Origin of the sequence: Acidovorax bellezanensis (genome assembly GCF_025421555.1) — a bacterium.
In the GTDB taxonomy this organism is placed as follows: Bacteria; Pseudomonadota; Gammaproteobacteria; order Burkholderiales; family Burkholderiaceae_C; genus Comamonas; species Comamonas bellezanensis.
Genome location: NZ_JAODYH010000004.1, coordinates 110,775 through 334,201, shown reverse-complemented (window position 1 = coordinate 334,201; position 223,427 = coordinate 110,775). Strand labels below are relative to the sequence as shown.

At 65.9% G+C, this 223,427-nt stretch carries 216 protein-coding genes, 2 pseudogenes and 1 riboswitch (1 of these 219 only partly in view); of the genes and pseudogenes, 110 read left to right on the top strand and 108 right to left on the bottom strand.

The features are described 5' to 3' along the window. The first annotated feature begins 413 nt into the window (after positions 1-413). The 4 genes from N0K08_RS09775 to N0K08_RS09760 all read left to right on the top strand — a co-directional run bounded on the left by N0K08_RS09775 (position 414) and on the right by N0K08_RS09760 (position 3,969). On the top strand, positions 414-1,019 hold the full coding sequence (locus N0K08_RS09775) for a TetR/AcrR family transcriptional regulator (RefSeq protein ID WP_261500488.1): 606 nt from the start codon (positions 414-416) through the stop codon (positions 1,017-1,019). Between the two features lie 69 nt (positions 1,020-1,088). Next, a complete protein-coding gene (locus N0K08_RS09770; protein WP_261500074.1) occupies positions 1,089-2,090 on the top strand; it encodes an NADP-dependent oxidoreductase in 1,002 nt (333 codons plus the stop codon). 31 nt (positions 2,091-2,121) lie between these two features. Beyond that, on the top strand, positions 2,122-2,826 hold the full coding sequence (locus N0K08_RS09765) for an SDR family oxidoreductase (RefSeq protein ID WP_261500072.1): 705 nt from the start codon (positions 2,122-2,124) through the stop codon (positions 2,824-2,826). A gap of 66 nt (positions 2,827-2,892) precedes the next feature. Then, entirely contained in the window at positions 2,893-3,969 is a 1,077-nt protein-coding gene (locus N0K08_RS09760) for an alkene reductase (RefSeq protein WP_261500071.1), read from the top strand. Positions 3,970-4,290: 321 nt separating this feature from the next. Here N0K08_RS09760 and N0K08_RS09755 read toward each other — a convergent pair. The 3 genes and pseudogenes from N0K08_RS09755 to N0K08_RS09745 all read right to left on the bottom strand — a co-directional run. Further along, positions 4,291-4,434 (bottom strand): annotated as a pseudogene (locus tag N0K08_RS09755) (acyl-CoA dehydrogenase); the annotation flags it as partial. Positions 4,435-4,476: 42 nt separating this feature from the next. Beyond that, the gene (locus N0K08_RS09750) at positions 4,477-4,914 is read right to left on the bottom strand and encodes a hypothetical protein (RefSeq protein ID WP_261500070.1); all 438 of its coding nucleotides are present in this window, start codon (positions 4,912-4,914) and stop codon (positions 4,477-4,479) included. 150 nt (positions 4,915-5,064) lie between these two features. Then, positions 5,065-5,613, bottom strand: coding sequence for a ferritin-like domain-containing protein (locus tag N0K08_RS09745; protein WP_261500069.1), 549 nt, complete (start codon positions 5,611-5,613; stop codon positions 5,065-5,067). A 339-nt stretch (positions 5,614-5,952) separates the two neighbouring features. Here N0K08_RS09745 and N0K08_RS09740 point away from each other — a divergent pair, with 339 nt between their 5' ends. After that, a complete protein-coding gene (locus tag N0K08_RS09740) occupies positions 5,953-7,206 on the top strand; it encodes a flavin monoamine oxidase family protein (RefSeq protein WP_261500068.1) in 1,254 nt (417 codons plus the stop codon). A gap of 88 nt (positions 7,207-7,294) precedes the next feature. Here N0K08_RS09740 and N0K08_RS09735 read toward each other — a convergent pair whose 3' ends face one another. Continuing rightward, complete coding sequence (locus N0K08_RS09735; RefSeq protein ID WP_261500067.1) at positions 7,295-8,074, bottom strand: enoyl-CoA hydratase; 780 nt, start codon at positions 8,072-8,074, stop codon at positions 7,295-7,297. Positions 8,075-8,264: 190 nt separating this feature from the next. Here N0K08_RS09735 and N0K08_RS09730 point away from each other — a divergent pair, with 190 nt between their 5' ends. The 7 genes from N0K08_RS09730 (at position 8,265) to N0K08_RS09700 (ending at position 15,126) form a co-directional block, all read left to right on the top strand. Further along, positions 8,265-9,443: an acetyl-CoA C-acetyltransferase gene (locus tag N0K08_RS09730; RefSeq protein ID WP_261500066.1), complete on the top strand. Its 1,179-nt coding sequence runs from the start codon at positions 8,265-8,267 to the stop codon at positions 9,441-9,443. Positions 9,444-9,536: 93 nt separating this feature from the next. After that, complete coding sequence (locus tag N0K08_RS09725) at positions 9,537-10,340, top strand: ABC transporter ATP-binding protein (RefSeq protein ID WP_261500065.1); 804 nt, start codon at positions 9,537-9,539, stop codon at positions 10,338-10,340. Further along, entirely contained in the window at positions 10,337-11,053 is a 717-nt protein-coding gene (locus N0K08_RS09720) for an ABC transporter ATP-binding protein (RefSeq protein WP_261500064.1), read from the top strand. Before N0K08_RS09725 ends, N0K08_RS09720 begins: the two co-directional genes overlap by 4 nt. 3 nt (positions 11,054-11,056) lie before the next feature. Then, a complete protein-coding gene (locus N0K08_RS09715) occupies positions 11,057-11,929 on the top strand; it encodes a branched-chain amino acid ABC transporter permease (RefSeq protein WP_261500063.1) in 873 nt (290 codons plus the stop codon). A gap of 36 nt (positions 11,930-11,965) precedes the next feature. Next, entirely contained in the window at positions 11,966-13,000 is a 1,035-nt protein-coding gene (locus N0K08_RS09710) for a branched-chain amino acid ABC transporter permease (protein ID WP_261500062.1), read from the top strand. Positions 13,001-13,039: 39 nt separating this feature from the next. Further along, a complete protein-coding gene (locus N0K08_RS09705; protein ID WP_261500061.1) occupies positions 13,040-14,266 on the top strand; it encodes an ABC transporter substrate-binding protein in 1,227 nt (408 codons plus the stop codon). Between the two features lie 44 nt (positions 14,267-14,310). After that, the gene (locus N0K08_RS09700; RefSeq protein ID WP_261500060.1) at positions 14,311-15,126 is read left to right on the top strand and encodes an enoyl-CoA hydratase-related protein; all 816 of its coding nucleotides are present in this window, start codon (positions 14,311-14,313) and stop codon (positions 15,124-15,126) included. 18 nt (positions 15,127-15,144) lie between these two features. On the opposite strand, the gene N0K08_RS09695 is transcribed toward N0K08_RS09700, so the two are convergent. Beyond that, positions 15,145-16,698 carry an acyl-CoA synthetase gene (locus N0K08_RS09695; RefSeq protein WP_261500058.1) on the bottom strand — a complete coding sequence of 518 codons (1,554 nt, stop codon included), beginning with the start codon at positions 16,696-16,698 and terminating at the stop codon, positions 15,145-15,147. Between the two features lie 193 nt (positions 16,699-16,891). Between N0K08_RS09695 and N0K08_RS09690 the strand changes: the two genes are divergently transcribed. The 6 genes from N0K08_RS09690 to N0K08_RS09665 all read left to right on the top strand — a co-directional run bounded on the left by N0K08_RS09690 (position 16,892) and on the right by N0K08_RS09665 (position 24,550). Continuing rightward, positions 16,892-17,914, top strand: a complete 1,023-nt coding sequence (locus N0K08_RS09690; RefSeq protein WP_261500057.1) for a tripartite tricarboxylate transporter substrate binding protein — start codon at positions 16,892-16,894, stop codon at positions 17,912-17,914. 125 nt (positions 17,915-18,039) lie between these two features. Next, positions 18,040-19,266 (top strand): ABC transporter substrate-binding protein, encoded by a 1,227-nt coding sequence (locus N0K08_RS09685; RefSeq protein ID WP_261500056.1) that lies wholly within the window; start codon positions 18,040-18,042, stop codon positions 19,264-19,266. Positions 19,267-19,274: 8 nt separating this feature from the next. After that, positions 19,275-20,513 carry an ABC transporter substrate-binding protein gene (locus N0K08_RS09680; protein ID WP_261500055.1) on the top strand — a complete coding sequence of 413 codons (1,239 nt, stop codon included), beginning with the start codon at positions 19,275-19,277 and terminating at the stop codon, positions 20,511-20,513. A gap of 34 nt (positions 20,514-20,547) precedes the next feature. Further along, positions 20,548-22,200 (top strand): long-chain-fatty-acid--CoA ligase, encoded by a 1,653-nt coding sequence (locus tag N0K08_RS09675; protein ID WP_261500054.1) that lies wholly within the window; start codon positions 20,548-20,550, stop codon positions 22,198-22,200. A 2-nt stretch (positions 22,201-22,202) separates the two neighbouring features. Beyond that, positions 22,203-23,393, top strand: a complete 1,191-nt coding sequence (locus tag N0K08_RS09670; protein ID WP_261500053.1) for an acyl-CoA dehydrogenase family protein — start codon at positions 22,203-22,205, stop codon at positions 23,391-23,393. An 8-nt stretch (positions 23,394-23,401) separates the two neighbouring features. Beyond that, a complete protein-coding gene (locus tag N0K08_RS09665) occupies positions 23,402-24,550 on the top strand; it encodes an acyl-CoA dehydrogenase family protein (RefSeq protein ID WP_261500052.1) in 1,149 nt (382 codons plus the stop codon). Positions 24,551-24,552: 2 nt separating this feature from the next. Here N0K08_RS09665 and N0K08_RS09660 read toward each other — a convergent pair whose 3' ends face one another. From N0K08_RS09660 to N0K08_RS09650, 3 genes are all read right to left on the bottom strand, one after another. After that, positions 24,553-25,626, bottom strand: coding sequence for a TauD/TfdA family dioxygenase (locus N0K08_RS09660; RefSeq protein WP_261500050.1), 1,074 nt, complete (start codon positions 25,624-25,626; stop codon positions 24,553-24,555). Between the two features lie 98 nt (positions 25,627-25,724). Beyond that, positions 25,725-26,516 carry a class II aldolase/adducin family protein gene (locus tag N0K08_RS09655; RefSeq protein ID WP_261500049.1) on the bottom strand — a complete coding sequence of 264 codons (792 nt, stop codon included), beginning with the start codon at positions 26,514-26,516 and terminating at the stop codon, positions 25,725-25,727. A gap of 5 nt (positions 26,517-26,521) precedes the next feature. After that, entirely contained in the window at positions 26,522-27,502 is a 981-nt protein-coding gene (locus N0K08_RS09650; protein ID WP_261500048.1) for a Bug family tripartite tricarboxylate transporter substrate binding protein, read from the bottom strand. A 133-nt stretch (positions 27,503-27,635) separates the two neighbouring features. Between N0K08_RS09650 and N0K08_RS09645 the strand changes: the two genes are divergently transcribed. Continuing rightward, positions 27,636-28,535: a LysR family transcriptional regulator gene (locus tag N0K08_RS09645; protein WP_261500047.1), complete on the top strand. Its 900-nt coding sequence runs from the start codon at positions 27,636-27,638 to the stop codon at positions 28,533-28,535. Positions 28,536-28,541: 6 nt separating this feature from the next. On the opposite strand, the gene N0K08_RS09640 is transcribed toward N0K08_RS09645, so the two are convergent. Beyond that, positions 28,542-29,525, bottom strand: a complete 984-nt coding sequence (locus N0K08_RS09640) for an NADPH:quinone oxidoreductase family protein (protein ID WP_261500045.1) — start codon at positions 29,523-29,525, stop codon at positions 28,542-28,544. A gap of 199 nt (positions 29,526-29,724) precedes the next feature. On the opposite strand from N0K08_RS09640, the gene N0K08_RS09635 reads away from it, so the two are divergent. The 9 genes from N0K08_RS09635 to N0K08_RS09595 all read left to right on the top strand — a co-directional run bounded on the left by N0K08_RS09635 (position 29,725) and on the right by N0K08_RS09595 (position 40,273). Continuing rightward, entirely contained in the window at positions 29,725-31,233 is a 1,509-nt protein-coding gene (locus N0K08_RS09635; RefSeq protein ID WP_261500043.1) for an acetyl-CoA acetyltransferase, read from the top strand. After that, positions 31,230-32,006 (top strand): enoyl-CoA hydratase-related protein, encoded by a 777-nt coding sequence (locus N0K08_RS09630; RefSeq protein WP_261500042.1) that lies wholly within the window; start codon positions 31,230-31,232, stop codon positions 32,004-32,006. Before N0K08_RS09635 ends, N0K08_RS09630 begins: the two co-directional genes overlap by 4 nt. 117 nt (positions 32,007-32,123) lie before the next feature. Beyond that, on the top strand, positions 32,124-33,248 hold the full coding sequence (locus tag N0K08_RS09625) for a CaiB/BaiF CoA transferase family protein (RefSeq protein ID WP_261500040.1): 1,125 nt from the start codon (positions 32,124-32,126) through the stop codon (positions 33,246-33,248). 10 nt (positions 33,249-33,258) lie between these two features. Further along, positions 33,259-34,821: a long-chain-fatty-acid--CoA ligase gene (locus tag N0K08_RS09620; protein WP_261500039.1), complete on the top strand. Its 1,563-nt coding sequence runs from the start codon at positions 33,259-33,261 to the stop codon at positions 34,819-34,821. A gap of 33 nt (positions 34,822-34,854) precedes the next feature. Further along, positions 34,855-36,414, top strand: coding sequence for a long-chain-fatty-acid--CoA ligase (locus N0K08_RS09615; RefSeq protein ID WP_261500038.1), 1,560 nt, complete (start codon positions 34,855-34,857; stop codon positions 36,412-36,414). Between the two features lie 23 nt (positions 36,415-36,437). After that, positions 36,438-37,586, top strand: coding sequence for an acyl-CoA dehydrogenase family protein (locus tag N0K08_RS09610; protein WP_261500037.1), 1,149 nt, complete (start codon positions 36,438-36,440; stop codon positions 37,584-37,586). Between the two features lie 168 nt (positions 37,587-37,754). Further along, on the top strand, positions 37,755-38,546 hold the full coding sequence (locus N0K08_RS09605) for an enoyl-CoA hydratase/isomerase family protein (RefSeq protein ID WP_261500036.1): 792 nt from the start codon (positions 37,755-37,757) through the stop codon (positions 38,544-38,546). A gap of 19 nt (positions 38,547-38,565) precedes the next feature. Next, a complete protein-coding gene (locus tag N0K08_RS09600; RefSeq protein ID WP_261500035.1) occupies positions 38,566-39,456 on the top strand; it encodes an SDR family oxidoreductase in 891 nt (296 codons plus the stop codon). Further along, a complete protein-coding gene (locus N0K08_RS09595) occupies positions 39,449-40,273 on the top strand; it encodes a crotonase/enoyl-CoA hydratase family protein (protein ID WP_261500034.1) in 825 nt (274 codons plus the stop codon). The genes N0K08_RS09600 and N0K08_RS09595 overlap by 8 nt, the downstream gene beginning before the upstream one ends. 19 nt (positions 40,274-40,292) lie before the next feature. Here N0K08_RS09595 and N0K08_RS09590 read toward each other — a convergent pair whose 3' ends face one another. Beyond that, positions 40,293-42,950 (bottom strand): LuxR C-terminal-related transcriptional regulator, encoded by a 2,658-nt coding sequence (locus N0K08_RS09590; RefSeq protein WP_261500033.1) that lies wholly within the window; start codon positions 42,948-42,950, stop codon positions 40,293-40,295. A 278-nt stretch (positions 42,951-43,228) separates the two neighbouring features. On the opposite strand from N0K08_RS09590, the gene N0K08_RS09585 reads away from it, so the two are divergent. Beyond that, positions 43,229-44,200, top strand: coding sequence for an NAD(P)H-dependent flavin oxidoreductase (locus N0K08_RS09585; protein ID WP_315967997.1), 972 nt, complete (start codon positions 43,229-43,231; stop codon positions 44,198-44,200). Positions 44,201-44,244: 44 nt separating this feature from the next. After that, on the top strand, positions 44,245-45,027 hold the full coding sequence (locus tag N0K08_RS09580; protein WP_261500030.1) for an SDR family NAD(P)-dependent oxidoreductase: 783 nt from the start codon (positions 44,245-44,247) through the stop codon (positions 45,025-45,027). Positions 45,028-45,048: 21 nt separating this feature from the next. On the opposite strand, the gene N0K08_RS09575 is transcribed toward N0K08_RS09580, so the two are convergent. Then, complete coding sequence (locus N0K08_RS09575) at positions 45,049-46,248, bottom strand: oxygenase MpaB family protein (RefSeq protein ID WP_261500029.1); 1,200 nt, start codon at positions 46,246-46,248, stop codon at positions 45,049-45,051. Between the two features lie 183 nt (positions 46,249-46,431). On the opposite strand from N0K08_RS09575, the gene N0K08_RS09570 reads away from it, so the two are divergent. Further along, entirely contained in the window at positions 46,432-47,121 is a 690-nt protein-coding gene (locus N0K08_RS09570; RefSeq protein WP_261500027.1) for a TetR/AcrR family transcriptional regulator, read from the top strand. A gap of 13 nt (positions 47,122-47,134) precedes the next feature. On the opposite strand, the gene N0K08_RS09565 is transcribed toward N0K08_RS09570, so the two are convergent. Next, a complete protein-coding gene (locus N0K08_RS09565) occupies positions 47,135-47,830 on the bottom strand; it encodes a GntR family transcriptional regulator (RefSeq protein ID WP_408642934.1) in 696 nt (231 codons plus the stop codon). A gap of 151 nt (positions 47,831-47,981) precedes the next feature. Here N0K08_RS09565 and N0K08_RS09560 point away from each other — a divergent pair, with 151 nt between their 5' ends. Beyond that, positions 47,982-49,163, top strand: a complete 1,182-nt coding sequence (locus tag N0K08_RS09560; RefSeq protein ID WP_261500026.1) for an acyl-CoA dehydrogenase family protein — start codon at positions 47,982-47,984, stop codon at positions 49,161-49,163. Continuing rightward, complete coding sequence (locus tag N0K08_RS09555) at positions 49,160-50,200, top strand: phosphotransferase (RefSeq protein ID WP_261500025.1); 1,041 nt, start codon at positions 49,160-49,162, stop codon at positions 50,198-50,200. The genes N0K08_RS09560 and N0K08_RS09555 overlap by 4 nt, the downstream gene beginning before the upstream one ends. Before the next feature lie 48 nt (positions 50,201-50,248). On the opposite strand, the gene N0K08_RS09550 is transcribed toward N0K08_RS09555, so the two are convergent. The 6 genes from N0K08_RS09550 to N0K08_RS09525 form a co-directional block, all read right to left on the bottom strand. Next, positions 50,249-50,479 carry a DUF2798 domain-containing protein gene (locus tag N0K08_RS09550; protein ID WP_261500024.1) on the bottom strand — a complete coding sequence of 77 codons (231 nt, stop codon included), beginning with the start codon at positions 50,477-50,479 and terminating at the stop codon, positions 50,249-50,251. A gap of 163 nt (positions 50,480-50,642) precedes the next feature. Continuing rightward, entirely contained in the window at positions 50,643-51,254 is a 612-nt protein-coding gene (locus N0K08_RS09545) for a TetR/AcrR family transcriptional regulator (RefSeq protein ID WP_261500023.1), read from the bottom strand. An 81-nt stretch (positions 51,255-51,335) separates the two neighbouring features. Next, positions 51,336-52,298 carry a Bug family tripartite tricarboxylate transporter substrate binding protein gene (locus N0K08_RS09540; RefSeq protein WP_261500022.1) on the bottom strand — a complete coding sequence of 321 codons (963 nt, stop codon included), beginning with the start codon at positions 52,296-52,298 and terminating at the stop codon, positions 51,336-51,338. Positions 52,299-52,365: 67 nt separating this feature from the next. After that, positions 52,366-53,148: an enoyl-CoA hydratase/isomerase family protein gene (locus N0K08_RS09535; protein WP_261500021.1), complete on the bottom strand. Its 783-nt coding sequence runs from the start codon at positions 53,146-53,148 to the stop codon at positions 52,366-52,368. Continuing rightward, entirely contained in the window at positions 53,141-54,280 is a 1,140-nt protein-coding gene (locus N0K08_RS09530) for an acyl-CoA dehydrogenase family protein (RefSeq protein WP_261500020.1), read from the bottom strand. Before N0K08_RS09530 ends, N0K08_RS09535 begins: the two co-directional genes overlap by 8 nt. Next, positions 54,277-55,416: an acyl-CoA dehydrogenase family protein gene (locus N0K08_RS09525; RefSeq protein WP_261500019.1), complete on the bottom strand. Its 1,140-nt coding sequence runs from the start codon at positions 55,414-55,416 to the stop codon at positions 54,277-54,279. The genes N0K08_RS09530 and N0K08_RS09525 overlap by 4 nt, the downstream gene beginning before the upstream one ends. 93 nt (positions 55,417-55,509) lie before the next feature. Here N0K08_RS09525 and N0K08_RS09520 point away from each other — a divergent pair, with 93 nt between their 5' ends. The 7 genes from N0K08_RS09520 (at position 55,510) to N0K08_RS09490 (ending at position 60,852) form a co-directional block, all read left to right on the top strand. Next, on the top strand, positions 55,510-56,700 hold the full coding sequence (locus tag N0K08_RS09520) for a CaiB/BaiF CoA transferase family protein (protein WP_261500017.1): 1,191 nt from the start codon (positions 55,510-55,512) through the stop codon (positions 56,698-56,700). A gap of 91 nt (positions 56,701-56,791) precedes the next feature. Continuing rightward, positions 56,792-57,907 carry a saccharopine dehydrogenase family protein gene (locus N0K08_RS09515; protein ID WP_261500015.1) on the top strand — a complete coding sequence of 372 codons (1,116 nt, stop codon included), beginning with the start codon at positions 56,792-56,794 and terminating at the stop codon, positions 57,905-57,907. Next, entirely contained in the window at positions 57,904-58,452 is a 549-nt protein-coding gene (locus N0K08_RS09510; RefSeq protein ID WP_261500013.1) for a DUF4166 domain-containing protein, read from the top strand. The genes N0K08_RS09515 and N0K08_RS09510 overlap by 4 nt, the downstream gene beginning before the upstream one ends. Further along, positions 58,449-58,838: a thiol-disulfide oxidoreductase DCC family protein gene (locus N0K08_RS09505; RefSeq protein ID WP_261500011.1), complete on the top strand. Its 390-nt coding sequence runs from the start codon at positions 58,449-58,451 to the stop codon at positions 58,836-58,838. Before N0K08_RS09510 ends, N0K08_RS09505 begins: the two co-directional genes overlap by 4 nt. An 81-nt stretch (positions 58,839-58,919) precedes the next feature. Next, entirely contained in the window at positions 58,920-59,219 is a 300-nt protein-coding gene (locus tag N0K08_RS09500) for a hypothetical protein (protein WP_261500010.1), read from the top strand. 36 nt (positions 59,220-59,255) lie between these two features. Beyond that, the gene (locus N0K08_RS09495) at positions 59,256-59,801 is read left to right on the top strand and encodes a DUF4256 domain-containing protein (protein ID WP_261500009.1); all 546 of its coding nucleotides are present in this window, start codon (positions 59,256-59,258) and stop codon (positions 59,799-59,801) included. A gap of 79 nt (positions 59,802-59,880) precedes the next feature. After that, positions 59,881-60,852: a serine hydrolase domain-containing protein gene (locus N0K08_RS09490; protein WP_261500008.1), complete on the top strand. Its 972-nt coding sequence runs from the start codon at positions 59,881-59,883 to the stop codon at positions 60,850-60,852. Positions 60,853-61,100: 248 nt separating this feature from the next. Here N0K08_RS09490 and N0K08_RS09485 read toward each other — a convergent pair whose 3' ends face one another. The 7 genes from N0K08_RS09485 to N0K08_RS09455 form a co-directional block, all read right to left on the bottom strand. Further along, entirely contained in the window at positions 61,101-62,855 is a 1,755-nt protein-coding gene (locus tag N0K08_RS09485) for a hypothetical protein (RefSeq protein WP_261500007.1), read from the bottom strand. After that, positions 62,852-64,813, bottom strand: coding sequence for a hypothetical protein (locus tag N0K08_RS09480; RefSeq protein WP_261500005.1), 1,962 nt, complete (start codon positions 64,811-64,813; stop codon positions 62,852-62,854). The genes N0K08_RS09485 and N0K08_RS09480 overlap by 4 nt, the downstream gene beginning before the upstream one ends. Before the next feature lie 561 nt (positions 64,814-65,374). Further along, the gene (locus N0K08_RS09475; RefSeq protein ID WP_261500003.1) at positions 65,375-65,788 is read right to left on the bottom strand and encodes a hypothetical protein; all 414 of its coding nucleotides are present in this window, start codon (positions 65,786-65,788) and stop codon (positions 65,375-65,377) included. Then, positions 65,785-66,711: a zinc dependent phospholipase C family protein gene (locus N0K08_RS09470; protein WP_261500002.1), complete on the bottom strand. Its 927-nt coding sequence runs from the start codon at positions 66,709-66,711 to the stop codon at positions 65,785-65,787. The genes N0K08_RS09475 and N0K08_RS09470 overlap by 4 nt, the downstream gene beginning before the upstream one ends. Positions 66,712-66,914: 203 nt before the next feature. Next, entirely contained in the window at positions 66,915-67,787 is an 873-nt protein-coding gene (locus N0K08_RS09465; RefSeq protein ID WP_261500000.1) for a hypothetical protein, read from the bottom strand. 167 nt (positions 67,788-67,954) lie between these two features. Next, positions 67,955-69,292, bottom strand: coding sequence for a glycosyltransferase (locus tag N0K08_RS09460; protein ID WP_261499999.1), 1,338 nt, complete (start codon positions 69,290-69,292; stop codon positions 67,955-67,957). A gap of 136 nt (positions 69,293-69,428) precedes the next feature. Further along, complete coding sequence (locus N0K08_RS09455) at positions 69,429-69,854, bottom strand: SRPBCC family protein (RefSeq protein WP_261499998.1); 426 nt, start codon at positions 69,852-69,854, stop codon at positions 69,429-69,431. 166 nt (positions 69,855-70,020) lie between these two features. Here N0K08_RS09455 and N0K08_RS09450 point away from each other — a divergent pair, with 166 nt between their 5' ends. Beyond that, positions 70,021-70,620 (top strand): YdeI/OmpD-associated family protein, encoded by a 600-nt coding sequence (locus N0K08_RS09450; RefSeq protein ID WP_261499997.1) that lies wholly within the window; start codon positions 70,021-70,023, stop codon positions 70,618-70,620. 50 nt (positions 70,621-70,670) lie between these two features. Here the strand turns inward: N0K08_RS09450 and chrA are convergent, their stop codons facing one another. Together chrA and N0K08_RS09440 are read right to left on the bottom strand one after the other, a co-directional pair. Further along, positions 70,671-72,026, bottom strand: a complete 1,356-nt coding sequence (gene chrA, locus N0K08_RS09445) for a chromate efflux transporter (RefSeq protein WP_261499995.1) — start codon at positions 72,024-72,026, stop codon at positions 70,671-70,673. Next, entirely contained in the window at positions 72,023-72,967 is a 945-nt protein-coding gene (locus tag N0K08_RS09440; protein WP_261499994.1) for a chromate resistance protein, read from the bottom strand. The genes chrA and N0K08_RS09440 overlap by 4 nt, the downstream gene beginning before the upstream one ends. 100 nt (positions 72,968-73,067) lie before the next feature. On the opposite strand from N0K08_RS09440, the gene N0K08_RS09435 reads away from it, so the two are divergent. Continuing rightward, a complete protein-coding gene (locus N0K08_RS09435) occupies positions 73,068-74,129 on the top strand; it encodes a DMT family transporter (protein ID WP_261499993.1) in 1,062 nt (353 codons plus the stop codon). Positions 74,130-74,157: 28 nt separating this feature from the next. On the opposite strand, the gene N0K08_RS09430 is transcribed toward N0K08_RS09435, so the two are convergent. From N0K08_RS09430 to N0K08_RS09420, 3 genes are read right to left on the bottom strand one after another with little or no spacing between them, the layout of a single operon-like run. Further along, positions 74,158-74,745 (bottom strand): SRPBCC family protein, encoded by a 588-nt coding sequence (locus N0K08_RS09430; RefSeq protein WP_261499992.1) that lies wholly within the window; start codon positions 74,743-74,745, stop codon positions 74,158-74,160. Next, the gene (locus N0K08_RS09425) at positions 74,742-75,497 is read right to left on the bottom strand and encodes a YceI family protein (RefSeq protein ID WP_261499991.1); all 756 of its coding nucleotides are present in this window, start codon (positions 75,495-75,497) and stop codon (positions 74,742-74,744) included. Before N0K08_RS09425 ends, N0K08_RS09430 begins: the two co-directional genes overlap by 4 nt. Continuing rightward, positions 75,494-76,066, bottom strand: coding sequence for a YceI family protein (locus tag N0K08_RS09420; protein WP_261499990.1), 573 nt, complete (start codon positions 76,064-76,066; stop codon positions 75,494-75,496). The genes N0K08_RS09425 and N0K08_RS09420 overlap by 4 nt, the downstream gene beginning before the upstream one ends. 136 nt (positions 76,067-76,202) lie before the next feature. Here N0K08_RS09420 and N0K08_RS09415 point away from each other — a divergent pair, with 136 nt between their 5' ends. The 4 genes from N0K08_RS09415 to N0K08_RS09400 all read left to right on the top strand — a co-directional run bounded on the left by N0K08_RS09415 (position 76,203) and on the right by N0K08_RS09400 (position 78,993). Next, entirely contained in the window at positions 76,203-76,679 is a 477-nt protein-coding gene (locus N0K08_RS09415; protein WP_261499989.1) for a GNAT family N-acetyltransferase, read from the top strand. Positions 76,680-76,855: 176 nt separating this feature from the next. After that, entirely contained in the window at positions 76,856-77,767 is a 912-nt protein-coding gene (locus N0K08_RS09410) for a bifunctional GNAT family N-acetyltransferase/nucleoside diphosphate kinase regulator (RefSeq protein ID WP_261499988.1), read from the top strand. A gap of 135 nt (positions 77,768-77,902) precedes the next feature. Then, positions 77,903-78,028: a hypothetical protein gene (locus N0K08_RS09405; protein WP_261499987.1), complete on the top strand. Its 126-nt coding sequence runs from the start codon at positions 77,903-77,905 to the stop codon at positions 78,026-78,028. Positions 78,029-78,126: 98 nt separating this feature from the next. Beyond that, positions 78,127-78,993, top strand: coding sequence for a TorF family putative porin (locus tag N0K08_RS09400; protein WP_261499986.1), 867 nt, complete (start codon positions 78,127-78,129; stop codon positions 78,991-78,993). 138 nt (positions 78,994-79,131) lie between these two features. On the opposite strand, the gene N0K08_RS09395 is transcribed toward N0K08_RS09400, so the two are convergent. Then, on the bottom strand, positions 79,132-79,641 hold the full coding sequence (locus N0K08_RS09395) for a DUF1993 domain-containing protein (protein ID WP_261499985.1): 510 nt from the start codon (positions 79,639-79,641) through the stop codon (positions 79,132-79,134). Between the two features lie 407 nt (positions 79,642-80,048). On the opposite strand from N0K08_RS09395, the gene N0K08_RS09390 reads away from it, so the two are divergent. Further along, positions 80,049-80,591, top strand: a complete 543-nt coding sequence (locus N0K08_RS09390; protein WP_261499984.1) for a hypothetical protein — start codon at positions 80,049-80,051, stop codon at positions 80,589-80,591. A gap of 136 nt (positions 80,592-80,727) precedes the next feature. On the opposite strand, the gene N0K08_RS09385 is transcribed toward N0K08_RS09390, so the two are convergent. The 6 genes from N0K08_RS09385 to N0K08_RS09360 form a co-directional block, all read right to left on the bottom strand. Continuing rightward, entirely contained in the window at positions 80,728-83,169 is a 2,442-nt protein-coding gene (locus N0K08_RS09385; RefSeq protein WP_408642933.1) for an efflux RND transporter permease subunit, read from the bottom strand. A 29-nt stretch (positions 83,170-83,198) separates the two neighbouring features. Continuing rightward, positions 83,199-84,320: a WD40/YVTN/BNR-like repeat-containing protein gene (locus tag N0K08_RS09380; RefSeq protein ID WP_261499983.1), complete on the bottom strand. Its 1,122-nt coding sequence runs from the start codon at positions 84,318-84,320 to the stop codon at positions 83,199-83,201. Positions 84,321-84,378: 58 nt separating this feature from the next. Then, positions 84,379-85,758: a DUF1329 domain-containing protein gene (locus N0K08_RS09375; RefSeq protein WP_261499982.1), complete on the bottom strand. Its 1,380-nt coding sequence runs from the start codon at positions 85,756-85,758 to the stop codon at positions 84,379-84,381. A gap of 23 nt (positions 85,759-85,781) precedes the next feature. Next, positions 85,782-87,530, bottom strand: coding sequence for a DUF1302 domain-containing protein (locus N0K08_RS09370; protein WP_261499981.1), 1,749 nt, complete (start codon positions 87,528-87,530; stop codon positions 85,782-85,784). 163 nt (positions 87,531-87,693) lie between these two features. Continuing rightward, entirely contained in the window at positions 87,694-88,608 is a 915-nt protein-coding gene (locus tag N0K08_RS09365; RefSeq protein ID WP_261499980.1) for an alpha/beta hydrolase, read from the bottom strand. A gap of 82 nt (positions 88,609-88,690) precedes the next feature. Next, positions 88,691-90,499: a flavin-containing monooxygenase gene (locus tag N0K08_RS09360; RefSeq protein ID WP_261499979.1), complete on the bottom strand. Its 1,809-nt coding sequence runs from the start codon at positions 90,497-90,499 to the stop codon at positions 88,691-88,693. Between the two features lie 414 nt (positions 90,500-90,913). On the opposite strand from N0K08_RS09360, the gene N0K08_RS09355 reads away from it, so the two are divergent. Then, complete coding sequence (locus N0K08_RS09355) at positions 90,914-92,158, top strand: TetR/AcrR family transcriptional regulator (protein WP_261499978.1); 1,245 nt, start codon at positions 90,914-90,916, stop codon at positions 92,156-92,158. 14 nt (positions 92,159-92,172) lie between these two features. On the opposite strand, the gene phnX is transcribed toward N0K08_RS09355, so the two are convergent. From phnX to N0K08_RS09330, 5 genes are read right to left on the bottom strand one after another with little or no spacing between them, the layout of a single operon-like run. After that, positions 92,173-93,021, bottom strand: a complete 849-nt coding sequence (gene phnX, locus N0K08_RS09350) for a phosphonoacetaldehyde hydrolase (protein WP_261499977.1) — start codon at positions 93,019-93,021, stop codon at positions 92,173-92,175. Between the two features lie 16 nt (positions 93,022-93,037). After that, the gene (locus N0K08_RS09345; RefSeq protein WP_261499976.1) at positions 93,038-94,174 is read right to left on the bottom strand and encodes a TIGR03364 family FAD-dependent oxidoreductase; all 1,137 of its coding nucleotides are present in this window, start codon (positions 94,172-94,174) and stop codon (positions 93,038-93,040) included. A 30-nt stretch (positions 94,175-94,204) separates the two neighbouring features. After that, positions 94,205-95,911, bottom strand: coding sequence for a putative 2-aminoethylphosphonate ABC transporter permease subunit (locus tag N0K08_RS09340; RefSeq protein WP_261499975.1), 1,707 nt, complete (start codon positions 95,909-95,911; stop codon positions 94,205-94,207). Then, positions 95,908-97,026 carry a putative 2-aminoethylphosphonate ABC transporter ATP-binding protein gene (locus tag N0K08_RS09335; RefSeq protein WP_261499973.1) on the bottom strand — a complete coding sequence of 373 codons (1,119 nt, stop codon included), beginning with the start codon at positions 97,024-97,026 and terminating at the stop codon, positions 95,908-95,910. The genes N0K08_RS09340 and N0K08_RS09335 overlap by 4 nt, the downstream gene beginning before the upstream one ends. A gap of 32 nt (positions 97,027-97,058) precedes the next feature. Then, positions 97,059-98,093, bottom strand: coding sequence for a putative 2-aminoethylphosphonate ABC transporter substrate-binding protein (locus tag N0K08_RS09330; protein WP_261499971.1), 1,035 nt, complete (start codon positions 98,091-98,093; stop codon positions 97,059-97,061). Between the two features lie 161 nt (positions 98,094-98,254). On the opposite strand from N0K08_RS09330, the gene N0K08_RS09325 reads away from it, so the two are divergent. The 3 genes from N0K08_RS09325 (at position 98,255) to N0K08_RS09315 (ending at position 100,485) form a co-directional block, all read left to right on the top strand. Continuing rightward, positions 98,255-98,992, top strand: coding sequence for a phosphonate utilization associated transcriptional regulator (locus N0K08_RS09325; RefSeq protein ID WP_261499970.1), 738 nt, complete (start codon positions 98,255-98,257; stop codon positions 98,990-98,992). Between the two features lie 37 nt (positions 98,993-99,029). Further along, positions 99,030-99,890 (top strand): DMT family transporter, encoded by an 861-nt coding sequence (locus N0K08_RS09320; RefSeq protein ID WP_261499969.1) that lies wholly within the window; start codon positions 99,030-99,032, stop codon positions 99,888-99,890. Between the two features lie 88 nt (positions 99,891-99,978). Then, the gene (locus N0K08_RS09315; RefSeq protein WP_261499968.1) at positions 99,979-100,485 is read left to right on the top strand and encodes a GNAT family N-acetyltransferase; all 507 of its coding nucleotides are present in this window, start codon (positions 99,979-99,981) and stop codon (positions 100,483-100,485) included. Between the two features lie 139 nt (positions 100,486-100,624). Here N0K08_RS09315 and N0K08_RS09310 read toward each other — a convergent pair whose 3' ends face one another. Further along, the gene (locus N0K08_RS09310; protein WP_261499966.1) at positions 100,625-101,278 is read right to left on the bottom strand and encodes a hypothetical protein; all 654 of its coding nucleotides are present in this window, start codon (positions 101,276-101,278) and stop codon (positions 100,625-100,627) included. Between the two features lie 412 nt (positions 101,279-101,690). Then, positions 101,691-102,923: a hypothetical protein gene (locus tag N0K08_RS09305; protein WP_261499964.1), complete on the bottom strand. Its 1,233-nt coding sequence runs from the start codon at positions 102,921-102,923 to the stop codon at positions 101,691-101,693. A gap of 544 nt (positions 102,924-103,467) precedes the next feature. Between N0K08_RS09305 and N0K08_RS09300 the strand changes: the two genes are divergently transcribed. Further along, complete coding sequence (locus tag N0K08_RS09300) at positions 103,468-103,845, top strand: DMT family transporter (RefSeq protein ID WP_261499963.1); 378 nt, start codon at positions 103,468-103,470, stop codon at positions 103,843-103,845. A gap of 217 nt (positions 103,846-104,062) precedes the next feature. Then, positions 104,063-104,299, top strand: a complete 237-nt coding sequence (locus N0K08_RS23300) for a VOC family protein (RefSeq protein WP_408642932.1) — start codon at positions 104,063-104,065, stop codon at positions 104,297-104,299. Positions 104,300-104,471: 172 nt separating this feature from the next. On the opposite strand, the gene N0K08_RS09295 is transcribed toward N0K08_RS23300, so the two are convergent. Together N0K08_RS09295 and N0K08_RS09290 are read right to left on the bottom strand one after the other, a co-directional pair. Next, on the bottom strand, positions 104,472-105,938 hold the full coding sequence (locus N0K08_RS09295; RefSeq protein ID WP_261499961.1) for an FAD-dependent oxidoreductase: 1,467 nt from the start codon (positions 105,936-105,938) through the stop codon (positions 104,472-104,474). Then, complete coding sequence (locus N0K08_RS09290; RefSeq protein WP_261499960.1) at positions 105,935-106,345, bottom strand: helix-turn-helix domain-containing protein; 411 nt, start codon at positions 106,343-106,345, stop codon at positions 105,935-105,937. The genes N0K08_RS09295 and N0K08_RS09290 overlap by 4 nt, the downstream gene beginning before the upstream one ends. Positions 106,346-106,503: 158 nt before the next feature. On the opposite strand from N0K08_RS09290, the gene N0K08_RS09285 reads away from it, so the two are divergent. Further along, positions 106,504-107,010 (top strand): GNAT family N-acetyltransferase, encoded by a 507-nt coding sequence (locus N0K08_RS09285; protein WP_261499959.1) that lies wholly within the window; start codon positions 106,504-106,506, stop codon positions 107,008-107,010. Between the two features lie 285 nt (positions 107,011-107,295). Then, a complete protein-coding gene (locus N0K08_RS09280; protein ID WP_261499958.1) occupies positions 107,296-107,913 on the top strand; it encodes a cold shock and DUF1294 domain-containing protein in 618 nt (205 codons plus the stop codon). A 38-nt stretch (positions 107,914-107,951) separates the two neighbouring features. Here N0K08_RS09280 and N0K08_RS09275 read toward each other — a convergent pair whose 3' ends face one another. From N0K08_RS09275 to N0K08_RS09225, 11 genes are all read right to left on the bottom strand, one after another. Continuing rightward, positions 107,952-109,055, bottom strand: a complete 1,104-nt coding sequence (locus N0K08_RS09275; protein ID WP_261499957.1) for a YeeE/YedE family protein — start codon at positions 109,053-109,055, stop codon at positions 107,952-107,954. 80 nt (positions 109,056-109,135) lie between these two features. Then, the gene (gene soxB / locus N0K08_RS09270) at positions 109,136-110,863 is read right to left on the bottom strand and encodes a thiosulfohydrolase SoxB (RefSeq protein WP_261499956.1); all 1,728 of its coding nucleotides are present in this window, start codon (positions 110,861-110,863) and stop codon (positions 109,136-109,138) included. Positions 110,864-110,933: 70 nt separating this feature from the next. Further along, positions 110,934-111,599 carry a sulfur oxidation c-type cytochrome SoxX gene (gene soxX, locus N0K08_RS09265; RefSeq protein ID WP_261499955.1) on the bottom strand — a complete coding sequence of 222 codons (666 nt, stop codon included), beginning with the start codon at positions 111,597-111,599 and terminating at the stop codon, positions 110,934-110,936. Positions 111,600-111,611: 12 nt separating this feature from the next. Beyond that, complete coding sequence (gene soxA / locus N0K08_RS09260; RefSeq protein ID WP_408642931.1) at positions 111,612-112,427, bottom strand: sulfur oxidation c-type cytochrome SoxA; 816 nt, start codon at positions 112,425-112,427, stop codon at positions 111,612-111,614. A gap of 79 nt (positions 112,428-112,506) precedes the next feature. Further along, a complete protein-coding gene (soxZ, locus tag N0K08_RS09255) occupies positions 112,507-112,818 on the bottom strand; it encodes a thiosulfate oxidation carrier complex protein SoxZ (RefSeq protein ID WP_261499954.1) in 312 nt (103 codons plus the stop codon). A 26-nt stretch (positions 112,819-112,844) separates the two neighbouring features. Further along, the gene (gene soxY, locus N0K08_RS09250; protein WP_261499953.1) at positions 112,845-113,300 is read right to left on the bottom strand and encodes a thiosulfate oxidation carrier protein SoxY; all 456 of its coding nucleotides are present in this window, start codon (positions 113,298-113,300) and stop codon (positions 112,845-112,847) included. A gap of 49 nt (positions 113,301-113,349) precedes the next feature. After that, positions 113,350-114,414, bottom strand: coding sequence for a c-type cytochrome (locus N0K08_RS09245; RefSeq protein ID WP_261499952.1), 1,065 nt, complete (start codon positions 114,412-114,414; stop codon positions 113,350-113,352). Then, complete coding sequence (gene soxC / locus N0K08_RS09240; RefSeq protein ID WP_261499951.1) at positions 114,398-115,750, bottom strand: sulfite dehydrogenase; 1,353 nt, start codon at positions 115,748-115,750, stop codon at positions 114,398-114,400. The genes N0K08_RS09245 and soxC overlap by 17 nt, the downstream gene beginning before the upstream one ends. Positions 115,751-115,805: 55 nt before the next feature. After that, positions 115,806-116,126: a c-type cytochrome gene (locus tag N0K08_RS09235; protein WP_261499950.1), complete on the bottom strand. Its 321-nt coding sequence runs from the start codon at positions 116,124-116,126 to the stop codon at positions 115,806-115,808. 113 nt (positions 116,127-116,239) lie between these two features. Further along, positions 116,240-116,737, bottom strand: coding sequence for a thioredoxin domain-containing protein (locus N0K08_RS09230; RefSeq protein WP_261499948.1), 498 nt, complete (start codon positions 116,735-116,737; stop codon positions 116,240-116,242). Continuing rightward, positions 116,734-117,732, bottom strand: coding sequence for an MBL fold metallo-hydrolase (locus N0K08_RS09225; protein WP_408642929.1), 999 nt, complete (start codon positions 117,730-117,732; stop codon positions 116,734-116,736). Before N0K08_RS09225 ends, N0K08_RS09230 begins: the two co-directional genes overlap by 4 nt. Positions 117,733-117,892: 160 nt before the next feature. Here N0K08_RS09225 and N0K08_RS09220 point away from each other — a divergent pair, with 160 nt between their 5' ends. After that, complete coding sequence (locus tag N0K08_RS09220) at positions 117,893-118,309, top strand: DsrE family protein (protein ID WP_261499947.1); 417 nt, start codon at positions 117,893-117,895, stop codon at positions 118,307-118,309. A 129-nt stretch (positions 118,310-118,438) separates the two neighbouring features. Here N0K08_RS09220 and N0K08_RS09215 read toward each other — a convergent pair whose 3' ends face one another. Next, entirely contained in the window at positions 118,439-119,452 is a 1,014-nt protein-coding gene (locus N0K08_RS09215) for a LacI family DNA-binding transcriptional regulator (RefSeq protein WP_261499946.1), read from the bottom strand. Positions 119,453-119,600: 148 nt separating this feature from the next. Between N0K08_RS09215 and N0K08_RS09210 the strand changes: the two genes are divergently transcribed. From N0K08_RS09210 to N0K08_RS09195, 4 genes are read left to right on the top strand one after another with little or no spacing between them, the layout of a single operon-like run. Then, entirely contained in the window at positions 119,601-121,196 is a 1,596-nt protein-coding gene (locus N0K08_RS09210; RefSeq protein WP_261499945.1) for an AMP-binding protein, read from the top strand. Continuing rightward, positions 121,171-122,247 carry a Bug family tripartite tricarboxylate transporter substrate binding protein gene (locus N0K08_RS09205; RefSeq protein WP_261499944.1) on the top strand — a complete coding sequence of 359 codons (1,077 nt, stop codon included), beginning with the start codon at positions 121,171-121,173 and terminating at the stop codon, positions 122,245-122,247. Before N0K08_RS09210 ends, N0K08_RS09205 begins: the two co-directional genes overlap by 26 nt. A gap of 9 nt (positions 122,248-122,256) precedes the next feature. After that, entirely contained in the window at positions 122,257-123,426 is a 1,170-nt protein-coding gene (locus N0K08_RS09200; protein ID WP_261499943.1) for a thiolase domain-containing protein, read from the top strand. Position 123,427: 1 nt separating this feature from the next. Further along, positions 123,428-123,832, top strand: a complete 405-nt coding sequence (locus N0K08_RS09195; RefSeq protein ID WP_408642928.1) for a Zn-ribbon domain-containing OB-fold protein — start codon at positions 123,428-123,430, stop codon at positions 123,830-123,832. 20 nt (positions 123,833-123,852) lie between these two features. Here the strand turns inward: N0K08_RS09195 and N0K08_RS09190 are convergent, their stop codons facing one another. Then, positions 123,853-124,161 carry an ArsR/SmtB family transcription factor gene (locus tag N0K08_RS09190; protein ID WP_261499942.1) on the bottom strand — a complete coding sequence of 103 codons (309 nt, stop codon included), beginning with the start codon at positions 124,159-124,161 and terminating at the stop codon, positions 123,853-123,855. 246 nt (positions 124,162-124,407) lie between these two features. Between N0K08_RS09190 and phbB the strand changes: the two are divergent. Continuing rightward, positions 124,408-125,156 (top strand): annotated as a pseudogene (phbB, locus tag N0K08_RS09185) (acetoacetyl-CoA reductase). Positions 125,157-125,267: 111 nt separating this feature from the next. Here the strand turns inward: phbB and N0K08_RS09180 are convergent. The 4 genes from N0K08_RS09180 to N0K08_RS09165 all read right to left on the bottom strand — a co-directional run bounded on the left by N0K08_RS09180 (position 125,268) and on the right by N0K08_RS09165 (position 128,350). After that, complete coding sequence (locus tag N0K08_RS09180; RefSeq protein ID WP_261499941.1) at positions 125,268-125,633, bottom strand: hypothetical protein; 366 nt, start codon at positions 125,631-125,633, stop codon at positions 125,268-125,270. Further along, entirely contained in the window at positions 125,630-126,088 is a 459-nt protein-coding gene (locus tag N0K08_RS09175) for a hypothetical protein (protein ID WP_261499940.1), read from the bottom strand. Before N0K08_RS09175 ends, N0K08_RS09180 begins: the two co-directional genes overlap by 4 nt. Positions 126,089-126,166: 78 nt before the next feature. Further along, a complete protein-coding gene (locus N0K08_RS09170; RefSeq protein ID WP_261499939.1) occupies positions 126,167-127,159 on the bottom strand; it encodes a Bug family tripartite tricarboxylate transporter substrate binding protein in 993 nt (330 codons plus the stop codon). 132 nt (positions 127,160-127,291) lie between these two features. Further along, positions 127,292-128,350, bottom strand: a complete 1,059-nt coding sequence (locus tag N0K08_RS09165) for a BKACE family enzyme (protein ID WP_261499938.1) — start codon at positions 128,348-128,350, stop codon at positions 127,292-127,294. 176 nt (positions 128,351-128,526) lie between these two features. On the opposite strand from N0K08_RS09165, the gene N0K08_RS09160 reads away from it, so the two are divergent. Continuing rightward, positions 128,527-129,564 carry an AraC family transcriptional regulator gene (locus N0K08_RS09160; protein ID WP_261499937.1) on the top strand — a complete coding sequence of 346 codons (1,038 nt, stop codon included), beginning with the start codon at positions 128,527-128,529 and terminating at the stop codon, positions 129,562-129,564. 80 nt (positions 129,565-129,644) lie between these two features. Here the strand turns inward: N0K08_RS09160 and N0K08_RS09155 are convergent, their stop codons facing one another. From N0K08_RS09155 to N0K08_RS09120, 9 genes are all read right to left on the bottom strand, one after another. After that, positions 129,645-129,956: a DUF4148 domain-containing protein gene (locus N0K08_RS09155; RefSeq protein ID WP_261499936.1), complete on the bottom strand. Its 312-nt coding sequence runs from the start codon at positions 129,954-129,956 to the stop codon at positions 129,645-129,647. Further along, the gene (locus N0K08_RS09150) at positions 129,953-130,126 is read right to left on the bottom strand and encodes a hypothetical protein (protein ID WP_261499935.1); all 174 of its coding nucleotides are present in this window, start codon (positions 130,124-130,126) and stop codon (positions 129,953-129,955) included. Before N0K08_RS09150 ends, N0K08_RS09155 begins: the two co-directional genes overlap by 4 nt. A gap of 107 nt (positions 130,127-130,233) precedes the next feature. Beyond that, positions 130,234-130,629, bottom strand: coding sequence for a cyclic nucleotide-binding domain-containing protein (locus tag N0K08_RS09145; RefSeq protein WP_261499933.1), 396 nt, complete (start codon positions 130,627-130,629; stop codon positions 130,234-130,236). 334 nt (positions 130,630-130,963) lie between these two features. Next, entirely contained in the window at positions 130,964-131,134 is a 171-nt protein-coding gene (locus N0K08_RS23295) for a DUF6868 family protein (RefSeq protein ID WP_408642927.1), read from the bottom strand. A gap of 4 nt (positions 131,135-131,138) precedes the next feature. After that, positions 131,139-132,296 (bottom strand): ABC transporter permease, encoded by a 1,158-nt coding sequence (locus N0K08_RS09140; protein ID WP_261499931.1) that lies wholly within the window; start codon positions 132,294-132,296, stop codon positions 131,139-131,141. A 2-nt stretch (positions 132,297-132,298) separates the two neighbouring features. After that, a complete protein-coding gene (locus tag N0K08_RS09135) occupies positions 132,299-133,474 on the bottom strand; it encodes an ABC transporter permease (RefSeq protein ID WP_261500482.1) in 1,176 nt (391 codons plus the stop codon). 2 nt (positions 133,475-133,476) lie between these two features. After that, positions 133,477-134,517, bottom strand: a complete 1,041-nt coding sequence (locus tag N0K08_RS09130; protein WP_261499930.1) for an HlyD family secretion protein — start codon at positions 134,515-134,517, stop codon at positions 133,477-133,479. Next, on the bottom strand, positions 134,514-135,932 hold the full coding sequence (locus N0K08_RS09125) for a TolC family protein (protein ID WP_261499929.1): 1,419 nt from the start codon (positions 135,930-135,932) through the stop codon (positions 134,514-134,516). The genes N0K08_RS09130 and N0K08_RS09125 overlap by 4 nt, the downstream gene beginning before the upstream one ends. A 114-nt stretch (positions 135,933-136,046) precedes the next feature. Beyond that, positions 136,047-136,958: a LysR family transcriptional regulator gene (locus N0K08_RS09120; protein ID WP_261499928.1), complete on the bottom strand. Its 912-nt coding sequence runs from the start codon at positions 136,956-136,958 to the stop codon at positions 136,047-136,049. 147 nt (positions 136,959-137,105) lie between these two features. Between N0K08_RS09120 and N0K08_RS09115 the strand changes: the two genes are divergently transcribed. The 3 genes from N0K08_RS09115 to sorU all read left to right on the top strand — a co-directional run bounded on the left by N0K08_RS09115 (position 137,106) and on the right by sorU (position 139,801). Next, the gene (locus N0K08_RS09115; protein WP_261500481.1) at positions 137,106-138,119 is read left to right on the top strand and encodes a YeiH family protein; all 1,014 of its coding nucleotides are present in this window, start codon (positions 137,106-137,108) and stop codon (positions 138,117-138,119) included. A gap of 73 nt (positions 138,120-138,192) precedes the next feature. Beyond that, complete coding sequence (sorT, locus tag N0K08_RS09110) at positions 138,193-139,410, top strand: SorT family sulfite dehydrogenase catalytic subunit (RefSeq protein ID WP_261500480.1); 1,218 nt, start codon at positions 138,193-138,195, stop codon at positions 139,408-139,410. A gap of 55 nt (positions 139,411-139,465) precedes the next feature. Further along, positions 139,466-139,801 (top strand): SorU family sulfite dehydrogenase c-type cytochrome subunit, encoded by a 336-nt coding sequence (gene sorU / locus N0K08_RS09105; protein WP_408642926.1) that lies wholly within the window; start codon positions 139,466-139,468, stop codon positions 139,799-139,801. 76 nt (positions 139,802-139,877) lie between these two features. Here the strand turns inward: sorU and serA are convergent, their stop codons facing one another. Then, complete coding sequence (gene serA / locus N0K08_RS09100; protein WP_261499927.1) at positions 139,878-141,110, bottom strand: phosphoglycerate dehydrogenase; 1,233 nt, start codon at positions 141,108-141,110, stop codon at positions 139,878-139,880. Positions 141,111-141,213: 103 nt separating this feature from the next. On the opposite strand from serA, the gene N0K08_RS09095 reads away from it, so the two are divergent. Then, a complete protein-coding gene (locus N0K08_RS09095; protein ID WP_261499926.1) occupies positions 141,214-141,675 on the top strand; it encodes a GNAT family N-acetyltransferase in 462 nt (153 codons plus the stop codon). Here the strand turns inward: N0K08_RS09095 and N0K08_RS09090 are convergent. From N0K08_RS09090 to N0K08_RS09045, 10 genes are all read right to left on the bottom strand, one after another. Then, positions 141,672-142,229 (bottom strand): PaaI family thioesterase, encoded by a 558-nt coding sequence (locus N0K08_RS09090; protein WP_261499924.1) that lies wholly within the window; start codon positions 142,227-142,229, stop codon positions 141,672-141,674. The two genes, N0K08_RS09095 and N0K08_RS09090, sit on opposite strands and share 4 nt — an antisense overlap. 147 nt (positions 142,230-142,376) lie before the next feature. Next, positions 142,377-143,360: a Bug family tripartite tricarboxylate transporter substrate binding protein gene (locus N0K08_RS09085; protein WP_261499922.1), complete on the bottom strand. Its 984-nt coding sequence runs from the start codon at positions 143,358-143,360 to the stop codon at positions 142,377-142,379. 38 nt (positions 143,361-143,398) lie between these two features. After that, positions 143,399-144,376, bottom strand: coding sequence for an NAD(P)H-dependent flavin oxidoreductase (locus N0K08_RS09080; RefSeq protein ID WP_261499920.1), 978 nt, complete (start codon positions 144,374-144,376; stop codon positions 143,399-143,401). A gap of 18 nt (positions 144,377-144,394) precedes the next feature. Next, positions 144,395-145,891 (bottom strand): AMP-binding protein, encoded by a 1,497-nt coding sequence (locus N0K08_RS09075; protein ID WP_261499919.1) that lies wholly within the window; start codon positions 145,889-145,891, stop codon positions 144,395-144,397. Positions 145,892-146,042: 151 nt separating this feature from the next. After that, on the bottom strand, positions 146,043-146,702 hold the full coding sequence (locus N0K08_RS09070; protein ID WP_261499918.1) for a TetR/AcrR family transcriptional regulator: 660 nt from the start codon (positions 146,700-146,702) through the stop codon (positions 146,043-146,045). A gap of 84 nt (positions 146,703-146,786) precedes the next feature. Next, the gene (locus N0K08_RS09065; RefSeq protein ID WP_261499917.1) at positions 146,787-147,974 is read right to left on the bottom strand and encodes a lipid-transfer protein; all 1,188 of its coding nucleotides are present in this window, start codon (positions 147,972-147,974) and stop codon (positions 146,787-146,789) included. Positions 147,975-148,013: 39 nt separating this feature from the next. Then, the gene (locus tag N0K08_RS09060; protein WP_261499916.1) at positions 148,014-149,579 is read right to left on the bottom strand and encodes an AMP-binding protein; all 1,566 of its coding nucleotides are present in this window, start codon (positions 149,577-149,579) and stop codon (positions 148,014-148,016) included. 13 nt (positions 149,580-149,592) lie between these two features. Next, positions 149,593-150,615: a TRAP transporter substrate-binding protein DctP gene (dctP, locus tag N0K08_RS09055; RefSeq protein ID WP_261499915.1), complete on the bottom strand. Its 1,023-nt coding sequence runs from the start codon at positions 150,613-150,615 to the stop codon at positions 149,593-149,595. A 47-nt stretch (positions 150,616-150,662) separates the two neighbouring features. Next, positions 150,663-151,961, bottom strand: a complete 1,299-nt coding sequence (locus N0K08_RS09050; protein ID WP_261499914.1) for a TRAP transporter large permease — start codon at positions 151,959-151,961, stop codon at positions 150,663-150,665. Beyond that, entirely contained in the window at positions 151,958-152,509 is a 552-nt protein-coding gene (locus N0K08_RS09045; RefSeq protein ID WP_261499913.1) for a TRAP transporter small permease, read from the bottom strand. Before N0K08_RS09045 ends, N0K08_RS09050 begins: the two co-directional genes overlap by 4 nt. Before the next feature lie 103 nt (positions 152,510-152,612). Here N0K08_RS09045 and N0K08_RS09040 point away from each other — a divergent pair, with 103 nt between their 5' ends. Further along, on the top strand, positions 152,613-153,314 hold the full coding sequence (locus N0K08_RS09040; RefSeq protein WP_261499912.1) for a TetR/AcrR family transcriptional regulator: 702 nt from the start codon (positions 152,613-152,615) through the stop codon (positions 153,312-153,314). Between the two features lie 104 nt (positions 153,315-153,418). On the opposite strand, the gene N0K08_RS09035 is transcribed toward N0K08_RS09040, so the two are convergent. The 3 genes from N0K08_RS09035 to N0K08_RS09025 all read right to left on the bottom strand — a co-directional run bounded on the left by N0K08_RS09035 (position 153,419) and on the right by N0K08_RS09025 (position 155,488). After that, entirely contained in the window at positions 153,419-154,285 is an 867-nt protein-coding gene (locus N0K08_RS09035; protein WP_261499911.1) for a class I SAM-dependent methyltransferase, read from the bottom strand. Beyond that, the gene (locus N0K08_RS09030) at positions 154,282-154,578 is read right to left on the bottom strand and encodes an antibiotic biosynthesis monooxygenase family protein (protein ID WP_261499910.1); all 297 of its coding nucleotides are present in this window, start codon (positions 154,576-154,578) and stop codon (positions 154,282-154,284) included. Before N0K08_RS09030 ends, N0K08_RS09035 begins: the two co-directional genes overlap by 4 nt. A 100-nt stretch (positions 154,579-154,678) precedes the next feature. After that, a complete protein-coding gene (locus N0K08_RS09025) occupies positions 154,679-155,488 on the bottom strand; it encodes a dioxygenase family protein (RefSeq protein ID WP_261499908.1) in 810 nt (269 codons plus the stop codon). A gap of 126 nt (positions 155,489-155,614) precedes the next feature. Between N0K08_RS09025 and N0K08_RS09020 the strand changes: the two genes are divergently transcribed. From N0K08_RS09020 to N0K08_RS08995, 6 genes are all read left to right on the top strand, one after another. Beyond that, the gene (locus N0K08_RS09020; protein WP_261499906.1) at positions 155,615-156,526 is read left to right on the top strand and encodes a LysR family transcriptional regulator; all 912 of its coding nucleotides are present in this window, start codon (positions 155,615-155,617) and stop codon (positions 156,524-156,526) included. Positions 156,527-156,679: 153 nt separating this feature from the next. Continuing rightward, positions 156,680-158,008: an ABC transporter substrate-binding protein gene (locus N0K08_RS09015; RefSeq protein WP_408642925.1), complete on the top strand. Its 1,329-nt coding sequence runs from the start codon at positions 156,680-156,682 to the stop codon at positions 158,006-158,008. 8 nt (positions 158,009-158,016) lie between these two features. Further along, on the top strand, positions 158,017-159,798 hold the full coding sequence (locus tag N0K08_RS09010; RefSeq protein ID WP_261499905.1) for an ABC transporter permease: 1,782 nt from the start codon (positions 158,017-158,019) through the stop codon (positions 159,796-159,798). Between the two features lie 33 nt (positions 159,799-159,831). Continuing rightward, a complete protein-coding gene (locus N0K08_RS09005) occupies positions 159,832-160,917 on the top strand; it encodes an ABC transporter ATP-binding protein (protein ID WP_261499903.1) in 1,086 nt (361 codons plus the stop codon). Between the two features lie 135 nt (positions 160,918-161,052). Continuing rightward, positions 161,053-162,138, top strand: a complete 1,086-nt coding sequence (locus N0K08_RS09000) for an ABC transporter ATP-binding protein (RefSeq protein ID WP_261499902.1) — start codon at positions 161,053-161,055, stop codon at positions 162,136-162,138. A 20-nt stretch (positions 162,139-162,158) separates the two neighbouring features. Further along, a complete protein-coding gene (locus N0K08_RS08995; protein ID WP_261499901.1) occupies positions 162,159-163,040 on the top strand; it encodes a LysR family transcriptional regulator in 882 nt (293 codons plus the stop codon). A 297-nt stretch (positions 163,041-163,337) separates the two neighbouring features. Here the strand turns inward: N0K08_RS08995 and N0K08_RS08990 are convergent, their stop codons facing one another. From N0K08_RS08990 to N0K08_RS08970, 5 genes are all read right to left on the bottom strand, one after another. Continuing rightward, positions 163,338-164,327, bottom strand: coding sequence for a TauD/TfdA dioxygenase family protein (locus N0K08_RS08990; protein ID WP_261499900.1), 990 nt, complete (start codon positions 164,325-164,327; stop codon positions 163,338-163,340). 26 nt (positions 164,328-164,353) lie between these two features. Next, on the bottom strand, positions 164,354-165,409 hold the full coding sequence (locus N0K08_RS08985) for a tripartite tricarboxylate transporter substrate binding protein (RefSeq protein WP_261499899.1): 1,056 nt from the start codon (positions 165,407-165,409) through the stop codon (positions 164,354-164,356). 151 nt (positions 165,410-165,560) lie between these two features. Then, a complete protein-coding gene (locus N0K08_RS08980) occupies positions 165,561-166,766 on the bottom strand; it encodes a multidrug effflux MFS transporter (RefSeq protein WP_261499898.1) in 1,206 nt (401 codons plus the stop codon). Then, entirely contained in the window at positions 166,763-167,974 is a 1,212-nt protein-coding gene (locus N0K08_RS08975; protein WP_261499897.1) for an MFS transporter, read from the bottom strand. Before N0K08_RS08975 ends, N0K08_RS08980 begins: the two co-directional genes overlap by 4 nt. Before the next feature lie 73 nt (positions 167,975-168,047). Beyond that, positions 168,048-168,521 carry a MarR family winged helix-turn-helix transcriptional regulator gene (locus N0K08_RS08970; RefSeq protein ID WP_261499896.1) on the bottom strand — a complete coding sequence of 158 codons (474 nt, stop codon included), beginning with the start codon at positions 168,519-168,521 and terminating at the stop codon, positions 168,048-168,050. A gap of 27 nt (positions 168,522-168,548) precedes the next feature. Between N0K08_RS08970 and N0K08_RS08965 the strand changes: the two genes are divergently transcribed. From N0K08_RS08965 to N0K08_RS08955, 3 genes are all read left to right on the top strand, one after another. After that, a complete protein-coding gene (locus N0K08_RS08965) occupies positions 168,549-168,893 on the top strand; it encodes a hypothetical protein (RefSeq protein WP_261499895.1) in 345 nt (114 codons plus the stop codon). Further along, on the top strand, positions 168,886-169,872 hold the full coding sequence (locus tag N0K08_RS08960; RefSeq protein WP_261499893.1) for a Bug family tripartite tricarboxylate transporter substrate binding protein: 987 nt from the start codon (positions 168,886-168,888) through the stop codon (positions 169,870-169,872). The genes N0K08_RS08965 and N0K08_RS08960 overlap by 8 nt, the downstream gene beginning before the upstream one ends. Positions 169,873-169,955: 83 nt before the next feature. Continuing rightward, on the top strand, positions 169,956-170,729 hold the full coding sequence (locus tag N0K08_RS08955; RefSeq protein ID WP_261499891.1) for an SDR family NAD(P)-dependent oxidoreductase: 774 nt from the start codon (positions 169,956-169,958) through the stop codon (positions 170,727-170,729). Between the two features lie 14 nt (positions 170,730-170,743). Here the strand turns inward: N0K08_RS08955 and N0K08_RS08950 are convergent, their stop codons facing one another. Further along, positions 170,744-171,232: a DUF2721 domain-containing protein gene (locus N0K08_RS08950; protein WP_261499890.1), complete on the bottom strand. Its 489-nt coding sequence runs from the start codon at positions 171,230-171,232 to the stop codon at positions 170,744-170,746. Positions 171,233-171,347: 115 nt separating this feature from the next. Next, positions 171,348-172,574: an MFS transporter gene (locus tag N0K08_RS08945; protein ID WP_408642924.1), complete on the bottom strand. Its 1,227-nt coding sequence runs from the start codon at positions 172,572-172,574 to the stop codon at positions 171,348-171,350. Between the two features lie 124 nt (positions 172,575-172,698). On the opposite strand from N0K08_RS08945, the gene N0K08_RS08940 reads away from it, so the two are divergent. Continuing rightward, positions 172,699-173,493 (top strand): AraC family transcriptional regulator, encoded by a 795-nt coding sequence (locus N0K08_RS08940; RefSeq protein ID WP_261499888.1) that lies wholly within the window; start codon positions 172,699-172,701, stop codon positions 173,491-173,493. A 33-nt stretch (positions 173,494-173,526) separates the two neighbouring features. Here the strand turns inward: N0K08_RS08940 and N0K08_RS08935 are convergent, their stop codons facing one another. From N0K08_RS08935 to N0K08_RS08920, 4 genes are all read right to left on the bottom strand, one after another. Beyond that, positions 173,527-174,207, bottom strand: a complete 681-nt coding sequence (locus tag N0K08_RS08935; RefSeq protein WP_261499886.1) for a hypothetical protein — start codon at positions 174,205-174,207, stop codon at positions 173,527-173,529. Positions 174,208-174,307: 100 nt separating this feature from the next. Next, positions 174,308-175,234: an NAD(P)-dependent oxidoreductase gene (locus N0K08_RS08930; RefSeq protein ID WP_261499885.1), complete on the bottom strand. Its 927-nt coding sequence runs from the start codon at positions 175,232-175,234 to the stop codon at positions 174,308-174,310. After that, positions 175,231-175,917 (bottom strand): RraA family protein, encoded by a 687-nt coding sequence (locus N0K08_RS08925; RefSeq protein WP_261499883.1) that lies wholly within the window; start codon positions 175,915-175,917, stop codon positions 175,231-175,233. The genes N0K08_RS08930 and N0K08_RS08925 overlap by 4 nt, the downstream gene beginning before the upstream one ends. Before the next feature lie 127 nt (positions 175,918-176,044). Beyond that, positions 176,045-177,049 (bottom strand): Bug family tripartite tricarboxylate transporter substrate binding protein, encoded by a 1,005-nt coding sequence (locus N0K08_RS08920; RefSeq protein ID WP_261499881.1) that lies wholly within the window; start codon positions 177,047-177,049, stop codon positions 176,045-176,047. Between the two features lie 122 nt (positions 177,050-177,171). Between N0K08_RS08920 and N0K08_RS08915 the strand changes: the two genes are divergently transcribed. Further along, the gene (locus tag N0K08_RS08915; protein WP_261499880.1) at positions 177,172-177,960 is read left to right on the top strand and encodes an IclR family transcriptional regulator; all 789 of its coding nucleotides are present in this window, start codon (positions 177,172-177,174) and stop codon (positions 177,958-177,960) included. A 12-nt stretch (positions 177,961-177,972) separates the two neighbouring features. Here the strand turns inward: N0K08_RS08915 and N0K08_RS08910 are convergent, their stop codons facing one another. Beyond that, complete coding sequence (locus N0K08_RS08910) at positions 177,973-178,914, bottom strand: TerC family protein (RefSeq protein ID WP_261500476.1); 942 nt, start codon at positions 178,912-178,914, stop codon at positions 177,973-177,975. Positions 178,915-178,981: 67 nt separating this feature from the next. Next, a complete protein-coding gene (locus tag N0K08_RS08905) occupies positions 178,982-179,488 on the bottom strand; it encodes a universal stress protein (RefSeq protein ID WP_261499878.1) in 507 nt (168 codons plus the stop codon). A 120-nt stretch (positions 179,489-179,608) separates the two neighbouring features. Between N0K08_RS08905 and nhaR the strand changes: the two genes are divergently transcribed. Together nhaR and N0K08_RS08895 are read left to right on the top strand one after the other, a co-directional pair. Continuing rightward, positions 179,609-180,529, top strand: coding sequence for a transcriptional activator NhaR (gene nhaR / locus N0K08_RS08900; protein WP_261499876.1), 921 nt, complete (start codon positions 179,609-179,611; stop codon positions 180,527-180,529). A 60-nt stretch (positions 180,530-180,589) separates the two neighbouring features. Beyond that, positions 180,590-181,063: a GNAT family N-acetyltransferase gene (locus tag N0K08_RS08895; RefSeq protein ID WP_261499874.1), complete on the top strand. Its 474-nt coding sequence runs from the start codon at positions 180,590-180,592 to the stop codon at positions 181,061-181,063. 21 nt (positions 181,064-181,084) lie between these two features. Here the strand turns inward: N0K08_RS08895 and N0K08_RS08890 are convergent, their stop codons facing one another. Then, the gene (locus N0K08_RS08890) at positions 181,085-181,984 is read right to left on the bottom strand and encodes a LysR family transcriptional regulator (RefSeq protein WP_261499872.1); all 900 of its coding nucleotides are present in this window, start codon (positions 181,982-181,984) and stop codon (positions 181,085-181,087) included. 119 nt (positions 181,985-182,103) lie between these two features. Between N0K08_RS08890 and N0K08_RS08885 the strand changes: the two genes are divergently transcribed. The 3 genes from N0K08_RS08885 to N0K08_RS08875 are packed head-to-tail and all read left to right on the top strand — an operon-like array spanning position 182,104 to position 184,953. Next, complete coding sequence (locus N0K08_RS08885; RefSeq protein ID WP_261499871.1) at positions 182,104-183,114, top strand: Bug family tripartite tricarboxylate transporter substrate binding protein; 1,011 nt, start codon at positions 182,104-182,106, stop codon at positions 183,112-183,114. A 23-nt stretch (positions 183,115-183,137) separates the two neighbouring features. After that, complete coding sequence (locus tag N0K08_RS08880) at positions 183,138-184,511, top strand: lyase family protein (RefSeq protein WP_261499869.1); 1,374 nt, start codon at positions 183,138-183,140, stop codon at positions 184,509-184,511. Further along, positions 184,495-184,953 (top strand): carboxymuconolactone decarboxylase family protein, encoded by a 459-nt coding sequence (locus tag N0K08_RS08875; RefSeq protein WP_261499868.1) that lies wholly within the window; start codon positions 184,495-184,497, stop codon positions 184,951-184,953. Before N0K08_RS08880 ends, N0K08_RS08875 begins: the two co-directional genes overlap by 17 nt. Positions 184,954-185,073: 120 nt before the next feature. On the opposite strand, the gene N0K08_RS08870 is transcribed toward N0K08_RS08875, so the two are convergent. Beyond that, positions 185,074-186,048 carry a magnesium and cobalt transport protein CorA gene (locus N0K08_RS08870; protein WP_261499867.1) on the bottom strand — a complete coding sequence of 325 codons (975 nt, stop codon included), beginning with the start codon at positions 186,046-186,048 and terminating at the stop codon, positions 185,074-185,076. Between the two features lie 532 nt (positions 186,049-186,580). Here N0K08_RS08870 and N0K08_RS08865 point away from each other — a divergent pair. The 3 genes from N0K08_RS08865 to N0K08_RS08855 all read left to right on the top strand — a co-directional run bounded on the left by N0K08_RS08865 (position 186,581) and on the right by N0K08_RS08855 (position 188,525). Then, positions 186,581-186,961, top strand: a complete 381-nt coding sequence (locus N0K08_RS08865) for a cupin domain-containing protein (protein WP_261499866.1) — start codon at positions 186,581-186,583, stop codon at positions 186,959-186,961. A gap of 180 nt (positions 186,962-187,141) precedes the next feature. Continuing rightward, positions 187,142-187,603, top strand: a complete 462-nt coding sequence (locus tag N0K08_RS08860) for a cupin domain-containing protein (protein WP_261499865.1) — start codon at positions 187,142-187,144, stop codon at positions 187,601-187,603. Positions 187,604-187,982: 379 nt separating this feature from the next. Then, positions 187,983-188,525 carry a c-type cytochrome gene (locus N0K08_RS08855; RefSeq protein WP_261499864.1) on the top strand — a complete coding sequence of 181 codons (543 nt, stop codon included), beginning with the start codon at positions 187,983-187,985 and terminating at the stop codon, positions 188,523-188,525. 257 nt (positions 188,526-188,782) lie between these two features. Here N0K08_RS08855 and N0K08_RS08850 read toward each other — a convergent pair whose 3' ends face one another. Next, a complete protein-coding gene (locus N0K08_RS08850; protein WP_261499863.1) occupies positions 188,783-189,679 on the bottom strand; it encodes an alpha/beta hydrolase in 897 nt (298 codons plus the stop codon). 267 nt (positions 189,680-189,946) lie between these two features. Further along, positions 189,947-190,162, top strand: a riboswitch (cobalamin riboswitch). Between the two features lie 118 nt (positions 190,163-190,280). Between N0K08_RS08850 and cobO the strand changes: the two genes are divergently transcribed. The 11 genes from cobO to N0K08_RS08795 all read left to right on the top strand — a co-directional run bounded on the left by cobO (position 190,281) and on the right by N0K08_RS08795 (position 203,528). Next, complete coding sequence (gene cobO, locus N0K08_RS08845; RefSeq protein WP_261499862.1) at positions 190,281-190,907, top strand: cob(I)yrinic acid a,c-diamide adenosyltransferase; 627 nt, start codon at positions 190,281-190,283, stop codon at positions 190,905-190,907. After that, complete coding sequence (locus N0K08_RS08840; protein WP_261499861.1) at positions 190,907-191,761, top strand: ABC transporter substrate-binding protein; 855 nt, start codon at positions 190,907-190,909, stop codon at positions 191,759-191,761. Before cobO ends, N0K08_RS08840 begins: the two co-directional genes overlap by 1 nt. Then, on the top strand, positions 191,758-192,783 hold the full coding sequence (locus tag N0K08_RS08835; RefSeq protein ID WP_261499860.1) for a FecCD family ABC transporter permease: 1,026 nt from the start codon (positions 191,758-191,760) through the stop codon (positions 192,781-192,783). The genes N0K08_RS08840 and N0K08_RS08835 overlap by 4 nt, the downstream gene beginning before the upstream one ends. Further along, positions 192,783-193,586: an ABC transporter ATP-binding protein gene (locus N0K08_RS08830; RefSeq protein ID WP_261499859.1), complete on the top strand. Its 804-nt coding sequence runs from the start codon at positions 192,783-192,785 to the stop codon at positions 193,584-193,586. Before N0K08_RS08835 ends, N0K08_RS08830 begins: the two co-directional genes overlap by 1 nt. A 35-nt stretch (positions 193,587-193,621) precedes the next feature. Further along, positions 193,622-194,692, top strand: a complete 1,071-nt coding sequence (gene cobW / locus N0K08_RS08825) for a cobalamin biosynthesis protein CobW (protein WP_261499858.1) — start codon at positions 193,622-193,624, stop codon at positions 194,690-194,692. Then, positions 194,692-198,495 (top strand): cobaltochelatase subunit CobN, encoded by a 3,804-nt coding sequence (cobN, locus tag N0K08_RS08820; protein WP_261499857.1) that lies wholly within the window; start codon positions 194,692-194,694, stop codon positions 198,493-198,495. Before cobW ends, cobN begins: the two co-directional genes overlap by 1 nt. 8 nt (positions 198,496-198,503) lie before the next feature. Further along, positions 198,504-199,577, top strand: coding sequence for an ATP-binding protein (locus N0K08_RS08815; RefSeq protein WP_261499856.1), 1,074 nt, complete (start codon positions 198,504-198,506; stop codon positions 199,575-199,577). Between the two features lie 140 nt (positions 199,578-199,717). After that, positions 199,718-200,233 carry a vWA domain-containing protein gene (locus N0K08_RS08810; RefSeq protein ID WP_261499854.1) on the top strand — a complete coding sequence of 172 codons (516 nt, stop codon included), beginning with the start codon at positions 199,718-199,720 and terminating at the stop codon, positions 200,231-200,233. A 237-nt stretch (positions 200,234-200,470) separates the two neighbouring features. Next, positions 200,471-201,448: a Bug family tripartite tricarboxylate transporter substrate binding protein gene (locus tag N0K08_RS08805; RefSeq protein WP_261499853.1), complete on the top strand. Its 978-nt coding sequence runs from the start codon at positions 200,471-200,473 to the stop codon at positions 201,446-201,448. Positions 201,449-201,882: 434 nt separating this feature from the next. Next, positions 201,883-202,191: a DUF4148 domain-containing protein gene (locus N0K08_RS08800; protein WP_261499852.1), complete on the top strand. Its 309-nt coding sequence runs from the start codon at positions 201,883-201,885 to the stop codon at positions 202,189-202,191. Positions 202,192-202,274: 83 nt separating this feature from the next. Beyond that, entirely contained in the window at positions 202,275-203,528 is a 1,254-nt protein-coding gene (locus N0K08_RS08795; protein WP_261499851.1) for an alpha-hydroxy-acid oxidizing protein, read from the top strand. 103 nt (positions 203,529-203,631) lie between these two features. Here the strand turns inward: N0K08_RS08795 and N0K08_RS08790 are convergent, their stop codons facing one another. Both N0K08_RS08790 and N0K08_RS08785 read right to left on the bottom strand, forming a co-directional pair. Further along, complete coding sequence (locus N0K08_RS08790) at positions 203,632-203,991, bottom strand: VOC family protein (RefSeq protein WP_261499850.1); 360 nt, start codon at positions 203,989-203,991, stop codon at positions 203,632-203,634. Between the two features lie 51 nt (positions 203,992-204,042). After that, positions 204,043-204,996, bottom strand: coding sequence for a LysR family transcriptional regulator (locus tag N0K08_RS08785; protein ID WP_261499849.1), 954 nt, complete (start codon positions 204,994-204,996; stop codon positions 204,043-204,045). A gap of 127 nt (positions 204,997-205,123) precedes the next feature. Here N0K08_RS08785 and N0K08_RS08780 point away from each other — a divergent pair, with 127 nt between their 5' ends. The 8 genes from N0K08_RS08780 (at position 205,124) to N0K08_RS08745 (ending at position 212,934) form a co-directional block, all read left to right on the top strand. Further along, on the top strand, positions 205,124-206,104 hold the full coding sequence (locus N0K08_RS08780) for a Bug family tripartite tricarboxylate transporter substrate binding protein (protein WP_261499848.1): 981 nt from the start codon (positions 205,124-205,126) through the stop codon (positions 206,102-206,104). Between the two features lie 61 nt (positions 206,105-206,165). Further along, entirely contained in the window at positions 206,166-207,323 is a 1,158-nt protein-coding gene (locus N0K08_RS08775) for an acyl-CoA dehydrogenase family protein (RefSeq protein WP_261499847.1), read from the top strand. Between the two features lie 25 nt (positions 207,324-207,348). After that, positions 207,349-208,377 (top strand): acyl-CoA dehydrogenase family protein, encoded by a 1,029-nt coding sequence (locus N0K08_RS08770; protein ID WP_261499846.1) that lies wholly within the window; start codon positions 207,349-207,351, stop codon positions 208,375-208,377. Between the two features lie 41 nt (positions 208,378-208,418). Continuing rightward, positions 208,419-209,207: a crotonase/enoyl-CoA hydratase family protein gene (locus N0K08_RS08765; RefSeq protein ID WP_261499845.1), complete on the top strand. Its 789-nt coding sequence runs from the start codon at positions 208,419-208,421 to the stop codon at positions 209,205-209,207. 31 nt (positions 209,208-209,238) lie between these two features. Beyond that, the gene (locus N0K08_RS08760; RefSeq protein WP_261499843.1) at positions 209,239-210,447 is read left to right on the top strand and encodes a CaiB/BaiF CoA transferase family protein; all 1,209 of its coding nucleotides are present in this window, start codon (positions 209,239-209,241) and stop codon (positions 210,445-210,447) included. A gap of 17 nt (positions 210,448-210,464) precedes the next feature. Then, the gene (locus N0K08_RS08755; protein WP_261500475.1) at positions 210,465-210,965 is read left to right on the top strand and encodes a MaoC family dehydratase; all 501 of its coding nucleotides are present in this window, start codon (positions 210,465-210,467) and stop codon (positions 210,963-210,965) included. Between the two features lie 62 nt (positions 210,966-211,027). After that, entirely contained in the window at positions 211,028-212,017 is a 990-nt protein-coding gene (locus N0K08_RS08750) for a Bug family tripartite tricarboxylate transporter substrate binding protein (RefSeq protein WP_261499842.1), read from the top strand. 179 nt (positions 212,018-212,196) lie between these two features. Next, positions 212,197-212,934 carry a sulfite exporter TauE/SafE family protein gene (locus tag N0K08_RS08745; RefSeq protein WP_261499840.1) on the top strand — a complete coding sequence of 246 codons (738 nt, stop codon included), beginning with the start codon at positions 212,197-212,199 and terminating at the stop codon, positions 212,932-212,934. A 37-nt stretch (positions 212,935-212,971) separates the two neighbouring features. On the opposite strand, the gene N0K08_RS08740 is transcribed toward N0K08_RS08745, so the two are convergent. Both N0K08_RS08740 and N0K08_RS08735 read right to left on the bottom strand, forming a co-directional pair. After that, positions 212,972-213,967, bottom strand: coding sequence for a CobW family GTP-binding protein (locus tag N0K08_RS08740; protein WP_261499838.1), 996 nt, complete (start codon positions 213,965-213,967; stop codon positions 212,972-212,974). Next, complete coding sequence (locus N0K08_RS08735) at positions 213,964-215,613, bottom strand: amidohydrolase (RefSeq protein ID WP_261499836.1); 1,650 nt, start codon at positions 215,611-215,613, stop codon at positions 213,964-213,966. Before N0K08_RS08735 ends, N0K08_RS08740 begins: the two co-directional genes overlap by 4 nt. Before the next feature lie 396 nt (positions 215,614-216,009). Here N0K08_RS08735 and N0K08_RS08730 point away from each other — a divergent pair, with 396 nt between their 5' ends. The 5 genes from N0K08_RS08730 to N0K08_RS08710 all read left to right on the top strand — a co-directional run bounded on the left by N0K08_RS08730 (position 216,010) and on the right by N0K08_RS08710 (position 221,109). After that, entirely contained in the window at positions 216,010-216,957 is a 948-nt protein-coding gene (locus N0K08_RS08730; protein WP_261499835.1) for a tripartite tricarboxylate transporter substrate-binding protein, read from the top strand. Positions 216,958-217,116: 159 nt separating this feature from the next. Continuing rightward, complete coding sequence (locus N0K08_RS08725; RefSeq protein ID WP_408642942.1) at positions 217,117-218,073, top strand: Bug family tripartite tricarboxylate transporter substrate binding protein; 957 nt, start codon at positions 217,117-217,119, stop codon at positions 218,071-218,073. Next, complete coding sequence (locus N0K08_RS08720; protein WP_261499833.1) at positions 218,070-219,239, top strand: CaiB/BaiF CoA transferase family protein; 1,170 nt, start codon at positions 218,070-218,072, stop codon at positions 219,237-219,239. The genes N0K08_RS08725 and N0K08_RS08720 overlap by 4 nt, the downstream gene beginning before the upstream one ends. A gap of 22 nt (positions 219,240-219,261) precedes the next feature. Next, on the top strand, positions 219,262-220,032 hold the full coding sequence (locus N0K08_RS08715; protein ID WP_261499832.1) for an enoyl-CoA hydratase: 771 nt from the start codon (positions 219,262-219,264) through the stop codon (positions 220,030-220,032). A gap of 186 nt (positions 220,033-220,218) precedes the next feature. Then, complete coding sequence (locus N0K08_RS08710; protein ID WP_261499831.1) at positions 220,219-221,109, top strand: LysR family transcriptional regulator; 891 nt, start codon at positions 220,219-220,221, stop codon at positions 221,107-221,109. Between the two features lie 62 nt (positions 221,110-221,171). Here the strand turns inward: N0K08_RS08710 and N0K08_RS08705 are convergent, their stop codons facing one another. Then, complete coding sequence (locus N0K08_RS08705) at positions 221,172-222,158, bottom strand: tripartite tricarboxylate transporter substrate-binding protein (protein WP_261499829.1); 987 nt, start codon at positions 222,156-222,158, stop codon at positions 221,172-221,174. A gap of 314 nt (positions 222,159-222,472) precedes the next feature. Next, a protein-coding gene (locus N0K08_RS08700; protein WP_261499827.1) for a CaiB/BaiF CoA transferase family protein crosses the window boundary here: on the bottom strand, positions 222,473-223,427 show its 3' portion. It continues 170 nt past the right edge of the window; the window shows 955 of its 1,125 coding nt (coding positions 171-1,125); the start codon falls outside the window, past its right edge; it ends in the stop codon at positions 222,473-222,475.

Below are 223,427 nucleotides of genomic sequence, written 5' to 3'. Positions count from 1 at the left end.
CGCTGCCATTGAGCGGTCACGTTTTCGCTGGCTGGGGTGACTGGGCCGTCGCCGGGCCGCTGCTGCGCGGCGCCACTTCACTTTGGTTTTTTACGGATAGGCCTGTCGGCCGAGGACACCGATGGCGCTTGAAGAAAGTCCGTAGCGCGGGTTTTGTCGAGGCAAGGGCGATCACCATGTCGCGCGCTGCATCCTTTTCGAAGAAGGGGGCGGCATCAAGAGCTGGTGAATGCCGTGCGTGCAGTGTTCACAAGCAAGCCAAGTTCAAGCGCTTGGCGTTTTCGCGAAAAATCCTCGTTTTCCCCAGAAAAATCTGGACTTCCTCTTGTTTTAGCGGGCAGCACTGGCTACCGCTCAAGCAGGAGGGCGACATCGGTGCGCTGCGGACGCCACACAAGCTGCGAAAAAATAGTATGATGAGCGTCATGCGAAATAGAAATCCCAACACCAGAGCTGCTGCCAAGGAGGCCACGCACGAGCGCATCGTGTCCGTGGCCGCTCGGGCCATCCGCCGCAGCGGCTATGACGGGACCGGGGTCGCGGACATCATGAAGGAGGCGGGCCTGACGCACGGCGCCTTCTACGCGCATTTCGCCTCACGCGAGGCCATGCTGGCGGAAGCCGCCGGCAAGGCCTGCGCGGAGTCCGCTGCCACCGTCGCCGACATGATCTCCAAAGTGCCGCCCGCCATGGCACTGGAATCCATGCTCAACGCCTATCTTTCAAAAGAACATGTCCAGAGCGTTGAAATGGGCTGCCCTTTGGCCGCGCTGGGCTCTGAAACTTCGCGGCAAGCGCCCGAGGTGCGCCGAGTGGCCACGCAGCACATCAAGGAAATGATCGATCTCATCGCTCGCCAAGCGCCGGACTGGGGACAGGCCGGAGCCCATGAGCGCGCACTCGTCACCTTGTCCACCATGGTGGGCAGCCTGCTGTTGGCCCGCGCGGTGGATGACCCCGGCCTGTCCGACAGCCTGCGCGAAGCCGCGCAAAAACACCTGGCCTCTGCCAGCCGTTGAATTTGCGGCGCATGGCTGCGGTTGTTTTTTCGCCATTACATATGATGATCATCATGTGAAGGAAGAGATATGAAGGCATTTGTTCTGGAGCGCTACGGGAAAATGCGCGCGCTGCGGCTGGCCGATGTACCGCAGCCGCAACTGCGCGAGGACGAGGTTCTGGTCGAGGTCCATGCTGCCAGCGTGAACCAGCTGGACTCCAAGATCCGGGGTGGTGAGTTCAAGCGCATCCTGCCCTACCGCCTGCCTCTCATCCTCGGCCACGATGTGGCCGGGGTGGTGGTCAAGGTCGGAGCGCGGGTGCAGCAGTTCCAGCCCGGCGACGAGGTCTATGCGCGGGCGGATGATTTCCGCATCGGCAGCTTTGCCGAATTCATCCCTGTGAGGGAGGCATCGCTGGCACTCAAGCCCAAGGGTTTGACGATGGAGGAAGCCGCGTCCATCCCCCTGGTGGGCTTGACGGCATGGCAGGCGCTGGTTGACACGGCCCAGCTAAAGAAAGGGCAAAAGGTCTTCATCCAGGCCGGCTCGGGCGGTGTCGGCACTTTCGCCATCCAGCTGGCCAAGCACCTGGGCGCCACTGTCGCCACGACAACGAGCCAGGCCAATAGCGCGCTGGTGAAGCATCTGGGCGCGGATGTCGTCATCGACTACCAGACGCAGGACTTCGAGGCGGTCTTGCGCGACTACGACGTGGTCCTGAACAGCCAGGACGGCAAGACGCTTGAAAAATCTCTGCGGGTGCTTCGAAGTGGCGGCAAGCTCATCTCCATCTCCGGGCCACCCGACCCCGAATTCGGCAGGGAAATAGCCGCGCCCGGGTTCGTGAAGCTTGTGCTGTGGCTGTTGAGCTTTGGCATCAGACGCAAGGCGCAAGGCCGTGGCGTCGACTACTCCTTCCTCTTCATGAGGGCAAACGGCAGTCAGCTGCAAGAAATCACCCACCTTCTAGAAACGGGTGCCATCCGCCCTGTGATCGACAAGGTCTTCCCGTTCGACGCCACCAACGAGGCCATGGCCTATGTCGAAGCGGGTCGCGCGAGGGGCAAGGTCGTCGTCAAGCTCAAGTGAGCATTTTTTTTCATCCCCCCTGGAGTTCCCCATGAAGATTGAAAACGCCGTCGTTCTCGTCACCGGTGCCAATCGCGGCATCGGCGCAGTTTTTGCACGCGAGTTGCTCGCCCGTGGCGCCCGCAAGGTCTACGCCGGAGCACGCGACCCAGAAACCGTCACCCAAGCCGGCTTGCACGCAGTGCAGCTGGACGTCACCAAGCCGCAGGAGGTGGCCGCCGCCGCGGCGCTGGCCTCGGATGTCACGCTGGTGATCAACAACGCTGGCATCGCCCAGCCCGGCGGCTTTCTCGCCGCTGATAGCGAAGACGTCACGCGACGCATCTTCGAGACCAACTTCTTCGCCATGCTGCGCATGAGCCAGGCCTTTGCGCCGATTCTCAAGGCCAATGGCGGCGGAGCGCTGCTCAATGTGCTGTCGGTCGCATCCTGGGTAAACGGCGGCGAGTTGGCCGCCTATTCCGCCAGCAAGTCCGCCGCCTGGTCGCTCACCAATGCTTTGCGCAACGAACTGGCGCACCAGAAAACGCAGGTTCTGGGTCTGCACATGGCCTATGTCGATACCGACCTCACGCGCGGGCTTGAAGCGCCCAAGTCCCGTCCAGAAGAGATCGTCCAACGCGCCCTGGATGGACTCGAGGCGGGTCTTGACGAAGTGCTGGCCGATGAACTCACCCAGCAAGTCAAACGAGGAATGACCGCCGCCAGGCCCAGCTATCTGCCGCAACTGACCTGAGTCTGGATCGCCACCAAAGCGTCGACTCTTTTACTTGCCAACGACCCACCTTGCCCAAGGACCATTATGCTTTTCCAAGCGCTCACCACAGCTTCGCTGCAACTCTCCAACCGCGCCGTCATGGCACCCATGACGCGCAGTCGTGCCGTCGAATCCAACACACCCAACGCCTTGATGGCCGAGTACTATGGTCAGCGGGCAACGGCCGGGCTGATCATCACCGAGGGCACTTCGCCTTCGCCCAACGGCCTGGGCTACCCGCGCATTCCTGGACTCTTCAATGCCCAGCAGGTGAGCGGATGGAAGATGGTCACCGATGCGGTGCATGCCAAGGGCGGCAAGATTTTCTTGCAGCTCATGCACACCGGCCGCGTGAGCCAGGTGAGCAATCTGCCTGCGGGCGCGCAAGTGCTGGGCCCGACGGCCGATGTCTGCCCTGGCGAGATGTACACCGACGCACAAGGCATGCAGCCGCACAGCACCCCGCGCGCCATGACCTCGACCGACATTGCCCATGCGGTGCAGGAGTACGCCAAGTCGGCGCAGCTCGCCATCGAAGCAGGATTTGACGGGGTCGAGCTGCATGCCGCCAACGGTTATCTGATCGAGCAGTTCCTGAACGCCAACGTGAATCAGCGCACCGACGCCTATGGCGGGAGCATCGACGGCCGCAATCGCTTTGCGCTCGAGGTCGCCCGCGCCACGGCTGCCGCCATTGGTACCCATCGCGTCGGGGTCCGGCTGTCGCCCTACGGTGTTTTCAACAGCACGGGCACATTCCCCGATGTCGATGCCCAATACCTGGCACTCACCCAGGAGTTCTCGCAGTTGGGCCTGCTGTACGTCCATCTGCTGGACCATTCGGCGATGGGGGCACCGCCGGTGCCTGCCGAGTTGAAATCGCAGCTGCGCGCAGCCTTCAAGGGCTGGTTCATTCTTGCTGGCGGTTTTGATCGCGCCAGCGCGGAAAGTGCGCTCAAGGCGGGCCAAGCAGATCTGATCGCTTTTGCCCGTCCCTTTCTTGCCAGCCCCGATCTGGTGGAGCGCATGCGGGCTGGTGTGGCACTCAATGCCATGGACATGGCGACTTTCTACACCCCTGGCCCCAAGGGCTACACCGATTATCCGGCCCTTGCGACCTGAGGTGCATCCGAGGCTGCTGACGATCGCTGGAACGCGCGTGGCCGTGGACACAGGGCCACGCGGGCGGGCTACGGCCACGGGGGTGTGGGGTTCATGCTCGTTCAATCAATCGTTATGGCCGCTAGGCTTGATGAATCGAGCGCATGTCGACATGTCACCTTTGCCGCAAGGCGACGATGGTCAAATCGGGCTTTATCTCGATATCGAATGACTTTACGAACATGAAAGTGCATCAATGGGCAGCGCTCAGCGCGCACCTCATGCCGGAGTGTGGTTGACCTGCACGTGACGGATGCGCCCACTGCCAGCGCGCGCCAAGCGCAGTCTTCCGCCTGCCCACATCCGCCGCGGAAGAAACCCGCCGCGATGGGGGTGGTCATCGATACCGAGCCCGGACTGCGGCGCCAGTGGCGAGAAGCACATCCAGTGCCACGACTGTTGCAATGTCTTGACTGCCGCCTCCCGTTGGCACCCCAGCGGCGTCATGCGGCGGCTGGCGCATCCGTCTCAGTCAAACAGGGCTTGCCGCAGGCGTTCGAATTTGGCATCGCCCACCGCCTCGCGGATCTTCGGCGCCAGGGCAACGAGTCCGTCGTAGCCGCTCGCGGCCTCGACCGACAGATTCAGTCGGAAGCCGCGCAATCCCAGGCCGCCCGTGATCTGCGTGGCAATCAGGTAGGCCGCCTGGTAGCGCTCCTGGTCGGAGCGGCCGCTGGCTGCCGCCGGTTCCGTCGGCGGCACGCTGTCTGGGCTGGGTTCCAGCAGACCCAGGTCCAGCATGGCCTGCACATCCTGTGGGGTGATACCCATTGCCGCTGTCGCGGCCAGCACCTCGGCCACGCTGCGTTTGCCGTCGAAGAGGATGAAAGCCGAGCGTTGGCGCACGGTGATGCCCTGACGCTCCTTGAGCGCCTGTTGTCCTGACTGGGTTTTGATCAGTAGCATGCAGCTCTTTCTGGGACGGCAGGCAAGGATGCGCCGCGCAATGGCTACAGAGTCTGGCAGGGAGGTCGGCGCTTGAGAATCGGGTCTACCCATGGTCTGATGGGGCTGGCGCATCGGCGGCATCGACGCGATGCGCCGCCGCATCCGTCTTTACTTGGCGCGTTTCATCCAGTCCGACAGCTCGTCCGCATGTTCTTGCTCCTGCTCCAGGATTTGCTCGATCAGACGGCGTGTGGTGTGGTCCTTGTCGCCGATCAGGCCAATCATTTGCGTGTAGGCCTCGATGGCCACGCGCTCGGCAATCAGATTGGAGCGGATCATGGACAGCAGATCCAGCTGCTCGTTGTAGTCGGCATGGCTGCGGCTGGAGAGCGTGTCCGGGTTCAGGTCCGGCTCGCCACCGAGCTGCACGATGCGTCGGGCGATCTTGTCGGCGTGCGCCTGCTCCTCATTGGCATGCACCAGAAACTCGTCGGCAATCGCCGGCGATTCCAGCCCCGTGGCCGTCAAATGGTGGCGCATGTAGCGCAGCCAGCAGACGATTTCCGTGGCCAGCGAATCGTTGAGCAACTGGATGATTTCCTTGCGCCACTGCTGCGCTTCGGGCGTGACGGCGCCCTGGTCCAGGCTTTTCTTGGCAGCTTCCAGTCGCGCCTTGTCCAGCGTCATTTTTGGGGTCGCTTTTGCGGTGGATTTCATTGCATACCTCGTGGGGTGGATTGGATTGACCAGTGCGCTGGCCATGTTGGAGCTACCCACGGTAGATGAGTACCTCGCTTTGGCTTGTGGGAATATGGCTTGTCTTGCCATGGGAGCTCGGCCCACGGGCCCTATCCAATGCACCCGCTGTCTGGCAAGAGGCGCTGGCGGGCGGCGCGCACAATGGCGCATTACTGCGCGCTCACCATGGTTTCTTCCATGCCACCGTCTCTTGAGAACCGGTCCCTGCACCGGCGGGCCGTCCTGGGCCTGGCGGTTTGGAGCCTGCCCCTGGTGCAAGCCAGGGCCCAGGCAGGGCGCCAACCCAGAAAGCAATGCATGCAAAACGAGTTTGATGTGGCCGTCGTCGGCGCAGGTGCCGCCGGTCTGGCCGCCGCCGGGAAACTACAGGCGCTGGGGCGCAGCGTGGTCGTGCTGGAGGCTTCGGGGCGGGTGGGCGGCCGCGCTTTCACGGACGGGACCTCGTTTTCCTCCGCGGTCGACCTGGGTTGTGCCTGGCTGCACCAGGCCGACCGCAACCCGCTGACGCCGCTGGCGCGCGCCCTGGACTTCACGCTCATCGACCATGAGCCGGCGGCCAGGCACCTCATGTGCCAGGGCCAGCCCGCGAGTGCTGCGGAACTGCATGGCCTGGAGCAGGCGGAGCAAGCGCTGACTGAGCGCATGGCCGGCGTGGGCCCGCAGGATGTGGCGATGGCGTCCTTGCTGGCCGCCGAGCCCGACTGGACTGCTGAGATGGCCCTGCGCACCATCGCCGAGCTCGATACCGGCGGCGATGCCGAGGATACGTCGGTGCTGGGCGTCGTGGCGCAGGGCTCGACCTCCCCCAATTGGCTGGTCCGGCAAGGCATGGGGCGCGTTGTCGAGTCCCTCGCGTCCGGGCTGCGGGTGGCTTTGAACACGCGGGTGGCGGAGATTGAGCAAGTGCCGGGCGGTGTCAGGCTGGAAACGTCGGCGGGGGACATCCGGGCGCGGCACTGCATCGTGACGGTTTCTACGGGCGTGTTGCGCGCCGAAGCCATCCGTTTCAAACCCGGTCTCACGAATGCCGCCCTGGCCGCGTTGGAGGCCTTGCCCATGGGGCATTTCAACAAGGTGGTGCTGGAGTTCGATGCGCCCCTGCCGGGCTTCGCGGCGGGCGACTGGCTCAGCGCGGGGCGGAATTTTCAGCCGGAGCAGGCGCTGGTCTTCCTGGTCAATCCCTTCGGCTCGCGCCTGGTGATCGCCCTGGCCGGCGGCAGTTACGGCCGGCAACTGTCCACCATGCCAGCCCGGGAGGCCGAAGACGCGGTGATGGCGCAGTTGCTGGGCTGCCTGGGAAGCCTGGGCGGGCGCAAGCTGACGGGCAGCATGGCGACGGACTGGGCGACGAATGCCTGGACCCAGGGCAGCTACGCCTATTTGCGCACCGGCGGCGGGGAGGCGAGAAGGGCGCTGGCCAGCGCCGGCAGTGAGCGCATCCACTTCGCGGGCGAGGCCTCGGCCATGGAGCTGGCCCAGACCTGCGGCGGAGCCTACCTCACGGGGATACAGACGGCGCAGCGCATCGAGGCTTTGCTGGGCAAGGCCTGAGCCCGGACCAGCCGGTTGCGGGCTTCAAGCCCCCTGCCCACGCGCTAAGCGTGCACCACTTCTCCGGGATTTTTTAGCGGCTAAAAAATCAGCGTTCTGCCCGCGCCTGTGCGCGACCGCGTTCGCTCACGGCGGCGCGGCGAGCTTCCAGCGCTTCGGGCCGCAGCTGCCCGGCCCATTGCCGGCTGGTCTGGCGCTCCAGCTGCAAGGCCTGGGCCAGGGGCAAGGCGTAGCCGTCGTCGATCAGGCGCTTCAAGGGGGCGACGATTTCAGGCAGGGCACCGGCGATATCGGCGGCCAGGGCCAGCGCCTGCGGCATCAAGTCGTGGGGCGCGGTGACCCGGTTGACCAGGCCCCAGCGTTCGGCCTGGTCGGCGTTGATGAAGTTGCCGCTGAAGGCCATTTCCTTGGCGCGGCCCAGGCCGATGAGCCGGCTGAGCTTTTGCGACAGTCCCCAGCCCGGGATCACGCCCACACGGCCGTGGGTGTCGGCAAAGCGCGCCGCGCTGGACGCGATCAAGATGTCGCAGGCCAGGGCCAGCTCGAAGCCGCCGGTGACGGCCGCGCCGTTGATGGCGCCAATCACCGGGCGCGGAAAGCGCGCAAGCGCCGCCACCGGATCGTTGGCCGGCGAAGCGATGTCCAGCGCCTTTTGCCCCAGTTCGCGCAGGTCCAGTCCCGCGCAAAAAGCCTTGCCCGTGCCGGTCAGGATCAGCACGCGCAGGCTGTCGTCGCGCGCGAGTTCATCGAGGGCCTGCACCAGCGCCAGGCGCAGCGGCGTCGACAGCGCGTTCATGGCCTCGGGCCGGTTCAGCGCAATGCAGGCACAGCCGGGCTGCGGGCGCGTGACTAGCAGCAGTTCGTTCATGGGGGGGCTCCTGTCGGTGGGGCGAGTACGGGACAGGGGCCAGTGTGGGCCGGGTCGGGGCGGCAGCGCATCGTCGCAAGCGACGAAATCGGCAGGGGAGACGGTTTCCAAAATCGTCTGTTCCGACGACGCTGCCCGCGGCCCGGGGGCCAACAATGCCTTGGCTGTTATTCGAAACTGGAGAACCCCAATGTCCGAAGCCTATATCGTTGCCGCGGCCCGTACCGCTGGTGGCCGTCGCAATGGCCGCCTTGCCGGCTGGCATCCCGCCGACCTGGCCGCCCAGGTCCTGAATGCTCTGATCGAACGCACCGACGCCGATCCGGCGCTGATCGAAGACGTGATCATGGGCTGCGTCGGCCAGGCCGGCGAGCAGTCCAACAACATCGCCCGCAATGCGGTCATGGCCTCGCGCCTGCCCGAGTCCGTGCCTGCGACGTCGGTCGACCGCCAGTGCGGCTCGTCCCAGCAGGCGCTGCATTTCGCGGCCCAGGCCGTGATGTCGGGCGCCATGGACATCGTCATCGCCGCGGGCGTGGAAAGCATGACGCGCGTGCCCATGGGCACGCCCAGCATCCTGCCTTATAAGAACGGCCTGGGCAGCTACATGAGCCCGGGCATCGTCGCGCGCTACCCCGGCGTGCAGTTCAGCCAGTTCACCGGCGCCGAGCAGATCGCGCTCAAGTACGGCCTGTCCAAGGAGCAGCTCGACGCCTATGCGCTGCTGAGCCACCAGCGCGCCATTGCCGCGACCCGCGGCGGCCACTTCAGCGACGAAATCGTGCCCGTGGCGGTGCGCCTGGCCGACGGCAGCGAGACCGGCGAGATGCACACCACCGATGAAGGCATTCGCTACGAGGCCACGCTGGAGAGCATTGCCGGCGTCAAGCTGATCGCCGAAGGCGGGCGCTGCACGGCGGCGAGCGCCAGCCAGATCTGCGACGGCGCGGCCGGCCTGATGGTGGTCAACGAGCGCGGCCTGAAGATCCTGGGCGTCAAGCCCCTGGCCCGCGTGCACCACATGACCGTGATCGGCCATGACCCGGTGATCATGCTCGAAGCGCCCATCCCCGCCACGCAGCGCGCGCTGAAAAAGGCCGGCATGACGATCAGCGACATCGACCTCTACGAAGTCAACGAGGCCTTCGCGCCCGTGCCCCTGGCCTGGCTGCAGACCCTGGGCGCCGACCCGTCCCGCCTCAACGTGAACGGCGGCGCGATCGCGCTGGGCCATCCGCTGGGCGGCTCGGGCGCCAAGCTGATGACCACGCTGGTGCATGCGCTGGGCCAGCGCGGCAAGCGCTACGGCCTGCAGACCATGTGCGAAGGCGGCGGCCTGGCCAACGTCACCATCATCGAGCGGCTGTAAGCCCGGCCAGGCGCGGGGGCCGTCCGCGCCTGGCAAAGACAGCGCTGCAGTCGCCGACTGCAGCCCCATCGCATCCCAACAAGAGATAGCCGCATGACCAATGACAACGATCGCGCAGGCCAGGCCCTGCTGCACATCGATGGTGTCTCGGTGCGCTTCGGCGGCATCGTGGCACTGGACGGCGTGTCCTTCGACGTGCAGCGCGGACAGATTTGCGGACTCATAGGCCCCAACGGCGCGGGCAAGAGCACGCTGTTCAACTGTCTGTCGCGCCTTTATGAATGCAATAGCGGCAGCATCCACTTCGACGGCCACCCGCTGTCGACCATGCCGCGCCACCGCATGGCGGGCATAGGCATAGGCCGCACTTTCCAGAATCTGGCGCTGTTTCGCACCATGACCGTGCGCGAGAACGCGCTGGTGGGTTGCCACAGCCAGCACCACGCCGGCTTTTTGCGCAACGCCTTTCGCCTGCCGGGCGCGGCGCGCATCGAGGCCCAGGCGCAGGAGCGTGCCCAGACGCTGATCGATTTTCTGGGCCTGGGCAGCGTGGCCGAGCGCACCGTGGCCGACCTGCCTTTCGGCACGCAAAAGCGCGTCGAGCTGGCCCGGGCGCTCGCGGCCCAGCCCCAGCTGCTGCTGCTCGACGAGCCCGCGGCCGGGCTCAATCACGAGGAGCTGGAAAGCCTGGGCGCGCTGATCCGCGACATCCGCGACCGCCTGCAGGTCACGGTGCTGCTGGTCGAGCACCACATGGGGCTGGTGATGGGCGTTTCCGACAAGGTCGTGGCGCTGAACTTCGGCAAGAAGATCGCCGAGGGCACGCCGGCACAGGTGCGTGCCCACCCCGAAGTGATCCGCGCCTACCTGGGTGCGGACGAGGAGGAAACCGTATGAGTTCCATTCTGGAAGTGCGCGGCCTGCGCGCCGCCTACGGCGCCACGCGCGTGCTGCAAGGCCTTGACCTGGACATCGCCGACGGTGAAATCGTCGCCTTGCTGGGCGCCAACGGCGCGGGCAAGACCACCACGCTGCGCGCGCTGTGCCAGGCCATGGTCACCACCGAAGGCAGCATTTCGCTGGTGGGGCAGCGCATCGACGGCCGCTCCACCGAACAGATCGCCAAGCTGGGCGTGGGCCATGTGCCCGACGGCCGCGGCACGTTTCTGGGGCTGACGGCCGAAGAGAACCTGCGCCTGGGGGCCTATGCCCGGCCCAGCCGCATCGGGGCCGACGCCGACATGGAGCGCATCTACGGCTACTTTCCGCGCCTCAAGGAGCGCCGCGCCCAGCAGGCCGGCACGCTGTCGGGCGGCGAGCAGCAGATGCTGGCCATAGGCCGCGCGCTGATGGGCAAGCCCCGGCTGCTGCTGCTCGACGAGCCTTCGTTCGGCCTGGCGCCGCTGATCGTCAAGGACATCTTCGCCATCATGCGGCGCATCAACCAGGAGGAGCAGGTCTCCATCCTGCTGGTGGAGCAGAACGCCAAGCTGGCGCTCGATCTGTCCGATCGTGCCTACCTGCTGGAAACCGGGCGCATCGTGCTGTCCGGGCCGTCCGACGATATCCGACGCGACGACGCCGTGCGCCGCGCCTACCTGGGGGAATAAAGCATGGACGCCTTCCTGCATCAACTGCTCGCCGGCCTGGCTTCGGGCGGCATCTACGCCAGCGTGGCGCTGGCCCTGGTGATGATTTACCAGGCCACGCACCACATCAATTTCGCCCAGGGCGAGATGGCGATGTTCTCGACTTTCATCGCCTGGAGTCTGATCCAGGCCGGCCTGCCGTACTGGGCCGCCTTCTTCGCCACCGTGGTGCTGTCCTTCGTGCTCGCGGCCGTGGTGGAGTTCACCGTGATCCGGCCCATGCACGACAAGCCGGCGCTGTCGGTGGTGGTGGTCTTCATCGGCCTGCTGGTGATCTTCCACAGCCTCGCGGGCTGGCTGTTCGGCTACACCATCAAGCAGTTCCCCAGCCCGTTCCCGCAGGACGCCTGGTATGGCAGCTCGATGATGTCGGCGCACGAAGTCGGGGCCATCTTCGTCACGCTGCTGGTGGTGGCCGCGCTGTTCTCCTTCTTTCGCTTCACGCCCCTGGGCCTGGCGATGCGCGCCGCGGCGCAGAACGCGGCCTCGTCGCGGCTGGTGGGCATCAACGTCGGGCGCATGCTGATGCTGGGCTGGGGCCTGGCCGGCGCGATCGGCGCGGTGGCCGGAATGATGGTCGCACCGGTGGTCTTTCTCGACCCCCACATGATGACCGGCGTGCTGCTCTATGCCTTTGCCGGCGCGCTGATCGGCGGCATCGACAGCCCCCTGGGCGCGGTGCTCGGCGGCTTTCTGGTGGGCGTGCTGGAGAACCTCATCGGCACCTACGTGGTGGGCACCGAACTCAAGCTGTCCGTGGCGCTGGTGCTCATCGTCGGCGTGCTCATCGTGCGCCCGGCCGGCTTGCTCGGCCGCACTGTTGTGACCCGTGTCTGACCCGCGTCTGACCCCGTGACCCAAGGATTGCTGTACATGAACACTTTCAACACCACGGCCCGCACGACCCTCGCGCAGGCCAGCGCCCCGGCCCGCAGCGGCGGCTTCGCGCCCGGCTGGACCGCCACGCTGGCCGTCGTCGCGCTGTTCGCCATCGCCATCACTTTCGTCGCCAAGGGCTTCCAGCTGTTCCAGGCGACCATGGTGCTGTCGTACGCCATCGCGCTGCTGGGCCTGAACATCCTGACCGGCTACAACGGCCAGATTTCGCTGGGCCATGGCGCGTTCTATGCCATCGGCGCCTACACCACGGCGATTCTCATGGAGCACGGCGGCACGCCCTACTGGGCCACGGTGCCGGCCGCGGCCGTGGTCTGCCTGGCGGTGGGCTATGCCTTCGGGCGCCCGGCGCTCAAGCTCGACGGGCTGTACCTGGCGCTGGCGACGTTCGCGCTGGGCGTGGCCATGCCCCAGCTGCTCAAGTACAAGCACCTCGAAGCCTGGACCGGCGGCGTGCAAGGCATCGTGCTGATGAAGCCCGAAGCGCCTTTCGGCCTGCCGCTCACGGCCGACCAGTGGCTTTATCTGTTCGCACTGTTCGTCACGGTGATCATGTTCGTCATCGCCCACAACCTGCTGCAAAGCGGCACGGGCCGCGCGCTGCGCGCCATCCGCGACCACGCCATGGCGGCCGAAGCCATGGGCGTGGACAACAAGCACTACAAGTCCATGGCCTTCGGCGTCTCGGCGGCCTATACCGGCGTCGGCGGCGCGCTGTCGGCCATCGCCGTGCAGTTCGTGGCGCCCGACTCGTTCACGCTGTTCCTGTCGATCTCGCTGCTGGTGGGCATCGTCATCGGCGGCGTGGGCACGCTGTGGGGTGCGATCTTCGGCGCCGTGTTCATCATGTTCGTGCCTTCGCTGGCCGAGAAGGTGTCCAAGGCCGCGCCCTGGGCCATCTACGGCGTGGTGCTGATCGCCATCATGTTCGCCATGCCGGGCGGCGTGGTCGGCATGCTGCGCAAGATCCAGGAACGTTTCAAGACCCGTGCCGGCGCGCCCGGCGGCTGATCGCGGCCACTCTCTCAAAAACCAAGGAGACACAGCAGCATGAACAAAGCTCTTTCCCCCTCGCGCCGACACACTCTCGTGGCCCTGGCCGGGCTTTCGCTGGGCGCGGCCCTGCCGGCCATGGCCCAGAAGAAGTACGACCCGGGCGCGAGCGACACCGAGATCAAGCTGGGCATGCCCATGCCTTTGTCGGGCCCGGTCTCGGGCTATTCGCTGGTGGGCAAGGTCGCGCAGGCCTATTTCAAGAAGCTCAACGAGGCCGGCGGCATCAACGGGCGCAAGGTCAGCCTGGTGATCTATGACGACCAGTACTCGCCGCCCAAGACCGTGGAAGTGGTGCGCCGCATGGTCGAGGAAGACCAGGTGCTGGCCATCTTCGGCGGCCTGGGCACGGCGGCCAACAGCGCGATCCAGCGCTACATGAACATGAAGAAAGTGCCGCAGCTGTTCATCCAGAGCGGTGCGGCCCAGTTCGACGATGCGGCCAAGTCGCCCTGGACCGTGCCCTTGCTGGGCAGCTACCAGGGCGAGGGCCGGGTCTTCGCGCGCCAGATCCTGGCCAGCCGCCCCGACGCCAAGGTGGCCGTGCTGATGCAGAACGACGACCTGGGCCGCGAGCTGCTCAAGGGCCTGCAGCAAGGCCTGGCCGGGCAGACCAAGGTCAAGATCGTGTCCCAGGCCACCTTCGAAGTCACCGACCCCACGGTCGATTCCCAGCTGGTGCAGCTCAAGAGTGCGGGCGCCGACGTGCTGGTGATGGCCGCCACGGCGCGCACCGCCGCGCAGGCCATACGCAAGGTCGCGGCCCTGGGCTGGCAGGCCGACCGCTACCTCTGCTACGCCGGCTCCTCGGTGAAGATGGCCATGGAGCCCGCGGGCGTGGAGAACTCCAAGGGCGTGGTGTCGCTGGCCGTCTACAAGGAGCCGCTGAGCCCGCGCTGGGCGCGCGACGCCGACGTGGTGGCCTACCTCGATCTGCTCAAGACCCATGCGCCCGGCGTCGATCCGGGCAACGGCGCCGGCGTCTCGGGCTATCTGGTGGCGACGCTGATGACGCATGTGCTCAAGTCCGCGGGCGACGACTTGTCGCGCGACAACGTGCGCCGCCTGGCCAGCAACCTCAAGGACGTGCAACTGCCCATGCTGCTGCCCGGCGTGCTGGTGGCGAACTCGGCCAAGGACTTGCACGCCTACGCGTCCATGCAGCCGGTGCGCTTCAACGGTGTCGAGATGGAAGCTACCGGGCCGGTGCTGGCGATGAAGTGAGCGCCTGTCTGGCGCCTTGTTGACCTTTTCCTTGCGAGAACCCCATGACCGAAAGCTCCAGCGAATCCTCCCTCCTGTATGAACGCGATGGCGACGTTGCCATCCTGAGCCTGCATGTGCCGACCCGGCTCAACCCGCTGACCAAGGACATCCAGCATGGCCTGCGCGAGCATCTGGCGCGCATGTGCGACGAAGGCACGGTGCGCGCCCTGGTGCTGACCGGCTCGGGCAAGGCCTTTTGCGTGGGCGCCGACCTGTCGAGCATGGGAGGGGCCGCAGCCGACGACGGCGCCAGCCTGGGGCAGCGCACGGCCGATGGCATGGCCGAGCTGTCGAACCGGCTGATCGCCGACATCCGCGCTTTGCCTTTCCCCGTGGTCAGCGCCGTCAACGGCCCGGCGGCGGGCGCGGGCGTGGGCCTGGCGCTGTCGGCCGATGTGGTGGTGGCGGCGCGCTCGGCCTACTTCTATCTGCCCTTCATGCCCCGGCTGGGCATCGTGCCCGACCTGGGAACGACCTGGTTCCTGGAGCGTTCCATCGGCCGCGCGCGCTCGGTGGCCTTGTCGCTGCTGGGCGACCGCCTGAGTGCGGAGCAGGCCGCGCAATGGGGGCTGATCTGGGCCTGCGTCGACGACGCCGTGCTGCGCCAGGAAGCGCTGGCCATCGCCCAGCGCCTGGCCCGCCTGCCGGCGCATGCGGCGCACGAGATCCGCCACGCCTACGAATCGGCCGGCCGCGTGCCGTTGCAGGAGCAGCTGCACTACGAAGCCGAGCGCCAGCGCGAGCTGATCGACCGGCCCGAGTTCGGCGAAGGCGTCAAAGCGTTCCGCGAAAAGCGCGAGCCGGTGTTCGGGCGCTGAAGGCCCGTCCGGTCGGCCTCAACCCACCTGGCGCGCGTGGCCGGCCCAGTGCGGCGCGCGCAGCTGGTACTTGAGGATCTTGCCGGCGGGCGACAGCGGCAGCTCGCTGGCGAAAGCCACGCTGCGCGGGCATTTGTAGTTGGCGATCAGCGTGCGGCAATGCGCGATCAAGTCATCCGCCGACAGCGCCGCGCCCTCGCGCAGCACGACCACGGCGTGCACGCGCTCGCCCCATTGCGCGTCGGGCACGCCGACCACGGCGCACATCGACACCTGGGGCAGTTGGGTGATGGCGTTCTCGACTTCGGCCGAGTAGACGTTCTCGCCGCCGGTCACGACCATGTCCTTGAGCCGGTCGACGATGTAGAGGAAGCCGTCGTCGTCCATGCGGCCGCCGTCGCCGGTGTGCATCCAGCCGTCGCGCAGGGCGGCAGCGGTCTGCTCGGGCTGGTTCCAGTAGCCGCTCATCACCATCGGGCCGCGCGCCACGATTTCGCCCACCGTGCCGTTGGGCACGGGGCGGCCCGCGCCGTCGACGATGCGCACTTCGGCGATGGGCACGGGCCGGCCGGCCGAGCGGCGGCGGTGCGCGGGCTGGTCCAGCTGGTGGCACCCGGCGGGCAGCACGCTCACCACGGGTGAAAGCTCGGTCATGCCGTAGAGCTGGCAGAAGCTGGCGCGCGGCAACTGCGTGAGCGCCTGCAGCAGCAGCGCATCGTCTATGGGCGAGGCGCCGTAGAGCACGAGTTGCAGGCTGGAGGTGTCGTAGTCGGCAAAGCGCGGGTGCTCGATCAGGCGCTTGACCATGGTCGGCACCAGAAAAGTCTCGCTGGCGCGCTCGTTCTGTATGGCCTCGAGTATCCGGACTTCGTCGAAGGCCGGCATCACGACCTGGGTGCACAGCCGCTGCATGAGTTGCAGCGTCAGGCCCAGGCCGCCGACATGGAACATGGGCGCGATGTTGATGCCCACCGCATCCACGGGGCGCGGCGCCGCCATGTTCGCCGACAGCTGGCCGGCGTAGAGATTGGCGTGGCTGAGCATCACGCCCTTGGGCAGGCCAGTGGTGCCGCCGGTGTAGAGCACGGCCGCGAGATCGGCGCCGCCGCGGCGCGCATCGGCCACGGGCCGGGCCTGGGCCAGCAGCGCTTCGGTGTCCTGCATGCCCTGGGGCGCGGGGCCGTCGTCGAACCACAGCAGGGTTTTCAGCGAGCGCGACAGCGCCGGCTGCTGGACGGCGAGCGCGGCATGCCGGGCATCGACCAGCAGCAGGCGCGTGTCGCAGTCGTCGAGCGAATAGGCCACTTCGCGCGCGCTCCAGCGGATGTTGACCGGGTTGACCACGGCGCCGGCCCACCAGGCGGCGTAGAAGAATTCGACATAGCGGTCGGAGTTGAGCGCCAGCATGCCGACGCGGTCGCCAGGCTGCACGCCCTGGGACTGCAGCACCGCGGCCGGCCGCGCGACGCGGTCGGCGAAGGTGGCGAATGTGCTGCGGCGCGGGTCGCAGACCAGGGCCGTGGCCTGGGGTTTTTCCTGCAAGGCCTTGTGCAGGGGCTGGGTGAGTTCCATGGGCTGGCGGTCTCCGGGAAAGGCTTGGGGGCGCGCGGGCGGTGCGGCGGCTGTTCCTGATTCTTGGGCGTTCCTCGCCGCTTGGCTGTCGTCCGAATCGACGATTTGCGGCGCGCAATTCATCCTTTTCGACGAGTGTCTGCCCGCGCCGGCGCGCCGAGAATTTGCCAACGACACCCAGGAGACAAGAACAATGCCCAAGAATTCCACCATGCGTTCGGCCGACCCCAGCAAGCGCGATTTTTGCCGCACGGCGCTGGGCACTGGCGCGGCCCTGCTCGCGCTGTCGCCTTGCGCGCCGGCCCTGGCGGCTATCCAGGCGCCGGCCTTTCCGGTCAAGCCGATCACGCTGCTCGTGCCTTTCCCCGCGGGCGGGGCGACCGACGTGCAGATGCGGGCGCTCGCGCGCGCGGCCTCGCAGTCGCTGCGCCAGCCCATCGTGATCGTCAACCAGCCCGGCGTCTCCGGCACGCTGGCGGCCGCGGCCATGGCGCGCAGCGCGGCCCCCGACGGCTACACCATCGCCATGATTTCCGCGGCGCTGTTTCGGCTGCCGCATGTGCAGAAAGTCAACTACGACCCGGTGGCGGACTTCAGCTACATCATCGGCGTGACCAACTACAGCTTCGGCGTGGTGGTGGCCGCGGATGCGCCCTGGAAGACCTTGCCCGAGCTGATTGCCGCGGTGAAGGCCGCGCCCGACAAGATCTCCTTCGGCGGCATAGGCCAGGGTAGTTCGGGCCACATCGGCATTGCGCGGCTGGCGCGCGCCGCGGGCTTCTCGCTCAACTACGTGCCGTTTAAGGGCGCGGCTGAAGTGCTGCAGGCCACGATTGGCGGCCATGTGCAGGTCATGACCGAGGCCGGCTGGGGCAGCATGGTGGAAAGCGGCAAGCTGCGCCTGCTGGCGGTGATGGACGAGCAGCGCACGCCGCGCTGGCCGCAGGTGCCCACGCTCAAGGACCTGGGCTACGACATCGCCGTGCGCTCGCCGGTCGGCCTGGCCGGCCCCAAGGGCATGAACCCGCAGGTGGTGAAGGCGCTGCACGACGCCTTCTTCGCGGCCAGCAGCGATGCGCAATTTCTCAAGGCGCTGGAAGTGCAGGGCCAGCCCTATGCCCACCTGGACACCGCGCAGTACAGCCGCTTCGCCGTCACCCAGACGGCCAGCGACAAGCGCTTCGTTGACGAACTGGGCTTCAAGCTCAACGAGTGAACCCGCCGGGCGCGGCGGGCGCCAGGCGGCGGCCCTCAATCGTCTTTTCCGACGATGCCGCGCGCCGGGCCGGCTGCCTACGATGCGTGCAGACGCCGGCCAAGGCGCCAACCCAGGAGACTGCCATGCAAGTGTTCCGTTCCCCCCCGTCCAGAAGTCTTCTTCGGACCAGCGCCGTGCTGCTGCTCGCAGCCACCACGGCTTTCACGGCGCAAGCGCAAAAGCGCTACGACACCGGCGCCACCGACACCACGATCAAGATCGGGCATCTCGTGCCGTACTCGGGGCCGGTCTCGGCCTACGGCACCATTGGCAAGTCGGCCAGCGCCTGGTTTGACAAGGTCAATGCCGAAGGCGGCATCAACGGGCGCAAGGTCGAGTTCGTTTCGCTCGACGACGCCTATACGCCGTCCAAGACCGTGGAGCAGGCGCGCAAGCTGGTCGAGCAGGACGAAGTGCTGCTGCTGTTCGGCGCGCTGGGCACGGCGCACAACATGGCGATCCGCCGCTACATGAATGCCAAGAAGGTGCCACAGCTGTTCGTCGCCACCGGCGCCACGCGCTTCGGCGACCCCAAGGGCTTCGCCTGGACCATGGGCTGGCAGCCGACCTACCAGGCCGAAGGCCAGATCTACGCCGAGCACATTCTCAAGACCAAGCCGGACGGCAAGATCGCCATCCTGATGCAGAACGACGACTTCGGCAAGGACTACCTCAAGGGCTTTCTCGACGGCCTGGGCGCCAAGGCCAAGACCATGGTCGTGGCGCAGTCCACCTATGAAGTCACCGACCCGACCATAGACAGCCAGATGGTCAACCTCAAGTCCTCGGGCGCCGATGTCTTCTTCAGCATCACCACGCCCAAGTTCGCGGCCCAGGCGATTCGCAAGGCGGCCGACATCGGCTGGAAGCCCACGCAATACCTGTCCAGCGTGTCGGTCTCGGTCACGTCGGTGATGAAACCGGCGGGCTTCGAGAACGCCCAGGGCGTGATTTCGGCCAACTACCTGCGCGACCCTTCGGACGAGCGCTGGAAGAACACCAAGGAATTCGACGACTACAAGGCCTTCATGGCCAAGTACTACGCCACCGGCGACATGACGGATTCGCTCAACGTGCTGGGCTACAGCTCGGCGCAGACGCTGGAATACGTGCTGCGCAAGGCCGGCGACAACCTCACGCGCGAGAACATCATGAAGATCGCGGCCAATATGTCCTTCACCCTGCCCATGCTGTACCCGGGCATAGAAGTGAAGACCTCGGCCGACGATTTCTACCCGATAGAGCGCATGCAGCTGCTGCGCTTTGCCGGCACGCGCTATGAACCGTTTGGCCCGGTGCTGGGCCGCTGAGGAGCATGATGAACACGCATTCACCTCTGACCCGGCGCCTGGCGCTGCAGCGCGCCGCCGCCACTTTGGCACTCGGCGGCCTGGGCGCACGCACGGCGCTGGCCCAGAAGAAATACGACGTCGGCGCCAGCGACAGCGAAGTCCGCCTGGGCATGACCATGCCTTACAGCGGCCCGGGCTCGGCCTACGGCATCCTGGGCAAGGTCAACGAGGCCTACTTCGCGATGATCAACGAGCGCGGCGGCATCCAGGGCCGCAAGATCAAGCTGATCACCTATGACGACCAGTACTCGCCGCCGCGCACCGCCGAAGCCGTGCGCCGGCTGGTCGAGCAGGACGAGGTGCTGGCGGTCTACGGCAACCTGGGATCGGCGCCCAACGCCGCCATCCAGCGCTACATGAACACCAAGAAGGTGCCGCAGATCCTGCTGAGCGTGGGCGCCGATCGGTTCAACGATCCCCAGGGCTCGCCCTGGACCATGCCCTTCATGCCCAGCTACATCGCCGAAGGCCGGCTCTACGGCCGCAACATTGCGCAGACCCTGCCCAAGGCCAAGGTCGCGGTGCTCTACCAGAACGATGACTTCGGCAAGGACTTGCTCAAGGGCCTCAAAAGCGCGCTGGCCGAGAAGGGCGGGGCGAGCGTGGTGGCCGAAGCCTCCTACGAGCTGAGCGACCCCACGGTCGACTCCCAGATCATCCGCCTGCAGGCTTCGGGCGCCGATGTGTTCGTCAACTTCAGCAGCGCGCGCGCCGCGGCCCAGGCCATTCGCAAGGTCTACGACATCGGCTGGCGGCCCACGCAGCAATACCTCAGCTATGTCGCGGCCTACGTCAAGGCCACGTTGGAGCCCGCGGGCCTGGACAAGTCCAAGGGCATTCTGGCCATGGCCTTCTTCAAGGACCCGGTGCAGCCGCGCTGGGCCCAGGACCCGGGCACCAAGGAGTTCCTGGCCTTCATGAAGAAGTACGCACCGCAGGAGGACGTCAGCAATGCCATGGCGGTGTTCGGCTACAACCTGGCCCAGTCCATGGAAAGCGTGCTGCGTTCGGCGGGCGACGACCTCACGCGCGCCAACGTGATGAAGCAGGCCACCAGCTTCAAGGGCGTGGCCCTGCCCATGCTGCTGCCGGGCATCACGCTCAACAACTCGGCGACCGACTTCTTCCCTTTCAGCACGCTGCAACTGGTGCAGTTCAACGGCAGCGAGTTCGAGCCCGTGGGCAAGACCATCGCCGTGAAATGACGCTGCAGGCCCATAAGACCAAAGGAGACAAGCAATGCACGGACTGATGCAGGACCGCCCGTTGATGATTTCGTCGCTGATCGATCACGCGGCCACTTTCCACCCCGAGACCGAAATCGTCACGCGCACGGTGGAAGGGCCGGTGCACCGCAGCAACTACCGCGCAGTGCAGCGCCGCGCCAAGCGCGTGGCCAATGCCATGCAGGCCCTGGGCGTCGCGCCGGGCCAGCGCGTGGGCACGCTGGCCTGGAACACCTACCGGCACCTGGAGCTGTACTACGGCGTCTCGGGCACGGGCGCGGTGCTGCACACCGTGAACCCGCGGCTGTTTCCCGAGCAGATCGACTACATCATCAACCACGCCGAAGACCAGGTGCTGTTCTTCGACATCAGCTTCGCGGCCCTGGTCGCGCAGCTGGCGCCCAAGCTCAAGAGCGTGCACACCTTCGTGGCCATGACCGACCGCGCCCACATGCCGCAGGTGGATCTGCCGAACCTGCTGTGCTACGAGGAGCTGATCGCCGCCCAGAGCGAGGACTACACCTGGCCCGTGTTCGACGAGCGCACGGCCTCGTCGCTGTGCTACACCTCGGGCACCACGGGCAACCCCAAGGGCGTGCTGTATTCGCACCGCTCCACCGTGCTGCATTCGCTGATGGAATGCGCGCCCGACACTTTCAACGTCAACTCGAACATGACGCTGCTGCTGGCTGTGCCCATGTTCCACGCCAACGCCTGGGGCATGCCTTACTCGGCGGCCATGGCGGGCACCAAGCTGGTGATGCCCGGCCCCAAGCTCGACGGCGAAAGCCTTTACACGCTGATGCGCGACGAGAAAGTGACGTTCTCGCAGGCCGTGCCCACGGTCTGGCTGATGCAGTTCCAGTACTTCGACGCCCACCCGGAAATCGACACCCTGGCGCTGGGCTTGAAGCGCATAGGTGTGGGCGGTGCGGCCACGCCGCGCAGCATGATCGAGCGCTTCGAGCGCGACTTCGGCGCCGACTTCGTGCAGGGCTGGGGCATGACCGAGACCAGCCCCATCGGCGTGATCAGCAACCTGCTGCCCAAGCACAGCGGCCTGTCCAAGGAGGAGCAGACCACGGTCAAGATGAAGCAAGGCCGCGGCGTCTGGGGCGTGGAGCTGAAGATCGTCGACGAGGCGGGCGCGCGCCTGCCCCACGACGGCCAGGCTTTCGGCCACCTGCATGTGCGCGGCCCGTGGATTGCGAGCGGCTACTTCAAGAGCGAAGGCGGCTCGGTGCTCGACGCCGAGGGCTACTTTCCCACCGGCGACGTGGCGACCGTCGACGCCGACGGCTACGTGCAACTGGTGGACCGGGCCAAGGACGTGATCAAGTCGGGCGGGGAATGGATTTCCTCCATCGATCTGGAAAACGCGGCCAATACCCATCCCGCGGTGGCCGAGGCTGCGGTCATCGGCATGCCGCATCCCAAATGGCAGGAGCGGCCGCTGCTGGTGGCCGTGCTGCGTCCTGGCGCCCAGGCGACGGGCGCCGAGCTGCAGGCCTTTCTGGCCCAGCGCGTGGCCAAGTGGTGGCTGCCAGATCACGTGGTCTTCGTCGACGCGCTGCCGCACACGGCCACGGGCAAGCTGCTCAAGACCAAGCTGCGCGAGCAGTTCAAGGACCATGTGTTCGACGCCGCCCCGGCCTTGGTGAAATGAGCATGGCCTGGCAACTCAACGCAGACGAGACCGCCTTCCGCGCGGAAGTGCGCAGCTTTCTCGATGCCGCCCTGACGCCCGAGCTGCGCACGGCGGGCCGGCGCTGTGCCGGCATCTTCGCCGACTACGACGAAGGCATACGCTGGCACCGCATCCTCGCGGGCCGCGGCTGGAGCGTGCCGAGCTGGCCGGTGGCGCATGGCGGCACGGGCTGGACGCCCATGCAGCACTACATCTTCGCCAGCGAACTGGCCCAGGCCGACGCTCCGCCGCTCGCGCCCAATGGCACGCGCATGGTGGCGCCGGTGATCATCGCCTTCGGCACCGAGGCGCAAAAGCAGCGCTGGCTGCCGGGCATACGCGACGGCACCGACTACTGGGCCCAGGGCTACTCCGAGCCGCAGTCGGGCTCGGACCTCGCCTCCCTGCAGTGCCGCGCACAGCGCGACGGCGACCACTATGTGCTCAACGGCAGCAAGATCTGGACGACGCACGCGCATTGGGCCAATCGCATGTTCTGCCTGGTGCGCACCGACAGCAGCGGCAAGGCCCAGCAAGGCATCAGCTTTCTGTGCTTCGACCTCGACGCGCCGGGCATCACGGTGCGGCCCATCATCAGCATTTCGGGCGACCACGAGCTCAACCAGGTGTTCTTCGACGAGGTGCGCGTGCCGGTCTCGTCGCTGCTGGGCGAGGAGAACCAGGGCTGGAGCATCGCCAAATACCTGCTGTCGCACGAGCGCGGCGGTGCCTGGGCGCCGCGTCTGCGCGGGCGGCTGCGGCGCCTGCGCGAAGCCGCGCGTGCCGCCTGGCCGACGGGGGCGTGCGACGAAGGCCGCGACATGGCGCTGCGCCTGGCCGAAGCCGATTGCGCCATCGACGCGGTCGAAGCGCTGGAATTGCAGGCCTTGCGTGCCCAGGTGCGGGGCGAGCCGCCGGGAATCCGCCCGTCCATGGGCAAGATCCTGGGCTCCGAATTGCGCCAACGCCTGACCGAGCTGGGCGTGGAAATCGCCGGGCGCTACGCGGCCGTGGATTTGCCGCAGGCCGAGTGCCTGCTGGGCGAGCTGCCCGTGCCCGAAGACGCGGTGTTCGCCATGTCGGCCTATCTCAACGACCGCGCGGCATCGATTTACGCGGGCACGAACGAAGTCCAGCGCAATCTCATCGCGGCCCATTTGCTGCGCGGCTGAAGAACACCATGACCACTGACACCTCCCACGACGACACGCTGGCCATGCTCAGCGACAGCCTGGCGCGCTATCTGGAGCAGCACTTTGGCTTCGCCCAACGCCAGCGCGCGCTGGCCGAGGCCGTGGACGCGCCGCCCGCGTTCTGGCGCGGCCTGTCACGCGAGCTGGGCCTGCTGGGCGCGGCCCTGCCCGAAGCCCAGGGCGGGCTGGGCGGCGGCATGGCCGCCCACCTGGCCGTGATGCAGACGCTGGGCGCGGCGCTCGCGGGCGAGCCCTATTTGGCTAGCCTGGTGATAGGCGCGGGCCTGCTGCAGCGCCAACCGGGCGCGTTCAGCGATGCGCTGCTGGCCGATGTGGTCGCGGGCCGCGCCGTGCTGGCCTTTGCCCATGCCGAGCCCGACAGCCGCAACGAGCGCGCCCAGGTACGCACGCGCCTGGTCGGCGATGGCCAGGGCTACGAGATCAACGGGCGCAAGGCCGTGGTGCATGCCGCGCCCTGGGCCACGCATTTGATCGTCTCGGCGCGCGGCAGCGGCGCGGTGGGCGACGCCGACGGCATTTCGCTGGTCGTGGTCGAGCGCCATGCGCCCGGCGTGCAGCTGCGCCCCTATGCGCTGCGCGACGGCACGCGTGCCGCCGAGCTGCGCCTGGAGGGCGTGCGCGTGCCGGCCGCGGCCTTGCTGGGGCGCGAAGGCGCGGCGCTGCCGCAGATAGAGCAGGCCCTGGACGAGGCCACGCTCGCGGTCTGCGCCGAAGCCCTGGGCGTGCTGGGCCGCCTGCTGGCCGACACGCTGGACTATGTGCGCCAGCGCAAGCAGTTCGGCGTGGCCATCGCCAGCTTCCAGGTGGTGCAGCACCGCCTGGCCGATATGCACATGGCGCTGGCCCAGGCCGACGCGCTGACCCATGCCGTGCTCGACGCCATGGACGGGCCGGCACCCGCGCGGGCCCGCGCCGTGTCTTCGGCCCTGGTCGCCGTGGCGCAGGCCTGCAAGGCCGTGGGCCAGGGCGCGGTGCAGTTGCACGGCGGCATGGGCATGACCGAAGAGCTGGCCGTAGGCCACTACTTTCGCCGCGCGACGCTGATAGCAACGCAGTTCGGGCCTGTGTCCTGGCATCTGCGGCGGGTGGCGGGGCTGGAAGCGGCGCAGGCCTAGGCTCAGTTCAGCAGCGCCACCTGCGTTTCGCGCTCGCCCTCGTAGGGGTTGCGGCCGTGCCAGACCTGCAGGTTGTCGACCAGCATCACGTCGCCCGTGTGCCAACGCCAGTGGACGGTGCGGGCCGCGCAGGCCGCGTCGATCTGCTGCAGCTCCTGGGCCGACAGCGGCTCGCCATTGCCCAGCGTGGCGCCCGTGGGGTATTTTTGCGTGGCGCGGATCTGGCGTGAGAGCTCGTCGCTTTGCGACTGCGGCCGCACGTGGATGACCGAGCGGAACATGGGCTGGCCCGTCACCGGGTGCGGCACGAAGGGGTCCAGCGGCGTCAGCAGCGTCAGGCTGCCGTTGTCGTTCCAGATCGGCTCCAGGCCTTTTTGCGCGCACATGCGTTCCACCTCCTGGGGATCGTCGGTGAAGAAGGAGTGGTTCCAGCCGCGCAAGTCCATGTGGGCGTACGTGGCCTGCAGTTCGTCGCTGCGCGGCCCGTAGTTGGTGGCCATGCGCGTCTTGTGCTGCTGCAGTTTGGCGACGATGGCCGGCGGCAGTGCGTCGATCAGGCCGCGCATGTCGCCGATGGTGGTCTCGCCGCCGCGCGCGGCCAGTCGGCGCGCGAAGAAAGCCAGGCGCCGGGGGTAGTCGCGCATATAGGCCATCTCGGAATGCAGGGTCAGCTGCACGCTGGGCGCCAGGCGCGTGGCTTCCATGACCTGGCCCTTGATGGCCGAGCGCGGTGCCCGGCCGCCGGCGTAGTCGCCCGAGAACGCGGGGAATTCGCCCGTCAGCGTGGCGAAGTCGTCGGTGTCCGCCACGGGAAAGCCGCGCAGCACCACGGCGCCATGGGCCACGATCAAGTCGTCGATGACGGGGCGCACCTGGGCAAACCAGGCGTGAAACCCGTCGCGGGTTTGCAGGCCGGCATCGGCGCATTCGATGAACAGCGGGGCCTGGCCGGCTTGCAGTTCGTGGCAACGCACGCGGGCGTCCAGGCCCAGGGCCTTTGCATTCAGCGGCAGCGCCGGGCCGGTGAGTGCGCGGCTGGTATAGGCCACGGCGGGCTGGCTCATGAGGGTGTCCATGGGATTTCCTTGTTGCATTTGGCGTCCCCCACCATTGCCCAGGCAACGGCGATGCGGGGATTGGGAGGGAAAAGAGGCCGCCGGTTGTCCGGCTGGGCCTAGCGGCGGTAACTGGGGTCCAGGCGATCGAGTTCGCGGCGCACGGCGGCCCATTCGCGCTCACCGCGTATGGGCGTGCGCGCGAACGCGGCGCGCGTGGCCTGCACGGCGGCGTCGTCGAACTCGATCACCTGTGCCGCGCCCGCGGCCATGGCGTCCACCTGCACCTTGCAGGCGGATTCCAGCCAGTAGATGTTGAAAAAGGCTTCGGCCACCGTGCGGCCGCAGACCAGCAGGCCGTGGTTGCGCAAGATGACGGCGTTGTGCTGGCCCAGGTCGGCCACCAGGCTTTGCTGCTGCCCGATCTCGACTTCGGGGCCCCGGAAGTCGTGGTAGCCGATGCGGCCATAAAACAGCGCCGACTGCTGCGAAATGGGCCGCAAGCCCCCGGCCATGGCCGAGACCGCCGTGCTGGCGCGCGTGTGGGTGTGCAGCACGCACATCGCGTCGTGGCGGGCCGCATGCACCGCGGTGTGAATGACGTAGGCCGCGGGATTGAGGCCAAAGCCGTCATCGGGCCGGTAAAGCACTTCGCCGTCGAGCCGGATTTTGTACAGGCTGGAGGCGCTGACTTCCTGGTACAGCAGGCCGTAGGGGTTGAGCAGGATCTGATCGACCGTGCCGGGCACGCGGGCCGTGATGTGGTTGTAGATCAGGTCGGTCATGCCGTAGTGGTGCAGGGCGCGGTACAGGGCCGCGAGTTCCTGGCGCACGGCCCACTCGGCATCCGGGATGTCGGCATGGGGCGAACGGCTGTCCTGCAGCCCGGCGGGCGGGGTCAAGGCTTGCATGGGGCTCACTCCATCGCCAGGCCGAGTTCGCGCACATTGCGCTTGTCGGCCGCGAATTGCGTGAGTGCGTACTGCCGATAGGCCTTGCTGTCTTCAAAGCGATTGGGCATGGACTCGTTGTCCAGAGCCTTGGCGTAAGCCGGATCCTGCGCGGCTTTTCGCAGTGTCTCTTCCAGCCTGGACAGCACCGGCGCCGGCAGGTTTCGGGGCCCGGCAATGCCCACGGTGGAGCGCACCACGATGTCGTAGCCCGATTCCTTGAAGGTGGGCACTTGCGACCACTTGGGCAAGCGCTGCTCTTCGGCCACGGCCAGCAGGCGCAGCTTGCCGCCGTTGGCCATGGCGCCCCAGCCCGCTTCCAGCATCACGTCCACGTGGCCGCCCAGCAAGGCCGTCACCGCGTCGGCCCCGCCCTTGAACGGCACGTAGTTCAGCTGCACGCCCGCCTGCTTTTGCAGCTGGTGCGTGGCGATGTGGCCCAGCGTGCCGTTGCCCACGGCCGCGACATTGAGCTTGCCCGGGTTGGCGCCGGCATAGGCGATCACATCCGCCAAGGACTTGAAGCGCGAATCGGTGGGCACCGACATGGCGTAGACATAGCTGGTCAGGCCCGCCACGTACGAGAAGTCGTTCAAGGCGTCGTAGCCCACTTTTTGCAAATGCGGCAGGCGAAACACGGCCGGGGTGATGAGCACCAGCGTGTAGCCGTCGGCCGCGGCATTGCGCGCCATCTGCGCGGGGGCCAGCGTGCCGCCGGCACCGGGCTGGTTCACCACCAGCACCGGCTGGCCCAGGGCCTTGCCGACCGCCACGGCCATGGCGCGCATCTGTGTGTCGGTGGGGCCTCCCGCGGAAAACGGAACCACCAGCGTGATGGGTTTGCTGGGCCAGGGCTCCGTGGCGAAGCCGGGCATGGCGGCGCCGAAAGCCAGTAGACTGCCAGCCAGCAACAGCGTGCGGCGGCGAAACGGGGGGGCGTGGGTCATGTGTGTCTCCTGATGTAGGGCTGCTGAGCGCTGGGCCTGCACCGACTCTAGGCATCTTGGCCTGGCCCGGAAATTCCCACACCCCGTGTTTGCGATTCCAGTTTGGAATCACCCGCCACGCCAGCCCCGACCCATGCGCATCGATGACCTGCAAGTCCTGATCACCCTGAGCCAGCACGTGAGCCTGCACGGCGCAGCCAATGCCTTGGGCGTCACGCAATCGGCCTTGTCCAAGGCCCTGGCCCGGCTGGAAGCCGCCGCCGGCGCGCCCTTGTTCGAGCGCAGCAGCCAAGGCATTGCGATCACGGCCATGGGACGAACCGTGCTCAAGCACGCGCGCCGCATCACGCAGGCGGTGCACGATCTGGGCACGGAGCTGGGCGACGAGCGCAGCGCCAAGGCGGGCCTGATCCGCCTGGCTTCGCTGCCGCACCTGGTGCCTTCGCTGATCACGCCGCTGCTGGCCGACTTTCATGTGCACCGGCCCATGGCGCGCTTTCACATCCACCCCTTGCTGAGCCCGCAGCTGCTGATCGAGCTGGACAACGGCCAGGTCGATCTGGTGATCGCCGCCAAGCCGCAGGCGGATTACCCCGGCCTGAGCCACGCCAGCCTGGGCCTGCTCGATGTCTGCATGGTGGCCCGCAGCGGACACCCGCGCCTGGCGCGGTTTCTGACCCTGGCCGATCTGACCCAGGAGCGCTGGGTGCTGCCCGACCGCAGCATGTATCTGCGCCAATGGTTCGAGCAGCAGTTTCTGCAGGCCGGACTGCCCCTGCCGCCGGTCGCGATCGAGAGCAGCCAGTCCCAGCTGGCCTTCGCGCCCCTGTTGCGCCAGTCCGACCTGCTGGGCCTGCTGCCCAGCCGCATCCTGCAGCAACCCGAAGGCCAGGGCCTGGTGACCTTGCCCGGTGCCGGCATGCAGGTGCAGTACGACTTGCACCTGTTCTGGCGCACCCAGGGCATTCTGAGCCCGGTGGCGCTGGAGTTTCGCAATGCGCTGCTGGCGCGTGACACCACGGCCAGGCTGTAGCGGCCGCTAGTTCGGCCGCAGCACCACGCGCCCCACGGCCTCGCCGCCCTGCATGGCCGCCAGGGCCTGGCGGTAATCGGCCAGAGGCCATTCGCTGTCTATGGCCGGGCGCAGGTCGCCACGTGCGTGCAAGCCCATCACGCCGCGCAGATTGGCCGCGGCCTTGGACGGAGAACGCTGCGCGAACTGGCGAATATCGACGCCGACCAGCGCCGCGCCCTTGAGCAGCGGCAGGTTGGCCGGCAGGGCGGCGATGGCGCCGCCGGCAAAGCCCAGCACCAGATGGCGCCCGCCCCAGCCCAGGCAGCGGAACGCGGCTTCGGTGAATGGGCCGCCGACCGGGTCGACCACGACGTCCACGCCCAGCGGTTGGGTCATGGCCTTGAGCGCGCCGCGCCAGTCGTCGGCCGAAGTGTCTATGACCGCGTCGGCGCCGGCCGCCAGGGCCAGGGCGCGCTTGGCCGGCGACGAGGCCCCGGCGATCACGCGGGCGCCGAAAGCGCGCGCCAGCTGCACGGCGGCCAGGCCCACGCTGCCCGCCGCGCCGAGCACGAACACGGTTTCGCCCGGCAGCAGCGCGCCGCGGTCGACCAGCGCATGCCACATGGTGGCGTAGGGCACGGCCAGCGCCGCGGCTTCGGCGGCCGGCGCCGTGCCTGCCAGGCGCTGCACGGTGGCCGCGGGCACGCAGACCGCCTCGGCCCAGGCGCCGCTGCGCGCACTGGAGCCGCAGACGCGCTGACCGATCTGCCAGTCACCGTCAACGCCGTCGCCCATGGCTTCGACCGTGCCGGCGAATTCACTGCCGGGGATAAAGGGCGCGGGCGGCTTCATCTGGTAGCGGCCCTGGGCCAGCAGCAGGTCGGCGTGCGAGATGGCGCTGGCTTCGACGCGGATGCGCAATTCACCGGCCTGGGGCGCGGGGCGGGGCACATCGCACAGCGCCAGGCCTTCGAGGGGGCCGAGCTGGGCCATTTGCAGGGCTTTCATGGCGCTCTCCGGGATGAGGCGATGCCGCGCAGGCGGTGCAAGGGCTTGGGGTGCATGGGCGATTCTCCAGACAGGAGTGCCCAGCCTAGGCGGGGCAGGGCGCGGGGGCAATCGTCTGTTTCGACGATGCCCCGTGCTGGGGGCACTTTCTATGATGGATGGCAAAGACCGGCTGCCCGGCCGCACAGGAGACTCCCGCATGACCGTCGTCGACGACCGCACCCCCATCATCGTGGGGGTGGGCGAAATCACCCACCGCAACAAGCAGGCCGCAGCCGGGCTGGAACCGATAGAGCTGATGGCGCGTGCGCTGCAGGCGGCGCAGCAGGACGCGGGTGCGGCCTTGCTGGCCGAACTCGATTCGCTGGACGTGGTCAGCGAGCATTCCTGGCCTTATACCGATGCCCCCGCGCGGCTCAGCGAACGGCTGGGCCACTGGCCGGCGCGGCGTGTCTACGGCGAGACCGGCGGAGAGTCGCCGGTGCGCTTCATCCACGAGGCGGCGCTGCGCATCGCGCGCGGCGAAAGCCGCGTCGCGGCCGTCACCGGCGCCGAGTCGCGCTACACCGTCGACGCCGCGGCCAAGCAGGGCATAGACCTGGACTGGACGCCGCGCGACGACAGCGTGAAGCTGCTGCGCGGCACGGATTTCTGCCACCCGGTGGCGGTGCGCCACGGCGCGGCGATGCCGGTCAGCATCTACCCGTTCTACGAAAACGCCGCGCTGGCGCACTGGGGCCAGACGCCGCGAGAGGCGCGGCAGGAATCGGCCGCGCTCTGGTCGCGTTACTCGCAAGTGGCCGCGGCCAATCCCCATGCCTGGCAGAGCCAGGCCTTCAGCGCCGAGGAAGTGGCCGAGCCCAGCGCGGCCAACCGCCTGATCGCCTGGCCTTACACCAAGTACATGGTGGCCAACCCCATGGTCAACATGGGCGCGGCTGTGCTGCTGACCAGCGTGGGCCAGGCGCGCGCTCTGGGCATTTCCGAGCAGCGCTGGGTCTATGTCTGGGGCGGCGCCGCGGCGCATGAGCCGCGCGACTACCTGCAGCGCGACCAGTACCACCGCTCGCATGCCCAGGACCTGGTGATGGAGAGCGTGCTGGCCCAGGTGGGCGGGGATGCCGCGGCCTTCGCGATGCTGGAGCTCTACAGCTGCTTTCCCATCGTGCCCAAGATGGCGCGGCGCACGCTGGGCCTGGCGGCCGATGCACAGATGACCTCGACCGGCGGGCTGAGCTTTTTCGGCGCGCCGCTCAACGACTACATGACGCATGCGGCCGCGGGCCTGGTGCGCGCCTTGCGCGGCGCGCCGGGCAAGGCGGCGCTGCTCTACGGCCAGGGCGAGTACGTGACCAAGCACCACGCGCTGGTGTTGGGCTCGCGCCCGCCGCCCCAGGGCCTGCCCCCGGACGACTACAGCGTGCAGGCCGCGGCCGATGCGCGGCGCGGGCCGGTGCCGGCGTTCATAGAACGCTACGACGGCGCGGCCAGCGTGGAGACCTTCACCGTGATCTACGGCCGCGACGGCCTGCCCACGCACGGCATCGTGATCGCGCGCACGCCGGCCGGCGAACGGCTGATGGCGCGCGTGGAGCCCGAGGACGCGCAGGCGCTGGCGGTGCTGACCGATCTGGAGCGCTCGCCCGTGGGCCGCGGCGGCCAGGTCACGCAGGGTGCCGATGGCGCGCTGCGCTGGAGCCTGGCATGAACGCGGCCGTGCGCGTCGAGAAGCTGGCCGGCCATATCGCCGTCGTCACCATTGACCGGCCCGAGGCCCGCAACGCCATCAACGCCGCGGTCGCGGCCGGCCTGGAAGCGGCCGTGGATGCCACCGAGGCCGACGACGACATCTGGGTGGTGGTGCTGACGGGCGCGGGCCAGGATGCGTTCTGCGCGGGCGCCGATCTCAAGGAAGTCTCGGCCGGCCGCGGCAGTGCGCTGAGCACGGCGCGCGGCGGTTTTGCCGGTTTTGTCTACCGCGAGCGCAGCAAGCCCTGGATCGCGGCCGTCAACGGCAAGGCGCTGGCGGGCGGCACCGAGCTGACGCTGGCCTGCGACCTGGTGGTGGCCGCCGAGCACGCGGCCTTCGGCCTGCCCGAAGTGCTGCGCGGCCTGATCGCCGCGGCCGGCGGCCTGTACCGGCTGCCGCGCGCCATACCGCCGAACATCGCGCTGGAATTGATTCTGACCGCGGGCCAGCTGGGCGCCCAGCGCGCCCAGCAGCTGGGCTGGGTCAATCGCGTGGTGCCGGCCGCCGGGCTGCGCGAGGCAGCGCTGGCCCTGGCGGGCGAGATCACGCGCAACGCGCCCACGGCCGTGCGCGAGAGCCTGCGCGTGGCCCGCCAGGCGAACGAACTCGACGAGGCGGCGCTGCGCACGCTGACCCGCGCGGCGTTTGAGCGCGTGGCGGCCAGCGAGGATTTCCATGAAGGCCCGCGCGCCTTCATCGAAAAGCGCGCGCCCCAATGGACGGGGCGCTGACCGCGGCTCGCGGGCTGGCGTAACTTCGTCGCTTTCGACGATGCCCGCCAGGCCCTTGCCGCGCCAAGATGGCCCCCATAGCAACCGGCCGCCCTGGGCGGCCACAGGAGGCAAAAAATGGCAGGTCCGCTCCAAGGGCTCCGGGTAATCGAAATGGCGGGCATAGGCCCGGGACCGTTCTGCGCCATGTTGTTCGCCGACATGGGCGCTGAAGTGATACGCATCACGCGGCCCGGCACGCCCGTCGACCCCAACGACATTCTGGCGCGCAGCCGCAGCACGGTGGCCATCGACCTGCGCGCCGAAGGCGCGGCGCGCAAGGTGCTGGACATCGTGGCCAGCGCCGACGTGCTGATCGAAGGTTTTCGGCCCGGCGTGATGGAGCGGCTGGGCCTGGGCCCGGACGCCTGCCTGGCGCGCAACCCGCGGCTGGTCTACGGCCGCATGACGGGCTGGGGTCAGCACGGCCCGCTGGCCCAGGCCGCGGGCCATGACATCAACTACATCGCCATCAGCGGCGCGCTGCACGCCATCGGCCGCTCGGGCGAGGCGCCGGTGGCGCCGCTGAACTACGTCGGCGACTTCGGCGGCGGCGCCATGTTGCTGGCCGTGGGCGTGCTCAGCGCCTTGTACGAAGCGCAGCGCTCGGGGCGCGGCCAGGTGATCGACGCCGCCATGACCGACGGCGCGGCACTGCTCTCGGCCATGTTCTACGGCTTCAAGGCCGCGGGCCGCTGGAGCAACCAGCGCGGCGAGAACCTGCTGGACGGCGGCGCGCATTTCTACGACACCTATGCCTGCGCCGACGGCAAGTTCGTGGCCGTGGGCGCCATCGAGCCGCAGTTCTATGCCTTGCTGCGCGAGCGCTGCGGCATCGCCGACGACCCGACGTTCGACGCGCAGATGGACGCCGACCGCTGGCCGCTGCTCAAGCTGCGCATGGCCGACGTCTTTCGCACCCGCACGCGCGACGAATGGTGTCTGCTGCTCGAAGGCAGCGATGCCTGCTTCGCGCCCGTGCTCGACTGGGACGAGGCGCCGGCCCATGCGCACAACCGGGCGCGCGGCACGTTTGTCGATGTCGCCGGCGTGGTGCAGCCGGCGCCGGCGCCGCGCTTCAGCCGCACGCCCCCGGCCCCGCCCGTGGCGGCCGGCAGCGCCGCGCTGGAAGACGGCGCGGCCCTGCTGCGCCGCTGGGCCGAGAGCCGCCGTGCGTCCACCCCCACCCCTGCCTTCACCTGAGCGCCGCCCCATGAACCTCTACCTGACCCAGGCCTTGCACCGCGCCGTGCAGCAGCGCCCCGATGCCACGGCCACCATCTTCCAGGGCCGCAGCCGCAGCTATGGCGAACTGGGCCAGCGCGTGGCCCGCCTGGCCGGCGCGCTGCAGCGCCTGGGCCTGAAGCCCGGCGACCGCGTGGGCATGCTGGCCCTCAATTCCGACCGCACGCTGGAGTACTACCTGGCCGTGTGGTGGGCCGGCGGCGTGGTCAACCCTGTCAATACGCGCTGGAGCGCGGCCGAAATGGTGCATTCGCTCGACGACTGCGGCACGGCCCTGCTTTTCGTCGACGACCAGTTCCTGCCCCTGCTGGCCACGCTGCGCGCGCAGTCGACGGCGCTGCGCAGCTGCATCTACATGGGCGAAGGCCAGGCACCGGCCGACATGCACGACTGGGAGCAGCTGCTGCGCGAGAACGCGCCCGTGGCCGACGCGCTGCGCAATGGCGAAGACCTGGCCGGCGTGTTCTACACCGGCGGCACCACGGGCCGGCCCAAGGGCGTGATGTTGAGCCACTCGGCGCTGGTCATCAATTCCCAGATTTCGCTGCTCGCCGCCCACTTCGACGAAAGCGCGCGGCTGCTGCAGGTGGCGCCGCTGTTCCACCTGGCGGGCCTGTCGTTTTTGCTGCGCGGCCTGGTCGCGGGCTGCGCCCAGGTCATCGTGCCAGGCTTTTCGGTCGAGTCCATGCTGGAAGCCATAGAGCGCGAGCGCTGCACCAAGCTGATGGCCGTGCCCGCCATGCTGCAGGTGCTGGTCGACGATGCGCGCACGGCGGCCGCCGATCTGAGTAGCGTGGAGTCCGTCGGCTACGGCGCCTCGCCCATCACCGAAGCGCTGCTCGAGCGGGCGTTCGCCATGTTCCCGCAGGCTGAATTCACCCAGGGCTACGGCATGACCGAACTCTCGGCGGGCGTGAGCTACCTCACCAGCCCGTACCACACGCCCGAAGGCCGCAAGCTAGGCAAGCTGTCCTCGGCCGGCCAGGCGCTGGCGGGCATCGACCTGCGCATAGGCGACAGCGACGGCCGCGAAGTGCCGCGCGGCGAGATCGGCGAGCTGATGGTGCGCAGCCCCTGCGTGATGCAAGGCTACTGGAACCTGCCCGAACAGACCGCCGCCGCCTTGCGCGACGGCTGGATGCACACCGGCGACGCCGGCCGCATGGATGCCGACGGCTTCGTCTTCATCGTCGACCGCTTCAAGGACATGATCGTCAGCGGCGGCGAGAACGTCTACTGCGCCGAAGTCGAAGGCGCGCTCGCCGGCCACCCCGCGGTGGCCGCGGTCGCCGTGATTGGCGTGCCCAGCAGCTCCTGGGGCGAGAGCGTGCATGCGGTGGTGGTGCGCAAGGCCGGCGCCGAGGCCGATGCCGAGGCGCTGATCGCCCATTGCCGCACGTTGATCGCCGGCTACAAGTGCCCGCGCAGCGTCGCCTTCATCGACGCCTTGCCGGTCTCGGGTGCCGGCAAGGTCATGAAGTACAAGCTGCGCGAACCGCACTGGGCGGGACACACGCGCCGCGTCGGTTGATGCATCCGTAAAACCATAACGAGGAGACGAGACATGATCCTGACCCAACCCCTGCACAAGAGTCTGCGCGAGAAACCCGATGCCCTGGCCGTGGTCTTCGGCGACACGCGGCTGAGTTACCGCCAATTCACCGACCGCGTGGCCCGCCTGGCCGCGGCCCTGCACGAGCTGGGCATGGCGCCCGGCGATCGCGTCGCCATGATGGGCTTCAACTCCCACCGTTTCGTCGAGTTCTTTTTCGGCGTCTGGTGGGGCGGCGGCGTGATCAATCCGGTCAACATCCGCTGGAATCCCAAGGAAGTCGCCTATTCGCTCGATGACTGCGATACGCGCATTCTGCTGGTCGACGATGCCTTCGTGCCGCTGGTGGCCGAGCTGCGCGCGCTGTCGACGTCGCTGCGCACCGTGGTCTATTGCGGCGACGGGCCGGTGCCCGAAGGCATGCTGGGCTACGAAGCACTGCTCGCGCAAAGCACGCCCTGCGAAGACGCGCCCCACAGCGGCGACGAACTCGCCGCCATCATGTACACCGGCGGCACCACGGGCCAGCCCAAGGGCGTGATGCTGACGCACGGCAACTTCTACATCGGCTCCCTGGGATCGATCGCGGCGCAGCCGCGCAGCTCCGAGTACCAGGCGCTGGTGTGCACCACGCCCATGTTCCACGTCGCCGGCTGCGGTCTGACGTTCCAGTCCATGCTGCGGCTGGTGCCCCTGCATGTGTTGCCCATGTTCGACGAAGTGGCGGTGCTGCAGACCATTGCCGCGGAGGGCGCGACCGAAGTCTTCCTGGTGCCGACCATGATCAAGCGGCTGATCGAGCACCCGCGCTTTGCCGAGTTCGACCTGTCTAGCCTGGAGATGGTGCTGTACGGCGCCGCGCCCATCGACGTGCCCCTGCTCGAAAAAGCCATGCAGGCCCTGCCGGGCGCGAGCTTCTCGCAAGCCTACGGCCAGACCGAGCTGTCGCCCACGGTGGCGGTGCTCAAGCCGCGCTTTCACCTGCCCGGCCCCGACCGAGACCGGCTGCTGCGCTCGGCCGGCATGCCGTTGCCCATGGCCGAGATCCGCATCGTCGACGGCGAGGACAACGAATTGCCTTCGGGCCAGATCGGCGAGATCGTGGCGCGCGGCCCCATGGTCATGCGCGGCTACTGGAAAAAGCCCAAGGAAACTGCCGATGCCTTGCGCGGCGGCTGGATGCATACCGGCGACAGCGGCTTTGTCGATGCGAACGGCTTTCTGTTCGTCGTCGACCGCATCAAGGACATGATCGTCAGCGGCGGCGAGAACGTGTATTCGGCCGAAGTCGAGAACGCCATCGCGCAGATCCCGCAAGTGCTGATGTCGGCCGTGATCGGCGTGCCCGACGACAAATGGGGCGAGCGCGTGCATGCGGTGGTGGTGCTGCGCCCCGGCGCGGCGCTCGAAGCCCAGGCGCTGATCGCCCATTGCCGCAGCCAGATCGCGGGCTACAAGTCGCCGCGCAGCGTGGAGTTTCGCGATTCCCTGCCGCTGTCGGCCGCCGGCAAGCTGCAGAAGTTCGAATTGCGCAAGCCCTTCTGGGCCGGCCGCGATCGGCTGGTGAACTGAGCTCTACTAGAAGGAAACAACCCATGGCCATCGATTTCCGCCGCTCGTGGAGTGACGCAGACCTGGATGTGTACCGCGATAGCGTGGTGCGCTTCATCGAAACCGAAATGCTGCCGCACGACGAAGAGGCGCGCAAGCGGGGCAATGTCGGCCACGCCATCTGGCGCAAGGCCGGCGCGCTGGGCCTGCTGTGCGCCGACATTCCCGAGGAATACGGCGGCGGTGGCGGAGATTTCCGCCACGAAGCCGTGTTCTACGAGGAGATGGCGCGCCGCGCGCTCACGGGCATGAGCACTTCGGTGCACTCCATCGTTGCGCACTACTTCCTCAACCACGGCACCGCGGCGCAAAAGCAGAAGTACCTGCCGCGCCTGGCGCGCGGCGAGCTGGTCGGCGCCATCGCCATGACCGAGCCCGGCGCGGGCTCCGATCTGCAGGGCGTGCGCACGCGGGCGGTGAAGGACGGCCAGGGCTATGTGATCAACGGCTCCAAGACGTTCATCACCAACGGCTTTCTGGCCGGCGTGGTGCTGGTGGTCGTCAAGACCGATCCCACGCAGGGCGCCAAGGGCACGTCCATCCTGATCGTCGAGACCGAAGGCTGCCAGGGCTATCGCGTGGGCCGGGTGCTCGACAAGATAGGCATGAAGGCCCAGGACACCTCCGAGCTGTTCTTCGACGAAGTGCGCGTGCCGGCCGACGCCTTGCTGGGCGGCAGCGAAGGCCAGGGCTTCTTCCAGCTGATGGGCGATCTGCCCTACGAGCGCACCATCATCGGCCTGAGCGCGCTGGCGACCATGGAAGGCGCCTACCAGGCCACGCTGGACTATGTGCGCGAGCGCAAGGCCTTCGGCCAGCCCATCGCCGAGTTCCAGAACACCAAGTTCAAGCTCGCCGAGATCGCCACGCAGATCAAGGTCGGCCGGGCCTTCATCGACCGCTGCGTCGAAGACCTGGTCGCGGGCAAGCTCGACACGGCCACGGCCTCCATGGCCAAGCTCTGGGGATCGGAGGCCCAGGGCCGCGTGATCGATGAATGCCTGCAGCTGTTCGGCGGCTACGGCTTCATGAACGAGTACATGGTCGCGCGCATGTACTCCGACGCGCGCGTGCAGCGCATTTATGGCGGCACGAACGAGATCATGAAGGAGGTGATCTCCCGTGCATTGTAAAAAGAGGCACCCCCTGAGCCGCTGCCGCGTCTCCCCCCTCTCTCGCTTCGCGGGAGGGGGGCGGCAACCTCGCTGCGCGGCGGCGCTTGCTCGTTGCCCCATTGCTGGGCTGCGCCAGTTGCGTGGGTTGTGGGTCGCGACGGACGCCTTTTACCGGGAGGCTTTTTCATGAGCGTACTTGAACTGCGCGAGGAGGGCAGCATCGCCTGGCTCACCATGAACCGGCCCGAGCGGCTCAATGCGCTGAACGCCGAGCTGGTGCAGGCGTTGCGCGACTATTTTCTGGGGCTGAGTGCGCGCAGCAGTGCGCGTGTGGTGGTGCTGCAGGGCGCGGGCCGGGCGTTCTGCGCGGGGCTGGACCTCAAGGACCACGCGGCCGGCAGCGAGACGCGCTCGGTGCCCGAGGTGCTGGAGCAGCAAAAAGGCATACGCGACATCATGCTGGCCATGCGCCGCTGTCCGCAGCCCATCATCAGCCTGGTGCAGGGCGCGGCCAGCGGCGGCGGCTTCGGGCTTGCGCTGGCTTCGGACATCCGGCTGGCGACGCCCGACGCGCGCATGAACGCGGCCTTCATCCGCATCGGCCTGTCGGCCTGCGACGTGGGCGTGAGCTATTTTCTGCCGCGCATGGTGGGCAGCTCGGTCGCGGCCGAGTACCTGCTCACCGGGCGCTTCATGGACGCGCAGCGCGCCCAGGCGCTGGGCCTGGTCAGCCGTGTCGCGCCTCTGGCCGAACTGCAGGCCGAAGCCCAGGCGCTGGCCGACGACATGCTGCACGCCACGCCGCTGGGCCTGCGCCTGACCAAGGACGCGCTGGGCTTCGCCGTGGACGCGCCCAGCATGGAGGCGGTCATCGCCATGGAAGACCGCAACCAGGTGCTGTGCACCCAGACCGCCGATTTCCGCGAAGGCATGCAGGCCTTCCTCGACAAACGCCCACCCCACTACCTCGGCCGCTGAGCGGCCCGCAAGGAATCCCATGACGCTCGATGATCTGGTCTACAAGCCCGGCCTGCTGGCCGGCAAGCGCTACCTCGTGACGGGCGGCGGCAGCGGCCTCGGCCGCGTGATGAGCGAGGCCTTGCTGCTGCTCGGCGCCGACGTCTATATCTGCGGGCGGCGCGAAGCGGTGCTGGAGCAGACGGCCGCCGAGCTGATGGCCGCGCATGGCGGGCGCGTGGTCGCCAAGGCCTGCGACATCCGCCAGGACGCGCAGATCAGCAGCATGCTCGACGACATCTGGGCCGACGGCGGCGCGCTCGACGGCCTGATCAACAACGCCGCCGGCAACTTCGTCAGCCGCACCGAGGACCTGTCGCCCCGCGCATTCGACGCCATCGCCAGCATCGTCTTTCGCGGCAGCTTCTGCATGACGCTGGACTGCGGCAAGCGCTGGCTGGCCGAAGGCAAGTCGGCCTCGGTGCTGTCGATTCTCACCACCTGGGTCTGGAACGGCTCGCCTTTCACCGTGCCTTCGGCCATGTCCAAGGCCGGCCTGCACGCCATGACCCAGTCGCTGGCCGTGGAGTGGGCCGGCCGCGGCATACGCTTCAACGCCATCGCGCCGGGCCTGTTTCCCACCGAAGGCATGAGCGCGCGGCTGAACCCGGGCGGCGGCGAGCACAAGGCCGAGCGCAACCCCATGGAGCGCAACGGCCGCATGCCCGAACTGGCCAACCTCGCGGCCTTCCTGCTGGGCCCGGGCTCGGAATACATCAACGGCCAGACCATTGCCATCGACGGCGGCCAGTACCAGGCGACGGGCGGGAATTTTTCGCGCATGGCGGACTGGAGCGATGCCGATTGGCGGCGCGCGCGTGAGAACATCGCCCAACAAGACACCAAGGACCGGAGACAACGCCATGGCTGAGACCCAAAGATTCCACGACCGCGTAGCGCTGCAACTGGACGACGACGGCGTCGCCCAGCTGCGCCTGTCGCGCCCCGACAAGATGAACGCCATCGACGCCGGCATGTTCGCCGGCCTGGTGGCCGCCGCCGAAGCCCTGCAGGCGATGCGCGGCCTGCACGCCGTGGTGCTGCACGGCGAAGGCCGGGCTTTTTGTGCGGGCCTGGACATGGCCAGCTTCGGTCGCATGAGCGAAGGCGGCGGGGTCGCCAACGGCCTGAACGACTTGCTGGAGCGCACCCACGGCCTGGCCAACCAGCCGCAGCAGGTGGCCTGGGCCTGGCGCGAGTTGCAGGTGCCGGTGATCGCCGCGGTGCACGGCGTGGCCTTTGGCGGCGGCCTGCAGATCGCGCTGGGCGCTGATGTGCGCTATCTCGCGGCGGACGCCCGCATGTCGGTGATGGAAATGCACTGGGGCCTGGTGCCCGACATGGCCGGCATTCCGCTGATGCGCGAGCTGCTGCGCTCCGACGTGGCGCGCGAGCTGGTGTTCAGCGCGCGCATCGTCGACGCCGAGGAAGCCTGCCGTATCGGCCTGGGCACGCGCCTGTGCGCCGACCCCCTGGCCGAAGCGCTGGCCCTGGCGCGCGGCGTCGCCGGGCGCAACCCCGACGCGGTGCGTGGCGCCAAGCGCCTGCTCAACCAGGCGGCGGACGGTGACGCGGCCTCCCTGCTGATGGCCGAATCGGTGGAGCAGGCCAAGCTGATAGGCAGCGCCAACCAGCGCGAAGCCGTGCTGGCGGTGATGGAAAAGCGCGCGGCGCGCTTCCAGGACTGAAGCGTCCGGGGCGCAGGCTTCAGCGAATCACGCCCAGCTTGCGCGCAATCGCCACGGCCTGGGTGCGGCTCTTGGCATCGAGCTTCATATTGATGTTGCGCAGGTGCGTGCGCACCGTGCTGTCCGAGACGAACAGCTTCTCGGCCATGGCATTGTTGGAATAGCCTTCGGCCAGCAGCTGCAGCACGCGAATCTCCTTGCGCGTGAGCGGCTCCTTGCTGCTGTCCAGGCTGGGCGCCGCCGCGCTGGGCGCGGCCATGGGGCCCAGCACCTGCAGCAGACGTTGCAGATACTCGGCCAGTATGGGGTCGCGGCGGTGGCCGGCTTCCTGCGCCGCGATGGCATAGCGGTGCACCAGCAGGCCCACGGCCGGGCCTTCGTCCAGGATCAGGCGCATGAAGCCTTCCTGGCTGGAGGTCTGCAGCACGCTGCCGATTTCCTCCATGGCCGCGGCCACGTCGCCCGTGCGCTGCAAGGCCAGCGCCCGCAGCAGGCGCAGCTTGAGCGCACGGCGGCAGCGGGCCGAGGCCAGCGCCGCATGCAGTTCGGCATCCAGCGCGGTGAGCGCGGCCTGCGGGTCGCCGAAGCAGATCTCCCAGCGCGCGCGGGCCAGCGCCAGGTAGTCGAGGTCGTGCGAAGGCAGGCGGTGGCGCCGCGCGCGCTCCCACAGGGCGGGGTTGTCGGCGCGCGCGAGCTCGTCGCGCGAGGCCGGGCCGTTGCCCTGCAGCAGCAGTATGCGTGCGCGCTCGAGCTTGGCGCCGGCCACCACGCGCGGCAGCTGGCGGTGGTGGCCCAGGTACTCGAGCTCGGTCAGCGCCTGGAAAGCGGCGTCGATGTCGCCGGTGTAGAAAGCGATGCGCGAGCGCATCACGTGGCTCAGAATCATGTGGTCGGGCAGGCCCACGTCGCGCGCCAGCGGCAGGTAGACATTGAGCAGGTGGTCGGCCTGCTGCAGTTGGTTGACTTCGTAGACCACGCTGGCGTAGAGCACGCCGGCCCAGGCATTGCCCTGGCTGTGGTTGTACGACACCGCGTGGGTCGAGTCCACGGCCATGCGAAAGCGCGCCGTCGCCTGCCGCAAGCGGCCGCCCAGCAGGTCGTGCATGCCTTCCAGCGATTCGGTGTACATGCGGTTGAAGTTGCTGTTGCCCTGGCGGCTGCGCGCCGCGTCGAGCAGGCGCTGCGATTCGTGCTGCTCGCCCACGACCGAGAGGATGTTGGCCATGGCGTTGAGCAGCGTGCTGTCGGCGAAGGGCAGGCCCGTGGGCAGACGCGCCAGGCTGGCGCGGCCGATTTCGTAGGCCTCGTCATAGCGGTCCTGCATGGCCAGCAGCAGCGGCGTCAGTGCGTGCACGCTGGCGCGCACTTCGGGAATGCTGCTTTCGGCGCAGCCCGACTCCTCGAGCTGCTTCATTGCTTCCCAGGGGCCGTGGGTGAAGCAGGTCGCCCACAGCGCGATCAACTGCAGCGACGGGTGTGCGCGCAGCTGGTGGGCGGGGATGGCCGAGAACCAGCGCGTCAGAATGCGCATGCGGCCTTGCTCCAGAAAGCCTTCGGCATAGCTGTCGAGCAGGGTCAGTGCATGCGGATGGTCGCCGCCTTCGATGGCGTGGTCGATGGCGGGCACGGGCCGGCCCTCGGCTTCGTACCAGCCCGAGGCCGCCAGGTGCAGGCGCGCGAGTTCGTCGGGCTGCTCGCGCGCCAGCTGCGCGCGCAGAAAGTCGGCGAACAGGCTGTGGTAACGCCAGGCGGGCGTGTCGCTGGTCACGGGCGTGAGAAACAGGTTGGCCGCCGTGAGCTGGTCCAGGATGGCGGCGCAGTCGACGCGCGGGTTCAGCGTCTGGCAGACCGAGGCATTGAGCTGTCGCAAGATGCTGGTGCGCAGCAGGAAATCGCGGATCTCGCGCGGCTGGTGGGCCAGCACGTCTTCGGCCAGGTAGTCGGCCACGGCGCGGTCCGAGCCCGAGAAGCGCTCGACAAAGCCGGTCTCCGTGCCGTGGCGCTCCAGCGCCATCGAGGCCAGCCAGATCGCCGCGACCCAGCCCTCGGTCTTGCGGTGCAGCTGCGTGAGCATGTCGGCCGGCAGGGTCTGCAGCGCGCGCTGGCCGAAGAAGGCGCTGGTTTCCTCGAGGTTGAAGCGCAGGCGGTCGGTGTCGATTTCCAGCAATTGGCCGCGTGCGCGCAGCCGGCCCAGGCCCAGGTCGGGCAGGCTGCGCGAGCCGATCACGATGCGGCCCAGCCGCGGCAGGTGGTCGATGATTTCGCGGATCAGGCCCAGCACCGCGGGTTCCTGCACCAGCTCGATGTCATCGAGAAACAGCGTGAAAGGCGCGTCGTGCGCGACCAGCGCGGCCACGGCGTCCAAGGGCACATGGGACGGCGGCTCGTCGATGCCCAGGCGCAGCACGGCTTCGCCCAGACAGATCAGAAAGCGCGAGACATCGTTGTCGGCCCGGTCCAGCGTGAGCCAGGCCGTGGCCACGCCGTCGGCCTCCATGCGCTGGCGGCTTTGCGCCATGGCCGTGGTCTTGCCGAAACCCGCGGGGGCACGCACCAGCACCAGCTTCACGGCCGCGGTCGCGATCTGCTCGCTGATCACGCTGCGCAGCACCTGCATGGCGACGACGGCCGGCGGGTTGAGCTTGGTTTCCAGGATGCGGGGCGAGGTGGGAAGCATTGCGGGCGGCGGTGATGAGAGGAAATAGCAGGCGCGCAAGGGCCCGCGCACCGGGGGCAGCCCTGTTTATAGCGGCAGATTGCCGCGGACGGTGTCTCGTGAGGCGCAGGGCCGCGGGCGGTTTTCGTCGTTTGCGACGATTTTGCGCAAGGATTTTGCTTTCTAAACTGCGTTCAAACCCTTGCCGCGCATGCCGCCCTTGCCGCGGCAGGGCCTCATTTTCATTCTCCGGCCCGCCCGCCGGAGCAGCCTCTATCTCAGGAGAACGCCGCATGCGCATCCGCACCCGTGTCACCGAACAACTGGGCATCGCCTATCCCATCATCCAGGGCGGCATGCAATGGGTCGGCCTGGCCGAACTCGCCGCCGCCGTGTCCAACGCCGGCGGCCTGGGCATCGTCACCGCGCTGACCCAGCCCACGCCCGACGACCTGGCCCGCGAAATCGCGCGCACCCGGGCGATGACAGACAAGCCGTTTGGCGTGAATCTGACCATCCTGCCCTCCATCAAGCCGCCGCCCTATGCCGACTATGTCGAGGCCATCATTGCCGGCGGCGTGCGCATCGTCGAGACCGCGGGCAACAGCCCCAAGGAATTCATCGCCCGCTTCAAGGAGCACGGCATCACCATCGTGCACAAGTGCACCACCGTGCGCCATGCGCTGTCGGCCGAACGCAATGGCGTGGACATGGTGTCCATCGACGGCCTGGAGTGCGCGGGCCACCCGGGCGAGGACGACGTGGGCGGTCTGGTGCTGATTCCGGCCGCGGCGCGCGCGCTCAAGATCCCCATCATCGCCTCTGGAGGCATCGCCGACGGCTACGGCCTGGCCGCCGCGCTGGCGCTCGGCGCCGAAGGCGTGAACATGGGCACGCGCTTTTGCGTCACCCAGGAAGCGCCCATCCACGACAACATCAAGCAGGCGCTGGTGCGCGGCTCGGAGCGCGACACCGCGCTGCTGTACCGCACGCTGAAAAACACGGCGCGGGTGTTTCGCAACGCCATCGCCGACGAAGTGCGCAGCATCGAGCAGCGCCCGGGCGGCTGCGAGTTCGAGGACATCCGTCCGCTGGTGGCCGGCGTGCGCGGACGCGCGGCCCTGGCCTCGGGGAATGTCAACGACGGCGTGATCTCGGCCGGCCAGTGCATAGGCCTGATCGACGACGTGCCCAGCTGCGCGGAGTTGATCACGCGCATGGTCGCGCAGTGCCGCGAACGCCTGGATACCGCGCAGCGCTTTGTGGCCTGAGCCCGGCCCCGTTCGATCCCTTTTTCTCTCTTTCAAGGATTCCCATGCAACTCGATTCCAGCATTGCGGCCGTCATCACCGGTGGCGCTTCCGGCCTGGGCGCGGCCACCGCGCGCCGCCTGGCCAGCCATGGCGTGAAAGTCGCGCTGTTCGACCTCAACGAGGCCCAGGGCGAAGCCCTGGCGGCCGAACTGGGGGGCGTGTTCTGCAAGGTCGACGTGACGTCCGAAGAGCAGGTGGATGCGGCCTTCGCCAAGGCGCGCGCCGCCCACGGCCAGGAGCGTGTGCTGGTCAACTGCGCGGGCACGGGCAACGCCGTCAAGACCGCCAGCCGCGACAAGACCACGGGTGACATCAAGCATTTCCCGCTGGCCAATTTCGACCGCATCATCCAGATCAACCTGGTGGGCACCTTCCGCTGCATCGCCAAGTCCGCCGCCGGCATGCTCACGCTAGCGCCCCTGGAAGACGGCGAGCGCGGCGCCATCGTCAACACGGCTTCGGTCGCGGCCCAGGACGGGCAAATGGGCCAGGCCGCCTACACCGCCTCGAAAGCCGGCGTGGTCGGCATGACGCTGCCCATCGCACGCGACCTGATGGGCGAAGGCATTCGCGTCAACACCATCCTGCCGGGCATCTTCAACACGCCGCTGCTGCAGGGCGCGCCCGACAACGTCAAGGCCGCGCTGGCGGCGTCGGTGCCGTTCCCCAAGCGCCTGGGCAACCCGGCCGAATACGCGACGCTGGCCGAGCTGATGATCACCAACGGCTATTTCAACGGCGAAAGCGTGCGCCTGGACGGCGCCATCCGCATGGCGCCGCGCTGATCCGGTCGGGCCGGGACTGTCTCAGGCCTGCTCGGCCTCGGACAGGCTCACCGGCAGCGCGTGCACCGTCGCCTGCGGATTCAGGTTGCGCTGGTACGTCGTCTCGCCCTTGAGCAGGTCTATCAGCTGGTCGAAAGCGCCGAGCGTGGCCTGCACCTTGCTGCCATGCACTTGCGCGTCCTGGCGCTGCAGCAGGCGCTGGTAGCGGTTGGCGTTGGCGAAAGTCGGCATCAAGGCCGCCCACCAGGTGCGCGGCACGGCCAGCCGGTCGGCCATTTCGTCGCCGTGGATCAGGCGGCAAAAGCCTTGCATCAAGCCAACGGCCACGTCGGGCGGAATCTGCATCAGCGGCGCCAGTCGCTGGCCCGCGGCCTCCAGCATGTGGGTGGTGAGCAGGGCGGAATCGGCATTCGGCGCACCGCTGGCGGCGTCGATCAGCGCGAGCATGGCTTCGCCCGAAGCCTGGTCGTGCACCCGCCGGTAGTAGCGCTCTTCTATGCCCAGCAGGTGGGCCACCCCATGCCAGGCGTGGTACAGGTCCTGGTACTCCTCGGGCGTGAACTCTATGCCCAGCTTGCCCATGGCATGGAAAGGCACGGCCGTGAAGTCCAGCCAGGTGCGCATCAGCTCCAGCTGGTTGATGGGCAGGCCTCGCTCGGCCACGTTCCAGCCCTGGGCCAGCAGGTTGGCGCGCACGCGCGCATGCAGCAGGCGCACTTGCAGGGTGTGGACATAGCCGGGCGCGCCGGGCTCCAGGCTGCCGGGGCGCATGGTGTGGTACTGCCAGTTGGCGGTTTCCTGCAGGCGGCGCATGGCCCTGTCCTTGAGGTTGGCGGTGGCGATCAGCACGCGCGCCACGCTGGGCGAGCTATAGGTGTGCGCCAGCGAGCCGGGGCCCAGGGCAATGCCCAGCCACAGCGCGCCTATGCCCAGATAGGCATCGACGCCGCGCTGCACTTGCTGGGCGTTCGCCCAGGAGGGACGCGTCTGCGCCTGTTGCAGCAAGGCCGCCATTTCCGGCGGAGCGTCGGGCAAGGCCGCATGGCCTTGCGCCATGCCGCGCTGGAGCAGGTCGGCCAGCGACCGGGGCCCGGTCATCAGCACCGCCGTCAAGGCATCGGCCAGCGGGTCTGCGCCCTGGGCCATTTGCGTGACCAGTGCCTGGGCGTCGGCGCCGAATTGCGCGCTCACATCGAGGGGCGTGGAATGGAGTGTTGGCACGGAGTCTCCCAAAAAGTCGCCAGGGGATGCGGTCGGCCTGCGGTCGCGGGCAAAGCACCGCACGCCACGCACCAGACCGGCCCGGCCCCCGGCATTCGATTAAAAGGAACTGGACAGTTCCTTTTATAAGCCCGTGCTAAGCTGGCCACAACTTGGCGTTTTCCCTTGGGCCGTTCCGTCTCCATGCATACAGTCACCCACCCACCCGCCGGCAACAGCCCCGCGCCCAAAGCCGGGCGTCCTTCGGTGGACGAAGCCGCGCAATTGACGCAGCGCATCGTCGCCGTCGCCACGCAGCTGTTCGTCGCCAACGGCTACGCCGCGACCAGCGTGGATGCCATCGTGCGCGGCGCCGGCATTTCCAAGAAGACGCTGTACGCGCGTTTCGCCGACAAGGCCCAGGTGTTTGACGCGGTGGTGGAAAGCCATGTGCTGCGCCATCTGGGAACGCCCCAGGACGATGTGCCGCCCACGGGCACGCTGCAGGAGCAGTTGAACCAGGTCGGCGCCCGGCTGCTGGTCGGCACGCTGCACGCCGATGTGCTGGGGATTTATCGCGTGGCCGTGGCCGAGTCGCTGCAGTTTCCGCAGCTCATGCGCAAAGTGTTCGACGCCGCCGTGCTGCGCGCCGTGGAGCAGGTCGAGCGCCTGTTCCTGGCCGGCCTGGTGCCGCCGCCCGACGCCCGGCAGGCGCGGCAACTGGCCATGCACTTCATGAACTGCGCCATTTCACCGCCGTTTTACCGCGCCATGCAGGGGCTGGAGCCGGCCGGCGTCGACGAGGCCCGGCGCGCGCAGCTGCACACGGCCGTCGTCTACTTTCTGCACGGCGTGCTGGGCGCGCAGGGCCGGTCGCTGCAGGCCGCCGACTGAGGGCTTCGGCCGCTCAGGCGCGCTGCTGCGCCGTGCGCACGATGGCCTCGCGCACATGGCGCACATGGGCCATGGCCGCCGCGTCGGCCGCGGCCGCATCGCCGGCGATCACCGCCTGGCCCATGGCCCGGTAGTCGGCCAGGCGCATTTTCTGCAGCGCCGGCAGCCGGTGCTGGGCGTAGACGATGGGCATTTGTATGGACGGGAACAGCCGGCGCAATTCGCGGCTGCCGGCCGCGTCCAGCAGGCTGCGGTAGAAATTGCGGCGCGCGCGCGCGAAGGCGTCGTCATCGAGCTCCTGCTGCGCCTGGTCCAGCGCCTGCAGCGCGGCTTGCAGCGGGGCAGGGGAATGCCCGCTGCCCACGCCTTGCGCGGCCGTGTGCGCCAGCAGGCCGGCGATGCGCTCGGCCACGTCCAGCACATGCATGGTCTCCTGCAACGTCAAGGTCTTGATGGTCGCCCCCTTGTGCCTTTGCACGTCGACGATGCCATCGGCCGCCAGGCGCTGCATGGCTTCGCGCACGGCATTGCGGCCCACGCCGAACTGGGCCGCCAGATCGGCTTCCACCAGGCGCTGGCCGGGCACGAAACGCTGCACTTCCAGGCCGTGGAAGATGCCGAAAAAGACGGCGTCGACCGCACTGGCCCCGGTCTGCGGGCGGGCGGGCTGGGGATTTTCGGCGGTGGTGGGGCGGGCTTCAGTGGTCACGGGGGCGGTATTCCAGTCGGGGGCGAGCCCAGTGTACACAGGCGATCTGGCAGCCATCGCTGATTTTTGGCAAATTTATCGGTGGATTTTGTTTGCAAGATCGTCCTACAATGCTGAAAACCATCCGGCTTGCCCACAGGAGACACAAACCATGAACTTCGAACTGAGCGCCGAACTCTGTGCGCTGCGCGACAGAACGCGGCAATTCATCGCCGAGCAGGTGATTCCCTATGAGAACGATGAGCGCCAGTCGCACCACGGCCCCAGCGAAGCGCTGCGCCGCGAACTGGTGGCCAAGGCCCAGGCCGCCGGCCTGCTCACGCCCCATGCTTCGCCGGAAATGGGCGGCCTGGGCCTGAGCCACATCGCCAAGGCCGTGGTGTTCGAAGAGGCCGGCTACTCCTGGCTGGGCCCCACGGCGCTCAACATCCACGCGCCCGACGAAGGCAACATCCATTTGATGGAAGAAGTCGCCACGCCCGCGCAAAAAGAGCGCTGGCTGCGCCCCCAGGTCGCGGGCCAGACGCGCTCGTGCTTTGCCATGACCGAGCCTTCGCCGGGCGCGGGCGCCGATCCGTCCATGCTGACCACCACGGCCGTGCGTGACGGCGACGACTACCTGATCAACGGCGTGAAGTGGTTCATCACCGGCGCCGAAGGCGCGGACTACGCCATCATCATGGCGCGCATGGAAGACGGCTCGGCCACTATGTTCCTTTCGGACATGGACCGCCCGGAAATCATCCTGGAGCGCAACATGGACGCCATGGATGCCTGCTTCACCGGCGGCCACGGCGTGCTGCGCTTCGACAATCTGCGCATTCCCGCCACCGACGTGCTGGGCGAAGTGGGCAAGGGCTTTCGCTACGCCCAGGTGCGCCTGGCGCCCGCGCGGCTCACGCACTGCATGCGCTGGCTGGGCCAGGCGCGGCGCGCGCACGACGCGGCGCTGGCGTACACGCGCCGCCGCCAGGCCTTCGGCAAGCCGCTGGCCGAGCACGAAGGCGTGGGCTTCATGCTGGCCGACAACGACATGGACTTGCACACCGCGCGCCTGCACATCTGGCACACGGCATGGCTGCTGGACCAGGGCGAGAAGTGCAATTTCGAATCCAGCCGCGCCAAGGTCGTGTGCTCGGAAGCACAGTGGCGCGTGGTCGACCGCAGCGTGCAGATGCTGGGCGGGCAGGGCGTCACGGGCGAGTCGCCGGTGATGCGCATCTTCACCGACATGCGCGCATTCCGCATCTACGACGGCCCGAGCGAAGTGCACCGCTGGAGCATGGCGCGCAAGCTGGTCCACATGGCGGACAAGGCCGCGGAGGGCGCATGAGCGCGCTGTCGGCAGCTTCCCGGGAACGGCTGGCCGCCTACCTGCAGGCCCAGGGCCTCAGTGCCGGCCAGCCGCTGAGCATCACGCCGCTGACCGGCGGCCAGTCCAACCCGACTTTCAAAGTCACGGCCGGGCCGCGCAGCTATGTGCTGCGCACCAAGCCTCCGGGCCTGCTCGTGGCCTCGGCCCATGCCATCGACCGCGAGCACCGCGTGATGAGCGCCTTGCAAGGCAGCCAGGTGCCGGTGCCTCGGATGTACGCCTACTGCGAGGACGAGACGCTGATAGGCACGCCGTTCTATCTGATGGAGTTTCTCGACGGCCGCGTGTGGATGGACCAGTCCCTGCCAAGCCTGGTGCCCAGTGAGCGCCGCGCCATCTACCGCGACATGAACCGCGTGATCGCCGCCTTGCACCGCGTCGACCCTGGCGCCGTGGGCCTGGACAGCTATGGCAAGCCGGGCAATTATTTCGCGCGCCAGATCCAGCGCTGGACGCGCCAGTGCCGCGCGTCCACGCTGCCCGTCAATGACGCCATGCAGCGCTTGATGGACTGGCTGCCCGAGCATATTCCGCCGGGTGACGAGACCGCCCTGGTGCACGGGGACTTTCGCCTGGACAACCTGGTGTTCCATCCCGGCGAGCCGCGCGTGATCGGCGTGCTCGACTGGGAGCTGTCGACCCTGGGCCACCCGCTGGCCGATTTCTCCTACCAGTGCATGGCCTGGCGCATACCCTCCACGCTGTGGCGCGGCATCGCCGGTCTGGACCTGGCGGCGCTGGGCATTCCGCAGGAGGCCGAATACGTGGACTGGTATGCCCAGGCCACGGGCAGCGATCCGCGCGCGCACTGGGAGTTCTACATGGCCTACAACCTGTTTCGCCTGGCAGCCATCCTGCACGGCATCGCCCAGCGCGCGGCCGACGGCAATGCGACTTCCGACGACGCCGTGGAAAACGGGCAAAAGGCCGGCCCGCTGGCCGAGATCGGCTGGCAATGCGCGCAGCGCTACGCGGCGGCCCGGGCCATGGCCTGAACGCCGGGCCGCTGGTTTTTAGCCGCTAAAAAACCAGCGGCCGCACGCTTAATGGGCGACGGTCAATGCCACCATGCGCAGCACGAGGGGGCGCACCAGCAGCACGCAGCAAAAGGCCACGGGCATGGCCAATACATAGGTCTTGAAGACGCTGGCCCAGTAGCCCGGCCCGAAACCGGCCTGGACGGCGACGATGGTGCCGCACATCAGCAAGGCCATGATGGTGGCCATGTAGAAAGAGAAAACGTAGGGCGTGAAGCTGCGGGGAAGTTTTTGCATGGGCGGTGGGGTCCAGGCCGCGGGGCCTTGCGCGGCAGCGCATCCAGCGACGGGCGCCGGAGCGTGGCGCCACACCGGGTTGGGCTGCAAAGGACTCAGTTGAGCAAGTCAACGATTATGCTTTATTTGTTGATAAAGTCAACAAATAAAGGGCGCGCCAGGCCTATGCCACCAGCCACTTCTGCACCAGGCGCAGAATCTCGGCCTTCACTTCGGTCATGTCCATGTTCGCCTGGTTCAGGCGGTGCACGGAAATGCCGCGCAACAGGCTCATGAGGATGAAGGCGCTGGAGGGAGTGTCCAGATCCTGGTGGACCTGGCCCAAGGTTTTGGCTTCGTTCAGCTTGAACTCGGCGTAGGCCATGTTCTTCTCGTTGTAGGCCTGCACAAAACCATACAAGGGCGAATCGATCACGGACGAATCGAGCACGATGAAGAACATGGCGCGGATGCGGTTGACCGCATCCTTGGGGCGCTGGGTGTAGGCGTCCACCAGCGAATAAATGCCCTGGATGCCGGAGGTGTCCAGGCCCCCCTTCTTGCGCTGGGTGTTGAAGTCGCGCGACAGGTATTCCAGGCATTCGGCCAGCAGCTTCTCCTTGGAGCCAAAGTGCAGATGCGCCAGCCCCCGGCTGTATCCGGCCTTGATGCCCACCTCCGCCATGGTCAGTCCGGCGACCCCTTTTTCCGCAATCAGCTCAATCGCGGCCTGCACCATGCCGTTGATGGATTCTTCCCGGCGCTGCTCCTGGGTGCGGCTCGTAGACTCTTTCATAGGGGGATGATCTTGTGCGCCATGGATTTTCAGCCATGGCGGCTGGATATAAAAACACGGCGAATCAAGCGCCCGGTGCCGTCAAGAGGGCAGGATGTTGGCTTTCTCCGCCACCCGTTTGAAGCGCAGATATTCCAGGCGCTGGAATTCGCCCAGCTCGCCAAGTGACTTGGCAAGGAATGTACCAGCTCTGGTTGCCTGGTAGGACTTGGCGACTTCGGTGCCCTGCACCAGCGTGATCGCGTCGGCGAGCTCCTTCATCTTGCCCGCCGAGGTGCCGGCTTTCATCGACAGCGACGACCAGACATAGGTTTCGAAGTCCGGGTAGCCCAGCTCCTTCATGGTGGGAACATTCGGCAGCATCTTGTCGCGCAGATTGCCGGTGACGGCCAGCACGCGCAGCTTCTTGGCCTTTTCCATGGGCGCGATGCCGGTGATGTCGTTCAGGGCAATGTCCAGCCGGTTGCCGATCACGTCGGTGATCATGGGGGCGCCGCCCTTGTAGGGGACGGGCGTGGTCTTGATGCCCACTTCCTGCGCCAACCATTCACCCACGAGGCGGTAGCCTTCGGAGTAGTTGCCCACGGACATGGGCTTGCCGCTGGCCTTGTACTTCGCGACCAGGTCGTCGATGCTGTTGTAGGGCGAGTCGTTGCTGGTCACAAAAGCCGCCGACGAGATGCCCAGGCCATGCAGGGGCGACAAATCCTTGAACGGGTCATAGCCCAGATTCTTCACCATGACGGGGTTCACGGCGATCAGCGAGTTGCTGCCCAGCAAGATGGTGTTGCCGTCGGCCGGTTCGGACAGCACGCTGCGCACGGCGATCAGGCCGCTGGCACCGGGCTTGTTTTCCACAATGATGGATCGGTTGAGCATCTTGGAGATCTGCTCGGCGTAAAAGCGTGCCCCATCGTCGGACCCGCTGCCGGCAGTGAACGGCACGATGATGCGCAAGGCCTTGCCCTGGGCCCGTGTGATGCCGGGAAAGGCCAGTACCGATGCCCCTGCGAGCAAGCTCGCACCAAAAGTTCTGCGTTGCATTGTCTTGTCTCCTGTCGTTGTAAGGATGTGGATCCCAGGCGTGTCCCGCGACACCTGCCGGCCGCGCTCAGTCTGCAAACACCGGCAGGCGCCGCTGCGCCATCGCCTTCACGCCTTCCGCGATGTCCGCCGAAGCAAAGTGCACCGCCTGTTCGGCGCTTTCGCGGGAAATGGCGTTGCGGATATGGCTGAGCGCATCGGCTTGCAAGGTCTGCCGCGTGGACTGCAGCGCGCGCGGCGACGAGGCAGCCATCTCGCGCGCCAGTGCCATGGCGCGGGCGCGGACTTCGGCCTGGGGGACGATGAAGTCCACCAGGCCCATGTCCAGGGCCTGCCGGCCATTCACGCGGGCGCCGGTGTAGAGCATCCACGCCGCCTTCTGCTTGCCTACGAGCGCGGGCAAGGTATAGGACAGTGCAAACCCCGGGTGAAAGCCCAGGCGGTTGAAGTTGGCCGAGAAGCGGGCCTCCTCGCACGCCACGCGGAAATCCGCCGTCAGCGCCAGCCCCAGGCCTCCGCCCACGGCCGGCCCTTCGATCGCCGCCACGATGGGTTTGCCAAAGCTGAAAATCCGCAGCGCTTCCTGGTAGATGGGGTTGATACTGGTCGCGCTGCGCGGCGTTTCGGCCCCGCTGCGCTTGGAAAAATCCGCCCCCGCGCAAAAGGCGCTGCCACCGGCCTGCAGCAGCACCACCCGGCAAGCCTTGTCTGCCTGCAGGCGGTCCAGTTCATCGGCGATCTGGGCGATCATGGCCAGATCGAAGAAGTGGTGCGGTGGCCGGTTCAGTTCAATCACGGCGACATGGCCGTCGCGGTGGGTCAATATGGCTTGGTCCGACGTATCAGGCATGGAGTTCTGTCCTTTGGGAGTGCATTGGCTGGGGGGCGGCGGCTCTTGCGGCAGGCAGGGTGCGGGCCGTCAGATGGGGCCAGAACTGTTCAGCCCCGGCGTGGATGAAGGCCTGGCCCAGCAGCTGCGCCCATTCGGTGCTGCTGCCGGCTTCGGCCCGCCAGGCCCACAGGCGGCGCGTGGCAAAGTTCAGCGGATATTCGTGGGTGAAGCCGATCGCGCCATGCACCTGGTGGGCGATGGAGGCGCCGGTCTTCACCGCATCGCTGGCCGTGATCTTGGCCACGGCGGCGCTGAACCGGGCCTGCGCGGCGCGGGTCTGCTGCAAACCGGGCAGGTCCCGCAAGGCGGTGGCGGCGGCGGCATAGCTGCAGGCGACTTCTCCCGCCAGCACGGCCAGCTGCTGCTGAATGGCCTGGTTCTTGCCGATGGGCTTGCCGAACTGCACGCGGTCTTTCGCATACTGCACGGCCAGGTCCAGCGCATATTCCAGCGCCCCGGTCAGCTGCGTGGCGACGATGGCGGCATAAACCGTTTCCAGCGGCTGCGCGAGCCCGTCGAAGTTGGCGCTCAGCAGATGGGCGATCGGCGCTTGTTCCAGCGTCACCGTGTCCGCCGGCAGCGAAGCCACATCCGTGCCATGCGCGATGTGCACGCCCTGGCCCTTGGCATCCACCAGGCCCATGCCGCCGGGAAATTCCACCAGCAGCCAGTGCGCGTGGCGCGCCCACTTCACGGCCTGCATCCGACCGCTGAGGGTAGACAGCGCGCCGCCGGCATGGCGTGACACGGCCAGGCCCCGGGTCTGCGCGCCTGCGGCCAGCGCAATCACGCTGTCCGCCGGCAAATCCAGTCCGCAGCGGGAGGCGAAATACTGCCCCGCCACGCTCTGTGCCAAGGGCACGGGCGCCTGGGTATAGCCCACCTGGAAAAACAGCGGCAGGGCATCCAGCCAGCTGGCCTCGATGCCGCCGTGCGCTTCGCGGCACAGCATCTTGCACATGCCCGCGTCGGCGATGGTCTGCCACAAGTCGCCAGCGAAGGCGCCTTGCTCGACGGCGATCAGCAGCTCGCGGCTGACCTCATTGGCCAGCAGGCGCTGTACGGTTTCCTGAATCATGTTGTCGCTCATCGCAGTCCCAATCCTTTGGCAATAATTCCGCGCAGAATTTCCCGTGTGCCGCCGCGCAGCGAGAACGAGGGCGCGGCCAGCGTCAGCAGGTTCAGCACCTGGTCGAACTCGCTGCCGTCGCCGAGTTTTTCGGGAAAGAGTTCGTAGGCAATATCGGGCATGGACTGCTCCAGCAGCGCGCCCTGGTCCTTGACGATGGACGCGGCCAGCGAGGGGTCCTCGCCCTGGCTCATCATCAAGGCGATGCCTTGGGACATCTGCCGCAGGCAGGCATAGCGCGCAATCAGCTTGCCTATGGCCACGCTCTGCTGGCGGTTGTCGGCATCGGCTTCGTCCAGCATTTCCAGCAGCAGTTGCGTGCTGCTGAGAAAGCGTTCGGCGCCCGAGCGCTCGAACTTCAGCTCGTTGCTCACCTGGCTCCAGCCCTTGCCTTCCTCGCCCACCAGGTGGTCGTCGGGCACGAAGACATCGTCCAGCAGGACTTCATTGAAGATCTTCGTGCCCAGCTGCGACACAATGGGCCGCACCGTCACTCCGGGTCTATCCATCTCTATGAAAATCTGGCTCATGCCGGCGTGGCGGTTTTCGCCCTTGTCGCTGGTGCGCACCAGCGCCACCATGTAGTGCGCGTGGTGGGCGCCAGACGTCCAGACCTTGCGGCCGTTGATTTTCCAGCCCCCGTCCACCTTGGTGCCCCGGGAGCGGATGGAGGCCAGATCCGAGCCCGAATCCGGCTCGCTCATGCCGATGCAGATGAAGGCCTCGCCACGCATGATTTCCGGAATGATCCTGGGCGCGAGCTTGTCGGGGCTGTAGCGGATGAGCAGCGGCCCCATCTGCCGGTCCGAGGCCCAGTGCGCGCCCATGGGGGCACCGACGGCCAGCAGCTCCTCCAGCATCACATAGCGCTCGAGCATGCTTTTGCCGCCGCCGCCCATGTCCTTGGGCCAGGTCATTCCCAGCCAGCCCTTCTCGCCCATCTGCCTGGAGAAGGCGGGATCGCGTCCGGACCAGTTGTGCGCGCGCTGGACGCGGGAGTATTGCTTGATGTGCTCCTTGGCGAAAGTTCTCACCTGCGTGCGAAGTTCCTCGCATTCGGGCGGAAGATCACCTACCGTGATATGCAACGTATCCATGTTTCTCCTTACTTGCTTGCAAACAAGCAACAATTTATAGTCAATACGGCGTTTTCACTCTAAGTAGTAACGATGAGAAGCGAGACAAACCACATGAACGACACGAACCCGACAGACGCAGCGGACAAGGGCAAGACTCCCAACCGTGGCCCGCTCACCGGCATCAAGGTGCTGGATCTCACGGCCGTGGTGCTGGGGCCGGTGGCCACCCAGGTGCTGGCCGATTACGGCGCGGAAGTCATCAAGATCGAGTCTCCCGAAGGCGACCTGATGCGGGCCAACGGCGTGGGCCGCACCCCGGGCATGAGTTCCACCTTCATGAACATCAACCGCAACAAGAGTTCGGTCTGTCTGGACCTCAAGAGTGAGCAGGGCAAGGCGCAGCTGCGCAAACTGATAGCGCAGTGCGACGTGCTGGTGCACAACATCCGCGTCAAGGCGATGGAGCGGCTGGGCTTTGGCTATGCCGCCGCCGCGAAAATCAATCCCTCCATCGTGTACTGCGCGGCCACGGGCTTTGGCGAAGGCGGCGCGTTTTCCGGCCAGCCGGCGTTTGACGACATCATCCAGGGCGCCTGCGGCCTGGCCCATCTGGTGGGTCACGAAAGCGGGGTGCCTGAATACCCGCCCACGCTGCTCGCCGACAAGATCGCCGGCATCTCCACGGCGAATGCCATTCTCGGCGCGCTGGTGCACAAGGCCCGCACCGGCGAAGGCCAGTACGTGGAAGTGCCCATGTTCGAGACCATGGTGGCCTTCACCATGACCGAGCACCTGGGGGGACACGGCTTCCATCCCCACATCGGTGACGCGGGCTATGCCCGGCTGCTGGCGGGCGGCCGCAAGCCTTCGCCCACCAAGGACGGGCATATCGCCTTGCTGCCCTACACCGAGCAGCACTGGAAGGCGTTCTTCCACCGCTTCGGCCGGGGCGACTACATCGACCAGATCAACATCAGCGACCGGACCGAGCGCAACAAGAACATCCAGACCATTTACGCGCAATTGCGTGACATCACGGCGCAGTACACGACCCAGGAAATCCTGGACATTTGCCGCGAAATGGACATCCCGGTGGCGGAGATGTACTCCATCCAGAACATCCAGACGCATCCCCAGGTCGTGAGCACGGCGCTGTTCCAGCGCATGGATCACACGACGGAAGGGGAAGTGGTGGCGACCAGGCCGACCGCATTGTTCTCAAAAACCCCGACCTCGATCTACAAGCAGGCCCCGCGCCTGGGGGACGATACACAGCGGATTCTGCAGTCCTTGGACGAATAGGATCCGCCAATGGCCAGGATGCCGCCAGTCGCAGTGGGGTGGTCGCGATGCGCGCGCAACAGCCCACGCCCGCGACCGGCTAGACTGAGGCATGCACGGATACCGGGTAATGGTCATTGGCGGCTACGGCTTCTTCGGCAGCCGCTTGGTGGCGCGGCTTGCGCGCCAGGAGCGCCTGCACGTCATCGCGGCGGGCCGCTCGGATGCGGCGGCGCGGGCGCTGGTCGAGCGCCTTCAGCCGCATGCGCATGCCACGCTCAGCCATGTGGCATTGGACGCCATGGGCTGGGACTTCACGGCGCACCTGCGGCGGCTGGATGTGAGCCTGGTCATCCACACGTCGGGGCCTTTTCAGGGCCAGGACTATCGCGTCGCCCAGGCCTGTGCCCGGGCGGGCGCGCACTACATCGACCTGGCCGACGGCCGGGACTTCGTCTGCGGTATCGCCAACCTGCAGCAAAGCGCGGCAGCGCAGGGCGTGCTGCTGACCAGCGGTGCGAGCTCGGTGCCTGCGCTGTCCACGGCCGTGATCGACCGGCTCACCGCCGGCATGAGCGCCGTCCACTCCATCGACATAGGCATCAGCCCGGGCAATCGCACGGAGCGCGGCTTGGCCACGGTCACGGCCATTCTGGGTTATTGCGGCAAGCGCCTGCCGTCCACCGGCCCGAAGGCGCAGTTCGGCTGGCTGGGCTCCTGGCGCCATCGCTACCCCGCGCCCGTGGGCACGCGCCTGCTCTCGCCCTGCGATGTGCCCGATCTGGCGCTGTTACCGCAGCGCTACGCGGGCTCGCCGATGGTGCGCTTTGGCGCCGGCCTGGAACTCTCGTGGCTGCATCGCGGCATGAATGCCATGGCCTGGCTGACGCGCCTGGGCCTGGTGCGCGATTGGTCGGTCCATGCGGGCGGGCTCAAACGCATGGCCGATGGCTTCAAGGCCTGGGGCAGCGATGCGGGCGCCATGCATGTCTGCGTCCAAGGCCTTGACGCGCAAGGCGCTTGGCGCGAGCGCAACTGGGTGCTGGTCGCCGGCTCGGGCGACGGCCCCTTTGTTCCCACTCTCGCCGCGACGGCCCTGGTGCGCAAGCTGGCCGCGGGCACACTGGCCTGCACCGGCGCCCGCCCATGCATGGGCTTGCTGACCCTGGAAGATTTCATGCGGGAAACGCAAGGCCTGGACATTCACATGCGGGAGCTCATGCCATGACGGCCATCACGTCCATGTACGAACAGGTGATGGGGGCCGAGTTCTCCACGCTGGGGGCTGCAGTGCAGCGCTTTCATCGCCTCGCCGGCCGCCACGAACTCCATGGCTGGGTCGAGACCCTGGCGCCGCAATCCTGGCCCGCCAGGCTGCTGGCATGGTGCCTGGGCACGCCGACGCAGGCCAGCCAGGGCCCGATCCGCTTCGAGCTGCACGCCCAACCCGATCACGAGACCTGGACCCGTTTCTTCCCGACGCAGACCATGCGCTCGCGCCTGCAGCGCCGTGGCGGTGACATCGTCGAGTCGCTGGGCGCGGCCCGGCTGACGTTCGCGCTGCTCGCGCGCGAGCAAGGCCTGGTGATGCGCTTGCAGCAACTGCACTTCCTGGGCATTCGCTGCCCCGCCTGGCTTGCGCCGCGCATCGTGGCCGAGGAAAGCGGGGAGGGCGGGCAATTGCAGTTTCGCGTGGCGGCGAGCGTCCCCTTCGTGGGTGTCGTCGCCAGTTACCGTGGCCACCTGATACTGCCCGCGCAGGAGTTCGCATGATCGTGGTGTTCGACGCCCAGTGCCTGCTGTGCAACGGCTGGGTGCGGTTTCTGCTCCAGCACGACCGGCGCGGCCGGCTGCAATTTGCCGCGATCCAGGGCGCCGTGGGCCGGCGCCTGCTGGCGGACGCCGGGCTCCAGCCCCAAGGCCTGCAGACGCTGCTGCTGGTCGACGCCGGCCGATCCTGGCAACACACGGGCGCCATCTTGCGCATTCTGCATACCCTGGGCTGGCCCTGGCGCCTGGCCTGGGCCGCCTGGCTGGTGCCCGCGCCTTTGCGCGATGGGCTTTATCGTCTGATCGCGCGCAACCGCTACCGCTGGTTCGGCCGCAGCGAACAGTGCCTGCTGCCGGACGCCGCGCAAGCTGCGCGATTTCTGGAGTGAAAGGGGTCGTACCGAAAGCGCTAATATTTCGCGTGACCCGCCGCTCCACCCTGACCGGGTCACCGCCAATGGAGTGTTCGCATGCTGAGCATCCTGGCCGATCTTTGCATCGGCATTTTCGAATTCATGCTGGATGTGCTGCTGCTGCGCGGCTTGCGCCGCAAGCGCGATAGCCGCCGCCGCAGTCTTGCCGAGGATGCCGTCGAAGTCGCGCGCTTCGAATGGCTCACGCTGGCGCCCATCGCGCTGGCCTGCACTGGCTTGATGCTGGTGCTGGCCTTCGCCGCAGGTGTTCCCGTGGGCTGGAGCGTGGGCATGGGCATCACCGTGGGAGCCATCTGGGGCGCCTGGCGGTACGCCCAATGGGTGCGAGAGCAATGAGTGCATCGCTTGCCCGATGCAACAGGAGCTTACGATATGACGCCACTGCAACGTGAAGTTCTCATCCAGACCCTGACGCAACGCTTCGCCCACCATGTGCAGCGCCATGCGGGGATAGTCTGGGACACCGTCCGGGCGCGGCTGCAAGCCCAGCCTGACAAGCTGCGGTCGTTGTGCGCGATGGAAAGCAGCGGCGGCGAGCCCGATGTCATCGGCACCGCGGATGCCGGCGGCGCCTATCGTTTCTTTGACTGCAGTCCCGAAAGCCCGCTGGGCCGCAGAAGCCTGTGCTATGACGTCCAGGCGTGGGCCGCCCGCAAGGACAACCGGCCCGAAGGCAACGCCATCGACACGGCTGCCGCCATGGGCATCGCGCTGCTGACTGAGGCGCAATACCGCGAACTGCAGCAGTTCGGCGAGTTCGACCTGAAGACCTCCAGCTGGGTGGCCACCCTACCCGAGGTCAGACAACTGGGCGGCGCGCTGTTCTGCGACCGGCGCTACGGCCAGGTCTTCGTGTATCACAACGGCGCGCAGTCCTACTACGCGGCGCGGGGGTTCAGGGGGATGGTTAGCGTCTGAAACGACAGGCTGTGGGCGCCAGCCCTTCACAAGAAACTCGGGGGACAAGATGCGGAGCTTCGTCATCTGGCTTTTTTCTTTGCTTGCGGCGACGGCTTTTGCGCAGGAGTTGCCGCCTTGGCGCACGGCAACACCCGCAGAGCAGCGCCTTGACGCAGCCGCTTTCGAAGGCTTCGATGAAGGCATCACCACGGCCTTGGGCGATGTCCAGAGCGTGGTGGTCATCCTCCAGGGCCGCAAGGTGTACGAGTACTACCGCGACGGCCATCCCGATACGCTGCGCGACGCGCAGTCCGTCACCAAGAGCGCCTTGGCCCTGCTGGTAGGGACGGCCCTGCAGCGCGGCCAGCTGGACTCGCTGGACCAGCCGGTGGTCCACCTCATTCCAGAGTGGCGCAGCCTCAATCCCGACCCGCGTTCGCAGGCCATCACGCTGAGCCACCTCCTCGCCATGACTTCCGGCTTTGAGACCAACGACAGCGCCGGAACCGCCGAGCCGCTGGCTCCTGCGGTGGCCTGGGCCAGGCCGATCCGGGCAGAGCCCGGCGAACGCTTCGCTTACGACAACAGCGGACCGGCCTTGGTGCAAAGCATTCTCGAACGCATCACCGGCCACCGCATCGCCGACCTGGTGCACGCCCAACTCGTGGTGCCGCTGGCTTTGCGGGAACCGCGGTACGTTCACCACAGCGCATGGATGAGAACGGTGGACATGGCCAAGCTGGGCTGCCTGCTGCTGCAGGACGGCCGCTGGGCCAACCAGCAAGTGCTGCCGCCCGGCTTCGTGGCGGAAATGGTGCGGCCGCACAGCACCGGCGGGCCGCCCGTAGGCCTGCCGTACGGACTGTACTGGTGGGCGGCGACCGGCCCCACCTACATCGCCAGCGGCTACGGCGGCCAGGTCATCTGGGTGCACCCGCCGCTGAACCTGGTGGTCGCCGTGACCTCCACGGTGTCGCAAGATAGCTGGCAACGCGGCCAAGCCATGCTGCTAGCCCGGGGACGCATTTTTCAGGCGGTGCAGAAGCGGTTGGGGGGGAAGGGGAGGTAGGGGGCAGCGCTGCGTCGTCGGCGAAGCTCAACTGGGTGTCATCTTCAGGCTGAATGCTGCCGGTCATTCATCTGTCGTTGATTGGCTGCTGGCGGGGAAAGCAGACAGTGAGCACCTTCGGTTGGCACCTCTGCCCGATAAGTGAAATAGCCAACGTGATCACTCGTAGACAGCGCATCGAGAAAACGCATCTTCATTGCGCGGTAGATGAGATCGAACGGGGCCTGAGTATCCCGACGGGCGGAGTTTCAGAGAGGTGGCACGGCAGGGCCTGTAGATTCTGCTTCGTCGCGCGATACGTAGCTGTTCAAGTAGTACCACATCGATGCGGGAACGGGTGTCCTGAAGTGCCGACATGCTATAAAGTCCAACGGCCACAAGCCCATTGCCAATGCCGGCGAGTTCTCTTCCCATCGAAGGCGGCCGGTCGCGTTGAACTGCGCGATACGGTCGCGCAAACTTCGCGCCGATGTTGGCAAGGCGTAGGGAGCCTCTGTGCTACCACTACCTTGGTGTGCGGGACCAAAATACCAAGTTGCAGCCCAATCTGCTGTTGGATGCCATAGCTGGCTGCCGAGGTCTGGATATTCTTTGGCATGGTTCTCGGCGAGGTTCTGATAAGCGTCGTCCTGGCCCAGCATCACGCACCAAGACGCCATGGTGGCCAGCAACCAAGAGTGGCGGCGCATCAGGCCTTTGAATTCGTCGGTGCCATGCACGTCGAGCTCGATCAGGTCGTCGAACGAGTCGGTGCCCACCGGGAACATTCGATCGAGCATGAACACGAGGTTTAGCCGCCCCGAGATCTCGGCACTCCACCAACGCGCCAGATCGTGTCGCCCCGCTTGAATAAACAACACTAGGGCCAAGCAGATGTCGATCACCTGTGCATCCAGCCGCGGAGAGGCTGCCGCTTCATGATTGCGAATCATCGCGGCAAGTGCAGTCGCGAACTCGTTGGAGCGTGCCCGCCACGCGTCATCTTGGCCCGACTCCACCAAGGCTGCCGACAGTCCGATTGAAGCGAGTAGACCAACCTGTTCAAGCAGCATCACCGAATACTCGGCCCCTTCCCTCGTGTACCCCGACAGACCGTCCTTCACATGGATGTGCGCAACCACGGCGTCGTAGTAGCGACTGGCTGCTTGCAGGTAAGAACGCCAGATCTCCCGAATTACCTCATCGACGTCCTGGCGCTGTTGCAGCGACTGCAGGACGACACGGTGGAAGCACCACAGCAGCGTACGTTCCATTACCCAAAGCGCCTGGCGTCGCTCGCCCTCGCTGTCAGCCCAGTGCGAGCAGACCAAGGCCGCCAGATGTACCCGGCGAAGTGCCTTGATGAGTGTCGGGGCGGTTTGCTGGGCACCTACCTCACTCAACTGACCGTCGGGGGCGACACCCAGTTGACGAAGCATGAGTCGACAAAGGTGCTCGAACCGGTAGTCACTGTCGACGCTCATCACCAGTGCCTTACGGAGATCGGCACGATCCTGACCGTCAAAGAGGTGTTCGTTCAGCAGGTGTGCCTCAACCAAGTCGGACACCTTGTCTGCACCCCAGAACTCGAAGCGGAGCTGGGGGTAACGTGCGGCAAAGCCTGCCCAGTTAGGCTGCACCTCTTGGCCAAGGTCGCCGGTGGTTGCCAACACGATCACTTTGCGGTGGTCCTTGTACTCGGACGGCACGTGGCTGGCGAGCCAAACATCGATGATTTCGTCGATGCTCTCACGCACGGTATTGGGGTCCCCGGTCCAAGTGCGTCGCCCGATATCGCCCTGCTTGATGACGAACAGCAGCAACTCGTCGACGCCATCCACTGGAGATCGACCTGCCGCAGGGAAATCGACGCCGAACTGGCGGACGCCGGCCTTGGGTTTGACCAATGGCACGTAGCCCATCTGCGTTAACAACTCGGGCAGTAGCCGGTCGAACTCATCGCGCTCGCGAAGTGTGCGCAAGTAGTGCGAGAGTGCCAGGCGCATCGGGTTACCGGCATTCATGTGGGATCCCGTTCGGCCGTGCGCATTTGCAGTCTTCGGTAGGCACTTCCAATTGGATCGAGCACCTCGCGCCTAGGCATCTCGAACGAAACCGAGTGAGATGCAAAGTGCAACGGCTCGGTCCAGGATTCGCCCTGGTGTTGGAAGCTCGTCTCGCCGGCTTTGATGTGCACATGCGTCACAAGCTGAGCAAAGACTGATTGTTTCCGTGCATCGCGAATGGAACTCTGCATCGCCTTGTCACGAGCCTTCGCGAAGTCGCGGCGCAAGGCCATTGGCACTGCTAGTTCGCGTAGACGCGGCAAGGCTTGCAGCGCCGCCATGTCGGCGTCCAGCTGCATCGCAATGCTGCCCAACAGCTCCCGAGTGTCAGCGTCAGTCTCCTGCTCAGCTCGCCTTCGTACAGCGTCACTTGTAGTTCCTGGGTAGTCATAGCCGAGTTCCTCATACAGCATCCAACGCAGAAAGGGGAATACCCGTGCCTTCGCGTTCCGCAAGTCCAGCAAGGACAGTGCTAGCGAGAGCATCTGCTGGGCCTCAAGCAGGAAGCCAAGCATCCGCTTGACCAGATACAAAAGATCGGCCTCCGTGGCAGTGTCGAGTACCGTTCGATCAAACTCGATCGTCACGCGGCCGTCAGTGCGCAACTCTGCGACTATGCCCGCAGCTGCATTCGCAGTTGCCTGGCCATCGGCAAGCATCCAACGGGTGAACACGCGGGACATCAGCGGTGGATGGGACCTCAGTGCTTGCGCACAAGCATCGAAGCGATCCGCGAACTCGCGCTTACCTGCAGTCGAGCCGAGGTGGGCACGGACCCAAGCCTCGAGGAACTCGAGCACCGGCTCGACGTGCGGTGACTCTGGGTTCAGGAGCTTAGAGAGACTGTAGTCCAGCTCGTCCAGTGCCCAGTCGAACCCATCGTCTAGTCCGACACACAGCGGGAGCCATTCGAAGTAAATGCCTGCCTGCAGTAGGTCCTCGTCGTTGCGCGACAAAGCTTGCGCAATGTACGCGGCCGCGTTCTGATCCCCTTCGGCGATGCGTGCACGCAAGGGCTCATCGAAAGTTCGCCGAAGGTGGAGGACGGCGCAGGCGGCGCGTACTCCGGCCTGGCGTGGTTCGATATCCTCGCCTGTTATGCGGAGCAGGATGGGGGCGTCCAAAGCTGGTGCCAGCTCAGCCAATAGGCTAGGCTCCGCAAGCATGCGACCAGCAATCCAGCAAGTGACGTCGTGAAGCTCGGCCAGGTCAGAGCGCGTGTCTACTTCCAAGAGGAGTGAGATCGAGGCCTGCTGGTCTGATGTGAACCACGCCATCCAGACGGCGCCAAGTAGGTCCCCACGAGTCTTGAGCGGCAGTGTTAGCAGCATCTCAACCATGTCACGTGCAGCTACTGACTTACGAGAAAACCAACGCGACAGAGCGTGATAAAAAGCTCCGCTGGCTAGGTCGTTTGCCGTGTGCGGCCGCTCCGCATCGGACAGTGCGATCACCTCTGGGAGGTCGACCATGTCCAGATAGGGTAAGGTGGCTTGGACGAGGTGCAGTGCGGCGAAGACATCAGACGGCCTAGTGATGCGGGTGGTCGCCAGGCGCAGGATGCTGGCCCACGGGTGGACGGCCGCCAGAAACCTTCCGCTGGCCATGTCGGGGTTACCAATCTCGCGGCGCCAAAGGTCATAGGCCACAGTCCACACTGCCTGATCGTCAAATGGAGGACTTCCCAACTCTGCAAAAGCATCTGCTGCTGCCGCCGCGTTCCGATCTTCTAGGCGCGCGAAACGCAACTTGCCGTTATCGACCGATGTACCGGGGGTGGTGGAAAGGTCGAACTGAGCTCCGGAAGGAATCTCGATCTCGAGTCCGCCGCGATCGACTGTTTGAAGTTGACGCGCAAGTTTTTCGGCGGTCACCTGCCGCTGAGTTTCGATCGTAGGTTCGGGTTGTGACGTCATGATTGTGGGAATCGTAGCGGCCTTGCGCTGTTACTAATAGCCTGACGGAATCGCCCTACAGAACGGACTCCCGATCGCTACGGAGCCGGCGGACACATTCGCAAGCACGGCTGCGGACTGGACGCGGATATCCGACTTAAGCAGGCTTGGCATGGAAGGATTCGACAGAAAATAAACGTAACCAGACATGAGCGAAGATTAACCATTGTGCTGTCACGAGGAGTGGCAACCAAGCGCACGTAGCACCATCGTCCAGCGGAATGTGGTCCCTTTTACTGGTCGTAGGGGTAAGAGGCCCGGCCCAGGAACGGTGAAGGCCGCCGATGAGCCATTCTCTGGCAAGGATTTGCATCGCGCGCGAAGACGCCCCACATCCTGGAACTCAATTGGCTCACCTAGTCAGTGACTGCTTTGCGGCCCCAACATGCCATCCCCAAGACAAGGGTGGGCGGCTGCAATCGCTGCAAAGCAGTCATCACCCTCCTGGCAGAAGACTGCCTCGGGCCAACACCCGTCGGCCCGGCCCCTTGTGCCCCCCCCCATGCCTCCAGCCTGCGCCACTCAGCGCGCACAAGTGTGCTTCAAATCCAAGCTGAACTCACAGCGGTCGTTGACGTTCTGGCTCCAGCGGTGCACATCCAAGCGGGCCGTGCAGCCCGCGTCTTCCAAAAGCGGCCTGGCATTGGGGGCCTCGCACACCAGCACGGCGGAGTCGCGGTCTGCGCGAAGGACCTTGACGGTTCGTCCGGCAAAGGGTTTGAGCAGGGCGGGGTCATGCGCCGTGGCTGCCTGCAGCAGCTGGGTCTCGTCCAGGCCGTCGGCGGAGCGCTGGTAGCGAACGGTCACGTCGACGGCCGCTGAAACCTTGGTCAGCGACGAGGCCATGGCATTCATGTCGCGCTCGTTGATGGGCAGGGCGCAGCCACCGAGCAGCGCGACGGCCAGCATGCCGCCGTAGATGAAGTTGCGATTCATGCGTTGGCTCCCCAGAAGACGAGCTTTCCGGTCTGCACGCTGCGGCCGGTATCCAGATTCCAGTCCTCCAGGCTATCCAGCGCATCCGAGCGGCCCTGGATCAAGGCGTCATCCAGCCCCTTCCAGACCAGCAGTACGTTCGAGCGCGCGCGCATGAAAAGGGCTAGGTAGTCCATGGGGCCTTCCGGGGTCTGCAGGGCGTGGATAAAGCTGAAGTCGATGTCCTGCTCGCGGGGATAGGAAAGATTCAAGCCCGCGCTGATATGCCGGGAAAAAGGAAACAGGTGGTTGAGGGTGCCCATGGCGGCCAGAATGTCGCGGAAGCCGCAGTGCCAGGCGCTGGGCAAGGGCTGGCCGGAAACGCTGTCGGAGTAGGCCGCCTTGAGCATGGACAGCCACAGCTGCTGGATGGTCGGGTCCATCTGGTCTTCGGCATCCACGGCATGGCAGGCGGCGATACCGCTGGCCAGGTGGGCGGTCAGGCCCACATCGCCGACATTCATCACGCGCGGAAAAATGAAGGCGTCCTGGTGCATTTCGCAGCGGCGATGCTCACCCTTGTTGTCCTGATAGGGCCCGACGCGCAACTCCACAACCGGGTGAATCGTTATGTCCGTGGCCATATGGGCGGCAAAGCCAAAAAGCCAGGCCGTCGCCTTGGGCTGCTGGTGGGCGGGCAGCTGAAAAACTTCCGCCACACCGCAGCGCAGCAAGCTGGCGTTGCGCGTGTAGTGCATCGCATCGGCCCATTTGCTCTGGCCTCTCTTGAGCGTGAGATACGGGTAGTCGGGGCTGACGGAGCCCAGCTCCACGTATTTCAGATAGCGCCCCAGGTGGAGCAGCGTTTCCTCGCGCAGGCCCACGGTATCCGCCAGTTTTTGGGCGTCGTTGACCACCGAGATATGGGCGTAGGCTCCTGGCATGCAAACTCCTGAATGTTTCCGACAGCGTCTGCGCCAGGACCTGGGCAAGCGATGCTGCATCGTACTATGCAGCATGGGGATTCAGAGGCTGGGTTAACGCGGCAAGGCCGTACCGCCCATGGGCGCGCGGGCGCAGGACATCAGCGCCGCGCGCGCGCCGGGCAAGCCTGCGGCGAGATGCAGCTTGCCGGGGGCGTCCGCTGTCAGCGGCTCACGCGTGCGCCAGTGCGCATGTCGACGACCGAACCGTCGACCAGGCTGATCCGGTAGAGCTCGCGCGTCACGTTGCCGGCGAATGCCAGCTCGACGATGGACACTTCACGGAAGGTGGTGTCTATGCCGTTGGGCAGGACGCCGTTGAGCTGTTCGGCGAGCTGGTTCATCGACGTCTGCAGCGCCGGCGTGAACAGGGCCATGCTGTAGACCAGCGTGTTGTGCGGGTTGTGGGCGCGCAGTTCCTTGCCGTCCTTCATGACGTTGACGCCGCTCACGCCCATGGTCTTGACGAGTTCCCGGCCGGGTTCGGCCATCTTGGCGTACACGGGGCCGGTCACGCGTGGCAGCGGTCCATCGCGCAGCGGCGCCATGGCCGCTGTGGCGCGGGTGTTGAACGCCATCATGTCCTCGAAGCCCTGGCCGCTTTTGACGATGCCCAGATCGAGCCACCAGGGGTGGCCCGCACCCTTGGCCGCCTCGGTCGTGTAGAAGGACTTGAGTGTCAGGCGGATGGGCGCGGGTGGCTTGGGCAGCGCCTTGAGCATCTTCTGCGGCGTGCTCGGATCGGCGCTGTGGATGTGCACCACCGTGACGTGCGGCAGGTTGGGGTTGTCCGCTTCGGTCTGCAGGCCCATCTTCAGCAAGTGCTGTTTCACGGGTGCGTTGACCTTCGCGTCGAGAACGCTAGTGACATCTTGCGGCAGGAGGTAGACCACCCCATAGGTGGTCTGGTGCGTCCGGAACTCGGCTTGGCCGAGGGTGCTGTTGTCGATGGGGGCTACCGATGGGCCCGTTGTGCCGCAGGCCGACAGCAGCGAAGCCAGGAGGAAACTGACAGGCAAGGGTCGCAGGATGCGCATTGAAACTCCAGACATGGTGATCGGAAAGGGCATCGGTACGGGTTGTACCGGCCCTGGACATTCATCCGAAACCCATGCTAGCGAGGCGATGTGACAATTGATTACGCGTGCCGGCCCGGGCATGCTGCACGCGGAAGACATCCTGACCTGGGGGACATCGCTGTCCGTCATCTTGGGCTTGCGGCCGTCCCGAAGAGCGCGGCTTCCGCTCGTTCCAACAACCAAGACAACTCGTGCTTTTGAGCCATCTTTTGCCCGATGGTGCTGCATGCCTGTGCGACATCGGGGGAGGCCAGCAAATGGGCCAGTCGTGTTTGCATTCGCCCGACGGACAAACGCTTTGCCAGCAGTACCTCGGCGACACCCAGTCGCTTGGCACGAAGACCGTTGTCGAACTGATCGTAGGCGAATGGCACGATCAGTTGAGGCGTTCCTGCACGAAAGGCGTCAGCGGTTGTGCCAATACCACCGTGGTGCACCACCGCGGCCGCGCGGGGCAGCAGCGAAGCGAAAGGCACATGTGCTTGCCACATGACGCTGGATGGCAGCGAATCGGGCAGTTGCGCAGTATGGGGGGTGACAAAGAGCCCCCGCCGACCCAGCCGCTGCAACGCCTTCAACGCGGTATGGAAATACCGCCCAGCGTGCTGATGCCCGGTACCTGGGGTGAAAACAATCGGTGGCGTGCCGCTGCACAGAAACGCCTCCAACTCGGGCGCCAGCGCCACCTTGCTTGGCGCGGCGCTACCCACAAACTCGCCTGCCGAGAAAGATGGCGGCCAATCCGGCTGAACGGGCGCGTACCAGTTGGGAAACAATCCAAGCGAAGCATTGGGCGCCGTCAACAGGTGCTCAAAAAAATGCGGCAGCGGAGGCAGCCCGATCTGAGTTCGCGCGGCATTGAGGCTGGGCAAGGTGACCGGATCAATCCAGCCCTTGTTGATCAGTTTCCACAGCGCCTGTCGCCAAGGGATCGGAATCCAATCGGGTATGCGCAAGGATCCGGCGGTCAGCATGTCGTGACTGCTGCACAGATTGGATGGCGCCAGGTGGCAGGCAACAATGTGCAAGTCGGGGCGAACAGACCTGGCCAACGCTGCCATCGGCACCAGAATCGGGTGGCTCAACACCACGCAAGAGTCATCGGCGGGAAGCTGCTGAACGAGCTCACGCAGGGCGCCAAGGTGCGGCACCAGCCCACGCCAGATCACGCCCCAACCCTTGCGTTCATCCCAAAGGCCTGGGTCATTCAGCAGGACCTGCCATTCGCCACGGGTGCCGAAGGTCTGGCAAGGCAACCCTGCCGCCACAACGATGGACTCATGGAATTTCGGCACCAGCATCAACACGCGGTGTCCGCGCTCCAGCAGGCCCTGGCCCAGCGTAATGAAGGGCAATATGTCGCCGCCTGTTCCGCTGGTAGCGACGACGATGAGCGGGTTGGGAGTCTGATGGCGGACACCCTGCGGCAAGGTGAATGTCGGCGGCTTGCTGCGGTCAGTCATGGTTCCATCCCAATTCCCTGGTCGTTGTGGTCTTCATCGTAGCCATGCTGGCGCCTGAACGGTCCGCGCCATCTCTGGAAGATGCATGGGCCCTGACATCAATCAAATGGCTTGCACGCAAGCCGAGGCGATTCAATCAGGTCTTGCTGTGGCGTTGCTCCGCATACGTTTTCAGCGACTGCATGGTTCGCGGCAGGCCTGTCTTCAGCTGCTTGGCAACGCCAGGCCCGAACAAGGAGGCCAGGGCGCCCGTGAACCAGACGCGGTGAGCGACTTCCGAGCCGCCATCCACCTGCGACACCGTGTGCTCGAAGTGCATGCGAAACAGCGGGATGTGGCCCTCCACGGTGAACGACCGGCCTTCGGAGCGCTCGGTGACGACCATTGGCACGCCCATGCCCTTTTTGGGAACGATCCGCCCCTTTGTGCCGACGGCAAACGGCCCATGGAGACGGGCTTGCTTGGTGTCCGGGTCCCAGAGATGCCATTGGTCGACTTCGCTCCAGATGTGGTCGATGACCATGGGCGGGACGGCGATGTGGATGCGTTCTTCGATATGCATGGGTGGGATGATCTCTCCGATGTGACTTCAGCCAGCCGCCGCGGGTGGGTCTGCTGGAAGGCAGGGCCGGACAGTTCCACTTCGCATGCTACCTGACCAGGCCGCGAACGCCGTCGTATCGCCGGCGCGATGGGCGCGCGGGCTCTCTTGCGGCACACTCCAGGCGATGCCCGCCATCCCACCCGACTCCGCCCCGACCTTGTTCCAGAGCGCCAAGGCTTTCGAGGCCTGGCTGAAGAAAAACCACGCCGCTTCGGATGGCCTCTGGCTCCAGATCGCCAAGCGGGGCGCCAAGGAACCCAGCGTCACCTACCCCGAGGCGGTGGAGATCGCGCTGTGTTGGGGCTGGATCGACGGCCAGAAGAAAAGTCTCGACGAGCAGCACTTTCTCCAGCGCTTCACGCCGCGGCGCGCGCGCAGCATCTGGTCGAAAGTCAACGTCGACAAGGCCGAGGCACGGGTTGCGGCGGGCCGCATGCAGGCGCCGGGCCTCGCGCAGATGGCGGCGGCCAAGGCCGACGGGCGCTGGGCGCGGGCTTACGACGGCGCGCGCACGTCCACGGTGCCCGAGGACCTTCTGGCCGCGCTGGAAGCCGAGACCAGGGCCAAGGCCTTTTTTGCCACGCTCAATGCGAGCAATCGCTACGCGGTGCTGTGGCGCATCCAGACGGCCGTGAAAGCCGAGACGCGCGCCAGGCGCATCGCCCAGCTGGTGGAGATGCTGGCGCGCGGCGAAACCATCCACATCTTCAAGCCCAAGGTCTGAGCGCGCGCTCCAGGCGCAGGTCCTGGATGGGGTTTTCCGTGCCCATCGCCTCAGGAGAAAACGGGGCGCAGAAACGTCAGCGCCAGTCCTGCCAGGCCCGCAGCCAATACGACGGGAATGACTCCCGCCTTGAAGCGAAACAGCGCCAAGGCGGCCGCCGCGCCGATGAGCGCAGACGGCCACTCAAAATGACCGGACAGGCCCAGCGGCCAGAGCACGTGGTAGGCGAAGAACACCGCCAGGTTCACGATGACACCGACCACGGCGGCCGTGATGCCCGTCAATGGAGCCGTGAACTTGAGATTGCCGTGCGTGGACTCGATGAAGGGCCCGCCCAGCAGGATGAAAAAGAAGGAGGGCAAGAAGGTGAAGAACGTGACTACCGTCGCCGCCACCGCGCCAGACAGAAAGAGCGATTCCGTGCCAAAGATGGCCTTGGTCCAGCCGCCGACAAAGCCGACGAAGGACACCACCATGATCAGCGGCCCGGGGGTGGTCTCGCCGAGCGCCAGGCCATCGATCATCTGCGGCGCATTCAGCCACTGGTAATGCTCGACCGCGCCCTGGAATACATAGGGCAGGACGGCATAGGCGCCGCCGAAGGTCATCAGCGCGGCCTTGGTGAAGAACCAGGCCATCTGCGTCAAGACCGCATCCCAGCCATAAAGCGCCATCAAGGCCCCCATGCCGATCGACCACAGGGCCAGGCAGGTCAGCAAGACCCGGCTGAAACGCCGCCAGGTGAACAAGGCATGTTCGGGTGTCGGGGTATGGTCGTCTATGAGTGCGGGGCCTGGCGACTGGATGGTCTTGCCGTGTCCGCCGCCCGGGGCGAACTTGTCGGGCGCATAGCGGCCCCCGAGGTAGCCGATGATGCCGGCGGCCAGCACGATCACGGGGAACGGCAGCTGCAGCGCGAAGATGGCGATGAAGGCCGCCATCGCGATGGCCCACAGCCAGGCATTCTTCAAGGTCCGGGAGCCGATCCGGTAGGCCGCGTGCATGACCAAGGCCGTGACAGCCGGCTTGATGCCGTAGAAGACGCCGGCGATGGCCGGCACGTTGCCATAGGCCATGTAGACCCAGGACAGGCCGATCAGGATAAAGAGCGAAGGCAGCACGAACAGTACGCCTGCGACGATGCCGCCCCAGGTCCGGTGCATCAGCCATCCGATGTAGGTCGCCAGTTGCTGGGCTTCGGGGCCTGGCAGCAACATGCAGTAGTTCAAGGCATGCAGGAAGCGGCTCTCGGAAATCCAGCGGCGGCGCTCCACCAGCTCCTCATGCATGATGGCAATCTGCCCGGCCGGCCCGCCAAAGCTGATGAAGCCCAGCTTGAGCCAGTAGACAAAGGCTTCGCCGAAGCTCAGGCGTTCTAGCGCCCCGGTGTCGGTGTTGGTGGTCATGGGCGTGCTTTCATCGCGGCATACAGGGCGTCAAAAAAGGCCAAGGAAGCAGCCAGCAAAGCGTCATCCTTGTCGTACTGCGCTTGCAGGCCGCGCACCATGGTCTCGACGCCAGCGGCTTCATCCATGGGGATGCCCCCCACGTCGATGCAATGCACCAGCTCGCCCAGGCGCTGGATGCCGTCATCGCCGTCCAGGCCAAACGTCTGCGCCACGACCTCGAACGTCACTTTCTCGCCCACGTGCGTGAACCGGGCATGGTCGAAATCGAAGCCCAGCGCCGTCTCGGGGCATTGTGTCGGGTCGTTCAGCCAAATGAATTGCGGTGATCGGTCGATGAAGCGTTGAATCAGCCAGGCGGTCGCGAGGCGGTCGACCCAGGGGCGTTTGCGCGTGGCCCAGGTTCGGCCCTGGAAATCCGCAATGGCTTGGCGTTCTATGGTCTCGGAGCGGGGGGTGGGCTCGCCGGGCGACAGGTGACGCTCGACGGTCTGCCGCAACGCCACCAGTGCGGCACTGGCTTTTGCAAGCGACTGGCCCGGGAAGAAATCATGGGCTTGCACGGCCTGCAACTGTTGCTCCAGTCCCCGCAAGGCCTTGTGCAGCGCGGCTTCGCTGGCGTTGGTGAGGCCTGCTCGGACTTCCTTGATGGAGCGCAGCAGCTCGGCATAGAGCGCAGACCGGTCGAACAGTCCCCGGAATGTTGCCTCCTGCGCGGGGTCGCGGGCCGCGACGACCAGCATGTGCGCCTGCGCGCCGCTCTCCCGGATCAGGCGTTCAATGTCCCACAGCGACTGCGCCGTGGACGCCATGGCGGGCAGCAGATACACCCCATCGCGCAGCGTGCCGGCGCCGGTCGCCTTGAGGGCCCGCCAGACCCTCACGCGAAGCGCACTGGGGCGGGTCGGAAGGGTCGCGGTCAGGAGAAGCCAGGAAGTCATGTAGCAAATATCTCACTATGTGATGATTGATGCAATGGCTGATTTGCCAATGCCCTGGACAAGCCCGCCCAAGGATTTGCAGTTGTGCTTTACTTTCACCATGTCCATTCGTTCCGCCACCCCCGCCCTGGCCGCGGCCCTGTTGTTTGGCGCCAGTACGCCGCTGGCCAAGCTATTGGTGGGCAATGTCGGTCCTTTGCTGCTGGCCGGGCTGCTTTACCTGGGCAGCGGGCTAGGCCTGTGCCTGTTGCTGGGGCTGCGCCGGCTGCGGCAAAAAGCAGGCGAACACTCCGCCGCGGTCCTGCGCATTCCCAGGAAGGAACTCCCCTGGCTGCTGGCCGCCATCGTGTTTGGCGGCGTGCTCGGCCCCGCGTTGCTGATGCTCGGGTTGACGCAGACCGGCGGCGCGTCGGCATCGCTGCTGCTGAACGTCGAGGGCGTGCTGACCGCGGGCATCGCCTGGTGGGTCTTCAAGGAAAATGCGGACCGGCAAATCGTGCTGGGCATGCTGGCCATCGTCCTCGGCGGCCTGCTGCTGTCCTGGGAGCCGGGGGCAAGCTTTTCGCCAGGCGCATTGCTCATCGTGGGCGCATGCCTGTGCTGGGCGGTGGACAACAACCTGACCCGCAAGGTCGCCACGAACGATGCCATGCTGGTCGCCGGGCTGAAGGGCTTGCTGGCCGGTGTCAGCAATACCGCCCTGGCGTTGATGGCGGGCGCGGCGTGGCCGTCGCTGCCAACTCTGGGCGCCAGCCTGCTGCTGGGGTTTTTGGGGTATGGCTTGAGCTTGACCTTGTTCGTGGTGGCTTTGCGGACGCTGGGCACCGCCAGGACGGGGGCTTACTTTTCCGTCGCTCCACTGTTTGGCGTAGCCATTTCCTTGGTGCTGTGGCCCGAACTGCCGGGCCCACTTTTCTGGCTGGCTGGCGCACTGATGGCGCTGGGCGTGTGGCTGCACGTTCGCGAGCGGCATGAACACGAGCACACCCATGAGCCGCTGGAACACAGCCACCGGCATGCACACGACGAGCACCACCAGCACGAGCATGCCTTTGCCTGGGACGCGACGCAGTCACATACGCACGCCCACCGGCATGAAGTGCTGACGCATAAACATCCGCACTATCCGGACATCCATCATCGGCATGGCCATCCGCATTGAATAGAGCGGCGCTGTGTTTCTCCCCCTGTCACCGCGTTGCATCCGGCTGCCCCGGCGGCACGGCGCGCGCCAGGGCGTCGCGGCGCACGATCTCGTTGACCATGGCGCTGAACTGGCGGGCCACCAGATGGCGCACCACCAGCGTGCCCACGACCGGCGGGACGGGGAAATCGGGCCGCAGGCGAGCGCTGTAGGACAGCCGGACGGCGCCGCCTGGCAGCGTCTCCAAGGTATAGCTGCCTTCCATTTCCTTCAGGTTGCCGCCGACGGCGTGCGCGACTATGCGTTGCGGCGGCCATTCGGTCACGGCCAACTTGACCGTGATGGCCTGCTCAAAGATGAGGAAGCCGAGCACACCCGTCTGCTCCACCAGCAGTTGGTCGCCGTTGCGCTGCACCACCCGCGAGCTGCGCATGCCGGGAATGAATTCGGCCAGATGGTCGTAATCGGTCACCACGCTCCAGGCCGTGGCCAGTTGCACCCGCATGTCGGCCGACGCGCTGATCGTGATGGCGTTGCTTTCTCCCGAGGTTTCTATGCGCAGCTCCTGCGCCGACGCGGCGCTTGCGGCGCAGAGCAGGGCCAGGCCGACCCAGCGGGCCGCGCAGGCGCTCATGGCGCCAGGTCCCGGGCCTGCACATCGAAGCGCAGCTCGACCCGGTCTTGCACCTGGATCGCTCCGCCCAGGATGGAAAAAGGCGTGATGCCAAAACTGGATTGATCGAAGGCCAGCATGCCGCTGACCTGCAAGCCGCCGGGCTGCGTTTGCACCCGTGCCGGCACGCTGAAACTGCGAGTCACGCCGTGCAGCGTGATGTCCACCGCCAGGAGCGTGTCGCCCGCCAGCGCAGCGGGCGCGCGCACGTGGATCAGTGCAAACGGAAACTCCTGGGTCTGCAACACCTTGGTCAGCATGTTGGCGCGGGTGCCGGCGATGTCCTCGGCGCTGGGCTGGGTGTCCAGGCCGGCGTCGGCGCGCAGCGCGGCATCGTCGACCGTGAGGCTGTCGAGCGCGAGGTAGAGGTCGGCCCGGCCAGGATCGGCCCGGCCAGGGTCGGCCCGCTCCTGTTCGGGCGCCACATAGCCTTGCAGCGCCTGGCTGGCCACCACATGGTCGTGCCCGAACTGTGCCAGCGTCCCGCCGCGGCGAACGGTGAGGGTGAGTAGCGAACGCCCGGGCTCGACCCGCAGCACGCGCTGGCCCTGGGCCGCGGCCTGCGTATAGCTATCCGCGGGAAAGCCGGCCGGAGCCGCCGCGGTGGCCGGGGCCTGGACCGGCTGCAGGCCCGGCGGCGTGCAGGCAGTCATCAGCGCCGCCAGCGCCATCAGGGCCGCCAGGGTCGCGGCTGGTGGTATGCGGTACTTCATGGGGTCCCGCGCAGCTGGACGTGGAACTTCACCGTCACATTGGCGCCTATGTCATCCGTCGCCGCCCATTCGCCCGTGCCTATGCCGAAGGCCGCGCGCTGGGTGACGAATTGGCCGTCCATCGTGGCGGCGCTGCCCGCCGCGGTCCAGGTAAACGGCACCTCCACCGGCCGCTGCACGCCTTTGAGGGACAGGATGCCGCGTGCCAGATAGCGGCTGGAGGCGGCATCGCCCGGCACGCGCCGAATGTCGTCGGCGTGGAATTGCGCCTGCTGGTAGCGCGCGAAGTCGAACCAGTCCGTGCCGGCGATGGCCTTGTTGATGGAGGTATTGGCCATGTCCGCACTGGTCACGCGAATGTTGACGTCCAGACGCCCACCGGCCGGCTTGTCGGGGTCGAAATCGAGTCGCACGTCGAAGTCCTTGAAGACGCCGGGCGCCGACTTCTTCTGGAAAGTGGCGATGAATTCCAGTCGGTTGCCAGCGGTGGCCCCATCCATCTTCCATTCAGCCGCCCGCGCAGCCGTCAGGCCGGTGAGGGCGAGCAGCCCGGCGAGGCAGAAAACCATTTTTGTCATCTCTATCCACTCCTGAAGGACAGCCGTCGGCTCGCCTGAGCGTGGCGCTTGGTGAAATGATGCACCCAATGCAGTCGCATCTCTGCCAGAATTCCCATCATCTTCACCGCTTTTCAATCCATCTTCAATGTCCAAAAATGCGCAATCCTCGGGTGTGCTGGTGCGAGAGCTCCAGGCCGCTGACTTTGAAGCCTGGCATGGCCTTTGGCTGGGCTACAACGCCTTTTATGGCCGAGAGGGCGCCACCGCCTTGGCGCCGGAGATTACGCGGACGACATGGGAGCGCTTCTTCAATCCCATAGAGCCGATGTTTGCCATGGTGGCGGAAGACGGCGGCGAGATAGTGGGCCTGGTGCACTATCTGTTTCACCGCAGCACCACACGGCTGGGCCCGGTCTGCTATTTGCAGGACCTTTTCACGGCATCCGCGCAGCGCGGCCGGGGAGTGGGCCGGGCCCTCATCGCGGCGGTCTACCAGCAGGCCGAGCAGGCTGGGGCCAGCCGTGTCTATTGGCAGACGCAAACGACCAATGCAGCGGGGCGTGCGCTCTACGACAAGGTGGCCCAACACAGCGGCTTCATCGTCTACAGCCACGAGCTGTAGCCCATGCGCCTGAGGGGTGCGCTCGACGCCGGTCTATCGTGGCACGCAGCATACGGTTTTAGCCGCGCATGGAGGGCCCCCGCTCGCGCCTTGTCCTAGAATGCCCGCTTTCTCGAAAGAACCGTCATGGCCGTCGCCATGAAGGGCTTTCATCCTTGAAACCAAATGTGGTGAAGATGAGCAAGCCTTTCATTTCGCTGTGTCCAGAGATCACTCGGACCAATGCGCTGAATCTCATGGACTGGTTGGAAGACGAGAGCGTCACTCGCTATCTGAGCGATTCGCGCCATGTCTCGCGGTTCATCGAACAAGTCGTCGGCCGGGTCCAGCTGCCTATCCTGACCCATTTGTTCAACCAGGGCGGCCGGTTCTTCATGGCCTATGATCGGCATGACGTGCCGGTGGGCTTTGTCCGCCTCGTCAAGACGGGGGCGGACTGCGAGATGGTCCTGGTCATAGGAAACCGCGACAACTGGGGCCGCAAGCTCGGCGCCAGTGCCATCCGCGAAGGCATGAAGCTCGCCTTCTTCGACATGCGGGCCGAGAAGCTCATCGCCAAGATCCACACCGACAACGCACGCTCGCTGCAGGCCTTTCTGCGCTGCGGCTTCCTGCTGGAGCGCGAAACGCCGACGCTGAAGTCATTTTCCTTGAGTTCGGAGCGCTATCGCCGGCTCTTGCGCGAAAGCGCTGTGGATGACCCCACGGGTATCTACATCACCGAAATCGACAAGGCCAGGCTCAGCAGCCTGGTCGAGCTCGAGCAGGGCCCGGCGATCGTCGAGCTGGAGCACGAGATCGAGCGCGCCATCGTCGTCGATGCGCAGCAGGTGGCGCCCAATGTGGTCACGATGAACTCCAGGGCCTTGCTGCATGTGGACGACGAGGCCGTGGAAGTGGCCCTGGTCTACCCGCAGGACGCGGACGGCAGCGCCGAGAAGCTGTCGGTTTGCTCGGACATCGGCGCCGCAATCCTGGGCTACAAGGAGGGCGATGCCATCGACTGGCGGGTTCCGGACCGGACCTGCCGTATTTGGATCGAGAAAGTGCTTTACCAGCCGGAAGCCGCGGGCGATTTTCACCTGTAGGGGCGCGCTGCGCTGCGGCCTGCGCGTCTTGATGCCATCTTGATGCGCAGTGCTGCACTCCATACACCGTATTGACAGCGGAATTTCTATATTCATCCCAGTGCCCACGCGTGGGCCAGCCACTGGAGAAATGAAATGTTGACCCGCCATTGGATTGAAGCCCTGGCCGCCATGCCGGCACTGCAAGACCTGATTTTTGTCAGCCTGGCAGTCGCCTGCTTTTGCGGATTGCTGTGCTGCGTGCGCGCCTTGGCGCGCTGAAGCAGACGCCGGCTTTCACTTCTCCCCCTTCCTTCTCAATGCCCGCACCCTGGGTTCCTACGCCAGGGCAAGGGATCACTTTGTCTGCGTTTTCCACCATGTATTCCTCTGCCTCCCCTTCGCCCCGTCTGTCCCGCTCTTCGGCATGCCTTGCCGCCATCGGCTTGTTGGCCGGCCTGGCATGCCATCAGGCCCTGGCGCAGGAAGAATTTGCGCAACCGGCAATGCATGCCGAAGCCAAGTCCCCCATCACCGGCAGTCTGGCGCTGGTGACGGACTACCGCTTTCGCGGCATCTCGCAAACCTGGCGCGGCGCGGCCGTGCAAGGCGGGGTGGAACTGGCGTTGCCCCATGGCGGCTATCTGGGCACCTGGCTGTCCAACGTGTCTTCCAACAGCTATCCGCAAGGGCAGAGCCTGGAGCACGATATCTATGGCGGCTGGCGCGGTGAAGTGGCAGCCGGCTGGCAGATGGATGCCGGCTTGCTGCACTACCGCTACCCCGGTGCACGCCTGACCGCGGCGGGCGGCGGCAGCCAGCACTTTGATACGACCGAGGCCTATGTGGGCGCCACGCAGGGCGGCTTCAACGTCAAATGGTCGGTCGCGCTGACACCGTATTTCGGCCTGCGTGACAGCACGGCAGGCTCCGCTTTCGCGACGGCGCTCACGCCTGCGGGCAGCAGCCGCGGCAGCCAGTACCTGGACTTGAATTACCAGTACCCCGTGGCCGACTGGGGCATGCTGGGTCTGCATGGCGGCTACACCCATGTGCGCAACTACGGCGAAGTCTCGTACGCCGACTGGCGCCTGTCACTGGCCAAGACCTGGGGGGCGTGGACCGGCTCGGTCGCCTGGGTGGGCACCTCGGCCGATGCCAGCTACTACAGCGCGGCCAATGGCAGTGGCCGGATGCGCAGCCTGGGCCGCAGCGGCTGGGTGCTGGGGCTGAACGCGGGATTCTGAAATATGCGCTGAGCAGATTCTTCCTGCCGGCGGTAGCGCTGCATGCACCGCCAGCGTGGCTACCAGCTCTTGCAGTGGGGCAAGGCGCTCCAAGACATCTCGGTGAGCTTGTAGCGCCAGGCCCGTCGGGCTGAACGCTCAGTAGGCGCCCATGTAGTCACGCTTGCCGACTTCCACCCCGTTGTGGCGCAGCAGGGCATAGGTGGTGGTCACGTGGAAGAAGAACTGCGGCAGACCGTAGTGCAGCAGGTAGGCGCTGGCCGTGAGCTTCTTTTCCTTGGGCGTGCCGGGGCGCAGCACGATTTCGCGGCTTTCGCTGAGGTCGAATTGCTCGGGCTTGAAGGATTCGACATGGGCCAGTGCCTTGGCGATCAAGGCTTGCAGGTCGGCGAAGCTGACTTCGGTATCGGGCCAGGAAGGCACTTCGGCACCGGCCAGGCGGGAGGAGATGCCCTTGGCGAAGTCAGCGGCGATCTGCACCTGACGCACCAGCGGGAACATGTCGGGGAACAGGCGCGCCTGCAGCAGCGCATTGGGATCGATCTTCTTTTCCGTCGCGTGCGCTTCGGCCTTCTTGAGCACATCGGACATGGCGCGCAGCATCTGCAGCAGGACGGGAACGGAGGCGGTGTACAGCGGGCTGGTCATGGTGAGTTCACTTTCAAAGGGGCAGGGTGGCGGGGACTGGCAGGGCCAAGGCCTTGCCGACCCCGGAAGGCTAACAGCAAACGGACGGGCCTTCGCGCTGCCCCGGCGTAGCCCCCAGGCCGTCATCCCGTCATCGCCGGGCATGCGGCGCAGTCCTGCATGGACAACAGCGTTACAGGCTGCGCAGGTGCAGCGAGATGTCTGACAGACAGGGGCGGTTAGGGATGCGATGCTTGCTGTGGGCCGCTGCAATGGCGCGCCCTGAACCGTCGAGTTAGCGGTGGAAGCCGATATATTGACGGGTCTCAATCGATCAATCCTTGGATAGGTTCAGCCAGAACCGGGCGCTGGACGGCGTTGCGCAACCGCATGGCCGGGCTGCCAGCCAATAATTACCAGGTCAGTCAATGGAGTCGACAGTTCGCCAAGGGAGTTCAAGACGGGCCAAGCAGTTCTCTTTCGCCTTTGCGCTGGCCATGCTCATTGCGGTCTTTGGCGGCGCGTATCTGAGCAGATTCCACCCCAGTGAGCTGACATCCCAAGCCGCGCTGGTCGTCGCGACGCTCCTGTCCCTGGGCTGCGCATGGACACTTTGGCGCGATGACAAGCCGAGGGCCGCGGGGCCCGTGCGCCGCGCCATTGCGGTCCTGGTTCAGGCCGCGGTGGCGTTTGTGATGGGTTGGTTGAGCACCTACGTCATGTCCGCCGTGATCGTCGAAATCGGCGCACCTGCATACGAGGTACCAGCCCACATTGATGCGGTACACCCGGTACGCCGAGGCAAGGGATGCCACCACCAGCTCAAGCTCAGTAGCACCTACCTGCCAGAGCCCATGACGCCTTGTGTGTCGGAGCGGGTGTGGCAAAAGGCCAGAGCCGGTGATGCCGCGCGGGTGATCGTGGCGGCCAATGCGGTGGGTATGCTGATGGTGGATATCCAGTTCGACTGAGGGAGGGACTGGCTGAGGCTTTGCCGTTGACGGCACGGCAGGCCAGGGTCGATACCCGCCGGTCATGACAGGCCGCTGCGCCAAGGCAACTGCGCCACGCCGGCGGAAAAGGCCTGTGCCGTGGCCAACGTGTCGTTCATGCCGGATAGCCGGGGCGATCGACTCTCACCGCTTCCTTCGGCGCCTGCGTCAGCCCGCGCTTTGCAACGCCCACGTTCTGCAGCAGGAAACACGAGAGCGCAGGCACCAGAATGAGCGCGCCCAGCATGTTCCACAGGAACATGAACGCCAGGAGAATTCCCATATCGGCTTGGAACTTGATCGGCGACCAGGCCCAGGTCACGACGGCTGCCGCCAGCGTGATACCGATCAGGGCGATGACCTTGCCGGTAAATGCCAGCGCGGACGCATAGGCTTCCTCCAGGGAGCAGCCGCGCCGCTGCAGCGACAATTGAATGCTGAGCAGGTACAAGGCGTAGTCCACGCCTATCCCGACGCCGAGTGCGGTGACCGGCAGTGTCGCCACCTTCACGCCTATGCCCAGCATCACCATCAGCGCTTCACAGAGTATCGAGGTGATGACCAGCGGCACCACAGCCACCACGACCGCACGCCAGCTGCGGAAGGTGATGAAGCACAGAACGATCACTGCCGCGTAGACCAGCAGCAACATGCTGCGGTTCGCCTTCTCGACGGCAAGGTTGGTGGCCGCCTCGATGCCGGCACTGCCCGCGGCCAGCAGAAAGCGGCGGTCCGGGTCATCGTGATGTGCCGCGAATGCCTCGACGGTCTTGACGACCCGCTCCAGGGTCTGTGCCTTGTGATCCGTCAGAAAAGCGACGATGGGCGCCACGGAGCGGTCGCCATTGAGCAATTCCGGATGGGCCACATAGACGCTGTTCAGCGCGTCCGATACGGTGAACGGATCCCGGCTGATCGTCATCCAGCGCGGGTCGCCTTCAAACCCCGCCGCGGTATAGCGGCGTGCCAGGCTGGCGACCGAAGTCGTTGTCTGCACACCAGGCAGGTCCCGCAAGGCTTCCTCCAGACGGTCCATCTCCTGCAGCGTCTTGTAGGTGCCTATGCCGCCTGGCGGCGTCTTCACGATCACGGCGAATTGGTCCGTGGAGAGTTGGTAGTGATTCGTCACGTAGGCGTTGTCGCGGTTGTAGCGCGAGTCCGCGCTCAACTCCGGCGCACCGGGGTTGATGTCGCCAATCTGCAGGCGCGTGCTCAACGCCAGCCCGCCCAGTGCCAGCGCGGCTGCCACGAACAGGGCGATGGCTGCGCCACGCGGGCGGCAAAAGGGCATGAACAGTCTGGCGTATGTCTGCTGGCTGCCGGCATGCAGGCTGCGGGCTGCGGCGGATGTGCTGACACCCGTATAGGACAGCAGTACAGGCAAAAGCACCAGGTTGGTGATGATCAGGACGGCGACGCCAATGCCCGCCGCCAGCGCCAGTCCGCGGATCGCGGGGATGTCAATGATGCCGAGGACGCCGAAGCCGACGGCGTCGGCCAGCAGCGCGGTCAGCCCGGCCAGGAACAGGCGACGGAACGTGAAACGCGCCGCCACATACCGATGCATGCCGCGTCCTATGTCCTGCATGATGCCGTTCATCTTCTGCGCGCCATGCGAAACGCCGATGGCGAACACCAGGAACGGGACAAGGATGGAGTACGGGTCGAGATCCGCGCCCAGCAGCCGCACGATGCCCAACTGCCAGACGACGGCCGTGATCGAGCAGTAAATGACCAGCGCCGTGCTTCTGGCACAGCGTGTATAGGCAAAGATGACGAGTCCTGCAATCACCGCCGCGGCGAGAAAGTAGAGCGCGATCTGCAGAATTCCGTCGATGAGATCGCCGACCAGCTGGGCAAAGCCGATGACGTGAATCTTCACCTGCTGGCTCGCATACGCGGCGCGAATCTTGTCCAGCTCGCGATGGACTTCACGCACATCGATCGGCTTGCCGCTGTCCGCATAGTGCTCGAGCAGCGGCACAAAGATCATGGAGGAGCGCTGGTCGTTGGCGACCAGCGAGCCTATCAGGCCGGCCCGTGCGACGTTGGCGCGCAGCTGGCTGATGCTGCCGGTGGATCCGTCGTAGCTCTCGGGCATGACCGGCCCGCCCTGAAAGCCATCCGGCGTCACTTCGATCCAGCGCACGACCGGCATCCAGATGGATTTGACAAAGGACCGGTCGACCCCGCGGATGGTGTAGATCTTGTCGTTGATCTCACGCAGGGTGTTCAGGTAGGCCGGATCATAGATGTCGCCGCGTTCGCTCTCGACCACGATGCGCACGGAGTTGCCCAGGCCGCGCAAGGCACTCGCGTTGTCGAGGTAGTTGCGGATGAACGCGCTCGACTGCGGCATCATTTTTTCGAAGCTTGCGCTGACGGTCAGCCGGGTCGCTTCGAGACCCAGGATCAGCGTCAGCAGCAGGCAGATCGCCACAATCAAGCGCCGGTGGTTGAAGATCAGGCGTTCCACACGAGAGCCGGAGTCGGCCGCGAAATCTTCTCGGGTGGGGATGTCCGGCATCGACTCAGGGGGGGCGCGTTTCGGTTCCATGCTCAGGCTCTTTCAATACGTGACGCTGATTACTGCGCTTGCGTCGTGATGACGCCGGACAAGCTGGTGTAGACCATGTTCCCATTCTTCAGGCCTTCGACGCCGGTGAGCGCCGCCGGGCGCGGCGGCACCAAGGGCCTGACATCTCCGCGATCGGTGTCGATGCTGGCCACTTCACCGGCCACCGTGGACAGCACCACGGCGCGGCGCGTCGGCATGTACACGCCACCGGTCACCGTGCCCTGCAAGGGCGTGCGGATGGCCGCCCATGTCTGCCCCTGATCGCGGCTCTGGTGGACGTTGCCGCGCAGCCCATAGGCGAGCAGTTGCTCCCGGTTGCCGGCTATCCCGAAGAAGCTGCCGCCATAACCGGTCTGGATCTGGCGGAATTGCCCGGTCGTCTTGTCCTGGCGAAACACCGTGCCTTTCTCCGCGGCGATGTAAAGGGTTCCGGCAATCTCCCGGATGGCGTTGAGATGGAGAAACTGCGGGTTGTCGATCCGGTCCAGTGCCGCATGCCAGGTCTTGCCGGCATCGCGGGTCGATACCAGCGTGCCGAACGAGCCCACGGCGAAACCCTGCTGCTCGTCCGTGAAGTAGATGCCGAGGTAGGGCAGCGAAGGGCCTTGCTTGAAATTGAGCGCGAGCTGGTCGAGATACGGCTGGATGGCGGTCTCGCCGGCGCTGATGCGCGTGCGGTACTCCGCCATCATGGTGGTGGCCGCGATGCGGCCGTCGGATTGCTTGGCCCAGGTCAGACCCGCGTCCGTGCTGTGCAGGATGACACCGTCATGCCCCACTGCCCAGCCCTTGCTCGGCGTGGGAAAGTGAACGGCCAGGAGATCGCTCTGCACGGGCGCCGAGGCCTGCCGCCAGCTCTGGCCCGCATCGTCGGAGATGACGATCAGCCCGCGCATGCCGAGCGCAACCAATCGGTTCCCGGCGCTTGTTATCGCCATCAATGGCCGGCTGGCCGGCGCACTGACCATGGTGGCGGATACATCCAGCGGATCCTCAAACGTGCCCGCTGGCTGGGCGCCAAGGCCTGCGCAAAATACCGCCGCGCCCAGGGCGAGCAGGCATCGCGGGTAGAAATGGCTTGTCATCGGCTTGTGGTTGAGCATGTTTTCTTTACGAACGTTGCATTGCATGCGCTGTGGCGCCATGGCCAGGCATTGCGGCCTGGCCATGGCATCCCGTCCTGCGCGCCTAGCGCACCCCGGTTCCGGCCAATCCTGCCGGCGTGAAGAGGTTGGCTTTGACGAGCTTGTCGTAGACAAATACTTTCGGCGCCCCGGTGGAGGTCGGGTTCATATAGGCGAAGTAGTTGCCCTTTTGCAGGTCGTAGAAGCTGACGGCCGCCGAGAAGTGGCCGCCTCCGCCGTCATAGAAGTTGAACGTGCTGGCCAGGCCGACGCGCCACAGCTTGCCATCCTGGTCGTAGCCGTCCGCCTCGATCAGCGCCCAGCTGTCCTCGTCGATGTAGAACATCCGCTTCGAGTAGGCGTGGCGCGATCCCGGCTTCAGCGTGGCTTCGACCACCCAGACGCGATGCTGCTCAAAACGAATCGTGTCCGGGTTGATGTGCTTGGGGCCGAAAGCGGTATCGACCGGCGCGCTCGGCGTGCGGTAGCTGTTGTAGGGAATGTAGAGCTCCTTCTTCCCGACCAGCTTGAAATCGAAGCGGTCCATGCGGCCGCGGAACAGCGCCAGTTCGTCCCAGAAGAGCACGCCGCCGTTTTGCGCGTAGGGCGTGTCATAGCGGTATTCGGGCGCCATGCGCACGCGCCGCTGTCCGGGCGTATAGACCCAGACCTGTTGATCGCTTTCCGAGTAGTTGTACGGATAGTTGATCACGAAGGCCGTGCCGGCCATGGTGGGCGGTGCAGTCACTTCCGACCAGATCTTGGTGTGGGCGGCTCCCTGCGATTTCTCGCCGGCCAGATCCGGGTCGTAGTAGGGGCTGTAGGAATAGTAGGGAACGATGGGCAGCTCGGATCGGCCCCCCGACGTGTCCACCAGGTACTGGCCCGGGTTCTTGACGGCAATTTCGGTGCGCTGGAAGCTGAGCGAGTTGTTCCACATCACCTCGTGCCCGTTCTTGGGGATGGGGAAGGGAACGCCGCCGTAGGCGCCTTCGACGCCATCGCCTTGCACTTTCCCCGCCAGCTTGGCCGTGGTGGCGTTCTTGAATGTGTTCTTCAGCACCCAGTCCGGGTACTGCATCGTCCGGTGGGTCGGATATACATCAATGCGGAAGCTCGGATACTGCTTCAAAAGCGCTTGCACGCCATTCGTCAGCTTGTCCGCATGCTGCGCCATGTTCGCCGGCGTGATCGACAGGAGTGGTTTCTCGTTCTTGAACGGATCCGGCCATTCGCCGCTCTTGGGGTCAAAGCCGGCCGGCGGCTTGGAGAGTCCGCCCGTGTATTCCGGGATCTTGCCATCGGCGCTTGCCGCCTTGATAGCACCGAAGGCGGTCAACGGGCCGCCCAGTTGCTTGGCCTCGTCTGGCGTCACCGCCGCAAAGGCGGTGCACAGTTGCAGGGCCAGGGCCACAGCGAGAACCGGTTTGAATCGTGATTTCACAGGAATCTCCTTCGTTGAGCCGCTCAGAACGAGGTCTGCAGCGTGAGCGATATCCAATTGCGGTCGTTCAGGCCAAAGGCGCTGTTGCCGCTGGCGTAGTACGGCAGGCCGCTGGGGGTATGGGCAATCTTGCTGGTATGGGAATATGAGCCGTTGAAGGCGAGCGTGGCCGTGGCCTTCTGGCGTATCGTGGCCTTCACGCCAATCGAGTAGTTGTGGCTGCCCTGCTGCCCTGTGGAGAGCTGCGCCGGGTTGCCATAGATGCCATAGACGTCGGAGATGGGCATGCTCAGGTCCACGCCGGGGAACACCTGCAGCCATTGCGGCTCGAAGCGCACGGCGACGGCCAGGTGGTTCCTGGTCGAGCAGCCGTCCCACTTGCCGCCGTTGCAGCCGCCATAGCCCATGCCGTTGTAGAGCGCCGGATTGGAGGTGACAGACAGCAAGCGGCTGTAGGCCAGTTCCGCGGTCAATGAGCCGGTCTGCCACAAGGGCGAGCGCGACAAGGGCACGAGGGCATTGGCGGTGAGGGTCAGGACATTGCCCCGCGCGCCGTCCGGCTCGTTGGCCACCGCGGGATTGGGTGCGCTCGAGAGTGCCGTGTTGCGCCGGTATGCGGCCTCGAAGCCGGTACTGACGGCTCCCATCGTGGTGTCGAGGCTGACGCCGAGGAGTTGGACTCCGCGGTTGTAGGACATGTGATAGCCGGTGGGGACCCCGCCGGGCCCGAAGCTGAACAGCGGCGCCCATGGCTGGGTTTCATCGAAGCGGCGATAGTAAAAGCCCATGCCGCCGTTCAGGAAGCTGGGCGTCCATCCCAGCTTGACGCCAAAGTTCTTGTTTCTGCTGGGGGGAACGTTGGCGGCGCTGGCCGGGACATTGAGCGGCACGAAGCCGCCAGCGGGCAGGCCCAGCGCGGCACTGGGCGCGGCACCTGCGAACAGGTTGGACGGCCCCTGGTAGAGAAAGTCCACCGGGCCCAGGAAGGTGCCGCCCGCGGGGAGGCGGTTGCGGTCGAAGCCCAGGAAGTACTGGCCCGAGAGCGCCACCTCCGGGGTCAGCTGCGTCATGAGACTGATCTGCGGACGCGGCAGGAACAGCTCCTTGACGTCGGTGCCCGGCGACGCCGACAGCTTGATGGCGTCGATCGCGCCCTGCCCGTAGGAGATCGAGTGAAAGGGGAAGAAGATGGCATTGCCCCAGTACTCGGTGAACTGACCGATCTTCAGGTAGACAGGCTTGCCGCCGACCTCGAAGTTCTTGAAGGCAAAGGCATCGAGCAGCTGCGCACCTTCGACGTAGAAGCGGTCGGTGTATCCGGAGTACCTGCCTCCGGGGTAGCCCGTGATCGCGCTGTACGGAATCGCCGGCATGCCGCCGCCCGCATTGGCGTAGGTTCCCGGATTGCTGCGCACGCCGCTGCCGTAGGCGGCGTCCTTCCACAGCGAGGCCGACAGTCGTATGCCCATGCGTCCGTCATAGATGGCATTGAACTCCGTCAACACGGATGCCCGGTTGGTGACCACGTCGCCCGCGTGGGGGAACTTGTAATCGGAGTTGTGGAAGGTCGGATTGTTTCCGATCAGCGGATCGATCCCCCGGGCCCGCAGGCCGAGGTTGTAGGTCAAGGTGTTGTCCCAGTTGACTTGCCAGTCGGGGGGCGTATCGAACTGGAATGCCTGCGCGCCGAGCGGCAGGCAGGCCATGAAGACGGCGGCGGGAATGACTGCGCGGGGCAGTCGCCGGATGCGTCGGGTTTGTCTGTGCACCATCACGTTGTCTCCTCTTTGTTATCCGTCATCAGGATCCGCAAGGAGCCCCCCTGTCGGGGGGCGCGGTCTTTCTCCACGCGCGCAGGCTGCGCCCGCGCCAGGTCATGCCAGGACTCTTGTCGGGTGCTGCTGTCCGCAGACCCGTTCGCTCAGCGCGAGAAATTCAGCGTGTGCCCAGCCGGCTGGCAATCCAGTCGCCGGCTTCGGCGATGGCGCCCAGGCCCGCCGTGGGCAGGGCCGGATGGAACAGCGGCCAGGCGTGCACCATCTCCGGCCAGACATGCAGTCGCACGCCAATCCCGGCATGGGCGGCGCGCTGTGCAAACGTCATGGCGTCGCTCAGCAGGACTTCGTCACTGCCGACCTGCAGGAAGAGGGCGGGGAGTCCGGCGAGATCCGCCTTCACGGGCGAGATCATGGGATCGTCAGCGGCATGGCCGGCGCAATAGGCTTGCATGCACTGGTCCAGCGCGGCACGACTGAGCATGGGGTCGTGGGCTGCCCGTGTCTCATAGGCCTCGGCGCTTTGCGTCATGTCCAGCCAGGGGCTCAACAGGTAAGCGCCGGCGGGTTGCTCCAGACCCAGCGACCGCAGGCGAAGGAGCAGCGCGGCGGTCAGATTGCCGCCGGCCGATTCTCCGGCGAAGACCAGGTCCGCGGCATCGAAACCCTGGCTGCGCACATAGCGGTAGGCCGCGAGCGCGTCGTCGATGGCCAGGGGGTAGGGATGCTCGGGTGCGAGCCGGTAGTCCATGTTGTAGGCGACCACGCCGGCGGCCTTGGCCAGGCGGGAGACCAGATGGCGATGGCTCAGCGCGCTGCCGAAGGTATAGCCCCCGCCATGGTGGTAGACCAGCGCTTTGGACCGGTCGGCGCCGGCCGGGATGATCAGCTCTCCCTGGACGGTGTCGGAGCGGATGGGATGTACTTCGCAGCCCTCGGCGACCGGGACGGCGCCGTGTTGCTGGTCGAAGGCCTGCCTCTGTTGGATCAGGCTGGGGGGCGATTGGGCCAGTTCGGCCGCATAGGCCGTCCACGCCTGCTTGAAAAGACGGATCTCGTTGTCTGAGGCTTGCATTTTTTGTCTCCTGTGGGCGGCAGATCGTCCCGGCCAGCGGGCCGGGGCTTCTGCGCATCTCCGGGGTGAGGGCGAGGGCGAATTACGCCCTGGTCAGTTGGAACTCGTTGAATTGGCCCGTGGCGCGCCAGTCCTCCAGCATCTTGATGAAGGCGACCGCCCCGCCCGGATAGAAGTTGTTCCGGATCGCGCTCAGGTCCGACGACTTGCCTTCGTTGTTGTAGTAGCCCGGAGTGCACTCGGCGTCGTACTTCTGTCGCATGCCGGCGAATGCCATGACATGCTCCACCCAGGCCTGTTCCGCCTGCTCGGTGGGCTCGACCGCCGCTACGTTATGGTCAAGACAGTGCTTGATGACGTGGGCGATATGCTTGCTGCCGACATTCAGCATGTGCGTGAAGTTCGGCGTGTTCGCAGACTGGCCGTTGCCCATGATGAAGCAGTTCGGAAAGCCTCTGGCGTGGTAGCCCCACAGCGTCGACAGGCCCTCGCGGTTCTTCTCGGAGAGGCTCAGGCCATCGCGGCCGAAGATTTCATAGCCATTGCGGTGGGCGAAATCCGTCTGGAACTCGAACCCCGTGGCGTAGATCAGGCAATCGATCTCATGCTCCTGGCCGTTTGCCACCACGCCGGATGCCGTGATGCGCTCCACCCCCTGGCCTTGCGTGTCGACCAGAGTGACGTTCGGCTGGTTGAAGGTCTGCAGATAGCTGTCGTGAAAGCCGGGCCGCTTGCACATGACGTTGTAATAGGGCTTGAGCGCCTCGGCCGCGGCCTTGTTGTGGACCAGCGCGTCCACACGGGCGCGGATCGATTCCATCTTGCGGAAATCGGCCAGCTGCCGGCGCTTTACCGCTTCCTCCGCCATGCCGCTGAACTCGATGCCGACCTGGGTAAAGATCTCGGTCCAGCCGTCGTTGACCAGGTCTTCCTCCTGCTGCACGCCACACACCAGGGCATTGAAGTTGTCCATGCGCTGCTGTTGCCAGCCGGGTTTCAGCGTCTTCGCCCATTCGGGGTCGGTAGGCTTGTTCCCGCGGATGTCGACCGAGGTGGGGGTGCGCTGGAACACATAGAGATGCTTGGCGAACTCTGCCAGGTGAGGGATGCATTGCAGCGCCGTGGCGCCGGTCCCCAGAATGCCCACGCGCTTGTCCTTGAGCTTTGTCAGGCCGCCGCCGGGGTTGCCGCCGGTGTAGGCATAGTCCCAGCGGCTGGTGTGGAAGCTATGTGACTGGAAGGACTGGATGCCCGGAATGCCGGGCAGTTTCGGCCGCTGCAGCGGTCCGGTCGACATGCAGACAAAGCGCGCGCGGATCTCGTCACCGCGATTCGTCGCTGCAATCCAGCGCGCCGTGGCTTCATCCCAGCGCAGCGCGGTGATTTCGGTCTGGAAGCATGCCCGGCGATAGAGATCGAACTTCTGGCCGATGATTTGCGAGTATTCGCGGATTTCAGGGCCACGCGCATACTTTTCGGTCGGCAGATAGCCCACTTCTTCGAGCAGGGGCAAGTAGATGTAGGCCTCGATGTCGCATGCCGCACCGGGATAGCGGTTCCAGTACCAGGTACCACCGAAATCCCCGGCCTTCTCGACGATCATGAAGTCCGTGACGCCTGCCTCGTGCAGCCGGGCCGAGGCCAGAAGGCCTCCGAAGCCGCCACCGATGACCAGCACATCGGTATCCCGGGACAGCGGTTCACGCTCGATACGCGACGCGATGTACGGATCCTCCAGATAGGCCGCGTAGTCGCCGTCGGCCGCCTGGTATTGCGCGGAACCCTCGGCACGTAGCCGTCTTTCCCGTTCCTGTCGGTACTTCTCACGCAGTACCTCGGGATCGAAACCGTGTGGTGCCCCGTCTTGGGCAAACGCTTGGTCTTGGGTCATGTCTCCTCCTTGTCGTCGAGCGACTAGATGTTTTTTGACACTTGGGTGCATTTATTCTCTGACGCGACAGTGCAATAGTCAAGATTTTTTCACGTTAAAGTACATTCAGGCTACAAGATGACTAAAAGCGAGAGCGGCTCACTCCGAAGCCGTCTGGACTGCCCCATGCCTGGCAAGCGCCGTGCGGCCGGGCATGCCGGGTTTCGGGCAGACGTTTGGATAAGATGGCGCTTTGGCCTGCGGATGCAGGTTGGTGCGCTTGACGCGCGACTGGCCGAAATCCCTCGCGCCAGTCTGTGAACGGGAACGCCGGCTGGCCAGCTTGTTCAGCGGGCCCCAGCGCCGTTTCGGCAACCCTTCAATTTCATGTGCATCGAGCGGCGCCAATGCTGGCCGCGATGACGACAGGACTCAATGAAAGCTCGTTCCAAGCCTCGGATCGACCGCAGCTCCAAGCGCGATCGCATGCTGGAGGCAGTCGCAAGAACCTTGAACAGCGGAGGCATCTCGCGCACCTCTCTTTCCAATATTGCCCAAGGCCTGGGGGTGTCCCGTACCGCCCTGTACTACTACTTCCGGGACCAGCAAGACCTTGCGTTTCAAAGCTATCAACGGTCCTGCGCGATCATGGCGCAACAGCTCGACGAGGTCCGCCAACGCGATGGCGGCGCGATGGCGGTCATCGACGCCTTCATCGATGGCGTACTGGGCCAGGACCAGCCCGAGCTGGCCTCGCTGAGCGAAGTGGCGTTCCTGCACCCGGACCAGCAAGACGAGATCCAGCGGCGCTACGACGCCATTCGGGAAGATGTCGCCGCGATCCTCCAGGGCGGTACCGAGCGCGGCGAACTCCGGCCCTGCGCCGTGAATGTCGTGGCGCATACCATTCTGGGCGTGTTGTCCTGGATTCCCACCGCGCAGCGGTGGGAGGCGAATGATGCGGTGGACCGGCAGGTCATGGCGCAGGCCGCGAAGGCGGTGCTGCGCTGCGGCATCGCTGGCGACCGCCGCTTGCCGGCCCAATACCATCCGTTGCAGCTCTCCTCCAATGACGTGCCCAGCGCGCAGCTGTTCGATCCCAAGGTCCTTGCCGAGGCCAAGCAGAATGCGCTGCTCGCCTCTGCCTCTTGGCTTTTCAATCTCAAGGGCGTCGATGCCACATCGCTGGACGAAGTGGCCGAGCGCATGGGGGTCACGAAACGCGTGATCTACCACAACGTCGGCGACAAGGAAGCCCTGCTGATTGCCTGCTACCGCCGGTCTTTCACTATCTACGAAGAGCTCAGCGAGCGCATGACCGCGTACGCCGGACCGCGGATTGCCGCGCTCTGCGCCGCCATGCATGCCCACTCGGCAGCCCACCTGCGTGAAGATGTCGCCCCGCTGTCGCCGTTGATTGGACTGTCGGACTTGCCGTCCACGGTCATGGACGAGATCCGCGCGGCGGTGTTCCGCTTGCGCGACAGCTATGCGCAGGCCTGTAGCGATGGCATGCGGGAAGGCTCCGTGCGCGCGATGCAGCACGAAGCCTTCATCGCGATCTTTCCATCGCTGTACCAGTGGCTGCCCAAATGGCTGCACCTGCTCGGCGCGGACGATCGCAATGCGGCACCGCAGGAACTGGCTGAATTGATGCGGGTGGGACTTCTGCCTGTCTGAGGGGCCCGCCCGCTTCAGCCCGGAGTCTCGCCGCGTGCCAGGCGCGCGTCCAGCGCATCGAGCACCGGCAGCAGGTCGGCCACCGAGTCGATCACATAGTGCGCACCGGCGGCCTGCAGCTTGGCGCCGGCCGTGGCGCGCCGCTGCTGCTGGGCTTCGGGGGGCAGGGTCTGCCACTCGGCCAGCGTCAGGCCCATGGCATTGCCGCTGACGGCCACGCCCACGGTCCAGGTGCCGGCATGCAGGCCTTCGGCGATGCCGACTTCGGTGTCGTCCACCTTGACCACCGTGGACGGATGGCAGATGCCCAGGTCGGCAAAAGTGCGCCACATCATCAGTGGCGAAGGTCGGCCCGCGGCCACGTCGCCCGCGCACACCAGGTTGTCGGGCCGGTAGCCGGCCTGGGCGGCGATGGCCGACACGACTTCCATGATGGGGCGGTTGTAGCCGGTGGTCGAGCCGATTTTCAGGCCGCGGGCGCGCACGGCGGCGACGGCTTCGAGTGCGCCCGGAATGAAGTCCGCGAAGTCGGGCACCACGGCCGCGTTCATCGGCGTGAAGATTGCGTACAGCTGGTCCACATCGGTGTCGCCAAAAGGCCGGCCGTACTGGCGCTGCCATTGCGCGGCCACGGCGGGCAGGTTGCCAACGGCCCGGATGTGGTCCCACTTGGCGACACCCATGGGGCCGCGTGCCTGGGCAATCGTGATGTCAATGCCGCACTGCTGGAACAGCCGCACGAAGGCGCCCATGGGCGCGCAGGAGCCGAAGTCCAGGATGGTGCCGGCCCAGTCGAAGACGACGGCGCTCAGGCGGTCGCAGGCGCTGGAAACGGCGGGGATGGGTGGGGTGGTCATGGTCATGCAGGTTCCGGAAAAATCACCAGGCGGCGAACACATCCTCGGCAATGCCGAAGGCCGTGCTGGCCCCCGTGCCGCTGGTCACGAGCACCACGCGCGTGGCGTCGTCGGGCTGGTCGATCAGGCAGTCGGTGCGGGCGCTGGAAGGGTAGGTGCCGACCCAGCGTTCGGTCACCGTGGCTTCGCTCAGCTGCAGCGTCTCGCGCAGATGGCGCAGGATCAGCGCATCCACGCGCTCGCTGGCAAAGGGCTGGGGCGCGGCGCCGTAGTGGTGGGAATCGCCGACTACCAGCGAGCCGTCGGCGCTTTGCACCACGATCAGGTGAATGCCATGGGCCAGCGACTCCGCCTCCTCCTGCTGGATCTGCGCCAGCAGCGGCGCGGCCTCGGGCAGCTGGCTGTAGCCGTGGTAGCGCACCAGGCTCAGGTCCGCCATCACCGCGCCCGGCAGGCGAAACCCCGCTTGGGGCATGACGCGCAGCATCTGCAACTGGCACAGGCGCAGATCGTGCGGGGCCAGGCGCTGGGCGAACAGGCCGTGGAGCTCGGTGTTGGTGCAGACCACCACACGCTCGGCATGCAGCAGGGCGCGCGCCGTGCGCACGCGCGGCGTGGCCACTTCCAGCACGGCCTCGCCGAAGCGGAACTCCACGCCATGGGCTTGCGCCAGCCAGCGCGCCAGCAGCGCAATCGCCGTGCGCGACTCCACGCGCATTTCATGCGGGCTGTAGAGCACGCCCTGGGCGCCGGTCAGCTGCAGTTCGGGCGCGCGCCGCGCGGCCTCGGCCGGCTCCAGCAGCTCGCAGTCCCGGCCCATCTCGGTGCGCAAAAAGGCTTCGAGCACGGTGCGGGACTGGGGCCTGAAGGCCGTCAGGTACAGGCCGTGGTGCACGGCGTCTATGCCGGCCTGCGGCGCGACTTCGCCCCAGACTTCGCGCGCGCGCCGCGCCCGGCGCCAGGTGTCGCCAGCGCCCTGGCCGGTGACGGTGATGAAGCCGAAGTTGCGGATCGAGGCGCCGACGCAGGCAGCGTCGCGTTCGACGACACAGACTTTCAGGCCGCGGCGCGCCGCGGTGTAGGCATGGGCCAGGCCGACGATGCCGGCACCGACGACGATGAGGTCGTAATGTGGCTCGGAAGTGCGAGAGGTGTTCATGATGGGAGTTGACTCGAGGATAGGGGCGGCTCAGCGCGCAGGCGCTTTCCAGGCCTGCGTGCGCTTGTCCACCAGGCGGCCCAGGCCCATGTACAGCAGCGTCACCGCCGCCGAGACCGCGGCGATGAGCACGGCCATCGCCGCGGCCGCGCCGGTGTCGCCGGCTTCGTCCAGGTTCAGGATGGCCAGCGACGCCAGGCGGGTGTCGGGCGAGTACAGGAAGACCACGGCCGAGATGGTGGTCATGGCGTTGATGAAGAAGTAGCGCGACACGTCGAGGATGGCCGGCAGGCAGATCGGCAGCGTCACGCGCCAGAAGGTCTTGTACAGCGGCACCTTGAGCGAGGCCGAGACCGATTCGAACTCGCCATCGATGGCCTTGAGCGCCGTCACCATGGTGATGTGGCCCGTGGTGTAGAAGTGCACGACCGTGCACAGCACCATCAGCGGCAGCGTCTGGTACAGGGCGTTGAGCGGATTCGCCGGCGCGTTGAAGAAGAAGATATAGCCCAGGCCCAGCACCAGGCCGGGCACGGCCATGGGCAGCATGGCCAGCAGCCGCAGGACGGGCCTGAGCGCGGGCAGGCCGCGGGTCTTCTCCAGCAGGTAGGCGCCGACGAAGACCACCAGCGTGCCGACGACGGCCGTGGCGCTGGCCAGTTGCAGGCTGTTCCACAGCGAGGTGGCCACGCCCGCATCCACCAGGCCGGCCACGTAGTGGTTCAGGCTGGGCGCCAGGTTGTAGGGCCAGAAGGTGGCAAAGGAGGCGAACACCGCCATGCCGAACATGGCCAGCACCAGACCGATGACGGCCAGGCACAGCAGCGTCATCGCCAGGTCGAAGCCGCGTGCGGGCCGCGGCACCAGGGGCACGGCGCGGGCCGTGAGCGTGGCGCTCTGCTTGCGCTGCACCAGATTGTCCACGCCATAGGTCAGCAGGGCCGGGGCCAGCAGCAGCAGGGCCACCACCGCGCCGCGCTGGAAGTCCTGCTGGCCTATGACCAGCTTGAACACGTCGGTGGCCAGCACGTTGAAGTTGCCGCCCACCACCTTGGGAATGCCGAAGTCGGTGATGACCAGGGTGAAGCAGACCAGGGCGGCGGAGATGAGCCCGTACTTGGCGCCGGGCAAGGTGACGGTGAAGAACTTGCGCACGGCGCTGGTGCCCATGGCATCGGCGGCCTCGTACAGCCGGGCGTCGGCCAGCGACAAGGCCGTGACCAGAATCATCAGCACATGCGGAAAGCTGGCGAAGCATTGCGCCAGCACGATTCCCGCGGCGCCGTAGATGCCGTCGAAGCCCAGGGCCTGCCAGAACTCCTTGGCGATGCCCTGGTTGCCGAACCAGTAGATCACCGAGATCGCCGACAGCAGCGAGGGTGCCAGCAGCGGCAGCAGCATGACCGCGCGAAACAGCGGCTTGCAGGGCATGCAGCTGCGCGTGAGCGCATAGGCGAAGGCAAACGCCAGCGGCACGACGATGGCGGTGACCAGCAGCGACACCCAGAGGCTGTTCCACAGGCTGCCCAGCAGCGCCGGCGAGGCCAGATAGGAGGAGAAGGCACTCAGACCGGAAGCGCCGCCCAGCGACTGCGCCAGAATGGCCAGCAGCGGCGCCAGCAGGCCGACGGCCAGCACCAGGACCACGCCGATCAGACCCAACTGCGACAGCCGGTCGCTCCAGTGCACGCGCTGGCGCAACGGCCGGGCGTGCCGGCCCAGAACGAGGGTGTTCATGCGCCGTCTCCGGCGGCGAAGGCGCGCAGGCGGTCGGTGCGCAGCGCAAAGCGCACGCGGCCTCCCAGATGGACCCGGTATTCGTCCATCTGGTTCAGCGAATACTGCAGCTGCACCGGCTGCCCGGGAATGCCGTCGACCTCGATCTCCGCCAGGCAGTTGCCGCCCAGGAACTCGATGCGCCGCACCCGGCCTTCGCACAAGGCCGGATCGTCGTGGTGCAGGGCGTCCAGGATGCGGTCTTCGGGGCGCAGGTACAGCACCGCCGGGCTGCCGGCTGACAGCGGGGCACCGGCCGGGCCTTTGAGCCGCTTGTTGCCGCAGCGGAACCAGTGGTCGCCCTCGGCCGTGGCTTCCAGGCGGTTGACCTTGCCGATGAAGCGCGCGACGAAGGGCGAGGCCGGCTCGCGGTAGATTTCGGTGGGCGTGCCGATCTGCTCGATCACGCCATGGTTCATGACCACGATGCGGTCGGCCACGGACAGCGCCTCTTCCTGGTCGTGCGTGACCATGATGGTGGTCACGCCCAGCTCGCGCTGCAGCGCGCGGATCTCGTTGCGCAAATGCACGCGCACGATGGCGTCCAGCGCCGACAGCGGCTCGTCCAGCAGCAGCAGCCCCGGCGAAGTGGCCAGCGCGCGCGCCAGCGCCACGCGCTGCTGCTGGCCGCCGGACATCTGCGCCGGGTATTTGGCGTCGCTGCCCGGCAGGCCCACCAGCGTCAGCAGCTGCTGCACGCGGGCCCGCACCTGGGCACGCGGCAGCTTGCGGTTCACCAGGCCATAGGCCACGTTGTCGGCGATGCTGAGGTTGGGGAACAGCGCATACGACTGGAACACGATGCCGTAGTCGCGCTGGGCCGGCGGCAGCACCGAGATGTCCCGGCCGTCCTGCAGGATGGCGCCCTGGGTCTGGGTCTCCAGCCCCGCGATGATCCGCAGCAGCGTCGTCTTGCCGCAACCCGAAGGACCGAGGAAGCAGACGAATTCTCCGCGCCGTATGGCGAGGTCGATCTGTTCCAGCGCGGTGAACGTGCCGAAACGCTTGTTCACCCCCTGCAGCTGCAGGTAAGTGGGCGCTTGCAGGCGGGTGTTGCCGGCGGCAGGGTAGGGCATGCTGTACTCAGCTGCGGTTCGCGGGGCCCACATCACTTCTTCGCTTCGCTCTTGGTGTCGTAGCGACGCGTCCATTCCGCCAGAATGCGGTCGCGGCCCGCGGCGGACTGGTTGAAGTCCATCTTGATCAGGCGCGACTCGTAGTCGGCCGGGATGTTGGCCAGCTTGGGCGCCACGCCGGGCTGGGCCGTGATCGCGAAGTTCTTGCCGTACAGCAGCATGGCGTCCTTGGAAGAGGCCCAGTCGGCCAGCTTCTTCGCCGCATCCAGCTTCTTCGTGCCCTGGTAGATGGCGAAGCCTTCCAGGTCCCAGCCCAGGCCTTCCTTGGGGAAGACGAGTTCGATGGGCGCGCCCTTGGACTTGTTGATGTGGCCGCGGTATTCGAAGGAGATGCCGGCCACGTATTCGCCAGCCGCCGCCATGTTGCAAGGCTTGGAGCCCGAGTGCGTGTACTGGGCTATGTTCTGGTGCAGCGCGTCCATGTACTTCCAGCCGCCGCCCTTGCCGCTGTCGTCACCCCAGAGCTGCAGCCAGGCCGCCACGTCGAAGTAGCCGGTGCCGGAAGAGGCCGGGTTGGGCATCACCACCTGGCCCTTGAACTCCGGCTTGAGCAGGTCCTGCCAGCTGGTGGGCGTAGGAATGTTCTTTTTCTTGGCTTCGATGGTGTTGAAGCAGACCACGGCGCCGAACACGTTCATGCCCCACCAGGCGGGCGGAGTCTTCTTGTCGCGGTACTGCACCATGATGGCGTCCAGGTTCAGCGGGGCATAGGGCTGCAGCATGCTGTTGCGGTCGAACAGGGCCAGGCTGGATGCGGCCACGCCCCAGATCACGTCGGCCTGCGGGTTGGCTTTTTCCGCCAGCAGCTTGGCCGTGACCACGCCGGTGGAGTCGCGCACCCACTTGATGGCGATGTCCGGGTGCACCTTGTTGAACGCCTCCTGGTAGGCCTTGAGCTGGTCGGTTTCCAGCGCGGTGTAGACCGTCAGTTCGGTTTTCTGGGCCTGGGCGGCCAGCGAGAAAGCAAGGCCCAGGGCCAGTGCTGCGAGGGGTTTGACGAGTTGCATGAAGAAGCTCCGGGAGCACCAAGGAAGTGGCAAATTTGCCATTTCGATAAGTCATCCTCATGACATGTGCCGGGTGCAAAATGCATCTCACCCCATCGTTGATTGTTTATTGCAGATTGCAGATCGTAGACAATCTGCTGTCTGAAAGGCGCGTACTCCCCATGGATTCCTCTCCGTCCCCGCACCCCACCATCGCACAACTGCAGGGAAATTCCCTGGCCAAACTCGTGCAGAACGAGGTGGAGCGCCTGATCCTGGACGGCACGCTGCTGCCGGGCGCCAAGCTCACGGAGAGCACGCTGGCCGAGCAGCTCGGCGTCTCGCGCGGACCGGTGCGCGAAGCCTTCCGGCTGCTGGAAGAGGCCGGCCTGGTGCGCACGGAAAAAAGCCGCGGCGTGTTCGTGCGCGATGTGCCGATTGAAGAGGCGCTGGAGATCTTCGAGGTGCGGGCCGTGATGGACTTGTACGTGGGCCGCAAGGTCGCGCAATGCGCCAGCAGCGGCGAAGTGCGCGAACTGCGCCAGTTGGTCGATGCCATGGACCAGGCCGTGAAGGGCGGCAACGCCCAGGACTACCACCGGTTCAATCTGCTGTTCCACGACCGCCTGCTGGAACTCGCCGGCAATGCCAAGCTGGTGGCCACCTACCGCAAGCTGGTGAACGAGCTGTCGCTGTTTCGCCGCCGCAACCTCACCGACGAGTCCATGGCGGTGTATTCCCGCGAGCATCGCCAGATCGTCAAAGCCATCGCCGCGGGCGATGCCGAGGCCGCGGGGCAGGCCATGTACGACCATGTCATGAACAGCCGCGAACGCACGCAGCGCAACTACGCGGCCAAGCAGGCGGGCGGCAGCACTGTTCCGACCGCACGCGGCGCGCGGCGTTCCGTCTCGGCCTGAACGCCATGCTGAAGCCTCTTTACCGCGCAGTCCTCGCATGACGATGCCGTTCTCGGTCTTTCTGGCGGTCCTGCTGGGTGCGCTGCTGCACGCCAGCTGGAATGCGCTGATCAAGTCTTCCAGCGACAAGGCGCTGGACACGGCCTTGATCCACAGCCTGGGCTTTTTCTTCGCGCTGCCCCTGCTGCTCTACACCGGGCTGCCCGTCGCCGCGGCCTGGCCTTATCTGCTGGCCTCCACACTGATCCACATCGGTTATTACGCGGCCTTGAGCGGCGCCTACCAGCATGGGGACCTGGGCTTCAGCTACCCCATCATGCGCGGCTGCGCGCCGCTGCTGGTCGCCCTGGGCAGCCATGCCTTCCTGGGCGAGAGTCTGTCCACCGCCGCCTGGCTGGGCGTGGCCGTGATCTGCGTGGGGGTGGTGGCGCTGGGCCTGCTGCCCGCGGGGGCCAAGGGCGCCAGCGGCAAGGCGCTGGGCTTCGCCTTGTGCAATGCCGCCATCATCGCCGTCTACACCGTGGTCGACGGCCTGGGCGTGCGCGCGGCGGGCGACGCCGTGGCCTACGTCGCGGCGCTGTTCCTGTTCGACGGCATTCCCTACCTGCTGCTGGTGCTCTGGCGCCGCGACGCCGCGGGCCGGCGCCTGGCCTGGCGCTACATGGCGGGCCGCTGGCGCATCGCCTGGCTGGGCACGCTGGCTTCGCTGGGCAGCTACGGCATCGCCCTGTGGGCCATGACCCAGGCCCCCGTGGCCGTGGTCGCCGCGCTGCGCGAGACTTCGGTGTTGTTCGCCGCGCTGATCGGCACGCTGTTCCTGCGCGAGGCCTTCGGCCCGCGACGCGCCCTGGGCGTGGGCATGGTGCTGGCGGGCGTGATGGTGCTGCGCGGCGGCTGAGCGCGGCCGGCCCATGGACGGCTGTCGAAATCCAGCCAAAATCCGATCCAGGCACACCGCCATGATTCACCCGCAGTAAAGGACTTCAATGCACGTCGAGATCCGCAACGAGACCGCAGCCGACGTGGAGGCCATCGACGCGGTGACCACCGCGGCATTCCTGACCGCGCCCCATAGCGACCACACCGAGCAGTTCATCGTCAAAGCGCTGCGCAAGGCCGGGAAGTTGGCGGTCTCGCTGGTCGCCGAGGCCGATGGGAAGGTCGTGGGCCACGTCGCCGTATCGCCGGTTTCCATCTCGGATGGAGCGGTGGGCTGGTATGGGCTCGGTCCGATTTCCGTGCTGCCGGAGCACCAGGGCCAGGGGATTGGCGGGCGTCTGATGAACGCGGCTTTGCAAGCGCTGCGCGAGCGCGGGGCCGCAGGCTGCGTCGTGCTGGGCGAGCCGGGCTATTACGGGCGTTTCGGTTTTCAGGTGGAGCCCAGGCTTGTGCTCGCGGGCGTGCCGGCCGGGTATTTCCAGGCGGTTTCCTTTGGCGAAGCTATGTTATGTGGTGTGGTTACGTACGAGGAGTCGTTCAGGGCGCGAGGGTGACGGAGCTGGGACGGAGCTACCGCTGCAGTGAAGGTAGTGGGAGGTATGGCTGGGGCGTGAACTGCATGTACGGGGTACCTGATTAGCACGATAGTGATCGTTGTCACAGAGAAACCGAATGCGCTTGCGGCAACAGTTTCTAGGCTGCTTGGGACTGTATTTCTTTCCTCAACTGTTGAGCTCGCTTCTCGCTGGTCGCATTGAGCCATTTGCGTCCGGTTTTGGTCTTAAAGCCGTACCAAACCCATGGGCGCTTCCACATGGAGACCTGCAGCTTGGTCTGTTGGTACAACAAGTCATCCAGAAGGAAATTCAGCTTCGAATGTTCAGTCTCCATGTGGGAGGAATCTGTCTGCATGATTTCCAGGACCGGAGGGCTCAACTCTCGCGACTGAGCTTGCCCTGAGTCGATATAGTGGTTGATCCGCAGAACTGCAGCTCGGGCGATGTACTGCGATGCCTGTCGCGGAACGCTGCTGTCTTTAGCGTCTAAGGTGCGCAAACGCTCTAGGAGGTCAATCACTAAAACGGGATCGTTGACCTCATGCTTGGGCATATGCGCGAGTTGGCGAACACGGGTACTGAGACTCAGAGCGTCTCGCAGCAAAAGCATGGTGGCAAGCGACAGATAAATGTTGCCTTCAAGCTCAATCAACTTGTCTCGGCGGGCTTGTGAGGCGTGCTGCACCCAAGGGACTGCAAGTGCGACTAGCAATGCGAGAAGTGCTCCAATTGTCTGCGCCCAGCCCGAGAGATCTTGGTTGACCTTCATCCAAGCGAGCAAGTCTTCCATACCGACCTCCCTGCGTTCTTGTTAAATTTGAATTCAATTTTGGCTGTAATCTGCGGCAGTGCTGAGTAGATAGCCTGCTTCTGCTGCGAAGCGTAGGGTCCTCGGCGAAACTAGAGCGATAGCGATGGAGTTGCCGTCAGGCGCAGAAGACCGCTATCGATCGAGGCTGTGTAAAACTCGTTTTCTAGCTTGTGGAGGGGTTCTTGAAGGGTACTTCGTACCCTTAACTGGGTTGTGATCGACAGTTTTTGACCGTTTTGAGAAGTCTAGTGTCCAATCCGTAGGTCACAGGAAATCGTGGTTTGAATTTTAAAAAATAGACTTATAGCGGAAGCTCGACTCGCTAACTAGGGCGGCGCGAACCGAATTTTCAGGCGCCGAAAATTCGCGCCACACCTCGTCGGGTTTCGGGTCAATCAGATTTGTTGTCGCGAAGAATCGTCAAATACGAGCGCCTCTCCTTGTCTCGCCATGTAGCCAGGATGTGCTCGGTCAACGCGGGTACATCAGTGGCCAGCGTCGATGGCCAGATACTTGGGTTGTAGTCGAAGACACGTAGCATGTGATCGATGTCGAAAATCGCCGGCGTACCCTTCGCCCGAATCAGGCACACAGGTTTGTTGAAAGCGATCCGCATGCCGAGTTCGAACAAGACGTTTGGATTATGTTCGGTCAGATCAACGATCACTAAATCGGCGCTGTCCAGATCGTTGACTATCGTGGATTGGATAACTTCGCTGCCTGCCTTCTTCGCCGTACGCGCATTGAAGTCAGCCTTCACAGCTGCGGGCGTAATGAGATGCTTCAGAACTTCGTCGAAGTAGCCTTGCTCATATTTTCCTGACTTCTCAGAGAATGGCATCGCGACAAACGCCACAAGCTTGCCGGAGTTCGTCGACTCACCAAGGATGATCGAATCGCCACTGTTCGACGTCGACTTACTTCCAGCCGTTGCCGTCTTACCTACGATCGGACTGGAACCCGTGGCGGCTTTCAGGTACGCGACATTTTTTTGGAACAGTTGATAGAAGTCGTCCTGGAACTGTTCTTCGACCCCGAACTCCGTCTTGAGCGTGTTCTTGAGGTACTGGATCTCCGGAAGCACGCCGCCTTGGTAGTAGTCATAGACTTTTTGGAATAGCGATACATTCCTGAAAGCGGTATTTAATGCCTCCGAATACATAACTGAGGACTTCGGGTACGCAAGACTGCGACCAAGGTCAGTCAATTCAATTTTTGCTGTATCGCGTGTTCCCACAGTTAGACCGTAGTCGCGGCAAGCTGCTGTCAGGTAGAAGTAGTTGTTGCTCAGTCCAACGCCGAGCACCCTTGCGATTTCCTTCGGCGCCCAAGGATTACCTGCGTTGAATTCCTTAATGGTGTTGACGAGCTTCACGCACTCTTCAAGCCCTGATAGGGGAAAGTTCCGTTTGGCCTTCGCTCCGGCGGGCACCTTTCGAGTCTTACCGTTCTTCGTCACCGCCTTTTTAGCCACAGCGGACTTTGTTGCGGGCTTCTTAGCTGCCGTTGTCTTGGTGGTGGCCCTTTTCGGTGCGGTTGCAGAGGTCGGAGTTGCACGCGGCTTCACTATATCGACTTCGGAAACGTTTGCTTCAGGCTCAGAAGCTCTTTTATCCTCGCGCATTAGTCGTCTCCTGTTACTTGATTTTTAAGCGATTCTACGAGATGTGTCAGAACGGTGGTACCAAGCGATTGGCGCATGACGCTGCCGTTCCCGGTCTTTCTGGCGGTCCTGCTGGGGGCGCTGCTGCACGCCAGCTGGAATGCGCTGATCAAGTCTTCCAGCGACAAGGCGCTGGACACGGCCTTGATCCACAGCCTGGGCTTTTTCTTCGCGCTGCCCTTGCTGCTCTACACCGGGCTGCCCGTCGCCGCGGCCTGGCCTTATCTGCTGGCGTCCACACTGATCCACATCGGTTATTACGCGGCCTTGAGCGGCGCCTACCAGCATGGGGACCTGGGCTTCAGCTACCCCATCATGCGCGGCTGCGCGCCGCTGCTGGTCGCCTTGGGCAGCTATGCCTTTCTGGGCGAGAGCCTGTCCACCGCCGCCTGGCTGGGCGTGGCCGTGATCTGCGTGGGGGGGGGCGCTGGGCCTGCTGCCCGCGGGGGCCAAGGGCGCCAGCGGCAAGGCGCTGGGCTTCGCCTTGTGAATCGCCGTCTACACCGTGGTCGACGGCCTGGGGGGGCGCGCGGCGGGCAACGCCCTGGCCTACGTGGCGGCGCTGTTTCTGTTCGACGGCATTCCCTATCTGCTGCTGGTGCTCTGGCGCCGCGACGCCGCGGGCCGGCGCCTGGCCTGGCGCTACATGGCGGGCCGCTGGCGCATCGCCTGGCTGGGCACGCTGGCTTCGCTGGGCAGCTACGGCATCGCCCTGTGGGCCATGACCCAGACCCCCGTGGCCGTGGTCGCCGCGCTGCGGGAGACGTCGGTGTTGTTCGCCGCGTTGATCGGCACGCTGTTCCTGCGCGAGGCCTTCGGCCCGCGGCGCGCCCTGGGCGTGGGCATGGTGCTGGCGGGCGTGATGGTGCTGCGCGGGGGCTGAGCGCGGCCCTTCCTGGTGGCGAGAAGCCGCGACGCGCCGCGAGGGCGAAATCTCATTCCGTACCAGGAGGAAGTCGGATGCCGCAGGCAAACCCATTACGCCTGTTTACGTTCGTGCTCGCCGTACCCGACCTCGCGCGCAACACGGCCTATTTCGGGTCTGCCTGAGCTCTACGGTGGAGTGGCGGGAGAGGGGGCCGCGTGGGGCGGTGCGCATCATGCTAGGCCATTGTCCGGACGCAGCCCTGCCTTCTGCGACGGGCGACCACAGCTACTTTGGATATTTGCACCGGGACGACGTCGATGCGCTGCATGAGGAGTTCGCCCAGCGGGGCGCGTTGATCCAGCGGCCGCCAGCGGACCAGAAGCATGCCATACGCGAATTCCTGGTCATAACGCCTGATGGGCACCGACTCATGATCGGGCAGAAACTGGCGGTGGAAAGGGGCAGCTAGGTGTGAAGTGTCAGCTGGTTGTTTCCTGAGCTATCGACCGAGTCTGAAGGTTCAGGGGGCTATCTCACAGTGCCGGTGGATGGCTGATAGTTGGACGTGATGCCACTCTGTTCGCCGAGGTGAGATGAATTTGTCAAGCAGAGAAAATTCTGCAAGGTTGCGATTGGCCTTGTCAGGCCGACACTATGTATGGCAATGGGATTGCTGACATGCTTATTCGGTCTGGGTGGGTTTTTGGTGTTAGGCGAACTATTTGAGAGCTCTCGATCCATTGCTTGTCGGGTCCAAAACGCACAACCAGTTTCGCAGGGACGATTGACAGGCCACCGCTTAACTGGATGGTTCCACCTCCGCCTGCGGTGATCGGCGTTGATGCCGCCACAGCCGACAGGACGGTCGTTTCTTTATAACGAACGTATTTTATATTTTGGCTGTGGGGCATGCTGTGTTGGCAAGCATTGATCAGATGAACGCAGAACCGATTGAGTAGGTAGGCCCGCGTCAGATATTGCTCCCTATAGACATGGTGCACACGCCCTGTGCCTATACGCAACTCTGATAAAATCTTCTCTTGGACCTTCGGATTTTTGGCGAGATCCTCGCATAGCTGCTCACACTGTTTGTCGATGAGGTCGTAAACGTTTGTGTCACGACTCCAGGTCGCGAAAAGTCTGCTTTGTTGCTCAAGCGACGCGAGCAAAGGCCTCACCTGATTGATTTCATCACGGATAGAGGTGGAGCCGGACTCAAGAGCCTCGATCAACGCGAGTGGATGGTCGTGCTTCGTTACTAAGCGGAGCACATCCTGAAGGGCTCCATCCCCCGCCCCAAAAACCGCAACTTCAATATTCTCGATGCCGCTTGCACGGAGGTCGTCGTCGCGCCAGAACGGCAGGCCACGCATGCCTTGGGGATCTCCGTCGACCAGATGGACGCGTTCCTCACCCATGCCTGCAGCAAGGATGACATAGTCCGGCACAAAGGCACTATGACTGGGGTTGGGCACGCTCGGAGTGGGTGGAGGACACCCCAGTGAGGGAAGAGGTTGGCCGCTACTGGCTGCAGCTACGAAGTGGGTAACGTATTCTCGGGTCCAAGCGGCAGGCACCTGAAAGCGGAACTGTGGCGGTTCTTTTTGCGTGAGCATGACCGTGGTCAACCAGTTGTGAAGTTGAGTCGCCAACTCACTGGACGGCATGGGGGATGTGGAATTCCAATTTGGTGTGCCGAGAATTGGCTCGCCAAGAGTAGTTGTTTCAGGCGGGTAGTGCTGCAATTGGCATTCAATGCTAGGCCATTCGTACATGAACGGTCCTACCATGCGCGTGGATACTCGGGATTGGAGTTCGAAAGCTTTTTTGTTTGTTTCTAGCACCACCGTCTCGATCCCCAAGGCACTGGCATGCGCAGCCGCGCAAACACCGGCTAGACCTGCGCCCACGATTAGCAGGCGATTGCAATGCGGATCGGCCTGCTTGAGGTCTCTCACCAGCAACTGCGCGCGGACGATCTGATCTCGCATGCTCGCGTAGACCATTCCAGATGAAATATCAAAGGTTTTTGCGGCGCATTTGTTAGCGAGGACCGCCAAGCCATTGCCTAGGCGGGCAATAGAAGCGGATACATCGGTGGTGTTCATTCAATGGTCTCCAACAGGCGCTCGAAATCGGAAGGTAGCAACGCGAACAGGTAAGGATGAGACAACACTTCACGGAAGCCGTCGCCACTCTGGCCGTTGTTTCCCTGTCCGTCTCCACGCTGTGGCGGAGGGACTGCAGGAGGACCGTCTACCGCATCGGTGAGTGTTGCTCCCTGCTCTGGCGCTTCTACCTGGAACGTGCCGTCCTGCGTACGCTTGATCAGCCCTAGCGCCTCAAGTGTGCGAAGCGCCCGGTAAACGGTTGACATGCGGCTCTGATCAATTGGATCGAGAGATCCTCTGTAATTCTCTGGCTGCCAGCGCGCGTTCAGCTCCTGTGCAGTGAAGGACTGCTTCTCGCTCACTAAGCGTCGAAATACTTCCACAATTTCACTTTCACGGCTCATTCAGGTCCTCCTTGACCATCGATGGGGCAGATGTTCGTTTTGCTCTCATGCTATCTGCACATTCCCCTCTGCCTCTGTTCAGGCGAGGACAATATGCATCGAATTCCGCATAACGCAGAAGCCCGTGGATGTACGCTCATGAGCAGCAAAGGACTTCCATGCACGTCGAGATCCGCAACGAGACCGCAGCCGACGTGGAGGCCATCCATGCGGTGACGACCGCGGCATTCCTGACCGCGCCCCATACCGACCACACCGAGCAGTTCATCGTCCAGGCACTGCGCAGGGCCGGGAAATTGACCGTCTCGCTGGTCGCCGAGGTCGATGCGACGGTAGTCGGCCATGTGGCCGTATCGCCGGTCTCCGTCTCGGATGGGACGCCGGGCTGGTATGGCCTAGGCCCGATTTCCGTGCTGCCGGCGTATCAGGGCCAGGGGATCGGCGGGCGTCTGATGAACGCGGCCTTGCAGGCCTTGCGCGAAAGCGGGGCCGCAGGCTGCGTCGTGCTGGGCGAGCCGGGCTATTACGGGCGTTTCGGTTTTCGGGTGGTGCCGGGCCTTGTTCTGGCGGACGTCCCGCCTGAGTATTTCCAGGCGGTTTCCTTTGGAGGCGCCGTGCCATGCGGCAGGGTTGCGTATGACCAGGCGTTTGGCGTGCGGGGGTGAAAAAGGCCGGATGCGGGCAGGAGTGGGCGCATGCATTCCCCAATGCTCCAGCGCAGGCCACGGATGGAAAAGCCCACCCCGTACGGCCAGGCCTTGTCGCTGCTGAGCGCTATAGTGAGAGTGAGCGCGTTCCCGCACCTGATCCAACAGTCGGTTGGCGCGCAGGCGTATTGTCGCAGGCAGTGCGGGTAGCAGGGCGAGGCAACGCCGTCTCAAGGCTTGTGTTGAACGCTCTTATTCTGCAAGCATTTATGGGATGCATTACGTTAGGCAGCATGAGCAGTTATGCGATTTGAAGGCATCATTAAATCCTGGAACGATGATCGAGGCTTTGGCTTCATCGAGCCCATTCAAGGCGGGCAAGAAATCTTCGTCCATATCAAGGCGTTCCGCAGTCTGCGTATGCGTCCGCAAACAGCGCAGCGCGTCACGTTCCAAGTGGAGGCGGGTCCCCAGGGGAAGAAGCGCGCGATCAACGTTGAATTGCTTCAATCACCCCATGGCGCCGCGCGCAAAAATCATAGGGGCGGTTCTGCGCCGTGGGGAGCGGCAAGCGTGCTTGCCATACCCTTGCTGCTGGTTGTGCTTTCTGCCGGGTACCTGTTCGGCCATCCACCACGCTGGGCTTTGTGGGCCTATCCGGCCTTGAGCGTTTTCACTTTTGCGGTCTACGCTTTCGACAAGTCAGCCGCCCAGGCTGGCACGTGGCGAACGTCTGAAAAGACGCTCCACTGGCTCGCCCTCGCGGGGGGCTGGCCAGGCGCTCTGGTGGCCCAACAAGTGCTCAGACATAAATCATCGAAGGCTGAGTTTCGCGCTGTATTCTGGACCACCGTCGTACTGAATATGGCGGCGTTCATTTTCTTGGCGAGCCCTTATTGGCGATCATGGGCCAGCATGTGAAGCCAGCCCCTGTGGCCTTGCAGGTGGCGCCGCCCCACCTATTCCGCCCCCGCCAAATACCGCAGCATCCCCACCGCCCCCGCCACAATCCCAGTAATTGCGATAAAGCTTCCCAAACTGAGAAGGGAGACTGCGCTGATGCCTTGGCCCACCGTGCAGCCCATGGCCGTGACGCCGCCTATGCCCATGAGCGCGGCGCCCAGCAGGTGGCGGGACAGGTCCTGGGTGTTGGCAAAGCCTTGCCACTGAAAATCGCGGCGCCACAGGGCGTGGAGCCAGCTGCCGGCGACCATGCCGCAGGCCGAGGCGATGCCCCAGGTCAGGACCTTGTTCTTGTCGCTGAAGAACAGCAGCCAGTCCAGCGTGTGCGCCACGGGCGTGACAAAGCTGAAGGCTTCGATGCGGCCGCTGTAAGTGGTCGCATACATATGCTCCAGGGTCTCGGGGTGCTCGGCGATTTCGGCCACGTGGCCGCCCAGCCACCAGGCGGCGGTCACGCAGAGGCCGACGATGGCGCCGCCCAGCAGCACGCCGCGGTCCACGCGATTTCTGGGGTTCAGGCCGATCAGGATCAGCAGGGCGCCCAGGCCCAGTCCCAGTCCCAGGCGCGTGGCGAACAGGCTCCAGCCGCTGGCCTGGGCCAGCAGTTCGGGCAGCAGGGCCAGGGTGTTGAACTGCAAGTGCACGCTATCGAGCCAGCGCACGCGGGCCACGGCGGTGATGCCCTTGAGCGTGCCGAATGCGGCCAGGCCCATGACGATCAGCACCACCAGGGCCTTGAGGCTGCCGCCGCCCAGGCGGGTGAGGTTTCTGGCGCTGCAGCCCGAGGCCAGCACCATGCCTGCGCCAAACAGCAGGCCGCCCACCAGGGCCGACAGCCACAGCAGCTGGGCGCTGGCATACAGCGTATCGCCCACGGCCACGCCGCCCCACAGCACCAGGGCCGTGACGCCGCACATCGCCACGCCCACGGCCATGGCCCATTGGCGCATGCGCTGCCAGTCCTGCAGATAGACGACATCGCTGATCGCGCCCATGGTGCAAAAGCGGGACTCGCGCATGGCAAAGCCCAAAATGGCTGCCAGCAAAAAAATGACCGCCAAGACGGCGGTCGATAAGGATTCAAATTCTGCAAGACTCATGCGCGCATTGGAAGGCGCATGGGCCGCTCAGCGTACTGGCGTATACCCGCGGTCCGCTTTTAATGGTGGGTTAATGCAGTTCAGGCTATACCTTTGTTGGGCATCACATTGACCAGCCTGGGCTCGTTGGGTTTGCCCGGCTTGATCACCTTCTGGTCCTTGAGCCAGGGTTCGACGATTTCCCAGATCTGCTTGTTGCCGGCATTCTTGGCTTCTTCGGCCACGGGGGCCCAGCCGGCCACCTTGTACTTCTTGTCGGCTTCGAGCAACTGGCCGTTGAGGCGCATGTCGCTGATGCGATGGCCGGCGCCCGCCGTGGGGTCGCACTGGTATTGCAGGCCGCCCACGCGCACCATGTCGCCGCCTTGCTGGTAGTAGGGGTCGGGGTTGAACAGGTTGTCGCCCACGTCTTCCAGCACGGTCTTGATGGTGGCGCCGGTCATTTCCGTGACGGTGGCGTAGGAGTAGGTGGTGGCCGTCATGTCCATCAGCCATTCGCGCGTGATGTCCTGGCCCGCGAGCAGCGAAGTGCCCCAGCGAAAGCCCGGCGAGAACGCGATAGGCGCATCCTGTACGGCCATCATGGCGTCCAGCAGCAACTGGTCGCCCGTGCCGTTGAAGTTGCCGCGGCGGTACAGCGTGCCGTCGGTCTTGGCCAGCACTTCGGCCAGCTTGGATTCGTAGGGCGCGCGGATCTTGGTGATCAGCGCGTCCATCTGGGCATCGGCCGGCAGGATGTTGGAGAAGATAGGCAGCAGGCGGTACTGGAAGCCATGGACCTGGCCGTTTCTCACGTCGAAGTCCAGCACGCCCAGGAACTTGCCGTTGGAGCCGGCATTGGTGACGATGGTCTTGCCGCCGGCGTTGTTGACGATGGTCGGCACGGGCATGCCGTCATGCGTGTGGCCGCCCAGGATGGCGTCGATGCCGCGTACGCGGCCGGCCATCTTGATGTCCACGTCCATGCCGTTGTGCGACAGCACGACCACCACCTTGGCGCCCTTGCCGCGCGCCTCGTCGACCATCTTCTGCATGTTCTCGTCCTGGATGCCGAAGCTCCAGTCCGCGACCATGTAGCGGGGGTTGGCGATGGGGGTGTAGGGGAAGGCCTGGCCGATGATGGCGACCGACACGCCATTGATCTGGCGGATCACATAGGGCTTGAACACCGGGTCGCCGAAGTCGGCGGTCTTGACGTTCTGGGCCACGAAATCGAGTTGGTTGCCAAAGTCTTTTTCGATGATTTCCTGCACGCGCTGCATGCCGTAGGTGAACTCCCAGTGGCCGGTCATCACGTCCACGCCCAGCAGCTTGCAGGCGTCGACCATGTCCTGGGCCTGGGTCCACAGCGAAGTCGCCGAGCCTTGCCAGGTGTCGCCGCCGTCGAGCAGCAGGGCGCCGGGGCGCGAGGCCCGCATGCGCTTGACCAGCGTGGCCAGGTGGGCAAAGCCGCCGACCTTGCCGTAGCGCTTGGCGGCGACGTCAAAGTCCAGGTAGCTGAAGGCATGGGCGCTGGCCGTGCCGGGCTGCAGGCCCATGGCCTTGAGCAAATGCTCGCCGACCAGGTGCGGGGCATGGTTCTTCATCGTGCCCAGCCCCAAGTTCACGCTGGGCTCGCGGAAGTAGATGGGTTTGAGCTGGGCGTGGCAGTCCGTCATGTGCAGCAGCGACACATTGCCGAAAGCCGGCAGCTCGTACATGGCCTTGTCGGCCAGCGCCGAGTCGGCGTGGGCATAGCGTTGCAAGCCCATGCCCGAGACGCTGGCGGCGGCCAGCACTTGCAGGAATTCGCGTTTGGAGAGGCTCATAGTGCAGTAAAAAGCGGGCCGCACCCAGGGCACGACCCGCGATTCATTTCATGGTGTGAAAAACAGGGAGTCAGCGGTTGACCGGCGACTTGGGGTCCAGCAGCAAGGCCATCACGTCGCGCACCTGGGCTTGGTCCAGGATGGCGGAGTGGCCGAAACGCGGCATGCCGGAGCAGGCGTTGTAGGCCTTGGCGTTCCAGATCTTGCCCCAGGTGTATTCGACGATCGCCTTGGCTTCGGGGCTGCTCGGGTCCTGGACGCCGCGCAGCTTGCCGTAGTTGTAGAGGCTGGGGCCCAGGGTGCCGAAGGAGATTTCCTGCGGGCTGATCTGGTGGCAGTTGTAGCAGTTGCCGCCATTGGCGCTGCCGGGCTTGTCGGTCCAGGTCATGCCGCGGCCATTCTGGGCAATCTTCTCGCCTTCCTTCCAGTCGCCGAGGAACTTGCCGTCCTTGGGCCATTGCACGCTTTGCAGGTTGGCGGTCTCAATCGCCTTGGTCTTGGCTTCGGTCAGGGGAATGCCGGAGGCGTCGGCCGCGCTGCAGGCGGCGTTGGACTCGTCCTGCTGCAGTCGGTCGACCTTGGCAATGCCCTGGTCCCTGAACGAGGTCTGCACCATTTGCTGGGTCAGCGAATCCAGCGTGGCCGCGCTGTCCATGGTGGTGCAGCCCAGCACGACCAGGGAGGCGGTCACGGCAGCCGCGGTCTGCAAGGCGGAAAGGTGTTTCTTTTTCAGCATGGCTTGGTCTCCTTAGCGCTTGATGGCTGGCGCAGTCGACATGCCGCCCTTGCCGTTGACACCCATGAACACGCCCAGCGCCACGGTCACATCGCTGGCATAGCCGGGGTAGGGGAAGCGCTGCTGGCGAAAGCAATCGTTCAAGCGCCGCTGCATGCTCCACAGCTCGCCCGAAGACACGCGGTAGGCGGGCCAGGAGCCGAAGCCTTCGGCCGCGCCCGGGTTCTTGGTCAGATTGGGCAGGTCCTGCATGCGGATGCGCTTGCCGTCCGCGCCATGGCAGGAGGCGCAGGCGAAGTCATGCGGGCCGCCGCGCAGGTAGAACATGCGCTGGCCGGCCGCGTACATCTGCTTTTCCTTGGCATGGCCCTGGGGCACATCCAGCTTCATGCCCTTGGACTCTGCGGAAATCCAGGCCACCAGGCCTTCGATGTTCTTCTGCTCGTCCTTGCCGAACGGCGTGGCGGCGATCTTTTGCGCGTCCAGGCCTTGCAGGGTCTGCATGCAGGTCAACAGGCGGGACTCCAGATCCTGGACCTTGTTGGTATCGGCAAAGTAGCGCGGCAGTTCGACAAAAGCGCCCTTGACCACGCCCGGGCCCTTGCCCAGATCGCAGCGCTCCATGGAAGCCTTGTTCGGGCCGCGCTTGGTCTTCCACAGCTCCTCGCCCTTCATCTCGAACAGCTCCGCGGGATTGCCGTCCTGCAGCATTTCGCGGTACTCGGCGATGCCGTCCGCCGTGCTCTTCTGGGCCAGGGCCGCTGGCGCGATGCACAGGGCCAGCAGCACGGAAGCCGCCAATGGGGCGGCATGGGTCATTTTTCTCATGGGGGCGTCCTCTCTTTTTGTTCTTAAGCAGGGAGGCGGCGCGCAGGGGCCCCTGCGCGCCGGCAAACATCAGCCGGTGTCAGCTGACCGTTGCTTCGTCGGTGCGGGTTTCGCCCCGGTTGTCTTTCCAGCTCACGGACAGCTTGTCGCCGGCCTTGGCGCCCTTGACGGCGAATTGCAGAAAGGGGTTCTTGGAAACCGCAGGGCCCCATTCCGCCACCAGAATCTGCTTGCCGTTGAGGCTGGCGGTCACTTCCTGGATGAACCAGGCGGGAATGACCTTGCCCTCAGCGTCCTTGCGCTGGCCTGTTTCCATTTCGTGTGCCATCAGCACGCGTACCGTGGCTTTGTCACCGGCGGCCTGAGCCCGGATGCGCATTGGATCTGCCATGTCTTTCTCCTTGTTCTTTATGGGGGTCAGCCGCCGCAACCGCCCAGGGTCACTTTGACTTCCTTCTTGGCGAAGAAGGCCTTGCCGTCGTTGGTCAGCGCCACGGCGTACACATCCGAGGACTGACCGAGCTTGGCGCGGGTCATGAAATTGGCGTCCAGCGCCTCGTTGGTGACAAAAGACGCCACCAGGGTGTTGGGGTTCTTCTCGACCAGAATCAGCATCTGCTTGACGTTGGGCAGCGTGGTGGCGGCGCCCAGCGGCACGACAGCGCCGTTTTCGGCGATATCGGGAGCGGTGAGCGTCACGTCCTTGCTCTCGACGGGGGCGGCAGCGCCCAGGGCCTTCATCACGTCGGCCACGGTCTTGGCATCGAAGGCCGACTTGTTATAGGCCGCCAGCGCCGCTTGCGGCACCAGTCCCGCGGCCATCAGCAAACCAAAGACGGCTGCGCTGTTCTTGAGTGCATCTCTGCGTTTCATCTTCTGTCTCCTTGAAATGGATGGATCTTTGGCGCCCCGCGCCTGTCCGTTATGGCTTGGCGGTACCGGCCAGCCAATGGGCGATGATTTTTGCGTCATCGTCGCTCAGCTGGGCCTGTGGCGGCATGGGGATGGACCCCCATACACCGGTGCTGCCCGCCTTGATCTTGTCCAGCAGGTAGTCGGTCTGGCCGCCGTGTTTCTTGGCGATGTCGCTGAACGCCGGGCCGACGATCTTCTGCTGCATGCCGTGGCAGGCGATACAGGCGTTCTTCTCCAGCAGCGCCGTGGGCACCACGCTGGTCGTTGCCGCCGGCTTGGCCTTCTTGCTCGCGCCGCCATCGGTTTCCATGCCGTGCTGCGCACCCACGGGGCGGTTTTGCTGGGCCAGATTGCCGTGGTTGTTGCTGGCATGGTCGGGCAAGGCCGAGCGCACCTTGGGGGCCGGAGCGCAGTTGCTCATGCAGGCCTTGGCCTGGACATCGGGCTTGGCCTTGGCCGCGAACTCCTTGCCCGGCCACAGCGCGTGGTCGGTGGTCATGCCGTTGCGGTTGGGCAGCTTGGCTTGCACCTGGGCGATGTTCTTGTCGCTGAGTGTGAAGTCCTCGGGCACGATTTCGCCCAGGTTCAGCAGATAGGCCGTGACGGCATAGACCTCTTCGGTCGACAAGGTCTTGGGGGCGTTCCAGGGCATGGCGCGGTTGATGTAGTCCCACAGCGTGGACACCGTCGCGACCTTCATCAGCGTGGTGCGGCCGGGAAAGGCCGGGTCCTTCAAGCGGGCCGCATGGCCGGACTTGATGTCCTCGGCCGTCGTGCCGCCCACCAGCGGGCTGAAGACTTCATTCGCTTCACCGAACACGCCGTGGCAGGACGCGCACTTGGACTCCCAGACCTGCATGCCTTTTTGCACGCTGCCCGAGCCTTCGGGCAGGCCCTTGAAGTCCGGGCGCACATCGATGTCCCAGGCCTTGACTTCCTTGGGCGTGGCGTCGCGGCCTATGCCGGGAAAGCGCTCGGCGCCCTGGGCAGCAGCGCCCAGGGACAGGGCGGCAAGAAGGGCGGTCGCAGCCCAGCCACTCAGATGGCGGCGAAAATTACGCGAGTTGGACATTGGCCACCTCCCCATTGGTGCGCACGGCCCACGACTGGATTGAATTGTTGTGATAAATCGAGCGGCTGCCGCGCACGGCGCGCAACTGCTGGTTGCTGGGCTGTACATAGCCGGTTTCGTCCATGGCGCGGCTCTGGATGATGCATTCCTCGCCGTTCCAGACCCAGTCCAGGTTGAAACGCGTCAGGCACTTGTCCATGACCGGGCCTTGCAGCTGCGCGGTGCGCCAGTTGCGCCCGCCGTCCACGCTGACATCGACGCGCTTGACCTTGCCGCGGCCTGACCAGGCCAGGCCGCTGATGCTGTAGAAACCCTTGTCCAGCAGCATCTGTCCGCCCGAAGGCGTGGTCACCACGCTCTTGCATTCCTGGATGCTGCTGTACTGGCGGTGCTGGCCGTCGGGCATCAAGTCCACGTAATGGATGGCTTCGTCCTTGGCGGCATAAGGCATGTCGCCGACTTCGATGCGGCGCAGGTATTTGACCCAGCTCACGCCTTGCACGCCGGGCACCACCAGGCGCAGCGGATAGCCTTGCTCGGGGCGCAGCATTTCGCCGTTCTGACCGTAGGCCACCAGCACTTCGCCCGAAGTGATCAGCTCCATCGGGATGGTGCGCGTCATCGACGAGCCATCGGCGCCTTCGGCGAGGATGAACTTGCCTTTCTTCAGATCGGCGCCGGCCATCTCCAGCAGGCGGATCAGGGGCACGCCCGTGAATTCGCTGCACGACAGCATGCCGTGCGTGTACTGCACCGTGGGCACGGCCACGTTGCCCCATTCCATGCCGGTGTTGGCGCCGCACTCGATGAAGTGAAAGCGCGACACCGAAGGCAGGCGCATGATTTCGTCCATGGTGAAGACCTTGGGGTTCTTCACCAGGCCGTTGACCATCAGCCGATGCTTGGACGGGTCGATGTCCCACCAGCCCTGGTGGTGGCGCTCGAAATGCAGGCCGCTGGGCGTGACGATGCCGAACAGCGACTGCAGCGGCGCGAACGACACCGAAGCCTGCTTGGTCTGCGTCAGGCCCGGGCTTTGGCGGCGCTGCACATTGGCTTCGTATTGCGAGGGCTTGCCGTAGCCGTCGGTGGCCACGGCCTGGCCCAGGCCCTTGCTGTGCGCGGGCAGTTCCAGGATGTTCGGGTCGCCGTCGCCGACGGCCGCGCCTTGCGCGTAGCTGGCGGCTGCTGCCGTGCCGGCGGCGGCCGCCGCAAACGCATTGCGGATGAAGTCGCGCCGCCCGGCCTTGGCCTCGGCAAACACCGTGCCCACCGCTTGCGGCGGCACAAAATTCTCAGGCGCCTTGCGCACCTTGCCCATCAGGTGATCGAACATGAGCTTCCTTTCCACGCGCAGACTTGATGGAGTCGCATGCCGCTGTCAGCCATGTTCACTTGGACCCCGCGAGAATCCAGGCGGCCAGGGTGCTGGCATCGGCTTCGCTGAGCGCAGCCTGGGCCGGCATGGGGATGGGGCCCCATTTGCCCGAACCGCCGGCCTTGATGTTCTTGGCGATCTGGGCCTGGGCGTCGGCCTGACCCGCGTATTTCTTGGCGATGTCCTGGAACGCCGGGCCCACCAGCTTCTTGTCCACCGCATGGCAAGCCAGGCAGGCATTCTTCTGCGCCAAGGCCTGATTCGCTGACGCGATGCCAGGCACCACCACGGCGGTCGCCACCGTCAAACACCCCAGCCACAATTTCCAAGTCATCACCGCAGTCCCCTTATATCTGTATATAAGCATATCGTTATGTGTAAGTTTCCAACAAACACAAGACTTTGGGATGTGGCGATTACCCTCGTTATTCCAAATGGGGATAGCGCTCAGCCGCGGCGCAGGGCGGCTCGCGCCTGGTCCATGCGCTGGTCCAGGTAAGCACCATAGAAGTCGGGGATGTAGCTGCCCGCCAGGCGCTCGGCCACTTCCTTGTGGCCCGGGCCATAGAACAGCACCGTGGGCGCGACTTCGATGCCCAGCTGGCGCACCAGGGCGCCGTGGGCGATTGGCGTGCCGCTCCAGTCGCGCAGCAGGCCGTCGGACAGGAAATGGATTTGCGTGACGAACGCTCCGGCCCGTTGCAGCGGCAGCAGGTAGTGCTCCCTGGCTATCTTGCAATACGGGCAGCCGCGCAGCGTGGCCAGCACCACCAGCGGCTCCTTGCGGGCCAGGGCCGCGGCCAGATCGCGCGGCAGGTCGGTGCTGCTGGGCAGCAGGCGCTCGGAGGCATCGGGCGTAGGCGCGGCAAGCGCCGGGCCGGCGGGCAGGGCCGCGGCCGCCAGCCACTGCAACCAGTGGCGGCGCGAAGCCTGGAGCGGCCTCACTTTTCCTGCTCCATCAGCAGATAGGTGTTGTAGGCGTTCATGCGATTGGCCGCCTTGAACAGCGGGTAGCCGGCAAAGCGCGACCAGTCCGTGGCCTGGTAGGCCTCCTCGAAAGGGTCGAGATTCTTCGCCGCCTGGCCCATGGATTCGCGCAGATAGACCAGGTAGTCGCGCGTGAGCTGCATGTCCGCCTGGGGGGCGGTGGACGCGGGTCCATGGCCTGGCACCATGACTTTCACCGGCAGCTTCAGCAAGGCGTCGAGCGCGGCAATCCAGTGGCGGCTGTCGGCCTGGCCCACATAGGGAATGCGGTTGCGAAACACCACATCGCCGATGAACAGCACGCCGTTGCCGGGCAGGAATACCGCCGTGTCTTCCGCCGTGTGCGCCGGACCCATGTGCTGCAGCACGAAGTCCACGCCGCCGATCTTCAGCGCGGTGGTATCGCCCGAGACCCATTGGCCCGCGGCCACCATGCGGGTGGCGTCGTTGATCCAGGGGGCCAGCTCCTGGCGCGAAGCTTCCAGGCGCAGCCGTGCGGTGTCCGATTGCAGGTATTCCTTGGCCAGCGCATTGCCCACGATGCGGGCGCCCAGGGCCTCGAACACCTGCAGGCCGTAGATGTGGTCGGCGTGGTAATGCGTGACCAGCACATGGCTGATGGGCTTGGGCGTGACGGTCTTGATCAGGTTGACCAGTTCCTGGGCCAGCGCGGGCGAGCCCAGGGCGTCGATCACCACCACGCTGTTGTCGGTGATGACAAAGCCGGCATTGGAGATGAAGTTCTGGTTGGCCGACGAGCCCAGGGCCGACAGGCCTTGCACGTAATAGGCATTGCCGGCCACTTGCTGGAGCTGCATGGGCACGGTGGCGGCTTGCGTGGTCTGGGCCTTGCCCGGCGCCGGAGTTTCGTGCGCCAGCACCGGTCCCATGGCCATGGCCGCGGCCAGGGTCCACAATGCCAGGCGTGCTTTCGCCTTGGTATTTCTTGCCATCAATCTTGTCTCCACTGCCGGGCCTATGCCTGTCGCTGCGGTGGCGGAACTGGCACTTGCCCTATTTTTTTGTTGGGGTGTGGAGCTAATATAAGCCAGTAGCGATATTTAGAACATGCCATCATTCCCTGATGCAACGCCGCTCACAAGGAGACTTCCCATGAAAAAAGCCCTCATTGCCATCGCGTTCGCGCTCACCTCGGTGGTTGCCGCGGCACAAGACATCGTCAAGGTGGTCTACCACGTCAACACCGGCGTGGAGACCGCGGCCGCGATCCTGAACAACATCACCAACGAGCTCAAGGCCTCGCCCACGGACAAGATCGTGGTGGTCACGCATGGCCCCGGCATTGATTTCCTGATCAGCGATGCCAAGGACAGCAAGGGCCGTGAGTTCAGCGGGCAGGTCAGCGACCTGGCTTCGCGCGGCGTCGATTTCCGGGTCTGCAACAACACCCTGGAAACGCGCAAGATCGATCCGGCGAAGCTGCTGATGGAGACAAAGATCGTCCCCTCGGGCGTGGCCGAAGTGGCGCGCCTGCAAGCCAGGGAAGGCTTTGTGTATCTCAAGCCTTGACGGGCTTTTCCCCCGGCAAGCGCATGCCCCGCGAACTGCGGGGCATTTTTTTGGGTGAACGCGAGCCAAGGCTTGGGTCCTGGCGACTCCTCCCAGGCCCGCCAGCGGGCGCTGATCGCGCGCCGGCATTCATGCCGGCGGTGGGGCGCAGGACTCTCCCAGCACCAGGTCCAGGGGCAAGGTGATGCAGCGCCCCGGCCCGCGGTGGCCGCCCACGCGCTCCAGTATCAGTTGGGTGGCGTTGCGGGACATCTGCTCGAAGTTGAAGCGCAGCGTGGTCAAAGGCAGTTCGGCCAGCGCGAACACCTCTTCGGTGCCTATGCCTATGACCGAGAAGTCGCTGGGAATGCGCAAGCCGGCCCGGCGCACGGCGCGCAGCGCGCCGGACAGGATGTGCGTGCCCAGGGCCACCAGGGCCGTCGGCGGGTCGGGCAGGCGCAGCATCTCGGCCATCTGGTCCGTGGGCGACTCGACCGCGGACTTGAGCAGGCAGGTCAGCTGCCGGTCCGGCGCTATGCCGCGCTGCACCAGTGCATCCTGCCAACCCAGCAGTTTTTCGCGCCCGGAGCGCACGCCTTCGTGCGGACCGAACAGCGCGATGCGGCGGTGGCCCAGCGCGCACAGGTAGTCGACGGCCTGGCGCACGCCCGTGCGGTGGTCCAGAAGCACGGTGTCGCAGTCGTATTCGATATCCCGGTCCATCACCACCAGCGGCAGCGCAAAGTGCGCATAGGGGTCACGCGCGCGCGCCACGCCTTCACGCGCGGTGTAGGCGATCAGCCCCTCGAGCTGACGGCTCTCGTAGAGCGTGAGCAGCTCCTGTTCGCGCAGGGGATCGTCGTAGGTGCTGGCGACCAGCAAGGAAAAGCCCGCTGCGTGCAGGTGGCGCTCGGCTGCCGCGAAGAAGGCGGCCAGAAACGGATTGGCCATGTTCGAGACCAGCAAACCGATGGCCTTGCTGCGACCGGTGCGCAGGTGCTTGGCATTGAAGTTGGGGGTGTAACCCGTCTCGCGCACGGCCTTCTGGACGCGTTCGCGCACTTCTTCACTGACGTAGCCGGTGCGGTTGAGCGCGCGCGACACGGTGGCAATGGAGACGCCGGCAGCCGCCGCCACATCGCGCACCGAAGGAAGTTTTTCCATGGTTTTCACTTATGTAAACGTTACATGGATTGTGCCGAAAAAAAGGCCGCTATACATTGAATGCGTTATGGAAACGTTTACCTATTTGGTCATCGCTCGCCCTGGCAATTCTCAATCACTCCGACCCACCGCAAGTCGAGGAAACCACATGACTGCTGACGATTTCAAGGGCATGCCCGTCCAGGGCGCTGCGCGCATCCATCAAGGCGCCACCATGGGGCAGATCTACAACGCGGCGCTGCGCGCCCGCCCGGACGTGCCGGCGATTGTGGATGACAGGATTTCACTGAGCTATGCGGCGCTGGCGCAATTGAGCGCACGCATTGCCCGCTTGTATGGCGCGCGTGGCATGGGGCGCTCGGATACGGTCGCTTTTCTGGTCGGCAACCGCGCCGATGCCGTGGCCGCCATGATTGCCGCGCAGCTGGCCGGGCTGCGCAGCGTATCGCTGCACCCCATGGCCTCGGAGGCAGACCATGTGTTCGTGCTGCAGGAGGCCCAGGCCAAGCTGCTGGTGGTCGACAACGCCGCATTCGGCGAGCGCGCCCGCACCCTGGCGCAGGCCTGTGGCGTGCAGCTGCTGCCGCTGGATGAAGGCGAATTCGGCCCGTCCTTGATGCGCGCGGCCGCGGCCATGGATGACAGCGAAGTGGTGGTGGGCGACGACCCGACCGAAGTCATCAAGCTCGGCTTTACCGGGGGCACGACCGGTCGTTCCAAGGGGATTTTGCACACCCATCGCACGTCCGTGACCATGCTGCAGTACGCCCTGGCCACCTACGAATGGCCGCAGCGCATCCGCTATCTGGTGACGACGCCCATTTCCCATGCGGCCAGCGCGATGATCCTGCCGACGCTGATGCGCCAGGGGACCGTCTACCTGTGCAACAAGTTCAGCCCGGCCGATTTCCTGCGCCGCGTAGCGCGCGATCGCATCAATCTGGCTTTTCTGGTGCCGACGCAGATCTACGGGCTGCTCGATTGCGCCGAGCTCGATGCGGCCGACGTCTCCAGCCTGGAGTTGGTGCTGTATGGCGCCGCGCCCATCGCGCAGGTGCGGCTGGCCGATGCCTTGCGCCGTATCGGGCCGGTCTTCGGTCAACTCTACGGCCAGGCCGAAGCACCGATGTGCATCACCTATCTGAGCCGCGCCGACCACGACCTGGCGCATCCCGAGCGCCTGCGCTCCTGCGGCCGGGTCATCTTCGGCAACCAGGTACGGCTGCTGGACAAGGACTTGCAGGAAGTCGCGCCCGGCGAGGTCGGCGAGCTGTGCGTGCGCGGCCCGCTGGTGATGGAAGGCTATCTGAACCGGCCCGAGGAGAACGAAAAAGTCTTTGCGGGCGGCTGGCTGCATACCGGTGACATGGCCCGCATGGACAGCGCGGGTTATCTGTATTTGGTCGATCGCGCCAAGGACATGATTATCAGCGGCGGCTTCAATGTTTATCCCAGTGAAGTGGAAAACTGTCTGGCCCAGCATCCTGCCGTGGCATTGTCCGCCGTGATTGGTATTCCCGATCCCAAATGGGGTGAGGCGGTCGTGGCAGTGGTCGTGACCCAGCCAGGTGCCAGCGTGAAACAGGAAGAAATCATGGCCTATGTGGTGCGGGAAAAAGGGGTGGTGAACGCGCCAAAACAGGTGTTCTTTGTCACGGATCTGCCGCTGACGGCCTTGGGGAAAATCGACAGAAAAACCCTTAGAGGCCAGTATTGGAGTGATCAGTCGCGCCAGATTGCATGACCGCTGGCCGCGTATCGCGCTGCGTTTTTCCTACATATCATTTTTGCTAGAGGTAAAGCCCATGTTTCATCGTTCTGCATTCCTGATGGCCAAGGCGTCCATGGCCGCCTGTGTCGGCGCCCTGGCGCTGACCCATTTTTCCGTGCAAGCCCAAGACGCTTATCCGACCAGGCCGGTGGCTTTTGTCGTGCCGTTTGCCTCTGGCAACGTGGTGGATTTGACGGCGCGCAGCTTTGCAAAACACATGGGTGACTCCCTGGGGCAAGCGCTGGTTGTCGAAAACAAACCCGGTGCTTATGCCAGCATAGGAACGACCTTGGTGGCGCGGGCCAAGCCGGATGGTTACACCATGATGATAGGCACGAATGTGACGCATTCGATGAACCCGCAGATCATGAAATCCATTCGCTATGACCCCATCAAGGATTTTGAAGCGGTGGCGGTGCTGGGCGTCAACGGAAATGTGCTGCTGGTGAACAAGAATTCACCGTTCAACAGCTTTGCCGACTTCATCAAATACGGCAAAGAGCATCCAGGCAAGCTCAATCACGCGGCGAGTATTGGCAGCTCCGCGCATCTGGCGGCTGAATTGCTCAAGCAGGAAGTCAAGGGCCTGGATTACAACCTGATTCCTTACAACAGCGGGGCACTCGAGGCGATATTGGGCGGTCATGTGGATTTCGTGATTACCAATATCGGCACTGCCATCGGGCAAATCCAGGCCGGCAAGGTCAAGGTATTGGCAGTCACCACCAAGGAGCGGTTTGCGCGCTTGCCGAATGTGCCGACCGTCTCCGAGTCGGGTGTGCCGGGTTTCGAGGTGCTGGGCTGGATGGGCGTGTTCATGCCCAAGGGAACGCCGGCGTCTGTCGTCAAGCGCATCAACGAAGAAATCAACAAGGCCCAGAAAAACCCGGAATTGCGCAAGACCATGGACGGCGCGGAAGTCATTCTCCTGGAGCGCACGCCGGAACAGACCGCCGCCTATGTGAAGGAAGAATACGAGCGCTGGGGCAAGGTCATCCGCGCAGCCAATATCAAGGTGGACTGAGGATTGGCGATGACGAATTCAGCCTCAGCCTACCTCTGCGGGATTCACGAACACCCGACCCGCCACGCGCCCGACAAGTCCACGGCCCAGCTGCACGCCGAGTGCGCGCTGGGGGCGCTGGCCGATGCGGGCCTGTCGCTCTCGGACGTGGATGGCTACTTCTGCGCTGGTGACGCTCCGGGCGGCGCGCCCATCTGGATGACGGACTATCTCAACCTGCGGCTGAGCTGGATGGAAGGGACAGATCTGGGCGGGTGCTCGTACATTGCCCATGTGGGCCATGCCGCCGCCGCCATCCTGGCGGGGAAATGCTCGGTGGCGCTGATCACCATGGCCGGGCGGCCGCGCAGCATGGGGCCGTCGATCAGCCTCAAGCCGCGCGCCATGAGCCCGGAGCGGCCCGAGGCCGCCTGGGACGGCCCGCACCAGTCGACCATGGCCACCCTGTTCGGCATGATGGCTCAGCGCCACATGCACGAGTGGGGCACGACTTCGGCGCAGCTTGCGGCTGTCAAGGTCGCGGCCGCCCACCACGCGCAATACAACCCCCATGCCTTGCTGCGCAAACCGGTGTCGGTGGAGGACGTCCTGGCTTCGGGCGTGATCGCCGATCCGCTGCACAAGATGGATATGTGCGTGGTCACCGACGGCGGCGGCGCGGTGGTGCTGACCAATGCGTCCATCGCCCGCTCCCTGGGAAGGCCGCCCGTGAAAGTGCTGGCCAGCGCCGAGACCATACACACCAACCATGGCGGTGCCTTCGACGCCTTTCAGATGGGCGCCCTGGTGACCGGCCCGAAAGTGTTCGGGCAGGCCGGGCTCACGCCGCAGGACATCCAATATGCGTCGATCTACGATGCCTGCACCATGATGGTGATTACCCAACTGGAGCAACTGGGGTTTTGCAAGCCCGGGCAGGGCGGTGGCTTCGTCGCCGAAGGCAATCTCATCGCGGGCCGCGGCCAGCTGCCCTGGAACACCGATGGTGGCGGCCTGTGCAACAACCACCCGTCCAACCGCGGCGGCATCACCAAGGTGATCGAGGCCGTGCGCCAGCTGCGGGGCGAGGCGCACCCGGCGGTGCAGGTGCCCGATTGCGCACTGGCGCTGGTCACCGGCCCCGGCATGCCGGTGGGCATGGGCTTCAACTACGCTTCCCTGATCCTGGAAAGAGACTGACATGATGAGCGCAGAAGACCTCAAGGCCGACCCCTATGTCGCAGCCCAGCCCGAAAGCCTGCCGTTCTGGCTGGCTGCCGAGCGCGGCGAGTTCCTGGGCAAGCGCTGCATGGACTGCGCAAAGTTCCACTGGTATCCGCGCTGCCTGTGTCCGTTCTGCGGCAGCGGCCGGACCGAGTGGACGCCGCTGAGCGGCAAGGGACGGCTGTACGCCTTCTCGACATTGCGGCGTGCGCAGCCGCCTTACACCGTCGCCTATGTCGAGTTGGCGGAGGGGCCGCGCATGATGACCCGCATGGTCGATGTCGATCCCGCGTTGCTGCGCATAGCCATGCAGGTCCAGGTCGCATTCGAGCGCACCGGGGACGGGCGAAAAATACCGGTGTTCCGTGTGGCGGCGGATTGAGCCTGCTGGCTGCGCCGGCCCTAGTTCTGGTCGATGGCGATCTGCACGCAGATCGTGCGGCACATGTGCACCACCTTGTCGTTGGTGATGAAGTAGTAGATGTTCACGCCCTCACGCCGGCGCCCCAGGATGCCGGCCTGGTACAGGGTGTTGAGGTGCTGGGACATATTGGGCTGCGTGGTTTCGATCTCGGCGCGCAGCTCCGACACATTCTTTTCCCCATTGCACAGCGCGCTGATGATTTTCAGCCGCATGGGCGCAGCCATGGCCTTGAAGAGCTCGGCGGCGCTTTCAAAGACACGGTCATCTTCAAGATCTGGCGATGTCATTTTGCAAACCTACTTCTGGGCAAACGAGTAAGGACCTGGCGGTGCGGCATGGCCGGTCAGGCCAGGCACAGCCCTGGGAAGTCTATAGGAAACCGCGGCGGCGACCCGGGAGGCCTTGTGCCCGTGCCTGTCCTACTGCGGGTCGAGCGCCGCGGGAGTGAGCGGACTTGGCAGCGCGGCGGAGAATGACTTCGCAGCGGCGCCTGTGATGGCGAGCGATCAGAGCATGTCTTGAAGGGATTTTCCATGACAACGACGCAACGCATTGCCGTGGTCACCGGCGGCACGGGGGGCTGGGGGAAGCGACTTGCAGGCGGCTGGCCGATGATGGTTTTGCCGTCGTCTCCATGCATTCACCGGGCAACCGGCATGTCGCCGCCTGGCTGCAGGCGCAGCAACTGCTGGGCTACCGCTTCACGGCGGTCGAGGTGGATGTCGCCAATTTTGATGCCTGCGCCATGGCCGTGGAGTCCGTGCGGCGCCAGTACGGGCCGATCTCCGTGCTGGTGAACAACGCCGGCATCGCCCTCGATGCGAGCTTCCGCAAAATGACGCCGGCCATGTGGAGCAGCGTTCTGCGCACCAACCTCGATTCCATGTTCAATATGACCAAGCAGGTCATCGACGACATGCTATTGCTGGGCTGGGGGCGCATCATCAACATCTCGTCCGTGAACGGCCAGCGCGGCGCTTTTGGCCAAGCCAACTACGCGGCCTCGAAAGCGGGAATTCACGGCTTCACCAAGTCCTTGGCGATAGAGTTTTCCGACAGGCACATCACGGTCAATACCGTCTCCCCCGGTTACTTGAAAACGCGCATGACGGAAATGCTGCCGCCCCATGTGATGCAGGACCGCATTCTTCCCGAGATTCCGGTCGGCCGGCTGGGCGATCCGGCGGAGGTCGCGGAAATGGTCGCTTACCTCGCGTCGGAGCGCGCCGGCTTTGTCACGGGGGCCAATCTGGCTATCAATGGCGGTCAGCATATGTGCTGACTGCGCCGTCCTGCCTGCAGCGGGCCGCGCACTGCCACCATGGCGCGCGCCCCTGGCCTGCGGTGGGTGTGCCGAAATTGCGGTCGTCTGCGGCCCCACGGATGGCCAGGCTTAGGCCAGCTGTCGTGCGCGCTGGCCTATGGCGCCCAGCAAGGCCAGCGCCCGGTGGGCCGCCTGCGCGCCGCCATCGATGTCGCCGCGCACGAACAGGGGGCGCAGCTCCTCGATTTCTTCCAGCTGGTCGATCAGCGCGGGTTCGGCCAGCTTGTATTTGCGCAGCACGCTGACCATGGTCATGGAGGCATGGACCATGTCTTCGGCGGCCGTGCTGATGCCGGTTCGGTGCAGGATGAAGTTCACCCAGTGCGTGCCTGCCAGCATGGCGGCTTCGATGCGGATTTCCCAATCGGCGTCCGTGAGCTTGGCCAGCGACTGTTCAATGCGCTCTGCTTTGGCGCGGTGATTTTCTGGGGTCATGGAAGTCTTTCTTCACGCACCAGGGCGCGGTAGACGGCGATGGCCTGGGCCATGGCGCGGTTGCACTCCTCGACAATCGCGGGCGTCGGCGTGCGGTCTGCGCGCAGGCAAGGGTCGCGATGCTCTTCCAGGGAATGCAAGGCGGCTTCCAGGCGCTTGATGGGTTCGGGCATGTCGCCGGGAATGGCGGGCCAGCCCACATGGCTCACATCGCCCGGGCCGCGCAGTTCGCGACGAAAGCTGCCGTCGGCTTGCGGCACGACGTGCACGCCGGGAATGGTGGAAAAGGCGCGGTCTTCGCTGGTCAGTTGGCAGGCGTGCAGCGAGGCGTTCCAGATATTGGTGCCGGTCGTCAGACAGGTCCAGTACCAGAGCTCGAAATCCTGCAGGGGGTCGAGCCGCTCGCGCAGCTGCAGCAGGCGGCCGATCTTTTCGGCGTGGGAAGTGATCTTCATGATTTTGATAGGTGGCTGGTGCCCATGACGAAGGCCGCCGACAGCCTATGGCTGGGGCGGCCCTGGCGTGGAAGGCGCTTACTCCGGCTTGATGTTGCCGTCGACGATCACCTTGCGCCAGGTGGCCAGGTCGTCGTTGATCGTTTTCACGAACACCTGGCGGCTCACGGCGGGCGCCGGCGGCACGTTCGCCTGGCGCAGGGCTTCGACGAACGCGGGTTTCACCACTTCCGCATTGATGGCCGCATGCAGGCGTTCCAGGATGGGCTGGGGTGTGTTCTTGGGCGCGAAAACACCTTGCCACCCCGTGGGCGTGAAGGGATAGCCCTGCTCGGTGAACAGTTTGACATCGGGCAGTTTGGGGCTGCGCACGGTACCGGTCAGCGCGATGCCGCGCAGCTTGCCCTGGGCGATGAAGCCCAGCGGCGAGACGACGTCCACCCAGCCTATGGGCAGCAGGCCGGAGACGATGTCCGTCAGCAGCGCAGGCGCGGTCTTGTAGGCTACATGGTCGATGTTCAGGCCTTCGCGCTGCTTGAGCCATTCCATGGACAGGTGGCCGTTCGAGCCTACGCCCCAGGATCCATACGACTGGTACTTCTGGGGCTCCTTGCGGATCAAGGCCACCAGCTCCGGCAGCGTTTTCGCCGGCACGGAAGAGTGCACGACCAGCATCACGCCGCCCACGGCGGACAGGGCCACAGGCTCCAGGTCGCGCAGGGTCTTGATCGGCAGGGCGGGGTTGAGCGCTTCGGCCAGCACCATGGACGAGGCCGTGCTGTGCAGAATCGTATAGCCGTCCGCTGGCGCGCTCTTGACCGCGGCCGAGCCAATCAGACCATTCGCGCCAGGGCGGTTGTCGATGATGAAGGGCTGGCCCAGCGTCTCCTGCAGGCGCGTATAGAGTTGCCGCGCCATGGTGTCCAGAATGGCGCCGGCGCCGCCGGGCACGATCACTTTCACGGGGCGTGACGGCCAGTTCTTGCTGTCTTCGGCCGCCCCTGCAAAACCGCTGACCAGCGATGCGGCAGCACCAAGAATGATTTCTCTGCGGTTGAAGGATGTCGTCATTTTTGTAATCCTTGATCTATGTTTCCGTGCGCAATGGGGTGTTGGCACGGTTGTCTCCGGGCGTATCTGTCGGACTGCGGCCCCCGGCGTGAAAATCGGTGTTCCACGCGGAGGGCCGCGGCCCCCGCAGCTTCAATCGGGTTTACGCAGAAAGCCCTGGTTGCCGCCCTTGCGGTTGGGCGCGAAGCCGTTCTTGGCCAATGTTTCGTCGGCGGTTTCGTAGAAGGTGTCCAGTTGCAGGATGTCGCGGGCCTGCTGGGCGGTGGCGATGGGGCGGCCGAATTCGCCGGCGATGCGCACCAGCTGCTTGATCTGCTCGACCGAGCTCATCTTGCCCGTGCGCTGCTGGTTCCACAGCACGTCTTCGATGCCGCAGCGCACATGCAGGCCCAGGGCCATGCCTATCATGTTGATGGGCAGCACGTTGAGCACCGAGCTTTCCACCGTGATCACGGCGTTGTCGGGCGCGGCGCGCAGGAAGTTGGCCAGGTTGTAGATGTTGGCCTGGTCCATGCCGCCGCTGATGGCCACCCAGTTCATGACCAGCGGGCCCTTGTAGACGCCGCGGCGGATCATGCGCTCAATGGTTTCGAAGCTGTTGATGTTGTAGCACTGGAACGCGCTCTGGATGCCGGCGGCGGACAGGCGGCGCACATGCTCCTCGGCCCAGCTGGGGTTCGAGGGGACGATCATGTCCTTGTAGGTGTTGTACAGATGGGGGAAGCCGCGCGACACGCCGCGGAAGTCGTCTTCGCCCGCGTGCTCGGTGACGTTCATCTGCGTGGTGTTGACGGTCACCGTCACCTGGTCGGGCTTGGGAGTGAGTTCGGCCAGCATGTGGCGCGTGTCGTCCGACAGCCATTTGGCGGCCGAGCCGTCGTCTTCAGGTGCGAAGCTGATCGAGCCGCCGACCTGGATGACCATTTCCGGCACGCGGGCACGGACGCCGGCGATCAACTCGTTGAACATGGACAGGCGCTTGCTGCCCTTGCCGTCGGCTTCGCGCACATGCAGGTGCAGCACGGTGGCGCCGGCTTCGTAGCAATCCACGGCCTTCTGGATCTGTTCTTCCATGGTGACGGGGATGTCTTCAGGGAAGTCCGAGGGGATCCAGCCCGGCGCATAGGGTGCGGCGGTGATGATCAGGGGCTGCTGGTTTTCAGGATAGAGGTGGCCGTCGAGGAAGTTCATGGTGAGTTGCTCCGTGGTGGATTGCGAACGTCAAGAGTTCTTGGCACCAGTGTCTGGCGTCACGGCTGGATTCACTTGCTTTATTGGGACGTAGAATTGCTCATTTGGGTCAATTTCGGCGCGCGCGGGTCCTCAGTGCGCTCCCATGGGCTGCAACCGAATACAAGGGCCGGGGCATGAAAAATCTTTCTTTGCTGGTGCGCAGCGGCAGCCTGAACGGCTATGTCGAGCTGGTGAAGTCGCTGGACAGGGACCCTTATGCGTTCATGCGCACCGTGGGGCTGCAGCCGAAATTCCTGGAAGATCCCGAGGCGCTGATCCCTCGGGATGCCGTGCGCGAGCTGCTGGAGATCACCGCCCGCGCCACGCACACCGAAGACCTGGCGCTGCGTCTGGCCGCCCAGCGCAAGCTCTCCGCCCTCGGCCCCATCAGTCTGGTGCTGCGGGAGGCTCCCACGCCGCGCGACGCGCTCGATACGCTGTGCCGCTACCTGAAGCTGGTGAATGCTTCGCTGATCCTGCATGTGGAAGACACGGGCAGCGTGGTCATCATCCGCGAAGAGCTGCTGCCCACGCCCGGGCTGCAGATCCGGCAGTCGGTGGAGCTTGCCGTGGGCGGCATGTTCCACATGCTCAGCGAATTGATAGGATCGCACTGGCAACCGCTGGAAGTCTGCTTCACCCACCGCCCCCCGCAGGACGTCAGCGCGCACCGGGCGTTTTTCCGGCGCAGCGTCAAGTTCAACCAGGAGTTCAACGGCCTGGTCTGCCGGGCCAGCGACCTGGCCCAGCCACGCGCACTCGGCGACCAGGTGGCCGCGGGCTTTGCGCGCAAGTACCTGGAAGCGGCCCTCATGGACCGCAGCGACAGCGTGCAGGAAACCTGCCGCCAGATCATGCTCGCGCTGCTGCCCAGCGGAGCCTGCACGGCGACGGAGTTGGCGCGCTTTCTGCACATCGACCGGCGCACGCTGCACCGCCGGCTCGATGCCGAGGGGCTGACTTTCAGCCAGCTGCTCGACGAAGTGCGCTCGGATCTGGTCAAGCGCCATTTGCGCGAGAGCGATAGGCCGCTGAGCGAAGTCGCCGAACTGCTGGGCTTTTCCCGGCCCAGCAGCTTCAGCCACTGGTTTCAGGGTCTTTTCGGCTGCAGCGCTTCGCAGTGGCGCAAACAGGCTGTGCACATGGCGGCTTTGGGTGCCCATGGAGTCTAGGGCCTGCTGCCCGTGGGCTGATACGGCGCTGGGAAGATCCTGGCGAGCGCAGGTGGGCGGAGGATTTGCCTGCCTGGGGCTTATTGCGCCGCACCGCCCAGGCGGCTCACTTCCGCCTGGTATTCAGGGCCGCTGCGCAGTTTCTGGTACTCGGCCATGCGCTGTTCGTAGGCGGGATCGGCGCTGCCGTATTCGCCCAGGGTGTAGAAGTTCATTCCGGCGCGGTTCCACAGTGCCAGATCGGCCAGCACTTCGGCGCGCGACAGCCCAGGGCCTGTCACCACGGGCTCGGCGCCGAACCAGACTTCCGGTGACTGGTTGTCGGCGGAGGCGATGCCGGAAAAGGAAGCGGCTGCGATGGCGGCAATGGCGATGATGTTCTTGGTGTTCATGGCAGTTCTTTCTTCAAAGTCCTGCATTGCGAGCTTGCATTCTGCAGGCGGTTGAAGTTTCCGCTTCTGTCGCGGCGCTGTATATGCGACGATGCACAGTTTTGCGCAAAAAACGCTGCTGCAACGCTTTCCTGGGTGGCTTGGGCGATCAAGGCCTGCAAGTCATGCATGGAGGTCACCCACAGAATGTGCGGGCCTTCCTTGCGCAGCAGCCCGCGCTTGGTGAGCGCACTGATCTCCCGGGCCACCTGCCCCCGGTTGGTGCTGATTTTGCTGGTCAGGGCCGCGTGTTTGCCACCAGGGACTCGTTCGCCATGGGCTGCATGAAGCGCTCGCCGGTGAGGCTGGCCAATTGCGAGGACTCCAGGGCGAGGACATCGGCCGAACGGATCTGGCCATCCATGGCCGAGAGATCGCCAAAGTGTTCGCCCTGCAGATAATCCCGGAAGGAGACTTCGCGTCCGTGGGCCGAATAGCTGGTGATGCGTACACGGCCCGTGAGCAGAAAGAAGACGTCGTTGCCGGTCGATGAGCGCGCGAACACCGGCGTCTTGGCATCAACATGGCGCCACTCGCAGGCTGCAGCGATGCGCTCCAGGCAAGCGTGGTCCAAGCCCTCGAAAAGTGGGATCTGGCGCAAGGCCAAGCTGGAACGGAAGGTGGAAGAGGGCATGGAAAGCGCAGGCGCGGAAATGGAGCCCGCGGCCACTATGGACAGGCATGCTCGGGCTTGCCGGTGCGCGGGCGCTCCCAGCCCCTGGACGTCTTTCATGTCGTGTGCCCGGCGGAGCACTGGGTGGCGCTGATGCCGGCGTGAGGCGAGCGGCGCCGGGGCACCCGTTTTTAGCCGCTAAAAAATCCATGCTGCCCGGATCTGGCGCGCTTTTGCCCGTCGACCAACGCCGCAGCAGGCCTGAGCCGCGCGCCGTCAGGCGAAGAAGGCGCGGCACGAGGTTGAGCATCTTTTCCGCGCATTCCCCCTGCCAGGCGAGGTGGCCTAGCGGAGGCTATTGGATTTTGCAGCCGACTTTCGCGCATGCTCTTTTCATACAGAGAATGCCCAGCTTGTAGACCGACATGCCGGCGTAGTGGATGCCGTCGAAGCCTGTGTCCGAGAGCTCGAACCATCGTCCGTGCAGCTTTCGCATCCAGGCATGGGCGAACCGCCCGGCCCCCATGGCGCTATTCCCGCGAGGGCAGTCCATTGGCCTGGCGGCGTGTCCCCAGCCACACAACGCCCAGCCAGCTGGCCAAGGCCATGCTCGCCAACCAGGCGATGGGTTGCAGCGCGGCCTGCACCGGCGCGCCCAGCTGGTTCAATTGCAGCGAGGCCTTGATGCCCGCGGTGCTGGGCGAGAGCCAGCGCAGCCATTGCAGGGCTTCGGGCAGGGCTTCGACGGGCCAGGTGAAGCCCGCGAGAAAGGCCAGCGGCAGCGAGGTGAACAGCACCACCTGCAGCGCCCGCTCGCGGTTGGCGATCCACCAGCCCAGCAGCGCGGCACAGCCGGCGACCGCGGGCACGAAGACGGCCAGCAGCAACAAGGCCCCGGCCGGGTTGCCGCCGTGCGGGTAGTCCTGCCAGATGAAAATCCAGCCGAAATAGAACAAGCCGGCCAGCCAGCCGGGTACGCACAGGGCCAGCAGGCGCGCCAGCCAGTGGCTGGCGCTGGCATGGGCCAGGCCTTGTTCGCGCCAGGTGCCCACCACCAGGGCCCCGCCCATCAGCAGGGTCTGCTGCAGGATCAGAATGGCCACGGCCGCGACCACAAAGCTGCCATAGCCTTCGGTGGGGTTGAACAGCGCCACGGCCTGCAGATTGACCGGCGCGCGGCTGTCCGCGGCCTGCAGGGCGCTTTGGCCCTTGGCCGTCAGGCGCTTGATTTCAATGCCGGCCGATACCGTGCCGAAGGCCTCGGCAAAGCCGTACTGCACCTGCTTGCTGACCAGCGGATAGGCGCCGTTGGCATACACCGGCACGACCACATGGCTGCTGCGCAGCACATCGCGCTTGAGGTCCTGCGGGATCAGCGCATAGCCCATGACATCGCCGCGCAGCAGGGCCTGGCGGGCCTCGGACTCATCGCCCGTCACCAGCTGCACCGCGATGCGCGGGCTGGCCTGGGCAAAGCGCAGCATCTGCCGCGCCAGGCTGGAGTTGTCCTCGACCACGACCGCGACCGGCACGCGCTGCACCACCTGCGAGCTGTAGAACCAGGGGTAGAAAAAGCCATACAGCAAGGGCGCGCCGCACAGCAGCAGCACGGCGCCCTTGTCGCGCAGCAAGGCCGACAAGCTGTCGCGCCACAGGCGCCAGAATCCAAGGGGCGGCGTATTGCTCATGTTCAGCGCGCGCCCCATTTTTCGGGGTGCTTGAGGCCGCGCAGCAGGCCGGCCGTGCTCACGGCCAGCAGCACCAGCGTGGCCAGCAGCAGGCCGCAGACCACGGGCAGCGAGTGCGCGATCGGCGCGCCCATCTGCCACTGCTCCAGTTGCAGGCGGGCGTAGTGGGTGTAGGGCATGGATTCGGCCCAGTCGCGCGCGCCCGTGCCCATGGCCAGCAAGGGGAAGCTCACGCCGCTGAAAGCGAAGGCCGGCGCCGACAGCAGGCCCGCGCCCGACAAGGCCGTGCGCAGCGACAGCGTGACCGCGGCCAGCGCCGCGCCCATGGCCAGACTGAGCAGTACCAGGGCCGCCAGGGCCACGGAAATCCAGGCCATGCTGCCGGCCACGGTCCAGCCGCGCACTTCGGCCAGGTACAGCAGGCAGGCCTGGGCGCTGGCCCACAGCAGCGCGGCGGGCAGCAGCAGCTTGCCAGCCAGGGCGCCCAGCACCTGCAGCGCGCCCGCCGGCCGGCCCGCGGGCCGCAGCCACTGGCCTACGCTGCGGTCGCGCAGCTCGCGGCCCACGGACCAGGCGCCGGCGGTCATGGCCAGCACATGCAGCAGCGCCGGCACCAGCGCGGCCGTGAGGAATTGCTCGTAATTGGTGGAGACATTGAACAAGGCCAGCAACTGCGTGCGGATCGGCTCCATGCGCACTTGCAGCGCCTGCTGCGGATCGCCGCGTTTGGCGCGGGCCTGCATTTCCACGCCCGCCGAGAGCGTGCCCACCACCTGTTTCAGGTCGCGTTGCAGCAAGCTGGACGCCGTGCCCAGCTGGGCGTTGTGCAGCAGGGTCACGGTGGCGCTGCCGCCGCGCTTGACGTCGCGCATCGTGTCGGCCGGGATGTGGACCACGCCGTAGACTTCCATGCGCTGCAGGGCATGGGCTGCTTCCTGGGCGTTCTGCACCGCGGCGCGCACTTCCAGCCCGGGAGTGGCCTGCAGCATGCGTTCGAGCTGGCGCGACAGCGCGGAGTGGTCTTCATTCCAGACAGCGATCGGCAGCCGGTAGGGCTGGCCGGAGGAAAAAATCCAGCACAGCAGCGCCATGGCCAGCAGCGGCACCCAGCTCACCATGGCCGCATCCCAGGGGCGCGCGCGCAGCAGCTGCCACTCGCGGCGCAGGCTGCGCAGCATGCTCACGCGCCGCCTTCCAGGATCACCGACATGCCGGGGCGGGCCCCTTCTATGGGCTGGACGGGGCGCGCGCGCACTTCGAACGTGCGCGCATCAAAGCCCTGGCTGCCGCGCGTGGCGCGCCAGGTGGCGAAGTCGGGCAGCACGCCCAGGTAATGCACTTCGAATTCGGCACTGCGGCCCAGCGCAGGCAGGCGGGCGGTGAACTTGCTGCCCACGGCAAAGCGCTGCAGGAAATCCTCGCGCACATTCAGCACCACCCACTGGTCTTGCAGGTTCACCACGCTGACCACGGACACGCCCGCGGGCGACAGCTCACCCACCTTGGCCAGGATATTGGCGACTTCGCCGCCGACGGGGCTGCGCAATTGGGTTTCGGCTTCGGCCGCGCGGGCTTCGGCGATCACGCCATCCACCTGGCGCACCTGGGCCTCGGCCGCGGTCTTGTCCTCGGGTCTGGCGCCGCTGGCGACCATGTCGTACTGGGCACGGGCCGCCTGGGCCTGCGCGGCGGACGCGCGCCAGTTGGTCTGGGCTTCGTCGCGCTTCTGGGCCGCCACCAGGCCCTGGTTGAACAGGCTTTGCACCCGGTCATACGAGGTCTTGGCCAGCTCGGCTGCCGCCTGGGCGCGCTGCCAGTTCTGCTTGGCCATCTCCACTTCCTGCGGGCGCGCGCCGTTCTGGGCTTTTTGCGCCACCGCCTGGGCCGCGGCCTTGGCCGCCTCGGCCTGGGCCAGCTTGGCCTGCACTTCGGGGCTGTCCATTTCGATCAGCAGATCGCCTGCCTGGATTTTCTGGCCTTCGCGCACATGCACCTTGCTGATGCGGGCCGTGACCTTGGGGGCAATGTCGACTTCACGGGCTTCCATCTGCCCCTGGAAATACGGGGCCGGCGGCTGCGCGCCTTTCCAGAAGCCCCAGACGATGAACAGCAGCACGGCCGCCGCGACCACCAGGGCCAGCCATGTGCCCAGGCGCGCAGGACGGGCGGGCGGTGGGGTGGGAGAGACAGCGGGAGTGGAAGGAGGCAGGGGCGTATTCATGGAGCGTCAGCGGTGATTTGGATGTCGGCACGGGCCATGTATTGGGTGAATTGCTCGGTCTGGCCCGTGCTTTCCAGCAGGGCGGCCAGTGACTGCACATACTGGTGGGCGGAGGAGGCGCGTTCGGTCTGCACCTTGACCAGATTGAGCTGGGCATCGATGAGATCCAGCGTGGTGCTGGTGCCTTCCTTGAGGCCGGCGGTGCGCAGGCGCAGCAGCTCACGCGCCAGGTCTTCCTGGGCCTGGCCGGACAGGTACTGGTTGCGGGCTTCCTCGACCGCGAGCCAGTTCTTTTCGACCAGCAGGGCGATGTCCGAGCGCACCTGGGCATCGGTCAGCTTCGCCTGGTCCACGCTGCGCTGGCCGGCCGCGGCGAGTTTGTCACGGTCTATGCTGTCCCACAGCGTCCAGCGCACGGCCATGCCGGCGACCCAGTTGGGTTTGCCGGTGTTGTTGACTTCGCGCAGCCCGAAGGCCAGGACCTGGGGTTTGCGCAGCGCTTCAGAGGCCGCATGCAGCGACTGCGCCTGCAACTGCTTGGCCGCGACCTTGGACAGGCCCGGGTGGTGCTGCTGTGCCGCCTCCATGAACAAGGCCAGATCCGGCAGCGGCTGGCTGCTGACGAACAAGGCCGAACTGGGCTGTATGTCGGCCGTGGCGTGCACGGTGCGCGCCAGCGCGCTGCGGGCCAGGCGGGCGGTGTCGCGTGCCTTGAGCCACTGCTGGTTGGCATCGGCCAGCGCCGCGCCGGCCTGCAGGCGCTCGACGCGGGCGATCACGCCGGCCTGCAGCATGCGCTGGGCGGCGTCATCGTGGGCGCGCACGCCTTCGAGCGCGCGCAGGCGCAGCGCGGCGGCACGCTCGGCCAGCTGCGTGCTGAAGTAGCGCTGCACCAGCAAGGTGTTGAGCTTGTCGGCGTCGGTGGCCGCATTCGCCAGGGCCTCGTCGGCCAGACCGTCGAGCTCGCCGCGCACCGCATCCGACAATCCGCCCATGTACACCGGCCATACGGCGGAAAGATGGGCCGAGGTCACCGTATCCTTGCGCTGCAGGTTGTAGTTGCTGGGCAGCGAGGGCAGGCTGGAGATGATGCCGCCGATCGGCGGCGGCAACTGGCCTACGGCGCCGGCCAGCGCACGACGGGCCGGGTCCAGGTCGATATCGGCATTGGCCGCATAACGAAACGCCAGGCCGGTGACGGCCAGGGACGGCCCGCCCAGGCCTTGCATGCCTTCGCGGCGCAAGCGCGCGCTGTCCACAGCCATGCGTGATGCCGCCAACTGGTCGGAGTACTGCAGCAGCGCCGCATGGGCTTGCGCGAAGCTCAGACCTGCAACGCCCTCGGCGGCCTGCAAGGGCGAGTGCAGGACAAACAGGCAAAGAAGCCATCGGCGCGCGGGAAAGTGGAAGGTCATCGGCTGGTGGTGAGAAAACGTGCGCAAGCACCTCGGGCAATGATCAGGACGAGGATTCGTCCCCAGAGGGTACAGGGACCTCTGGGGTATGCCAAGCATTCAATGGCGGCCGCGCTAGCCGGTGGCGCTGCAATGCGCCAGAAAATCCGTGGCCGCACGGCCCAGTTTTTTCTCGCGGTGCAGCACGATGGCCAGCTTGCGGTAGGCCTTGGGCAGCTGGGTTTGCAGTTCGACCAGGTGGCCGTCGGCCACGCTTTGCTCCACGGCGTAGCGCGACAGACAGCCCAGGGCGTCGCCGGCCGCGACCACGCGCTTGATGGCTTCGTTGCTGCCCAGCTCGAAGCCTATGCGCACCTGCTCCAGGTTCTTGAGCAGCCATTCGTCCGCGGTCTGGCGGGTGCCCGAGCCGTGCTCGCGCAGCACCCAGGTGGCCTGGGCCAGTTGTTCGGCCGTGGCGCATTGGTGGGCCAGCGGGTGCCGGGGCGCCGCCAGTATCACCATCTCGTCGTCGCGCCAGGGCTGGGTCAGCAGGTCGGAATGCGTCTGCGAGCCTTCCACGAAGCCCAGGTCCACGTCCAGCGCGGCGACGGCATCGATGACTTCGCTGGTATTGCCAATGCGCAGCTGGATCTTGCTTTGCGGGTGCAACTGCGTCCAGCGCGAGACCAGGCTGGGCAGCAGGTATTCGCCGATGGTGAAGCTGGCCGCCACGCGCAGCGGCGCGGCGTGCGCGTCGGTGAACAAGTCCTGCATCTGGGCCGCCTGATCGACCAGGGCCTGGGCCTTGGGCAACAGGGCGCGACCGTTCTCGTTGAGCTGCAAGCGCCGGCCTATGCGGTCGAACAGCTCGACGCCCAGCGCGGTTTCGAGTTCGGCCAGCGACGTGCTGGCTGCGGATTGCGAGCGCGCGATGCGATCGGCCGCCGCGCGTGTGCTGCCGCCGCGCGCCGTGGCCAGAAAGACTTCCAGTTGACGCAGGTTCAGGCGCAGGCGCTGGAAGGCTTGCTGATTGGTTTTATCGATCATTGTTAGCTGAATTATGTGCTTTTTTCCTTTATGACTTTTTCGTACTATCAAATGCATAGAGGGACCAGCCCTCCCATGCGCTCTTGCGCCACTGTTTCAAAGAGATTCGCCGTGTCCCATTCCTTGTCCCCCCAGTCCGTTGCGGACATGCCTCCCTCCGGCTTGTTCCAGCGCCTGCTGTACCTGTTTCCTGGCGTCGGCCTGTCGGGCGTGATTGCGATGGCGGCCACGCTGGTGGCCACCTTGCATGGCGGACCCCAGCTGCTGTATGCACTGTTCTTCGGCGTGGCGTTCCACTTCCTGAGCTACGACGCCAAGATCAAGCCCGGCATCGAGTTCTGTTCGCGCGCGGTTCTGCGCCTGGGCGTGGGCCTGCTGGGCGCGCGCATCACGGCCAGCCAGATCATGGGCCTGGGCTGGAGCACGGCGGCCATCGTCATTGCCGCCGTCGTGACCACGCTGCTGTGCGGGGTCTTCCTGGGCCGTGCGCTGGGCCTGAACCGCGCGCAATCCGTGCTGTCGGGCGGTGCGGTGGCGATTTGCGGTGCGTCGGCGGCGCTGGCGATTTCGGCGGTGTTGCCGCGCAACAAGGACAGCGAACGCTTCACGCTGATGGTGGTGGTGACGGTGACCGTGCTGTCCACCCTGGCCATGGTGATTTATCCGTTGATCGCGCGTCTGCTGCACCTGCCGCCCGAGCTGGCCGGCCTGTTCCTGGGCGGCACCATCCACGACGTGGCCCAGGTCGTGGGGGCAGGGTTCATGCTGAACCAGGAAACCGGCGACTACGCCACCATCGTCAAGCTGTTCCGCGTGTCCATGCTGGCCGTGGTCGTGATCGTGGTCTCCAGCCTGTTCAAGCGCCAGCGCGAAGAAAGCGGTGACGCCGCCGCGGGCAAGAAGCAGGCCTTGGTGCCCTGGTTCCTGTGGGTGTTCGTGGCCCTGGTGGTCATCAACTCCGTGGGCGCCGTGCCGGCCATGGTGCAGACGGGCCTGAGCGATATTTCGCGTGGCTGCCTGGTCATCGCCATCGCCGCGCTGGGCATGAAGACTTCGTTCCGGCAACTGGCCCGTGCGGGCTGGAGGCCTTTTGCGCTGCTGCTGGTCGAAACGCTGTGGATGGCTGGCTTTGTACTGGCGGCGATTCTTTTGCGCCCGTGAGCCGTTTCTCGTTGTCACAGACCGTTACCATCGGCCGCTTGTCATTGATTAGAAAAAGGAGACCCACATGTCCATGCATAACCCACAAACCACTCCCGCATTGCCCGCAGCCCTGAGCCGCCGCCACCTGCTGGTGGGGAGCGCAAGTGCCCTGGCCACGGTCGGCTTGTCGACCTGGAGTTCCGGCGCGGCGGCACAGGCCAAGCCATTGCCCGCGGCCTTCTCCTGGAAGGACGCCAGCAGCGTCATCGTGCACAGCGGCACGACCATCGAGACCAAGCGCAGCGCCTTTGGCACCAGCGTGATCACGCCGACCAATCAGCTGTACATCCGAAACAACCTGCCTACGCCCGATGCGTCCATCGTGGCCAACCGCGATGCCTGGGAGATCAGCATCGAAGGCGTGGGCAAGCCACGCACGGTGACGCTGCGCGAACTCAAGACCATGGGCCTGGAAACCGTGGCGATGGTGCTGCAGTGCTCGGGCAATGGCCGTGCGTTCTTCCCCAGCAAGCCCAGCGGCACGCCCTGGACCGTGGGTGCGGCCGGCTGCGTGGTCTGGAGCGGCGTTCCGGTGCGTGCGGTGGCCGAGGCCCTGGGCGGCCTGGAACGCGGCATGCGCTTCCTGACCGGCACCGGCGGTGAAAAGCTGCCTGCCGGCCTGGATCCCAAGAGCATCATCGTCGAGCGCTCGGTGCCCGTGTCGGCCATGGGCGACGCCCTGCTGGCCTGGGAAATGAACGGCGAGCCGATTCCGCTGGCCCACGGCGGTCCGCTGCGCCTGATCGTGCCCGGCTACACCGGTGTCAACAACATCAAGTACATCAAGCGCCTGGCCTTCACGCTGCAGGAAACCGATGCGAAGATCATGTCGCACGGCTACCGCATCTCCCCACCCGGCGGCAAGGGCGAACCCAACCAGCCTTCGGTGCAGGAAATGACCGTCAAGTCCTGGATCAACTTCCCCGCGCCCGACAGCGCGCCGCTGCAGCAGAGCCGGGCGCAGATTGCGGGCGTGGCCTTTGGCGGCATGCATGCCATCAAGCGCGTGGAAGTCTCCATCGACGGCGGCAAGAACTGGAAAGAGGCGCGCCTGGTGGGCCCCGATCTGGGTAAGTACGCATGGCGCCAGTTCGTGCTGGACGCACGCCTGACGACCGGCCAGCATGTGCTGGTCAGCCGTGCCACGGACGCCTGGGGCAATGTCCAGCCCGAGCAGCGCATGGAAAATGCCGCCGGCTACAACAACACCAGCTGGGCCGACCATGCGGTGACGGTGAACGTGGGCTGAGGCCCGCGCGGTTGAGCTTTCCCCATAACAACAAGTGATTGAAGCGAGTTTCCCCATGAAGATGAATGTGCGACAAGCGGCCCTGTGCCTGGGTTTTGTGATCTGCCTGCCGGCCATGGCCGCCGGTGATGCAGCCCAGTTCGATGCGGGCAAGGCGCTGTTCTCGCAAAACGCCGTGCCCGCCTGCGCGCTGTGCCATACGCTGGCGGATGCCGACGCCAGCGGCGCTGTCGGCCCCGTTCTGGACGACCTCAAGCCCAACGCCCAGCGCGTGGCCAAGGCGCTGCGCGACGGCATCGGTCAGATGCCTTCGTACGCGGCTAGCCTGAGCGAAGCGCAGATCCAGGCGCTGGCGCACTACGTGTCCAAGGCCAGCGGCGGCGCGAAGTAAGGGCCGGCCCCCAGGGGCCGTTCCGGCAAAAAAAAGGAGCGCACGATGCGCTCCTTTTTTCGTTGTGGCCTGCGGCTTAGAACAGCACGCGGCAGCGGATGGTGCCGGGAATGGCCGTGAGTTGCGCCATGGGCACATTCGCCGTGTCCGCGGCGATGTCCATCACCACGTAGCCCAGTTTTTCATCCGTGCGCAGGTATTGACCGGCGATATTGATGCCGTGCTGCGCAAACACCTGGTTGACGGCCGACAGCACGCCGGGCACGTTGTGGTGCACGTGCAGTATGCGTTTTTGCCCGGGGTGGGCCGGCAGCGCCACTTCGGGGAAGTTCACCGCCGAAGTGGTGGTGCCGTTGTCGCTGTACTTGACCATTTTCTCGGCCACTTCCAGCCCGATATTGGCCTGGGCCTCCATGGTGGAGCCGCCGATGTGCGGCGTCAGGATGACGTTGTCCAGGCCGCGCAGCGGCGAGAGGAACTCGTCCTTGTTGGTGCGCGGCTCGACCGGGAACACGTCGACGGCGGCACCGTGCAAGTGACCGGACTGCAGGGCGGCGGCCAGCGCATCGATCTCCACCACGGTGCCGCGCGAGGCATTGATGAGGATGGCGCCGGGCTTCATGGCGGCGATCTCGGCAGCGCCCAGCATCCATTGCGTGGAGGGCAGCTCGGGCACGTGCAGCGTGACGATGTCGCTGACGGCCAGCAGTTCCTGCAGCGAGGCGGCCTGGCGGGCATTGCCCAGCGGCAGCTTGGTGATGACGTCGTGGAACACGACTTGCATGCCCAGGGCCTCGGCCAGCACCGACAGCTGGGTGCCGATGGAGCCGTAGCCCACGATGCCCAGGGTCTTGCCGCGGATTTCGTAGGAATTGTCGGCCGTCTTGAGCCAGCCGCCGCGGTGGGCCGCCGCGCTCTTGGCGGGAACGCCGCGCAGCAGCAAAATGGCTTCGCCCAGCACCAACTCCGCCACGGAGCGGGTGTTGGAATAAGGAGCGTTGAACACCACCACGCCCCGCTGGCGCGCGGCGTCCAGATCGACCTGGTTGGTGCCTATGCAAAAGCACCCCACGGCGACCAGCTTCTGCGCGGCCTGGAAGACCGCTTCGGTCAGCTGGGTGCGCGAGCGTATGCCGACAAAGTGCACGTCGGCGATCTTGCGCTCCAGTTCTTCGGGCGGCAGCGCGCCGGTGACCGATTCGACGTTGGTGTAGCCCGCGTTGTGCAGCAACTGCAGGGCGCTGGGGTGGATACCTTCCAGCAGTAAAAACTTGATCTTCGACTTGTCCAGCGACGTCTTGCTTGTCATTACAGAGTTCCCTTTGCGCAATGTCTCATTAGAGCGGATTCGCGATACCGCTGCGCGCGATAGGTGCAAGAAAGTACCAAGGCCGGTGTTTAAGATCGGCGGCATGAAAATTCGACGTTTCGTCCCGGGCGACGCGCCCGCGCTTTTGGCCGTGTTCTACTCCGCCGTGCACCAGACCGCCGCGCGCGACTACAGCCCCGAGCAACTCGCGGCCTGGGCGCCGGACTACATCGATGGCGCGCGCTGGGCCGAGCACATGCGCGCGCTGCGCCCCTTTGTCGCGGAGCAGGGCGGCCAGATCGTCGGCTATGCCGATGTGCAGCCCAACGGCTATATCGACCACTTCTTCGTCTGCGGCCAGCATGCCCGGCAGGGCATAGGCGCGCGCTTGATGCAGCGCATCCACGCGCAGGCGCAAACGCTGGGCCTGACCGAGCTGACCGCCGATGTCAGTCTGACGGCCCAGCCGTTTTTTGCGCACCACGGCTTCGAGTTGGTCGAGCGCCGCGAGGTGGTGCGCGACGGGGTCACGATTCCCAATGCCTTGATGCGCAAGCGGCTTTAGCCCGCGGCCTTGGCCGCGAACACCAGGCAGGTGGTGGTGCCGTGGGCGTAGAGCTTGCCCATGGCATCGACGATGCGGGCTTCGGCCGTGGCCAGTTGGCGGCCGGTGTGCACGACCCGGCCGATGGCGCGCAGCGGGCCCGTGGCGGCGCTCGCCGCGCGCACGATGTTCACGCTCAGCTCGGCTGTGGTGTAGCCGCTGCCCGCGGGCAGCGTGGTGTGCACGGCGCAGCCCAGGGCCGAGTCGAGCATGGTGGCAAACCAGCCGCCGTGCACGCTGCCCATGGGGTTGTAGTGCTTGAGTTGGGGCGTGCCCTGGAAAACAGCCTGGCCGTGGGCGACTTCGATCAGCGCGAAGTCCAGCGTCTGCGCGATGTGCGGGTAGGGCAGGGCGCCAGCCAGCATGGCCTGCATGATCTCCAGGCCGCTCTTGCCCTGTACCTGGGTCAGCGCGGCCACGCCCGGATGCCCGCCGCCGGCCTCCATGTGGTCAACAACGGCTTGCTTTTGCGCTTCCCACTGGGCGGCGGCGTTTTCTGGGGTGGCGGTGTTCATGGTCTCGTCCTTATGGTTGTGGTTGCAATCATTGTATATGCAATTATTTGAGCAGCGCAACCGACACGCACTGCGGCACTCGGCGCTGCCGCAAGACCATGAAAAAGAGGCAGCCGCAGCTGCCTCCGTGGGGCCTCAGGGGGCGGGTCAGTTTTCCAGCGTGATGTTGGCGGCCTTGATCAAGGCGCCCCAACGGATGGGCTCGGCTGCGACGATTTTCTCGAAGTCCTTGCCGTGGGTGCCCGTGGGGACGTAGCCAAAGGAGATCAGGCGCTGGCGCACGCTTGGGACCTGGACGGCGCCGGCGGCCGCCTTGGCCCATGCGGCGACCTGCTCGTCCGAGGTGGTGGCCGAAGTCGCCAGGCCGATCCAGCCCACCAGCTCATTCATCGCCGGGTAGCCCTGCTCGCCGAACGTAGGCACATCCGGGAAACCTTCCGCACGGCTGACTCCCGTGGCGGCCAGGGCGCGCAGCTTGCCGTCCTTGCCCAGATGCTGGCCGGCCGCGCCATAGTCGGCGACCACCGAGTCCACCTGGCGACCCAGCAGGTCGTTGAGCGCGGGCGCCGTGCCCTTGTAGGGCACGTGCAGCAGTTTGACGCCGGCCGTCATGCCGAAGGCTTCACCGACGATGTGGCTGGCCGTGCCCGCGCCGTAGGAGCCGAAGCTCTGCGGCTTTTGCTTGCTCATGGCCACGAATTCCGCCAGCGTCTTGGCCGGATGCTCCTTGTTCACCAGCAGCACGATGGGCGTGGTGCCGATTTGCGCGATGGGCTTGATGCCCTTGACGCTGTCGTAAGGCACTTTCATCAGGTGGGGCACGACCGAGATCGTCGAGCCCAGGATCAGGCCGAAAGTCGGGCTGGTGGCCGGCGCGCGAATCACTTCGTTGAGGGCCAGCGTGCCCGATGCACCCGGCTTGTTCTCGGGCACGATGGTGGCATTGAGCGTCTTGCCCATTTCGATGGCGACGGCGCGGCCCAGGGTGTCGGAGCCACCGCCGGGTGCCAGGGGCAGCAGCATGCGGATGGTCTTGGCCGACTGGGCCGCGGCCATGCCGGGAAGCATGCCCAGGCTGCTGGCGGCCATCACGGCCAGGGTGGTCTTCAGAACGATGCGCTTGGAATTCATGGTTTGTCTCCTCGTTGTGTTGTCGGTGAATGCGGGACTCAGGCGCGGTTGGCGATGAGTTGCCCGGTGGATTGGCACGCAGCAAGGTACTGCTGGGTCAATCCATCAATGAAATGGCCTACGGGCTGGACCGATTGGATGGCGCCAATGCCATGGCCGCAGCCCCAGATGTCTTTCCAGGCCTTGGGCTTGACGCGGTCCGCGCCCCAGTTCATCTGGCTGGCGTCGCCCGTGGGCAGGTTGGCGGGATCGAGGCCGGCGCGCTCCATCGAAGGCTTGAGGTAGTTGCCGTGTATGCCGGTGATCAGGTTGGTGTAGACCACATCGTTGGCCGCGCTTTCCACGATCATCTGCTTGTGGCCTTCGACGGCATTGGCCTCTTGCGTGGCGATGAAGGCCGAGCCCATATAGGCCAGGTCCGCGCCCATGACCTGGGCCGTGAGAATGGCGCGGCCGCTGGACAGCGAGCCCGACAGGGCCAGCGGGCCGTCAAACCAGGCGCGGATCTCCTGGATCAGCGCGAAGGGCGACTGCGCGCCCGCGTGGCCGCCGGCTCCGGCGGCGACGGCGATCAGGCCGTCGGCGCCTTTTTCTATGGCTTTCTTGGCGAACTTGTTGTCGATCACGTCATGCAGCACGATGCCGCCCCAGGCGTGCACGGCGTCGTTGATTTCCTTGCGCGCGCCCAGCGACGAGATGACGATGGGCACCTTGAACTCGGCGCAGACCTGCATGTCGTGCTCCAGCCGGTCATTGCTCTTGTGCACGATCTGGTTGACGGCAAACGGCGCGGAAGGCTTGTCGGGGTGCTGGCGGTCGTATTCGGCCAGCTCGGTGGTGATGCGCGTCAGCCAGACTTTCAGCTGCTCGGCCGGCCGGGCGTTGAGCGCCGGAAACGAGCCCACGATGCCGGCCTTGCACTGGGCGATGACCAGCTCCGGCGTCGAGATGATGAACAAGGGGGCTGCGATCAAGGGCAGGCGCAGCTTGTCTTGAAGAATGGAAGGCAAGGCCATGGATGTTTCCTGGTGGGGTCAGATGCGGCGGTCGGCGTCGGCCCAATAAGGCGCGCGCAGCAAGCGCTTGAAAATCTTGCCGGTGTCTTCACGCGGCAGGCTGTCGTGAAAAGTGATCGTTTGGGGGATCTTGTAGTTGGCGATCTGCTCGCGCAAACGCGCCTGGAGCGTGGCCGGCGCCAGCGTGGCACCGGGCTTGAGCTGCACGGCTGCGGCCATGGCCTCGCCGAACTCCGCATCGGGAATGCCGAACACGGCCACGTCACTGACTTCGGGCATGGTCATGATGCAGGCCTCGACTTCCGCCGGGTAGATGTTCACGCCGCCGGAAATCACCATGTCGGACTTGCGATCACAGATGAACAGGTAGCCGTCTTCGTCCATGAAACCCATGTCGCCCAGCGTGACCAGTCCGTCGCGGCCGATTTTCTGTCGGTCGTCCTCGCGGCCGATATAGGTGAAGTCCGGCATGGCCGGCTGGCGCACATAGATCAGGCCGATCTCTCCGCGCGGCAGCTCCTGGCCGTCGTCGCCGACGATGGACAGCCTGGCGCTGCCCAATGCCTTGCCCGCGGAGCCGGGCTTGGCCAGCCATTCCGCGGAGGTGATGAAGGTGGTGTAGCCCGCCTCGCTGGAGCCGTAGGCTTCGGTGATGATGGGGCCGAACCAGGCGATCATGCGCTGCTTGAGGTCGCGCGCGCAGGGCGAGCCGGTGGACGACACCTGTAGCAGCGAACCGAGGTCATGGCGCGCGCGCACTTCGGCGGGCAGGGCCAGCAGCCGCTGGTACATGGTGGGCACCAGATAGGCATGGGTCACGCGGTGCTGTTCTATCAGCTGCAAGGCCTGCTCGGCCTTGAACTGGGGCTCCAGCACCAGGGTGGCGCCCACGGCGCAGGCATGGGAGACGAAGGACAGCGTGGCGCTGTGGTACATCGGGGCGCTGAGCATGGCCACCGACTCGGCGGTGGTGCCATACACCGCCTTGGGCACCAGCACGGCCTCGGCATCGGCCTGGGCCCGCAGCTCGGGCGCGACCGGCAGGCGCCGCACGCCCTTGGGCTTGCCGGTGGTGCCCGAGGTGTAGACCACGGCGTTGAAGGGAATGCGCTGGCTGTCGGCCAGGGCCGCGCCCTCCAGACCTGGCCAGGCCGCGGTGGGGGCGCCGGGCGCTTCGTGCAGCGGCACCACCAACTGCTGGACCTGGGCCGGAATGCCGGCGTGAATCACGTCCAGCAGATCTTCGTGCACCACCAGCACCTGGGCTGCGCTGTCCTGCAGCAGGAAGGCTACTTCGCCGGCCTTGAAGTGCCAGTTGATGGGCACCAGGTAGACGCCGGCGCGCCGGCAGGCAATGATGGTGGCCACATAGCTGGGGCTGTTCTTGAGCATGGCCGCGACCGTGCCGCCTTCCTGCACGCCCATGGCATGCAGGCTGTGGGAGATACGGTCCGCCAACAGCGCGATGTCCGCCGGGCTCCAATGCGCGTCCCCAAAGATCAAGGCTGGATACATTTGTGCTCCGATTTCGCCGCCACCGTTAAATTGAACAGTGTTCAGTTTAGCCGCTTAAAAGACGCAAAAGCAGGCTGGGGAACCTAGGGAAAGCCCCCGGTATTGTGGGAAATCAGAGCGCAGTGCCGTTGCACAGTAGCCGTTTTCTGTCTCACTCTATGCGCAGTCCCGCGATCGCCGCCAGGCAAAACTGGGTCATGGAATCCACCTGGTGGTCCAGCGTGCGGGACTTGCTGGCCTTCATGGGCGGCGGGCAGCGGTGCACGCGCAAGATGGCCAGACCGTGGATGGACGACCAGACCATTTGCAGCGCGTCGGCCGCGGGCATGGCGCAGTGCTCGGGCGGCGGCAGCAGGGGGTGCACCACGTCACAAAAGAACTGAAACGACACCCTGCCTTGCGCCACCAACTCCGGGTAGCGCGTGCGCTTGCCCAGGCTGGGGCCGAACATCAGCTCGAACAGCGGTCCATTGGCCTGGGCGAACTCCATATAGCTGCGCACCACGGCATGCAGCCGGCCCGGCAGATCGTCGGCGGGCACCTGCGCCAGGCAGTGGCGGCGCAGCGCGATCAAGTCCCTGAAGCCCTGCGCGGCCATGGCGGCCAGCAGACCTTCCTTGTCGCCAAAGTGGTGCGAGGGCGCGCCCACGGAGACGCCGGCGGATTTGGCAATCTGCCGCAGGCTCAAATGGTCCAGGCTGACTTCACGCAGCTGCTCTATCCCCCAATGGACCAAGGACTCCCGCAGATTGCCGTGGTGCCACTGTCCTTGCGGCTTCACGCTGGGCGCGCTCGATGTCTCGACAAGCATTCTGACTCCTTCACATACCCGCGCATTAGAACCGATAGGGCGGGGCTTGTGCGGCAGTTTGAAGGCCGGTCCGTCCAGCCGGCCTCAGTGGGCGCGGCCGTAAAGCGTGACGACGGTGGCGCCGCCCAGACCGGCGTTGTGCTGCAGGGCGATGCGTGCGTTGTCCACCTGCCGGTCCTCGGCGCTGCCGCGCAGCTGGTGCGTGAGCTCGAAGCACTGGGCCAGGCCTGTGGCGCCCAGCGGATGGCCTTTGGACAGCAGCCCGCCCGAAGGATTGACGACCACCGCGCCGCCGTAGGTGTTGGCGTCGGCCCGCACAAAAGCTTCGCTTTCGCCTTCGGCGCAAAAGCCCAGGGCTTCATAGCTGAGCAATTCGTTCTGCGTGAAGCAGTCGTGCAGTTCACACACATCGACGTCCCCGGGGGCTACGCCGGCGGCCTCATACACCTGTCGGGCTGCGTCGCGCGTTGCGTCATAGCCGACGACGGCGCGCGCCGTGCCGTCGGCGAAAGTCCCTGGCTTGTCGGTGGTCAGCGACTGGGCCAGGATGCGCACGGCCGGATTCAGGCCCAGTTTCTGCGCAAGGCGCCGGCTGATCAGCAGGGTGGCGGCTGCGCCGCAAGTGGGCGGGCAGGCCATCAGGCGGGTCATCACGCCGGGAACGATGGCCGCCGAAGCCAGGACTTCCTCGGGCGTGACTTCGCGGCGAAACAAGGCCAGGGGATTGCGCGCGGCATGGCGGCTGGCCTTGGCGCGGATCCTGGCGAAGGTTTCCAGCGAAGTGCCGTGGCGCTGCATATGCTCCTGGCCCGCGGCCGCGAAGTAGCGGATGGCCATGGGCAGCACCGCGTGGCCGAAAGTCTGTTCGACCACCTCGTTGAAACGGTCCAGCGGGTCGGGTCTGTCGTTCCAGTGGCTTTGCAGCGCACCCGGAGGCATCTGCTCGAAGCCTACGGCCAGCACGCAGTCCGCGGCGCCGCTGGCGATGGCCTTGCGCGCCAGGTACAGGGCGGTGGAGCCCGAGGAACAGTTGTTGTTGACATTGATGATGGGTACGCCGGTCATGCCGACCTCGTACACGGCGCGCTGGCCGCTGGTGGAGTCGCCATAGACATAGCCGGCATAGACTTCCTGCACGGCGTCATAGGCCAGTCCCGCGTCCTGCAGCGCCTGGCGGATCGCATGGGCGGCCATCTCCGGGTAAGGCAGGTTGTCGCCGGGTTTCCTGAACGGGGTCATGCCGACACCGGCCACCAGAACTTCGTTTTGCATGGGGTTTCCTTCTCGAAAATGGAGGGGCAGGGCCGCAGTTCAGGAGACCATCCGCTCCTGGTCTTGCCAGTACTGCTTGCGGACTTCCTTCTTGAGCACCTTGCCCACGCTGCTGCGCGGCAATTGCGCGACGATTTCCACATCCTTGGGCGCCTTGACGCTGCCCAGGCGGTTTTTGACGAACGCGATCAGCTCCTCGGGCGCCAGCGACTGCTGGGGCCGCAGCTCGACCACGGCCTTGACGGACTCGCCCCATTTCTCGTGGGGTACACCGATGACGGCGCAGTCCTTGACGGCCGGATGGGCCATCACCGCGGCTTCGACTTCCGAGGAAAAGACGTTGAAGCCGCCGGTGACGATCATGTCTTTCTTGCGGTCGACGATGAACAGAAAGCCCTGGTCGTCGAAGTAGCCCACATCGCCTGTGCAGTGCCAGCCGTGGCGCTGGACTTCGGCCGTGGCTTCGGGGTTCTTGTAGTAGCCCCGGGTCACGATGTCGCCCTGGGCCACGATTTCTCCCACGGCGCCCGCTTGGGTGAGCAGTTGGCCGTCGTCGTCCATGATGGCCACGCGCGTGAAGGGAAAGCGCCGCCCCGCGCTCAGCAGCCGCTGGCGCGGCGCCACCTGGCCGTCGATCAGGTGGTCTTCCAGCGTGAGCACGGAAATGGCGCCGGGCACTTCGGCCTGGCCGTAGATCTGCAGCATGACGGGGCCGAAGACGTCGATGGCTTCGGCCAGCTTGTCGGGCGACATGGGCGCGGCGCCATACATCAGGTAGCGCAGGGCGGAGAAGTCGAACTCACGCACATTGGGCTGGGCCAGCAGGGTGTAGATCACAGTGGGCGGCAGGAACAGCATGCTGACCCGCTCCCGGGCGATGACCTGGAGCAGGTTTTGCGGGTCGATGCCGTCCATCAGCAGCACGCGCGCGCCCCGCGCCATGAAGGGCAGGGACACCAGCCCCGCCGTGTGGGTGATGGGCGCCGCGGCCAGCACCGTCATGCGCCCGGTGATCTGCATCACCGACATGTGGTTGGCAAAGGTGGTCATCACGTTGCGATTGCTCAGCATCACGCCTTTGGAGCGGCCCGTGGTGCCGCCGGTCCCCATGATCATGGCCAGGGCCTGGGGATTGGGGGGGGAGGAGAACATGTCCCCCGAATGTCCTTGGATGAGGCGGTTCACCGACAGATCGGGTCCGGCGGCGTCCTCCAGTGCAATGAAGTGCTGGATGCGCGGGAGCTTGGCGCGGATGGCCGCCACCTGGTCGGCGTAGTGCGCCTGGTAGAACAGCACGTCGCAGTCCATGTCCTGCAGGAACTCGAGGTTGCTGTCCGCGCTGTTGCGCGCATTGACCGGCAGCCACACGCCCTGGGCGCGCAGAATGCCCAGCAGCGCGGTGAACGCCGTGCCGGCGTTGCCGCTGAGCACGGCGCCATGAAAGCCCGGCGGCAAGCCCAGGGCCTGCAGCCCGCGGGCGATCTGGCAGGTCAGGGCGCCGGCCTGGGCATAGCGGATGGCGGGGGCGTCGCTGCCGCAGTCGGCAAAGCAGGGCGCATCGGGGTGGCTGGTGACGCCGGCGTCGAAGAAGTCGATCAGATTCATGGCTGTGCGGGGTTCAGGCCTTGGCCGATTGGGCGACGACTTGCTCGATCTTGGTGATCAGGCCCGGGTTGATGCTGGCTTTCCACTTGTCGTAGGGCGTGCGGACCACGGCTTTCCATTCGGCCATTTCCGTGGCCGTGGGGATGTAGACCTCGACGCCCTGCTGCTTGAGCAGCTCGTCGCTGGCCGCGCTCTTGCGCACCAGCCGTGTCAGCTCGGCGGCCGCATCCTTGGCCGCACCGCGCACGATCTGCTGGTCTTCGGGGGTCCAGGTCTTGAACACCGGGTTGGCCACGGCGAAGTGGATCAGCTCGTTGATGGCGTTCCAGCGGGAGATGTACTTCTGGCCCAGGCTGGGCACCTTGTAGGCCTGCACCTGCTCCAGCGTCAGCATCAGTCCGTCCACGGCGCCCGAGGCCAGCGCGGACTGGGCATCGGCCCAGGACATGCTGGTCGGGTTGGCCTTCATGGCATTCATGATGTCCTGCTGCATGGGCGAGGCCACGACGCGGATCTTCATGCCCGCGATGTCGCGGGGCTGGGCGAGGCGGTGCTTGGCGTTGATCAGCTGCATATTGCCGTACTCGCCCGAGGCCAGAGGCTCTATGCCGGCGCGGCGCATGATGGCGTAGAAGTCCTGGTTCAAGGCATCGGAGGCCAGCACGGCATCCACGGCCTTGGCGTCGGGCATGAGATAGGGCAGGGAGAAAGCCGCGAAATCCTTCACCGTGCCCGACCAGTTCACGCAGGGGCCGACCAGCACATCGATGGCGCCTTGGCGCAGCGCCGAAAGTTCGCGGTCCTGGGCGCCTTGCACCAGGCTGGAGCCCGGATACAGCCGCAGATTGATGCGCCCGGCCGTGCGCTCGCGCACCAGCTTGGCGAACTGCTCCGCGCCCGCGTGCCAGGCCGTGCCCGGGCCGACGACGAGCGACAGGCGGTACTCGCTCTTGTAGCTGCTTTGCGCACGCGCAAGCGGGGCGATGCCGAGGCCGGCGAGGCAGGTGCTGGCGAGCAGATGGCGACGTTGGATCATGGGGCTGGTCTCCGGTGAGGGTTGTGGAAGGGGATGAGGGGAAATGGTCAGTAACCGACCGCCTTGGGCAGCCACAGGGCGATCTGCGGCCAGGCGAGCACGGCGGCGATGGCCAGGGCAAAACTCAGCATGAACCAGCCCACCCAGGGCAAGGTTTTCTCTATCGGCACGTTGGCCAGGCGGCAGGACACCAGCAGGTTGACGGCCAGCGGCGGAGTGAACTGTCCCAGGGCGATGACCATGGTCACCAGCACGCCGAACCACACCGGGTCCCAGCCGTAGAACTTGATCAAGGGCAGCAGCAGGGGCAGGAACACCATGAACACCGAGACGCCATCGAGGAACATGCCGATGAGCTTGAGCACGATCAGCACGACGATCAGCGTGCCTATGGGTCCCAGGCCCAGCGCGCGGAACCAGTGGACGATGGGGTCGGCCAGGCCGATGGTGTTGATGCAGTAGGCAAACACGCCGGCGAAGCCCAGGATGATCATGATCACCGCCGAGACGCGCACGCTGTCGACGAAGATGTCGTAGAGGTCTTGCAGTCCTATGGTCTTGTGGATGCACAGGCCGATGAACAGCACGTAGGCCGCAGCCACCACGGCCGCTTCGGTCGGCGTGAACCAGCCGGCGCGCATGCCGCCCAGGATGAGCACGGGAGTGACCAGTCCCCAGCTGGCTTCGCGCAGGCTTTTCCAGAACGGCGGGCGCGGCAGCTGTGCTTCGGCGGCGCCGAAGCCGTGGCGCCGGGACAGCCACCAGGCGGGCACGATCAAGGCCACGCCCGCCAGCACGCCGGGCAGCATGCCGGCGGCGAACAGCTCGGGCAGGGACACGCCCGGCACCATGATGCTGTAGATCACGAAGGCCAGCGACGGCGGGATGAGGATGTCGGTGGCCGTGGCCGAGCCGATCACCGTGGCCGAGAAGGCTGGTGGATAGCCGGCACGGCGCATGGCTTCGATCATCACGCCGCCGATGGCGGCCGCCAGCGCGGCGCCCGAGCCGGAAATGCCGCCCAGCAGCATGGCCACGCAGATGGCGACGATGGGCAGCATGCCCGGGCCGCGGCCCAGCACGGCGGTGGCGAAATTGACCATGCGGGTGGCCACGCCGGAGCGGTCGAAGGCACAGCCGACGAGCACGAACATGGGCAGGGCGAGCAGCGGGTACTTGGCGATGCTGGCGTCAAAGCTTTGCTGCAGGGTGAACAGCCCGAACCAGGGCATGTCGCCGCCCATGAGCATGACCACCGCCGAGCCGGCCAGACCCATGGCAACGCCAATGGGCACGCCCGCCAGCATCAGCGCGAGGAAACCGACGATGAGAAAGCTGCCGATCACGCTGCCTCCTCGGCCTGCAAGGCCTTGGCATTCGCCTGGCGCCAGCCGTTGACCAGGGCGCGCAGCACGACGATGAAGGCCAGCAGCGGCATCCAGGCCGTATACCACCAGCGCGGCACGCCGAGCCCGGTCGTGGTCTCGCCGAACTCGAACTCGGACCAGGCCGTGCGCACCAGCAGGACCATGAGCAAGGCAAAGAGTGCGGCGGTGCCTCCGGCCGACAGGGCTCCCAGCCATTGCCGACGGCGCAGGGAGCCGCGGGCATAGAAGAACTCGATGCGAATGTGGGCATCCTGGGCCGCGGCGATGGCCGCGCCGGCCAGCGTCATGACCACCAGCAGAAAGACGGAGATCTCTTCGGTCCAGGCGAAGGACTGGCTGCTGAAGTAGCGGATCAGCACGTTGGTCAAGGTGATCAGCACCAGCGCCGCCATGACGGCCACGCCGATGACTTCTTCCACAGGGCGGCCACTCCAAGGCCTGCGCGGGCGGCCGCTGGAGGAAGGGGGGCCGGTAGGATCATCGGCGGTGGCGGCGGTCTTGTGCATGTCGTCTCCTTGGTACCATTGCATCTTTGTTGGTACCCATTGGACGACTCGATTGGTACCAAGTCAATGCATTTGGTACCGTTATTTGCTAGGAAAAACCCCCATGGGAAAAACGCTCACATCCGACGAATTCCTGGATGAACTCACCCAGCTGCTGCTGGCGGAAGGGATCAGCAGCCTGACGGTGGGCGAGATGGCCGCGCGCCTGCACTGTTCGCGCCGGCGGCTCTACGACATCGCGGCGACGAAAGAAGAACTGTTTTGCGTGGCGGTGGAGCGCTTCTTTCGCGGCATCCTGGACGAGGGCGAAGCACTGATCGGCAAGGAACAGGAGTTGACCGCGGCGCTGGCTGCCTACCTCAGCGTGGGCGTGCGCGCGGCCGGCCGCATCAGCGTGCCGTTCCTCAAGGACGTGGAAGATTCCGATCCGGCCCGGGCCTGCTTCGACGCCTACCAGCAGACGCGCACCATGCGCCTGTCCCAACTGGTGGATGAAGGCGTGCGCCAAGGCGTCTTCGTCGCCTGCCACGGGCGAGTGGTGTCGGAACTCATTCTGGGCGCCGCGCTGCGCCTGCGCCGCCCGGCCTTTCTGGCCCAGGCCGATCTGACCATCGAAGAGGCGTTCCAGGAGTTCTATCGGGTGCTGCTGGGCGGTCTGTTGGCGAAGACGCCGGCGCCGGGCGCTGCAGCGAAACGGGTGGGCCTGGAGAAAGCGCCGCCAGTGCCCCCGCTGAAGCCGAAGGGCAAGAATGCAGGCGATGACGATGCCGACAGGATGCTGATGGCGGCCTGGAACCGCAGCTAGTTTCCATTCGGCCCGGCCGGGCCTGGCCGGGCCGGGCCGGTCAAAAGGTCCTGCACCGCCCGGTGCTGGGCAATGCCTTGGCGCTGACGCCGTGGTCGGCCGAGTTATTGCGGCGCCACGCCCACCACGGCCGCCGCAATGCCCCGCCGCGATGGCGCACGCAGGCCGTCGGTTCTGTCCTGGAAGTAGCGCGCCTGGGCAGCGCGCGGCGCGAGTTCCTCCAGGGCCTGGAAGCCCAGCGCTTTGAGCTTGCGCGCCAGGCTGCGGTGAGAGATGTGGTAGGTCCAGGGCTCGCCCAGCGCGCCCACCCGTCGGCCCAGCGCCGATTCGGCCGCCTGGGCTTCGGGCTGGTAGGTGAAGACGATTTCGCTGCCCGCGGGGAACCGCGCCACCAGGCCGAACAAGGCATCGACAGCGACTTCGGTCAGGTACATGGTCACGCCCAGGCAGGAGAAGAAGCTCTGGCGGCTGCTATCCACGCCCGCGGCCTTCAAGCCGTCGGCCAGCGAGGTCTGCTCGAAATCGATGGCGACGAACTCGACGTTGTCGGGAATGGCGATCTGCGCCTGCGCCAGCAGATGGCGTTTTTGCGCCTGCGAGTCCGGGTGGTCGACTTCGTAGATGCGCAGCTGCCGCGCCCAGGCGGGCTGGCGGTAGGCAAAAGTGTCGAGGCCGGCGCCGAGGACGATGAGCTGGGTCGCGCCGCGGGCCACGGCCGCCGCCAGGTGGTCTTCGCAGAAGCGGCTGCGCAGCACGACGTGGGCGCGCAGCTCGCGCAGGGCCGGGGCATGCGGGTCGCCGAGATGGGCGGCCACGGTGCGCAGCATGCTCTCGCCCAGCAGCGGGCCGGAGATGGGGTCGTCGAGGACCTTGGGCTCGCCGTCGACGGACTGGTGCAGCCAACGCAGCGCGGCAACGCCCACGGCGGTGCGACTGGCGCCGCGCGGGGCGGGGACGGGCGCGTCGCTCATCGGGCGCAGGCCGCGAAATGCTCGACCAGCGGCGGCTGGGCAAAGAACGGGCCGACCAGGCCGCGCCACTGGGCGAAGGCGGGCGAATTCCTGAAGCCTTCGGTGTGGTCTTCCAGCGTTTCCCAGTGGATCAGCAGCAGATAGCGTTCGGGCGATTCAATGCCGTGGCGCAGTTCGTAGCGGTTAAAGCCCTTGGCGGGCGCGATGGCCGTGGCGATGCCTGCGCGCACGGCCTGCTCGAATGCGGCCTGCTGGCCGGGCTGGATGCGGATGTCGACGACTTCCAAAATCATGCATAACTCCTTGTGGATCAACAGACATTGCTTCATGCCTCCAGGCCGGCGCGAATTGCTCGGACCTGGACGCGGCAGTCATGCATTCAGCCACAAAAACTCAGACCTGGGTGGGCGCGCCCGGCAGATCCCCGAACACATAGCCTTCCATGGACAGCACGCCATAGGTCACGCCGCCATCGATGACTTCCACGGGCTCGTTCGCGCTGCTGGCCCCGGCGGCGATCAGCAGCGGCAGATAGTGCTCGTCCGAAGGGTGGGCGCGCTGGCTGTGCGGGGCGCCGCGCCAATCGACCAGCGCGGCGTCGTCGTGCGTGACGGCGGCGCGGCGTATCCACTGCACGAATTCATCCACGTAGGCGGCGGGAGCGGCGGTTTCTTTCGGCGTGAACTCGTAGAGGTTGTGGGTCAGGCTGCCCGAGCCCAGGATCAGCACCCCCAGGTCGCGCAGCGGTGCCAGCAGGCGGCCCAAGGCCAGGGCATCGGCGGCGCGCAGTTCCAGGGGCAATGACAGCTGCAGCACGGGCAGGGGCGCGCCGGGCAGCAGGTGCATCAGCGGCACCCAGGCGCCATGGTCCAGGCCCTGATCGTGGACCAGTTCCGCGGGGACGCCCGACCGGGCCAGCAGCGCGGCCACTTCCTGCGCCACCTCGGGTGCGCCCGCGGCCGGGTATTGCAGCGCATACAGCGGCGCGGGAAAACCGCCGAAGTCGTGGACCGTGGCGGGCTGCGCGCTGGCGCCCAGGCGCAGGCCGCGCGTGCGCCAATGGGGCGAGACGACCAGCACGGCGCGCAGCCCGGGCAGGGCCAGCAGGCGCTCACCGACAGCCTGCAGCCGCGGGCCGGCCTGGCCGGGCTCCAGCGCGAACAGGGGGGCACCGTGCGAAACGAACAGGGCGGGGATCTTCATGGCAATTCCTTGGCGTGGGCTGAATGGGACGGCCGCGCTAGTGGGCGGGCATGGAGGTACTTTATTGGGAATGGATCAGGAGATAAACAGCGTTATGCTTCACAGATTGTTTTGAAATTCGAGACTATGGACGTTCTACAAGCCATGAAGACTTTCACGGCCGTGGTCGAGGCCGGCAGCTTTGTCGGCGCCATGGAGGCCACCGGCCTGTCCAAGCCCGCGGTCTCGCGCCATGTGGGCGAGCTGGAAGCGCATCTGGGAACGCGTTTGCTGCAGCGCACCACGCGCCGCCTGTCGCTGACCGGCGAAGGCCAGACCTACTACCAGCGCTGCAAGGAAGTGCTGCAGGCGGTGCAGGAGGCCGAGGCCGAAGTCGGCTCCAGCACCGGGCTGGCCCAGGGGCGGCTGCGCATAGGCGCGCCCCACACTTTCGGCGCCATGTACCTGGCCCCGCTGTGGGGGCAGTTCGCGGCCCAGAACCCGCAGGTGACGCTGGAAATCGTGCTGTCGGACCGCGTGGTCGATCTGGTCGAGGAAGGCTACGACCTGGCGGTGCGCATCGCGCGGCTGCCCGACTCCAGCCTGGTGAGCCGCGCCCTGGCGCGCACGCGCATCGTGCTGTGCGCTTCACCAACCTATCTGGCCGAGCACGGCACGCCGCTCCATCCGCACGATCTCGCGCGCCACGATGTGGTTTCCTACAGCTACTGGTCGGCGGGCGATGTCTGGAGCTTTGCGGGCCCCCAGGGCGAAGTCGCGGTGCGCACGCACGCGCGCATCCACGCCAACAACGGCGACACCTGCCGGGCCGCGGCCCTGGCCCACCAGGGCATCATCCTGCAGCCGGATTTTCTGCTGCACGAAGACCTGCGCAGCGGCGCGCTGGTCGAGCTGATGCCCGAGTTCCGCGCGGCCGAGCTGGGCATCTTCGCCGTCTATCCCACGCGCAAGCAGCTGCCGTTGAAAGTGCGCCGGCTGGTGGATTTTCTGGTGCAGGCGCTGCAGGCGCCGCCCTGGGCAGCTGGCGCGACGGAATGAGCCGGCCGGGCTCCAGGTTTTCCCGCAGTCGGCGGCTTGCGCAGGGCCCGCCCCAGAGGCGCGCGCTGGCTTTGATAGGCCGCATCACAAAGTCTGATTGGACGTTGCCGCCGCTTGTGCCGAGCATGGGCCGCATTACACCAGGAGACAACAATGACCATTCGTCCCTTCTTCAAGGCTGCTGCGCTTGCGCTGGCGTCCATGTCCGCCGTTCTGGCCCAGGCCGGTACCGTGTCGGTGGTGACTTCCTTTCCCAAGGAGTTGACGCAGGCCTACAAGACGGCCTTTGAAAAGGCGAATCCGGACATCAAGCTGGAGATTCTCAACAAGAGCACGGCTTCGGGCGTGGCCTATGTGCGGGAGCTGAGCCCGGGGCAGCGGCCCGACATCTTCTGGGCTTCGGCGCCCGATGCCTTTGAAGTGCTGAGCCGGGGCAAGCTGCTGGAGCCGATTGCCGACCTCGCCAATCCGGCCATGCCCAAGGACATCGCGGGCTATCCGGTGAATGACCCTGACGGCTTCTACCTGGGCCAGGCCCTGGGCGGCTACGGCCTGATGTGGAATACGCGCTATCTGGCGGCCAAGAAGCTGCCGGCCCCGGCCGAGTGGGCCGATCTCGTCAAGCCGATCTACTTCAGCCATGTGGCCGTCAGCTCGCCGTCCCGCTCGGGCACGACGCATTTGACGGTCGAGGCCATACTGCAAGGCGAGGGCTGGGAAAAGGGCTGGACCCAGCTGCTGCAGATCGCCGGCAACTCGGCGGCCATCACCGAGCGCAGCTTCGGCGTGCCCGACGGCGTGAACAACGGGCAGTTCGGCATCGGCCTGGTGATCGATTTCTTCGGCCTCAGCGGCAAGTACTCGGGCTTTCCCGTGGAGTTTGTCTACCCCTCGGTGACGGCGGTCGTGCCGGCCAACATCGCGCTGGTCGCGGGCGGCAAGAACACCAGCGAAGCCCGGCGTTTCATCAGCTTCTCGCTGTCGCGCGAAGGCCAGGAGCTGCTGACGCTGCCCCAGTTGTCGCGTCTGCCGGTGCTGCCGGCCGACAAGATGAAGCTGCCCGCGGGCTACCCCAATGCCCAGGAAGTGGCCAAGCGCGCCAAGGTGAAGTTCGATCCCGACCTGTCGGCTTCGCGCTATTACCTGGTCACGGCCTTGTTCGACCAGATCGTCACTTTCCGCCACAAGGAACTGCAGGCCGCGATGAAGGCCATCCACGGGGCCGACGCGGCCCTGGCCAAGAAGCCCAACGCCGAAGCGGCCAGCCGCCTGAAGCGCGCCCGCGCTCTGGCGTTCACGCCGCTGGTGTCCGAAGCCATGGCCAAGGACCAGAGTTTTCTGGCGCTGTTCACGTCCGACAAGAAGAACGCCGAGACCAACAAGCAGGTGACGGGCGTCGAGGGCGCGTGGAACAGCAAGGCGCTGGATAACTACAAGCAGGCCCGACAGCTGGCGGAAGAAGCCGTCGCCCTGGCCAAGTAAGGCGCAGCATGTCCCGTCTTTTCCATTCGACAAGGCCGGGCGCCTGGCTGGCGGCCGGCCTGGTGCTGACTTTTCTGCTGCTGTTCCTGGTCTTGCCCGTGGCCTGGGTGTTCTTCTCGGCCTTCGTCAACGCCGACGGCAGCCTGACGTTGGGGCATTTCTCGGCCTTCTTCAATCAGCCGCTGATGACGGAAGCCTTCCAGAACAGCCTGTACGTGGCCACGCTGGCCACCATCGCCGCGGCCTTGATCGCCGTGCCGCTGGCCTACTTCACGGTGCGCTTCGAGTTCCGCGGGGCCCTGCTGATCCAGACGCTGGGCGTGCTGCCGCTGATCATGCCGCCCTTCGTCGGCGCGGTGGCCATGCAGCTGATCTTCGGCCGCTCGGGCACGGTGAACCTGCTGCTCGAGGAGCATCTGGGCTTCACGCTGCCCATCATGGAAGGGCTCAACGGCGTGATCTTCGTCGAGGCCTTGCATTACTTCCCCTTCATCCTGCTGAACCTGACCCTGGCCTTGCGCAACATCGATGGCGCCATGGAAGAGGCGGCGCTGAACCTGGGTTGCCGGGGCTGGCGGCTGTTCACGCGGGTGATCTTCCCGCTGGCCATGCCGGGCTTTGTCGCCGGCGCTTCGCTGGTCTTCGTCAAGGTCTTCGACGACCTGGGCACGCCGCTGGTGCTGGGCACGACCAATATGCTGGCCCCGCAGGCCTATCTGCGCATCACCCAGGTCGGCATCGACGATCCGCTGGGCTATGTCACCAGCGTGCTGATGATCGTCTTCTCGATTGCGGCGATGGCCTTGTCGGCCCGGGTGCTCAAGGGCAAGGACTATGCGACCACGCAAAAAGGCGGCGCCAGCATACAGCGGCGCAAGCTCTCGCCCATGGGCTCGTTCGCGGCCTATGCCTGGATTGGCTTCGTGCTGCTGCTGACCCTGTCGCCGCACATCGGCGTGCTGCTGCTGTCGTTCGCCTCGGTGTGGAGCTTCGCGCCCCTGCCCGATGGCTATACCCTGGCGCATTACGGCACGGTGTTCCATGACGCCGGCGGCATGATGACGAACACGCTGCTGTACTGCGGCATGGCGGCCGGCATCGACGTGGTGCTGGGCACGACGATCGCCTACCTGATGCTGCGCACCAGCCTGCCCGCGCGCCAATGGCTGGACTGGCTGGCGACGGCGGCGCTGGCCGTGCCCGGCCTGGTGCTGGCCATCGGCTATCTGCGCTTCTTCCGCGGCGTGGAAGTGCCGGGCACGGACGTGATGCTGACCAGCACCTGGTTCATCATCATGATCGCCTACGCCGTGCGCCGCCTGCCCTATGCCTTGCGCTCGTGCATGGCGGCCCTGCAGCAGGTGCATATCTCGCTGGAGGAAGCGGCCGAAAGCCTGGGCGCGACCAAGATGCGCACCATTCGCCGGGTGATGGTGCCGCTGATGGCGGGCGGCATCCTGGCCGGTTTCGTCACCAGCTTCATCACGGCGGCCGTGGAGCTGTCGGCCACCATCCTGCTGACGTCCTCGCAATCGCAGGCGCCCATGAGCTACGGCATCTACCTCTATATGCAAAGCATTGCCGGGCGCGGCCCGGGTGCGGCGCTGGGGGTGCTGGCGATCCTGGTGGTGGCCATCGGCACCTACGCCTCCCACGTGATCGTGGAGCGCGCCAGCAACCGCTTGCGCCAGCTGCCGGCCGAGGACGAAGCGTCGGGCGCCGATGCGTCGGGCGCCAGTGCGTCGGGCGCCGCCGCGCCGGTGGGCAAGACCGTGCCGGCGACCGCCTGAGCCGCAACCGTCAAAAGAAATGGGAGCAGACCAATGAAAAAAATCAGTGTTCAGTGCCAGGGCATACGCCTGGCCTACGGCAGCAACGAGGTGCTCAAGGACGTCAACCTCGACATCCAGCCGGGCGAGTTCTTTGCCCTGCTCGGGCCTTCGGGCTCGGGCAAGTCCACGCTGCTGCGGCTGATCGCCGGTTTCAACCAGCACCAGCACGGCCGGCTGCTGATCGATGGCGTCGACGTGACGGGCACGGCGCCCTGGGAGCGCAACATCGGCATGGTGTTCCAGAGCTATGCGCTGTGGCCGCACATGAATGTCTGGGACAACGTGGCCTTCGGCCTGGTGGAGCGGCGCGTGCCGCGTGCCGAGCTGACGCGCAAGGTCCAGGCCGCACTGGAACTGGTGGGGCTGGAGCGCTACGCCAAGCGCCGCCCCAGCCAGCTGTCGGGCGGGCAGCAGCAGCGCGTGGCCCTGGCCCGGACCATCGTCATCGAGCCCAAGGTGCTGCTGCTGGACGAGCCCCTGTCCAATCTGGACAAGTCGCTGCGCGTGCAGATGCGCCAGGAGCTGCTGGCCTTGCAGCGCCGCCTGGGCATCACCACCATTTTCGTGACCCACGACCAGGAGGAGGCCATGACCACGGCCGACCGCATGGCGGTGCTGGACAAGGGCGTGGTGCAGCAGGTGGGCACGCCGCCCGAGCTGTTCGACTTCCCGGGCAACAGCTTTGTCGCCGGCTTCGTGGGCACCATGAACCAGCTGCAGGGCTCGGTGCATTCCCACGACGGCCAAAGCCTGCTGCTGGACGTCGACGGCCTGGGCCGGGTCGAAGTGCCGGCCTCGGAGCGCGCGGCGGTGGGCGGGCGGGCGGTGCTGAGCTTTCGGCCCCATGCCCTGCAGATCGACGCCCAGGCCGTGGCCTCGGATGCGCGCTTCTTCTGGATGGACGGCGTGGTGGAGTCCAGCGAGTTCATGGGCGAAGCCACGCGCTACCAGGTGCGGGTGGGTTCCCAGTCCGTGGCCGTCGACCAGCCGCATTTCGCGGGCCTGGCCAAGTATGCGGCGGGCAGCACGGTGGGCGTGCGGCTGGAGCGCTCGCAGGCGCGCCTGCTGCCGGTGTGAACGGCCGCGTCCTGAGGCTCGGGACGCAAAAATCTCTTTTCTTAGGCAATCACCCGGATGCATGCCGGCCTTGGCTTCGCCGACACTGGGCGACAAGGCTTTTTCTTCCGCAATCCTGGGCAGCGAACAACAACTATGAACCGGGTCAACGTGAAATGCGAGGATTTGCAGCTGTCCTATGGCAATGTGGTGGTGCTCGATGGCGTGACGCTGGACATCGCGCCCGGCGAGTTTTTCGCGCTGCTCGGGCCTTCGGGCTCGGGCAAGTCGACTTTGCTGCGGGTCATCGCCGGCTTCTTGCAGCACCAGAAGGGACGGCTGTTGATCGACGGGCGCGAGCTCAGGGACGAGCCCGCCTGGGCCCGGCGCGTGGGCATGGTGTTCCAGAACTATGCCTTGTGGCCGCACCTGAGCGTGCGCGAGAACGTGGCCTTCGGCCTGGTCGAGCGCCGGCTCAGCCGCAAGGAGATCGATGCGCGCGTGTCCGAAGTGCTCGAGCAGGTCGAGCTGGGCGGCCTGGCGCACCGCAGTCCGCACCAGCTGTCGGGCGGCCAGCAGCAGCGCGTGGCGCTGGCCCGGACCCTGGTGACCCAGCCCCAGGTCTTGCTGCTGGACGAACCCCTGTCCAACCTCGACCGCTCGCTGCGCATACAGATGCGCCAGGAACTGCTCAAGCTGCAGCGGCGCCTGGGCATCACGACGATTTTCGTGACCCATGACCAGAGCGAAGCCATGACCAGCGCGGACCGGATCGCCGTGCTCGACAAGGGCGTGGTCCAGCAGATAGGCACGCCCATCGCCTTGTACGACTACCCCGCGACGCCTTTCGTGGCCCGCTTCGTCGGCACCATGAACCTGCTGCAAGGCACGGTGCGCTCGACCTGCGGGCGTGCCGTGCGCCTGGCGATCGAGGGCTGGGGCGAGATCGTCATCGAGTCCGACGCCGACCTGGCGGCGGGCCGGCGCGCCATGGCCGCGATCCGCCCGCAGACCATACGCCTGGATGTGGCCGATGCGCGGCGGGACGCGCGCTTCTCCTGGCTGCCCGGCAGCATAGAGAGCGTGGAGTTCCACGGCGAGTTCACGCGCTACTGCGTGCAGGTGGGCGAGCATATGGTGTTCGCCGACCAGCCGCACTACGCGGGCCTGTCCAAGTTTCCGGCCGGCGCCAGCGTTTCCATAGGCATAGACCCCACGCTGGTGCGGCTGTACGGTCAATGACGCTGCGTCGCGCCTGAGCCATGGAGCTGTACCAAGTGCGGGCCTTCGTCGCCGTGGCGCGGATTGGCAATGTCACCAAGGCCGCGGAAGCGCTGTGCGTCACCCAGCCCGCGGTCACGGGCCAGCTCAAGAGCCTGGAGCAAAGCCTGGGCGTGGCGCTGTTCGATCGCAGCTCGGGCCGGCTGACGCTGACCCGGGCGGGCGAGCTGCTGCTGCCCAAGGCCGAAGCCTTGCTCGCGGCCAGTGGCGAGTTGAGCGCGATCGCCCGGCAATTGCAGGGCGAGCTCACCGGCCGCGTGGACTTCGGCCTGCCCAGCGAGCCGGCCGACTTTCTGCGGCTGGGCGAAATGGCCACGCGGGTGCACGCGGCCCTGCCTTTGGTGGAGCTGCGCTCGCGCAGCCACTCCTCGCTGCAATTGCTGGACCTGATCCGCGCGGGCACCATCACCGCCGGCTATTTCATAGGCCCGCATCCGCCGCGCGATCTGCAATCGCTGTCCCTGCGTTCGGTGACTTACAGAATCGCGGTGCCGCTGCGCATGGCGGCGGCACACCAGATGGGAGGCTGGCGCGCCCTGGCCGAGTTGCCTTGGATCGATGGCCTGGACGATTCCCATATCCACCAATTGATGGGCGCGCTGTTCGAGCGCCAGGGGCTGGCGCCGCGGGTGGTCATGCAGGTCGAGGAAACCAGCGGCCTGGACGCCTATGTGCGCGCGGGCAGTGGCTGCGCGCTGCTGCGCGAGGAAGTCGCCGTGCGCGGCGTGGAGCACAACGACTGGATGGTCTGGGGCCAGGCCCAGCTCGATGCCGAGCTGTATTTCGTCACTTCGCTCGAGGGCGCCTGCGACCCCTTGACGGTGGCGCTGACCTCGCTGGTGCGCGGCGTCTGGGATCGCTAGGCCGCCCGGCCCACGACGGCCGCTGCAATGCCCCATTTCAAGGGCGCCAGCAAGCCGTCGCTTCTGCCTTGGAGGTAGCGCTTGCGCATCATCCGGCGCGAGCTTTTCCAGACCCAGGAAGCCGAGTGCCTGGAGCTGGCGTGCCAAAGCCTCCGGCTGGCTGTGGTCGGCCCATGGTTCGCCGACTGCGGGGGGCGGGTGGTTGTGGTTCACTCATAGGCACCTCTGCCCACCCACTCTATCGCCGCCCGTAGCCCTGCCAAGCCCTGTTGCCGCCGCGGAACAGCTGCGGCCAGCTCAATAGGCCGCGCCGTGCGCCGCCAGCACCGGATTGCCGGAAATCGCCGTGGACGCGCGCCCATCGGCGCCCACGGGCACTGCGCCGACCAGCGTGCTGCGGTAGAGCTGGCGGTCGAATTCCAGCGCGAAGATGTCTTGCGGCGCGACATGGGCCGTGGAGCGGTTGTCCCAGAACGCGATGGAGCCGGGCGCCCATTGGAAGCGCACGGTGAAGTCGCTGCGCACGGCATGCTCCCACAGGAACTCCAGCAGCACGCGGGATTCGCGCGTGTGCAGGCCGGTGATGGTTTTCAGAAAGCCCGGGCTGATGTAGAGCACTTGCTCGCCGGTTTCGGGGTGCACGGTCACCAGCGGGTGTTCGCTGACCAGGGTGTTCTGCTGCACCAGCGCCAGGTACTCGGCCGTGGCGTTGGCGCCTTGCGGCGGGCTGAAACGGTGCTCGCCGCGCAGGCTTTGCAAGAAGGCCTGCAGCGGCGCCGACAGGGCTTGGTAGGCGGCGGCCAGGTTGGTCCATTGCGTGTCGCCGCCATAGGGCGGAATGGTCACGCCGCGCAGGATGGATGCCGCCGGCGGGTTGTGCGCGGCCGTGACATCGGCATGCCAGCCCGTCCAGGGACGGCGCTCGGGTTCGTTGCCGTAGCGGTTGGCCTGGCGGTGCTTGGCGATGGAGTACAGCGCGGGGTGGCCTTCGACATGGCCGAACACCGGGTGGCCCACGGTCAGCTCGCCAAACTGGCGCGAGAAGGCCTCGTGCTGGCTGTGGGACAGGTGCTGGTCGCGGAAAAACACCACTTTCCAGCGCAGCAGCGCACTGCGCAGCGTATGGATTTCGGTGGCCGACAGGGGCCGGCCCAGGTCGACGCCGGCTATCAAGGCGCCGATGTGGGCGGACTGGGGCGCGACGCTGACGTGGGGCGTGGCGGCTTGCGCGGCCTGCAGTTGTTCATCCAGGCGTTGCAGCGGAGCGTGGGGCAGGGGCATGTTCATGGGGGTCTCCGGGGAAGGTGGGGCGGTCAGCGGGCGGCGGCCACGCGCTGCGGGCGGGTGGGCAGCAGGCCCAGTCTGGCGAGCAGGCCATGGCTGCGTTCGACCTGCTGCTGCAAGGCGCGGGCCGTGTCTTCGGGGCCGAGGAACCAGGGCTCCCACTGGTTCACCGCAACGAAGTTCTTCCATTCGCGGGTTTGCGACACGCGGCGCAGCGCATCGACCCAGAAAGCCTGCTGCGCGGCGCTGGCACCGGGCACGGTCATCACGCCCTGGAAGGAGTCGCTGACGTAGTCGATGCCTTGCTCTTTCCAGGTCGGGGCCTGGGCAAAAGCGCCGGCCAGGCGCTGGTCGGCGGCAATCGCCAGCACGCGCACGCGGCCCGATTGCAGATAGGGCAGCAGATTGGGCGTGGTCGCCGAGACCACATCCAGGTGGCCGCCGACCAGGGCCGTCATGGACTCGGCCGACGACTTGTAAGGCACGATGCGCAGCTGCTGCACGTCCACGCCGCCTTGCTGCAGCGGTTGGGCCGCGCCCAGGTGGATGTGGTTGCCCAGCGTGGTGGCGATGCCGATGGAATACTTGCCCGGATCCTGGCGCAGCTGGGCGATCAGGTCCTGGGCGTTGCGCAGCGGAGAGTCGGCGCGCACCACGACGACGACGAATTCGCGAAACAGCGTCACCAGGGGCGTGGCCTTTTGCAGGTGGGCGGGCAGGGCGTCCTGTGCCAGGCTGTTGCCGTAGCTGGTGCTGAGCGTCATCAGCGTGTGCGCATCGCCGGGGTGGCGGTGCAGGCCTTCGAGCGCGACGATGGAGTGCGCGCCGGATTTGTTGCTGACCACGAAGCCCGGCGTCAGTCCGTCACGCGCCAGCAGTTCGGTGAGCTTGCGCGCGGCCACGTCGAGCGCCGCACCCGCGCCGCTGGGCACGATGAACTCGGGCGCCTTGGCGGGCTTCCAGGCGGGGGCCGTGGCTTGCGCGACCACCGGCCCGGCGGCCAACGCCGCGCAGCAGGCCATGGCCATCGCGGCCAGCCTGGCGGTGAGCGAGCGTGGGAAAGCGGGGCGGGGGCGGACAAGCATGGAACAACTCCTGGAATCTTCGCCATGGCGCGGGGATGGCATGGCGTGGATTCACTGTAGAAGTTGTGCTGCAGCGCAACAACGAAGCTTTTCGCATGAGTACATGCGAAAAAAAATCCTGGGAGTGATCCCAGGATTGCAGAGGGGCGGGCTACTTCTTCGCGTGCTGCCCATGCGCGTGGGCGAAGCGGAAACTGCTCAAGGCCAGGGCCGTGACGCAGATCTGCGTCACCGCGCAGGCAATCACGGGGTCGTCGCCATAACCGACCAGCAGCGTGCCGATGGCGCCCATGGCCATCTGGCCGAAACCGTAGAAGCCGGCGGCCGATCCGACCAGATTGGGCATCACCGACAAGGCGCTGCCTAAAGCGGCGGGACTGGCAAAGCCGGCGCCGAAAGTCATGATCACGGTGATGGCCATCAGCCGGCCCGGCGTGAGCCAGTCCAGCAGATAGACGGCCAGCAGCGTGCCGGCCATGACCAGTCCCAGGCCCGCGCCTATCAGCAGAAAATACTGGGCCGGCCAGCGGTTGGACAGCCGGCGCGTGAGAAACGTGCCCAGGCTGGCGCCGACGATGGTGCTGGCCGCAAACCAGCCGGTGGCGCTGATCGGCAGCCCCATCTGCCCATGGACGATGTAGGGCACCGAGGCCAGATAGGGGTAGACCGCCGAAGTGATGCAGGCGCCGCCCAGCATGTAGCCGGCAAACCCGGGATTCGAAATCAGCTGTGCGTAGTCGCGCGCGATGAAGCCCAGTTTCAAGGGCCGCAGCCGGGCATTGGTTTCGGGCAGCAGCCGGTAGGTGAAGAGCAGCATGGCGCTGCCAATGGCCACCAGGAAAACGTAGATCGAGCGCCAGCCGAAGTGCTCGGCGAGGTAGGCGCCGACAATCGGCGCCAGGCCCGGGCCCACCAGGGTCAGCAGGTTGAGCAGCGCCAGGTCCTTGGTCACGCGCGACGGATGGGCCGTATCGCGCACGATGGCGCGGCCCAGCGTGATGCCGGCCGCGCCGCCCAGGGCCTGCAGCAGCCGCGCGGCCACCAGCCACTCGATGCTGGGCGCGAACAAGGCCATCACCCCGGCGCAAAAGTAGATGGACAGCCCCAGCAGCAAGGCCGGGCGCCGGCCCAGGGCGTCGGACACCGGGCCGTAGATCAGTTGCCCCAGCGCCAGGCCGATGATGTACAGCGTGATCGTCTGCTGCATGCTGGCGGCCGAGGCCCCCAGGGCCTCGCCGGCCACGGGCAGGGCCGGCACGAAGATGTGCATGGCCATGGTGCCGCTGAGCGTGACCAGGACCAGCAGCCAGAGCGGCACCTGCAGCGCAGTGCCGTTGGTGGGAGCTGACAGTTTCATGATGGTTTCAGGGCGGAGCGCATGCGGGGGTGGCGACGGAAGAACACGGCGGCCGTGACGCCCAGCACGATGACGAACGAGGAGAACAGGCGCACCGCCGCGGCCATGCCCCAGTGGTCGGCAATCCAGCCCATGCCCATGATGGGCACCATGCTGCCGATGTAGCCGATCACCAGATAGGTGGACAGCAGTCCCGAGCGGTTGCTGGGCGTGGCAATGCGGTTGACCATGCTCATGCCGGCCAGCATGCTCATGCCATGGCCCATGGCCGTGAACAGCAGCCCCAGGGCAAACAGCGTGGCCGAGCCGGCCCACAGATTGATCATCAGCAAGGCATTGCTCATGACCAGGCCCAGCAGGCCGAAAAAGCCGCACCAGTGGGTAGGCATGCGCCCGGCCAGGATCTGGGTGCCGGCCGAGCCCAGCAGGATCAAGGCAATGGCCGTGCCGCTGACCACGGGGCCATGCCAGGGCACGAGCTTGTCCAGGAACAAGGGCGACATGGCGGCGTACAGGCCGAAGACGCCAAAGGCCAGGAAGGGCAGGCTGCTGGTCAGCGCAAACGCCATGGAGGAGTCGGCAGCGGGCCAGGTCAGCTTGGGCAGCACGTCGCTGGGGCGCAGCGGCGCCGCATTCCTGGGCGTGGCGCTGTCAGGCAACTCCAGGCGCGACAAGGCCAGCAAGCCCAGGGCGGCCAGCACCAAGGTCGGCACATAGGTGGTCACCAGCGGATAGGGCGCCCATTGGCCGATGATGCCGCCGACCAGCGGCCCCACGCCGAAACCGAAGGCGATCAGAAAGCCGCTCATCATGGCCACGCGCTGCACATTGCCCGGGGGTGACAGCTTGGCCAGGCCCAGCGTGGCGCTGGTGGTGACCATGCTCGAGGCCACGCCGACAATCAGGCGCCCCACGCTCAGGCTGGTGACGTTCCAGGCGATCAGGCTGATGAAGGTGCCGGTCATCGCCAGGACCAGGCCGCATTGCATCACCGGGCGAAAGCCCACGCGGTCCGGCAAGCGTCCCAGAAACAGCAAGGTGGTCAGTGCGCCGCCCATGTAAATCACGTAAATATGCGAGATGTCGCTGGCCTGCAGATTCCAGGCCTCTTTGTACAACGCATACAAAGGACTGATGAGGGCCGTCCCCATCACGCCGACAATCATGGCAAAACTCACCCAGGCAAAGGGCGATGCTTTCAATTTCATTTTTGAACCGTATTTTTGGCGGGCCTGACAGGAGAAAACCAGCCGGGTCCTTGTTTTTCAATTGATTGGCGTATCAAAGCGTGGTGAAACGCGTGGAAATCTTTTCCAGCACCCGGCGCGTCACATCCTGCTCCTGCGTCGTCAGGTCGGCGAGTATGGCCTGTTCGATTTCCAGGCTCTTGACCAGGATCAGGGCGGCGGTCTCGCGCCCGCGGGCCGTGAGCGCAATGCATTTGGTGCGCCGGTCGGCAGGGTCGCACTCCCAGTCGACCAGTTGGGCCTGACGCAGCTGCGCCAGCACCCGCACCAGCGACGAGCTTTCCAGGGACAAGGCGTCGGCCAGGTCTTTCTGGCGCAAGGCCGCGCCATGCGTATACAGTGCGAGCAAGGGCGCGCGCGTGGCGTCCGAGAGACCCAGGTCCTTGAAACTCAGGTCCACCTGGCGGCGCCACTGGCGGAACACCCGCCCGAGCAACAGCCCGAAACGCGAACGCGCCTGGTCCAGCCCAGGCACGGTCACTGGATTCTCTGCGAAATTAGTTTGCATGCAAAGTATTTTGACACGGGTATACCCTTGGGTCGGCCCGCTGCGTCAAAAAACCCTGTTGCAAAGTCTGGCGATGTCGCCGAATCCGGCGATTCTTGCAGTACAGATCTGCGATTTTCGGCATACCGGATTCAGCCCGGCTCACTAAAATTTGAGCACTCCCTTGCAGAATATTTTTCTGAATGGGGAGCGCCATTCACCGCGGATTATGAGCGATTGGCAATGAAGGTGGATTATCCGTGGCTTGCAATTATTGAATTTTATTTTGATATTGCTGGCGCAGTGGATATGCGGTGCGGGCAGGGGCGTTTTTGCGCTTCTCCGGGTATTTCGATTTTCCAAAAAATACAAGCAGGAGACAGGTATGAATAACACGTGGATTAATCGCCGCAGCGTATTGATGGGCAGCTTGTTGCTGGGCGCGGGCGTCAAGGCCCAGGCGAATGGGGACAGTTGGCCGGCGCGGCCTATCCGCATCGTGGTCGCGGGCTCGGCCGGCGCCGGCGGCGATATCTTTGCCCGCCTGATTGCCGCGCCCTTGCAGGAAATCCTCAAGCAGCCCGTGGTGGTCGACCCCAAGCCCGGCGCCAACGGGCTGATCGCCTGCGACGCCGTGGCCAAGGCACCGGGCGATGGCTATACCTTGCTGTTCGCGCCGTCTTCGGCCATTCTCATCAACCCGGTGATCCACGCCAAGCTGCCCTACAACACGGAAAAAGACCTGACGCCCGTCATCCAGGTGGGCGCCGCGGGCATCTTGCTGGTGGCCAATCCCGCGACCGGCTTCAAGAACCTGGCCGACATGGTGGCCTATGCCAAGGCCCATCCGGGCAAGCTGGCCTATGGCTCCTGGGGCAATGGCTCGTCGGGCCACCTGACCATGGAAGGCATCAAGGCCCACTACGGCCTGGACATGCCCCATGTGCCCTACAAGGCGCTGTCGACAGAAGTCTCGGACCTGCTGGGCAACAACATCAGCGTGGCCTTCACCGACATTGCCTCGCCCATCCCGCACATGCGCAGCGGCAAGCTGGTGGCCTTGGGCACCACGGGTTCGCAGCGCTGGCCGGCGACGCAGGACGTGGCCAGTCTGACCGAGCAGGGCTACCGCTTCGACGCCGACGGCTGGTATGGCGTGTTTGCGCCGGCCAGCACGCCGCGCAAAATCATCGACACCCTCAACGAGGAACTCAACCGCGTGCAGAAAATGCCCGAGGTGCGCCAGAAGATCGAAGGCCAGAACATGAGTGTTCCCGTGGGCCGCAGCGCCCGCCAGTTCGCCGAGTCGATCAAGGCCGACGCCGTCATCTGGCAGGGCCTGGCGAAGACCACCAATCTCAAGGACAAGTAAGCGCCTTTTGGCACCGCTGCGGCGCACGGCGCGCGGCGGTCTTTTCATGCACTCCGCCTCCTGCGGATCGGATTCTTCACTCCATGCACACTTCCCACACATTCGCCCCCACGGCCTTGCAAGGCAAGGTCGCCGTGGTCACGGGCGCCAGCGGCGGCCTGGGCCTGGCCATCAGCGAGCAGCTGCACGCCATGGGCGCCCAGGTGGTCCAGGTCGACATCAGCTATGCGGCCACGCCCACCGAGGCCGGCGGCATGCTGGCCGTGCACTGCGACATTGCCGACCCCGCATCCATCACCGCCATGGCCGATCTGGTGCGCGCGCGTTTCGGCGGCTGCGACGTGCTGGTGAACAACGCCGCCATCAGTGCCGCGCCCGTGGGGCTGGAGGATTTCCCCACGGCGCTATGGGACCGCATGCTGCAGGTCAACCTGCGCGGCGCGCTGCTGTGCGCACAGGCCCTGGTGCCGGAGATGTTCGCCAAGCAGGCCGGCAGCATCGTCAATGTGGCGTCGATTGCCGCCCAGGTCGCCACCCAGGTCGGGGCCTACGGGGCCTCCAAGGCCGGGCTGCTGGCGCTGACCCGGCAGATGGCGGTGGAATGGGGGCCGCGCGGTCTGCGCGCCAACGCCGTGAGCCCGGGCATGATTCGCACGCCCCTGTCGGAAGTGCATTACCGCGACGAGGCCAAGCTGCACAGCCGCACGTCCAAGATTCCCGCGCGGCGCATAGGCCGGCCCGCGGACATCGCGCACATGGTGGCCTTTTTTGCCAGCGACGCCTCGGCCTATGTCAACGGCCAGGACATCGTGGTCGATGGCGGCTTTTTGCCAGCGTCGCTGAGCAATCTGTACTGAGCGCAAGCGCAGGGCTAGCGCAGGGAGTCCACATGCCGCGCGGCCGCCTTGGCCTGGCTCAGCGTGTGAAAGTCCAGAATGCGTGTCGCCATGATGGTTTCCCAGAGAAAGCAGCACAGCGCGGAGACAAAGGCCAGGACTCCCAGCAGGAAGCTCACCACGGCATAGCGGTGGTCGCTGATGCCGAAGGCTTCGCCGACGAACAACAGCACGATGGTCAGGCCTATGCACAGGCCGCACATGGTCAGCAGGCCGATGGCCACATTGGCCAGGCGCCCGCGTCCGCGCAGAAAGTGCAGTTCCTTGAGGTGGCGGCCGATCAGTTCATGGTCGGTGGCCGTGCGCAGCGCTTCTTCGAGCACGCGTGCGCGGTCGATGATGCGCGCCAGGCGGGTGGCCACCGAGCCTATCATTCCGGCCACGGCCGTCAGAAAGAACACGGGGGCCAGGGCCAGCTGGATGCTGTGGGTGACGGTCTGGGGGTCCAGGGACCAGATGGTCATGGGGTCCTTCAATCAGGTCGTGGGGCAATGCTTAGCGCCGCAGCATAACCTGTCTTGGGACGAAAAAAGAGGCCGGCCGCGGCCAGCCTCCATCTCTCTGAGCGGGCCGCCCGGGTCAGGCCCGGCGCACGCTCTTGGGCAGCAGGATGGCCGCGATGCCCAGCAAAGGCAGGAAGGCGATGGCCTGGTAGACGAAAGTGATGCTGGTGCGGTCCGCGAGCAGACCCAGCACCGCGGCGCCCAGACCGCCCATGCCGAAAGCGAAGCCGAAGAACAGGCCCGAGACCATGCCCACCTTGCCGGGCATCAATTCCTGGGCATAGACCAGGATGGCCGAGAAGGCCGAGGACAGCACCAGTCCGATGACGATGGTCAGCGTGGTCGTCCAGAACAGATTGGCATGGGGCAGCAGCAGCGCGAACGGCGCGGCGCCCAGGATGGACACCCAGATCACCGGCTTGCGGCCGATGCGGTCGCCGATCGGGCCGCCCAGCACCGTGCCTATGGCCGAAGCGAACAGGAAGAAGAACAGGTGCAGCTGCGCGTTCTGCACCGTCAGGCCGAAACGCTCTATCAGGTAGAAGGTGTAGAAGCTGCTGATGCCGGCGACATAGAAGTACTTGGAGAAAATCAGCACCAGCAGCACCGCGATGGCGCTCATCACCACCTTGCGCGGGTAGGGCGCGACGGCGGTCGAGGCCTTGCGGCCCGCGGTGGCCGTCTGGTGCTGGGCATACCAGCGGCTGACCTTGAGCAGCAGGGCAATGCCGGCCAGCGCGGCCAGACCGAACCAGGCGACGCTGCGCTGGCCGAAAGGCACGATCACGGCCGCGGCGAGCAGCGGGCCTATGGCCGTGCCGGTGTTGCCGCCCACCTGGAAGATCGACTGGGCAAAGCCATGCTGGCCGCCCGAGGCCAGGCGTGCGATGCGCGAAGCTTCGGGGTGGAAGATGGACGAGCCTATGCCCACGAAAGCGGCGGCCAGCAGCACGAAGCCGAAGCTGGGCGCGAAGGCCAGCAGCATCAGGCCGATCAGCGTGGACAGCATGCCGAAAGGCAGGGAGTAGGGCAGCGGGCGGCGGTCGGTGAACAGGCCCACCAGGGGCTGCAGCAGCGAGGCCGTCAGCTGGTAGGTCAGCGTGATCAGGCCGATCTGGCCGAAGCTCAGCGAGAACTCGCCTTTGAGAATCGGGTACATCGCCAGGATCAGCGACTGCATCATGTCGTTGACCATGTGCGCGCTGCTGATGGAGCCCAGGATGCCCAGGGCCGGCTTGGGCTTGGCTGGGGGCGGGGCGGCGGGGACGCTGCTGGCGTCCATGGCGGCGGCTGAAGTCGTCATAGGAATGGATTCGCTGTGAAATGGACAAGGCCTGCCGTGCGAAATGCAGGGGCCGGCCATAATTATCGAAAATGCCGTAACGCCTGTCTCGCGCTAATCAACCACAAACCATCGCAAAACGGACATGGAGCCATCCCGCCAACCCAAGGCCTTGAGCGAAGCGCTCCAGGAGATCGAGCAAGCCACGTCGCCCGTCGTCGGCCGGGCCACCGATTACCCGGCCGGCTGGCTTATTCCGCCGCACGCGCACAACAAGCACCAGCTGCTGTATGCCGTGCGCGGCGTGATGGTGGTGCAGACCGATGCCGGCCGCTGGGTGGTGCCGCCCACGCGCGCCATCTGGATGCGCGCCGGCATGACGCATGCCCTGCGCTGCGTCGGTGAAGTGCATATGCGCAGCCTGCTGGTGGCGGTCGACGCCGCGCCGCAGTTGCTGAACGTCACCCAGGCCGTGGGCATCTCGCCGCTGCTGCGCGAACTGGTGCGCGCGGCCATGGAAGTGCGCCAGCCCTATGTGGCCGGCACGCGCGACGGCCGCGTCATGCGGCTGATCCTGGACGAGTTGCGCGCCTTGCCCGTGCTGCCCCTGCACTTGCAGATGCCGACCGATGCGCGGCTGCTGCAGATCTGCGAGCGGCTGCAGCAGCGCCTGGATGACGCTTCGACCATGGCCGACTGGGCGCGGCATCTGGCGGTGGACGTGAAGACCATACAGCGCCTGTTTGTGAAACAGACCGGACTGACCTTCGGCCAATGGCGCCAGCAGGCCCGGCTGCTGCGCGCGCTGGAGCTGCTGGCGACGGGCGAGAAAGTCATAGACGTGGCGCTGGCCCTGGGCTACGACAGTCCCAGCGCTTTCGCCACCATGTTCCGCAAGCAGTTCGACCAGACGCCCAGCCAGTTCTTCGCAGGCAGCTGAGGGGGGCGCTTCAGGCCCCCACTCTCATCTCGCTCAGTTGGCCGCGAAGCAGTACATCAGGCCCGCGCTGCCGCTCATCTTGAGCTGGTCGACGCTGCAGCCGCGCGTGCCGTGCGACGAGTTCCACGACGCGTTGGCGACCGGGTCGGGGTTGGTGCCCTTGTGGTCGTGGTGGCCCACGATGGCGGAGCCGCCATCGCTGCGCGTCCAATTGCCGCAGGTGGTGTCCTTGCCCGGATCGGGCACGGCCAGGGTGCCGTCGGGGCGCGAGCCGGTGAGGATGTCGTGGCGGTTGACGGGATCACCGAAACCGGAGACGACCTCGCCCTTTTCCGTCAGCGAAGTCTCCTTGCCGAGCTTGGCGTTGGCGCTGTGCAGGTCGGCCACGCTGGTGGCAACGACGACGCCCTTGGCATTGGTCCAGGGGCCGCGGCCGATGCGGTCGCGCGCATTGACCGCTGGCTGTCCGTTCATGGCGGCGTTGCTCAGGTAGGCGCGCCAGGTTTTATGGCCCGCGCCGACGCTGCTGGCCAGCGACTGGCAGAAGCGGTCGGCGCCTTCCAGGCCGCCGAGGTCGCCGCCCTTGCCGGGGTTGACGCTGGTGATGAAGAAACCCATGGGATTGCCGCTCGACGACCCCATGGCGCTGCAACCAGCGATCAGGGCGACGGTTGCAGCGGCGATGCTGGCGGAAAGAACGAAACGACGTGGCATCGGAAGACTCCTGGGCACTATGGGAACCCGTAGGCTACCGCAAGCTGGTGCCAGCGTGCAATCCAGGCCAGCCCCAGGCAGGGGCCGTACCCCGGGCCTGTCAGGCCGCCGCCGGCGCGCGCTCCAGCACCTGCAACAGGTTCTGGGCCGCGCCCACGCCCATGTTGACGTAGGCATCGCTGGTCACGCCGCCGATGTGCGGGCTCAGCACGAAGTTCTTTTCGCCCTGGAACGGGTGGCCGGCGCTCATGGGCTCCACCGCGAAGCTGTCCAGGCCGGCGGCCATCACCTGGCCCGAGCGCACGGCGGCCAGCAGCGCGGCTTCGTCGATCAGGCCGCCGCGCGCGGTGTTCACCACGATCACGCCGCGCTTGCATTGCGCCAGCGTGGCGGCGTTGAGCAGGCCGCGGTTGTCGTCGGTCAGCGGGCAGTGCAGCGAGAGGGCATCGGACTCGCGCCACAGCGTGTCCAGGTCCACGGGCGTGATGTAGTCCGGCAAGTCCTTGGCATAGGGGTCGAAGCCGAGCACGCGCATGCCCATGGCATCGGCCATCTTGGCGAAACGCCGGCCGATGGCCCCCAGGCCCAGCAGGCCTATGCTGCGCCCGCCCAGCTCCAGGCTCTTGTGCGTGGCCTTGTCCCAGTGGCCGGCGTGCATGCGCGCATCGAGCGGAACGACGGACTTGGCGCAGGCCAGCAGCAGGGCCAGGGCCTGTTCGGCCACGGCCGCGGCATTGGCGCCGACGGCGGCCACGACTTCAATGCCGCGCGCCTTTGCCGCGATCTTGTCTATGGTGTCGGTGCCGCTGCCGTGCTTGGAGATGACTTTGAGCGACGGCGCGGCGTCCATCACGGCCGGGCCGACCTTGCCGTAGCGCACGATGATGGCGACCGGGTCGTGCCGGCCGCTGAGCGCGACCAGATCGTCCTCGGTTGGCGCCTTGCCCGCGTAGACGATGTCGAAGTCCCGCAGCAGCTCCAGGGCCTGGGGCGCGAGGTCGGCGCCGGTGACGAGGATGCTGCTCACAGTGTTTCCCCTTCCTTGAGCACGCCGGCGGCGCGCAGGGCGGCGGGCAGCCATTTCGAGGCCGTATCGCCGCGCGCGATGGCGGCGAGGCGCGCGGCTTCGTCGGCGACTTTCTTGTCGGCCAGGGCCAACATGGCGGGCGCTTTTTCACGCTCTATGACCACCACGCCGTCGGCATCGCCCACGATCAGGTCGCCGGGGTTGACTGTCGCGCCCCCTGCGCTGATCGGGTGGTTGATGCGGCCGGGCACGTACTTGGTCGGGCCGGCGGGATTGAAGCCGGCGCTGAACACGGGAAAGTCCAGGTCCAGCAGTTCGAGCTTGTCGCGGATGGCGGCGTCGACGATCACGCCGCCCAGGCGCAGCTTCTTGCAGGCGCTGAGCATCAGCGTGCCCATCAGCGCGGCGGTCTGGTCGCCCTTGCCGTCGATGACCAGGATGTCGCCGGGCTGGGCCAGGGCGATGGCCGCGTGGATCATCAGGTTGTCGCCGGGGCGCACTTCCACGGTGAAGGCCGGGCCGGCCAGTTGCATGTTCTGCTGCACGGGAGCGATGCGGCTGTGCATGGTGCCGCGCCGGCCGGCGACGTCGGCCAGGATGGCGGCCTGGAAGGTGGCGGCCTTTTGCACGACTTCGGCGCTCACGCGGGGAATGTCACGGATGATTTCAGGAAGCTGGCTCATGGTGGGGCACTCGAGTAGGTAGGAGAAAACGGGGGGTGCAGGCGTGGCGAAGCGCTCGCCGCGCGGTGTGCAGGGCGATGGCAGGGGGCTATTCCCCAGGGGAAAGCGGCGTCAGCCGCTGGCGCTCTCAGTCCAGGCCGGCGCCCGAGTCCTTGACGATCTTGGCCCAGCGCGGCACTTCGGCCTTGAGCAGGCTGGCGAACTCAGCGGCGCTGCCGCCCAGCACGTCGCCGCCTTCGCCGCGCAGCTTTTCCGCCACGTCAGGCTGCTGCAGGGCCGCGTTGACGGCCTTGTTCAGCTGGCCGACGATGGCCGCGGGCGTGCCGGCCGGGGCCAGCAGGCCGAACCAGGTGATGGTTTCGAAGTTCTTGTAGCCGGATTCGGCCAGCGTGGGCGTCTGCGGCAACTGGGTGGAGCGCTGCTTGGACGTGACCATGATGGGCTGGAGCTTGCCGGTGCGCACTTGGCCGATCAAGGTCGGAATGGCCGACATGTAGAGGTCGATCTGGCCGCCCAGCAGGTCGGTCATGGCCTGGGATGCGCCCTTGTAAGGCACGTGGCGCAGCTTGATGCCGGCCGCGTTCTGGGCCAGCTCGCCGGCCAGGTGGGCCACCGTGCCGTTGCCGGAAAAGCCCAGCGTGATGCCGTCCGGATTGGCCTTGGCCGCGGCCACCACGTCGGCGAAGGTCTTGTAGGGCGACTTGGCGGACGCGACCATGACGATGGGCGCGGAGGTCACCAGGGCCACGGGGGCCAGGTCCTTGATCGGGTCGTAAGGCAGCTTGGCGTACAGCGATGGGTTGATCGCCAGGTTGCTGGTCTGGCCCATCACCAGGGTGTAGCCGTCGGGCGCGGCCTTGGCCGCTGCATCCACGCCCAGGTTGCCGCCGGCGCCTGGACGGTTATCGATGACCACCGTCCACTTGTTTTGGTCGGCGAGCTTTTGCGCCACGGTGCGGGCGATGAAGTCGGTGCCGCCGCCGGGCGGGAAAGGCACGACGAGGCGGATGGGTTTGTTGGGGAAGCCGGGCTGGGCCATGGCACCGGCCACGGGCAAGGCCGCCGCCACCACGCCCAGCAGGGCAGCGCACAGGCGTGCGGACAGAAAGCGTGAACGTGTCGAGAAAGGCATGGAATTGTCTCCGTTGATTTTTTGAATTCGCTACCCCGGTCTAGGCCTTGGCAGTGGACGTGACTTTATGAAAACGTTTCAACCAATACAATGCCATTTCGTACAATGAAACACATGCCACCATGAGCAACTCCCAAGAACGCCCATCCGATGCCCCCGCGGAGGCGGTATCGGCACCTGCCGGTGCGGCACCGGCCGGCGGCGTGATCGCCGTGACGCGGGCGCTGCAATTGCTCGAAGCCTATGCGCTGGGCGAATCCCATTTGTCATTGGCCGAGCTCAGCCGCCGTTGCAAGCTGCACAAGACCACGGTGCTGCGCCTGGCGCGCACCCTGGCGCAGTCGCGCTACATGGTGCAGCGTGAAGACGGCGACTGGCGCCTGGGCCCGGCGGCGGGCTGGCTGGGCGCGCGCTACCAGGCGGGTTTCGATGTGCAGAACGTGCTCGAGCCGGCCTTGCGCGCGCTCACCCTGGCCAGCGGCGAAAGCGCGGCATTCTATGTGCGCGAAGGCAATGTGCGCACCTGCCTGGTGCGCGTGGAAGGCCCACAGGCCTTGCGCCACCATGCGCGCATGGGCGAAGGCCTGCCGCTGGACCATGGCTCGCCGGGTCGCGTGATCCTGGCGTTTTCGGGGGAGCCCGGCGAAATCTACGAGCAGATCCGCCAGCGCGGCTTCCACTGGTCCATAGGCGAGCGCGAGCAGGGCGTGGCCACGGTCTCGGCCCCGGTGTTCGGCATGCACTGGCGGCTGCTGGGCTCGGTGTGCATTTCCGGCCCGGCCTCGCGCCTGCCCCAGGCCAAGCTCGAAGCCCTGGCGCAGACCGTGGTCGCGGCGGCCAACCAGCTGTCCTATGCGCTGGCCGGCAATTCGGCGACGGTGGCGCCGCGGGCGAGTTTCTGGCATCCCTGAGGCCGGCGCCGTTCATGACGCGCGCCTGGACGGTTTGCGCTCCGTTCGCTTCAAGCTCAGGAGCACGGACGTCAGAATGACCGCGCCGACGACCAGCAGCGACCACTGCACCGGCATATGGAACCAGGGCATGGCCAGCATCTTGCCGCCGATGAAGACCAGCACCAGGGCCAGGCCGTACTTGAGCAGGTGAAAGCGCTCGGCCATGTCGGCCAGCAGAAAATACAGCGCCCGCAAGCCCATGATGGCGAAGATATTGGACGTGAAGACGATGAAGGGATCGGTGGTGACGGCGAAGATGGCCGGGATGCTGTCGACGGCAAAGACCAGGTCGCTGGCTTCTATCATCACCAGCACCAGGAACATGGGCGTCGCATGGCGCAGACCGTCGAGGCGCACGAAGAAGGCCTCGCCATGAAACGCCGGAGTCAGGCGCAGGTGCCCGCGCAGCCAGCCCAGGACGGGGTTCCTCGCCAGGTCGGGCTGGCTGTCGGCCATGACCAGCATCTTGATGCCGGTCACGACCAGGAACAGGCCGAACAGGTAGAGCACCCAGGAGAATTCCGACACCAGCCAGACGCCGCCCAGGATCAGGCCGGCACGCATGACGATCGCGCCCAGCACGCCGTACAGCAGCACGCGGCGCTGCAATTCCGGCGGGACGGCGAAGAACCTGAAGATCAGCACGAAGATGAACATGTTGTCGATCGACAAGGTCTGCTCGATCAGGTAGCCGGTCAGGAACTCCACTGCCTTGCCGTTCGCCGTCGCGCGGCCGGCCGTGCCGTCCAGGTAGAACCACAGCAGGGTACCGAAGGCGAGGGCCAGGCCCATCCAGGCCACCACCCAGCCCGAGGCCTCCCTGACCGAGACCCGGTGGGCCTTGCGTCCGCCGAGCACGAACAGGTCCAGGGCCAGCATGGCCAGCACGAAGGCGACGAAGCCGGCCCACATGGGGGCGGTGGCGAAGGATTCGACAGGGTTCACGGCGCAGCGGTCTGTGCGGTCTATCGGTGTCGCCTCAGTTGGCGGCCATCCACAGCGCGACCAGGCCGGCGCCTACGCCAGCGGGAATGCCCACGCGCTCGAGCTTGGAGGCTGCTTCCCCGGCAATCACTTCCACGGGCACGGTGGTGCGCGCTATCACCTGGTTGGTGACCGAGTCCTCGACCCAGCGCACCAGTGAACTCTTGCGCGCGGTGCTCATCACGATGGCATCGCAATGCAGGCGCCGGGCCGCCGCCACGATGCAATCGGCCTTGTCGCCGACTTCCGTATGCATGGTGAAGGGAATGCCGGAATGCTCCAGTATCTGCCGGGCCGGGGCCAGCGCTTTTTCAGCTTCCTCCTGGTGGAACTCCATGCGAGCGCTGTGGCTGCTGAAGTTGCAGACATGCTGGGAGAAGGGGGCCTGCACGTTGATCAGGTGCACCTCGAGGTCCGGGTGCTTGGCGAACTCGTTGACGACGTGAAGCAAGCCGCATTGCGCACTGGCCGAGCCATCGAAGGGGATGAGGACTCTTGACATGGTGTTCACTCCTTGGGGTCGAGCGCATTGAGAGGGAGACAGTGCCAAGTTAAGGGTCTTGCAGCAGCTTGTAAATCCGAAAAATATGGGTGCATCATTCGAAAAAACCGGATGCTTGGTATGAACTACAAACATCTCCTCTACTTCAGGCAGGTGGCAAAGTGCGGCAGCGTGGCGCGGGCCAGCGAACAGTTGCACCTGACGCCGCAGACCATCAGCGGCCAGATCCAACTGCTCGAAGAGGCTTTGGGCAGCCCGCTGTTCGCCAAGAGCGGGCGCGGGCTGGTGCTGACCGAGACCGGTCGCCTGGTGCTGGGCTATGCCGAGGAGATCTTCTCGCTGGGCGCTGAAGTCGAGGAGGCGGTGCGCGAACAGCCGACCAAGGGCCGCATGCTGGAGTTCCGGGTCGGCGTGGCGGATGCGGTGCCCAAATCCATCGCCTACCGGCTGATCGCGCCGGCCACCCAGTTGCCCGAGCCGGTGCGCATCGTCTGCCGCGAATGGAAGCTCGACAACCTGCTGGCGGAGCTGGCCCTGTTCCGGCTCGATCTGGTGATTTCGGACTCGCCTATTCCCCCATCCGTCAGCGTGCGCGCTTTCAGCCACCGGCTGGGCGCTTCGGGCGTGAGCTTCTTCGCCACGCCCGCCTTGCGCGAGCGCTGCAGCGGGGAGTTTCCGCGTTGCCTGGACGGCGCTCCACTGCTGCTGCCGTCCGAGGACTCGGCGGTGGGGCAGCGCCTGCGGGCCTGGTTCCTGGCGCACTCCCTGCACCCGCGCGTCGTCGGCGAGTTCGACGACAGCGCCCTGGCCAAGGAGTTCGGTCGCAACGGCGCGGGCATCTTCGTCGGCCCCACGGTGCTCTCGCACTCGATAGAGAAGCAATGCGGCGTCAAGACGCTGGGCGCCACGGTCGAAGTGCTGGACGAATTCTTCGCCATCTCGGTCGAGCGGCGCATCACCCATCCCTGCGTCGCGGCGATCACGCAGGCGGCGCGCAATGCCTTGTTTGCCGTGTCGGTCAAGGGTTCCGCAGGGCGGTGATCTCGGGCGGTTTTTTCTCCTGCGCCAAGGGCGGGCTGCTGCCTGCGGTACGCTTTCGCGATGACCGAGATCAAACCCGCATGTTTCCCGCAAGACCTGGAGCGCGTTGTCGCCATTTTTCGGGAATATATCGTCAGTCCCAGCGTCAGCCTGGACTTTCAGGACTACGAGCGAGAGTTCGCATCGCTGCCGGGAAAGTACGCCGCCCCGCAAGGCCGCCTGCTGCTGGCGTGGAAAGACGGGGTCGTCGTCGGCTGTGCGGCGTTGCGCCAAGTGGATGAGCGTACCTGTGAAATGAAGCGGGTCTTCATTCGAGCCACTGCGCGCGGCGAAGGTCTGGGTCGCCGGCTGATTGAAGGTATTCTCGCCGAGGCAAGGGAAGCGGGCTACGCGCGCATCTGCCTGGACGTACTGCCCGAGTTCACGGCTGCGCAAGCCATCTATGCGTCATTGGGGTTTCGACCAGCCCCAGCTGTGGCGGTCAACCCCGTTGCCGGCACGAAATTCCTGGGGCTGGACCTGTTCCCGGCGTGATCCGCGGTGGCTTCCACGGCCTCATCCATCGGCCTGGCATTGGCGCGCGCAGTCGAGCAGGCTGCGCACCCAGCGGATGCGCGGTGAGGTGTTGAGCCACAGCAGGCCCAGCGCTCGGTTGGAACTGGCGGGGCTGCCATGGCCTGGGGGCAGCGGCGGCAAGGCCAGGGCGCTGACGGCGCGCTGGCGCGTGAGCGCCTGGCCTATGTCCGGCACCAGGCCCACGCCCAGGCCTTGCTCGACCATCATGGCCACGGCGAGCACCGAGTTGAGCTCCATCCGTTCCCGGGGCGCGATGCCCTGGGCCTGGAGGTAGCGGTCGGCGAGCTTGCCGCCCGCGAGCTGGCGGTCGTAGCGCACCAGCGGGCGGCTGCGCAGCAACTGCAGCGGGTCCTGCCCGGCATCGTCGGCGGGCACCAGCAGCACCAGCGGTTCCTCGCGCAGCGCGGCCCAGCAGACGGTCTTGGGCAGATCGAACGAGGGCTTGAGGCACAGGGCCGCGTCCAGCGTGGATTGGGCCAGGGCGGTGTAGAGCTCGGGGGTAGTGGCGACACGCACGCTGACCCGCACGCTGTCGTGCCGGGCGATGAAGGCGCGCATGACTTCGGGCAGGAAGCCATGCAAGGCGGTGTTCACCGTGCCCAGCCGCAGTTCGCCGCCATCCGTATCGCTGGCCACCCATTCGCGCAGGCTGTCGCAGTCCTGCACCAGCTGCTGTCCGCGCTCGAACAGGCGTTCTCCGGCGGCGGTGGGGCGCACGCTGCGGCCGTGGCGCACCAGCAGGGCCACGCCCAGCGTCTGCTCCAGCACGCGCATTTGCTGGGCCACGGCGGCCGGGCTGATGTCGAGCTGGCGGGCGGCTTCGGACATGGAGCCGCTCAGCACGACCTTCAAGAAATTCTGGATGTATTTGGTGTCCATCTCGCACATTTTCTTTCATTACATGAAAGCCCCAGGCACTTGGACAGGCGCCTGGGCTCGCCGACACTGTCGCCGGGCCCGCGGCTTGCCGGGGCACTGCCTACAACAAGGAGACTTTGATGCCATTCATCCACGCCAATGCTTTTTCCACCCTGTCTCGCCGCGCCTGGTTGCGCTCGGCCATGGCCGCCACCGCAGTGGCGGCGCTGCCGGCATGGGCCCAGGAGCGGGGCAAAAGCACCGCCCGCCTGGTCGTGCCTTTTGCGCCGGGTGGCGGCAATGATGTGTTTGCGCGGCAGATGACCCACGGCCTGACGGAAATGTTCGGCTACAACATGGTCGTGGAGAACAAGGCCGGCGCGGGCGGCAATCTGGGCACGGAAATGGTGGTGCGCGCCTCGCCCCAGAGCGAGACCTATCTGCTGGGCCATACCGGCACCGTGTCCATCAATCCCGTGCTCTACAAGGGCCTCAAATTCAATGCCGCCACCGACTTGCAGCCGGTGGCCATGTTCGCGTCCTCGGCGCTGCTGCTGGTGGTGCCGGCGACGTCGCCCATCCAGTCGGTGGAGCAACTGGTGCAGGCCTTGCGCAGCCGGGGCGCCCAGATGAACTACGCCTCCAGCGGATCGGGCACGGGCGGCCATCTGACGGGCGCGATGCTGGCCCACCTGCTGGGCGTGCAGGCCACCCATGTGCCTTACAAAGGCACGGCACCCTCCTTGACGGATGTGGCCGGGGGCCTGGTGGACTTCAGTTTCAGCGTGATTCCCGCGGCCCAGGCCCTGGTCAAGGCCGGCAAGCTGCGCGCCCTGGCGGTGAGCGGTGACAAGCGCCATGCCCAGCTGCCCGGCGTGCCGACGGTGGCCGAGTCCGGCGTGCCCGAGCTGGCGCAGTTTGAAAGTTCGCTGACCTATGGTCTGCTGGCGCCCAAGGGGGCATCGGCCGCGCAGGTGAAAAAACTGGCCGATGAAGTACTGCAGGTCGCTGCCCTGCCGGCGTTCCAGTCCCGTTTGGGCGTGGAAGGGGCCGTGCCCATGCTGGGAAATTCCCGCGCCTACGCCCGCAAGATCCAGCAGGAGAGCGCCAAATGGGAGGCCGTGATCAAGGCCTCGGGCGCTTCGGTCTAGTCGGGCCGCTTGCCATGTCCTTGATGCACGATTATTTGCGCCCGCTGGATGCGGACACGCTGTTCACCGATGCGCAGTGGCTGGCGGCCATGCTGGGCTTCGAGTCCGCACTGGCCCAGGCCCAGGCCGAATGCGGCGTGATTCCGCAGGCGGCCGCCGAGGCCATCGCCCAGGCTTGCGCCGTCGTACAGGTCGACCGCGAGGCCCTGGTGGCGCGCGCGCGCTGCAGCGGCGCCATGGGCCTGGCCGTGCTGCAGCCGCTGCAGCAATGGCTGCGCGCCCACCGGCCCGAAGGCCTGGACTGGCTGCACTGGGGCTCGACCACCCAGGACGTGGTGGACACGGCCCAGGCGCTGCTGACGCGCGCCGCCCTGCAAGCCTTGCTGGCCGAGCTGGCGGGGCTGCAGGAGTGTCTGACGGACCTGGCCCGGCGCCACGCCGCCACGCCCATGCTGGCGCGCAGCCTGCTGCAGCCGGCCCAGGTGACGAGTTTTGGCTTCAAGTGCGCGCAGTCCGCCGCCGCCTTGCAGCGCTGCCGTGCGCAATTGCAGGCCCAGGCCGCGCAGGCGCTGTGCGTGCAGCTCGGCGGTGCGGTCGGCAACCGCGCTGTCCTGGGCCCGACCGCGGCCGCCGTGGAGCAGGCACTGGCGCGCCGGTTGGGTCTGCAGGCCTGCGGCTACAGCTGGCATACGCAGCGCGATGCCTGGCTGCGCCTGGCCATGGAAGTGGCGGTCTGCGGCGGCAGCCTGGCCAAGTTGGCCAAGGACTGGTCGCTGATGATGCAGTACGAAGTCGGCGAGCTGTACGAAGCGCCGCGCGGCAGCACTTCCAGCGCCATGCCGCACAAGCGCAATCCGGTGCACTGCATGCAGGCCGTGGCGCAAACCCAGCCCGTGCCGCAGTTGGCCGCGACCTTGCTGGCCTGCATGGCCCAGGCCCATGAGCGCGGCCTGGGAGAGTGGCAGGCCGAAGTCGCGCATGGGGCCAGCCTGTGGCGCCACGTGCATGCCGCCGCCGCCGCCTTGCGCAGCGCGGCCCAGGGCCTGCAGGTGGATACGGCACGCATGCAAGCCCATATCGATGGCCTCCAAGGCGTGGTGTATTCCGAAGCGCTGAGCCAGACGCTGGCCCCGCTGCTGGGCAAGCCGGGCGCGCAGGCCGCCGTGGCCGAATGCGCGGCCCAGGCTTTGCAGCAGGCCCAACCGCTGCAGCTGCTGCTTGAGCGCTGGCTGCGGCGGCAGGGAATGCCTGTCGACGCCGCGCTGGAAAGCGCATTGGCCGCGGCCGCCAACCCGCGGCTGGCCGTGCAGTCTTCGGCGCAGGCCTGCGGCGATCTACTGGCCCGAACGGCCGCATCTGCATCACTGAAGGAAAACGACCATGCCCTCCACCCCTGAAGACAGCCTGCAGCAAGGGCTGCGCAACCGCCGCCAGGTGCTGGGCGCGGACTGGGTCGCCCAGTCCGTGGACAACGCCAACAGCCTGAACGTCGAGTTCCAGCGCATGATCACCCGCTATGCCTGGGACGGCATCTGGAGCCGCCCGGGCCTGGAGCGCCGCACGCGCCGCATCATGGTGCTGGCCATCACCGCGTCCATGGGGCGTTGGGAAGAGTTCGAGCTGCACATCCGCACGGGCTTGCTGGCCGACCCCGCCGATCCCGACGCCGCGGCGCTGGACCTGCCCACCATCCAGGAAGTGCTGCTGCAGACCGCCGTCTATGCGGGCGTGCCCGCGGGCAATACCGGCATGGCCGTGGTGATGAAAGTCCTGCGCGAGCTGGACCGCCTGCCGCCCAAGGTGGATTTCTTCGCGCCGGCGGCGGGCTCGGCGCCCTGAGGCGGGGCAGGCGTTGAGCGCTGCCCGTGACGATCCGGTGTAGAACAGCAGCAAACGGCCGCGGTGCTTTTGCAAAGCCGTGTGGAAAGCGGCGGCAAAGTCATTCCGCCCCAGCAGGTGCTACAGCCAGCCAGCCCGGCGGAACCGGAAGTAGACATAGCTGCACACGCCGCCCATGAACAGCAGTGCGGCCGGGTAGCCGTAGTGCCACTTGAGCTCCGGCATGTGCTCGAAGTTCATTCCCCAGATGCCCACGAAGGCGGTGCAGATCGCAAAAATACTGGCCCAGGCCGCCAGCCGCTTGGTGACCTCGTTGTCGTCGATGGCAACCATGGAGAGGTTGACCTGCATGGCCGTCGCGATGGTGTCGCGCATGCCATCGATGAGTCCGTTGATCCGGACCAAGTGGTCGGCCACATCGCGGAAGTAGTCCTGTGACCCTGCACAGACCTGCGGTACACGACCGCCGTGGAGTTTGCTCACAGCCTCCAGCAGCGGTGCAACCGCATGCTTGAGGACCATCACTCGCTGCTTCAGTCCATAAAGTTGCTTGATGCTCTCGCGCGCAGCTCGCTGCGTGAAAATCTGTAGCTCGACCTCCTCGAGCTCAGCTTCCAGGGCCTCGATGATGGGGAAGTAGCGGTCAACCACCGCATCCATGAGTGCATACAGCACAAAGCCTGCGCCGTGCTGGAGTAGTTCGGGCTCTCGTTCGCAGCGATCGCGCACTCCCAGGAACCCGTGTTTGCTGCGGTTTCGGACCGACAGAACATAGTTGGGGCCGATGAACACGTCCACCTCGCCCAGGTTGAACTGGCCTGGTTGCTCGGGGTCCGGCTCCAGCAGGTGCATGACTGCGAAGATGGACTGGCCGTATTCCTCGATCTTGGGTCGTTGATGCCCATGGCTGGCATCTTCCACGGCGAGTTGGTGCAGGTCGAACTCTTCGCGCATTTCATCAAGCTCAGCCGCCGTCGCATCGGCCAAGGCCACCCAGACGAAGCAGCCAGGCCTCGCAATGTAGGTGCTGATATCGGCGACAGGTATATCGGCTAGTTTGGATCCCCTTTCGTAGGCCACGCAATTGATCAGCATCCAGGTCCTCTTGAAACAGTCGCAAAGGCGCAATGGTGCCATGCCCAGGCCACAGCAAGGTCAGATAGCGAACCGCTTACGTTGTGACTTGTAAGGGGCAGGTCAGAGCCACTGCCGTCCCGGTACGGGGCTGCTGTGCTTTTGCCAGGCCGTTGGGGCTTTCGGCCAATGCGCGAAGGAGGGGCGCTGTGATTTGCTTTGCCGGTGAAGCTTTTCAAAGGATTCATCACTTGGGATGAATGCAAAATTTGTGTGAATTTGTGGCGCTTTGACCTGGGCCGTGCCAGGGACGGTCGGCGGCGCGATGCTGGGTGCGGAGCTTCCCCGGGCTCCGCATGCTCGCATCTCCTTGCTCTGCTGCGCCCTTGGATTGGGCGGCGCAGGCAATGCCGTGCCACCGTAACGGCCCTGTGTATCATTGGTATTGCCATGTGAATGACATAGGGATAGTTTCTCCTTTGTCCTCCGACGCATTAGCGATCACTGAAGAGTTCTGCGGTAGCGGCGGGCAACTCAATTGAAGGAGAAAATCATGGTCACTCCCGTCAGCGTTGAGAAGCTGGAAGTCAAGTCGCATGGCACGCCGGACGAGCTTCGCACACCCAGCAAAACCCGCGTCGAGGTGGTAAAGCTCCAGGGCTACACGATCGGGCGGTTTAACTTCGAACCCGGATGGCGTTGGTCAGAATGCATCAAGCCCGTGGTGAAGACAGAGTATTGCCAACTCTCGCATGTGGGGCATGTCGTTTCAGGAAAGCTCACCGTTCGAATGCAGGACGGTTCTCAGAAAATGCTCAGCGCAGGAGAATCCTACGCAATCCCTCCTGGTCACGATGCCTGGGTCGAAGGTGACGAGCCCTTTGTCGGTCTTGAGGTGCTCAGTGCCGATGTCTACGCAAAGCCTCCCCAGTAGCTCTGGCGTATGTTGCGACCTGTCTATAAGCCGCTAGCTTGCAAGAGGCATCGACCGTCCCCTGCCGGCATTTGTGACAGCGCATGGCGTGTCATCGCAACGCGATCAAGAGAAGCTTGTCGCTGACGGCGCGCGATGTCAGCGACGATGTGTATGTGGGCCGCGCGCAAGGAGAATGTGATGTCCTATCTCTCGTTTGCCCGTTCGGTCAGCCTCGTTGCGCTGGTAGCGTGTCCGATGGCATCCTGGGCCATTCACGGCACCGAAGGTTTCGAGTGGGGTGCACCGCCGCCAGTGCTGGCCAAGGGGGCCAAATTCGCGGTGCTCCTGGGCGATCCCGGCCAACCCGGCCCCTATGTGGTGCGCCTGTCGGTACCGGCCGGCTATCGCGTGCTGCCTCATTGGCATAGTCAGGCGGAGAATGTGACCGTGATCTCGGGCTCGGTCATGATAGGCATGGGCGACAAGTGGGACGCTAAGGCACTGAAGACCCAAAAAGCCGGCAGCTTCGGCTCGATTCCGGCCAAGGTCAAGCACTTCGCCATGTTCAAGGTCCCAACGGTGATCCAGATCCACGGGGAAGGGCCCTTCGACCTGAACTATGTCGATCCGGCAGACGACCCGCAGAAGGCGTACAAGTAGACGTTGGTCGCTGTGCCAGTGGCCTCCAAACTGTGCCGCTGCATAAGCCGTTGCGAGGATCAAGGCATCAGGAATGCATGGCTTTGAATCGTTCGCCTGATCTGGCCCCGGTAGTTCCGGACACCGTCCAGTCGCCACGTTAGCCTTTGTGGACGGAGCATGGATGTCGAAGCGAGGGGGTGGTGTTCATGCCGGGCTCCGGTGTCGAAAGTGGGACACCCGTATTTCGCGGCGCGGCGGCGTGCGCATTGCTGCAATGGGCCATGGCCTGCGTGGCGGGCATGGCTTCAGGCTGGCCGTCCTTTTGGCCCTTTTGGGGGATGACGGGCGTTGGGGACAAGAGTAGAGTGCCGATACCCGATCGACTGGAGCACCACCGATGAAACATCTCCTGTTGCTGAGCCTGTGGACTACCGTGGGAACCCTTGCCGCCCAGGCGGCTGAACCTGCGCCGCGTGATCGCCTCGAACGCGGCCGTTACCTCGTCAATACCAGTGGGTGTGCGGATTGCCACACGCCGATGAAGATGGGGCCTCGTGGCCCCGAGCCCGATGCCATGCGCAGCTTATCCGGTCATCCTGAGGGCCTGGTCATGCCGCCCGTGCCAACCCTGCCCGTCGGGCCTTGGCTGGTCATCTCGTCGGCGACGAACACGGCCTGGGCCGGGCCCTGGGGCGTCAGCTTCACGGCCAATCTGACACCTGACCCCGAGACGGGGCTGGGCCGCTGGAGCGAGCAGAATTTTGTCCAGACCTTGCGCAAAGGCCGACACATGGGCGCTGGCCGCCCGCTTCTGCCGCCCATGCCCGCTGCCTTCGGACAGATGACCGACGCGGACCTCAGCGCCATATTCACTTACCTGAAGACAGTGCCGCCCGTACGCAACCGCGTGCCCGTACCTCTGCCGCCTGGCACCCGCTGACGCCGGATATCCGAACAGGCGTTCGCAGACAACATCAGCGTTCTCGTTTTTGCCCCGTGGTCTCCCGCTCCGATGGCGGTGGAGGCCCAAGACGGTTGGGAGGCGCACCCGGAGCTGGGTCATGCTCTCCCATCGAGCTGAGGGCCGTACAGGATGCCTGTTGCTACCTGTTGCGCACCGGAGAGGTCGTCGGGGCGCGACGGATGATCTGCTTCCAGGCACGCTGGCCGACGGCCGTGACCTGCCGGTCGCAGTACTCACTCGCCGGACCCGTAATGGTCCACGGCGTCACGCAGCAGCCGTCCAGCTTTGGTGACGCCTTGCCTGCCTTGCGCCAGCACCGGATGGTAATTGGGCCAGATGTGGAACATCTTCGGCCAGATTTCCAGCCGCACGCTCACATCGGCCAGACCTGCCGCACGGGCCAGCGCGATCGCATCATCCAGCAAGGCCTCTGTGGAGCCCACGAAAATCGTCAGGGGCGCGATGCCGCTCAGATCCGCGAAAACCGGAGACGCCAGAGGTGTCTCTCGCGGTCGCTCTCCCAGGTACTGCCCTGCCAGGAATTGCATGATCTCGCGGTTGAGGACAGGGTCTCGCTGCGCGTTGCGGCGGTAGCTGTCTGCGGTCGCCGTCATGTCCACCCAGGGCGAGAGAAGCAGAGCGCCAGCGGGTTGCTGCATGCCCAATTCTTTCAGCCGTACGAGCAAGGCCACGGCCAGGCCGGCTCCCGCGCTATCGCCGGCGACAGCGATCTGGCGGGGATGGACGCCGGAATCCAGGAGAAATCGGTATCCGCTGACCGCATCTTCCAGAGCCTGAGGAAACGGGCACTCAGGGGCGCGCCGGTACTCGAGGGCGAGCGTTCTCATCGCCGCCGCGCGACCCAACTCGCTCACGAGGTGCCGGTGGCTCTTCAGTGAGCCCCAGGCATATCCTCCGCCGTGCAGATAGAGGATGACTTCGCTGGTGCTCGCAACGGGCGTGGACGTCCATTCAGCCGGAACCCCGTGCGCCGTCACCGGTTCCACAAGGACATCCGCTGCCGGCGCAAAGCGGTCTCCCTGCGCGTCGTACGCCGCCCGACGTTGCGCATTGGAGAGGAATGTCGGCCGCTCACGGAGCATGGCTTCCAGTCGGTCAAGCTCATTCATCGGAACACCTCTTTCAGTACGACGGGTCTCCACGCACTTTAGAGCACGCACATGATGCTGGGCAAGCCTCAAGCGCGTCCGGTGGCAGGGGCGTGAACTGGATTTCGGCCTCGGTGTCGAAGAAGCGTGCGCTCCACAGAATCGCACAAACCGCGATTCGCAGCTTTGCGGTTCCACGATCAAGACAGCGCTGGAGTTTCCCAACGACTGCATCTGGGTGGTCCGCCCCAAGCCCCCTTTCCCCCTCCAGCCCCCGTCCCCTCCTATAATCGCCCCTACCGTACAGGAGTCCCACGTCGATGCCGACCTGGGGTGAAACGGGAAGTCCGGTGACCTTGGCGCTTTTGCGCTGAACATTCCGGCGCAGCCCCCGCTGCTGTAAGCCTGACAGACACACTCGATGCCACTGGGCCTGATGCCCGGGAAGGTGGTGTGCGCTGAATGAGGGCGAGCCAGAATACCGACCTGTACGAATGCAGTTTTATGCCACGGGGTGTGGGCCGTTTGCTGATCGGCCTGTCCACGCCTGCGCGCAGCGGCAGTCCTCTCGCAATCTCCTTCTCCCCTGGGACACTTTCATCGTGTTGGGCTCGGGGAGAGCATGGACGAATCATTCAAACTCGCGCATGCACAACGCATGCAGCGCAAAAAAGCGACCGTGGCCGCGGCCATGGAGCGCTCGCAAACGCTGCAAGGCATCGTGGTGCTGCTCACCGGCAACGGCAAAGGCAAGACCACGTCGGCCTTCGGCACGCTGTACCGGGCGCTGGGCCATGGGCATCGCGCGGGCGTGGTGCAGTTCATTTCCGGCACGCATTGCACGGGCGAAGTCACGTTCCTGCAGCACATGGGCCTGCTGGGCCAGGGGCGGCAGGCGCAGGTCGACTACCACGCCATGGCGACAGGATTCTCCTGGGACAGCCAGGGCTGGAGTGCGGACAAGGCCGCGGCCGAGCTGGCCTGGAGCCAGGCGCGGCGCATGCTGGCCGATGCCAGCCTGCAACTGGTGCTGCTCGATGAGCTGACCTTCATGCTGCAGTACGGCTATCTCGCCGTGGCCGAGCTGCTGCAGGCCATCAAGGGCCGGCCGGCGTCGCAGACCGTGATCATCACCGGGCGCGCGGCGGCGCCGGAGCTGCTGGCGCTGGCGGACACGGTCAGCGAGATCGCCGACACCCGGCACGCGTTCCGGGCCGGCGTCAAGGCCCAGCCGGGCGTGGACTTCTGATGCCGCGCCTTTACTGGCTGCTGGCGGCAGGCTTGGCGGCGTCCGCGGTGCAGGCGGCCGAGCCTTTGCCGCGGCTGATGTCGACCAATATCTGCGCCGACGTGCTGGCCCTGGGCCTGGCCGATCCGGCGCAAATCGTTTCCCTGTCGCGCCAGAGCCAGGACGCCCAGCGTTTCTCCCTGGCGAGCCAAGCGAAGCAATTCGCGGCCAACGATGCCTCGGCCGAAGACGTGCTGCATCTGAAGCCGCAGATCGTGCTGGCCTCGCGGCGCTGGAGCGCGCGCTACCAGGCCAGCCTGTTCAAGCGCCATGACATACAGATAGTGACGGTGCCGTTCCCCACGGACTGGGACGGCATTTTCAGCAGCACCAAGCGCATGGGCAAGGCCATGGGCCGGGAGCAGGCGGCCAAGGAGTTGCTGGCGAGCATAGACCAGCGCCTCAAGCAGCTGCAGGCCACGCCCCGGCCGTTCAATGCCTTGTACCTGCGGCCCAACGGCGGCAGCGCGGGGGCCAAGACCCATGTCGATGCGGTGCTCACCGCCGCCGGCCTGCACAACCATGCGACGGCCCTGGGCCTGCAGGGCTGGGGGCGTATCGATCTGGAGCGCATTCTGCAGAACCCGCCCGATGTCTTCATCACGCCTTCCATGGTCAACGACCTGGCCTATGCCCGCTCGGCCCTGGGCCGCCATCCGCAAATGAAAAAACTCCTGGAGCGCATTCCCGTGGTGGCCTTGCAGCAAAACGACTGGGGCTGCAGCAACTGGCAGTTGATCGAGGCGGCCGAGTCCATGGCGGCGCAGGTCGACGCCTTGCGCATCAAGCCCATTGGCGCGGAGCTGAAGTCATGACGCGGGTGCAAGTCGCGCCGCGTCCGTGGCTGCTCAATCTGGGCTTGCTGGCCGCATTGCTGGTGCTGGCCTGTATTTCCTTGGGCATTGGTTCGGTGCGGATCGGCGTGGCCGATTGGTGGCACGCCGTGTTCGCCCAGGGTGGCGGCAGCGATCTGGCCTTGCGCCACCAGGCCATCGTCCAGGAAATCCGCCTGCCGCGCGTGCTGCTGGCCGTGCTGGTCGGCATGTCGCTGGGCGTGTCGGGCGCGGCCTTGCAGGGGTTGCTGCGCAATCCGCTGGCCGAGCCCGGCATTCTGGGTGTGAGCTCCAGCGCCGGGCTGGGGGCCGTGGTCTGCATTTACTTCGGTCTGTGGCATTGGAATGCCTGGTTGCTGCCGACGGTGGCCATGGGCAGCGCGGCGGCGGCGACCAGCGTGCTCTACCGCATCGCCAGGAACGGCGCGAGCAATCTGACGCTGATTCTGGCCGGTGTGGCCATGTCGGCGCTGACGGCGGCATTGACGGCGCTGGCCATCAACCTCGCGCCCACGCCCACCGACATGCAGGACATCGTGCTGTGGCTGATGGGCTCGCTGGCCGACCGCAGTTTTGACGAAGTGCGGCTGAGCCTGCCGTTCATCGTGCTGGGCTTGGCGCTGCTGGCGATGAGCGGGCGCCACCTGGACGCGCTGACGCTGGGCGAGGACGAAGCCGCGAGCATGGGCGTGAACCTGGCGCGGCTGCGCGCGCAAATCATTGCCGGCACGGCGCTGTGCGTGGGTGCCAGCGTGGCCGTCACGGGCTCCATCGGCTTCATCGGCCTGGTCGTGCCGCATGTGTTTCGCGGCCTGGTGGGCTACCGGCCGTCGCGCCTGATCCTGCCCAGCGCCCTGGGCGGCGCCGTGCTGCTGCTGGCCGCGGACATCGCCTTGCGCCTGCTCAGCGGCCGCGTCGAATTGATGCTGGGGGTGGTCACGGCGCTGATCGGCGCGCCCTTCTTTTTCTACCTGGTGCTGCGTGAGCGCTGGAGGACACGTTGATGCATGGCCTGTCGATTGAAGCGCTGCAGGTGCAGCTGTCGGGCAAGACCTGCGTCGACCAGCTGTCGTTCGACGTGCGCGCCGGCGAACTGTTTGCCTTGATAGGCCCGAACGGCGCGGGCAAGAGCACGGCGCTCAAGGCCATGGCCCAACTGCTGCCCCATGCGGGCCGGGTGCTGCTCGATGGCGAAGACCTGGGCCGGCTCGCGCCGGTGCAGCGGGCCCGGCGCCTGGCCTATCTGTCCCAGGGGGACCAGGTGGCCTGGCCTTTGCAGGTGCGCGATTTTGTCGCCCTGGGGCGGCTGCCGCACCAGCGCGGCTGGGGGCCGCGGGCCTTGTCGGCGGGCGACGGCCAGGCGGTGGACGCCGCGCTGGAGGCCATGCACCTCACGGACTTGCAACACCGCCACCTGAATGAACTCTCGGGCGGCGAACGCGCCCGCGCGCGCCTGGCCCGGGCGCTGGCCGTGCAGGCGCCGCTGCTGCTGGCCGACGAGCCCGTGGCCGCGCTCGATCCGTTTCACCAGCTGAGCGTGATGGAGTTGCTGCGCGCCCAGTGCAATGCCGGCCAGGCGGTGATCGTGGTGCTGCACGACCTGACGCTGGCCAGCCGTTTTTGCGACCGGGTGCTGTTGCTGCAGCAGGGCCGGGCCGTGGCTTGTGGCGCGCCGCGCCATGTGCTCACGCCCGCCCATCTGCAGCGCGTCTACCAGGTCCAGGCCATGCATGGCGAACACGAAAGCCAGGGCTATGTCGTGCCCTGGCGCTGCCAGCCGCAGGCGGCTTCCTCCGAAGCGCGCTGAGCGCCCCCTTTTTTCATTTTTTCTTGGAGATGCACATGACCAACAGCCAAAAGATTCCCGCCACCATCGTCACGGGCTTTCTGGGCAGCGGCAAGACCACGCTGCTGCGCCACATCCTGGAAAACGCGGGCGGGCGCCGCATCGCCGTGATCGTCAACGAGTTCGGCGAGCTGGGCATTGACGGCGACATCCTGCGCAGCTGCGGCATTGGCTGCGACGACGCGGGCAATGAAACCCAGGGCCAGCTGTATGAGCTGGCCAACGGCTGCCTGTGCTGCACGGTGCAGGAAGAGTTCTACCCCGTGATGCGCGAGCTGATCGCGCGCCGCGCCGACATCGACCACATCCTGATCGAAACCAGCGGCCTGGCCTTGCCCAAGCCCCTGGTCCAGGCCTTCAACTGGCCCGAGATCAAGAACGCCTGCACCGTGGACGCCGTGATCACGGTGGTCGACGTGCCGGCTACGGCCGCCGGCCAGTTCGCCGCCAACCCGGCCGCCGTGGACGCCCAGCGCAAGCAGGACCCGAATCTGGACCATGAATCGCCGCTGCACGAGCTGTTCGAAGACCAGCTGATGTCGGCCGACCTGGTGGTGCTGAGCAAGCTCGACCAGGCCAGTGCCGCCGATCGCGCCAAGGTCGAAGCCATCGTGCGCGAAGAAGTGCCGGCCCAGGTGAAGATCGTCGCCGCCGACCACGGCAAGATCGACCTGGGCGTGGTGCTGGGCCTGTTCAGCGCCTCGGAAGACACCATCCATGAGCGCGCCAGCCACCATGGCGAAGGCGAGGAGCACGACCACCACGACCACGACGAGTTCGATTCCATCGTCGTCAAGCTGCCGGTGGTGGAGCGCGATGCCTTGCTGGAGCGCCTCGCGGCCCTGGTCGCCGAGCACGCCATCTACCGCGTCAAAGGCTTTGTGGCCCTGGCCGACAAGCCCATGCGCCTGGTGGTGCACGGCGTGGGCACGCGCTTCGACAGCTACTTCGATCGCCGCTGGGCCGCGGGCGAAACGCCGCAGACCCATCTGGTGCTGATCGGCCACGACCTGGATGCCGTGCGCATCACGGCCGAGCTGAACGCCTTGACCGTCGGAGCACTCTGATGCATCTGCTCGCAGTCCAGCCCGGAGGCTTTGTCGACGACGACGCCATAGTCGCCAGCATGGGGCAATCGCCCGCCGACGTGGTGTTCCTGAGCGCCGCGGACACCACCTTGGCGCTGTTGGCCCAGGCCTATGGCCAGCTGCAGCAGGGCCTGGACGGCGAGCAGCTTTTCACCCTGCGCCTGGCCAATCTGATGCACCTGCGCCAGCCCGCGTCGGTGGATTTGTACGTGGACGAGGTGCTGCAGCATGCGCGCGTGATCGTCATCGATCACCTGGGCGGTGAAAGCTACTGGCCTTACGGCACGGAGCAGATCCGCGAAGTCTGCCGGCGCAAAGGCATCACCCTGGTGATGTTCTCGGGCGACACCACGGAAGACCTGAACCTGCTGCAAAAAAGCACGGCGAGCATGGAGCAGTGCCGCTGCCTGTGGCGCTATCTGCGCGAAGGCGGGGCGGCGAACGCGCGCGAGCTGTTCCGCTACCTGGGCCATGCGTTTCTGGGCGCCGAGCAGCAGGCCTTGCCGCCGCTGCCGCTGCCGCCCGTGGCCGTCTACCACCCCGCCCAGGATGCGGCGTCCGCCCAGGACTGGCAGCAGCCCGGCCCCTGGCAGTGGCAAGACGGCGCGCCCGTGGTGCTGGTCGTGTTCTACCGCGCACACTTGCAGTCGGGCAATACCCAGGTCTTCCAGGCGCTGTGCGAACAGCTGCTGGCCCAGGGCATGAACCCCTTGCCGCTGGCTCTGCTGTCGCTCAAGGACGCCGCCAGCCTGGCCTTGCTGCACGAACTGTGCGCGGCGCATGCCGTCTCGCTGATCCTCAACACCACTTCGTTCGCCCAGTCCTCGCTGGATACGCCTGGCGACCATGCGCTGGCCGGCGACATCCCGGTGCTGCAAGTCATCCTATCCGGCGGCAACGAGCAAAGCTGGCTGGCCGACACCCACGGCCTGCAGCCGCGCGACATCGCCATGCACGTGGCCATGCCCGAAGTCGACGGCCGCATCATCACGCGCGCCATCAGCTTCAAGGGCCTGTCGCACCGCAGCGAACTGACCCAGTCCGACGTGGTGCAGTACCAGGCACATGCCGAACGCCTGGCCTTTGTGGTGGAACTGGCCCAGCGCTGGTGCCGCCTGCGCCACAAGCCCAATGCGGACAAGCACCTGGCCTTGATCCTGGCCAACTACCCGACGCGCGAAGGCCGGCTGGGCAATGGCGTGGGGCTGGACACGCCGGCGTCGGTCATCCAGATCCTGCAGTCCTTGCAGCGCAGCGGCTATGTGCTGGACGCCATTCCTGCCGACGGCGACGCCTTGATGGCCCAGCTGCAGCAAGGCATCACCAACGACCCCGATTCCTGGGGCCAGCGCCCGGCCTGGCAAAGCCTGGACCTGGCGAGCTACCAGGCGTTCTTCGCGGGCCTGCCCGAGGCGAATCAGCAAGCCGTGCTGCAGCGCTGGGGCGCGCCCGACGCCGACCCCATGCTGCGCCAGGGCCGTTTCATGATCGCCGGACTGCGCTGCGGCCAGATCTTCGTGGGCATACAGCCGGCACGCGGCTACCACCTGGACCCCATGGCCAGCTACCACGACCCGGATCTGGTGCCGCCGCACTACTACCTGGCCTTCTACCACTGGCTGCGCAGCCGCTGGAACGCCGACGCTATGGTGCATGTCGGCAAGCACGGCAATCTTGAATGGCTGCCGGGCAAGAGCGTGGCCTTGTCGAACACCTGCTGGCCGGATCTGGTGTTCGGCCCCATGCCCCACCTCTATCCCTTCATCGTCAACGACCCGGGCGAAGGCACGCAGGCCAAGCGCCGCGCCCAGGCTGTGATCGTCGACCATTTGATGCCGCCGCTGACGCGCGCCGAAAGCTATGGGCCCACGCGCGATCTGGAGCGCATGGTGGACGAGTACTACGACGCCGCGACCATGGACCGCCGGCGCGCCGAGCTGCTGCGCAAGCAGATCCTGGCGCACATCGTGGCCCATGACCTGCACCAGGACCTGGGACTGGCGGCGCCGTCGTCCGAAGAGGACGAGCAGCAGCTGCTCAACCGCACGGATGCCTATCTGTGCGAGCTCAAGGAAAGCCAGATCCGCGACGGCCTGCATGTTTTCGGGCAGTCGCCCCAGGGCCGGCTGGAGCGCGACACCTTGCTGGCCCTGGCCCGCCACCCCGTGGGCAACGGCCAGGGCGCGAATGCCAGCCTGGTCCGCGCCCTGGCCCGGGACTTGCAGCTGGGCGATGACTTCAATCCCCTCGACGCGGCCTGGGAGCTGCCCTGGACCGGGCCGCGCCCGGCGCTGCTGGCCCAGGTCGATGACCAGCCCTGGCGGCATGCGGGCGATACGCGCGAGCGGCTGGAGCTGCTGGCCTTGCAGCTGCTGGAGCAGGCGGGCGAAGGGCTGGACGCCAGCATGGCGCTGACCGGCGCCGTGCTGCAGCGCGTGGTGCAGGATCTGCTGCCGCGCCTGCAGGCCTGCGGCACGCAGGAGTTGCTGCAGCTGGGCCGGGGGCTGGAAGGGCGCTTCGTGCCCGCGGGCCCCAGCGGTGCGCCCACGCGCGGCCGCCCCGACGTGCTGCCCACGGGGCGCAACTTCTTTTCCATAGACACCCGTGCCGTGCCCACGCCCACCAGCTGGACCCTGGGCTTTCAGTCGGCCCAGCTGCTGGTGGAAAAGTACACGCAGGAACACGGCGACTACCCGCGCGCGCTGGGCCTGTCGGTCTGGGGCACGGCCACCATGCGCACCGGCGGCGACGACATCGCCCAGGCCCTGGCCTTGCTGGGCGTGCGCCCGAAGTGGGCCGACGGCAGCTGGCGCGTGAGCGACTTCGAAGTCCTGCCCATGGCGGTGCTGGGCCGCCCGCGCGTGGACGTGACGCTGCGCGTGTCGGGCTTTTTCCGCGACGCGTTCACCAATGTGATCCGCATGTTCGATGCAGCCGTGCAGAAAGTCGCGGCGCTCGAAGACGAGGACGAGTTCACCAACCCCATTCGCGCGCGCATCCTGAAAGAAGCCGAGCAGCTGGCCGCGCAAGGCATGGCGCCCGAGGAAGCGCGCCACCAGGCGGGCCTGCGCGTGTTCGGCGCCAAGCCCGGCAGCTATGGCGCGGGCCTGCAAGGGCTGATGGACGGCAAGAACTGGGAGACCGACGAAGACCTGGCCGTGGCCTACCGCAACTGGGGCGCCTACGCCTACGGCCAGAACGACGACGGCACGGCCGTGCCCGAGACCTTTGTGCGCCGCTTGAGCGAAATCCAGCTGGTGGTGCACAACCAGGACAACCGCGAGCACGACCTGCTGGACTCGGACGACTACTACCAGTTCCAGGGCGGCATGGCCGCGGCCGTGCGCCATTTCAGCGGCGAGCAGCCCGATCTGTACTTCGGCGACCACAGCAATCCGCAGGCGCCGCGCATCCGCACCCTGCAGGAAGAAATCAGCCGCGTGGTGCGGTCGCGCGTGACCAATCCCAAGTGGATTGCCGGCATCAAGCGCCATGGCTACAAGGGCGCGTTCGAAGTCGCGGCCACGGTGGACTACTTGTTTGCCTTCGACGCCACGGCGCGCGTGGTGCGCGACGACCAGTACGCGCGCGTCACCGATGCCTTCGTCGCCGACGCCGACACGCGCTCTTTCCTGCAGCAGCACAACCCCGCGGCCTTCCACGACATCTGCGAGCGCCTGCTCGAAGCCATTGGGCGCGGCCTGTGGCAGGACAGCGGCGACTACGCGGCTCTGCTGGAGCAGCAACTGCTGGGCACCGAGCAACTTCTAGAGAACCGATAACCATCCCTATGCAGCATTTTCCTTTCACGGCCTTGCAGGGCCAGCAGCCTTTGCAGACGGCCTTGCTGCTGGCCGCCATCGATCCCTTGCTCGGCGGCGTGCTGATCGAAGGCCCGCGCGGCACGGCCAAATCCACCAGCGCGCGCTCCCTGGCCGCGCTGCTGCCTTCGGGCCGCTTCGTCAACCTGCCGCTGGGCGCGACCGAGGAACAGCTGGTCGGCTCGCTGGACCTGGAAGCCGCGCTCAAGCACAGTGCCGTGCAGTTCCGCGCCGGCCTGCTGGCCCAGGCCCACCAGGGCATTCTCTACGTCGACGAAGTGAATCTGCTGGCCGACGGTCTGGTCGATCTGCTGCTGGATGTGAGCGCCAGCGGCATCAACCGCGTCGAGCGCGACGGCGTCTCGCACGAGCACGCGGCGCGCATCACCCTGGTCGGCACCATGAACCCCGAGGAAGGCCAGTTGCGCCCGCAGTTGCTCGACCGCTTCGGCCTGTTCGTGCGGCTGGACAACGTGCCCGATGTGGCCCAGCGCAAGGCCATCGTCAAGACGCGCATGGCGTTTGATGCCGATCCGGCGGCCTTCATGGTCCAGCACGAAGCAGCGCAGAACGCCCTGGCCTGGCAGGTGGTGGCGGCCCGGGACAGCCTGGCCGCTGTCGCCTGGCCCGATGCCGTGCACGACCAGGTGGCCCAGCTGTGCCAGGACGCGGGCGTGGAAGGCGTGCGCGCCGATCTGGTGATGCTGCGCGCCGCGCGCGCCCATGCGGCGCTGGCCGGGCGCGCTGCAGTGACGCTGGCGGACGTGGACGCCGTCGCCGAATTGGCCCTGGCCCATAGGCGCACCCAGGCGGCGCCGCCGCGCGAACAGACATTGCCGGGCGAAGCGGCGCGGAACGACGAAACTCCTGGCGAGGCGGCACAGGCGCCCGCCCCGAAGAATACCGACGCGCCTGAGGGCGGCGAGGGGGCAGGGCCCGCCAATGACCCGCCGGCGCCAGACTGGGGCGCCATGCCCCCGCCCCAATCCACGGCCATTCAGCCGGTCAAGGCCTTGCGGCCCTTTCTGCCAAAAAAAGCCTGACGCGCCCTGCCCAGGCAGGCCCGGGGGGGCAGGCCAGGGCAGGGCGCGAGGCCAACACCGCGCGCAAAGGGCGGCTGCTGGGCAGCGCCGAGCGCGGCGTCGATTGGGTCAAGACGCTCAGCGCCAAGGGCGGCAGTGCCTTGCAGTTGGAGCATCTGCGCTTTCGGCGCCCGCCGGTGGGCTCCAGCAGCTTGCACTGCGTGCTGATCGACATGTCGGCGTCCATGCTCAAAGGCCAGAAGCTGGCCCTGGCCAAGGGCTGTCTGCTGGCGCTGACCGAGCAGTTCTACCGGCGGCGCGAGCGCCTGGCCGTGATCGGCTTCGCCGGCCCAAAGGCGCAGCTGCTGCTCGCGCCCTGCAAGGTCGCGGCCTTCAATGCCGAGTGGATTGCTCCCCTGCAAGGCGGCGGCGCCACGCCCATGCAGTCCGCCGTGGCGCTGGTGGAGGCGCTGCTGCGCCAGCAGAAAGCGGTCCAGCCCGGTCTGCTGGCTTCGGTCTGGCTGCTGACCGACGGCCGCTTCGACCCCTTGCCCGCGCGCCCGCAAGGTGCGGACAGTTGCCACATCGTGGATTTCGAGCAGGAAGCCGTAGCCTTGCAGCGCTGCGCGCGCCTGGCGCGGGATTGGGGGGCGGAATGCATAGAACTCAGCCCCTGAGCCGCCTGCGTCGCTCACGCTGCGGTGGAGGATAGTGACGCCGTCGCTGCGGGCCGGGGCATGCGCTGAAACCGCCTTGGAGTGGGCTAATCGTTCAACAATTTATGCAAATCCTAGTACAAACACGCATAGATTGCCGTGCTGATCGGCATGGATTGCCTCTAATATCGGGGTCTTCCCGCTGTTCCTGCGACGCTGCATGCATTAGCAGGTCCTCCACATTTTCTACCGATCACCATGCTTGACTCCACTCTCTCTCGACGCACGCTCCTCGCTTCGGCGGCTGGCCTGGCCGTGACCCCGCTGTGGGCCCAGCCCGGCTACCCGGCCAAGCCCATCCGCATCGTGATCGGTTACGCCCCGGGCGGCTCGGTCGACATGGTCGGGCGCGTGATCGCCGACATCATCGCCAAGCACCTCGATGCCACCGTCGTGGTGGAAAACCAGTCCGGCGCAGCCGGCGTGGTCGCGGCCCAGCGCGTGGTGTCGAGCAAGGCCGACGGCTACACCTTGCTGGCCGGTTCCAGCAATGAAATGGCCGGTACGAAGTCGGTCAACATGGCGCAGAAATACGACCCCTCCAAGGACTTGACGCCCATCGGCCTGGTCGCGCTCGCGCCCAATATGTGGGTCGCTGGCGCCCATGTGCCCGTGAAGAACCTCGATGAGTTCGTGGCCTTGGTCAAGAAGAACCCGGGCAAGTACAGCTACGGCAGCCCTGGCATCGGTTCGACCCCGCATTTCTCGGCCGAGCTGATCAAGAAGCTCGCGGGCCTGGAAATCACCCATGTGCCTTACCGCGGCGCGGCGCCCATGACCACCGACCTGGGTGGCGGCAACGTCGATTTCGCCATCATTTCGCCGCTTGCGGCCGCGCCTTTCCTGCAGAACGGCCGCATCAAGGCATTGGGCGTCACCACCGCCAACCGCCTGCCCTCGTTCAAGGACGTGCCGGCGCTGGGCGAGAACCCCGCACTCAAGGGCTATTCGCTCGCCGGCTGGTTCGCGTTTGCCGCACCCAAGGACCTGCCACCGGAAATCCTGGCCAAGCTGCAGACCGCGCTGCGTGCCGGCCTCAGCGATCCCGCGATCCGCCAGCGCATCGAAGCTTCGGGCGCGATCCCGGCCAAGGGCGATGAAAGCCTGCAGCAGCTGATCCGCACCGATATGGACAAGTACGCGGATCTGGCGGCCTTTGCCAAGATTGTCGAGTGACCTTGTAGCCCCCACGCTTGCCCACGGCGTGGGCGGCCCGGCGGCGGTGGGTGGGGGCGCACGCGAAGTACCCTGGACACGGCTATGGCGTGGCCGCGCCGCCCGCTTTTAGCGCGTTTTGCAGGCTGACCACGGCAGCGTGAAGGCCTGGGAAAGTTCGGCCAGGTTGAATTTCCTGGGCACCGTTTCGGAAACTGAAGGTTGGGGATATGCGCGGAAGAAGCGACGCATGTTCTCGAGCTTGGCCGGCACTGCGTTTGGCCGACGGGTGCAAGCGGGCCTTCTCGGCGCCCCTCGAAAATGCGGTCCCATGGAAGGTCCGCTTTCTTCGAAAAACTGTGCGTTTTCGCACATGCAGATTCGTGACAGAAGAAGAAACTTCAGTCCAAGCAGAACGCAAACCCGCACTGCAAGACTTTGAAGAAAGAACTGTCATGAACATCACCAAGAACATCATCGCCATCGCCGCCATCGCTGCCGCTTCGTTTTCCGGCATCGCCTCTGCGGAAAACCCGCAGGTCTGGTTCGGCCCCGAGCCCGTGATTTCCGGCCCTTCGCTGGCGCGTACAGAAGTTCTGGCCGACCTGGCGATCTGGAACCGCGCTGGCATGAATATGTACCCCCAGGGCGATAACAGCAGCATCGATGCCGCCTACGAACAGCGCATGGCGCAGTACCAGAAAATGCGCAGCGGCCCCGAGTACCAGGCAGAACTGCGTCGTTTGGGCGGCGTGGCGAAATAAGCTTTTTCGGATTGAAAAACCGGCGTTCTCTTGCCCGTCATGGCCTATGCGGCGGCCGGTTCATCCCTTTTCGAGGAATAAAAATGAACAAAAAGCATGAAGCAGTGCCCAATGGAGCCCGCCGCAGCCTGTTCCAGATGGCCGGTGCCGGCCTGCTGGTGAGCGCTGCCGGTGGCGCCGCCGCCCAGGCCGTCGTGGATACGCCCCGCGTGGATACGCCCGGCGTGGATACGCCTGGCGCTGTAGCCGCCTCATCCGGCCCACAGGCCGCGGCCATGCCGGTCGACAAGAAGCTTGCCATCATCAGCCCCGCCCATTTGCAAGAGCAGGCCAGGAAGGTCATGACGCCGGGCGCCTATGCCTTCATTACCGGCGCAACCGGCGACGAATGGACCCTGCAGGAAAACCGCCGGGCTTTCAACGATTTCCCGATTCGCACCCACCGCCTGCAAGGCATGGCGGCCAAGGACGTGGACCTGAGCATCGAACTGCTCGGTCACAAGCTGGCATACCCCATCATGGTCGCCCCCATGGGGGTACATCTGTTTGCGCACCCACAGGGGGAAGTGGCCACGGTGGCAGGCGCCGCGGCGGCTGGCGCCCTGTACCAAAGCTCGGGCGCCTCCTACCAGCCGCTGGAGGCCATTGCCAAGGCCGGCACCGGTCCGAAATGGTTCCAGCTTTACTTCAACGCCGATGTAGGAGTGACACGCAGCCTGCTGGAGCGCGCCAAGGCCGCCGGCTATACCGCCATCATCATCACCGCCGACGCGCTGGGCCCTGGCGCCAGCGATGCCTTCAAATTGCTGGGCATGCCGTTCCCACCCGGCCTGACCTTCGGCAACCACGATCCCCTCCAGGGTGGCACGGGCAATTTCCGCCACCAGAAGGTGGCGCTCACGCCGGACGACATCGGCTTTGTGAAGTCCGTGAGCGGCCTGCCCGTCATCGTCAAGGGCCTCATGCGTGGTGTGGATGCCGATGCCGCCATTCGCGCTGGAGCCTCTGCCATTCAGGTATCCAACCACGGCGGCCGCCAGATCGACGGTGTGCCGGGTGCGATCAGCGTGTTGCCCGAAGTGGTCAAGGCCGTGAAAGGCCGCGTGCCCGTGATTTTCGACAGCGGCATTCGCCGAGGTATTGACGTGCTGCGCGCGCTCTCGCTCGGTGCCCAAGCCGTCGCCGTGGGACGCCCCGTGCTCTATGGCCTGGCGCTGGGTGGTCCTTCCGGCGTACAAAGCGTGATGGAGCAATTACGCGATGAACTCCAATTGGCCATGTTGCTGGCCGGTGCTGGCAGCGTCAGACAGCTCGATGGCAGCTTTGTCAAGGCATGAGTCCGAAGCCGCGTGGCGGGCGTGGATGCGAACGCGCCTCGGGTGGCGCTGGTTATTTAGCCGCTAAAACCCACGGCATGGGCAGACCGGGGGCAGGGCCCGCTCAGGCCTGCGGCTGCGCCCAGACCGCAAACTCGTTGCCGCTGGGCTCGGTGAAGTGAAAGCGCCGACCGCCCGGGAAGGCGAACACCGGCTTGACGATCTGGCCGCCGGCTGCCGTGACTTTGGCCAGCGTGTCTTCGAGCTGCTCGCTGTAGAAGACGATGAGCGCGCTGCCCTGGGCGGTGGTGGACGCCATGTCCGCGCGGTAGAAGCCGCCGTCCAGGCCCTGGCCTGAAAAGGCCGCGTAGTCCGGGCCGTACTGCTCGAAAGTCCAGCCGAAGGCGGCCTGGAAAAATGCCTGGGTGGCGGCCAGATCGCGGGCCGGGTATTCGACGTAGTTGATTTTTTCGTGGGCGGGCATCTGCAGGTCCTCGGAGGAGAGAGCCGGACGCGATGGCGGATGCGCCCAGCGTTAAGGGGAGGCCGTCATTGTGGCATGCGCCGACTGCGCGAGCCGGCGCATTTCCTCGGTCTGCTGGTGCGCCAGCACATGGCGCAGCACGTTCTCGGCCAGGCTGTGGCGCTGCTCGCGCAGCGTGGCCACGCCCATGCCCACGCAAAACGAGGCCGGCGTGTCCGACAGCTCCAGGCAGACCACGCCGGCCATGGGATGGTGTCTGGCCACGCCCGCGACCAGGGCCACGCCCACACCAGAGGCGACCAGGCTCAAGATGGTCTGCACCTGCATGGCCTCCTGCACCACATGCGGCGTGAAGCCCGAGAGCTGGCAGCGCAGGTAGGCCATGGCAGACAGGCCGGGCACCTGGTGCTGGGGGTAGGCGATGTAGTTCTCCCGGGCGGCTTCGGACAGGGCGATGCGTTGCCCGGCCTTGTGGGCCAGCGGGCTGTGGCTGGCCACCGCCAGCACGAAGTCGTCGCGCTCCAGCGGCTGGACGTCGACCGAGCCGGCATCCATCACCGGAAAGCGCAGAAAACCGATGTCCAGGCGTTTGGCGCGCAGGCCGTCGAGCACTTCGAGCGAAGTCGATTCGAACAGCTGCAGCGTCAACTGCGGGAAATCATGGCGCAGATGGGGAATGAGCTGGGGCAGCAGACGGTAGGTGGCCGAGCCGATGAAGCCTATGCGCAGCAGCCCGCCCAGGCCTTGCAGCGCCTCTTTGGCCTTGCGCTTGCATTGCTCGGCATGGAACAGGGTCAGCTGGGCCTGGGCCAGCATGGCTTCGGCCATGGGCGTGGGGATGGCGCCATTGGGCGTGCGTTCGAACAGCTTGCCGCCCAGCTCGTCCTCGAGCCGGCGTATGGACACCGACAGCGGCGGTTGGGCCATGTGCAGCAATTCGGCCGCACGGTGAAAGTTGCGTGTTTCCACCAGGGTGACGAATTGCTGGAGTTGGCGCAGGTTCATATCGATATGTGTTCGGTATCGGGAGGGCGTTTTTTAATATTGGACGCATGTTATGTGATTCGCCTAAATTGCTCTCCAGGCACAGGTCCCGCAGAGGACCTGGCCGCCCTATTACAGGAGACAAGACATGCTCACTCGCAGACATCCACTGCGCCTGCTGGCCGCGGTGGCGGTGGCTTCGGCCTTTCTTCCCGCTGTGCCGGCCGTGGCACAGAGCTTTCCCGTCAAGCCCATCAAGTTCGTCGTGCCTTTTGGGCCGGGCAGCGGCACGGACACGTCGGCGCGCTACTTCGGCAAGAAGCTGCAGGAGCTCACGGGCCAGAGCGTGGTCGTGGAGAACCGGCCGGGGGCGAACGGCTTCATCGCCGTCAAGCAGGTGCTGGCCGCGCCGGCCGACGGCTATACGGTGTTCATCGGCAGCAATTCCACGCTGGCCGTGAATGTAGCGCTGTTCAAGCAGCTGCCCTATGACCCGACCACCGAATTCGCGCCGCTGACGATGATGATGCGCGCGCCGGCCATGCTGGTGGTGCCGGGCAAGTCGCCCGTCAAAGACCTGCGCGGCCTGATTGCTGACGCCCAAAAGCGCCCCGGCCAGGTGAACTTCGGCGCCGGCTCCGCGGGCTATCAGCTCATGGGCGAGCTGCTCAACGACGCGGCCCAGATCAAGACCGTGCATGTGCCGTTCAAGGGCGCGGGCGAAACCGTGACGGCCCTGGCCGGCGGCGTGGTTGATTACGCGTTCGCCGAAGTCACGGCGGTGCAGGAGCTGACCAAGTCCGGCCTGCTGCACGCCCTGGCCGTGGCCTCGGACAAGCGTGTGGCCAATGCGCCCGATGTACCCACCGTGAGCGAAGCCGGCCTGCCGGGCTTCGAGGCCTACACCTGGGTCGGGGCCATGGTCGGCAGCAAGACGCCGGCACCGGTCACGGCCCGGCTGGCCGAACTGTTCACGCAGATCTCCAAGATGGACGAGACGCAGGAGTTCTATGCGCGCATAGGCGCCACGCCCATGACCGGCGGCCCCGAGCAGATGCGCCAGTTCCAGCAAAAGGAAATCGCGCTGTGGAAACGCATCGTGACCCAGGCCAAGGTGCCCCAGCAATGAATCGCGCGCGGGGCCTGACAGGCGAAATGATCGCCACATTGCAACAACAAGGAGTATTGGGATGAGCAGCTTGGAGCCATTGCACCTCACGCGCATTCCGGCACAGGATGAAGCGCTGCGCGCCGAAGTGCGCGCCTTCCTGGCCGAAGCCACGCGCGCCATGCCGGCCCATGTGCGCGCCCGTTCCTGGGGCGGCTACAGCACGGAGTTCAGCCGCCAGCTGGGTGCCAAGGGCTGGATCGGCATGACCCTGCCCACCGAGTATGGCGGCGGCGGGCGCAGCGCGTTCACGCGCTATGTGCTGGTCGAGGAGTTCCTGAATTTCGGCGCGCCCGTGGGCTCGCACTGGATCGCGGACCGCCAGAGCGCGCCGCTGATCCTCAAATACGGCACGGAAGCGCAAAAGCGCTTCTACATTCCCCCCGTCTGCCGGGGCGAAGCCTTTTTCTGCATAGGCATGAGCGAGCCGAACTCGGGCTCGGACCTGGCCAGCGTGAAGACGCGCGCCGTACCCAACGACCTGGGCTTTGTGCTCAACGGCCAGAAGATCTGGACCACCAACGCCCACCACTGCCAGTACATGATTGCGCTGGTGCGCACTTCGGGCGAGACGGCCGACCGGCACAAGGGCTTGTCGCAGGTCATCGTCGACCTGAGCCTGCCGGGCGTGACCGTGCGCCCCATCCAGGACTTGTCGGGCGACCGCCATTTCTGCGAAGTGTTTTTCGACAATGTGCAGCTGGGCCCGGACGCGCTGATCGGCAGCGAAGGCCAGGGCTGGGAGCAGGTGACGGCCGAGCTGGCCTTCGAGCGCAGCGGCCCCGAACGGCTGTTTTCCAGCATCGTGCTGTTCGACCAGTGGCTGGACTGGGTGCGCACGCCCCAGGGCCACAGCGCAGCGGCCCAGCAGCTGGCCGGCAAGGTGCTGACCCAGCTGGCGCCGCTGCGCGCCATGTCGGTGTCCATCCAGCAAAAGCTCACCCAGGGCAAAAGCCCCATCGTCGAAGCCGCCCTGGTCAAGGAGCTGGGCACGACGCTGGAGCAGATGATTCCCGCCGCCATCGCCGATGACCTCTTCTCGCGCGAAGCGCAGGACGTGCCGCTGGAGCTGCTGCAAACGCTCAAGTACGTGACCGAAGCCTCGCCCTCGTATTCGCTGCGCGGCGGCACGCGCGACATCCTGCGCGGAATGATTGCGCGCGGCCTCGGCTTGCGCTGAGACGCACCACAGACAAGGAACGAACATGGACAGAGACGACGATTTGTTTGCCGACGCGGCCCGGACTTTGCTGGCCGACCAGTGCAGCCCGCAGGTGGTGCGGGCCGTGGAGCAGGGCGACCGCGCCGCGGCGCAGGCCTTGTGGGCGCAGCTCGAAGACGCAGGCTTTGCCGATGCGCTGGTGGCGGAAGCCGCGGGCGGCTCGGGCCTGGGCCTGGCCCAGGTGTTTGGCGTGCTGGAGCAATGCGGCGCGCAGGCCCTGCCGCTGCCGCTGGGGGAAACCATGCTCGCCCGCGCGCTGCTGGCCCAGGCCGGTGCCGCGCGTCCCGCGGGCAGCCTGGTGCTGGCCGACGGTGAAGTGCAAGCGGACGGCAGCTGGCGCGCCGTGGTGCGCAGCGGGCAGGTGGCCGACAGCGCGCTGGTGCGCTGCAAGAACGACTGGCGCGTGCTGGCCCTGATGGACGCCCAGCACACGCCCCATGCCTTCGCGCTGGACTGCGTGGCGCAGTGGAGCCCGGCGCAGGTGCAGACCGCCGCCGCCGTGGCTGTCGTGCTGCCGCAAGGCCTGGACTTGCGCACGCTGCAGGCCTGCCTGGTCGCCGCCTTGATGGCCGGGGCGCTGGACGCCGTGTTCCAGCGCACGCTGCAGTACGCCAACGAGCGCAGCCAGTTCGGCCGCGCCATCGGCAAGTTCCAGGCGATACAGCACCAGCTGGCGGTGATGAGCGAGCACGTGTTTGCCGCGCGCATGGCCGCCCAGCTGGGCTGCGCCGCCAATGGTCCGTTTCCCGACCGGCTGCGCGTGGCCACGGCCAAGGCGCGCTGCAGCGAAGCGGCGCTGGCCGTCGCCGAGACGGCCCATGCCATCCATGGCGCCATCGGCTTCACCGAGGAATTCGACTTGCAACTGCTGACCCGCCGCCTGCACGCCTGGCGCCAGGCCGCGGGCAGCGAGTCCTACTGGCATGGCGTCGCCGGCGAGGCCTTGCTGGCCCACCGCGGCCTGACGCTGGACCTGATTCGCACCATCACCGACGTGGAGCTGGCCGCCTGAGGCCGCCCACTTTGCACCCCCTAGACCGGAGAGAAAACACCATGGCCTTCCTGAACATCGCGCGCGACGGCGCCATCCTGACCGTCACCATGAACCAGCCCGAAACCCGCAATGCCTTGACCGGCAATACGGCGGTGGACGAGTTTGTCCAGCTGTGCGACGACGTGCGCAAGGACGCATCGGTCAAGGTCGTCATCCTGACGGCCAGCGGCCCCATCTTCAGCTCGGGCGGCAACGTCAAGGACATGCAGCGCTTCTTCGACGACGCGCTCACGCCCGACATGATCCGCGAGGAATACCGCCAGGGCATTCAGCGCATTCCCAAGGCGCTGTACCAGCTGGACGTGCCCGTGATCTGCGCCATCAACGGCCCGGCCATCGGCGCCGGCCTGGACCTGACCTGCATGTGCGACATCCGCATTGCGTCCGAAACCGCCACCTTCGCCGAAAGCTTTGTGCGCGTGGGCATTGTTCCTGGCGACGGCGGTGCCTGGCTGCTGCCGCGCGCCGTGGGCATGGCCCGGGCCGCCGAAATGGCTTTCACCGGCGAAGCCATCAGCGCCGCCCAGGCCCTGGCCTGGGGCCTGGTGTCGCGCGTGGTGGCGCCCGAGCAGCTGCAGGCAGAGGCCCTGGCCCTGGCCGCCAAGATCGCGGCCAACCCCGGCGTGGTGATGCGCATGACCAAGCGCCTGCTGCGCGAAGGCGAACACAGCTCGCTGGAATCGCTGCTGGAAATGTCGGCCGGCTACCAGGCCCTGGCCCACAAGACGGCCGACCACCGCGAAGCCGTGACGGCTTTCGTGGAAAAGCGCAAGCCGCAATTCGCCTGAAGCCGCCGCCGTGACTACCAAGCAGACTGCCATGCCATTGCAAGGCCTGTGCGTCGTGGACCTGTCCACGGTGGTGTTCGGGCCGCTGGCCAGCCAGATCCTGGGCGACTACGGCGCCACGGTGATCAAGGTCGAGACGCAGCAAGGCGATTCGACGCGGCAAACCGGCCCGTCGGCGCAGGAGGGCATGGCCGCCATGTTCCTGGGCTGCAACCGCAACAAGCGCAGCGTGGTGCTGGATCTCAAGCACGCCGATGCGCGTGAGGCCCTGCAGCAGCTGATTTCCCAGGCCGATGTCTTCATGCACAGCATGCGCCCGCAAAAACTGGCCAAGCTGGGCATAGCTCCCGAGCAACTGGCGCAGCGCTATCCCCGGCTGGTGTATGCCGGCCTGCACGGTTTTGCCGAAGGCGGCCCCTACGCGGGGCGGCCGGCCTACGACGACGTGATCCAGGGCATGTCGGGCATTGCCGACCTGATGCTGCAGCAAGGCGGTGAAGCGCGCTACCTGCCCATGGTGGCGGCCGACAAGGTCTGCGGCCATGTGGCGGCCCACGCCATCCTGGCTGCGTTGATGCGGCGCGAGCGCACGGGCGAAGGCGGTTTCGTCGAAATCCCCATGTTCGAATCCATGGTGGGCTTCAACCTGGTCGAGCACATGTACGGCCAGCACTTCGAGCCGCCGCGCTCGCCCGCCGGTTACCCGCGCGTGATGGCGCCCTGGCGCCGGCCTTACGCCACGGCCGACGGTCACGTGGCCATGATGCCCTACACGGATGTGCACTGGCAGCGCTTCTTCACCGAAGTGGGCCAGCCCGGCCTGGCCGAGGATCCGCGCTTTCGCGGCATGGCCCAGCGCACCCAGCACATCGCCGAGCTGCTGGCCCTGGCCGGCGGCTTCATCCGCCAGCACAGCACGGCCCACTGGCTGCAGGTCTGCGAGCGGCTGGAAATCCCGGCCGCGCCGATTGCCCGCCTGGACGATCTGCAGGCCGACCCGCACCTGCGCGAGACCGGCTTTTTCCAGACCGTGAGCGACCCGGTGATGGGCGAAGTGCGCTTTCCCGGCGCGGCCGTGCGTTTTGACGGCCAGCGTCCAGCGGTGCGCATGCCGCCGCGCCTGGGCGAACACACCCGCGACAGCCTGCTGTCCGCAGGCATGGCGCCGCAGGACGTGGAGCAGCTGCTGGCCAGCGGCCACGCGCGGCAGGCCGAACCATCGATTCAAGAGACCCCATGAATACAAACATCTCCTCCATGCCCCAGGCCGAAGCGGCCAAGGCGCCCGACCTGGCCATGGCCCGGCTGGGCCAGGGCTTCGTCTGGCAGGACCTGTCGGTCGGCCAGTGCTTTCGCACTTTCAAGCGCACGGTGACCGAGACCGACCTGGTCAACTTCATCGGCGTGACCGGCATGCTCGAAGCCATCTTCATCGAGGAAGGCTACGAGGGCGGCGCCATGCCTGGCAGGCCGGTGCCCGGCGCGCTGACCTACTGCCTGATCGAAGGCCTGATCTTGCAAACCATGATCCAGGGCACGGGCCTGGCGATGCTGGAGCTGCAGCAGAAGATCTTCGCCCCGGTCGTGGTGGGCGACACCGTGCAGGCCGTGGTCGAAGTCACCGAGATCCGGCCCACCTCGCGCAGCGGCCGCGCCGTGGTGGCGTCGCGCATCGACGTCTGGAACCAGAAAAACGTGCTGGTCATGAGCTATACGGCCAAACGTCTGCTGGCGGGGCGCGCCCCGGCCGGCGATTGAGCGCGGCGCCAGACCGGGCGCCGCTCCAGGACATGCAATGACAAAACCATAAGGAGACAAGCATGAACACCCGCCACCCCACTTCGCGCAGCAAGCGCCATCTGTGCCTGGCAGCCGCCGCTTTGTGCGTGCTGCCGCTGCAGGCAACAGCCCAGGCCTGGCCCGCACGCCCCATCACCATGGTCGTGCCTTTCCCGCCCGGCGGCCCCACGGACATCGTCGCCCGCCTGCTGGCGCAGCAGATGTCGCAGGAGCTGGGGCAGAGCATCGTCATCGACAACAAGCCCGGCGCCAACGGCAACATCGGCAATGCGGCCGTGGCCAAGTCGCCGGCCGATGGCTATACGCTGCTGTACAACACGTCTTCCATCGCGCTCAGCCCGGCCTTGTACAAGAAGCTCAGCTACGACGTGAACAAGGAGCTGGCGCCTGTGGCCCTGGCGGCCGTCGTGCCGCTGGCCCTGGTCGTGCACACGTCCGTGCCGGTCAAGAACGTGCAGGAGTTCCAGGCCTATGTGCGCGCGAACCCGGGCAAGCTGTCCTATGGCTCGGCCGGCAACGGCAATGTCACCCACCTGGGCGCTTTCCAGATGCTGCGGGCCATGGGCGCCGAAGCCACGCACATCCCCTACAAAGGCAGTGCGCCCGCGGATCTGGCACTGGCGGGCGGGCAGATCGAGTTCATGACCGACACCATCAACTCGGTGATCCCCTTCATCAAGGACAAGCGCATGAATTTGCTGGCCGTCACCACGCCGCAGCGCATGGCCTTGTACCCGGATGTGCCCACGCTGGCCGAATCCGGTTTGCCCGGCTTCGAAGCCGGCGCCTGGCAAGGGCTGATGGTGCCGGCTGGAACCTCGCCCGAGATCATCGCCAAGCTCAACGCCGCGGTGAACAAGGTGCTGAAGAACCCGCAGGTGATGGCCAAGCTGGCGCAGCAGGGCACCGAGCCTCTGGGTTCCACGCCGCAGGAATACGGCGCTTATCTGCAAAAGGAACTCAAGCGCTGGAAGGATGTGGTGGCGGTCACCGGCGTTTCCCTGGATTGAGCGTGAGGAATAGTGCCGGCATGGCATCAATCATCAAATAGGCGGCACTTTACGCACAGAGCAAAGCTGGCGGACATTCCAGAATGGAGCCCCATTTCTGGAGATGCCCGTGTCTGGTTTGTTCGATTTTTCCCTGCCGTCGTTGGACGGATTCCTGCCCTGCGAGCGTGGGGTGCGGCATGCTTGAGCTGGCCTACCCCCTCGCCGTGGTGTTGCTGGGCTATGTGGTGCTGGGCATCACCGGTTTCGGCTCGGCGCTGATCATCGTGCCCTTGCTGGCCTGGCGCTGGCCCTTGCCTGAAGTCGTGGCGCTGACGCTGCTGCTGGACGTGCCTGCATCCCTGCTGCTGGGCGGCCTGAACCTGCGCCAGGTGAATTTTGCCGAGCTGCGGCGCCTGCTGCCCGGCATGGCCGCGGGCACTCTGGCGGGGCTGTGGCTGTCCGGCGTGCTGGAGCCGCGCTGGCCCCTGCTGGTGCTGGGCCTGTATGTGGCCGCCGTCGGCATCAATGCGCTGCGCCCGCGCCCCGCGGTGCCGCCTGCGCCAGCGGCCGCGCCCTGGGCCCACGCCATGGGTTTTGCCATGGGCGTGGTGGAAATGCTGTTCGGCACCGCCGGGCCCCTGGTCGTGGCCTGGCTCAGCCGCCGCTTGCCGGACATCAATGTGCTGCGCGCCACCACGCCGGTGGCGATTGTGCTCACGGCCAGCGCCGTGTTGCTGGGCATGGGGTGGGACGGGCGGCTGGCCAGCGGCGAGCTATGGACGCGCTGGGTCGGCCTGATGGGCGTGGCCGTGATCGGCGTGCTCGTAGGCCACCGGTTGGCGCGTCTGGTGCCTGCCGCCACCTTGCGCCGCATCATCTGCGGCCTGCTGGTGGTCAGCGGCCTGACGCTGGTGGCGCACGCCTGGGGCGGCTGATGGGTCTGCGCCGCTGCCCATCGAGCGGCGCGGGTCTTCAGGCCGCAGGGCGTGGCGGGGCCAGGTGCGGCGAGCTTTCCACCGTCGAAGTAGAGGCCAGCGCTGCGCCGAAATGGCTCCACGGATGGAAAGGCGGGGCCTGCGGGTCGCGCGCCGCGATGAAGACCACGCGCGAGCGCGGGCTGCTCTGCGCCGGCCCGGGCGGCTCCAGGCTCCAGCGCTTGCCGCACAGCTGCAGCACGCGCGGCGCGGCTTCGCCTTCGAGAAACACCAGGCCCTTGGCGCGCAGCACCTGGGCGGGCAGGGCGTTCAGCGCGGCTTCGAGCGCGGGGCGCTGGAAAGGGTAGGTGGAGGTCAAAGTAGTGCTGACGAAGCGAGCCGCATGGTCGAGTGCGGGCGCTGGCGCATCCGTCTGGGCATGCAGCCCGGGCCCGAGGATGAGCTGGGCATCGACTTCGCCCATGCGGCTCTCGAGTAAAGGCACGCCGGGCGCCTGCACGCCCAGCCAGTCGCGCAGCCCGGCCAGCGCGGCGGGCGTGACCAGATCGGTCTTGTTGAGCAGCAGCAGGTCGGCCGCGCGCAGCTGGGCTTGCACGGTCTCGCCCACATAGCGGTCGACGGCCAGCCGCTGCACGGCCTCGGCGTCGACCACGGTGATCACGCCTTCGCAGCGAAAACGCCCACCGGCACGGCCCATCTCGGCGATGCGGCCCGGGTCGCCCACGCCGCTGGCTTCGACCAGCACGCGGTCGGGCCGCTGGGGCAGGGACAGCACTTTGAGAAAGGCCTGCATCAGGTCGCCGCCGATGGCGCAGCAGGCGCAGCCGTTCGCCAGGCTGATGATGCCGTCGGGCGTGCCCGGCGCGCGCTGGGCAATCAGCTCGGCGTCGATGTTGATGGCGCCGAAGTCGTTGACCATGACCAGCACGCGCTCGCCCTGGGGGTTGCGCAGCAGGTGGTTGAGCAGCGTGGTCTTGCCCGCGCCCAGAAAACCACCCAGCACCGTCAAGGCGATGGGGTCGTGCGTCGTCATGGCTGGACCGGCGCTTCGAACACCTGGCCGCCCAGTACCGTGCCCCAGACCTGCACATCGCGCAGGGCTTGGGGCGGCACTTCCAGCGGGTCCTGGTGCAGCACGGCGAAGTCGGCGTACTTGCCGATTTCTATGCTGCCTATGCAGTGGTCCAGGCGCAGCGTGTGGGCCGCGCCCAGGGTCACGGCGTGCAGGGCGTCGTAGACCGGAATGCGTTCATGTGGGCCGAGCACGCGGCCGCCAGCCGTCTGCCGGTTGACGGCGCACCAGGCGGTGAACAGCGGCGCGATGGGCGTGATGGGCGCGTCCGAATGCAGCGAGAAAGGCACGCCGTAGCGCAAGGCCGTGCCCGCGGCATTCATGCGGTTGGCGCGGTCCGGGCCCACGGTGACGTTGTAGTGCGCGTCGCCCCAGTAGTAGAGGTGGTTGGCGAACAGGTTCACCGACATGCCCAGCGCAGCCATGCGCTTGAACTGGGTGGCGTCGGCCAGCTGGCAGTGCTGCAGCGTGTGGCGGTGGTCCCAGCGTGGCGCGTCGCGCAGCACGGCTTCCACCGTGTCCAGCACCAGGTCGGTGGCTTCGTCGCCATTGGTGTGGATGTGGATGGTGAAGCCGGCGCGGTGGTATTGGTCGATCAGCTCACGCGTTTGCTGCGGCGAGATCACCCACAGGCCGTTGGGCTGGCCCTGGTAGTACAGCGGCCAGCGCAGGCGCGCGGTGAAGCCCTGGATGGAGCCGTCGACCACCATCTTGATCTGGCCGAAGTGCAGCTTGTCGGTGTTCTTCAGCATGGCCTGGCGCACGCAGTCCGGGCCGCGGCGGTCGAGGTCGCGCATTGGCGAGTAGGCCGGCGCCAGGCGCAGCGGAAACAGCGGGTCGGACGTGGCTTCGACCAGGCTGGCGACGGCGTCGTCGGCGAGGTTGTTGGACAGGTCGGCCGATGTGGTCACGCCGGCCAGCTGGGCCAGGCGGCCGAAGTTGCGGATGCCGGCTTCGGACTGGCCGGCTTCGAAATACACATTGCCCACGGATGCGAACACCGGGAACATGGCGGCCATTTCCTGCAGCTCGCCCGTGGGCAGGCCTTGTGCGTCCTTGGCGATGCCTTCGGTGGCATTGTCGGCGTCGATGCCGGCGCGCCGCAGCATGGCGCTGTTGACGTTCATCAGGTGCACGCTGGCGTGCAGCACCACCACCGGACGCGTGGTCGAGACCTGGTCCAGCTCCTGTACCGTCATGCGCGCGGTGCCGAAGTGGATGGGATCAAAGCCCCAGGCGAACAGCGGCTGAGCGGGGTCGCTGAGCTTCTCCTGGGCTTGGCGCAGGCGCTCTATCAAGGCATCGAAGCTTTGCAGGCCGGGCCACAGGCGGCCGTCGGGGCCGCGGCGGTCATGGTAGCCGGCGTAGACGAAATCCCACATGCCGCCTTCGAGCAAATGCGCGTGGCCTTCGACCAGCCCGGGCATCAGCACCTTGTCGGCAAAACGGGTGTCGAGCGTGGCCGGGCCCCAGCCCTGCAGTTCTTCGGCGCTGCCCACGCCCAGGATGCGGCCTTCGCGCACGGCCACATGGGTCGCTTCGGGCTGCATGGGGTTCATGGTGATGATTTTTCGGGCCTGGAAAATCGTCGTCGGCGCTTGTGTCATGGCGGTACCTGCGGTTGTCTCTGGAAGTGCGACTGGCACGGCGGCTTCTGGGGGCCCCTGTGCGCCACGCGCATGGCGATGGCGGTGCCAAGTGGCCACATTCTAGCGTTCGCGGGCGATGATTTCTGGCCTGGATTTATATATTCGCTGGAGCGATAGCATTATGAAAAATATTCGCTTGTTACAAATTGAGAGAAGTGGATAGCATGCGATCCACATCACTTGAGATGTAGAAAACCGGGATCTTCCAGGTCGAATGAAATGAATGCAGGCTTGTGATTTTCTTGAGGCAAGAAGTGTCATATGTTGATTTTCGAATACCTGGATGTCAATAAGACTGTGGATATAGGAGACGAAATGCGAAATCTATTCAGTATTCGAAAAGCAATATGTGCCATGGCAGCGGTCGCTTTGCCGGCAATGCTGGCGGCACCCGCCCAGGCCCAGGCGCCGGATGTGACGCGCATTGTGGTGGGCTTTGCACCGGGCGGCGCGCTGGATGTACTGGCGCGTGTGCTGGCCGAGAAACTGCGGGTGTCGCTGGGCGGCACGGTGCTGGTGGAAAACAAGGCCGGCGGCTCGGCGCGCCTGGCTTTGGTGGCGGTCAAGAACGCGGCGCCGGACGGCAAGACGATTCTGATGTCGTCGCCTTCGCCTGTGAGCATTTTCCCGCTGACCTACAGCAAGCTGGGTTATGACCCCGACAAGGACTTGATCCCTCTGGCCCACCTGGCCGAAGTGCGTGTCGTCGCGTCCACGGGCATGAAGCAGCCCTATAAGACCATCGGGGAATATGTGAACTGGGTCAAGGGCAAGCCCGCCGATCAAGGCGTGGGCCTGGTGACCATGGGCAGTCCCATCCATTTCGGCCTGCTGTCCATGGGCAAGACCACGGGCATTCCGCTGACGCCCGTGCCCTACAAAGGCTCGGCGCCCATCCTGACCGACCTGGTCGGCGGCGCGCTGCCGCTGAGCATAGACACGATTGGCGGCCAGATGGAGCTCTACCGCTCGGGCAAGATCCGCTTCCTGGGCGTGTCCGGTGCGCAGCGCTCGGCCTTCTTCCCCGAAGTGCCCACGCTCAAGGAAGCGGGCATTCCCGGCTTCGAAGTGGCATCAAGCTGGTTCGGCGCCTTCCTGCCGGCCGGCACGCCGCCTGCGACCGTGGCGCGCCTGGAAAAAGCCTTCATTGACGCTGCCAAGAGCCCCGATGTGCGCGCCAAGATGGAAACCCTGGCCATGGAAATGACGGGCCAGCCTGGCGCCATGCTGCGCAAGACCATACAGAAGGAACGGGCGCACTGGAAGCCCATCGCCGAAGCTTCGGGCTTCAAGGGCGATTGATGCCGCATGGCAGTGTCGGCGGCCTGTCGACACTGCCATGGCTGGCGATTTTCTTTCTTTATTCCAGAAAATGATAAATCCATGAAAACTATTCGTTTGTTTGAATGTCGGGCCAGCGCATAGCATGCATTGATCAAAGCACTGGAGAGATAAATGAAAATGAAAATAATGCAGGGTTTTCTGGCGGCGGCGTTTGCACTGTCGGTTACCGGATTCTCGAAAGCTGCTGATGTATATCCCAGCAAGCCCGTGAAAATCATCGTGCCTTTCAGCGCCGGCAGCGCATCCGACACCGTGGCGCGCATATTGAGCGATGAATTGCGCAGCAGCATGGGCGTGATCATTGTCGAGAACCGCCTGGGCGCGAACGGCATTATTGGTGCCAGCGCCGCGGCCAAGGCCCCGGCCGACGGCTACACCTTGCTGCTGACCAGCAGCGCCACCCATTCGGGCATCGGCGCGCTGTTCAAGAACCCAGGCTACGACCCGCTCAAGGATTTCGTGCACATCGCGCGCATCAGCACCATTCCCATGCTGCTGGTGGCGCGTGCCGATGCAGCATTCAAGACCGCCAAGGATCTGGCCGCTCAGGCCAAGAAAAGCCCTTTGCGCTATGGCTATGGCAGCGGCTCGGCGCAGATCGCCGGCGCGGCCTTCAGCGCGATCGCGGGCGCGCCTTCGGACGGCATTCCCTACAAGGGCCAGCCGCCGGCCGTCACCGACCTCATGGGCGGGCAGCTGGACTATGTGCTGGCCGACAGTTCGGTGGTTACGGCCTTCGTGCAAAGCGGTCGCTTGAAAGGCCTGGCCATCACCGGCGAGAAGCGCTCGGCGGAGCTGCCCGAGATCCCGACCATGGCCGAAGCCGGCTACAAGAGCTTTGACCTGGTGGTCTGGGTGGGCCTGGCCGCACCGGCCGGCACGCCCACGCCCGTGGTCGAGCGCTGGAACCAGGAGCTCAACCAGGCGCTGAAAACCCCCCGCGTGATCGAGAAGCTGGCCCGCCTGGGCATGGTGGCCAATCCCAACAGCACCCAGCAGCAGGCCGCGTTCGCGCTGGCCCAGCGCGATGTGTGGGTCGCGCGCGCCGCGGCCGCAGGAGTCGAGAAACAATGAAACCTATCCCCGAAACTTCCCCGCGCCGGCCTTTGTCGGGCGTGCGCGTACTGGACTTGACGTCCGTCATCATGGGGCCGGTGTGCACCCAGATCCTGGCCGACTATGGCGCCGAAGTCGTCAAGGTCGAGCCGCCCGAAGGCGATGTGATGCGCCATGCGGGCGCCAAGACCCGCCCCCAGATGGGCGCCATGTTCCTGCACGCCAACGAAGGCAAGCAGTCGCTGGTGCTCGACCTCAAGACCGAGGAGGGCGTGGCCACGCTGCGCCGCATGCTGCCGGCCTTCGATGTCTTCATCCACAACGTGCGCCCGCAGGCCATGCAGCGCCTGGGCCTGGGTGAGGCCGCCGTGCGCGCCCTGCACCCCGGCGTGGTCTATGTGGAGCTGACGGGCTACGCCGAGTCCGGCCCCTACGCCGGTCGCGCGGCCTTCGACGACATCATCCAGGCCCAGACCGGCCTGGCCGACCTGTTCGCGCGCCAGTCGGGCGGCGCGCCGGCTTATGTGCCCACGCTGATCGCCGACCGCGTCACCGGACTCACGGCGGCCCACGCCACGCTGGCCGCGCTGTACCGCCGCCGCGAAACCGGCGAAGGCGAGTGCATTCGCGTGTCCATGTTCGAGACCATGGCCGCCTTCGTGCTGGCCGACCATTTGGGCGGCGCCTCGTTCGAGCCGCCCGCCGGTTCCATGGGCTACAGCCGCCTGCTGACGCCGCATCGCCGCCCTTACCGCACGCTCGACGGCTACATCTCGGTGGTGGTCTACAACGACAAGCACTGGCGCTCCTTCTTCCAGGCCACCGATGCGCTCGCGGTCTTTGAAGCCGATGCGCGCTTCCAGACGGCGGCGGCGCGCGCCGACAGCTACGACCAGATCTACGGCTACCTGTCGGACGTGCTGGCCACGCGCAGCAGCGACTACTGGCTGGCGCTGCTTGACGCCGCCGACATTCCCTGCTGCCCCGTCAACCGCGTGGAAGACCTGCTGCAAGACCCGCAGCTGCGCGCCGTCGGCTTCTTCGACGAGAGCAGCGCGAGCGACGGCCACCAGCTGCGCCGCATCGCGCCACGCTATCGCGCCCCCACGGCCCAGCCGGTGACGGCCGCGCCATCACCGCAGGTCGGCCAGCACACGGATGATCTGCTGACCGCCTCTTTCTGACCCTTTTTCGAGAACCTACGCCATGCAAGCACTCCAACACGCCCAGCTTTCCATCACCGAGACCGGTGTCGCCACGCTGCAGATCGCCAACGGCACTTCGCTCAACCTGCTCAACACCCCCACGGTGCTGGAACTCACGGCTACGCTGCGTGCCCTGGCCCGCGACCCTCAGGTGCGCGCGCTGGTGATCCGCGGCACGGGCGACAAAGCCTTCATCGGCGGCGCCGACATCAATGAGCTGGCCCACCTCGATCCCGGCACGGCCGTGGACTTCATCACCCGTCTGAGCAATCTGTGCGAAGCCGTGCGCGACTTCCCCGTGCCCACCATCGCCCGCCTGGCCGGCTGGTGCATGGGCGGCGGCATGGAATTGGCCGCGGCCTGCGATATCCGCATCGGCTCGACGCTGGCGAACTTCGCCATGCCCGAAGTGCGCATCGGCATTCCTTCGGTGATCCACGCCAACCTGCTGCCGCGCCTGATCGGCGAAGGCAATACGCGCTGGCTGCTGCTGACGGGCGCGGCCATCAATGGCGAGAAAGCCATGCGCTGGGGCTTCATGAACGAGATGGTGGCGCCCGAGGAAATCGATGCGGCGATTGCCCACACCGTGGGTGAACTGCTGGAATGCGCGGCAGGCGGCGTGCGCGCCCAGAAGGCCTTGCTGCGCACCTGGGAAGCGCCCGAACTCGAGCGCGGCCTGAAAGACAGCATTGCGCTGTTCGGCGAAATGTACAAGACCTCCGAGCCGCACGAATACATGATGCGGTTCATCAACCGCAAGCGGAAGTAAGAAGCACCCCCTGAGCCGCTCCTCGGCTTCCCCCTCTCAACCTGCGGTGGAGGGGGACGACACCTTCGCTGCGGGGCGGCCCTTGCTCGGTGTCCCTGGTTTGGAGGGCGCCGGTTTCGGAGGCTGCGGGCGCTGAATGGCCTGCTGGAGCCGCATTCCAGGGGCTGTCGCCTTTATCATGCGGGCATGAATCTCACCATCCGCGAGTTCCGCGTTTTTCGTGCCGTTTACGAGCTGCGCAGCTTCAGCGCCACGGCCGAAGCCATGCACATGACGCAGTCGGCCGTGAGCAAGCTGTGCCAGGAAATGGAAGCCAAGGTGGGCCACCGCCTGTTCGAGCGTTCCACGCGCAAAGTCGAGCCCACGCTGTGGGCCGACCATCTGCATGGCTATGCCTGCGAAATCCTCGGCACCATGGACGCTGCCGAGCGCACCATGCGCAGCCTGTCGAACCTGGAAATGGGCCAGATCGACGTCGCGGCCTCGCCGATGATGATGTACGGCCTGCTGGCCGGGCCTTTGCAGCAGTTGCATGCGCTGCATCCCGGCATCCATGCCGGACTGCACGAGTTGTCCACCGACGCCAGCATCGATTACGTGCTCAACGGCAAGGCCGACTTCGGTCTGGTGTCCATGGGCGAGAAGCATCCACAGCTGCAGATCGAGCCGCTGTACGAGGAATCCATGTACGGCGTGTGCGCGGCAGAGCACCCGCTGGCGGGCGAGGCAACGGTCTCGTGGGCGCAGATCGCGGCCTGTCCGCATATTTCGCTGCACACGACGTTCAGCGTGCGGCGCACCATTGACCGGGTGTACGCGGAAAAAGGCCTGGTCTATACCTCGGCCATCGAGGCCGGCTCGGTGCTGTCCGTGCTGGGCCTGGTCAAGGCGGGATTGGGCGTCACGGTCCTGCCGGGCTACATCATGGGTTTTGCGGCCGAGCTGGGCCTGGTGTCACACCGCCTGCAACCCGCGGACTACGCCCATCCCCTGTCCTTGATCCGCCGCTGGAATGCGCGCACTTCGCCCGCGGCGCAGGCCTTGATCGACCTGCTCAAGGCGTCGCTGGTGCGATAGAAGACCTGACTGCCGGTCCTGGCCATGCCGGTGCGCGAGCGGCGGCACGGCCAGGGCGGCCATCAATCGCCCTTGAAGCCCGAAGCTTCGGCGATGGGCTTCCAGTGGGCGCGCTCCGACTGAATCATCTTGCGCAAGGTATCGCCCGGGTAGCCGGTCATTTCCATGGCCAGCGTCGCCATTTTTGCGCGCACTTGCGCGTCCTTGGTGGCGTCGATCAAGGCCTTTTCCAGCATGGACACGGTCGCGGGTGGCGTGCCTGCGGGCACAAAGGCCGCGAACCAGCTCGAAGCCTCTTCAAAACCGGAAATGCCCGCTTCCTTGAGCGTGGGCACTTCCGGGAAGAATGGCGAACGCTCGGTGCCGGTGACGCCCAGGAAACGGATTTTCCCAGCCTTGTACAACTCCATCTGGGCACCAATCGCATCGATGCTCAGCGGCAGCGAGCCGCCGACCAGATCGGTAATGATGGGCGGCGTGCCTTTATAGGGCACGGGCGTCAGCGGCACGCCAATCGATTTGGCCATGGCCAGCAGGCCAAAATGGGTGGGGCTGCCCATGGTCACCAGGCCCACGCCTTGGCCGCCGGGGTTTTTCTTTACCCAGGCGACATATTCGGCCATGGTCTTATAAGGCTGTCCCACGCCGGAGGACGCGACCAGGCGGACCTGGGCCAGGTGGGCCACGGGAATCAAGTCCTTGTCGGGGTCGTAGCCGAGTTTGCTGTAGGTCAGCGGGAATATGCTGATGGGCGAGGGCGACGAAATCAGAATCGTCTTGCCATTCGGTGGTGCGGCCTTCACTGCCTGCACGGCCAGGCGTGCCGAAGCGCCGGTCTTGTTTTCCACCAGCACGGTGCCGCCGACCTGCGTGCGGATTTTGTCGGCCATCACGCGCGCCAGGGCGTCGGCCACGCCACCCGGGGCAAAGCCCACGACGATGCGTGTGATATCGGGTGCCTGGGCCGAGGCCGGCATGGACACCAGGGCCGGCAGCGTGGCCGCGGCCAGTGCATAAATCACTTTTCGAATGCTGAATCGGGTTTTCATTTTGTCTCCTTTGCTCGCCGTTGATGAATTAACCGGGCGTTTTCAGGTAAATACTGCGGGCCGTATTTTCTTGTTGCTTTTCGCTATTTCCTGAATGGCTGCAGACCTTGTGTACCCGGATATTGCGCCTCATCTTGCTTTGAAATGACGCGTAATGCATGTTATCGGCGGCCGGAAATCCGGCGCAAGCGATTATTTTTCATGGATTTATCGCTTGTCGGAATATATTGCGCACCGAGAAAAAAGGGGCAGGCGCAGAAATGCCGCAGGGCCTGAAACCGTGCGGCGCAATGCCGGCCTGAGGCTGGGTGGATTTACTCGAAGTGCTCGCCCGGCGTCAGCGGCACATGGCGGTAGGTGGGCGGAGTGCGCGAGAGCTTGATGGGCGAGCCCACGCCCTGGTAGCCCGGCAGGTCCACGCGCAGTCCGCGGTGCAGGGTGTGCGGGTGGTCGAGCGCCGCATCCACGGCCTGCACGGGGGCGGCCGGCACGCCGATCTTCATCAAGTCCGTGGCCAGGGCGTCGCCTTCGAAGGCCGACAACGCCTGTTCCAGCAAGGGCTTGAGCGCATCGCGGTGGATGGAGCGCTGGCCGGCCGTGGCGAAGCGCGTGTCCTGCACCAGCTGCGGGCAGCCGATGTGTTCGCACAGCAGCTTGAATTGCCGGTCATTGCCCACGGCAAAGAACACCGGAATGGAGCCGGTCTGCAAGACGTCGTAGGGCGCGATATTGGGGTGGGCATTGCCCGAACGCTGCGGCTGCTTGCCGTCCATGAACCAGTTGGCTGCGTGCGGGTGCAGCAGTGAAATGCCGCTGTCATAGAGCGCGGCGTCGACCAACTGGCCCAGGCCGCTGCGCTGGCGCTCGTGCAAGGCCATCATCACGCCGATCACGGCGTTCATGCCCGTGACCATGTCCACCACCGGCAGGCCCACGCGCAGCGGGCCGCCATCGGCCTCGCCGTTGACGCTCATCAAGCCCGTCATCGCCTGGATGGCCGCGTCATAGCCGGGCCAGGCGCCCAGCGGGCCGTCTTCGCCGAAACCGCTGACGCGGCACCAGACCAGCCGCGGGAAGCGCTGCTGGACCTGCTTGAAGCCAATGCCCCACTTCTCCATGGTGCCGATCTTGAAGTTTTCGATGACCACATCCGCCTGCGCCATCAGGGCCAGCACTTTTTCCTGGCCTTCGGCCGAGCTCAAGTCCAGGAACTGGATGCGCTTGTTGCGGTTGAGCCCATGGTAGTAGGAGGCCACGCCGTCCTTGAAC

Bases quoted from the DNA above. Each gene is read 5' to 3' on its own strand.
- N0K08_RS09515 (WP_261500015.1), top strand. From the start codon at position 56,792: ATGCACGGATACCGGGTAATGGTCATTGGCGGCTACGGCTTCTTCGGC.
- N0K08_RS08865 (WP_261499866.1), top strand. From the start codon at position 186,581: ATGGTCACTCCCGTCAGCGTTGAGAAGCTGGAAGTCAAGTCGCATGGC.
- N0K08_RS09340 (WP_261499975.1), bottom strand. From the start codon at position 95,911: ATGAACACCCTCGTTCTGGGCCGGCACGCCCGGCCGTTGCGCCAGCGC.
- N0K08_RS09140 (WP_261499931.1), bottom strand. From the start codon at position 132,296: ATGAGCAATACGCCGCCCCTTGGATTCTGGCGCCTGTGGCGCGACAGC.
- N0K08_RS09040 (WP_261499912.1), top strand. From the start codon at position 152,613: ATGGGAAAAACGCTCACATCCGACGAATTCCTGGATGAACTCACCCAG.
- N0K08_RS09120 (WP_261499928.1), bottom strand. From the start codon at position 136,958: ATGATCGATAAAACCAATCAGCAAGCCTTCCAGCGCCTGCGCCTGAAC.
- N0K08_RS09640 (WP_261500045.1), bottom strand. From the start codon at position 29,525: ATGAAAGCCCTGCAAATGGCCCAGCTCGGCCCCCTCGAAGGCCTGGCG.
- N0K08_RS09775 (WP_261500488.1), top strand. From the start codon at position 414: ATGATGAGCGTCATGCGAAATAGAAATCCCAACACCAGAGCTGCTGCC.
- N0K08_RS09655 (WP_261500049.1), bottom strand. From the start codon at position 26,516: ATGCAAGCCTTGACCCCGCCCGCCGGGCTGCAGGACAGCCGTTCGCCC.
- N0K08_RS08805 (WP_261499853.1), top strand. From the start codon at position 200,471: ATGCTTGACTCCACTCTCTCTCGACGCACGCTCCTCGCTTCGGCGGCT.
- N0K08_RS09380 (WP_261499983.1), bottom strand. From the start codon at position 84,320: ATGCAATGCAACGTTCGTAAAGAAAACATGCTCAACCACAAGCCGATG.
- N0K08_RS08730 (WP_261499835.1), top strand. From the start codon at position 216,010: ATGGCAGCGGTCGCTTTGCCGGCAATGCTGGCGGCACCCGCCCAGGCC.
- N0K08_RS09695 (WP_261500058.1), bottom strand. From the start codon at position 16,698: ATGGAACTCACCCAGCCCCTGCACAAGGCCTTGCAGGAAAAACCCCAG.
- N0K08_RS23295 (WP_408642927.1), bottom strand. From the start codon at position 131,134: ATGGGGGCCGGGCGGTTCGCCCATGCCTGGATGCGAAAGCTGCACGGA.
- N0K08_RS09325 (WP_261499970.1), top strand. From the start codon at position 98,255: ATGGATTCCTCTCCGTCCCCGCACCCCACCATCGCACAACTGCAGGGA.
- N0K08_RS09305 (WP_261499964.1), bottom strand. From the start codon at position 102,923: ATGCGCGAGGATAAAAGAGCTTCTGAGCCTGAAGCAAACGTTTCCGAA.
- N0K08_RS08715 (WP_261499832.1), top strand. From the start codon at position 219,262: ATGCAAGCACTCCAACACGCCCAGCTTTCCATCACCGAGACCGGTGTC.
- N0K08_RS08710 (WP_261499831.1), top strand. From the start codon at position 220,219: ATGAATCTCACCATCCGCGAGTTCCGCGTTTTTCGTGCCGTTTACGAG.
- N0K08_RS09735 (WP_261500067.1), bottom strand. From the start codon at position 8,074: ATGAACGAACTGCTGCTAGTCACGCGCCCGCAGCCCGGCTGTGCCTGC.
- soxY (WP_261499953.1), bottom strand. From the start codon at position 113,300: ATGAAACGCAGAGATGCACTCAAGAACAGCGCAGCCGTCTTTGGTTTG.
- N0K08_RS08995 (WP_261499901.1), top strand. From the start codon at position 162,159: ATGGAGCTGTACCAAGTGCGGGCCTTCGTCGCCGTGGCGCGGATTGGC.
- N0K08_RS08765 (WP_261499845.1), top strand. From the start codon at position 208,419: ATGGCCTTCCTGAACATCGCGCGCGACGGCGCCATCCTGACCGTCACC.
- N0K08_RS08835 (WP_261499860.1), top strand. From the start codon at position 191,758: ATGACGCGGGTGCAAGTCGCGCCGCGTCCGTGGCTGCTCAATCTGGGC.
- N0K08_RS09480 (WP_261500005.1), bottom strand. From the start codon at position 64,813: ATGACGTCACAACCCGAACCTACGATCGAAACTCAGCGGCAGGTGACC.
- N0K08_RS09690 (WP_261500057.1), top strand. From the start codon at position 16,892: ATGCCCAAGAATTCCACCATGCGTTCGGCCGACCCCAGCAAGCGCGAT.
- N0K08_RS08950 (WP_261499890.1), bottom strand. From the start codon at position 171,232: ATGACCATCTGGTCCCTGGACCCCCAGACCGTCACCCACAGCATCCAG.
- N0K08_RS09085 (WP_261499922.1), bottom strand. From the start codon at position 143,360: ATGAATTCCAAGCGCATCGTTCTGAAGACCACCCTGGCCGTGATGGCC.
- N0K08_RS09595 (WP_261500034.1), top strand. From the start codon at position 39,449: ATGGCTGAGACCCAAAGATTCCACGACCGCGTAGCGCTGCAACTGGAC.
- N0K08_RS08760 (WP_261499843.1), top strand. From the start codon at position 209,239: ATGCCATTGCAAGGCCTGTGCGTCGTGGACCTGTCCACGGTGGTGTTC.
- N0K08_RS09710 (WP_261500062.1), top strand. From the start codon at position 11,966: ATGAACACTTTCAACACCACGGCCCGCACGACCCTCGCGCAGGCCAGC.
- N0K08_RS08860 (WP_261499865.1), top strand. From the start codon at position 187,142: ATGTCCTATCTCTCGTTTGCCCGTTCGGTCAGCCTCGTTGCGCTGGTA.
- N0K08_RS08985 (WP_261499899.1), bottom strand. From the start codon at position 165,409: ATGCTTGTCCGCCCCCGCCCCGCTTTCCCACGCTCGCTCACCGCCAGG.
- N0K08_RS08780 (WP_261499848.1), top strand. From the start codon at position 205,124: ATGCTCACTCGCAGACATCCACTGCGCCTGCTGGCCGCGGTGGCGGTG.
- N0K08_RS09045 (WP_261499913.1), bottom strand. From the start codon at position 152,509: ATGCACAAGACCGCCGCCACCGCCGATGATCCTACCGGCCCCCCTTCC.
- N0K08_RS09615 (WP_261500038.1), top strand. From the start codon at position 34,855: ATGATCCTGACCCAACCCCTGCACAAGAGTCTGCGCGAGAAACCCGAT.
- N0K08_RS09235 (WP_261499950.1), bottom strand. From the start codon at position 116,126: ATGACTTGGAAATTGTGGCTGGGGTGTTTGACGGTGGCGACCGCCGTG.
- N0K08_RS08755 (WP_261500475.1), top strand. From the start codon at position 210,465: ATGCCCCAGGCCGAAGCGGCCAAGGCGCCCGACCTGGCCATGGCCCGG.
- N0K08_RS09285 (WP_261499959.1), top strand. From the start codon at position 106,504: ATGCACGTCGAGATCCGCAACGAGACCGCAGCCGACGTGGAGGCCATC.
- N0K08_RS09635 (WP_261500043.1), top strand. From the start codon at position 29,725: ATGACCGTCGTCGACGACCGCACCCCCATCATCGTGGGGGTGGGCGAA.
- N0K08_RS09475 (WP_261500003.1), bottom strand. From the start codon at position 65,788: ATGAATCGCAACTTCATCTACGGCGGCATGCTGGCCGTCGCGCTGCTC.
- N0K08_RS09030 (WP_261499910.1), bottom strand. From the start codon at position 154,578: ATGATTTTGGAAGTCGTCGACATCCGCATCCAGCCCGGCCAGCAGGCC.
- N0K08_RS09180 (WP_261499941.1), bottom strand. From the start codon at position 125,633: ATGACCCCAGAAAATCACCGCGCCAAAGCAGAGCGCATTGAACAGTCG.
- N0K08_RS09200 (WP_261499943.1), top strand. From the start codon at position 122,257: ATGACGAATTCAGCCTCAGCCTACCTCTGCGGGATTCACGAACACCCG.
- N0K08_RS08915 (WP_261499880.1), top strand. From the start codon at position 177,172: ATGAGCAACTCCCAAGAACGCCCATCCGATGCCCCCGCGGAGGCGGTA.
- N0K08_RS08815 (WP_261499856.1), top strand. From the start codon at position 198,504: ATGCAGCATTTTCCTTTCACGGCCTTGCAGGGCCAGCAGCCTTTGCAG.
- N0K08_RS09290 (WP_261499960.1), bottom strand. From the start codon at position 106,345: ATGAGCCGTGAAAGTGAAATTGTGGAAGTATTTCGACGCTTAGTGAGC.
- N0K08_RS09650 (WP_261500048.1), bottom strand. From the start codon at position 27,502: ATGACCCACGCCCCCCCGTTTCGCCGCCGCACGCTGTTGCTGGCTGGC.
- N0K08_RS08885 (WP_261499871.1), top strand. From the start codon at position 182,104: ATGCCATTCATCCACGCCAATGCTTTTTCCACCCTGTCTCGCCGCGCC.
- N0K08_RS09440 (WP_261499994.1), bottom strand. From the start codon at position 72,967: ATGACTTCCTGGCTTCTCCTGACCGCGACCCTTCCGACCCGCCCCAGT.
- N0K08_RS08840 (WP_261499861.1), top strand. From the start codon at position 190,907: ATGCCGCGCCTTTACTGGCTGCTGGCGGCAGGCTTGGCGGCGTCCGCG.
- sorT (WP_261500480.1), top strand. From the start codon at position 138,193: ATGCATAACCCACAAACCACTCCCGCATTGCCCGCAGCCCTGAGCCGC.
- N0K08_RS09770 (WP_261500074.1), top strand. From the start codon at position 1,089: ATGAAGGCATTTGTTCTGGAGCGCTACGGGAAAATGCGCGCGCTGCGG.
- N0K08_RS09660 (WP_261500050.1), bottom strand. From the start codon at position 25,626: ATGGACACCCTCATGAGCCAGCCCGCCGTGGCCTATACCAGCCGCGCA.
- N0K08_RS09275 (WP_261499957.1), bottom strand. From the start codon at position 109,055: ATGAGTCTTGCAGAATTTGAATCCTTATCGACCGCCGTCTTGGCGGTC.
- N0K08_RS09195 (WP_408642928.1), top strand. From the start codon at position 123,428: ATGATGAGCGCAGAAGACCTCAAGGCCGACCCCTATGTCGCAGCCCAG.
- N0K08_RS09670 (WP_261500053.1), top strand. From the start codon at position 22,203: ATGGCCTGGCAACTCAACGCAGACGAGACCGCCTTCCGCGCGGAAGTG.
- N0K08_RS09730 (WP_261500066.1), top strand. From the start codon at position 8,265: ATGTCCGAAGCCTATATCGTTGCCGCGGCCCGTACCGCTGGTGGCCGT.
- N0K08_RS09215 (WP_261499946.1), bottom strand. From the start codon at position 119,452: ATGGAAAAACTTCCTTCGGTGCGCGATGTGGCGGCGGCTGCCGGCGTC.
- N0K08_RS09165 (WP_261499938.1), bottom strand. From the start codon at position 128,350: ATGAACTTCCTCGACGGCCACCTCTATCCTGAAAACCAGCAGCCCCTG.
- cobN (WP_261499857.1), top strand. From the start codon at position 194,692: ATGCATCTGCTCGCAGTCCAGCCCGGAGGCTTTGTCGACGACGACGCC.
- N0K08_RS08725 (WP_408642942.1), top strand. From the start codon at position 217,117: ATGAAAATAATGCAGGGTTTTCTGGCGGCGGCGTTTGCACTGTCGGTT.
- soxC (WP_261499951.1), bottom strand. From the start codon at position 115,750: ATGTTCGATCACCTGATGGGCAAGGTGCGCAAGGCGCCTGAGAATTTT.
- N0K08_RS09245 (WP_261499952.1), bottom strand. From the start codon at position 114,414: ATGTCCAACTCGCGTAATTTTCGCCGCCATCTGAGTGGCTGGGCTGCG.
- N0K08_RS09600 (WP_261500035.1), top strand. From the start codon at position 38,566: ATGACGCTCGATGATCTGGTCTACAAGCCCGGCCTGCTGGCCGGCAAG.
- N0K08_RS09095 (WP_261499926.1), top strand. From the start codon at position 141,214: ATGAAAATTCGACGTTTCGTCCCGGGCGACGCGCCCGCGCTTTTGGCC.
- cobW (WP_261499858.1), top strand. From the start codon at position 193,622: ATGACCAACAGCCAAAAGATTCCCGCCACCATCGTCACGGGCTTTCTG.
- N0K08_RS09060 (WP_261499916.1), bottom strand. From the start codon at position 149,579: ATGAATCTGATCGACTTCTTCGACGCCGGCGTCACCAGCCACCCCGAT.
- N0K08_RS09495 (WP_261500009.1), top strand. From the start codon at position 59,256: ATGACGCCACTGCAACGTGAAGTTCTCATCCAGACCCTGACGCAACGC.
- N0K08_RS09145 (WP_261499933.1), bottom strand. From the start codon at position 130,629: ATGCCCTCTTCCACCTTCCGTTCCAGCTTGGCCTTGCGCCAGATCCCA.
- N0K08_RS08740 (WP_261499838.1), bottom strand. From the start codon at position 213,967: ATGACGACGCACGACCCCATCGCCTTGACGGTGCTGGGTGGTTTTCTG.
- N0K08_RS09685 (WP_261500056.1), top strand. From the start codon at position 18,040: ATGCAAGTGTTCCGTTCCCCCCCGTCCAGAAGTCTTCTTCGGACCAGC.
- nhaR (WP_261499876.1), top strand. From the start codon at position 179,609: ATGAACTACAAACATCTCCTCTACTTCAGGCAGGTGGCAAAGTGCGGC.
- N0K08_RS09450 (WP_261499997.1), top strand. From the start codon at position 70,021: ATGCCCGCCATCCCACCCGACTCCGCCCCGACCTTGTTCCAGAGCGCC.
- N0K08_RS09015 (WP_408642925.1), top strand. From the start codon at position 156,680: ATGACCATTCGTCCCTTCTTCAAGGCTGCTGCGCTTGCGCTGGCGTCC.
- N0K08_RS09000 (WP_261499902.1), top strand. From the start codon at position 161,053: ATGAACCGGGTCAACGTGAAATGCGAGGATTTGCAGCTGTCCTATGGC.
- N0K08_RS08855 (WP_261499864.1), top strand. From the start codon at position 187,983: ATGAAACATCTCCTGTTGCTGAGCCTGTGGACTACCGTGGGAACCCTT.
- cobO (WP_261499862.1), top strand. From the start codon at position 190,281: ATGGACGAATCATTCAAACTCGCGCATGCACAACGCATGCAGCGCAAA.
- N0K08_RS09420 (WP_261499990.1), bottom strand. From the start codon at position 76,066: ATGGTTTTCTGCCTCGCCGGGCTGCTCGCCCTCACCGGCCTGACGGCT.
- N0K08_RS09225 (WP_408642929.1), bottom strand. From the start codon at position 117,732: ATGGCAAGAAATACCAAGGCGAAAGCACGCCTGGCATTGTGGACCCTG.
- N0K08_RS09065 (WP_261499917.1), bottom strand. From the start codon at position 147,974: ATGCAAAACGAAGTTCTGGTGGCCGGTGTCGGCATGACCCCGTTCAGG.
- N0K08_RS09295 (WP_261499961.1), bottom strand. From the start codon at position 105,938: ATGAACACCACCGATGTATCCGCTTCTATTGCCCGCCTAGGCAATGGC.
- N0K08_RS09525 (WP_261500019.1), bottom strand. From the start codon at position 55,416: ATGGATACGTTGCATATCACGGTAGGTGATCTTCCGCCCGAATGCGAG.
- serA (WP_261499927.1), bottom strand. From the start codon at position 141,110: ATGACAAGCAAGACGTCGCTGGACAAGTCGAAGATCAAGTTTTTACTG.
- N0K08_RS09700 (WP_261500060.1), top strand. From the start codon at position 14,311: ATGACCGAAAGCTCCAGCGAATCCTCCCTCCTGTATGAACGCGATGGC.
- phnX (WP_261499977.1), bottom strand. From the start codon at position 93,021: ATGACCATGACCACCCCACCCATCCCCGCCGTTTCCAGCGCCTGCGAC.
- N0K08_RS09150 (WP_261499935.1), bottom strand. From the start codon at position 130,126: ATGCATGACTTGCAGGCCTTGATCGCCCAAGCCACCCAGGAAAGCGTT.
- N0K08_RS08830 (WP_261499859.1), top strand. From the start codon at position 192,783: ATGCATGGCCTGTCGATTGAAGCGCTGCAGGTGCAGCTGTCGGGCAAG.
- N0K08_RS09605 (WP_261500036.1), top strand. From the start codon at position 37,755: ATGAGCGTACTTGAACTGCGCGAGGAGGGCAGCATCGCCTGGCTCACC.
- N0K08_RS09750 (WP_261500070.1), bottom strand. From the start codon at position 4,914: ATGCTACTGATCAAAACCCAGTCAGGACAACAGGCGCTCAAGGAGCGT.
- N0K08_RS09610 (WP_261500037.1), top strand. From the start codon at position 36,438: ATGGCCATCGATTTCCGCCGCTCGTGGAGTGACGCAGACCTGGATGTG.
- N0K08_RS09530 (WP_261500020.1), bottom strand. From the start codon at position 54,280: ATGAGCGACAACATGATTCAGGAAACCGTACAGCGCCTGCTGGCCAAT.
- soxX (WP_261499955.1), bottom strand. From the start codon at position 111,599: ATGCTGAAAAAGAAACACCTTTCCGCCTTGCAGACCGCGGCTGCCGTG.
- N0K08_RS09630 (WP_261500042.1), top strand. From the start codon at position 31,230: ATGAACGCGGCCGTGCGCGTCGAGAAGCTGGCCGGCCATATCGCCGTC.
- N0K08_RS08925 (WP_261499883.1), bottom strand. From the start codon at position 175,917: ATGAGCCAGCTTCCTGAAATCATCCGTGACATTCCCCGCGTGAGCGCC.
- N0K08_RS09560 (WP_261500026.1), top strand. From the start codon at position 47,982: ATGAACTTCGAACTGAGCGCCGAACTCTGTGCGCTGCGCGACAGAACG.
- N0K08_RS09455 (WP_261499998.1), bottom strand. From the start codon at position 69,854: ATGCATATCGAAGAACGCATCCACATCGCCGTCCCGCCCATGGTCATC.
- N0K08_RS09760 (WP_261500071.1), top strand. From the start codon at position 2,893: ATGCTTTTCCAAGCGCTCACCACAGCTTCGCTGCAACTCTCCAACCGC.
- soxB (WP_261499956.1), bottom strand. From the start codon at position 110,863: ATGAGCCTCTCCAAACGCGAATTCCTGCAAGTGCTGGCCGCCGCCAGC.
- N0K08_RS09405 (WP_261499987.1), top strand. From the start codon at position 77,903: ATGTTGACCCGCCATTGGATTGAAGCCCTGGCCGCCATGCCGGCACTG.
- N0K08_RS09665 (WP_261500052.1), top strand. From the start codon at position 23,402: ATGACCACTGACACCTCCCACGACGACACGCTGGCCATGCTCAGCGAC.
- N0K08_RS09505 (WP_261500011.1), top strand. From the start codon at position 58,449: ATGATCGTGGTGTTCGACGCCCAGTGCCTGCTGTGCAACGGCTGGGTG.
- N0K08_RS08785 (WP_261499849.1), bottom strand. From the start codon at position 204,996: ATGAACCTGCGCCAACTCCAGCAATTCGTCACCCTGGTGGAAACACGC.
- N0K08_RS09545 (WP_261500023.1), bottom strand. From the start codon at position 51,254: ATGAAAGAGTCTACGAGCCGCACCCAGGAGCAGCGCCGGGAAGAATCC.
- N0K08_RS08955 (WP_261499891.1), top strand. From the start codon at position 169,956: ATGCACACTTCCCACACATTCGCCCCCACGGCCTTGCAAGGCAAGGTC.
- N0K08_RS08935 (WP_261499886.1), bottom strand. From the start codon at position 174,207: ATGCCACGTCGTTTCGTTCTTTCCGCCAGCATCGCCGCTGCAACCGTC.
- N0K08_RS08735 (WP_261499836.1), bottom strand. From the start codon at position 215,613: ATGACACAAGCGCCGACGACGATTTTCCAGGCCCGAAAAATCATCACC.
- dctP (WP_261499915.1), bottom strand. From the start codon at position 150,615: ATGATCCAACGTCGCCATCTGCTCGCCAGCACCTGCCTCGCCGGCCTC.
- N0K08_RS09720 (WP_261500064.1), top strand. From the start codon at position 10,337: ATGAGTTCCATTCTGGAAGTGCGCGGCCTGCGCGCCGCCTACGGCGCC.
- N0K08_RS09355 (WP_261499978.1), top strand. From the start codon at position 90,914: ATGAAAGCTCGTTCCAAGCCTCGGATCGACCGCAGCTCCAAGCGCGAT.
- N0K08_RS09155 (WP_261499936.1), bottom strand. From the start codon at position 129,956: ATGAACACCAAGAACATCATCGCCATTGCCGCCATCGCAGCCGCTTCC.
- N0K08_RS08705 (WP_261499829.1), bottom strand. From the start codon at position 222,158: ATGAAAACCCGATTCAGCATTCGAAAAGTGATTTATGCACTGGCCGCG.
- N0K08_RS09310 (WP_261499966.1), bottom strand. From the start codon at position 101,278: ATGGAAGACTTGCTCGCTTGGATGAAGGTCAACCAAGATCTCTCGGGC.
- N0K08_RS09765 (WP_261500072.1), top strand. From the start codon at position 2,122: ATGAAGATTGAAAACGCCGTCGTTCTCGTCACCGGTGCCAATCGCGGC.
- sorU (WP_408642926.1), top strand. From the start codon at position 139,466: ATGAAGATGAATGTGCGACAAGCGGCCCTGTGCCTGGGTTTTGTGATC.
- N0K08_RS09510 (WP_261500013.1), top strand. From the start codon at position 57,904: ATGACGGCCATCACGTCCATGTACGAACAGGTGATGGGGGCCGAGTTC.
- N0K08_RS09470 (WP_261500002.1), bottom strand. From the start codon at position 66,711: ATGCCAGGAGCCTACGCCCATATCTCGGTGGTCAACGACGCCCAAAAA.
- N0K08_RS09070 (WP_261499918.1), bottom strand. From the start codon at position 146,702: ATGCTTGTCGAGACATCGAGCGCGCCCAGCGTGAAGCCGCAAGGACAG.
- N0K08_RS09370 (WP_261499981.1), bottom strand. From the start codon at position 87,530: ATGGTGCACAGACAAACCCGACGCATCCGGCGACTGCCCCGCGCAGTC.
- N0K08_RS08910 (WP_261500476.1), bottom strand. From the start codon at position 178,914: ATGTGGGCCGGCTTCGTCGCCTTCGTGCTGGCCATGCTGGCCCTGGAC.
- N0K08_RS09725 (WP_261500065.1), top strand. From the start codon at position 9,537: ATGACCAATGACAACGATCGCGCAGGCCAGGCCCTGCTGCACATCGAT.
- N0K08_RS09315 (WP_261499968.1), top strand. From the start codon at position 99,979: ATGCACGTCGAGATCCGCAACGAGACCGCAGCCGACGTGGAGGCCATC.
- N0K08_RS09220 (WP_261499947.1), top strand. From the start codon at position 117,893: ATGAAAAAAGCCCTCATTGCCATCGCGTTCGCGCTCACCTCGGTGGTT.
- N0K08_RS08920 (WP_261499881.1), bottom strand. From the start codon at position 177,049: ATGCCTTTCTCGACACGTTCACGCTTTCTGTCCGCACGCCTGTGCGCT.
- N0K08_RS09125 (WP_261499929.1), bottom strand. From the start codon at position 135,932: ATGACCTTCCACTTTCCCGCGCGCCGATGGCTTCTTTGCCTGTTTGTC.
- N0K08_RS09395 (WP_261499985.1), bottom strand. From the start codon at position 79,641: ATGACCAGCCCGCTGTACACCGCCTCCGTTCCCGTCCTGCTGCAGATG.
- N0K08_RS08875 (WP_261499868.1), top strand. From the start codon at position 184,495: ATGCCCTCCACCCCTGAAGACAGCCTGCAGCAAGGGCTGCGCAACCGC.
- N0K08_RS09555 (WP_261500025.1), top strand. From the start codon at position 49,160: ATGAGCGCGCTGTCGGCAGCTTCCCGGGAACGGCTGGCCGCCTACCTG.
- N0K08_RS09715 (WP_261500063.1), top strand. From the start codon at position 11,057: ATGGACGCCTTCCTGCATCAACTGCTCGCCGGCCTGGCTTCGGGCGGC.
- N0K08_RS09090 (WP_261499924.1), bottom strand. From the start codon at position 142,229: ATGAACACCGCCACCCCAGAAAACGCCGCCGCCCAGTGGGAAGCGCAA.
- N0K08_RS09430 (WP_261499992.1), bottom strand. From the start codon at position 74,745: ATGAGCGCCTGCGCGGCCCGCTGGGTCGGCCTGGCCCTGCTCTGCGCC.
- N0K08_RS08790 (WP_261499850.1), bottom strand. From the start codon at position 203,991: ATGCCCGCCCACGAAAAAATCAACTACGTCGAATACCCGGCCCGCGAT.
- N0K08_RS09190 (WP_261499942.1), bottom strand. From the start codon at position 124,161: ATGACATCGCCAGATCTTGAAGATGACCGTGTCTTTGAAAGCGCCGCC.
- N0K08_RS23300 (WP_408642932.1), top strand. From the start codon at position 104,063: ATGCTAGGCCATTGTCCGGACGCAGCCCTGCCTTCTGCGACGGGCGAC.
- N0K08_RS08770 (WP_261499846.1), top strand. From the start codon at position 207,349: ATGGACAGAGACGACGATTTGTTTGCCGACGCGGCCCGGACTTTGCTG.
- N0K08_RS09435 (WP_261499993.1), top strand. From the start codon at position 73,068: ATGTCCATTCGTTCCGCCACCCCCGCCCTGGCCGCGGCCCTGTTGTTT.
- N0K08_RS09460 (WP_261499999.1), bottom strand. From the start codon at position 69,292: ATGACTGACCGCAGCAAGCCGCCGACATTCACCTTGCCGCAGGGTGTC.
- N0K08_RS09075 (WP_261499919.1), bottom strand. From the start codon at position 145,891: ATGTATCCAGCCTTGATCTTTGGGGACGCGCATTGGAGCCCGGCGGAC.
- N0K08_RS09130 (WP_261499930.1), bottom strand. From the start codon at position 134,517: ATGAATACGCCCCTGCCTCCTTCCACTCCCGCTGTCTCTCCCACCCCA.
- N0K08_RS09740 (WP_261500068.1), top strand. From the start codon at position 5,953: ATGCAAAACGAGTTTGATGTGGCCGTCGTCGGCGCAGGTGCCGCCGGT.
- N0K08_RS08775 (WP_261499847.1), top strand. From the start codon at position 206,166: ATGAGCAGCTTGGAGCCATTGCACCTCACGCGCATTCCGGCACAGGAT.
- N0K08_RS09345 (WP_261499976.1), bottom strand. From the start codon at position 94,174: ATGAACACCTCTCGCACTTCCGAGCCACATTACGACCTCATCGTCGTC.
- N0K08_RS09535 (WP_261500021.1), bottom strand. From the start codon at position 53,148: ATGCCTGATACGTCGGACCAAGCCATATTGACCCACCGCGACGGCCAT.
- N0K08_RS09645 (WP_261500047.1), top strand. From the start codon at position 27,636: ATGCGCATCGATGACCTGCAAGTCCTGATCACCCTGAGCCAGCACGTG.
- N0K08_RS08720 (WP_261499833.1), top strand. From the start codon at position 218,070: ATGAAACCTATCCCCGAAACTTCCCCGCGCCGGCCTTTGTCGGGCGTG.
- N0K08_RS09745 (WP_261500069.1), bottom strand. From the start codon at position 5,613: ATGAAATCCACCGCAAAAGCGACCCCAAAAATGACGCTGGACAAGGCG.
- N0K08_RS09160 (WP_261499937.1), top strand. From the start codon at position 128,527: ATGAAAAATCTTTCTTTGCTGGTGCGCAGCGGCAGCCTGAACGGCTAT.
- N0K08_RS09005 (WP_261499903.1), top strand. From the start codon at position 159,832: ATGAAAAAAATCAGTGTTCAGTGCCAGGGCATACGCCTGGCCTACGGC.
- N0K08_RS09170 (WP_261499939.1), bottom strand. From the start codon at position 127,159: ATGACGACATCCTTCAACCGCAGAGAAATCATTCTTGGTGCTGCCGCA.
- N0K08_RS09010 (WP_261499905.1), top strand. From the start codon at position 158,017: ATGTCCCGTCTTTTCCATTCGACAAGGCCGGGCGCCTGGCTGGCGGCC.
- N0K08_RS09540 (WP_261500022.1), bottom strand. From the start codon at position 52,298: ATGCAACGCAGAACTTTTGGTGCGAGCTTGCTCGCAGGGGCATCGGTA.
- N0K08_RS08895 (WP_261499874.1), top strand. From the start codon at position 180,590: ATGACCGAGATCAAACCCGCATGTTTCCCGCAAGACCTGGAGCGCGTT.
- N0K08_RS09365 (WP_261499980.1), bottom strand. From the start codon at position 88,608: ATGCAAGCCTCAGACAACGAGATCCGTCTTTTCAAGCAGGCGTGGACG.
- N0K08_RS09580 (WP_261500030.1), top strand. From the start codon at position 44,245: ATGCAACTCGATTCCAGCATTGCGGCCGTCATCACCGGTGGCGCTTCC.
- N0K08_RS09680 (WP_261500055.1), top strand. From the start codon at position 19,275: ATGAACACGCATTCACCTCTGACCCGGCGCCTGGCGCTGCAGCGCGCC.
- N0K08_RS08975 (WP_261499897.1), bottom strand. From the start codon at position 167,974: ATGAAATTGAAAGCATCGCCCTTTGCCTGGGTGAGTTTTGCCATGATT.
- N0K08_RS09705 (WP_261500061.1), top strand. From the start codon at position 13,040: ATGAACAAAGCTCTTTCCCCCTCGCGCCGACACACTCTCGTGGCCCTG.
- N0K08_RS08890 (WP_261499872.1), bottom strand. From the start codon at position 181,984: ATGGACACCAAATACATCCAGAATTTCTTGAAGGTCGTGCTGAGCGGC.
- N0K08_RS08960 (WP_261499893.1), top strand. From the start codon at position 168,886: ATGAATAACACGTGGATTAATCGCCGCAGCGTATTGATGGGCAGCTTG.
- N0K08_RS09590 (WP_261500033.1), bottom strand. From the start codon at position 42,950: ATGCTTCCCACCTCGCCCCGCATCCTGGAAACCAAGCTCAACCCGCCG.
- N0K08_RS09400 (WP_261499986.1), top strand. From the start codon at position 78,127: ATGTATTCCTCTGCCTCCCCTTCGCCCCGTCTGTCCCGCTCTTCGGCA.
- N0K08_RS09025 (WP_261499908.1), bottom strand. From the start codon at position 155,488: ATGAAGATCCCCGCCCTGTTCGTTTCGCACGGTGCCCCCCTGTTCGCG.
- N0K08_RS09415 (WP_261499989.1), top strand. From the start codon at position 76,203: ATGTCCAAAAATGCGCAATCCTCGGGTGTGCTGGTGCGAGAGCTCCAG.
- N0K08_RS08990 (WP_261499900.1), bottom strand. From the start codon at position 164,327: ATGAACATGCCCCTGCCCCACGCTCCGCTGCAACGCCTGGATGAACAA.
- N0K08_RS09620 (WP_261500039.1), top strand. From the start codon at position 33,259: ATGAACCTCTACCTGACCCAGGCCTTGCACCGCGCCGTGCAGCAGCGC.
- N0K08_RS09550 (WP_261500024.1), bottom strand. From the start codon at position 50,479: ATGCAAAAACTTCCCCGCAGCTTCACGCCCTACGTTTTCTCTTTCTAC.
- N0K08_RS09500 (WP_261500010.1), top strand. From the start codon at position 58,920: ATGCTGAGCATCCTGGCCGATCTTTGCATCGGCATTTTCGAATTCATG.
- soxZ (WP_261499954.1), bottom strand. From the start codon at position 112,818: ATGGCAGATCCAATGCGCATCCGGGCTCAGGCCGCCGGTGACAAAGCC.
- N0K08_RS09175 (WP_261499940.1), bottom strand. From the start codon at position 126,088: ATGAAGATCACTTCCCACGCCGAAAAGATCGGCCGCCTGCTGCAGCTG.
- N0K08_RS08945 (WP_408642924.1), bottom strand. From the start codon at position 172,574: ATGACGACTTCAGCCGCCGCCATGGACGCCAGCAGCGTCCCCGCCGCC.
- N0K08_RS09675 (WP_261500054.1), top strand. From the start codon at position 20,548: ATGCACGGACTGATGCAGGACCGCCCGTTGATGATTTCGTCGCTGATC.
- N0K08_RS08905 (WP_261499878.1), bottom strand. From the start codon at position 179,488: ATGTCAAGAGTCCTCATCCCCTTCGATGGCTCGGCCAGTGCGCAATGC.
- N0K08_RS08940 (WP_261499888.1), top strand. From the start codon at position 172,699: ATGGAGCCATCCCGCCAACCCAAGGCCTTGAGCGAAGCGCTCCAGGAG.
- N0K08_RS09485 (WP_261500007.1), bottom strand. From the start codon at position 62,855: ATGAATGCCGGTAACCCGATGCGCCTGGCACTCTCGCACTACTTGCGC.
- N0K08_RS08980 (WP_261499898.1), bottom strand. From the start codon at position 166,766: ATGAAACTGTCAGCTCCCACCAACGGCACTGCGCTGCAGGTGCCGCTC.
- N0K08_RS08970 (WP_261499896.1), bottom strand. From the start codon at position 168,521: ATGCAAACTAATTTCGCAGAGAATCCAGTGACCGTGCCTGGGCTGGAC.
- N0K08_RS09280 (WP_261499958.1), top strand. From the start codon at position 107,296: ATGCGATTTGAAGGCATCATTAAATCCTGGAACGATGATCGAGGCTTT.
- N0K08_RS09115 (WP_261500481.1), top strand. From the start codon at position 137,106: ATGCCTCCCTCCGGCTTGTTCCAGCGCCTGCTGTACCTGTTTCCTGGC.
- N0K08_RS09410 (WP_261499988.1), top strand. From the start codon at position 76,856: ATGAGCAAGCCTTTCATTTCGCTGTGTCCAGAGATCACTCGGACCAAT.
- N0K08_RS09385 (WP_408642933.1), bottom strand. From the start codon at position 83,169: ATGGAACCGAAACGCGCCCCCCCTGAGTCGATGCCGGACATCCCCACC.
- N0K08_RS08870 (WP_261499867.1), bottom strand. From the start codon at position 186,048: ATGCTGATCAATTGCGTGGCCTACGAAAGGGGATCCAAACTAGCCGAT.
- N0K08_RS08880 (WP_261499869.1), top strand. From the start codon at position 183,138: ATGCACGATTATTTGCGCCCGCTGGATGCGGACACGCTGTTCACCGAT.
- N0K08_RS09320 (WP_261499969.1), top strand. From the start codon at position 99,030: ATGACGATGCCGTTCTCGGTCTTTCTGGCGGTCCTGCTGGGTGCGCTG.
- N0K08_RS09465 (WP_261500000.1), bottom strand. From the start codon at position 67,787: ATGCGCATCCTGCGACCCTTGCCTGTCAGTTTCCTCCTGGCTTCGCTG.
- chrA (WP_261499995.1), bottom strand. From the start codon at position 72,026: ATGACCACCAACACCGACACCGGGGCGCTAGAACGCCTGAGCTTCGGC.
- N0K08_RS09080 (WP_261499920.1), bottom strand. From the start codon at position 144,376: ATGGCCTTGCCTTCCATTCTTCAAGACAAGCTGCGCCTGCCCTTGATC.
- N0K08_RS09020 (WP_261499906.1), top strand. From the start codon at position 155,615: ATGGACGTTCTACAAGCCATGAAGACTTTCACGGCCGTGGTCGAGGCC.
- N0K08_RS08850 (WP_261499863.1), bottom strand. From the start codon at position 189,679: ATGAATGAGCTTGACCGACTGGAAGCCATGCTCCGTGAGCGGCCGACA.
- N0K08_RS09360 (WP_261499979.1), bottom strand. From the start codon at position 90,499: ATGACCCAAGACCAAGCGTTTGCCCAAGACGGGGCACCACACGGTTTC.
- N0K08_RS09330 (WP_261499971.1), bottom strand. From the start codon at position 98,093: ATGCAACTCGTCAAACCCCTCGCAGCACTGGCCCTGGGCCTTGCTTTC.
- N0K08_RS09335 (WP_261499973.1), bottom strand. From the start codon at position 97,026: ATGCCCTACCCTGCCGCCGGCAACACCCGCCTGCAAGCGCCCACTTAC.
- N0K08_RS09035 (WP_261499911.1), bottom strand. From the start codon at position 154,285: ATGAGCGACGCGCCCGTCCCCGCCCCGCGCGGCGCCAGTCGCACCGCC.
- N0K08_RS09570 (WP_261500027.1), top strand. From the start codon at position 46,432: ATGCATACAGTCACCCACCCACCCGCCGGCAACAGCCCCGCGCCCAAA.
- N0K08_RS09425 (WP_261499991.1), bottom strand. From the start codon at position 75,497: ATGAAGTACCGCATACCACCAGCCGCGACCCTGGCGGCCCTGATGGCG.
- N0K08_RS08745 (WP_261499840.1), top strand. From the start codon at position 212,197: ATGCTTGAGCTGGCCTACCCCCTCGCCGTGGTGTTGCTGGGCTATGTG.
- N0K08_RS08800 (WP_261499852.1), top strand. From the start codon at position 201,883: ATGAACATCACCAAGAACATCATCGCCATCGCCGCCATCGCTGCCGCT.
- N0K08_RS08750 (WP_261499842.1), top strand. From the start codon at position 211,028: ATGAACACCCGCCACCCCACTTCGCGCAGCAAGCGCCATCTGTGCCTG.
- N0K08_RS09390 (WP_261499984.1), top strand. From the start codon at position 80,049: ATGGAGTCGACAGTTCGCCAAGGGAGTTCAAGACGGGCCAAGCAGTTC.
- N0K08_RS09520 (WP_261500017.1), top strand. From the start codon at position 55,510: ATGAACGACACGAACCCGACAGACGCAGCGGACAAGGGCAAGACTCCC.
- N0K08_RS08795 (WP_261499851.1), top strand. From the start codon at position 202,275: ATGAACAAAAAGCATGAAGCAGTGCCCAATGGAGCCCGCCGCAGCCTG.
- N0K08_RS09625 (WP_261500040.1), top strand. From the start codon at position 32,124: ATGGCAGGTCCGCTCCAAGGGCTCCGGGTAATCGAAATGGCGGGCATA.
- soxA (WP_408642931.1), bottom strand. From the start codon at position 112,427: ATGAGAAAAATGACCCATGCCGCCCCATTGGCGGCTTCCGTGCTGCTG.
- N0K08_RS09210 (WP_261499945.1), top strand. From the start codon at position 119,601: ATGACTGCTGACGATTTCAAGGGCATGCCCGTCCAGGGCGCTGCGCGC.
- N0K08_RS09135 (WP_261500482.1), bottom strand. From the start codon at position 133,474: ATGCTGCGCAGCCTGCGCCGCGAGTGGCAGCTGCTGCGCGCGCGCCCC.